The organism is Bradyrhizobium canariense (assembly GCF_018130465.1).
GTDB classification, from domain to species: Bacteria; Pseudomonadota; Alphaproteobacteria; order Rhizobiales; family Xanthobacteraceae; genus Bradyrhizobium; species Bradyrhizobium canariense_C.
This window is the reverse complement of record NZ_JAFCKJ010000009.1, coordinates 109,798-307,426: the sequence shown is the minus strand read 5'-3', so window position 1 is coordinate 307,426 and position 197,629 is coordinate 109,798. Positions and strand designations below refer to the sequence as shown.

General features: G+C 63.7%; 167 protein-coding genes and 2 pseudogenes (1 of these 169 cut by a window edge). 60 read left to right on the top strand and 109 right to left on the bottom strand.

Going from position 1 to position 197,629, the window contains the following annotated elements; genetic code table 11:
- Positions 1-184 precede the first annotated feature (184 nt).
- From JQ591_RS24115 to thiD, 4 genes are all read right to left on the bottom strand, one after another.
- Positions 185-1,168 carry a threonine/serine dehydratase gene (locus JQ591_RS24115; RefSeq protein WP_211398456.1) on the bottom strand — a complete coding sequence of 328 codons (984 nt, stop codon included), beginning with the start codon at positions 1,166-1,168 and terminating at the stop codon, positions 185-187.
- 62 nt (positions 1,169-1,230) lie between these two features.
- A complete protein-coding gene (locus JQ591_RS24110; protein ID WP_211398455.1) occupies positions 1,231-2,274 on the bottom strand; it encodes a glycosyltransferase family 4 protein in 1,044 nt (347 codons plus the stop codon).
- On the bottom strand, positions 2,274-3,086 hold the full coding sequence (locus JQ591_RS24105; RefSeq protein ID WP_211398454.1) for a UDP-2,3-diacylglucosamine diphosphatase: 813 nt from the start codon (positions 3,084-3,086) through the stop codon (positions 2,274-2,276). Before JQ591_RS24105 ends, JQ591_RS24110 begins: the two co-directional genes overlap by 1 nt.
- A gap of 207 nt (positions 3,087-3,293) precedes the next feature.
- Entirely contained in the window at positions 3,294-4,094 is an 801-nt protein-coding gene (thiD, locus tag JQ591_RS24100; protein ID WP_211398453.1) for a bifunctional hydroxymethylpyrimidine kinase/phosphomethylpyrimidine kinase, read from the bottom strand.
- A 148-nt stretch (positions 4,095-4,242) separates the two neighbouring features.
- On the opposite strand from thiD, the gene JQ591_RS24095 reads away from it, so the two are divergent.
- From JQ591_RS24095 to JQ591_RS24080, 4 genes are all read left to right on the top strand, one after another.
- Entirely contained in the window at positions 4,243-4,488 is a 246-nt protein-coding gene (locus tag JQ591_RS24095; RefSeq protein WP_211398452.1) for an Lrp/AsnC ligand binding domain-containing protein, read from the top strand.
- Positions 4,489-4,594: 106 nt separating this feature from the next.
- Positions 4,595-5,029, top strand: coding sequence for a PqqD family protein (locus JQ591_RS24090; RefSeq protein WP_211398451.1), 435 nt, complete (start codon positions 4,595-4,597; stop codon positions 5,027-5,029).
- The gene (locus JQ591_RS24085; protein ID WP_211398450.1) at positions 5,019-6,011 is read left to right on the top strand and encodes a hypothetical protein; all 993 of its coding nucleotides are present in this window, start codon (positions 5,019-5,021) and stop codon (positions 6,009-6,011) included. The genes JQ591_RS24090 and JQ591_RS24085 overlap by 11 nt, the downstream gene beginning before the upstream one ends.
- Before the next feature lie 6 nt (positions 6,012-6,017).
- Positions 6,018-6,698 carry a glycosyltransferase family 2 protein gene (locus JQ591_RS24080; RefSeq protein WP_211398449.1) on the top strand — a complete coding sequence of 227 codons (681 nt, stop codon included), beginning with the start codon at positions 6,018-6,020 and terminating at the stop codon, positions 6,696-6,698.
- Here the strand turns inward: JQ591_RS24080 and JQ591_RS24075 are convergent.
- Both JQ591_RS24075 and JQ591_RS24070 read right to left on the bottom strand, forming a co-directional pair.
- Positions 6,673-8,298 (bottom strand): nucleotidyltransferase family protein, encoded by a 1,626-nt coding sequence (locus tag JQ591_RS24075; protein WP_349630400.1) that lies wholly within the window; start codon positions 8,296-8,298, stop codon positions 6,673-6,675. The two genes, JQ591_RS24080 and JQ591_RS24075, sit on opposite strands and share 26 nt — an antisense overlap.
- 135 nt (positions 8,299-8,433) lie before the next feature.
- Entirely contained in the window at positions 8,434-9,363 is a 930-nt protein-coding gene (locus JQ591_RS24070) for a c-type cytochrome (RefSeq protein ID WP_211398448.1), read from the bottom strand.
- A 155-nt stretch (positions 9,364-9,518) separates the two neighbouring features.
- Here JQ591_RS24070 and JQ591_RS24065 point away from each other — a divergent pair, with 155 nt between their 5' ends.
- The gene (locus JQ591_RS24065) at positions 9,519-9,935 is read left to right on the top strand and encodes a CHRD domain-containing protein (protein WP_211398447.1); all 417 of its coding nucleotides are present in this window, start codon (positions 9,519-9,521) and stop codon (positions 9,933-9,935) included.
- Positions 9,936-10,011: 76 nt separating this feature from the next.
- Here the strand turns inward: JQ591_RS24065 and JQ591_RS24060 are convergent, their stop codons facing one another.
- The 12 genes from JQ591_RS24060 to JQ591_RS24005 form a co-directional block, all read right to left on the bottom strand.
- The gene (locus tag JQ591_RS24060; RefSeq protein WP_211398446.1) at positions 10,012-11,307 is read right to left on the bottom strand and encodes a cystathionine gamma-synthase family protein; all 1,296 of its coding nucleotides are present in this window, start codon (positions 11,305-11,307) and stop codon (positions 10,012-10,014) included.
- A 162-nt stretch (positions 11,308-11,469) separates the two neighbouring features.
- On the bottom strand, positions 11,470-12,258 hold the full coding sequence (locus JQ591_RS24055; RefSeq protein ID WP_211398445.1) for a substrate-binding domain-containing protein: 789 nt from the start codon (positions 12,256-12,258) through the stop codon (positions 11,470-11,472).
- 216 nt (positions 12,259-12,474) lie between these two features.
- Complete coding sequence (locus tag JQ591_RS24050; RefSeq protein WP_211398444.1) at positions 12,475-12,921, bottom strand: c-type cytochrome; 447 nt, start codon at positions 12,919-12,921, stop codon at positions 12,475-12,477.
- 168 nt (positions 12,922-13,089) lie between these two features.
- The gene (locus JQ591_RS24045) at positions 13,090-15,399 is read right to left on the bottom strand and encodes a xanthine dehydrogenase family protein molybdopterin-binding subunit (RefSeq protein ID WP_211398443.1); all 2,310 of its coding nucleotides are present in this window, start codon (positions 15,397-15,399) and stop codon (positions 13,090-13,092) included.
- A gap of 104 nt (positions 15,400-15,503) precedes the next feature.
- Positions 15,504-15,677: a hypothetical protein gene (locus JQ591_RS24040; protein ID WP_211398442.1), complete on the bottom strand. Its 174-nt coding sequence runs from the start codon at positions 15,675-15,677 to the stop codon at positions 15,504-15,506.
- Positions 15,678-15,956, bottom strand: a complete 279-nt coding sequence (locus JQ591_RS24035; protein WP_211398441.1) for a DUF1127 domain-containing protein — start codon at positions 15,954-15,956, stop codon at positions 15,678-15,680.
- A gap of 283 nt (positions 15,957-16,239) precedes the next feature.
- Positions 16,240-16,656, bottom strand: coding sequence for an SRPBCC family protein (locus JQ591_RS24030; RefSeq protein ID WP_211398440.1), 417 nt, complete (start codon positions 16,654-16,656; stop codon positions 16,240-16,242).
- A gap of 161 nt (positions 16,657-16,817) precedes the next feature.
- On the bottom strand, positions 16,818-18,344 hold the full coding sequence (gene murJ, locus JQ591_RS24025; RefSeq protein WP_211398439.1) for a murein biosynthesis integral membrane protein MurJ: 1,527 nt from the start codon (positions 18,342-18,344) through the stop codon (positions 16,818-16,820).
- Between the two features lie 43 nt (positions 18,345-18,387).
- On the bottom strand, positions 18,388-19,539 hold the full coding sequence (locus JQ591_RS24020) for a DegT/DnrJ/EryC1/StrS family aminotransferase (protein ID WP_211398471.1): 1,152 nt from the start codon (positions 19,537-19,539) through the stop codon (positions 18,388-18,390).
- 39 nt (positions 19,540-19,578) lie between these two features.
- Positions 19,579-20,583, bottom strand: a complete 1,005-nt coding sequence (locus tag JQ591_RS24015; protein WP_211398438.1) for a Gfo/Idh/MocA family protein — start codon at positions 20,581-20,583, stop codon at positions 19,579-19,581.
- A 183-nt stretch (positions 20,584-20,766) separates the two neighbouring features.
- Positions 20,767-22,179: a mannose-1-phosphate guanylyltransferase/mannose-6-phosphate isomerase gene (locus tag JQ591_RS24010; RefSeq protein ID WP_211398437.1), complete on the bottom strand. Its 1,413-nt coding sequence runs from the start codon at positions 22,177-22,179 to the stop codon at positions 20,767-20,769.
- A 7-nt stretch (positions 22,180-22,186) separates the two neighbouring features.
- Entirely contained in the window at positions 22,187-23,176 is a 990-nt protein-coding gene (locus tag JQ591_RS24005; protein ID WP_211398436.1) for an SDR family NAD(P)-dependent oxidoreductase, read from the bottom strand.
- A 216-nt stretch (positions 23,177-23,392) separates the two neighbouring features.
- Between JQ591_RS24005 and JQ591_RS24000 the strand changes: the two genes are divergently transcribed.
- The gene (locus JQ591_RS24000) at positions 23,393-24,352 is read left to right on the top strand and encodes a lysylphosphatidylglycerol synthase transmembrane domain-containing protein (RefSeq protein WP_211398435.1); all 960 of its coding nucleotides are present in this window, start codon (positions 23,393-23,395) and stop codon (positions 24,350-24,352) included.
- Positions 24,349-25,368 carry an MraY family glycosyltransferase gene (locus JQ591_RS23995; RefSeq protein ID WP_211398434.1) on the top strand — a complete coding sequence of 340 codons (1,020 nt, stop codon included), beginning with the start codon at positions 24,349-24,351 and terminating at the stop codon, positions 25,366-25,368. Before JQ591_RS24000 ends, JQ591_RS23995 begins: the two co-directional genes overlap by 4 nt.
- Here JQ591_RS23995 and JQ591_RS23990 read toward each other — a convergent pair.
- The 6 genes from JQ591_RS23990 to rfaD all read right to left on the bottom strand — a co-directional run bounded on the left by JQ591_RS23990 (position 25,356) and on the right by rfaD (position 33,325).
- Positions 25,356-26,303 carry an NAD-dependent epimerase/dehydratase family protein gene (locus JQ591_RS23990; protein WP_211398433.1) on the bottom strand — a complete coding sequence of 316 codons (948 nt, stop codon included), beginning with the start codon at positions 26,301-26,303 and terminating at the stop codon, positions 25,356-25,358. The genes JQ591_RS23995 and JQ591_RS23990 overlap by 13 nt on opposite strands.
- Positions 26,300-27,520 (bottom strand): glycosyltransferase family 4 protein, encoded by a 1,221-nt coding sequence (locus tag JQ591_RS23985; protein WP_211398432.1) that lies wholly within the window; start codon positions 27,518-27,520, stop codon positions 26,300-26,302. The genes JQ591_RS23990 and JQ591_RS23985 overlap by 4 nt, the downstream gene beginning before the upstream one ends.
- 2 nt (positions 27,521-27,522) lie before the next feature.
- Positions 27,523-29,436 carry a nucleoside-diphosphate sugar epimerase/dehydratase gene (locus tag JQ591_RS23980; RefSeq protein WP_211398431.1) on the bottom strand — a complete coding sequence of 638 codons (1,914 nt, stop codon included), beginning with the start codon at positions 29,434-29,436 and terminating at the stop codon, positions 27,523-27,525.
- Between the two features lie 126 nt (positions 29,437-29,562).
- Positions 29,563-30,852 (bottom strand): O-antigen ligase family protein, encoded by a 1,290-nt coding sequence (locus tag JQ591_RS23975; RefSeq protein ID WP_211398430.1) that lies wholly within the window; start codon positions 30,850-30,852, stop codon positions 29,563-29,565.
- On the bottom strand, positions 30,849-32,333 hold the full coding sequence (rfaE1, locus tag JQ591_RS23970) for a D-glycero-beta-D-manno-heptose-7-phosphate kinase (RefSeq protein WP_211398429.1): 1,485 nt from the start codon (positions 32,331-32,333) through the stop codon (positions 30,849-30,851). Before rfaE1 ends, JQ591_RS23975 begins: the two co-directional genes overlap by 4 nt.
- A gap of 11 nt (positions 32,334-32,344) precedes the next feature.
- Positions 32,345-33,325, bottom strand: a complete 981-nt coding sequence (gene rfaD, locus JQ591_RS23965; RefSeq protein ID WP_211398428.1) for an ADP-glyceromanno-heptose 6-epimerase — start codon at positions 33,323-33,325, stop codon at positions 32,345-32,347.
- A gap of 160 nt (positions 33,326-33,485) precedes the next feature.
- On the opposite strand from rfaD, the gene waaF reads away from it, so the two are divergent.
- Complete coding sequence (waaF, locus tag JQ591_RS23960; RefSeq protein WP_211398427.1) at positions 33,486-34,556, top strand: lipopolysaccharide heptosyltransferase II; 1,071 nt, start codon at positions 33,486-33,488, stop codon at positions 34,554-34,556.
- Between the two features lie 178 nt (positions 34,557-34,734).
- Here waaF and JQ591_RS23955 read toward each other — a convergent pair whose 3' ends face one another.
- A complete protein-coding gene (locus JQ591_RS23955; protein ID WP_211398426.1) occupies positions 34,735-35,772 on the bottom strand; it encodes a glycosyltransferase family 4 protein in 1,038 nt (345 codons plus the stop codon).
- Between the two features lie 125 nt (positions 35,773-35,897).
- Here JQ591_RS23955 and galE point away from each other — a divergent pair, with 125 nt between their 5' ends.
- The 3 genes from galE to JQ591_RS23940 all read left to right on the top strand — a co-directional run bounded on the left by galE (position 35,898) and on the right by JQ591_RS23940 (position 39,569).
- Positions 35,898-36,911, top strand: coding sequence for a UDP-glucose 4-epimerase GalE (gene galE / locus JQ591_RS23950; RefSeq protein ID WP_211398425.1), 1,014 nt, complete (start codon positions 35,898-35,900; stop codon positions 36,909-36,911).
- A gap of 118 nt (positions 36,912-37,029) precedes the next feature.
- Complete coding sequence (locus tag JQ591_RS23945; RefSeq protein WP_211398424.1) at positions 37,030-38,832, top strand: ABC transporter ATP-binding protein; 1,803 nt, start codon at positions 37,030-37,032, stop codon at positions 38,830-38,832.
- A gap of 35 nt (positions 38,833-38,867) precedes the next feature.
- On the top strand, positions 38,868-39,569 hold the full coding sequence (locus JQ591_RS23940) for a fumarylacetoacetate hydrolase family protein (protein ID WP_027566820.1): 702 nt from the start codon (positions 38,868-38,870) through the stop codon (positions 39,567-39,569).
- A 77-nt stretch (positions 39,570-39,646) separates the two neighbouring features.
- On the opposite strand, the gene JQ591_RS23935 is transcribed toward JQ591_RS23940, so the two are convergent.
- Positions 39,647-40,105 (bottom strand): YybH family protein, encoded by a 459-nt coding sequence (locus JQ591_RS23935; RefSeq protein WP_211398423.1) that lies wholly within the window; start codon positions 40,103-40,105, stop codon positions 39,647-39,649.
- Between the two features lie 129 nt (positions 40,106-40,234).
- Between JQ591_RS23935 and JQ591_RS23930 the strand changes: the two genes are divergently transcribed.
- Positions 40,235-40,777, top strand: a complete 543-nt coding sequence (locus JQ591_RS23930) for a Spy/CpxP family protein refolding chaperone (RefSeq protein ID WP_211398422.1) — start codon at positions 40,235-40,237, stop codon at positions 40,775-40,777.
- Positions 40,778-40,817: 40 nt separating this feature from the next.
- Here the strand turns inward: JQ591_RS23930 and JQ591_RS23925 are convergent.
- The 3 genes and pseudogenes from JQ591_RS23925 to JQ591_RS23915 form a co-directional block, all read right to left on the bottom strand.
- Positions 40,818-41,746: pseudogene (locus JQ591_RS23925) on the bottom strand (aspartyl/asparaginyl beta-hydroxylase domain-containing protein).
- Between the two features lie 134 nt (positions 41,747-41,880).
- Complete coding sequence (locus tag JQ591_RS23920; protein ID WP_199198727.1) at positions 41,881-42,036, bottom strand: hypothetical protein; 156 nt, start codon at positions 42,034-42,036, stop codon at positions 41,881-41,883.
- 145 nt (positions 42,037-42,181) lie between these two features.
- Positions 42,182-43,105 (bottom strand): LysR family transcriptional regulator, encoded by a 924-nt coding sequence (locus JQ591_RS23915; protein WP_211398421.1) that lies wholly within the window; start codon positions 43,103-43,105, stop codon positions 42,182-42,184.
- Between the two features lie 213 nt (positions 43,106-43,318).
- Between JQ591_RS23915 and JQ591_RS23910 the strand changes: the two genes are divergently transcribed.
- Together JQ591_RS23910 and JQ591_RS23905 are read left to right on the top strand one after the other, a co-directional pair.
- On the top strand, positions 43,319-44,029 hold the full coding sequence (locus JQ591_RS23910) for an SDR family NAD(P)-dependent oxidoreductase (protein ID WP_211398420.1): 711 nt from the start codon (positions 43,319-43,321) through the stop codon (positions 44,027-44,029).
- Between the two features lie 33 nt (positions 44,030-44,062).
- Positions 44,063-45,307, top strand: coding sequence for a YbfB/YjiJ family MFS transporter (locus JQ591_RS23905; protein ID WP_211398419.1), 1,245 nt, complete (start codon positions 44,063-44,065; stop codon positions 45,305-45,307).
- A 20-nt stretch (positions 45,308-45,327) separates the two neighbouring features.
- Here JQ591_RS23905 and JQ591_RS23900 read toward each other — a convergent pair whose 3' ends face one another.
- From JQ591_RS23900 to JQ591_RS23865, 9 genes and pseudogenes are all read right to left on the bottom strand, one after another.
- A complete protein-coding gene (locus tag JQ591_RS23900) occupies positions 45,328-46,794 on the bottom strand; it encodes a flavin-containing monooxygenase (protein WP_283817902.1) in 1,467 nt (488 codons plus the stop codon).
- Between the two features lie 265 nt (positions 46,795-47,059).
- Complete coding sequence (locus JQ591_RS23895; RefSeq protein WP_211398418.1) at positions 47,060-48,154, bottom strand: hypothetical protein; 1,095 nt, start codon at positions 48,152-48,154, stop codon at positions 47,060-47,062.
- A 40-nt stretch (positions 48,155-48,194) separates the two neighbouring features.
- Positions 48,195-49,049, bottom strand: coding sequence for a class I SAM-dependent methyltransferase (locus JQ591_RS35405; protein WP_283817909.1), 855 nt, complete (start codon positions 49,047-49,049; stop codon positions 48,195-48,197).
- Positions 49,050-49,223: 174 nt separating this feature from the next.
- A pseudogene (locus JQ591_RS35400) lies at positions 49,224-51,011 on the bottom strand (carbamoyltransferase family protein); the annotation flags it as partial.
- An 8-nt stretch (positions 51,012-51,019) separates the two neighbouring features.
- The gene (locus JQ591_RS23885; RefSeq protein ID WP_211398416.1) at positions 51,020-51,169 is read right to left on the bottom strand and encodes a DUF5989 family protein; all 150 of its coding nucleotides are present in this window, start codon (positions 51,167-51,169) and stop codon (positions 51,020-51,022) included.
- Positions 51,170-51,212: 43 nt separating this feature from the next.
- Positions 51,213-51,617: a hypothetical protein gene (locus tag JQ591_RS23880; RefSeq protein WP_211398415.1), complete on the bottom strand. Its 405-nt coding sequence runs from the start codon at positions 51,615-51,617 to the stop codon at positions 51,213-51,215.
- Positions 51,618-51,903: 286 nt separating this feature from the next.
- A complete protein-coding gene (gene ahcY / locus JQ591_RS23875; protein WP_211398414.1) occupies positions 51,904-53,325 on the bottom strand; it encodes an adenosylhomocysteinase in 1,422 nt (473 codons plus the stop codon).
- A gap of 129 nt (positions 53,326-53,454) precedes the next feature.
- Positions 53,455-54,651, bottom strand: coding sequence for a methionine adenosyltransferase (metK, locus tag JQ591_RS23870; protein ID WP_211398413.1), 1,197 nt, complete (start codon positions 54,649-54,651; stop codon positions 53,455-53,457).
- 62 nt (positions 54,652-54,713) lie between these two features.
- On the bottom strand, positions 54,714-56,069 hold the full coding sequence (locus tag JQ591_RS23865) for a hypothetical protein (protein WP_211398412.1): 1,356 nt from the start codon (positions 56,067-56,069) through the stop codon (positions 54,714-54,716).
- A gap of 174 nt (positions 56,070-56,243) precedes the next feature.
- Between JQ591_RS23865 and JQ591_RS23860 the strand changes: the two genes are divergently transcribed.
- A complete protein-coding gene (locus JQ591_RS23860) occupies positions 56,244-57,962 on the top strand; it encodes a caspase family protein (RefSeq protein WP_211398411.1) in 1,719 nt (572 codons plus the stop codon).
- Between the two features lie 214 nt (positions 57,963-58,176).
- On the opposite strand, the gene JQ591_RS23855 is transcribed toward JQ591_RS23860, so the two are convergent.
- The 6 genes from JQ591_RS23855 to JQ591_RS23830 form a co-directional block, all read right to left on the bottom strand.
- Entirely contained in the window at positions 58,177-59,295 is a 1,119-nt protein-coding gene (locus JQ591_RS23855; RefSeq protein WP_211398410.1) for a cobalamin-independent methionine synthase II family protein, read from the bottom strand.
- Positions 59,296-59,313: 18 nt separating this feature from the next.
- Positions 59,314-60,030 (bottom strand): ABC transporter ATP-binding protein, encoded by a 717-nt coding sequence (locus tag JQ591_RS23850; RefSeq protein WP_027519013.1) that lies wholly within the window; start codon positions 60,028-60,030, stop codon positions 59,314-59,316.
- Positions 60,023-60,778, bottom strand: coding sequence for an ABC transporter ATP-binding protein (locus JQ591_RS23845; protein WP_211398409.1), 756 nt, complete (start codon positions 60,776-60,778; stop codon positions 60,023-60,025). The genes JQ591_RS23850 and JQ591_RS23845 overlap by 8 nt, the downstream gene beginning before the upstream one ends.
- Complete coding sequence (locus JQ591_RS23840) at positions 60,775-61,803, bottom strand: branched-chain amino acid ABC transporter permease (RefSeq protein WP_211398408.1); 1,029 nt, start codon at positions 61,801-61,803, stop codon at positions 60,775-60,777. The genes JQ591_RS23845 and JQ591_RS23840 overlap by 4 nt, the downstream gene beginning before the upstream one ends.
- A gap of 8 nt (positions 61,804-61,811) precedes the next feature.
- A complete protein-coding gene (locus tag JQ591_RS23835) occupies positions 61,812-62,681 on the bottom strand; it encodes a branched-chain amino acid ABC transporter permease (RefSeq protein WP_007612509.1) in 870 nt (289 codons plus the stop codon).
- 164 nt (positions 62,682-62,845) lie between these two features.
- On the bottom strand, positions 62,846-64,036 hold the full coding sequence (locus JQ591_RS23830) for an ABC transporter substrate-binding protein (protein WP_211398407.1): 1,191 nt from the start codon (positions 64,034-64,036) through the stop codon (positions 62,846-62,848).
- Positions 64,037-64,563: 527 nt separating this feature from the next.
- Between JQ591_RS23830 and JQ591_RS23825 the strand changes: the two genes are divergently transcribed.
- Complete coding sequence (locus JQ591_RS23825) at positions 64,564-64,848, top strand: hypothetical protein (RefSeq protein WP_211398406.1); 285 nt, start codon at positions 64,564-64,566, stop codon at positions 64,846-64,848.
- Between the two features lie 40 nt (positions 64,849-64,888).
- On the opposite strand, the gene purU is transcribed toward JQ591_RS23825, so the two are convergent.
- Complete coding sequence (purU, locus tag JQ591_RS23820; RefSeq protein WP_211398405.1) at positions 64,889-65,752, bottom strand: formyltetrahydrofolate deformylase; 864 nt, start codon at positions 65,750-65,752, stop codon at positions 64,889-64,891.
- 142 nt (positions 65,753-65,894) lie between these two features.
- On the opposite strand from purU, the gene JQ591_RS23815 reads away from it, so the two are divergent.
- Positions 65,895-66,737, top strand: coding sequence for a uroporphyrinogen-III synthase (locus tag JQ591_RS23815; protein ID WP_211398404.1), 843 nt, complete (start codon positions 65,895-65,897; stop codon positions 66,735-66,737).
- 32 nt (positions 66,738-66,769) lie between these two features.
- Here JQ591_RS23815 and JQ591_RS23810 read toward each other — a convergent pair whose 3' ends face one another.
- The 3 genes from JQ591_RS23810 to JQ591_RS23800 all read right to left on the bottom strand — a co-directional run bounded on the left by JQ591_RS23810 (position 66,770) and on the right by JQ591_RS23800 (position 72,409).
- On the bottom strand, positions 66,770-68,215 hold the full coding sequence (locus JQ591_RS23810) for an adenylate/guanylate cyclase domain-containing protein (RefSeq protein ID WP_211398403.1): 1,446 nt from the start codon (positions 68,213-68,215) through the stop codon (positions 66,770-66,772).
- Between the two features lie 168 nt (positions 68,216-68,383).
- Positions 68,384-69,064 carry a redoxin domain-containing protein gene (locus JQ591_RS23805; protein WP_211398402.1) on the bottom strand — a complete coding sequence of 227 codons (681 nt, stop codon included), beginning with the start codon at positions 69,062-69,064 and terminating at the stop codon, positions 68,384-68,386.
- 21 nt (positions 69,065-69,085) lie between these two features.
- Positions 69,086-72,409, bottom strand: coding sequence for an adenylate/guanylate cyclase domain-containing protein (locus tag JQ591_RS23800; RefSeq protein WP_211398401.1), 3,324 nt, complete (start codon positions 72,407-72,409; stop codon positions 69,086-69,088).
- A gap of 291 nt (positions 72,410-72,700) precedes the next feature.
- On the opposite strand from JQ591_RS23800, the gene JQ591_RS23795 reads away from it, so the two are divergent.
- Positions 72,701-73,951: an MFS transporter gene (locus JQ591_RS23795; RefSeq protein ID WP_249137531.1), complete on the top strand. Its 1,251-nt coding sequence runs from the start codon at positions 72,701-72,703 to the stop codon at positions 73,949-73,951.
- Here JQ591_RS23795 and JQ591_RS23790 read toward each other — a convergent pair.
- Positions 73,948-74,622: a Crp/Fnr family transcriptional regulator gene (locus JQ591_RS23790; RefSeq protein ID WP_211398468.1), complete on the bottom strand. Its 675-nt coding sequence runs from the start codon at positions 74,620-74,622 to the stop codon at positions 73,948-73,950. The two genes, JQ591_RS23795 and JQ591_RS23790, sit on opposite strands and share 4 nt — an antisense overlap.
- Before the next feature lie 335 nt (positions 74,623-74,957).
- Between JQ591_RS23790 and JQ591_RS23785 the strand changes: the two genes are divergently transcribed.
- From JQ591_RS23785 to JQ591_RS23760, 6 genes are all read left to right on the top strand, one after another.
- Positions 74,958-75,779 carry an ABC transporter ATP-binding protein gene (locus JQ591_RS23785; protein ID WP_211398400.1) on the top strand — a complete coding sequence of 274 codons (822 nt, stop codon included), beginning with the start codon at positions 74,958-74,960 and terminating at the stop codon, positions 75,777-75,779.
- Entirely contained in the window at positions 75,776-77,707 is a 1,932-nt protein-coding gene (locus JQ591_RS23780) for a long-chain fatty acid--CoA ligase (protein ID WP_211398399.1), read from the top strand. Before JQ591_RS23785 ends, JQ591_RS23780 begins: the two co-directional genes overlap by 4 nt.
- 220 nt (positions 77,708-77,927) lie before the next feature.
- Positions 77,928-78,821, top strand: coding sequence for a branched-chain amino acid ABC transporter permease (locus JQ591_RS23775; protein WP_211398398.1), 894 nt, complete (start codon positions 77,928-77,930; stop codon positions 78,819-78,821).
- A 3-nt stretch (positions 78,822-78,824) separates the two neighbouring features.
- The gene (locus JQ591_RS23770) at positions 78,825-79,898 is read left to right on the top strand and encodes a branched-chain amino acid ABC transporter permease (protein ID WP_211398397.1); all 1,074 of its coding nucleotides are present in this window, start codon (positions 78,825-78,827) and stop codon (positions 79,896-79,898) included.
- A gap of 46 nt (positions 79,899-79,944) precedes the next feature.
- Entirely contained in the window at positions 79,945-81,228 is a 1,284-nt protein-coding gene (locus JQ591_RS23765; RefSeq protein WP_211398396.1) for an ABC transporter substrate-binding protein, read from the top strand.
- Between the two features lie 161 nt (positions 81,229-81,389).
- Positions 81,390-82,232: an ABC transporter ATP-binding protein gene (locus JQ591_RS23760; RefSeq protein WP_211398395.1), complete on the top strand. Its 843-nt coding sequence runs from the start codon at positions 81,390-81,392 to the stop codon at positions 82,230-82,232.
- Positions 82,233-82,296: 64 nt separating this feature from the next.
- Here the strand turns inward: JQ591_RS23760 and JQ591_RS23755 are convergent, their stop codons facing one another.
- The gene (locus JQ591_RS23755) at positions 82,297-83,448 is read right to left on the bottom strand and encodes an AGE family epimerase/isomerase (protein ID WP_211398394.1); all 1,152 of its coding nucleotides are present in this window, start codon (positions 83,446-83,448) and stop codon (positions 82,297-82,299) included.
- A gap of 86 nt (positions 83,449-83,534) precedes the next feature.
- Here JQ591_RS23755 and JQ591_RS23750 point away from each other — a divergent pair, with 86 nt between their 5' ends.
- On the top strand, positions 83,535-84,758 hold the full coding sequence (locus JQ591_RS23750) for a phenylacetate--CoA ligase family protein (protein ID WP_211398393.1): 1,224 nt from the start codon (positions 83,535-83,537) through the stop codon (positions 84,756-84,758).
- 96 nt (positions 84,759-84,854) lie between these two features.
- Here JQ591_RS23750 and JQ591_RS23745 read toward each other — a convergent pair whose 3' ends face one another.
- From JQ591_RS23745 to JQ591_RS23730, 4 genes are read right to left on the bottom strand one after another with little or no spacing between them, the layout of a single operon-like run.
- Positions 84,855-86,087, bottom strand: coding sequence for a Gfo/Idh/MocA family protein (locus JQ591_RS23745; protein ID WP_211398392.1), 1,233 nt, complete (start codon positions 86,085-86,087; stop codon positions 84,855-84,857).
- A gap of 48 nt (positions 86,088-86,135) precedes the next feature.
- The gene (rfbG, locus tag JQ591_RS23740) at positions 86,136-87,233 is read right to left on the bottom strand and encodes a CDP-glucose 4,6-dehydratase (RefSeq protein WP_349630399.1); all 1,098 of its coding nucleotides are present in this window, start codon (positions 87,231-87,233) and stop codon (positions 86,136-86,138) included.
- Positions 87,215-87,988: a glucose-1-phosphate cytidylyltransferase gene (rfbF, locus tag JQ591_RS23735; protein WP_211398391.1), complete on the bottom strand. Its 774-nt coding sequence runs from the start codon at positions 87,986-87,988 to the stop codon at positions 87,215-87,217. The genes rfbG and rfbF overlap by 19 nt, the downstream gene beginning before the upstream one ends.
- Before the next feature lie 55 nt (positions 87,989-88,043).
- Positions 88,044-89,309, bottom strand: coding sequence for a class I SAM-dependent methyltransferase (locus tag JQ591_RS23730; RefSeq protein ID WP_211398390.1), 1,266 nt, complete (start codon positions 89,307-89,309; stop codon positions 88,044-88,046).
- Positions 89,310-89,571: 262 nt separating this feature from the next.
- On the opposite strand from JQ591_RS23730, the gene JQ591_RS23725 reads away from it, so the two are divergent.
- The 3 genes from JQ591_RS23725 to JQ591_RS23715 all read left to right on the top strand — a co-directional run bounded on the left by JQ591_RS23725 (position 89,572) and on the right by JQ591_RS23715 (position 94,290).
- Complete coding sequence (locus JQ591_RS23725; protein ID WP_211398389.1) at positions 89,572-90,636, top strand: glycosyltransferase family 2 protein; 1,065 nt, start codon at positions 89,572-89,574, stop codon at positions 90,634-90,636.
- Positions 90,633-91,340, top strand: coding sequence for a class I SAM-dependent methyltransferase (locus tag JQ591_RS23720; RefSeq protein ID WP_211398388.1), 708 nt, complete (start codon positions 90,633-90,635; stop codon positions 91,338-91,340). Before JQ591_RS23725 ends, JQ591_RS23720 begins: the two co-directional genes overlap by 4 nt.
- A 112-nt stretch (positions 91,341-91,452) precedes the next feature.
- Positions 91,453-94,290: a hypothetical protein gene (locus tag JQ591_RS23715; RefSeq protein WP_211398387.1), complete on the top strand. Its 2,838-nt coding sequence runs from the start codon at positions 91,453-91,455 to the stop codon at positions 94,288-94,290.
- 12 nt (positions 94,291-94,302) lie between these two features.
- Here the strand turns inward: JQ591_RS23715 and JQ591_RS23710 are convergent, their stop codons facing one another.
- Positions 94,303-96,186, bottom strand: coding sequence for a hypothetical protein (locus JQ591_RS23710; RefSeq protein WP_211398386.1), 1,884 nt, complete (start codon positions 96,184-96,186; stop codon positions 94,303-94,305).
- A gap of 475 nt (positions 96,187-96,661) precedes the next feature.
- Here JQ591_RS23710 and JQ591_RS23705 point away from each other — a divergent pair, with 475 nt between their 5' ends.
- Genes JQ591_RS23705 through pseF form a run of 10 tightly spaced genes read left to right on the top strand, consistent with a single transcriptional unit; the run spans position 96,662 to position 106,810 of the window.
- The gene (locus JQ591_RS23705; RefSeq protein ID WP_211398385.1) at positions 96,662-98,038 is read left to right on the top strand and encodes a CBS domain-containing protein; all 1,377 of its coding nucleotides are present in this window, start codon (positions 96,662-96,664) and stop codon (positions 98,036-98,038) included.
- A 21-nt stretch (positions 98,039-98,059) separates the two neighbouring features.
- Complete coding sequence (locus tag JQ591_RS23700) at positions 98,060-99,979, top strand: N-acetylneuraminate synthase family protein (protein WP_249137527.1); 1,920 nt, start codon at positions 98,060-98,062, stop codon at positions 99,977-99,979.
- Positions 99,979-100,668, top strand: a complete 690-nt coding sequence (locus tag JQ591_RS23695) for an acylneuraminate cytidylyltransferase family protein (protein ID WP_211398383.1) — start codon at positions 99,979-99,981, stop codon at positions 100,666-100,668. Before JQ591_RS23700 ends, JQ591_RS23695 begins: the two co-directional genes overlap by 1 nt.
- On the top strand, positions 100,661-101,425 hold the full coding sequence (locus JQ591_RS23690; protein WP_211398382.1) for an SDR family oxidoreductase: 765 nt from the start codon (positions 100,661-100,663) through the stop codon (positions 101,423-101,425). Before JQ591_RS23695 ends, JQ591_RS23690 begins: the two co-directional genes overlap by 8 nt.
- Entirely contained in the window at positions 101,422-102,270 is an 849-nt protein-coding gene (locus JQ591_RS23685) for a sugar phosphate isomerase/epimerase family protein (RefSeq protein WP_349630398.1), read from the top strand. Before JQ591_RS23690 ends, JQ591_RS23685 begins: the two co-directional genes overlap by 4 nt.
- A complete protein-coding gene (locus tag JQ591_RS23680; protein WP_211398381.1) occupies positions 102,267-103,028 on the top strand; it encodes an SDR family NAD(P)-dependent oxidoreductase in 762 nt (253 codons plus the stop codon). The genes JQ591_RS23685 and JQ591_RS23680 overlap by 4 nt, the downstream gene beginning before the upstream one ends.
- Before the next feature lie 13 nt (positions 103,029-103,041).
- A complete protein-coding gene (locus tag JQ591_RS23675) occupies positions 103,042-103,881 on the top strand; it encodes an SDR family oxidoreductase (RefSeq protein WP_211398380.1) in 840 nt (279 codons plus the stop codon).
- Between the two features lie 51 nt (positions 103,882-103,932).
- Positions 103,933-104,934 (top strand): UDP-N-acetylglucosamine 4,6-dehydratase (inverting), encoded by a 1,002-nt coding sequence (pseB, locus tag JQ591_RS23670; protein WP_211398379.1) that lies wholly within the window; start codon positions 103,933-103,935, stop codon positions 104,932-104,934.
- On the top strand, positions 104,931-106,109 hold the full coding sequence (gene pseC / locus JQ591_RS23665; RefSeq protein ID WP_211398378.1) for a UDP-4-amino-4,6-dideoxy-N-acetyl-beta-L-altrosamine transaminase: 1,179 nt from the start codon (positions 104,931-104,933) through the stop codon (positions 106,107-106,109). The genes pseB and pseC overlap by 4 nt, the downstream gene beginning before the upstream one ends.
- Positions 106,106-106,810 carry a pseudaminic acid cytidylyltransferase gene (gene pseF, locus JQ591_RS23660; protein WP_211398377.1) on the top strand — a complete coding sequence of 235 codons (705 nt, stop codon included), beginning with the start codon at positions 106,106-106,108 and terminating at the stop codon, positions 106,808-106,810. Before pseC ends, pseF begins: the two co-directional genes overlap by 4 nt.
- Here pseF and JQ591_RS23655 read toward each other — a convergent pair.
- From JQ591_RS23655 to JQ591_RS23630, 6 genes are all read right to left on the bottom strand, one after another.
- Positions 106,807-108,006, bottom strand: a complete 1,200-nt coding sequence (locus JQ591_RS23655; protein ID WP_211398376.1) for an HAD-IIIA family hydrolase — start codon at positions 108,004-108,006, stop codon at positions 106,807-106,809. The genes pseF and JQ591_RS23655 overlap by 4 nt on opposite strands.
- 148 nt (positions 108,007-108,154) lie before the next feature.
- Complete coding sequence (locus JQ591_RS23650; RefSeq protein ID WP_211398375.1) at positions 108,155-108,985, bottom strand: hypothetical protein; 831 nt, start codon at positions 108,983-108,985, stop codon at positions 108,155-108,157.
- Between the two features lie 14 nt (positions 108,986-108,999).
- Positions 109,000-110,409, bottom strand: a complete 1,410-nt coding sequence (locus tag JQ591_RS23645; protein WP_211398374.1) for a DUF6418 domain-containing protein — start codon at positions 110,407-110,409, stop codon at positions 109,000-109,002.
- A 205-nt stretch (positions 110,410-110,614) separates the two neighbouring features.
- On the bottom strand, positions 110,615-111,568 hold the full coding sequence (locus JQ591_RS23640; protein ID WP_211398373.1) for a phytanoyl-CoA dioxygenase family protein: 954 nt from the start codon (positions 111,566-111,568) through the stop codon (positions 110,615-110,617).
- Between the two features lie 137 nt (positions 111,569-111,705).
- The gene (locus JQ591_RS23635; RefSeq protein WP_211398372.1) at positions 111,706-112,599 is read right to left on the bottom strand and encodes an SAM-dependent methyltransferase; all 894 of its coding nucleotides are present in this window, start codon (positions 112,597-112,599) and stop codon (positions 111,706-111,708) included.
- A gap of 340 nt (positions 112,600-112,939) precedes the next feature.
- Complete coding sequence (locus tag JQ591_RS23630; protein ID WP_211398371.1) at positions 112,940-114,451, bottom strand: lipopolysaccharide biosynthesis protein; 1,512 nt, start codon at positions 114,449-114,451, stop codon at positions 112,940-112,942.
- 538 nt (positions 114,452-114,989) lie between these two features.
- On the opposite strand from JQ591_RS23630, the gene JQ591_RS23625 reads away from it, so the two are divergent.
- Genes JQ591_RS23625 through JQ591_RS23615 form a run of 3 tightly spaced genes read left to right on the top strand, consistent with a single transcriptional unit; the run spans position 114,990 to position 117,359 of the window.
- Positions 114,990-115,685, top strand: a complete 696-nt coding sequence (locus JQ591_RS23625) for an SDR family NAD(P)-dependent oxidoreductase (RefSeq protein WP_211398370.1) — start codon at positions 114,990-114,992, stop codon at positions 115,683-115,685.
- Positions 115,682-116,404 (top strand): metallophosphoesterase family protein, encoded by a 723-nt coding sequence (locus JQ591_RS23620; RefSeq protein ID WP_211398369.1) that lies wholly within the window; start codon positions 115,682-115,684, stop codon positions 116,402-116,404. The genes JQ591_RS23625 and JQ591_RS23620 overlap by 4 nt, the downstream gene beginning before the upstream one ends.
- A 10-nt stretch (positions 116,405-116,414) precedes the next feature.
- The gene (locus JQ591_RS23615; RefSeq protein ID WP_211398368.1) at positions 116,415-117,359 is read left to right on the top strand and encodes an ATP-grasp domain-containing protein; all 945 of its coding nucleotides are present in this window, start codon (positions 116,415-116,417) and stop codon (positions 117,357-117,359) included.
- Between the two features lie 63 nt (positions 117,360-117,422).
- Here the strand turns inward: JQ591_RS23615 and JQ591_RS23610 are convergent, their stop codons facing one another.
- The 5 genes from JQ591_RS23610 to pseG form a co-directional block, all read right to left on the bottom strand.
- Positions 117,423-118,307, bottom strand: a complete 885-nt coding sequence (locus tag JQ591_RS23610) for a hypothetical protein (RefSeq protein WP_211398367.1) — start codon at positions 118,305-118,307, stop codon at positions 117,423-117,425.
- A 240-nt stretch (positions 118,308-118,547) separates the two neighbouring features.
- Positions 118,548-119,420, bottom strand: coding sequence for a class I SAM-dependent methyltransferase (locus JQ591_RS23605; RefSeq protein WP_211398366.1), 873 nt, complete (start codon positions 119,418-119,420; stop codon positions 118,548-118,550).
- A 143-nt stretch (positions 119,421-119,563) separates the two neighbouring features.
- Entirely contained in the window at positions 119,564-120,964 is a 1,401-nt protein-coding gene (locus JQ591_RS23600; protein ID WP_211398365.1) for a surface carbohydrate biosynthesis protein, read from the bottom strand.
- Complete coding sequence (pseI, locus tag JQ591_RS23595; RefSeq protein WP_211398364.1) at positions 120,957-122,069, bottom strand: pseudaminic acid synthase; 1,113 nt, start codon at positions 122,067-122,069, stop codon at positions 120,957-120,959. The genes JQ591_RS23600 and pseI overlap by 8 nt, the downstream gene beginning before the upstream one ends.
- Positions 122,070-122,312: 243 nt before the next feature.
- A complete protein-coding gene (gene pseG / locus JQ591_RS23590; protein ID WP_211398363.1) occupies positions 122,313-123,407 on the bottom strand; it encodes a UDP-2,4-diacetamido-2,4,6-trideoxy-beta-L-altropyranose hydrolase in 1,095 nt (364 codons plus the stop codon).
- 154 nt (positions 123,408-123,561) lie between these two features.
- Here pseG and JQ591_RS23585 point away from each other — a divergent pair, with 154 nt between their 5' ends.
- From JQ591_RS23585 to JQ591_RS23575, 3 genes are all read left to right on the top strand, one after another.
- Positions 123,562-124,965 (top strand): capsule biosynthesis protein, encoded by a 1,404-nt coding sequence (locus tag JQ591_RS23585; protein WP_211398362.1) that lies wholly within the window; start codon positions 123,562-123,564, stop codon positions 124,963-124,965.
- An 8-nt stretch (positions 124,966-124,973) separates the two neighbouring features.
- Complete coding sequence (locus JQ591_RS23580) at positions 124,974-125,726, top strand: glycosyltransferase family 2 protein (RefSeq protein WP_283817897.1); 753 nt, start codon at positions 124,974-124,976, stop codon at positions 125,724-125,726.
- A gap of 156 nt (positions 125,727-125,882) precedes the next feature.
- The gene (locus JQ591_RS23575) at positions 125,883-126,845 is read left to right on the top strand and encodes a UDP-glucuronic acid decarboxylase family protein (protein WP_211398361.1); all 963 of its coding nucleotides are present in this window, start codon (positions 125,883-125,885) and stop codon (positions 126,843-126,845) included.
- A 95-nt stretch (positions 126,846-126,940) separates the two neighbouring features.
- Here JQ591_RS23575 and JQ591_RS23570 read toward each other — a convergent pair whose 3' ends face one another.
- From JQ591_RS23570 to JQ591_RS23530, 9 genes are all read right to left on the bottom strand, one after another.
- Positions 126,941-127,990, bottom strand: a complete 1,050-nt coding sequence (locus tag JQ591_RS23570) for an O-antigen ligase family protein (RefSeq protein WP_211398360.1) — start codon at positions 127,988-127,990, stop codon at positions 126,941-126,943.
- A 427-nt stretch (positions 127,991-128,417) separates the two neighbouring features.
- Positions 128,418-129,593 carry a glycosyltransferase family 4 protein gene (locus JQ591_RS23565; RefSeq protein WP_211398359.1) on the bottom strand — a complete coding sequence of 392 codons (1,176 nt, stop codon included), beginning with the start codon at positions 129,591-129,593 and terminating at the stop codon, positions 128,418-128,420.
- Complete coding sequence (locus tag JQ591_RS23560; protein WP_211398358.1) at positions 129,586-130,518, bottom strand: NAD-dependent epimerase/dehydratase family protein; 933 nt, start codon at positions 130,516-130,518, stop codon at positions 129,586-129,588. Before JQ591_RS23560 ends, JQ591_RS23565 begins: the two co-directional genes overlap by 8 nt.
- Before the next feature lie 3 nt (positions 130,519-130,521).
- Positions 130,522-131,334, bottom strand: a complete 813-nt coding sequence (locus JQ591_RS23555; protein WP_349630397.1) for a class I SAM-dependent methyltransferase — start codon at positions 131,332-131,334, stop codon at positions 130,522-130,524.
- A gap of 28 nt (positions 131,335-131,362) precedes the next feature.
- Positions 131,363-131,968: an acyltransferase gene (locus JQ591_RS23550; RefSeq protein WP_211398356.1), complete on the bottom strand. Its 606-nt coding sequence runs from the start codon at positions 131,966-131,968 to the stop codon at positions 131,363-131,365.
- Between the two features lie 42 nt (positions 131,969-132,010).
- Positions 132,011-133,099 carry a glycosyltransferase gene (locus tag JQ591_RS23545; RefSeq protein WP_211398355.1) on the bottom strand — a complete coding sequence of 363 codons (1,089 nt, stop codon included), beginning with the start codon at positions 133,097-133,099 and terminating at the stop codon, positions 132,011-132,013.
- A gap of 3 nt (positions 133,100-133,102) precedes the next feature.
- Positions 133,103-134,941 (bottom strand): asparagine synthase (glutamine-hydrolyzing), encoded by a 1,839-nt coding sequence (gene asnB / locus JQ591_RS23540; protein WP_211398354.1) that lies wholly within the window; start codon positions 134,939-134,941, stop codon positions 133,103-133,105.
- 3 nt (positions 134,942-134,944) lie between these two features.
- Positions 134,945-136,498 carry an oligosaccharide flippase family protein gene (locus tag JQ591_RS23535; protein ID WP_249137525.1) on the bottom strand — a complete coding sequence of 518 codons (1,554 nt, stop codon included), beginning with the start codon at positions 136,496-136,498 and terminating at the stop codon, positions 134,945-134,947.
- Between the two features lie 224 nt (positions 136,499-136,722).
- On the bottom strand, positions 136,723-137,403 hold the full coding sequence (locus JQ591_RS23530; RefSeq protein ID WP_211398352.1) for a hypothetical protein: 681 nt from the start codon (positions 137,401-137,403) through the stop codon (positions 136,723-136,725).
- A gap of 331 nt (positions 137,404-137,734) precedes the next feature.
- Between JQ591_RS23530 and JQ591_RS23525 the strand changes: the two genes are divergently transcribed.
- Positions 137,735-141,343, top strand: coding sequence for an autotransporter domain-containing protein (locus JQ591_RS23525; protein WP_211398351.1), 3,609 nt, complete (start codon positions 137,735-137,737; stop codon positions 141,341-141,343).
- 28 nt (positions 141,344-141,371) lie between these two features.
- On the opposite strand, the gene gspM is transcribed toward JQ591_RS23525, so the two are convergent.
- From gspM to JQ591_RS23480, 9 genes are all read right to left on the bottom strand, one after another.
- Complete coding sequence (gene gspM, locus JQ591_RS23520; protein ID WP_211398464.1) at positions 141,372-141,953, bottom strand: type II secretion system protein GspM; 582 nt, start codon at positions 141,951-141,953, stop codon at positions 141,372-141,374.
- Positions 141,954-141,961: 8 nt separating this feature from the next.
- Positions 141,962-142,999 (bottom strand): PilN domain-containing protein, encoded by a 1,038-nt coding sequence (locus JQ591_RS23515; RefSeq protein ID WP_211398350.1) that lies wholly within the window; start codon positions 142,997-142,999, stop codon positions 141,962-141,964.
- A 1-nt stretch (position 143,000) separates the two neighbouring features.
- Entirely contained in the window at positions 143,001-143,915 is a 915-nt protein-coding gene (locus JQ591_RS23510; protein ID WP_211398349.1) for a general secretion pathway protein GspK, read from the bottom strand.
- Positions 143,912-144,631, bottom strand: coding sequence for a general secretion pathway protein GspJ (locus tag JQ591_RS23505; protein WP_249137521.1), 720 nt, complete (start codon positions 144,629-144,631; stop codon positions 143,912-143,914). The genes JQ591_RS23510 and JQ591_RS23505 overlap by 4 nt, the downstream gene beginning before the upstream one ends.
- Entirely contained in the window at positions 144,628-145,023 is a 396-nt protein-coding gene (locus tag JQ591_RS23500; RefSeq protein ID WP_211398348.1) for a PulJ/GspJ family protein, read from the bottom strand. The genes JQ591_RS23505 and JQ591_RS23500 overlap by 4 nt, the downstream gene beginning before the upstream one ends.
- On the bottom strand, positions 145,001-145,495 hold the full coding sequence (locus JQ591_RS23495; protein WP_211398347.1) for a prepilin-type N-terminal cleavage/methylation domain-containing protein: 495 nt from the start codon (positions 145,493-145,495) through the stop codon (positions 145,001-145,003). The genes JQ591_RS23500 and JQ591_RS23495 overlap by 23 nt, the downstream gene beginning before the upstream one ends.
- On the bottom strand, positions 145,458-145,913 hold the full coding sequence (gene gspG, locus JQ591_RS23490; RefSeq protein ID WP_211398346.1) for a type II secretion system major pseudopilin GspG: 456 nt from the start codon (positions 145,911-145,913) through the stop codon (positions 145,458-145,460). The genes JQ591_RS23495 and gspG overlap by 38 nt, the downstream gene beginning before the upstream one ends.
- Positions 145,914-145,977: 64 nt before the next feature.
- Entirely contained in the window at positions 145,978-147,189 is a 1,212-nt protein-coding gene (locus JQ591_RS23485; RefSeq protein WP_211398345.1) for a type II secretion system F family protein, read from the bottom strand.
- A gap of 5 nt (positions 147,190-147,194) precedes the next feature.
- A complete protein-coding gene (locus tag JQ591_RS23480) occupies positions 147,195-148,895 on the bottom strand; it encodes a GspE/PulE family protein (protein WP_249137520.1) in 1,701 nt (566 codons plus the stop codon).
- A 138-nt stretch (positions 148,896-149,033) separates the two neighbouring features.
- Between JQ591_RS23480 and gspD the strand changes: the two genes are divergently transcribed.
- Together gspD and JQ591_RS23470 are read left to right on the top strand one after the other, a co-directional pair.
- Positions 149,034-151,409 carry a type II secretion system secretin GspD gene (gspD, locus tag JQ591_RS23475; protein WP_211398343.1) on the top strand — a complete coding sequence of 792 codons (2,376 nt, stop codon included), beginning with the start codon at positions 149,034-149,036 and terminating at the stop codon, positions 151,407-151,409.
- Between the two features lie 4 nt (positions 151,410-151,413).
- Entirely contained in the window at positions 151,414-152,010 is a 597-nt protein-coding gene (locus tag JQ591_RS23470; protein WP_211398342.1) for a prepilin peptidase, read from the top strand.
- A 236-nt stretch (positions 152,011-152,246) separates the two neighbouring features.
- Here JQ591_RS23470 and JQ591_RS23465 read toward each other — a convergent pair whose 3' ends face one another.
- Together JQ591_RS23465 and JQ591_RS23460 are read right to left on the bottom strand one after the other, a co-directional pair.
- Entirely contained in the window at positions 152,247-152,738 is a 492-nt protein-coding gene (locus tag JQ591_RS23465; RefSeq protein WP_249137514.1) for a tetratricopeptide repeat protein, read from the bottom strand.
- 130 nt (positions 152,739-152,868) lie between these two features.
- Positions 152,869-155,898: a M10 family metallopeptidase C-terminal domain-containing protein gene (locus tag JQ591_RS23460; protein WP_211398341.1), complete on the bottom strand. Its 3,030-nt coding sequence runs from the start codon at positions 155,896-155,898 to the stop codon at positions 152,869-152,871.
- 203 nt (positions 155,899-156,101) lie between these two features.
- Here JQ591_RS23460 and JQ591_RS23455 point away from each other — a divergent pair, with 203 nt between their 5' ends.
- Both JQ591_RS23455 and JQ591_RS23450 read left to right on the top strand, forming a co-directional pair.
- Positions 156,102-156,416, top strand: a complete 315-nt coding sequence (locus JQ591_RS23455; RefSeq protein ID WP_211398340.1) for a hypothetical protein — start codon at positions 156,102-156,104, stop codon at positions 156,414-156,416.
- Between the two features lie 135 nt (positions 156,417-156,551).
- Entirely contained in the window at positions 156,552-157,745 is a 1,194-nt protein-coding gene (locus JQ591_RS23450) for a CaiB/BaiF CoA transferase family protein (protein WP_211398339.1), read from the top strand.
- Positions 157,746-157,821: 76 nt separating this feature from the next.
- Here JQ591_RS23450 and JQ591_RS23445 read toward each other — a convergent pair whose 3' ends face one another.
- From JQ591_RS23445 to JQ591_RS23395, 11 genes are all read right to left on the bottom strand, one after another.
- Positions 157,822-158,715, bottom strand: coding sequence for an outer membrane protein (locus tag JQ591_RS23445; RefSeq protein WP_211398338.1), 894 nt, complete (start codon positions 158,713-158,715; stop codon positions 157,822-157,824).
- Positions 158,716-159,164: 449 nt separating this feature from the next.
- On the bottom strand, positions 159,165-160,034 hold the full coding sequence (locus JQ591_RS23440) for an outer membrane protein (protein WP_211398337.1): 870 nt from the start codon (positions 160,032-160,034) through the stop codon (positions 159,165-159,167).
- A gap of 400 nt (positions 160,035-160,434) precedes the next feature.
- Complete coding sequence (locus JQ591_RS23435; RefSeq protein WP_211398336.1) at positions 160,435-161,385, bottom strand: right-handed parallel beta-helix repeat-containing protein; 951 nt, start codon at positions 161,383-161,385, stop codon at positions 160,435-160,437.
- 233 nt (positions 161,386-161,618) lie between these two features.
- Entirely contained in the window at positions 161,619-163,130 is a 1,512-nt protein-coding gene (locus JQ591_RS23430; RefSeq protein ID WP_211398335.1) for a tripartite tricarboxylate transporter permease, read from the bottom strand.
- Between the two features lie 11 nt (positions 163,131-163,141).
- A complete protein-coding gene (locus JQ591_RS23425; protein ID WP_211398334.1) occupies positions 163,142-163,684 on the bottom strand; it encodes a tripartite tricarboxylate transporter TctB family protein in 543 nt (180 codons plus the stop codon).
- A gap of 220 nt (positions 163,685-163,904) precedes the next feature.
- On the bottom strand, positions 163,905-164,879 hold the full coding sequence (locus JQ591_RS23420; protein ID WP_211398333.1) for a Bug family tripartite tricarboxylate transporter substrate binding protein: 975 nt from the start codon (positions 164,877-164,879) through the stop codon (positions 163,905-163,907).
- A gap of 217 nt (positions 164,880-165,096) precedes the next feature.
- A complete protein-coding gene (locus tag JQ591_RS23415) occupies positions 165,097-168,996 on the bottom strand; it encodes a beta strand repeat-containing protein (protein ID WP_211398332.1) in 3,900 nt (1,299 codons plus the stop codon).
- A gap of 589 nt (positions 168,997-169,585) precedes the next feature.
- Positions 169,586-170,383: an enoyl-CoA hydratase/isomerase family protein gene (locus JQ591_RS23410; RefSeq protein ID WP_211398331.1), complete on the bottom strand. Its 798-nt coding sequence runs from the start codon at positions 170,381-170,383 to the stop codon at positions 169,586-169,588.
- Positions 170,384-170,427: 44 nt separating this feature from the next.
- Complete coding sequence (locus JQ591_RS23405) at positions 170,428-171,627, bottom strand: pyridoxal-phosphate-dependent aminotransferase family protein (protein WP_211398330.1); 1,200 nt, start codon at positions 171,625-171,627, stop codon at positions 170,428-170,430.
- A 114-nt stretch (positions 171,628-171,741) separates the two neighbouring features.
- Entirely contained in the window at positions 171,742-173,025 is a 1,284-nt protein-coding gene (locus JQ591_RS23400; protein ID WP_211398329.1) for an MFS transporter, read from the bottom strand.
- Positions 173,026-173,080: 55 nt separating this feature from the next.
- Positions 173,081-174,283, bottom strand: coding sequence for a pyridoxal-phosphate-dependent aminotransferase family protein (locus JQ591_RS23395; protein ID WP_433995213.1), 1,203 nt, complete (start codon positions 174,281-174,283; stop codon positions 173,081-173,083).
- A 133-nt stretch (positions 174,284-174,416) separates the two neighbouring features.
- On the opposite strand from JQ591_RS23395, the gene JQ591_RS23390 reads away from it, so the two are divergent.
- The 3 genes from JQ591_RS23390 to JQ591_RS23380 all read left to right on the top strand — a co-directional run bounded on the left by JQ591_RS23390 (position 174,417) and on the right by JQ591_RS23380 (position 178,659).
- Positions 174,417-175,154, top strand: a complete 738-nt coding sequence (locus tag JQ591_RS23390; RefSeq protein WP_211398327.1) for a GntR family transcriptional regulator — start codon at positions 174,417-174,419, stop codon at positions 175,152-175,154.
- 105 nt (positions 175,155-175,259) lie between these two features.
- Positions 175,260-178,238, top strand: coding sequence for an FAD-binding and (Fe-S)-binding domain-containing protein (locus JQ591_RS23385; RefSeq protein WP_211398326.1), 2,979 nt, complete (start codon positions 175,260-175,262; stop codon positions 178,236-178,238).
- Positions 178,231-178,659 (top strand): GlcG/HbpS family heme-binding protein, encoded by a 429-nt coding sequence (locus JQ591_RS23380; RefSeq protein WP_211398325.1) that lies wholly within the window; start codon positions 178,231-178,233, stop codon positions 178,657-178,659. Before JQ591_RS23385 ends, JQ591_RS23380 begins: the two co-directional genes overlap by 8 nt.
- 212 nt (positions 178,660-178,871) lie before the next feature.
- Here the strand turns inward: JQ591_RS23380 and JQ591_RS23375 are convergent, their stop codons facing one another.
- Together JQ591_RS23375 and JQ591_RS23370 are read right to left on the bottom strand one after the other, a co-directional pair.
- Positions 178,872-179,654, bottom strand: a complete 783-nt coding sequence (locus JQ591_RS23375) for an enoyl-CoA hydratase/isomerase family protein (RefSeq protein ID WP_211398324.1) — start codon at positions 179,652-179,654, stop codon at positions 178,872-178,874.
- A 136-nt stretch (positions 179,655-179,790) separates the two neighbouring features.
- On the bottom strand, positions 179,791-181,881 hold the full coding sequence (locus tag JQ591_RS23370) for a molybdopterin-dependent oxidoreductase (protein ID WP_211398323.1): 2,091 nt from the start codon (positions 181,879-181,881) through the stop codon (positions 179,791-179,793).
- 251 nt (positions 181,882-182,132) lie between these two features.
- Here JQ591_RS23370 and JQ591_RS23365 point away from each other — a divergent pair, with 251 nt between their 5' ends.
- From JQ591_RS23365 to JQ591_RS23350, 4 genes are read left to right on the top strand one after another with little or no spacing between them, the layout of a single operon-like run.
- Positions 182,133-183,089, top strand: coding sequence for a tripartite tricarboxylate transporter substrate binding protein (locus tag JQ591_RS23365; RefSeq protein ID WP_211398461.1), 957 nt, complete (start codon positions 182,133-182,135; stop codon positions 183,087-183,089).
- Between the two features lie 15 nt (positions 183,090-183,104).
- Positions 183,105-183,575 (top strand): (2Fe-2S)-binding protein, encoded by a 471-nt coding sequence (locus JQ591_RS23360; RefSeq protein WP_211398322.1) that lies wholly within the window; start codon positions 183,105-183,107, stop codon positions 183,573-183,575.
- Positions 183,572-185,704: a xanthine dehydrogenase family protein molybdopterin-binding subunit gene (locus tag JQ591_RS23355; RefSeq protein WP_211398321.1), complete on the top strand. Its 2,133-nt coding sequence runs from the start codon at positions 183,572-183,574 to the stop codon at positions 185,702-185,704. Before JQ591_RS23360 ends, JQ591_RS23355 begins: the two co-directional genes overlap by 4 nt.
- The gene (locus JQ591_RS23350) at positions 185,701-186,399 is read left to right on the top strand and encodes a molybdate ABC transporter substrate-binding protein (protein WP_211398320.1); all 699 of its coding nucleotides are present in this window, start codon (positions 185,701-185,703) and stop codon (positions 186,397-186,399) included. Before JQ591_RS23355 ends, JQ591_RS23350 begins: the two co-directional genes overlap by 4 nt.
- A gap of 9 nt (positions 186,400-186,408) precedes the next feature.
- Here the strand turns inward: JQ591_RS23350 and JQ591_RS23345 are convergent, their stop codons facing one another.
- The 4 genes from JQ591_RS23345 to JQ591_RS23330 form a co-directional block, all read right to left on the bottom strand.
- Positions 186,409-187,215, bottom strand: coding sequence for an SDR family NAD(P)-dependent oxidoreductase (locus JQ591_RS23345; protein WP_211398319.1), 807 nt, complete (start codon positions 187,213-187,215; stop codon positions 186,409-186,411).
- A 24-nt stretch (positions 187,216-187,239) separates the two neighbouring features.
- The gene (locus tag JQ591_RS23340; protein WP_211398318.1) at positions 187,240-188,532 is read right to left on the bottom strand and encodes a TRAP transporter large permease; all 1,293 of its coding nucleotides are present in this window, start codon (positions 188,530-188,532) and stop codon (positions 187,240-187,242) included.
- Positions 188,523-189,071: a TRAP transporter small permease gene (locus JQ591_RS23335; RefSeq protein ID WP_211398317.1), complete on the bottom strand. Its 549-nt coding sequence runs from the start codon at positions 189,069-189,071 to the stop codon at positions 188,523-188,525. Before JQ591_RS23335 ends, JQ591_RS23340 begins: the two co-directional genes overlap by 10 nt.
- Before the next feature lie 85 nt (positions 189,072-189,156).
- Positions 189,157-190,128: a TRAP transporter substrate-binding protein gene (locus JQ591_RS23330; protein ID WP_211398316.1), complete on the bottom strand. Its 972-nt coding sequence runs from the start codon at positions 190,126-190,128 to the stop codon at positions 189,157-189,159.
- 325 nt (positions 190,129-190,453) lie between these two features.
- On the opposite strand from JQ591_RS23330, the gene JQ591_RS23325 reads away from it, so the two are divergent.
- A complete protein-coding gene (locus JQ591_RS23325) occupies positions 190,454-191,230 on the top strand; it encodes a cyclase family protein (protein ID WP_211398315.1) in 777 nt (258 codons plus the stop codon).
- Here JQ591_RS23325 and JQ591_RS23320 read toward each other — a convergent pair.
- Together JQ591_RS23320 and JQ591_RS23315 are read right to left on the bottom strand one after the other, a co-directional pair.
- Positions 191,227-191,955: a Crp/Fnr family transcriptional regulator gene (locus JQ591_RS23320; RefSeq protein WP_211398314.1), complete on the bottom strand. Its 729-nt coding sequence runs from the start codon at positions 191,953-191,955 to the stop codon at positions 191,227-191,229. The genes JQ591_RS23325 and JQ591_RS23320 overlap by 4 nt on opposite strands.
- A 499-nt stretch (positions 191,956-192,454) precedes the next feature.
- On the bottom strand, positions 192,455-193,168 hold the full coding sequence (locus tag JQ591_RS23315) for a helix-turn-helix domain-containing protein (RefSeq protein WP_211398313.1): 714 nt from the start codon (positions 193,166-193,168) through the stop codon (positions 192,455-192,457).
- Positions 193,169-193,317: 149 nt separating this feature from the next.
- Here JQ591_RS23315 and JQ591_RS23310 point away from each other — a divergent pair, with 149 nt between their 5' ends.
- Positions 193,318-193,635 carry a c-type cytochrome gene (locus JQ591_RS23310; RefSeq protein WP_211398312.1) on the top strand — a complete coding sequence of 106 codons (318 nt, stop codon included), beginning with the start codon at positions 193,318-193,320 and terminating at the stop codon, positions 193,633-193,635.
- Positions 193,636-193,641: 6 nt separating this feature from the next.
- Here the strand turns inward: JQ591_RS23310 and JQ591_RS23305 are convergent, their stop codons facing one another.
- From JQ591_RS23305 to JQ591_RS23295, 3 genes are read right to left on the bottom strand one after another with little or no spacing between them, the layout of a single operon-like run.
- Complete coding sequence (locus JQ591_RS23305; protein ID WP_211398311.1) at positions 193,642-194,745, bottom strand: ABC-type transport auxiliary lipoprotein family protein; 1,104 nt, start codon at positions 194,743-194,745, stop codon at positions 193,642-193,644.
- Positions 194,746-194,748: 3 nt separating this feature from the next.
- Positions 194,749-195,516, bottom strand: a complete 768-nt coding sequence (locus tag JQ591_RS23300) for an ABC transporter ATP-binding protein (RefSeq protein WP_027519252.1) — start codon at positions 195,514-195,516, stop codon at positions 194,749-194,751.
- A 2-nt stretch (positions 195,517-195,518) separates the two neighbouring features.
- Positions 195,519-196,655: an ABC transporter permease gene (locus JQ591_RS23295; protein WP_211398310.1), complete on the bottom strand. Its 1,137-nt coding sequence runs from the start codon at positions 196,653-196,655 to the stop codon at positions 195,519-195,521.
- Positions 196,656-196,831: 176 nt separating this feature from the next.
- On the opposite strand from JQ591_RS23295, the gene JQ591_RS23290 reads away from it, so the two are divergent.
- A complete protein-coding gene (locus JQ591_RS23290) occupies positions 196,832-197,107 on the top strand; it encodes a hypothetical protein (RefSeq protein ID WP_211398309.1) in 276 nt (91 codons plus the stop codon).
- Complete coding sequence (locus tag JQ591_RS23285; protein ID WP_211398308.1) at positions 197,108-197,596, top strand: phage holin family protein; 489 nt, start codon at positions 197,108-197,110, stop codon at positions 197,594-197,596. It begins immediately after the preceding gene.
- A gap of 9 nt (positions 197,597-197,605) precedes the next feature.
- On the opposite strand, the gene JQ591_RS23280 is transcribed toward JQ591_RS23285, so the two are convergent.
- A protein-coding gene (locus tag JQ591_RS23280; RefSeq protein WP_211398307.1) for a bifunctional acetate--CoA ligase family protein/GNAT family N-acetyltransferase crosses the window boundary here: on the bottom strand, positions 197,606-197,629 show its end. Its footprint extends 2,670 nt past the window's final position; the window shows 24 of its 2,694 coding nt (coding positions 2,671-2,694); the start codon falls outside the window, past its right edge; its stop codon occupies positions 197,606-197,608.

The following is a 197,629-nucleotide window of genomic DNA, read 5'->3' as shown; positions in this document are numbered from 1 at the left end:
ATCTGAGGCTCTTAACTCGCCGTCTGGCCAGACCTTGAGGGTGTCTACCCTTTTTGAGTCAGGCTCTCAGGATGAGGCTAATCAGCATCGGTACCGGTTGAAACTGCTGCCGCGCACTCCGTCCTCATCCTGAGGAGCCCGCCAAAGCGGGCGCCTCGAAGGATGGGCCGCAGCGAAACTGCTCTCAGGCCACCAACTCGGCAAACAGATCGGCGTCGACATTGCCGCCGGAGAGCACGATGACGACGTTCTTGCCGGCGACATCAAGACGCCCCGCAAGCAGCGCGGCCAGGCCCACCGCACCGCCCGGCTCGACCACGAGCTTCAGCTCGCGGTAGGCAAAGGCAACAGCCGCGCCGACTTCCTTGTCGGATGCGGTGACGCCGCGCGCGAGCAGCTTGCTGTTGATCGCAAAGGTCATCTCGCCGGGGATCAGGGCCATCAGCGCATCGCAGATGGTGCGGCCAGCGGGGGCATGCGGCTCGCGATGGCCCGCGGTTAGCGACAGGCCGTGATCGTCGAACGCCTCGGGCTCGGCCACCACGATCTGCGCCTGCGGATAACGCGCCTTGATCGCGGTCGCGACGCCGGCGATGAGGCCGCCGCCGGAAGCCGGGGCCACCACGATGTCGGGGCTGAGGCCAAGCGCCGCCATGTCTTCGGCGATCTCGCGGCCGGCGGTGCCCTGCCCCGCGATCACGAAGGGATCGTCATAGGGCCTGACCAGCGTCGCGCCGCGCTTCTCGGCGATGCCGCGCGAGATCGCCTCGCGGTCGTCGTTGTAGCGGTCGTAGAGCACGACCTCGGCGCCATAGGATTTGGTGCGCTCGCGCTTCGACAGCGGCGCATCCGCCGGCATCACGATGGTCGCCTGCATGTCGAGGATCTTTGCCGCCGCCGCCACGCCCTGGGCATGGTTGCCAGAGGAGAAGGCGACCACGCCGCCGGCGCGCTTGTCCTGCGGGATCGAGGCGACCTTGTTGAAGGCACCGCGGAACTTGAACGAGCCGGTGCGCTGGAGCATCTCCGGCTTCAGGAACACCTTTGCACCGACGCGCTCGTTGAGCACGGGAAAGGACAGCAGCGGGGTGCGGACGGCAAAGGGTGCGATCACGCGCGCCGCGGCATCGATATCGGCAGGGCCGATCGGGAGGAGCTGTTCGGTCATATCAGATGTTATCGCGGCGGATGAGGCGCGGGCAAGACATCTCCGCGCGAGGATTTAGGCTCTCAGGCGACGAATCGCGCCGGCTCGGCCCCGTTCCGGCCCGGCAGCACCGCGCCGACCGCCTGGATGCTGTCGATAAAAGCCCGGGCCGAGGCCTCCCAGGTGTAGTTGGCGGCGAATTCGACGCAGTCCTGCCGGGATATGTCCAGCGCGGCGAAGCAGGCGCTGTGCAGATCGTGATCGAGCGCGCCGACCGGCGCATCGCCGACCACGTCGCGGGGCCCCTTCACCGGAAAGGCCGCGACCGGCAGGCCGCTTGCCAGCGCCTCGAGCAGAACCAGGCCGAACGTGTCGGTCTTGCTCGGAAACACGAAGACGTCGGCGGCAGCGTAGATGTCCGCCAGTTCCTCGCCGTGCTTCTCGCCGAGGAAGATCGCGTCCGGATAGGCCTCCTCCAGCGCGACACGCGCCGGACCGTCGCCGACGATCACCTTGGTGCCGGGCAGGTCGAGCTCGAGAAACGCCTCGAGATTCTTCTCCACCGCGACCCGGCCGACCGAGAGGAACACCGGCGCCGGCAGGCAGAGATCAATCGCGCGGGGATGGAACAAATGGGTGTCGACGCCGCGCGGCCACAGCACGACATTGTCGAAGCCGCGGTCGGTCAGCTCGCGGGCGAGCGCAGGCGTTGCCGCCATCACGGCGCGGCTGGGGCTGTGGAATCGGCGCAGCGCCCGCCAGATCAGGGATTCCGGAACCGGCACCCGGGCGCGGACATATTCGGGGAAGCGGGTGTGGAAGCTGGTCGTGAAGGGCAGCTTGCGCTGGCGGCAGTAGCGGCGGACCATCAGGCCGATCGGCCCTTCCGTCGCGATATGGATGCTGTCGGGGCAAGCCTCCTCGATCAGCTTTGCGATTCTGCCCGGCCGCGGCATCGCCAGACGCACGTCGCGATAGCTCGGCATCGCAAAGGTGCGAAACGATTGCGGCGTCAGGAACGAGAATTCGACGTGGAGGCCCTTGGCCGCTTCAGCAAGCTTGGTCAGCGTCCGAACCACACCGTTGACTTGCGGGTGCCAGGCGTCGGTCGCGACCAGGATACGCATCAGGCTGCCCTTGCTGCGACCTGCGGGACTTGTGCCGGCTTCTGCGCCTGGTCCGCCCAGGTGATGATCTCGAAATGGCCGTCGTCGTGCTCGACCAGCGCCGTGCAGCTCTCGACCCAGTCGCCGCAATTCATGTAGCGGATGCCGCCCTCGTCGCGGATCACCGCGTAGTGGATGTGGCCGCAGATCACGCCGTCGGCGTCGTGGCGCCGCGCCTCGGCGGCGAGCGCCTGCTCGAACGCGCCGATATAGTTGACGGCGTTCTTGACCTTCTGCTTGGCCCATTGCGACAGCGACCAATAGGGCACTTTGAACATGCGCCGGAAGAAGTTGACGAAGCGATTCAGCTGGATCGCAAAGTCGTAGGCCTTGTCGCCGAGATGGGCGAGCCAGCGTGCGTTCTGCACCACGAGGTCGAAGATGTCGCCGTGGATGACGAGATAGCGCTTGCCGTCCGCGCCGGTGTGGACGGTATTCTCGACGACGTCGATGCCGCCGAAATGCGTGCCGTAATAGTTGCGCAGGAACTCGTCGTGATTGCCGGGGATGTAGATGACCTTGGCGCCCTTGCGCGCCTTGCGCAAAAGCTTCTGGACCAGGTCGTTATGCGATTGCGGCCAATGCCAGCTCGATTTCAGCGCCCAGCCGTCGACGATGTCTCCGACGAGATAGATCGTGTCGGCATCATGGAAACGCAGGAAGTCGAGCAGAAGGTCGGCTTGTGAACCGCGAGCTCCGAGATGAACGTCGGAAATGAACAAGGTGCGAAAGCGCCTTTCAGGGCTCTCGTCACTCACATCGTAACTTCCCATGCGACAGCCTGTAACAATGTCCCGTGACAGGGGGATGACCGATTGAACCTTTGAGGCACCCTCAGATACGAATCAAACCTCGCCTCGCTCTCCCCGCGAATATCAGTCGCATGCGACAATCAGGCGACATGACGTTGCAATGGCTGTCCGCAAGAACCCGGAACTGCATGGCTGAATGGGTTAACGGCGACGCGCTCGCGGCCGGCGTCAGTAAAACTTGTGGAAATGATGGATCGGGCCGTGGCCGTGGCCGACGCTGAAGCGGTCGGCGGCCGCGATCGCCGCGCTGATCCAGGTCTTGGCGTTGCGCACGGCGCGCTCGAGATCCTCGCCCCTGGCCATCCCCGCGGCAACCGCCGAGGACAGCGAGCAGCCGGTGCCATGGGTGTTGCGAGTGGCAACGCGCGGCGCGGCGAGCGCGATCGTGGTCTTGGCATCGACGAGATAGTCGATGCTCTCGGCGCCCTCGCCGTGCCCGCCCTTGATCAGGACCGCCCGGCAGCCGAGTGCCAGCAGTCGGCGCCCCTGGCTCTCGATCTCGGCCTCGCTGGCCGCGACCGGTTCGCCGAGCAGAGCCGCGGCCTCGGGCAGATTGGGTGTGATCACCGAGGCCAGCGGCATCAGTTTGATGCGCAGGGCGTCGACGGCTTCGGACGCGAGCAAGCGATCACCCGATGTCGCCACCATCACGGGATCGAGCACGATATGCCGAGGCGCCCAGCGCGACAGCGCGGCCGCGATCGCGTCGATGCTGGCGGCTTGCGCCACCATGCCGATCTTGACCGCGCCGACATCGAGATCGGAAAACACCGCGTCGATCTGCGCGGTGACGAATTCGGCGGGCACCGCGTGAATGCCGGTGACGCCGCGCGTGTTCTGCGCCGTCAGCGCCGTGATGGCGGAAGCGCCAAAAACGCCGAGCGCGGCAAAGGTCTTCAGGTCGGCCTGGATGCCGGCGCCGCCGCTCGAATCGGAGCCGGCGATGGTGAGCGCCACGGGGGTCGTCATGGGGCTATTTTCCACTTCCTGGGGACCATGGCCCGTCCTAGCGCGCACCCCGGCACCCCGCAAGTTCGCTTGCCAAATCAAGTTCGCTTGCCAAATCCGGCCGGTTTTGGCCTATTAGCCGGTCAGATATGCCTTCGGAGTGACTGCAATGGTTCCTTTTTTCGTCCAGATCAAATGCAAGCTCGGCCAATCCTATACGGTCGCCAATGCGCTCGCCGAAGCCGAGATCGCCTCCGAGATCTACTCCACGGCCGGCCATTACGATTTGCTGGTGAAGTTCTACGTCGACAACGACACCGACATCGGCCATTTCATCAACGAGAAGGTGCAGGTGCTGCCGGGCATCCAGGACACTCTGACCATCATCACCTTCAAGGCGTTTGGCGCGACCTAGCTGCCCGAAATTGGCGCAAGCCGCGCGATTGCGCGACCGGGCGCCTGTGCTAGCGTCCGCGCCTTGAATTGAAGTTCTTGGAATTGAAGTTAGTACCGAGCAAGTCATGGCCCTCACCACCACGGTGCCGCTGCTGATCAGCCAGCAATTCGATAGTGAAGTGGTGTTGGCCAACTATCAGAACGGCGTCTACTACAACCTCGACGGCAGCGCCGCGCAAGTCTGGCTCGGCCTCAAGGCCAACCGAACGGTTGAGGAGATCGCGAGCGCTTTGGCTGCTGCGACCGGCGGCGATGCCGCCTCCATCACGCCGCAGGTGCAAGCCTTCGTCGACAGCATGCTGGCCGAGGGCCTCATCGCTGAAGGCGCCGCCGATGCGGGCGTCGAGACTTCGATTGAGACATGGGCGCCGGTGCTGTCGGGCGCATTCGCCGCCCCCGAATTCCAGCGCTTCGACAATCTGCGGGAGCTCTTGCTGATGGATCCCGTGCACGATGCCGGCGATGAAGGCTGGCCGCTGCGCGAGTCTCATGAAAGCTAGCGATCTCATCCGGCAGGAGATCGCGGCGGTCTTCGCCAGGGCCCTATCGGAGCCGATCGAGGCGCATGTCCGCTGCGGCCCGTTCTTCCTGCGTCTCGGCTTTGCCTCACAGGATCTGGCCGGCACGTTCCTGCCGGCGTACATCCGGAGCACGCCTGATCGCGTCGATCTCGACCTGCGCTTCGTCACGGCGGACCACCATGACCTCTCGGCCCTGGTGCCGGAGGCCTCCGAGCGCCCGCGCCTGCTGATCGAGGACGGCATCTATTCGGTGTGGCAGCCGGCCGTCATCCCCGTGCTGTTCGCGGTCGATCTCACGGCAAAGCGCGGCATCGCCTGGCTGCCGAAGGGCGAGGCGCCGCCCTGGATTCGCAGCCGGCCGGCGATCTCGCTGATCCACGCCATGATGCACGACACGCCCTGGTGCGCGGTCCATGGCGCGGCTGTGGGAAGCGACGCAGGCTTCACGCTGTTGGCCGGCGAAGGGCACAGCGGCAAGACCACCGCGGCGCTGGCCTGCGCCAAAGCCGGCTGGCGCTATGCGGGTGACGACTTCGTCGCTGTGAACAGCGAGACCGGCGGGATCGAGCCGCTGTTCTGCTCGGCGCGGCTGCGCCCTGCCCTGGTCGAGACGTTTCAGAGCTTCATCGGCGAAACCACGCCGGTCTCGGATTTCAACGGCGAACCGCGCCACGAGCTGAGCCTCGCCAATCTCGGCGACCGGATCGGCGGCGGCCGGCTGCGCGCGACTTTCATCCCGCGCCGGCGCGGCGCTGTAACGCCCGAATTCACCCCGGCGCGGCAGTCGGACGCGTTTCGCGCGCTGCTGCCGACCACGGCCTACGAATTGCCGGGATGGCCGAACGAGATCGCCGCCAAAGTGGCGCGGATCGCGGGGCTTGCGCCGGTGTTCTTCGCCGATACCGGCACCGTGCCGATGGACATTCCCGCCGCCTTTGCCCGCCAACTGGAACGGCTCTGAGGCCGCATGCGCGTCTCCGTGGTCATCGCCGCCTACAACTCCGAGGCCTACATCGCCGAGGCGATCGAGAGCGTGCTCGGCCAGACGATCCCGCCCGATGAGGTCATCGTCATCGACGACGGATCGAGCGACGGCACGCGCGCCGCCCTCGACCGGTTCAGTGATCGGATCGTCGCGTTCACACAGACCAACAGCGGCCAGGCCGTCGCCGTGAACAAGGGCCTTGCGATGGCGCGCGGCGGGCTGATCGGCTTCTGCGATGCAGACGACCTCTGGACTCCGCGCAAGCTCGAGATGCAGCTGGCGCTCCTCGATCGTGACGGCAAATTCGACGCCGCGTTCGGCAAGGTGCAGCAATTCGTCAGCCTCGACGTACCGGAGGCGCAGCGCGCGCGTCTCAAGCCCGCCGTCGAGATCATGCCGGGTGAGCTCAAGCAATGCATGCTGATCCGGCGTGCAGCGCTGGACCGGATCGATCCGTTCGACGAGACGCTGCCTGCGACCTTCTTCATCGCATGGCTCGGCCGCGCCAAGCAGAGCGGATTGAAGATCGCGCATGTCGATGACGTCGTCGTCCGGCGCCGGCTTCATCTCGGCAACGGCGGCCGCATCAACACGGACGCCCAAAACCTTCAGACGCTGATGGCGCTGCGCAAGGCCATCAAGGCGCAGCGGCCGCCGGAGTGAACACCGGCACCCCGTTGACCGACACCGACTTCACGAACAGGCCGAGCAGGCGGTGGTCGATCGAGTGGCCGATATCCATCGGACGCCCGGGATCGCGCATCCGCAGCGCGACGACGATCTTGCGCTTGTCCGTGCCGACGATCTTCGCGTTCAGAGCGACCTTGAAAGGCATCGGATCGATACGCCCGGCCGCGAACTGCAGCACCTCGCCCGTGCCAGCAAAGGCCGCGAAGTGAAAACTCTCCGTACCCGGCGGCAGGAACGGTATCACCGCGAGCTCGACGGCGGCGTGCGACTGTCCGGCAATCGGAATTTCGAGGACCGCGAACTGATGATCGGTCCACCGCCCCTCGTCCTCCGGAATGGAAAAGCCCTGCCCGAACCAGACGTCCTGTCCTCGCAGCGGATGCGTCGCGTAGGCGGCCTGCCGCCAGACCCGTTTCAGGATCGTTTCCCGAAACCAAGGAAAGTGCACGGCACCGGCATCGAATGCGGCCATGGCGGCGCCGGGGAGTTTTGACCAATCCAGCAAGCGGAATGGCGCCTCGAACTGCGCGCGCAGCGACGTGAAAAAGGCGAGCCAAAACTGCTGCCATTGCGTGCGCTGTCCCCACGGCACCGCGCGGACGGCGATCTCGACGGATTTTCCCGGCGGACCGTAGCTCCACAATCGCTCCACCAGACCATCCGGCACGAGCGCCGGCATCTCCCGCGCGACGACATCGAGCAGTTGCGCGGCGAACAGGCTGCCGCCATATCGCGTCACGAGCGCGCGAAAGCGATCCCAATCGACACCAGTGCCGGCGCTTTCCAGGACATGCACGACCTCGAGCGCGCGGAATACCATCTCCTTCTGGTCCGCAGGCTCCGGCCGCATCGCCGCGATCGCCAGATGCTCGGCTAGGCCGGGGATCAGCACCTCGTGGGTCAGCAGCGTCGCCGTCTCGGCGGTGCGAAACAGCTCCTCGGTAAAGCTCTCGTCGTCGAGCCAGAACAGCGCGCGCCAGTGCAGGTCGATGGCCCGGCTGAGGCCGGCCCGCGACATCGCGACCGCGTGGATGTCGCGGTCGAAATCGGACTCCGAGAACAGCTCCACCCGCATGCCGTGACTGCGGAACGAGGCCTGCCTCAGTACCTCGATCGCGCGCGGCGCCTCGTGGCGTCGGACCAGGAGATCGTAATCTCCCGTCATGCGCTTCGCCATGTAGCTCGCATCGCGCGCAAACAGCGCGCCACCCTTGATCAGCAGCGCGGCGATGCCTGCGGCCTTCAGCGCGGCGCAGGCCTCGACGACATCACGGACCCGCGTCGCGTTGGACAGCCAGACGTGCTTGACCACGCCGCGCATGCGTTTGGTGTCGGCGTCGGCGATCCCGGCCCTGTCGGCGGTGGCGACCAGCAGCGGCATGGTGCGGTAGACGACCTCGTCCGCCGCGTCGAGCGGCTCGGAAGCGCGCCAGGCCTGGTAGGCGTCGACGGCTGTCTGCCCCTGGCCGAGGGCGGCCCTGAAAAGCGTGAGATAACGCGGGTTCAGCGCGGTCGGGAGTTTTGGCGCCATCTCAACCGAACGGTTGAACCGCGAGGCCCGCTTCGTCTGCACCTGCAAAATCACAAGTCGAAACGATCAGCCCCAGCCGCGCAAAAACTCGACACCCCATTGTGACGCACTTCCAATTCCCAACCGGCAACAAGGATGCGGGCGCAGTTCCAGCGTGTCAATTGGAAAGGGCCGGCTTCAGGCGCCGCCCTCCTTGCGCTTGGGGCGCGGCGGACCGTCCACCGGCGGCAGCGATTTGAGATAGTCCGCCATCGCCGAGAGATCGTCGTCCGACAATTGCGAGGTGTTCTTGATCACCCGCGTCATCGCGCCGCCGACACTGTCGCCGTCGGGCAATTCGCCGGTCTTCAGGAAATAGGCAATATCCTTCGCGCTCCACTCGCCAAGGCGCTTCTGGGTGATGTTGGGGACCCATCCCTCGCCTTCCGGATTGGGCCCGCCGGCGAAGCGTTGTCCGGCGATGATGCCGCCAAGCGCGTTGCGCGGGCTGTGGCACTCGGCGCAATGGCCAAAGCTGTTGACGAGATAGGCGCCGCGATTCCACTGCGACGACTTCGCGCTGTCGGCGACGAAGGGCTTGCCGTCCATGAACAGGAATTTCCAGATGCCGACGTTGCGCCGGATGTCGAAGGGAAAGCGCACGTCATGGTCGCGCACCCTGCCTGCAACGGCCGGCAGCGTTTTCAGGTACGCAAAGAGATCGAGCACATCCTCGCGCCTGGCGTGCTGATAGGACGTATAGGGAAAGGCCGGAAAATAATGCCGTCCGTCGGGCGAGACCCCGTGCATCACCGCGTTGACGAATTCGGCGTCGCTCCATTTGCCGATGCCGTAGGTCGGGTCGGAGGAGATGTTCGGCGCGTAGAACGTTCCGAACGGCGACTTGATCGCGACGCCTCCGCCAAGCCTGGTACGGTCAGGCTGGTCGGGGACGGCATGGCATGAGGCGCAGCCGCCGGCGTTGAACATCACCTGGCCATTGGCAAGATCGGGGACGCGGGCAGGCGCGGTGCCGGCGGCCGCCACCACCGGCGCGCTGAGCCACCAATAGACACCGGCTGCGGCGAGTGCGGCGAGCAGCGCCACGGAGATTGTTCGTCGCAACATGCGGTCCTTTCGTCGTCGCGGTGAACCATATGACCGATGTCCTCGCCGCTCCAGCCACGAAGAATTTAGCCCACCGCGGCCTGAAACGGGAATAAACTGAAATGCCGGCTGTTGGAAGTTTGGCAGCCCAAACGGGTTCAGCAGGGAGAAACGTCATGAACAAGACCGTCATCGCCATGTCATTGCTTGGCGCCGTTGCGTTTGCGGGTTCAGCCAGCGCGGAAAAGCTGAAAGCGACGCTCGACGCCAAGTCCGAGGTACCCGCAACGACCAGCAGCGGCACCGGAACCGCCGATCTGGATTACGACGCCGCCAGCAAGAAGCTGTCCTGGAAGCTCACCTATTCCGGCCTGTCCGGCCCTGCCACCGCCGCGCATTTCCACGGGCCCGCCGAGGCCGGCAAGAACGCCGGCGTCGCGGTCGCGATTCCGAATGCCACGTCCAGCCCGGCCGAGGGCTCGGCGACATTGACCGATGCGCAGGCCGCCGATCTGCTCGCCGGCAAGCTCTACGTCAACATCCACACTGCGGCCAATCCCGGCGGCGAGATCCGCGGTCAGGTGACGAAGTAAACTTCGCACAGACCAGCAAAAGGGCGGCTGCTATCGCAGCCGCCCTTTTCGATTCCCCGTAGCGCCGGCGCAGGCGTCACACCTCAGGTTCGGCAGCGTTCAGCGCCTGCGCGAGGTCGGCGAGCAGGTCCGACGGGTGTTCGATGCCGATCGACAGCCGGATCGTGGAATCGAGCACGCCGATTTTCCGGCGGATGTCGGCGGGAACGCCGGAATGGGTCATGGTTGCCGGCAGGCTCGCAAGCGACTCCGTTCCACCAAGGCTCACAGCCAGCTTGAGAATCTGCAGCGCGTTGAGGAACTTCATGGCCGCCGCCTTGCCGCCGACGATGTCGAACGAGAACGTGGATCCCGCCCCTGTGCATTGCCGCGCGAACACAAGCCCGGCCGGCGACGCCGCCTCGTGATGGCCGAGATAGTGCACCTTGGCCACCCTGGGATGATCGCGCAAATAATCCGCCACGAGGCGCGCATTCGCATCGGCCTTTTCCATGCGCAGGCTCAGCGTCTCGAGCGACCGGTTGATCATCCAGCAGGAATGCGGATCGAGCTGGGTGCCGATGGCGCCCCGGAGCGCCTTGATGCCTTTCACCACCGCCTTCGAGCCGAGCGCGGCGCCCGCGATCAGATCTGAATGACCGCCGACATATTTCGTGAGCGAGTACAAGGAAATATCCGCGCCATGCTCGATCGGCCGCTGAAACACCGGTCCGAGCAGCGTATTGTCGCAGGCGATGATCGGAACGTGCCCTTGCCTCTTTCCGATGGCGTCGGCGACACGGCGCATCATCGCGACGTCGACGAGCCCGTTGGTCGGGTTCGCCGGGGTTTCGATCAGGATCATCGAGACCCGGCCCTTGCGCATGGCCTCCTCCGCGGCCTCGTTGACCACAGCTTCGTCAACGCCATCGGCGAAGCCGACGGCGCCGATCGACAGACGCGCAAGCGTGTTCGTCAGCAGGGTTTCCGTCCCGCCATAGAGCGGCTGGGAGTGCAGAATGACATCGCCTGGGCGGACGAAGGCCAGGATCGTGGTTGCGATGGCCGCCATGCCGGATGAGAACAGCGCACAGCTCTCGGTGCGCTCGTAGATCGCGAGCCTGTCCTCGACGATTTCGCTGTTGGGATGATTGAAGCGCGAATAGACCAGGCCCGCACCCATCCCTTCCGGCGGCTCGCGCCGGCCGGAGACGAAGTCGAAGAAGTCCTGGCCGTCCTCGGCCGTCTTGAACACAAAGGTCGAGGTCAGGAACACCGGCGGCTTGACGGCGCCTTCCGACAATTGCGGATCGTAGCCATAGGTCAGCATCAGCGTTTCGGGATGCAGCATATGGTTGCCGATGTGCGTCTTCGACGGGAACGGTTTTACCATGGCTTGTCTCGCTGTTCTGAGGTCTAGGTGCTCGCCGCGCGTTGCAGCTCTCGCGATGGTGAAGCAATCAGAATCGGGCACGCCGGTTCCGACAACTCTCGTCAATCGGCGCGGAATCTGTTCTCAGCCCCGAACACGCAAACGTGTGGGCCGGTCGAACCTTCAATGCGCCTGCAGCGGCTTCAATCCGGCGTTCGTGATGATGGCTGCGGCCTCTGCTGAGGAAAGATAGTTCAGCAGGGCGATTGCGGCCTCGGGGTGTTGCGAGTTCTTGGGCAGCGCGCCGACAAAGAGAGTCGGCGGCTGGACCTCCGATGGCACCGTACCGACGAAATCGACGCCCGGGACATGCATCAGTTCGGAGACCTGCTGGAAACCGATCTCTGCCTCGCCGCGGGCGACGACGGCGGCCACCGGTTCGCCCGAAGGCGGACCGGGCACTTTGCGCGTCTTGCCTGCTATCTCGTCGGCAACACCGAGCTTGCGGAATCCGACCGTCGACAGATAGGTCCCGCTCGAACTGTCCGAATAGGCGACGGATCTGGCCGCGAGCAATGTCTTCCGCAGCGTATCCATCGTGCTGATGTCGGGCTTGGGTTGACCTGCTCGAACCACCATGCCGATGAACGATTCCGCGAGCGGCATCCTGCTGCCGGGACGAGCGAGGTCGCGCTTGTCGAGAGCATCGACACCTACCCCGTCCAAGATCACGACATCGGCCTCCTCACCACGAGCCAGTCGCGTCGGGATTGCTTCCGGTGAATCGCCGATTGAAGGCCCCCGCGTGGTGATGAGCTTATGCCCCGTCGATTTCTCGAACGCGGGACCGAGCTCCTTGTACACGCTGAAGAACCCGGCCGAGATCATCACCTTGATATCGGCGGCCGTCGCGCCGGGCGTCAAAGCGACCGCTATCAGAAGGGCAAACAAGCAGACGGCAAGTCGCGGCACGATACGGCCCCCCGGGGAGCATTCACTGCAGTGTCCTACGAAAGTCAGTCTGCGTCCAGCGGCGACACGCGACGCAAGAAAAGGGCGGCTGCTTTCGCAACCGCCCTTTCCTGGTTCCAGTAGCCCGGATGGAGCGCAGCGCAATCCGGGACGGACTATCAGCTCGGATAGACTTCACGGATTTCGCTTCGCTCCATCCGGGCTACGAGCTCCGCCTTAGCCGTTCTTCACGCGGAAGGTTTCGTGGCAGCCGCCGCATTCCTTGCCGACCGCAGGAAAACTCGCCTTGAGCGAGTCGAGATCCTTGATCTTGCCCTTGGCGTCGGCGACGACCTTGGCGAAGCTCGCGACCTTGGCATCGAACCCGGCCTTGTCCTCCCAGATTTTCGGCGAGGCGCTGTAGTCGCCCTCGGGCTTCATGCCCTTTGCGCTCGCCGGAAACAGGTTCGGCAGCTTCTTGGCGGTGTCCTCGAACTGCGCCAGCGCACTGTCCACAGTTGCCTGATCAAAGGGCTTCTCGCCCTTGACCATCGCCGCCACCGCGCCGGCGTTCTTGCCGTTGCCCTTCATGAGGGTCTGGACCTCCTTGACGGAGTCCTGTTGTGCCCAAACCGCGCCCATACCGAGCAGGAGCGCACCCCCAACAACCAACACTCGCTTCATTCGCAAAATCCCTTTCCTTGATGCAGGATCATGCCGACCCCTCAATGGGGCCAACACCGCTCGGCAGATTTCATTCCGTGGAAGGCGCGACGATAAATCGTCGCGCCTGTATTGGTCGCACATGATCTTGTCGGAAAACCGCTACACACTTTTCCGGATCCTGCGAAATCACAGGCTGTGACGGCGATGGTGCTCGTTGACGGCGATCCACACCCGCTCCGGGGTCGCGGGCATGTCGATATGGTCGATCTTGTACTCGCGCCAGAGCCCGTCGACGATGGCGTTGACGACGGCCGGACAGGATCCGATCGCGCCGGCCTCGCCCGCGCCCTTCACCCCCAGCGGATTGGTCTTGCATGGAACGTTGGCGGTCTCGAACACGAAGGCCGGCCCGTCCGCCGCGCGCGGCAACGCGTAGTCCATGAAGGTCGCGGTGATGAGCTGGCCGTCGCCCGCGCCATAGACCACCTGCTCCATCAGCGCCTGGCCGATGCCCTGCATGGCGCCGCCATGGACCTGGCCGGCCAGCAGCAGCGGATTGAGCGTCTTGCCGAAATCATCGACGATCACGTAGTTGACGATTTTGATGATGCCGGTGGCCGGATCGATCTCGACCTCCGCGACATGGGTGCCGTTCGGATAGGTGCCGTCGGCGCTGGCGAAGGTCGCGCTCGCGTTCAGCTTCGACGGGTCGGCGCCGGGGCGCTTGGCGAGATCGGCGAACGAGATCGAACGGTCGGTGCCGGCGATGCGCACCAAGCCGTCAGTAATCTCCAAATCGCCGGCGCTGGCTTCCAGCGCCTGCGCCGCGATCTCCTTGAGCTTCTGCCCGAGCTCGCGGGTGGCGCGCTCGACACTGACGCCGCCCGACGGGATCGAAGCCGAGCCGCCGGTCCCAAGGCCCGTGGCGATCATGTCGGTGTCGCCCTGGTGGACGTGCACGCGTTCGGGCGCGACGCCGAACTGCTCGGCAACGATCTGCGCATAGGCGGTCTGATGGCCCTGCCCGCTCGACTGCGTGCCGATCAGGACAGTGATATCGCCATTGGGATCCATCCGCACATTGGCGGTCTCCTCGCCCATGGTGCCGCAGACCTCGACATAGCTCGCAAGTCCAATGCCGCGGATCAGACCGTTCTTCTTGGCCGCCTTGGCGCGCTTGCCAAACTCCTTCCAATCCGCAATTTCCATCGCGCGCTTGAGATGCGCGGCGAAGTCGCCGGAATCGTAGACCTTGCCGGTCGCGGTCTTGTAGGGCAGCGCCTTCGGCTGAATGAAATTCTTGCGACGGATGGCGTCCGGCGTCATGTCGAGTTTTCGCGCGCAGGCATCGACGAGGCGCTCGATGACATAGGCCGCCTCGGGCCGGCCCGCGCCGCGATAGGCATCGACCGGCACGCTGTTGGTAAAGATGGTGCGCACCCGGCAGTGGAAGGCCTGGATGTCGTAGAGGCCCGGCAGCATGCCGGCGCCGCCGTGGGGAATGTAGGGGCCGAAGGTCGAGAGATACGCGCCCATGTCGCCCATCAGGTCGCAATCCATCGCGAGGAATTTTCCATCCTCGGCCAGCGCCATCTTCGCGGTGGTGACGTTGTCGCGGCCCTGCGCGTCGCCCATGAAGTGCTCGGTGCGATCGGCCGCCCATTTCACGGCCTTCTTCAGCTGCCGCGCGGCGACCGCCAGCAGAGCGTATTCCCGGTACGGAAACAGCTTTGTGCCAAAACCACCGCCGACGTCGGGGCAGATCACCCGCATCTTGTCGGTCGGGATGTTCAGCACGTTCTGGCAGAGGATGTCGCGCAGCCGATGGCTGCCCTGGCTGCCGACGGTCAGCGTCAGATGGTCGCGCTTGGCGTCGTATTCGCACACCGCCGCGCGCGTCTCCATGAAGTTCGCCACCACGCGTGGATTGACGATGGAGATCTCGGCCACCGCATGCGCTTTCGCAAAGACGGCTTCGGTCGCCGCCTTGTCGCCGATCGAGACGTCGAACAGGACGTTGCCGGCCTTGTCCGGCCAGACCTGCGGCGCGCCCTTCTTCACGGCGTTGACGACGCCGGTCACCGCCGACAGCGGGCTCCATTTGACGTCGATCGCCTCGATCGCGTCACGGGCCTGGTCGATGGTCTCGGCGACCACGAAGGCGATGGAATCGCCGACATGGCGCACCTCGTCCTTGGCGAGGATCGGATAAGGCGGTCCGGTGAACGGATCGGTCTCGAGATTGAACAGGCAGGGCAGATTGCCGAGATCCTTGACGTCATCGGCGGTCAGGACCAGCGCAACGCCGGGAAGGGTGCGGGCGCGGCTCGCATCGATGGTGTATTTGGCATGCGCGTGCGGCGAACGCAGCATCAGGGCGCGGAGCACGGCCTGCGGCGCATAATCGTCGGTATAGCGGCCCTTGCCGCGGATGAGTGCGTCATCCTCCTTGCGCAACACGCTCTGGCCGACGCCGAACTTGATAGGGGCTGCCATTTGATCTCCACGTCCGCATGGTTGTTTTGCCGGCATATTGCCGTGGAAAAAGTGGTAAGGCAAACGGCTTTAGGCATGCGAAAATCGTCCACCGCCCTCACCTGTCAGAGCAGGATGGAACGGAAGAGCCGCAACTCGGTCATTTCGCTGTGAGGATCGGTCCGCTTGATGGCATGATAGTTGCCGAACCCGCCCCGCAGTGCACGCATGAGAACAAGCAGCCGCGCTGACCGCCGCTTGTTCGCAAAGCGCATGTCCGCTTCGGCTGGCCTGATCATTTACATCACACCACGGCCCCACGGATGCATCGCGCGATCTCTCAGCTTATCGATAGCCCGTTCCGGCGAGATGTAGTCGACCTCGCCACGCGTCAGGCCGATATCCATCAGCTCCCTGTCACTCAGGTCCTGCAAGGCGATTTGAGGGCCCTGCCGCCAGCGCCAGTCCTGGAGCGCACGCCAGTATCGCGCGAGCAAGCCTAGGATGCTCCACGTCGATGCGAGTTCGAGGGGGAGCCTCTCGGTCTCGGATGAGATGTTCGTCTGTTGGGGTGGCATCGGATGCTCCTGCTGTTGTGCCGGCAGGGAGCGTGGCCAAACAAAAGGCCCCGTCCGATGCCGGCGGGGCCTGGTGGAAGAGATGTCGTCGTCGAATTCCTAGCGCGCGACTCCTTCCACGGCCCAGCCGAAGCGGGTCATGTGCATCGAGTTGATGTTGCGCACTGATTTGATCATGAGATGCGAATACCACAGCAATCGCGCGAAATCAAGGGATGCGTGGATTTCGGCTGCATCCTGGAGGCGAGCACCTCGCTCCCTCTTCTCTTCCCCCTGCACGCCTTCACGACTTCGTCTGCTTCGCTTCCACGTATCGTGCGAAGTTGTCGAGGATTGCCTGCCAACCGCCTTGCTGCTGCTCGACCGAGTGCGTCGATTCGCCATCGAAGACAACGCGGACGAGGATGCCCTTCGGGCCGGGCACAAACTCGACTTCGGCTTTTCGCTCGCCGAACGCGTATTCGATCCGCTTGTGCTCGACGATTTTCGTATAGGTACCGGCAAAGTCAAAGCCCATGCTGCCGTCCTTGGCCTCCATGCGAGATGAGAAGGCACCGCCTTCTCGCAGGTCGACGGTCGCCTTGGTCGTATGCCAGTCGTCGGACGCGGCGTTCCACTTCATGATGTCGGCAGGCGTCGTATAGGCGCGCCAGACCTGATCGATGGGGGCTGCTACGTTGGTTTCGACGGTGATCCTCATAAAAATTGCTCCTGGTTCGGTTTGCCGGATCGAAGTGACGGCATCACCTCACGTGTGCAGGGTCCATCCACCGCACTTCCGAGATGTGTCCATCCAAGGACGATCGAGACTGGCCCGTGCCGACAAGGTCGGGCCGTCAATGCGTTGAAAATATGAAAAAGCTAGCCGCGCACCAGCGAGACCAGCCAGCGGCGGCCGAACAGCGCAAGGATCGCGAGCGCATAGACGATCGTGCCCCCGACGGCCAGGAGAAGCAGCGTCAATTCGTCCCGGAAGTGCATCGAGCCCAACGAAGGACCGCCAAAGCGCGCGATGAGCCAGAAAGCGCCGGCCAGGATGATCCCGGTCAGCAGGAATTTGGCGAGGGACAACAGCCAGGCGCGGTCCAGCACGAGAAAGCCTCGGCGCACGGCGAAGAACAGCACCATCAGCAGATTGGTCCAGACACCGACGGCGGTCGCCAGCGCCAGGCCGATCTGGGCCAGCGATCCCATCAAGGCAATTTTCAGGGCGACGTTGACCGCGATGCCGGTCAGCGACGCCCGAACCGGCGTCGCAGTGTCCTTGCGCGCATAGAAGGTCGCGACCGCACTGCGGATCAGTACGAAGGGGATCAGACCGATGGCATAGGCCGCGAGCGTAGCGCCAGCGGCGGCGGCATCGGCCTTCGAGAACGCCCCGCGGGCGAACAGCGCGCGCATGATCGCGTCGGGCACGGTGAGGAACGCGGCGACGAAGGGGATCGAGAACAGCAGCGTGAAATCGAAGGCGCGGCGCTGCGCCTTCATCGCGCCGTCATGATCGTTGGCGGTGATCCGCCGCGACATCTCCGGCAGCAGCACCGTGCCGATGGCGATGCCGATCACGCCGATCGGCAGCTGGTTGAGGCGGTCGGCATAATACAGCGCCGACAGGGCGCCGGCGGGGAGGAAGGTCGCGATGATGGTGTCGGCAAACAGCGCGACCTGCGTGCCCATCGAGCCCAGCGTCGCTGGTCCCAGCGCCTTGAAGAAGCCGCGGACGTCTTCGTCGAGCTTGAGCGGGGCAAAGCGCGGCAGGCCGCCATGGCGGGCGAGATCGCCTGCGAGCAGGAAATATTGCAGGAAGCCCGAGATCAGGACGCCCCAGGCGGCGGCGTGGCCCGCGCTGGGAAACCAGGCGGCGAGCGCCAGCGTCATCATCATCGAGATGTTGAGGAAGATCGAGGCCGCCGCGGCGCTGGCGAAACGCTGCATCACGTTGAGCATGCCGCCGTAGAGCGTCACCAGCGTGATCAGCAGCAGATAGGGAAAGGTGATCCGTGTGAGCTCGATCGCAAGCTTGCGCTGCTCGGCGTCCTCACTGAAGCCAGGCGCCAGAATGCTCATGGCTTGCGGCATGAACAGCCAGGCGACGATCAGCAGCACCACCTGCGAGGCCAGCAGCAGCGTGAAGATGCGGTCGGCGAACAGTCGCGCGGATGCCTCCCCGCGCTCACCGTGGACATGGGCATAGGCCGGCACCCAGGCCGCGTTGAAGGCGCCTTCGGCAAAGATCGCACGGAAATGGTTGGGTAGCCGCAGGGCCACGAAAAAGGCGTCGGCCACGGGGCCGGCGCCGAGGATCGCCGCGAGCATGATGTCGCGAGCAAATCCCGTCAGCCGCGAGAGCAGCGTGTAACCACCAACCGTGAAGATACGTCCGAGCATCGTTCCCTTCTAAAGGAAGAGCTCGCGCAGCAAAACGGCGAAATCAGGTTGAAAGCGCGCCGCGCACGGCCGCGATGATTCGCTCCTGGTCGGCTTCGGTCAGATAGGCATGCATCGGCAGGCTGATGACGTCCTGCGACAGGCTCTCGCAGCCTGGCAGGCCGCCCTCGGCGACCGGGTACTGCTTGTAGGCCGTCTGCTGATGCATCGACTTGCCGTAATAGATCGCCGTCGGCACGCCCTGGGCCTTCAGCGCGGCGGCAAAGCCGTCGCGGTCGGTGCCCTCAGGGAGGCGGATCGTGTACTGCGCCCAGACCGAGGTATTGCCGGGAGCAACGCGCGGCACGGTGACCACGTTGCTGAGTCCTCGTGCGTAGCGCTCGGCGACCCTGTTGCGAGCGGCGATCTCGTCGTCGAAGATCTTCAGCTTCTCGATCAGGATCGCGGCCTGCATGGTGTCGAGCCGGCCGGTCAGGCCGAGGCGGACGTTGTCGTATTTGTCGACGCCCTGCCCGTGCACGCGGATGCTGCGCAGCGTCGCAGCGAGCTCGTCGTCATCGGTGAAGATCGCGCCGCCGTCGCCGAAGCAGCCGAGCGGTTTTGCGGGAAAGAAGCTGGTCGCGGTGGCAAGCGCCAGGGTGCCGAGCTTGCGGCCCTTGTAGCTCGCGCCAAAACCCTGCGCGGCATCGTCGAGCACGAACAGGCCTTCGGCCTTGGCGATCTCGGCGATGGCGTCGTGATCGGCCGGCTGGCCGAACAGGTCGACCGGAATGATCGCGACGGGCTTGAGGCCGGCCTTGCGGGCGGTCGCGATGCCGCGCTTCAGCGATTCCGGGCTCATGTTGAAGGTCGCCTCGTCGACGTCGACATAGACAGGCGTCGCGCCGGTCCGCGCCACCGGCGAAGCAGTCGCGATGAAGGTGAAGGACGGACACAACACGGCGTCGCCCGGCCCGACATTCTTCGCCATCATCACCATCAGGATCGCATCGGTGCCGCTGGCGCAGCCGATGACGTGCTTGGCGCCGCAATAGGCCGCGAGCTGCTTCTCGAGCTCCGCGACTTCAGGGCCGTTGACGAACTGGCAATGGTCGAGCACGCGCTTGACGGCCGCGTCGAGCGAGTCGCCGAGCCGGCGGCGCTGCGAGGCGACGTCGATGAAGGGAATTGGTTCGGAACGCAGATGCTGGTTCATGGCGCCTTGCGGGTTTTGAGCGGTCGACATTGAGAAAGATCAGCCGGCGATGCGGCGCGGACCCTTGCGGGCGGGCGACGTCGCGGCGGGACGCGAGGGCGTCTCCAGGCACTGCGTGGCGATCTCGAGGCTGGCGACGCCCTCGTCGCCGGTGACCGCCGGAATCTCGCCATGGCGCACGGCCTTGAGGAACGCGATCAGCTCGGCGCGGAGCGGCTCGTCATGGCCGACAGGCAGATGCCGCATCGAATAGCTGCCGTCAGGCTTGAAGCCGAAACATTCGGTGACCTGGCGCGTCAAGAGATCGCCCATCACGTATTTGCCGCGGGTCGCGACCGTGACGCTGCGCGCCTTGAACGGCGTCAGCCAGTTGGTGTTGATGTGGGCGAGCACGCCGTTGGCGGTGCGGAACTGCAAGAGCGCGATGTCCTCGCGCTCGGCGACCGCGCTCGACAATTGCGGCTGCACCTCGACGATGTCGGATTCGGTGAACCAGCGGATCAGGTCGATGTCATGCACGGCGAGGTCGATGACGACGCCGACATTGGACATGCGCGGCGGGAACGGACCGACGCGGGTGATCGCGATCGACAGAATGTCCTCGCCCGCGATCGCCTGCTTGACGGCGGCGACCGCCGGATTGAAGCGCTCGACATGGCCGACCATCAGCGTCACGCCGGCCTTTTGCGCGGCAGCGACGATCTCGCGGCCTTCGGCGACCGTGGAGGCGATCGGCTTCTCGACCAGCACGTGGATGTTCTTGGCGATGCAGGCGAGCGCGACCTCGTGATGCAGATGGGTCGGCGCCGCGATGGTGACCGCATCGACGCCTTCGGCCAGCAGCTGGTCGAGCGTCTCGAAGCTCGCGCAATTGGCGAGCTCCATCGCGCGTGCGCGATGTGCCGGCGAAGGATCGACGACCCCGACGAGGCTGATGCCGGGAAGACCCGCGAGCACGCGCGCGTGGTTGCTGCCCATCACGCCGGCGCCAATGACGCCGACGCGCAAGCCGGCCTTTGCCGGTGCAGATCCTTTGGAACTCATTTGAGCAAACCCCGATTCAACGCAAATCCCCGGGCGCTTCTAGCACGGACGCCACATTTGTGGCGAATGCGGAGCTAGCGGGCCGGACACGATTTGATTCAAAAAGTTACACGTTCCCCGGGCCTTAAGCCTCTGAAAGAGACCACTCTTTTGGCCCGGGTCGCGTGATTCGGAGTGTGCTGGTTACGACCTTTGATAGTCGTCTTCAATCCGGATGATGTCGTCTTCCCCGAGATAGCTTCCAGTCTGGACCTCGATCAGTTCCAGCATGATTTTACCGGGGTTCTCCATCCGGTGCACCGCGCCCATCGGGATGTAGATCGACTCGTTCTCGTGCACCGTCTTGACGGTCTCGTTGACGGTGACGCGGGCAGCGCCGCGGACCACGATCCAGTGCTCGGCGCGATGATGGTGCTTCTGCAGCGACAGACGCCCGCCCGGCTTCACCACGATGCGCTTGACCTGATGGCGCTCGCCATTGTCGACCGACTGGTAGCTGCCCCAGGGCCGATGCACCTTGAGGTGCTCCTCGGTGACCTTCGGTGCCACCGTCTTGAGCTTGGTCACGAGCCGCTTCAGGCCGTTGGCATCCTTCTGACGCGAGACCAGCACCGCATCCGCGGTCGCGACCACGATGAGATCGTCGACGCCTTCGAGCGCGACCAGCGCCTGGTCGGTGGTGACGTTGCAATTGCGGCTATCTTCGAACACGGCGGTGCCGTGCGCGGCATTGCCTTGCGCGTCCTTGTCCGACAATTCCCACACCGCGTGCCAGGAGCCGACGTCGGACCAGCCGCAGGACACCGGCACGACCGCTGCGCGCGAGGTCTTCTCCATCACCGCATAGTCGATCGAGATCGCCTTGGCCGCGCCGAACGCCTCGGGGTCCAGCGTCACGAAGCCGAGATCGCGGCCGGCATTGGTCACGGCATTGGAAATCGCCTCCACGCTCAAAGCATCGACCTTGCGGTATTCGTCGAGCAACACAGTGGCCGGGAACATGAAGTTGCCGCTGTTCCAGAGATAGCCGGAATTGACGTAGTCGGCCGCCTTCACGGCATCCGGCTTCTCGACGAAGCGCGCGACCGCGTGCACCTCGCCGGAGATGACCTCGCCCGGGCTGATATAGCCGTATTCGGTCGCCGGCCGCTCCGGCTTGACGCCGAAGGTGACGATGCGCCCGGCGCTCGCGGCGGTGAGGCCTTGGCGGCACGCCGCGACGAAGGCCGCATTGTCCTGCACCACGTGGTCGGCGGCGAGCGCAAGCACGATCGCCTCACTCGAGCGGTTCTGCGCGAACACCGCGCCCGCGGCGATCGCGGGGCCGGAATCGCGCCGCATCGGCTCGAGGATCACGTCGGCCTCGATGCCGATCTCGGCGAGCTGCTCCAGCACCATGAAGCGGTAGGACGCATTGGTGATGACGATCGGGCGATCGAACAGCGAGGCCTCCGAGACGCGCAGCAGCGTGTCCTGGAAGGTCGAGCGCGTGCCGAACAACGGCAGGAACTGCTTGGGGCGCACCTCGCGCGACGCCGGCCACAGCCGCGTTCCGGCACCGCCGCACATGATCAGGGGGATAATGCGTTTGTCCATCGTCATTTCAAACCTTGAAGTAGTCCCGATACCAGGTGACAAAATTACGAACTCCGAGCGCGATCGGCGTTGACGGTGCAAAGCCGGTGTCGCGCATCAGGTCCTCGACATCCGCGAACGTTTCCAAAACGTCTCCCGGCTGCATCGGCAGCAATTCTTTGATCGCCGTCCGACCCAGCTCCTGCTCCAGAAGTCCGACGACATGCATCAGCTCTTCCGGGTGGTGGTTGCCGACATTGTAGACCTTAGACGGCGCATTTGCGGCAGCCGGGTCATCCGCGGGCACTCGATCGATCAGCTTGGACACTACACGGGTGACGTCGTCAATATAGGTGAAGTCGCGACGCATTTTGCCATGGTTAAAGAGCCGGATCGGCCTTCCCGCCATGATGGCGCTCACGAACAGAAACATGGCCATATCGGGCCGACCCCAGGGGCCGTAGATGGTAAAGAAGCGCAGGCCCGTGACCGGCAGCCGGTAGAGATGGCTGTAGGACTGCGCCATCACCTCGTTCGCCTTCTTGGTCGCGGCATAGAGGCTCACGGGATGGTCGGTCCGGTCCTGCACGGCAAATGGCAGTTTTGTGTTGGCGCCATAAACGGAGGATGACGAGGCGTAGACGAGATGACGACAGCCATTGTGCCGGCAGCCCTCCAGCACATTGAGAAAGCCCTGGAGATTGGAATCGGCGTAGGCCTGCGGCTGCTCGATCGAGTAGCGCACGCCGGCCTGGGCCGCGAGATGCACGACTTTGGCAAATCGATGTCGCGTAAACAGCGCCGCGATGGTCTCGCGGTCGGCGAGATCGGCCTCGACGAAGGCGAAACGTGAATCGCTGCGCAACAGCGCAAGGCGCGCCTGTTTCAACGCCGGGTCGTAATAGCTGTTGAGATTGTCGAGCCCGACGACGGACCGGCCCTCGCCCAAAAGCTGCCGGGCGACGTGAAAGCCGATGAAACCGGCGGCGCCCGTGACCAAAATCGCCTGATCCGTCATCCTGTTCCCAAGGACTCCTTCGCCCGATCCGTCGCTCGATCTTTCGCCCGCAGCGCCTCTTTAGCCGCCGTATCGACGGGCTCGCAATAGCTCCGCCGCCCTGCATGAGGGCTCTTGATCACCGCTATTGCAAGATCGGCGCCAAAACCATACCAAAGCGGCCGAATTCGGCGCCCTGCGTCGGGTTGCTTCAAAACCCTTGTTCATGCGGGCGAAATGCGCCGAATCCTGCTGTCGACGGCCAAGATCCTGATTTCCGGAGCGCTGCTCTACCTGGCGCTGCGCAAGGTCGATCTGTCCGAACTGTTTTCGCGCTTCACCGTGACCAGCCTGTTCTGGATCGGCTTGGCGATCGCCGTCACGTTCCTGCAGATCTTCGTCGGCGTGCTGCGCTGGCGCGAGGTCAGCGCCGAATGCGGCGCCCCGCTCGAGCTCGGCCGGGCCATGCGCTACAACGTGATCGGATCGTTCTTCAACCAGACCCTGCCGTCGGCGATCGGCGGCGATGCGGTCCGGCTGTGGCTCGTCGCGCGCGCCGGCGCCGGCTGGCGCGCTGCGACCTACTCGATCTTCGTCGATCGCGCGATCGGTTTGATCGCGCTCGCGATCATCATCGTCGCGAGCCTGCCCTGGAGCTACAGCCTCATCGCCGATCCGCACGGGCGCTCGGCGCTGCTGCTCGTCGACCTTGCGGCGCTCGCGGGTGGTCTCGGCTTCCTGGTCTTCGGCGCGCTGAAATGGCACTGGCTGAGAACCTGGTGGGCCACGCATCACATTCACGCCTGTGCCGTGATCGCCAACCGCGTGATCTTCAGCCGCTCGCGCGGACCGGCCGTCGTGATCCTGTCGCTCGCCGTGCATGTGCTGGCCGTCGTGGTCGCCTGGTGCGTGGTGCAGTCGATCGCGGCGCCGGTCGGCTTCAGCGACGTCTTTGTGCTTGTGCCGCCGGTGATGCTGATCACGATGATGCCGATCTCGATCGCCGGCTGGGGCGTGCGTGAAGCCACCATGGGCCTCGCGTTCGGCTTCGCGGGGCTGGCCGCAAACGAGGGGGTCAACGTCTCGCTGCTGTTCGGCGCCGTGTACTTCCTCGTCGGCGCGGTCGGCGGCCTGGTCTGGATCCTCAGCGCGGAGAAAGCCGCGCAGGGATCGGCGCCGCTCGGGGTGCCGGAGTGAACGCGGCCGTTGACGCCCTCGGCGCCGTACCCTCGCTGCTTGCCGTTGCGATTGCCGCGCTGGTGTCGGGCGTCATCACCTGGACCAGCCGCCCCCTGCTCCAGCGTTACGCAATGGCGCGGCCCAACGCGCGGTCCTCTCACCGCATCCCGACCCCGCAGGGTGCGGGCATCGCGGTGATATCAGCGACGCTGCTGGTCGCATCAGCCTGGGCAGTCTGGGCGAACGTCGCGATTCCGCCGGCGCTGATCGCTGCGACGGTCTTGATCGCCCTGGTCGGATTTGCCGACGACATCATGTCGCTGCCGGTGCTCGTGCGCCTCGTGCTGCAGGCCGCCGCGGTCGGTGCCGTCGTGTTCACCGCGCCCGAGACCGCGCGCATCGCGCCTGCGCTGCCGCTCGCGCTGGAGCGCGGACTCATCCTGCTGGCGGGCGTGTGGTTCGTGAACCTCGTCAACTTCATGGACGGGCTCGACCTGATGACGGTGGCGGAAGTCGTGCCCGTCACCGCGGCGCTGCTGCTGCTGGGACTGCTCGGCGATTTGTCGTGGCCGGCCGCGCTGATCGCGGCGACGCTGTGCGGCGCCATGCTCGGCTTTGCGCCGTTCAACAAGCCGATCGCAAAAGTCTTCCTGGGCGATGTCGGCAGCCTGCCGATCGGCCTTTTGCTAGGCTGGTGCCTGCTCGAGCTCGCCTGGCGGGGGCAGCCCGCCGCGGCGCTGTTGCTGCCGGCCTATTACCTCGTGGACACGACCATCACGCTGTTCCGGCGCATCGCGAGGCGCGAGCAATTCTGGTCGGCGCATCGCTCGCATTTCTACCAGCGCGCCACCGACCACGGTTTCACTGTCTCTCGCGTGATCGGCGAGGTGTTGGTGCTCAATCTCGTGCTCGCGGGGCTTGCCATCGTCACCGCTCGCGCCGGCTCGGTGACGATCACGCTGATCGCGCTGCTCGCCGGCGCGATCGCGGTCGGATTCGTGCTGCGCCGTTTCTCCCGCCCTCAGGCATCCTGAGCCGACAGCGCCAGCCGCAGGCCCTCATCGAGGGAGACCTGCGGATGCCAGCCGGTTGCGGTCACCTTGGAGAGGTTGAGCTCGAGCGAGCCGATCAGGCTGTCATGCGTATCCTGCCGGCCCATCACTCTCAGCAGCGTGCTGAGCAGGTCCGGCGGCATACCGAACATCCGCGAGTTCTTGCCGGCAGCCCCGGCCAGCCGCTCGATGAACTCGGGCGTCGAGACCTGCTCCCTGTCGGCCACCAGGAAGATCTCGAAATTGCTCGCGGGATCGGGATGAGAGAGCCGGCGCAGGATGAACGACGACAGGTTCTGCACGGCAAGAAAGGCGCGCTGATTGTGGATCGCGCCAAAGGGCAGCGGCAGCCCGAGGTTCACCGCACGCGTCAGCAGCGCGAAATTGCCCTTGGCGCCCGCACCATAGACCAGCGGCGGCCTGATCACCGAGATCTTCATGGCGGTGTCGCGCGCCAGCGTCTTCAAGCCCGCTTCGGCCGCGGCCTTGGACATGCCGTAGAGACCGCGCGGCGTCAGGATATCGTCCTCGCTGAACGCCGCGCGACCCTCATTGCTGCGACCGTGCACGAGAACGGTGCTGATGAAGATGAACTGGCGCACGCCAGCCGTCGCCGCACTGCGCGCCAGGTGCAGCGTGCCGGCAATGTTGACGTTGCGGTAGAGCTGGACCGCATGCTCCTCGTGCTTGTGATGCACCCGCGCGGCGAGATGAACGACGGCGTCGACGCCTTGGAGCGCGGCCTGCCAGTCGGTTTCGGGGCCGATCGTTTCGATCACGACCTCGTCGTCCATGCCTTCCGGTTTGCGCACCGCGCGGCGGATCGACCAACCCTCGCGCGCCAGCGCGGGCACGACATGACGGCCGACGAAACCGCTCGCACCCGTCACCAGCACGACTGGCTTGCGCTCGTTCATCGTTGCTCCGCCAGTTCGGGGTTGCGCAACAATTCGTCGACCAGGGCGGCATAGGCGTTCATCGCGGTGACGCGATCGAACTTCGCTGCCGCCTTCACCGCGCGCTCCGCAATAGCGACGCCGTCGGAGCGAGACGCCGCACGGATCGCCTCGGCCAGTTGATCGGCACGGCCCGGCGTCACGACCCAGCCCAGCCCGCTCTCCACCACCGTCAACGCGGCCTCGGCCTCCGGTTCGGAGACCAGCACCACGGGACGGCCGACCGCCAGCAGATTGTAGAACCGGCTCGGCACCGACACCCCCGCAACGTCCTTCCGGTACGGAATGATCCAGAGATTGGCAGCCGCCAGGAATGCCTCGAGCTCGGCATCCTCGACCCGCGCCACGAAGGAGACATTGGGCAAGTTCGCCTCAGTCTGCAACTGCTTCAACCGCTCGAAGCCGATGCCCCAGCCGGAGAGCAGGAAGTGGATGTCAGGCTCGGCCCTCAAAAGGCGCGCCGCCTCGAACACGATCTCCGGATCATGGGTGAAACCGAGATTGCCCGACAGCCCGACAATGAAACGCGCGGAGAGCGCTTTGCGGAACGGATTATCCGCCGTCACCGGCCGGGGTGCGGCCACGAGCGTCGCCCAGTTCGGGATGAAGCGGATCTTGCTCCGCGTCATGCCGGAATAGCTCAGCAGCGGCCGTTCCGCATCGCGGCCGATGGTGATGACGGCATTGAGCGCGCGGAACATCAGGCTGTTGGCGGCGCGCATCGTCATGGTCACGATCGAACCGGGCTTCAGTAGGCCCGCCATCACCAGCACGTCGGGGAAGAGGTCGTGCATGATCAACGCCGAGCGCGCGCCCTTCAGCCTTGCCGCCGCCGCGACCGCGTAAGGCAACATGAACGGTGCGGTGACGGTGAGCACGACGTCGCCTCGCCTCAGCTCCCGCGTCAACGCCAGGAACGTGCGCACCGCGAACAGCAGCTCGGAGGCGCCGCGCCGCACCAGCGCCGCCTTGCCCGCCATCCTGTTCTTGACGGCGACGACGCGCGGCTTGCCCGGGCCGGTTTGCGACGCCGGCAACGCGCCCGATGAGCCCGACAGCACCACCACCTCGTGATCCCCGGCGATGCGGCACGCGATCTCGGCCATGATCGCCGCCGTCGTGCTCGGATCAGGCGGGTAATGCTGGCTCGCGACGACGATCTTGCCTCGAGGCTGCATGGTCAGGCCGCGGTCGACCCGAATTCCGGAACCGCATCCTTCAGGATGGTCCTGATGGTGGCCCGATCATCGCGCGCGATCGCCTGCTCCAGCGCCGCAATCCATTTGCGCAGCGTCTGCATCGGCGGCTCGTTCGGCTGCGCGGCCATGATGCCGGCGACGCCGATCTCGCGGGTCGGCTCCTCGGAGGCGAACAGGATTTCGTGCAGGCGTTCGCCGGGCCGCATGCCGGTGAACACGATTTCGATGTCGTAGCCGGGCTGCAGGCCCGAGAGACGGATCATGCGCTCGGCGAGATCGACGATCTTCACCGGCTGGCCCATGTTGAGCACGTAGACCGACACGTCCGAACGCTGCGTTCCGAGCGCATGCGTTGCCGCCGTGATGACGAGATCGCAGGCCTCGCGGATGGTCATGAAGTAGCGGACCATGTCGGGATGCGTGACCGTCACGGGACCGCCGGCATCGATCTGGGCCTTGAACTTCGGCACCACCGAGCCGTTCGACGCCAGCACATTGCCGAACCGGACCGAGATCAGCCGCATCGACCGCCTGGCGCCGCCGTGACCCGCCGCAAGGTCATGGTCGAGTGCCTGGCAGTACATCTCGGCGAAGCGCTTGGTGAGGCCGAGCATCGACACCGGCTCGATCGCCTTGTCGGTCGAGATCATCACCATGGCTTCGGCGCCGGCGCTGTGCGCGGCATCGGCAACGTTGATCGAGCCGAAGATGTTGGTCTTGACGCCCTCGCTCCAGTCGCGCTCGAGGATCGGCACGTGCTTGAGCGCGGCGGCATGGAACACGATGTCCGGCTTGAACTCGGCCATCAGGCGCATGATGCGCTCACGGTCGCGGATGTCGGCGATCCGCCCTTCGATCGAAGCAGCCGTGCCCTGCGCCGCGAGCGTCTCCGTGATCGCGTAGAGCGCCGGCTCAGAATTTTCCACGATCAGAAGGCGCGCGGCGCCGAACGCGACGACACGCTCGCAGATCTCGGAACCGATCGAGCCGCCCCCGCCGGTGACAATCACCGCCTTGCCCTCGATCAGGGCCTCGAGCCGCGCATAGTCGATCTTTTCGCTCGGCCGCAGCAGCAGGTCCTCGACGGCGACGGCCGTGAGCCGTGGCGTATCGCCGCTCTCGAGCGAGGGCATGCGGCTCACGATCACACCGAGCTTGCGCGCCCGCATCAGGATCGATTCGGGATGGGCCTCCGGCTCGAATGCCGTCGGCGTCATCACGACGCGCGCGATCGGCTTGCCGCGCTTGGCGAAGTCGGCGACGACATCCTCGATGTCATCAACGCCCCCCAGAACCGGGACGTTGCGGATCGACTGGCCGCGATCGGAACTCGACGGCGACAGCACGCCGACCGGCCAGATGCGCTTGATCGCCCCACTCTCGATTCCGCGCAACAGCACCTCGGCATCCGCGGCGCGGCCGATCAGCAGCGTGGGCGCGGCATCCCCGGTCCGGGCGTGACGCCGCACCCGCGTATAGCGGAAATAGCGGTAGGCCATGCGCAACGCGCTGAGGAAGGAGATCTCGAGGAACCAGTAGAGGACGATGGTCACCTTGCCAAGGAAGAAAGCGCCGCGGACGTTGGGAGCGACGAAGATGTAGTCGAGCACCAGGAGTGCAACCGTCAGCACGGCCGCCACGCGGATGATGTTCAGCGCGTCGGGCAGCGAGATGAAGCGCCATTTCGTCGTGGTCAGGTTGAAGACGAAGAACACGACCACGCTGAAGGCGAGGAAATAGGGCAGGATCTGGACCAGCAGCGGCAGGCGGTCGAAGAAACCGTCGCCGCCCTCGAAGCGCAGATAGAAGGCGACGAACAGCGCCGCCGTGGTCGCCAGCAGGTCGTGGAGCGCGATCAGGAAATTGCGCAAAGTGAGATGCGAAAGACGCGTCATCCGCTGACCGATGAAAATCCGTTGAGGTGCAACCTGTCCGCGCTGATAACCCATCTCGGCCGGACATGCCAGTCAAGGCTTGTCGGTCGAGACTTGCCAGTTAAGGCTTGCCATCCGCGCGGCCGTTCAGGAACCGGCTTCCGCCGCCTTCGTCTCGGCCTGCTGGGCCCGGATCACCATCCCGCCGGCAACGCCGACACCGATGACGTACATCCAGCCCTCGTGGAAGTCGAACAGATGGGAGTTGAACAGCGAGGTGAAGACGTTCTGGACCACGACCAGGAGGCCGACCCAGTTAGCGAGCCCGTCGCCGCGAAACAACAGCAGATGCAGGATCCAGGTGGCGTAGAGAACGACAATGCCGATGATGCCCCATTGCACGGCAACGTTCAGCGTCTGGTTATGCGGGTTGCCGATCACCTCGGCGGACGCCTGGTACAGTCCACTGCCCGGCGTCGCGGCCCGCTCGAACAATCCGCGCGTCGAGCCCGTGCCGTGCCCCTTGATCGGCGCCTCCGCGAAGAAGCCGAGGGATTTCCGCCAGAACTCGAGCCGCAAGCCGGCCGAGGTCGCCGCGCCTTTTTCGACATAGCGTGTGTAGTCGCTGGCAAAGCTGTCGGCGGTCTTGCGCAATTGCGGCGAGGCCTGCCAGGCGAGAACCGCGCCCACGAGCAGGGCCGCGGAGATGATCGCGATGCTGCGCCATCTCAGATGAAGCAACGCAAACACGCCGAACAGGACCGGAATGGTGACGAGCGCAGTGCGCGACACCACCACGAACGCCATGTTGACGAAGAAGGCGAGCGCAAGCGCCGTGAGCAGCCCGGCGATCCAGTAGCGCTTCTGGCGCAGCAACTGCACGATCGGATAGGCGAGCGCGACCGCGCAGAGCGTGAACTCCTGGCTCTGGTCGATGTAGTTCTTGACAAAGATGCCGCGCTCGACGCGATCGGATTTGAGCGCGAGGTCGGGGTAGAACGCGACGACCCAGGACATCACCGACAACAGCGCGCAGGACACAAGGAAGGCGACGAACACCCAATGTCCGCGCGGCGAGCGCGCAAAATGATAGAGCAGGACCGGCAGCACCAGCAGCTTGACGGTCGGATTGACCGCATAGAAGCGTGCGCCCCAGGCCGCGTCCGACCACAGCGTCCCGACCAGCGCGAGCAGGACCAGAGCAACCGGCGCCGCGCAGATCGGACGCCTGAGCGATTGCAGGAACTCACGGACGTCGAGGAACGGCACCATGCAGAGCAGCATCAGAACATTGAAGATCGCCGCAAGCGACGTCGACCATGGCAGCGAGGCCGCGGTCAGGATCGCGAACAGATCGACCGTCTCGGACCAGGCCGCCGGACTGCGCAGACGCCGCCACAGCACCTGGCCGGTCGTCTCCCCGGCGAGTGTCGTCACTTGCTCTCTCCCCGCGCGCGATGAACCAGCGCCGTCGTGCTGAAGCCCTGGAGAATGTCGACCAGCACGACCGTCCCGCCCGCGGCCTCGACGACCTCATGACCGACCACCTGCTCGCGGGTGTAATCACCCCCCTTCACGAGCGCGCTCGGCTTGATCCGGGTGATCAGGTCGATCGGCGTGTCCTCCTCGAAGATGACGACGAGATCGACGGCTTCCAGCGCCGCCAGCACTTCCGCGCGCGCCCGCTCGTCCTGAACGGGGCGGTCGGCGCCCTTCAACCGCCGCACCGAGGCGTCGCTGTTGAGGCCCACGATCAGGCGGTCGCAGGCGGAGCGCGCCGCGGTCAGCACCTTGACGTGGCCGGGATGCAGGATGTCGAAGCAGCCATTGGTGAAGCCGACGCGCTGGCCTTGCTTCTTCCATTCCGCGAGCTGCGCGTCGAGCGTATCAGGCTCGAGCACGATCTTCTCCTCGGCCGCGAGATAGGCATGCGGCAAGATCCTTCGCTTCAGCTCGGCCGCGCTTACGGTGGCTGTGCCCTGCTTGCCGACGGCGACGGCGGCCGCGGCACTGGCCGTGCGCAGCGCCGTGTCCCAGTCCGCGCCCGTGGCGAGCGAGACCGCGAGCGCCGCGGCAACGGTGTCGCCGGCGCCGGAGACGTCGCGCACTTTCACCGGGAACGCCGGAACGTGAACGGCCTCGCCGTTGCGCGGCACCAGCGTCATGCCGTGCTCGCCTTGCGTGACCAGGATCGCCTCGCAATCGGCGAGCCGCATCACGTCCTCGCTGGCATCGACGATGCTCTGCGGCGTGTCGGCGCGGCTTCGGGTCGCTTCCGAAAATTCCTTGCGATTGGGCGTGAGCAGCGTCGCGCCGCGATAGATCGCCCAGTTCAGGCTCTTCGGATCGACGATCACGGGCTTGCCGAGCTTTCGCGCGGCGTCGATCGTGTGGCGGATGACGCGGGCGGTCAGCACGCCCTTGGCGTAGTCGGACAGCAGCACGATGTCGGCGCGCGCGATCTGCGGCAGGATCGCTTCGATCAGCTTCGTCTCGATCGTATCGGAAGCAGGGTGGGCCTGCTCCCAATCCGCACGCAGCATGTGCGTGGAAAAATGCTCGGAGACGAAACGGACTTTTCGCGTGGTCGGACGCGAGGGATCGCACACCAGCACGCTTTCGATTGCACCCTGCTCCGCAAGCGCCGAGGCGAGCTGCCTGCCCGCATCGTCCTCGCCGACGAGGCCGACGAAGATGCAGCGCGCGCCGAGCGCGGCGACGTTGCGCGCGACATTGCCGGCACCGCCGATATGGATCTCGCTGCGCTGTGCCGCGATGACAGGCGCCGGCGCTTCCGGCGAGATCCGCGACACCTCGCCATAGACGAACTCGTCCAGCATGATGTCGCCGATGCACAGCACCGTGCGGCCTGAGATGGCTTGCGCGAGGGCATCGAAATCGAGAATGGGCGTCGGCATGGTGATGGGCCTCAGCGGAAGCGGTCGGGCCGGTCGAGATAATCCTCGACATAGGCCTTCACCGCGTCCTCGAGCGTGGTGAAACCACCATTATAGCCGGCGCGGTGGAGGCGATCGACCTCGCTCTGGGTGAAGTACTGGTAGCTGCCGCGGATCTGCTCGGGCATGTCGATGTATTCGATGTTGGGCCTGGCGCCGAGCGCAGCATAAGCCGCGAGCATCAGATCCTTGAAGCTGCGCGCCTTGCCGGTTCCGACGTTGAAGAGGCCGGACACCGACGGCGTCGCCAGCAGCCACATGACGACGCGCACGACGTCGTCGACATAGATGAAATCGCGGCGCTGATCGCCGTCGGCGATGCCCTCGCGATGCGACTTGAACAATTGCACGACGCGGCCGGCTTTGACGTCGTCGAAGCGGCGCGCCAGCACGCTCATCATCGAGCCCTTGTGGTATTCGTTGGGGCCGAACACGTTGAAGAATTTCAGCCCGGCCCATTGCGGCGGCAGCTTCTCGCCGCTCGCTGCGCGCTCGGCGACGGCGAGATCGAACAGGTGCTTGCTCCAGCCGTAGAGATTCATCGGCCGCAGTTTCTTCAGCGCAGGGACCGAGACGTCGTCGTCGAATCCTGCCTCGCCGTCGCCATAGGTCGCCGCCGAGGAGGCGTAGATCAACGGCACCGCATTCGCCGTGCACCAGTCCAAAATGCGCATCGACAGGCGGAAGTTGGTCTCGAACACAAGGTCGCCGTCGGTCGCGGTGGTCGCGGAAATCGCCCCGAGATGGATCACGGCATCGAGCTTGCGGCCCTTCAGCCAGTCCGTCAGCTCAGCCGGCGGCACGATATCCACAAGCTGCCGCTTGGCGAGGTTGCGCCATTTGCCCTCGTTGCCAAGGAAATCGCAGACGACGACGTCGCTGCGGCCGGCCTCGTTCAGCGCGGCGACGACATTCGATCCGATAAAACCGGCCCCGCCGGTCACCAGCAACATTCCACCTACCCTGCCCGATATTTTGCGACCCGGTCCTGCCCTAGCGCATGATCCGCCAAAGTGTAAGCGGTTTTGGGATTGCCGTTCGGCCGGCTTTACCTGCCGGCCCGGAGCGGCTAACCGAACCGCCACATCAGCACGCCCTCGGTCCTATCAACGAATGAACAAAGATTCGCAACTTAGTGGAGATGCAGACCGGAGCGACACGCGCCCGATCCTGATCGTCCCCTACATGTGGATCGGCGATTTCGTCCGGAATCACACCGTCGTGCGGGTCCTGAAGGAGCGCTGGCCGAACCGGCCGGTCGATCTCCTGACGACGTCCCTGTGCGCCCCCCTGGTCGACTACATGCCCGGCGTGCGCGATGCGATCGTCTGGGACCTGCCGCGCGGCCGGCTCGCCGTGGGCCGCCAGCTCGGCCTGGCGAAGCTCCTGCGCGAGCGGAATTACGGCACCGCCCTGGTGCTGCCCCGGACCTGGAAGGCGGCCATTGCGCCCGCGCTGGCCGGTATCCCCGAAAGGGTCGGCTTCGTCGGCGAGTTCCGTTTTGGTCTGCTCAACCGCTGGCGCTGGGGCGAGAAGAAACTGCCCCGTTTCATCGACAAGAACGCCGCCCTCGCCCAGCCCGATGGCGCCCCCCTGCCCGCGGAATGGCCGGTGCCGCAATTGCGGGTCCCGGCCGAGGACATCGTCCGCTGGCGGCAGGCCAACGGCCTCAGCGCCGGCGCTGCCGTCGCGCTCGCCCCCGGCTCGGTCGGGGTGTCAAAACGCTGGACCTACTATCCGGAAGCCGCCCGCCTGCTGGCCGAACGCGGGCTGGAAGTCTGGGTAGTCGGCGGCCCCGGGGAAAAGGGCCTGGCCCAGGAGATCGTCGCGGCCGGCGGCCCGGGGGTCCGGGACCTCACCGGCAATGATCTGCGCAACGGCGTGATGGCCATGGCCGCGGCCGGCGTCGCGATCTCCAACGATTCCGGCCTGATGCACATTGCAGCCGCCCTGGGCACGCCGACCATGGGCATTTTCGGCCCGACCAGCCCCTATCTCTGGGCCCCCCTCAACGGCCTCGCCGCGACCGTGGTCCAGGACAAGAGCGTGTTGTCGTGCCAGCCCTGCCAGAGCACGATCTGCAAGATGAACGACCACCGCTGCATGCGGGATATCGCGGCGAGCGAGGTGGTGCAGATTGCGGAGAGGGTGCTGAGGGAGGCCGGGACGCGGGCTTCGACGTGAAGGCCGTGGAGGCTGCGCCGATGATGACATCATGCCGGTGTTTTGCCCGACGAGTCAAATCGACTTCGTAAAATCCGCAGCTTCGAGGAGGCCGCCAAGCCATTGATTTCGTTGTCGTCGGCTACTGTGCATGGGGTTGTTTTCGCGGTTTTTGTTTTGGGGACGCGACAGCAGTGGTTCAGAGCAGCGGCCGATAGACCTCGCCGATCCGCGCCGCTTCCGCATCGAGGCTGAATCGTTCGAGCACCCGTGCCCGCCCGCGCTCGCCCATAGCGGTTGCGGTAGCCACATCGCGCATCAGCGGCTCCAGCGCTGCTGCCAGCGCATCGGCATCACCGGTCGGGACCAGCACGCCGGTCACGCCATCCTCGACCACGAGCTCGGCCGCGCCGGCGCGCGCGGCGACCAGCGCGCTGCCGGCCGCCATCGCCTCGATCAGCGTCAGGCCAAAACCTTCGTTGCGCGAGGTGAAGGCGTAGATCGTCAGCCGCTGATACCAGCGCTGCACATGTTCGATCGGCAGTTCGCCGGTGATGACGATGCGCGATTGCAGGCCGGCCGCTTCGATGCGCTTCTTCAGGTCGTTTGCAAAAACGGTTTGCTCGGGTGTGACCTGGCCGACGATGATTGCGGTGAAATCCGGATAGCGCGGCAGCAAGCGGCACATCGCATCGACGAACACATCGGTGCCCTTCTGCGCGCGCACGCGGCCGAAGCAGCCGATCGCGTAGCGGCCCGGCAGCGCGGCTTCCGCGAAGGCGGCAGTGCGATCTGCCGGCGGCGCGTAGACGGCGGTGTCGACGCCGTGCGGAATCACCGTCGCCTTCACTTTCAGGAACGAGACCGAAAGATCCGATGTCGCGATGATCGCGTCCATGCGCCGGATCAGCCAGCGCGTGATCCAGCTATGATGGCGCTGTGCCGCCGAGGTGAAGACGAGCTTGAACGGCCAGCCGAGCGCGCGCAACAGCACGCCCGCGATCATCTCGTCGTTGCGGCGCGCATGCCAGATCACCGGCGCCTTGCGGCGCCACAACTTCAGGAGATCGGCTCCGCTCAGGCGCGCGATCCCCTCCGGCGCGTCGGAGCCGAACCACGCGGCGCGAAACAGCCTTGCCAGCCGCGGCGCCACCATCCGGTTGGTCGCGGTGACCCCGGAATAGCGCCTGTGCAGATTTGGCACGATCACTTCGAGATCGCTTGGGGAATTCGCCACGTCACGCTCCGTTTCGAAAGTCCCTATACGCAACATTAAGCATAGTGACCAGTTCAGCCGCGCCGATACCCCCTCTTCACCACGTAAACGTTAGCTTAGAGCGTTGATCGAAGACGGGTGAGACCATGACTGTGCTTGTCACCGGCGGTGCCGGCTATATCGGAAGTCACACGGTTTTGGCGCTGGCGGAAGCCGGCGAGGACGTCGTCGTGATCGACGATCTCTCCACCGGTTTCTCGGCTTATCTGCCCGAAGGCGTGCCGCTGTTCATTGGCGATGCCGGCGACGAGAACCTGCTCGAAGGCGTGATCGCCCAGCACAACATCGAGAGCATCATCCATTTCGCGGGCTCGGTGGTCGTGCCGGATTCGATGCGCGATCCGCTCGGCTACTACCGCAACAATTTCACGACCGCGCGCAATTTGCTCAACGTCGCCGTCAAGCGTGGCATCAACCGCTTCATCTTCTCCTCGACCGCGGCGGTCTACGGCAATCCGGACCTGGTGCCGGTGCCCGAGCATGCGCCGACACGGCCGCTGTCGCCCTACGGTTCGTCGAAGCTGATGACCGAGATCATGCTGCACGACGTCGCCGCCGCCTACGGCATGCAATACGTGGCCTTGCGCTACTTCAACGTCGCGGGTGCCGATCCGCAGGCCCGCATCGGCCTTGCCACCGTCGGCGCCACGCACCTGCTCAAGATCGCGGTGGAAGCCGCGACCGGCCAGCGCGCCAAGATCGACGTGTTCGGCACCGACTATCCGACCCAGGACGGCAGCTGCATCCGCGACTTCATCCACGTCACGGACCTGTCGCAGGCGCATCGCTCGGCGCTCGCCTATTTGCGCAATGGCGGCGCCTCGACGACGCTCAATTGCGGCTATGGCCGGGGCTATTCGGTGCTGGAGACCATCGACGCGGTGCGCCGGGTTTCAGGGCGCAGCTTCGCCGTGCAATACGCCCCGCGCCGGCCCGGCGACATCATGACCATGGTCGCCGACACCAGCCGCATCCGCGGCCTGCTCGACTGGAAGCCGCAATACGACGACCTCGAGACCATCGCAGCCCATGCGCTGGCTTGGGAGGACAAGTTGTTCCGCGAGCGTCACGGCGAGCTCCGCCACGCCGCATCGGCCTAGATTCCATCCGGGCGCAAGCCCTTAATTGGGCTTGAAAAGCGCAGCTTTAGCGGGCACAGAGGCCGTTCGATCCCTGACGCGCGGGCAGGCTTTTTCCTGTGCCGTCAATGGACTGCGGATGGCTCAGTTTCCAAAGAAAATCACCGACGATCCCTATGCGGCAGCGGTCCTGATTCGCCGCCTGGTCACGGAACAGGGGATCCTCTACTGGCGGCGCTACCTCGTCGCCTTCGCGCTGATGGCGCTTGCCGCCGGATCGACCGCGGGCGCGACCTACGTGCTCGGCCAGGTGATCAACCAAGCCTATGTCGACAAGAACATCCCGGGCATCGCGATGTTCTCGGGCATCACGGTGATCCTGCTCTTCATCAAGGGCGTGGCGACTTACGGCCACATGGTGATCCTGACCAAGATCTCCAACGCCATCCTCGCCACCAACCAGCGCCAGCTGTTCGCCAAGCTGATGCGCGAGAGCGTCGGCTTCTTCTCCGAGCGGCATTCGTCGGAATTCTTGGCCCGGCTGACGGCCGGCGCAAAGTCCATCACCGATGTCCTCAACATGCTGGTCAATGCCGTCGGGCGCGACCTCATGATGCTGCTCGCCATGATCGGCGTGATGGTGTGGCAGGATCCGGTGATGTCGTTCATCGGCCTCGTCGCCGTGCCGCCGGCGATGCTGGTGCTGCGCAAGCTGGTCAAGCGCATCAAGGGCCTCGCCTACAACCAGTTCACCGGCACCGCCGACATCCTGGAGACGATGCAGGAATCGCTGCAGGGCATCCGCACGGTGAAAGCGTTCACGCTCGAAGACACCATGCAGAACCGCATCGACGAGAACATCGCGATCGTCGAGCGCAACGCCAACAAGATGGCCCGTGTCGCCAACCGCTCCAATCCGCTGATGGAGATGCTCGGCGGCTTCGCGGTCGCCGGCTGCCTGCTCTATGGCGGCTACAGCGTGGTCGCGCTCAACGCCACGCCCGGCGCGTTCTTTTCCTTCATGACCGCCTTCCTGATGGCGACCGAGCCGGCCAAGCGGCTGGCGCGGCTCAACATCGACCTCAACAGCCAGCTCGTCGGCGCCCGCATGCTGCTCGAAGTCGTCGACAGCCCCGCGAGCGAGCATTCCGACGACGACAAGCCGGCGCTGAAACTGTCGAATGCACGCATCGAGCTGCGTGACGTCAGCTTCTCCTATCGCAGCGGCGAGACCGTGCTCAACCGCATGAGTTTTGTTGCCGAGCCCGGCAAGGTCACTGCGCTGGTCGGCCCCTCCGGCGGCGGCAAATCGACCGTGCTGGCGTTGCTGCTGCGCTTCTACGAGGTGACGCAAGGCGACATCGTGATCGACGGCCAGTCGATCGGCGCGGTCTCGCGAAAATCGCTGCGGGCTCAGACCGCCTATGTCGGTCAGGACGTCTATCTGTTCCGCGACACCATCCGCAGCAACATCGCCTTCGGCCGGTCGGGCGCGACCGAAGAACAAATCATCGATGCCGCCAAGGCGGCCTGCGCGCATGATTTCATCATGGGCTTCCCCCTCGGCTACGACACGCCCGTCGGCGAGCACGGCACGCAGCTGTCCGGCGGCCAGCGCCAACGCATCGCGGTCGCGCGCGCGCTGATCAAGAACGCGCCGATCATCCTGCTCGACGAAGCCACAGCCGCGCTCGATTCCGAGTCCGAGCGGCAGGTGCAGGAGGCGATCGAGCATCTCTGCCAGAACCGCACCACCATCGTGATCGCGCACCGCCTGCACACCATCATGCACGCCGATGCGATCCTGGTGGTCGAGGGCGGCGAGATCGTCGAGCAGGGCCGGCATGACGAGTTGCTCCGCCGCGGCGGGCGCTACGCCTCGTTCTTCCGCCTGCAACATCACGACGCCGGCGCTCTGGCGCCGATCAGCGCAACCGCATAGAGTTCCTTTCACCACACGAGCAGCGAGACCGCTACATGAACGCCGCCTCCTACGTCATCCCGCTTCCGACCCAGGCTTCGCTTCCCGTCGTCGGGGAAAGCGGCCGTTATCCCGTGCGCCGCATCTGGTGCGTCGGCCGCAACTATCTCGAGCACATCCGCGAGATGGGCAATGACGAGCGCGCCCCGCCGTTCTTCTTCGCCAAGCATGCCGACATGCTGGTGCCCGACGGCGCCACCATTCCCTATCCGCCGCTGACCAAGGATCTGCATCACGAGGTCGAGCTGATCGTCGCGATGAAGAGCGGCGGCCTCAACATTCCCGCCGACAAGGCGCTCGACCATGTCTACGGCTACGCCGTCGGCATCGATTTGACCCGCCGCGACCTCCAGATCGCCTCGCGCAAGAAGGAGCGTCCGTGGGAGATCGGCAAGTCGTTCGACTATTCGGCGCCCTGCTCCGCGGTGCAGCCGGCATCGAAGATCGGCCATCCCGCCAAAGGCAAGATCTGGCTCACGGTCAACGGCAAGGAAGCCCAGAAGGGCGACCTCACCGAGCTGATCTGGAACGTGCCAGAGATCATCTGGCAGCTCTCGCAGCAAGTGAAACTCGCCGCCGGCGACATCATCATGACCGGCACGCCAGCCGGCGTGTCGCAGCTCCAGCCCGGCGACAAGCTCGAATGCGGCGTCGACGGCGTCGGCACGCTGAAGGTCTCGATCGGCCAGCCGGAGTAAGGCTTACGGCGGCTCGAAATAACAAGGCCCCGGACATGTCCGGGGCCTTTTGCATGTCGATGACGGACGTTGCCGATCTACCAGGCCTTCACCGGCCGATCGGCGTGGCTTGCCTGCGGCACACCGCGATTGAGCGACATGTGCGAATGCACGCACAGCCAGCCATCGCCATCTCTTGAAAACACCATGGTTGCCCGGCCCGGACGCGGAAACGCGCTGCCATCGGGATGATAGCCCGTGCTCGTCCACGGCGCGATCACGGTTGCCATCGCGCCATCGGGTGACGCCAGAATCGCGGTCTGATCGAGGACGAAGCGGAAGTCGGCCGTCTTCGGCCAGACGTTGTCCCATTGCGTCGTGACCCATTGGTCGATGCCGGGGATGACGTCGTTGTGCGTGCCGAAGGCCAGCACATCCGGATGGAAGAGCGGCCGCGCCGAAGCATAGTCGACCTCGCGGACATAGCCCGCGAAGGTTTCCAGCCACGCGCGGAAGAATTGCACCAGCTCAGTGTTTGCAACTGGCAACGGGGCCATCGCCTGCTCCATGTTTGACCGCTCAATCCGGCAATCTTGTTGCCATGGGGCGAACCGTCCAGCAAGATATGTGGAGAGCACCGGTGGAGATCGATCAACGAACCGGGCCGATTTCATGGAGCCAGACTCATGAGACGCCTTCTCCTGCTTGCGGCCACGCTTATCGTCTCGTGCAACGTTGCCGGAGCGCAGTCCGGTCAGCCCTATGCTGGCCTTGAGCAACGCCCCATCAAGGCGCTGTCGCACCAGCAGATCGACGATCTTCGAGCCGGACGGGGCATGGGACTGGCGCTTGCCGCTGAACTCAATGGATATCCCGGTCCGAGCCATGTTCTTGAGTTCGGCGATCGGCTTGATCTGACCGCCGATCAGCGCATCCAGGTTCAGCGCCTCTTCGACGCCATGAAGCAAGAGGCGGTCCCGCTGGGTAACAAGCTGGTCGAGCAGGAAACGGAGTTGGACCGGCTCTTCTCTGCCCGCGTCGTGACATCGGAGTCACTCAAGGCGACCCTCGTTGCCATTTCGGAAACCCAGGCACTGCTCCGCGAAAGCCACCTCAAATATCATCTGTCGACAACCGCCTTGCTCGATCAGAGCCAAATGCAGCGATACGCGGAGCTGCGAGGTTACCAGCGCCCTGGTAGCTCCGAAGGACACAAGCATCATCACTAGAAAATGCTGGCGGCTTGCTTCGCCACCCTATGCATACGGATCACCGCAACGCCGACAGCACGATGAGGCCGAGGATCAGCGCCGTCAGCGAATATTTCAGCGTGTAGTAGACGTTGCGATTCCATTCCTTGACCTTGCGGCTCGCAAGATGGATCTCGTAGAGCTTGCCGAACACCTTGTTGAGCAGGCCGACGCTCTCGCCGTCGACGTTCTGCGTCGCCGAGGCCTTGACGATGTGATGGCTGACCCAGCGATTGATCGCGGTCATGAAGCCGAACTTCATCGGGCGCTCGACGTCACAGAACAGGATGATGCGGTTGACGTCGGTCGCATTCTCCGCGCTGTGGATGAAGGTCTCGTCGAACATGAAGGCCTCGCCGTCGCGCCAGACGCATTCGACGCCGTCGACCAGGATGCGGCACTTGTTCGAGTTCGGCGTGACGAGGCCGAGGTGATAGCGCAGCGAGCCGGCGAAGGATCGCGGTGGGCGCCGAGCTTGCCGCCCGGCGGCAGCATCGCAAACATCGCGCCATGGACGGATGGAATCGAATTCAGCAGTTCGACCGTCTGCGGGCACAGCGTGCGCGCCGAGGGCAGGAAGTCGTCGTACCATTTCAGGTAAAACCGCTTCCAGCCGCTCTTGAAGAACGAGTAGAACCCCCAATCGTTGTTCTTCGCCGCCGCGCGAATGAAGCCTTCGTCGAACAGGCGAACGGCCTCGTCGCGGATGGTTTCCCAATTTTCGCTGAGGGCTTTCAGCTCCGGAAACCGCTCGACCGGGATCACCGGCCTGTTCGGCACGGCCGAGCCCGCGTACATGAGCACGTTGTAGGGCGCGAGATAGGTCGAGTGATCGCCGAGCTGGCGGGCAAAGCGCAATCGCTGCTTGCCTCGGAAGTGAACGTAAATCGTCGATGCCACAAGCACGTACAGAATGACAAGTTGCGGCGCAAAAAGCTGCTTTAACATCTCCCCCGTTCCCCGGTGGTCCAAGCGGGAACGTGATCTACCCCGCCGCGGCCCAAGCAGCAAGATATTCACCGGTGGGTTGCAATCACGCTCCGGAGATCAGGGATAGGAATTTGAAGCCGAAGCGAGCCGAATCAGACCCGCGACAGCGCCTGGAGACCCTTGAAGGTCAGGCGCTTGGGGTCGGTCACGCCGGCGAGATAGAGCCTGCGGATGAAGGCAATGACGGCGTCGCGGTCGCAATCGGTCAGCGCGACGACGGCGTCGACCGCAATTCTCTGGGCTTCCATTGGGCTCACCTCGGCCTTGCGAGTAACCCCGGCCGAGACAGCCTAGGACTCCGCGGTTAATCCGGCGTTAACCGTTCGGGCAGCATGGCCGATTCAGCCGAGCGGCCGTATACGCAAAACAACGCATTGCCGTGCATGCAGCGGCTCAACGCGCAGTGATGCTGCTCTTGAGCTGTGCAAACTGCTTCTTCAGCCGCGGCACGGCGAAGTCCGTGAAGGTCCGCACCTTCGGCACCGCGAGCCGGCCCTGCGGACAGATCAAATGCGCCGGCATCTCCGGATCCTCGTCGCCGGCCAGCACGATCTCGAGCTCGCCGCGCGCGACCTGCTCACCCACCTGATACGAATACATTCGCGCCACACCGCGGCCGGCGACGGCCGACGCCACCGCCGCATAGGTGCTGTTGACGACGAGCCGCGGCGTAAACTGCACCGTGCGGGCTGCCGACGAGCCGGCCTGCGGCGCAAAGGTCCAGGAATTGGGAAGGTGCGCCATCGCGACGATCTGGTGCTTGGCGAGGTCGCCGGGCTCGGTGATGCGCGGGTGCTGCTTCAGATAGCGCGGCGATGCCACCACGACGCGGCTGATCTCGCCGACCCGCATCGCGACCATCGCCGAATCCGCGAGATGGCCGATGCGAAGCGCGACGTCGACACCCTCCTCGATCAGATTGACCGCGCGATCGAACAGCAGGAGTTTTGCCGACACGGTCGGATAGGCGTCGAGAAACGCATCGAGAATCGGCCGCAGCACCATCTCACCCGACACCACGGGGGCGGTGATCGTCAGCAGGCCGCGGGGTGCCGTGCGCGGACCGACCGCGAAGTCGTCGGCCTCCTCCAACTCGGTGAGCACGCGGCGACAGATCGCGACATAGCGCTCGCCCTCCTCGCTGAGCTTGATCGAACGTGTGGTCCGGTGCAGCAGCTCGGCACCGACCCGCTGCTCCAGGAACGCAATGGCGCGGCTCACCGCCGCCGGCGAACGGCCGAGCTTGCGTCCCGCGGCCGCCAGGCTGCCCTCGTCCACCGTAAGGACGAACACCTTCATTGCATCCAGACGATCCATAGCCTTCCCGCCAGCCCATCAGGGTCCGCCTCGAAATTAGGCGTTCGCTCCGGTCACGACAACCACCGCCGAGGCCCGGTCCGGCATTCGTTCGCGCCGCGAAAGAGTGTGTGCCGGGCAGCGCGTATTCGCAGCCGGGGCACCGAGGCGTATCTCAGCGGGCAAGCCAGCCGCTGCTGGCGCAGGTTTTCAAACCAACAACAGGAGCCCGTCATGGGTATCGAACAGAAGGTCGCCATTATCACCGGTGCTTCGCAGGGCATCGGCGCCGCCCTCGTCCAGGGTTTTCGCGATCGCAACTATCGCGTGGTCGCGACCGCGCGGTCCATCAAGGCGTCGGGCGACGATGATGTTCTCGCCGTTGCCGGCGACATCGCCGACAGGAGCACAGCCGAGCGCGTGGTCTCGCAAGCTGTCGCCCGTTTCGGCCGTGTCGACACCCTGGTCAACAATGCCGGCATCTTCGTCGCAAAGCCGTTCACGCAGTACACCGCGGAGGATTATGCGGCGGTGATGGGCACAAACGTCGCAGGCTTCTTCAACATCACACAGCTCGCCATCGCCGAGATGGAGAAGCAGGGTTCCGGCCACGTCGTCCAGATCACGACTACGCTGGTCGATCAGGCCAATTCGAACGTGCCCTCGGTGCTGGCATCGCTGAGCAAGGGCGGGTTGAACGCCGCGACGAAGTCTCTGGCAATAGAATATGCCAAGCGCGGCATTCGCGTGAATGCGGTGTCGCCCGGCATCATCAAGTCGACGATGCATCCCGTCGCGACGCACGCACAGCTCGGCGCGCTGCACCCGATGGGCCGTATGGGCGAGATATCCGACATCGTCGATGCCGTGCTCTATCTCGAGGGTGCCTCCTTCGTCACCGGCGAAATCCTGCATGTCGACGGTGGCCAGAGCGCCGGCCACTGAACGTACCCGCGCCTTCGCGCGCACGAGGACGACATGACAGACGCAGATGCCAGGCAGCAAGTTCACCCCCGGCCGCATGAGCGGTCGGGTTCGACGTCACGACAGGCTTCTTCACAGCAAACCTGGCGATATGCGGTTGCGGGCTTGTCTGCATCGCTGGTCGGACTTGGCCTCGCCCGGTTTTCCTACACGCCGCTGATCCCGGCCCTGATCGCCGCAAAATGGTTCGGCGCGTCCGACGTCGTCTATCTCGGTGCAGCGAACCTCGCCGGCTATCTCGCCGGCGCGCTCGCGGCGCGGACTGTGGCCGCACGCATCGGCGCCGTCCGCGCAGTGCGGGCGATGATGTTGCTCGCCACCCTCTCCTTTTTTGCCAGCTCGACCCCGGTGTCGTTCACCTGGTTCTTCGCCTGGCGCTTCCTGTCGGGGCTCACCGGCGGAATCATCATGGTACTCGCGGCCTCTGTCATTCTGCCGCATACCTCGGCCGCGAGGCGCGGCATCGTCGGCGGCGTGATCTTTGCCGGCGTCGGGCTCGGTGTCGCCGCATCGGGCACGCTGGTGCCGCTGTTGCTGCAGCAAGGCTTGCAACAGAGCTGGTATGGCCTGGGCGTGCTCTCGGGCACGCTCACGCTGGTGAGCTGGTGGAACTGGCCTGCTGAGGCCAAGGCCGATACCGTGCCGTCGTATCGCGCGAAGCACGACCATGCTTCGCCCGTCGTGCGCGCTTTGCTCGTTCAATACGGCCTCAACGCGGTGGCGCTGGTGCCGCACATGGTCTTCGTCGTCGATTTCGTCGCACGCGGCCTCGGCCAGGGTATTGCCGCGGGATCGCGCTACTGGGTGCTCTATGGCCTTGGCGCAATCGCCGGCCCGCTGGTCACCGGTCATCTCGGCGACCGCGCTGGATTCGGACCCGCGCTGCGGGCCGCCTTCGTGATCGAAGCGGCCGCCGTGCTGCTCCCGACCGTCAGCACCACGCCTCTCTCGCTGATCGTGTCGAGCGTGGTGGTCGGCGGCTTCACACCCGGCATCGTACCGCTGGTGCTCGGACGCATCCATGAGCTCGTTCCGCATGCGACCGAGCAGCAGCGCACGACATGGAGCCATGCCACGACGAGCTTCGCGCTGTTCCAGGCGGCCGCGGCCTACAGCTTCTCCTGGATCTACGCGCAGACCGGCGGCGATTATCTCGCCCTGTTCGCGCTGGGCGGCGGCGCCGTGGTGCTCGCACTCGCGATTGATCTTGGCGTCGTGCTCACGACGCGCAAAGCATAGGAGCAACGCCGACGGCGCGATCAGGAGTACCGCATCACACCGTCGTCGATCCGGCCGAACCGCAAGGAGACGATGTCGAGGGCGTAGTTCTGGTAGAGCCGCCACGGCTGCTTCGAGCCCTGCTTCGGCATCTTTGCGACCGAGCGCTGCACATAACCCGAGGTGAAATCCAGCGACGGCTGCGAGGTGATCTCCGGGTCGTCGTTATGCGGCACGCACTGCCGGAAATTGTGCCGGTCCATGTAGTTGATCAGCCGACAGACATATTCGCAGGTGAGGTCGCATTTCAGCGTCCATGATGCGTTGGTGTAGCCGAAGGCGGAGGCCATGTTAGGCACGTCCGCATACATCATGCCCTTGTAGGTCAGCGTGTTGGCAAAATCGACGGCGCGGCCGTCGACGTTGATTTCGAGACCGCCGACGACCTGGAGCACCAGCCCCGTCGCGGTCACGACCATGTCCGCCGCGAGTTCGCTGCCGTCCTTCAGGCGGATGCCGTCGCGCGTGAACGTGTCGATCTCTTTGGTGACCACGGAGGCGCGCTGCTCGCGGATCGCCTTGAACAGATCGCCATCAGGCACGAGGCAGAGCCGCTGGTCCCAGGGATTATAGCGCGGCGTGAAATGGGTCGCGACGTCGTAGTCGGAGCCAAGCGCCATCTGCACGCCCTTGAGAACCAGCTCCTTCACCTTCGCAGGGCGGCGCCTGCTGAGCTGGAAAAAGAACATCCCCCACATCACGTTGCGCCAGCGGATCAGATGATAGGCAAGGCGCGTCGGCAGATTGCGGCGCAATTTGTTGGCGACGGGATCCTGCGCCGGACGCGACACCACATAGGTCGGCGAACGCTGGAGCATGGTGACCTGCGCAGCCGTCTTGGCGAGCGCCGGCACCAGCGTCACCGCGGTCGCGCCCGAGCCGATCACGACGACGCGCTTGCCCGCGCAGTCGATGTCGTCGGTCCATTTCTGCGGATGCACGATGCGGCCGGCGAAATCCGCGACGCCCGAAAACTCCGGGGTGTATCCCGCCTCGTATTTGTAATAGCCCGAGCACATGAACAGGAAATTGCAGGTGAAGCCCAAGGTTTCGGTCGCGCCCTCGCCCGTGATGCGCTCGGCCTCGACGGTCCAGCGCGCCTCATTGGTCGACCACGCCGCACGTTTGACACGATGGTGAAAGCGGATGTGCTTCTCGATGCCGTTCTCGGCCGCGGTTTCGCGAACGTAGTTGAGGATTTGCGCGCCGTCGGCGATCGCCTTCGGATCAGTCCAGGGCTTGAAGGAATAGCCGAGCGTGAACATGTCGCTGTCGGAGCGGACGCCGGGATAGCGAAACAGATCCCAGGTGCCGCCGATGCAGTCGCGCCCCTCGAGGATGACGTAGCTCTTGCCCGGGCATTTGGTCTGAAGATGATAGCCCGCGCCAATGCCGGACAGGCCGGCACCGACGACCAGCACGTCGAAATGGTCTGACAGGCTGCTCATGATTCCCCTTCGCGCCGGGTCCAGCTGAACTCAACTGCAAGTCGGTGCTTGTCCGCTCATAGCAAAGCAAAATGTAAGTGCCGGTCGAAACATACCATGGCTTGGCGTATCTTAAAATAAGTGCACGCGGCCACCGCAATCCCGTCGCTTCATCCCCCTCGTGGACAAGACCCCACAGCAGGCCCCCTGGACGTACTCAGTAGCCTTGGCCGCATGGGCCATCGCCCGACGACTTCAAGAGCGCGATGAAGCGACTGCAGTTTGATCAGGCCCCGGAAATGCCGCAACGCTGCAAACCTTGATGAACGGTCTCTGCCAAGATGATGCTGCCCGCCGCTGTATAATGTCCCTGCGGTGCCCTCAAGGCCGGCATTCCGACTCTCGAGGCGGCTGCGGTCAGGGCGGGATAGGTGTCAATGATGCACAGGTCCGGCACGCGGCGACCCAAGGCCTGCATGAACTTTGAGTAGGCAGGCTGGGGCGCCAGCGTCTCTTCCACCTGCGGTATCATGACGACGACCATTCGTTGTTTCCGCTGCCTGACATCATCGAGCATTCGTGCAATTATTCTCTCGGCGAGCGCGCCGGCACGGGATGGATGGCTTTCGCTCCAGTAAATATTGGAGGACTCATTGATGAGATCGACCTTGTCGTATAATCTACGAAAAATCGCTCGGCCTGCCGAGTAGCTGTACGGAAACGACAACGGCGTCCAGAGCGTATTTGAAAAAAAATCGTGCTCATGGTGCTGCTCGATCGCCTCGCGCGTCACAGGCGCCGATGGCCGAGAGATCAACCGTATCCCGTCGCCGGCCATCACAAACATTGGCTTCGTCATGGAATAATGCGGAAGATTGTCGCTCCCGGGCCCCTGATAAAAGGTCCACGACGCCGCCAGATCACGGCGGAGCATCTCGATAAAGAGGCCCAGCAGCACGAAATGTCCAGGCGGATTGATCTGCTCGTAACGCAGGGTCGTCTGATCAAGGCCATGGCCTCCGACTCCAAAATTACTTACGTTGCAACCAAGACGTTCCGATAAAAGATGAACCCAGGCCTCATTGTCCTGCACCTCGTCGCCGCGAGTCATCGAGTCGCCGAACGCGGCTCCGCATGTTGGGCTGCGCTCCGGGGATTGCGCGCGAGGGACATCAGTTCTAGGCCAGCCAAGGACTCCGGCGGAGTTTTCACTAGCAAGCTGCCCATCCGAAATATCGAAGATGTCCGGCTTGTAGAACCAATATGAGTTTCCGTTGGCGATCGAAAGCCGCGCAAACCCGTAGCTCTCGCCCTCAATGGCGATGAACGCCAAAAATATCCCAAGGCCGGCAAACAATGCGCGCCGCTTTGTAAATTTCATAACTATCAGAACTCCGCTTGTCTGCCGCAGCGCGACCTGGTCAACCTTTCCGTCTGCCGCTCACAACGAAAAGCGCGCCCTCTTCCGAGGTCGTAACAAGCCACGACAGTTGAGTAAGAAGCCGCGCCGCTTTGGAGCCGGAACTTGACGGCGCCAGCAATCCGACTTCATCGCCTCCGCTGCCGACGATGGACGGATAACAGTTCAAGTATTCGATATTGTTCTCAGCAAACCACTGCATCACCTCGTCAATTGAATGCCAGGTTTCATGAGGATTGTAGTACTGATCCTTGATCCAAATCTCCGCCTTACGCTTGTCATGGATCTTGTTGCGGACAACTGAATCGATATTCGCTCCGAATACGCCAATGAGCTTTGATCGCATCAGCGTCGGCAGGCGTCCAAACGCGTTGTAAAGGCCAACAATAACGATGCCGCCCGGCTTGGCTTTGCGGACGATCGCCGCAAACGCCCTGCGGGCGTCCTTGGTGTGGTGGAGCACGCCGGAACTCAGGACGACATCAAAAGTGTCATCCTTTACGCCAAGGTCGAAAATATTCATCCGTGCAAAGGCCGATCTCTGCAGGCCATTGCGGAGCTTGTGCTCGACCGCCAGCTTGAGGCTCGAGATCGACAGATCAATTCCCAGAACGTGATTATTGTTCAGCGACAGGAATTGCGACATTTGGCCGGTACCGCAACCGCACTCGAGGATCAGCTTGTTGTGACCGATGGCATCCAGCAATCCTTGGGCAAAACCGTTCTTCTGGCCCCGGTTGACCAGTTCGCCAAAGTCCTGAACCCCTTCGTAGCTCGGAAAGGGATTTTCCTCGTAGAATGCCTTGATCTTCTCGGTCACGCCGGCGGCATCATCCTTGCGGACGCTCTCGAGCATTGACGGAATGCCGTCGACATCAAGCATGGTTGCGCCGGTAGACGGACAGCGGAACCCGCCCGCGATCCTCTCCAAGCTACTTTCGTCCGGCGCTCCCGGCTGCTTCAGGCAGGCAAGCAGGCGGGTGGGAATAAGCGTATCTCCGCTCGAAGCCGTGGACGGCAACGGCGACAGTTGATCTTCCTTGCGCAGGACGATGTTACCGATCACGAGAACGTCCATCTCGCAATTCATGAAGCAGCGGTACGCGTCTTCCGGATTGCACACGATGGGCTCGTCACGGACGTTGAAGCTGGTGTTGACAAGAACGCTGCTACCGGTTCGAGCCTGAAATTCGCGCAATAGCCGGTGGAAGCGCGGATTGGTTTCGGCATGCACCGTCTGCACGCGAGCCGAATAGTCGATATGCGTGACCGCCGGAATATCGCTTCGCGGCACATTCAGCTTGTCGATCCCCTGCAAGGCAATTTGCTCGTCGCTCATCGCAATCGTTCGGTCTTTTCGGACCTGCGCGACTTGGAGCATGTAGGGGCTATCGCTTTCGAGCTCAAAATAGTCCGCAACATCCTCGCGCGGAACGGCGGGAGCGAATGGCCGAAAACTTTCGCGATACTTTATCCGAAGGTTGAGTTCGCGTTGCAACCGCGGCGAACGGGCGTCGCCCAGAATAGACCGGTTCCCCAAGGCTCGTGGCCCAAATTCCATACGACCTTGGAACCAGCCGACAACCTTTTCCTCCACGAGTGCCGACGTCACTTCGTCATATAGCGCCTTCTCGTCAAGTTCGCGGTAACGCGCCCCGAACCTGTCAAGTATCCCGCGGGTTTCCGTATCGCTGAACTGAGGGCCGAGATAGGCTCCCTTCATTCCGTCGACGGCGCGGTTTACAGTTCTCGGCTTATTTAGATGCATGTGATGCACAACGAGAGCCGCCCCGATCGAACCGCCGGCATCACCAGCCGCGGGCTGCACCCAGATGTTGTCGAAGGCTTTATCGCGAAGCACTTTGCCGTTCGCAACGCAGTTTAGAGCTACACCGCCAGCCAGGCAGATATTGCGCATTCCGGTCTCTCTGGCGAGCGAACGCGTCAGGCGGAGCACCGTCTCTTCGGTCACGACCTGGATCGATGCCGCCAGATCCATCTCGCGTTGCGTGATCCGCTCGTCGGGACGACGCGGCGGCCCGCCGAAAAGACGGTCGAAGTTTGGATTGGTCATCGTCAGACCGGTGCAGTAGTCGAAATACTCCTGCGCCACGCTGAAGCTACCGTCCGCCTTCAGGTCGATCAAATTGTCGAGGATCGTCTGGACATATTTCGGCTCCCCATAAGGAGCAAGGCCCATGACCTTGTATTCGTCGGCGTTGACCTTGAAGCCCGTGTAGTAAGTAAAGGCCGCGTACAGAAGCCCTATGGAATGCGGAAAATGGATCTCCTTGTCGATGTTGATCTCGTTGCCCCGGCCGGTGCCGGCGGCTGTCGTGCTCCACTCACCGACGCCGTCGAGTGTCAGGATAGCCGCATTCTCAAAGGGCGACGGATAGAATGCCGATGCCGCATGACTTAGATGATGCTCGCTGAACATCAGCTTACTGGCAACGCCAAGTGCCGGGTCGATGGCACGCAGTTCGCGCAGCAGCAAATCCTTCTGGAACAATTTTTCGCTGATCCAGAGTGGCATCGCCTTGCTGAAGGAGGTGAATCCTCTTGGAGCGAATGCAAAATATGTCTCGATAAGGCGCTCGAATTTCAAGAACGGCTTGTCATAAAAGGCGACGAAGTCGATTTGATCGCCAGCAAGGCCGGAATTCGCGAGACACCACCGGATCGCCTTCTCGGGAAATTCGCTCGCGTTTTTTGAACGGGTAAACCGTTCCTCTTGCGCCGCGGCGACGATTTCGCCGTCGCGAACCAACGCCGCCGCGCTATCATGATAGAACGCCGATATACCTAGGATGTTCATGTCAGGGACTAAAAGATCGCGTAGATGAATGGTGCTATCGCCGACCCCTTTGTGAGGACGATGAGTCCGCTGAACAACATCATCAGCGCCAGCAGCGGCAGAAGCCAAAACTTCTTGCGCACCCGCATAAAATCCCAAAATTCCAGCAAGAATGACATCGTGTGGCTCTCTCGAAATGTAAAGCCTGGAAAGCGACCGCGCTTAGAATTGCTTGCCTAGCGTCGCCGCCGGGAGCGGCGGAAGACGTCGGATCCAATAGCTATCAATCTTGGAATCTCGTTTCATTCGCAGCGGATCGCGCCCCCTGAATTGCATGATCAAGCCCATCGGCACAACGGCTCCGAAATAGATCAACCCCATGAGAAGTGGGTTGACGACGTGGTGAAGCGCCACGCCGATCTTGTACCAAACGAAATTCAGCGGTCTCAGGCCATGCGGCCAAAACGCCGTGCACACGACGAAGCCGAGAGCGATAATGAGCGCCCACCATCGCGGCGACGCGCTGTGAACGACTGCAGGCCAGAGCCCGAACAAGGCGAAAACGCCCGTGAATACCAATCCAAACGAGCGCTCTGAGGGAAGCCGCTGCCCTGCGTGTTCCGTCATGCCCCACCCCTCACGACTTGTCATATCGACCCAGAGTTGAATAGTCGGGGAGAAGGTTTGTCAAGCACAGCTAAAGACCAAACTTCAGCAGCGCTTTATCGGGTGGAACCGCCCTTCGGAGGGTACCACGGGGCCGCAAGCACGCTGCCGTCCTTCACGCGAATGCCGTCGTGCGTGAACGTGTCGATCTCTTTGGTGACCACGGAAGCGCGCTGCGTCCCGCTCAAAACAACAAAGCCCCGGATCGCTCCGGGGCTTTGCGTCGATAATAGATGCGATCAGCGGATCAGTACCGGTAGTGGTCCGACTTGTACGGACCTTCCTGCTTGACGCCGATGTAGTCGGCCTGGTCCTTGCGCAGCTCGGTGAGCTTGACGCCGATCTTGGCGAGGTGCAGGCGCGCGACCTTTTCGTCGAGGGACTTCGGCAGCACGTACACTTCCTTCTTGTACTTGCCGTCCTTGTTGTTGGCGAAAAGCTCGATCTGCGCCAGCGTCTGGTTGGTGAAGGAGGCCGACATCACGAAGGACGGATGGCCCATCGCATTGCCGAGGTTCACGAGGCGGCCTTCCGACAGCATAATGATGCGGTGCTTGTCGGGGAATTCGATCTCGTCGACCTGCGGCTTGACGTTGGTCCACTTCAGGTTACGCAGACCCGCGATCTGGATCTCGTTGTCGAAGTGACCGATGTTGCAGACGATGGCGCGGTCCTTCATCGCGCGCATGTGCTCGATCGTGATGATGTCCTTGTTGCCGGTCGCGGTGACGAAGATGTCGGCGCGGGGCGCGGCGTCTTCCATGGTCACGACTTCATAGCCTTCCATCGCCGCCTGCAGCGCGCAGATCGGATCGACTTCGGAGACCAAGACGCGGCAGCCGGCCTGGCGCAGCGAGGCGGCCGACCCCTTGCCGACGTCGCCAAAGCCCGCGACCATCGCGACCTTGCCCGACATCATCACGTCGGTGCCGCGGCGGATGCCGTCGACCAGCGATTCACGGCAGCCATAGAGGTTGTCGAACTTCGACTTGGTGACGCTGTCGTTGACGTTGATGGCCGGCCACAGCAGCGTGCCGGCCTTCTGCATGTCATAGAGACGATGCACGCCGGTGGTGGTCTCTTCGGAAACGCCCTTGATGCTCTTGGCGATCTCGGCGAAGTAGCCCTTCGGCTTCTCCTTGAGCTGCTTCTTGAGAAGCGCGAAGAAGACTTCCTCTTCTTCCGAAGCCGGCTTGTCCAGGAACTTGGTGTCGCCGTTCTCGGCGCGCAGACCGAGATGGACGTACATGGTGGCGTCGCCGCCGTCATCGAGGATCATGTTCGGGTGACCGCCGCCGTGCCAGTCGAACAGCTTGGCGGTGTAGTCCCAGTATTCGGTAAGGCTCTCACCCTTGACGGCGAACACCGGAATGCCGGCGGCTGCGATCGCAGCCGCGGCATGGTCCTGCGTCGAATAGATGTTGCAGGAGACCCAGCGGATGTCGGCGCCGAGCGCTGCCAGCGTCTCGATCAGCACGCCGGTCTGGATCGTCATGTGCAGGGAGCCGGCGATGCGCGCGCCTTTGAGCGGCTGCTTCGGGCCATACTCTTCGCGCGTGGCCATCAGGCCGGGCATCTCGGTCTCGGCGAGCGAGAGCTCCTTGCGGCCGAAATCGGCGAGCGACATGTCCTTGACGATGTAATCTGTGAAGCCGGGCTTCGCGTTCATTGCGGGGCGTCCTGTTGTTGAATTGGTCATTCCGGGACGCCCCGAAGAGCCGTACCCGGAATATCGATGTGATGACTTAGATCCCGGGTTCGCTCGCTCACGCGAGCGCCCCGGAGTGTCGCACGGAAACTAGAGCGCGCGCTTGAGCGGTTCGACGAGATCGGTCTTCTCCCAGGAGAAGCCACCCTCGTTGTCCGGCGTGCGGCCGAAATGGCCGTAGGCCGAGGTGCGCGCGTAGATCGGGCGGTTGAGATCGAGATGGCTGCGGATGCCGCGCGGCGTCAGATCCATCGCCTGTGCGGCGGCCTTCTCGAGCTGGTCTTCCGACACCTTGCCGGTGCCGTGGGTGTCGATGTAGATCGACAGCGGGCGCGCCACGCCGATGGCGTAGGCGAGCTGCAGCGTGCAGCGGTCGGCGAGACCGGCCGCGACGATGTTCTTGGCGACGTAGCGCGCCGCATAGGCCGCCGAGCGGTCGACCTTGGTCGGATCCTTGCCGGAGAACGCGCCGCCGCCGTGCGGGGCCGCGCCACCATAGGTGTCGACGATGATCTTGCGTCCGGTTAGGCCGGCGTCGCCATCAGGACCGCCGATGTAGAACTTGCCGGTCGGGTTGATGTGCCAGATCGTCTTCGGCGTGATCCAGTCCTTCGGCAGCGCCTCGCGCACATAGGGTTCGACGATGTCGCGGATCTGCTTGGAGGAGATGTCCTCGACCAGATGCTGGTGCGACACCACGATCTCGCGCACGGCGACGGGCTTGCCGTTCTCGTACTGCACGGTGACCTGGCTCTTGGAGTCCGGACCGAGCACCTTCTCCTTGCCGGAGTGACGGGCTTCGGAGATCAGGCGGAGGATCTTGTGGGCGTAGAAGATCGGCGCCGGCATCAGATCGGGCGTCTCGTTGGTGGCGTAGCCGAACATGATGCCCTGGTCGCCCGCGCCCTCTTCCTTGACTTCGCCCGGCTGCAGCGCATCGACGCCCTGCGCGATGTCGGCGGACTGCGGATGCAGCAGGATCTCGATGTCGGCCTTCTGCCAGTGGAAGCCGTCCTGCTCGTAGCCGATGTCCTTGATCGCGGCGCGCACGACACCTTCGATCTGCTCGTTGGTGACGGATGCGGGACCGCGGGTCTCGCCGGCGATCACGACCTTGTTTGTGGTCGCCAGCGTTTCGCAGGCGGCGCGAATTTGCCAGGGATCGATGCCGGCTTTCGGCCCTTCGCGGTAGAACAGATCGACGATCTCATCGGAGATCCGGTCGCAGACCTTGTCCGGATGGCCTTCGGACACGGACTCACTGGTGAAGAGATAGGACGCGCGCATCAGTAACCCCTTAGTTCCGCCACTAGCCGGCGGTCGTTTGCGATGTTTACCCGTGAATTATGTCAATCTCGCCGGCGCGAGATCACGTAGGATTCGTCGTAGAACCAGAGCCCGTTGTACTTGCGCAACACGTCCCTGGCGGCATCAAGAGTGCGGCCGCTTTGAGCCATTTCTGTCAACCGGTCATCCTCGATCTGAGCGACGTACACCGCCGCATTCCACGCTGCAAAGGCCGTCGAGGTTCCGATAGTGCCTGTCACCTCGTTGGGCAGAGCTTCCATATCATACCTGAAGATCGAGCGGTTATCCGCATAAGCATTAAAATTTAAGTCGCGGCCCACCGAGCCCAGCTCGTACTTCACTGCGCGCAATAGCTCATGACGGCTCACTGAGAAAGGATTTTCTCCAGGCCAGATCGCCTGGATCATTTCCATGCCCGGATCCTGGCCGTGGGAGTGAATTCCGATCAGGCGGCCGCCTGCCCGCAAGGCCCGCGCCAGGGGCGCAATGATCCGTTTTGCCCGAAAATTGACCGACGACAGCGCGCGGTATGGCTGGGATGCAATAACGAGGTCGAAATTGGCCTCGGTCTGGCCCGGCCGTGGAATGGTCGAATCGAGCAGAAACCGCTGATCTTCGCGGTAGAGCACCAGCACGACAGGCCGCTCATACAGCGGCATGCCCGTGCGCGGGCTGACCGCCGCGCGCCAGTTCTGCTCCAAAAACGGCTTCAACTCCGCGATCTGCGTCTCGAACTCGCCCGAGGAAGCCCCCCGCAGGGGAACCTCATGCCAAACGGTCGCGGCGGCCGCCGCGGGCGATGCCGGTGTGAGCCAGGGCGCCTCCGAGTAGAACATGTTGGTAAAGACGAACACCGAGGCCGGATGCTCGAAAATGCGATCCGGCACCTTCTCCAGCGTCAGGCGGAGGTCCTCGAGACTGAGTTCCTTGCCGGCGACATAGAACGGCATGTGCGGGAAGCGCTGATGCATCGAGCGCAGCACGCGCGCCAGCACCGTGCCGTCGCCAACGCCGGCGTCGAACACGCGCAACGCCGGGGGCCGGGGATGGATGCTGGCAAGCTCCAGCGCCACGCGCTCGGCGACCACCCGCTTCTCGCTGCAAGTGTGGACGAACAGCAGGTATTTCTGGCGGTTCTCGAAAAAGCGGAAATTGCCGCGCGGATCGCGCTTTTCCGGGGGCACCTGAAGTCCCCGCGGTGGCGGCACGCCGCCGGCCATCGATGCGGCCATGTAGGCCTGGATCCGGTCCAGCGTGTCGATGGTGATGCGCTTGCCCTCGCGCAGGCGGTGCACGAGCTTCCCATCGTTCACCGCGCGTCGGCCAAACGTCGATTCCGCCATGTCCGCCTTGCGGCAGAACTCGGTGATTTGGCTCAGGATTTCGTCGTTTTTCATAAGTGGGACGCGGTGGGCAGAGAGGTTGGGTACCGCCTCCTAGCAAAATCTGCCCACTGAGGGAATAGGGGATCGAGGCGCCCCGGTTCGCTGTTGTGCACAACGGCAGGAGCCGTGAACCACCACACCCTGCCGGGCAACAAACAGACGCCTCTTCTCTACGGGACCACCGCCATGCGCCGCCTTCTCGTCGCGCTCTGCCTGCTCGCTGCGACCCTGTGGTCGGCGCCCGCATTTGCGCAGGCGCGCAGCCAGCTTGGGCCGCTCTGCACCACCGACACCACGCCCGCAGACCAGATGATCGACGCCTGCACCAGGATCATCGCGCTGAAGGTGTTCAAAGGCGAGCAGCTCGCGACGGTCTACTTCTGGCGCGCGGTGGGCTGGAACAAGAAGGGCGATTACGCCAAGGTCATCACGGACGCCACGGAAGCGATCCGGCTCCAGCCGAGCCAGGCGGCCTATAATCTCAGGGGATCGGCCTACTACGATCGAGGCGAGCACGAGATCGCGATCACCGATTTCGACGATGCGCTGAAGCTCGGACCGCCGAGCGGCACGATCTTCCACAATCGCGGCAATGCCTGGCGCGGCAAGGGCGACTACGCCAAGGCGATCGCCGATTACGATATGTCGATCAAGGCCGATCCCAGATCGGCGTTCTCGTTCCAGAACCGCGGTATCTCCAAGGAGGCGCTCGGCGACCTCGACGGCGCGCTCGCCGACATCAACCAGGCGATCCGGCTCGACCCGACGCTGCCGCAACCGCTGATCAACCGCACCGCGATTTGGCGTGCAAGGGGCGATCTCGATCGCGCCATCGCCGACGGCAGCGAGGCAATCCGCCTGGCCAAGGAGAAACCGCCCGTCAACATCATGACGCCGCCGAACAGCGTGCTGATCTCGGGCTACACCCATCGCGCGCTGGCCTATGAGGCGAAAGGCGACTACGCGCACGCGAGGGACGACTACAAGGCGACGCTGGCGATCGTGGCTTCCGATGCCGGCAGCAAGGCCAATCAAGCCACCGCAAAGGTGCGGCTGTCGCTGGTCACCGACGCAAGCGCGCCGATCCCGCGCGATGCGCCGTCACCGACGACGCAGCCGGCACAGGCATCGGCTCCGCAGCAGACGGGTGCCGCGCCGCCCCCCTCGCCTGCTCCGGCCGCGCGCGGCACGCGCATGGCGCTGATCATCGGCAATGGCGCCTATGCGCACGTCAAGGCACTGCCCAATCCGCCGAATGACGCGCGCGCCGTTGCCAGGAGCTTGCGCGATATCGGCTTCACTGTGTCAGAAGGCGTCGATCTCGTCCGCGCGGCGATGCAGAAGATGACGCGTGACTTTTTGCGGGAGGCGGCGCGGGCGCAGGTCGTGGTGGTCTACTATGCCGGCCACGGCGTGCAGGTCGACGGCCGCAACTATCTCATTCCCGTCGACGTCGAACTCAAGCCGGGCGCGCGCATGACGGACGCGATGATCGACATGGACACGATCATGGCCGGCCTCGATGACCAGGTCCGCACCAACATTTTGATCTTCGATGCCTGCCGCAACAATCCGATGGCACAGCAGGTCGCATCAGCTGGCACCAACCGCGCCATCGAGGCTGCCTCGGGCCTCGCAGCGCCAACGAGCCTGGGCGCCGGTGCGACGCTCGGCGCCGGCACGCTGATCGCCTTCGCCACTGCGCCGGGCCAGGTCGCGCTCGACGGCGAAGGCGCCAACTCGCCGTTCTCCGCCGCGCTCTCCCGCCATCTCGGCACGCCCGGCCTGGAAGTGCAGCAGATGCTGACGCGGGTGCGGGCCGAGGTGGTGTCGACCACGAAGAACAAGCAGGTGCCGTGGTCGAACTCGTCGCTGCTGGGCGAGGTTTACCTGGCGGAGAAGTGAAGGGCCGTGTTTGCTGCGGTGAGGCGAAGCGTCGTGCCTAATACTCAGTGTCGTCCCGGCGAAGGCCGGGACCCATAACCACAGGAAATGGTTTGGCGAAGACTCGGGGTTGCCGCCTTCGCGTCACAACATCTCCCTCGGGATATGGGTCCCGGCCTTCGCCGGGACGACACCGAGGGTGTTGCGCCAGTTACCCGTCACTCACGCGTAGAGCTCAGTTGCCCCACACTTCCTTCGCGATCTCGACTGCGAGGCTGAGCTTGGCCCACTGCTCCTCTTCGGAGAGGACGTTGCCCTCCTCCGTCGACGCAAAACCGCACTGCGGGGAGAGTGCAAGCTGTTCAAGCGGAGCGAACTTGGCGGCTTCTTCGAGACGGCGCTTGATCGCGTCCTTGTTCTCGAGCTCACCGAACTTCGAGGTGATGACGCCGACCACGACGACCTTGTTGCCCTTGGGCAGGAAGCGCAGCGGCTCGAAGCCACCAGCACGGTCGCTATCGTATTCCAGGAAGTAGCCGTCGTAATTGGTGCCGGCGAGCATGGTCTCGGCCACGGGCTCGTAGCCGCCTGAGGAAATCCAGGTCGAACGGAAATTGCCGCGGCAGACATGCGTCGTCACCACCATGTCGGCGGGCTTCTCGGCCAGCGCGTAGTTGATGACGCGCGCATAGATCTGCTGGAGACCCTCGGGATTGTCGCCGCGCTCGCGCGCCTTCTGCAATTCGTCCTGGGAGCAGAGATAGGCCCACACGGTGTCGTCGAACTGGAGGTAGCGGCAGCCGGCGTCGTAGAACGCCTTCACGGCCTTGCGGTAGGTCTTGCCGAGGTCCTCGTAGAAGGCCTCGAGATCGGGATAGACGTCCTTGGAGATCGCCTTGCGGCCGCCGCGGAAGTGCAGCACCGCGGGCGACGGGATCGTCATCTTGGCGGTGACGTGGGCCTGGTCGGCGACCTTCTTCAGGAAGCGGAAGTGATCCAGCATCGGGTGGTCATCGGGAAAGTCGAGCTTGCCGATCACGCGCACCGCATCGTGCCGGGTCTCAACGCCCGCGAACTGGATGCCCGCGTCAGGATGAAACAGCTCGCAGCCGGTGAGCTTGGCCAGGAAGTCGAAATGCCACCAGGAGCGGCGGAATTCGCCGTCGGTGGCGAGCTTCAGGCCGAGCGAAGCCTGCTTGTGCACGACCTTCTCGATCTCCATGTCCTCGATCTTGCGCAGATCGTCAGCCGAGATCTCGCCCTTCTCGAGCCTGGCGCGGGCTTCCTTGATCTTGGCGGGACGCAGAAGGCTGCCGACCTCGTCGGCGCGGAAAGGGGCTTTGGTTCGCTGCATTTCTTACTCCCAGTTATTTTAGTGGGCCGCCGCCCCTGCGACGCCGAGATGGCGCTCGAGGACCGAGGGGTCGGCCTTCAGCGCGGCGCTCGGGGCGTCGTGGACGATCGTTCCGCGCTCCAATATCACAACGCGGTCGGCCAACCCCAGAATCTTTTGGGCATTCTGCTCGACGATAATCGAGCAGATGCCGCCCGCCCGGGTGATGGTCCCGATCGCCTTCAAGAGCTCCTCGACGATGATGGGGGCAAGGCCCTCAGTCGGCTCGTCCAGGAGAAGCACTTTCGGATTGAGGGTCAGCGCGCGGCCGATCGCCAGCATCTGCTGCTCACCGCCGGAGAGCTGGTTGCCAAAGTTGCTCCGCCGCTCCTTCAGCCGCGGGAACATCTCGTAGACCCTCTCGACGGTCCAGGGACCGGGCTGGGCCACTGCGGACATGTTCTCCTCCACCGTGAGCGAGCGGAAGATGTTGCGCTCCTGCGGCACCCAGCCGATTCCGGCGCGCGCCCGCTGGTCCGGTCGCAAGGTCGTGACGTCGGTGCCGGCCAGCCCGACAGTCCCGGAGAAGCGACGGGTGACGCCGACGATCGAGTTGATCAGCGTGGTCTTGCCGGTGCCGTTGCGCCCCAACAGCGCCAGCACCTGGCCTTCGGCGAGACGCAGGGACATGTTCGGCAGCACCACTGCCTCGCCGTAGCCGGCGCGAAGCGAGTCGATCGCAAGCAGGTCAGACATTGACCGCCTCCTCGCCGAGATAGACCGCCTTGACCTGCGGGTCGCGCGCTACCTGCTCGGGCGGGCCTTCGGTCAGCAGCGCGCCGGAAACCAGGACAGAGATGCGATCGGCGAAGGAGAACACGAGGTCCATGTCGTGCTCGATCAGCAGCACGGTGACGTCGCGCGGCAGGCTGCCTACGACGGCGAGGATGTCGTGGCGCTCGCTCTCGGGCACGCCGGCGGCGGGCTCATCCAGCAGCAGCACGCGCGGCTTGCCCGCGATCGCGACCGCGATCTCGAGCAGGCGCTGCTTGCCGTAAGGCAGCGTCACGGTCTGCTCGTTCATGACATCGAGCAGGTGGAAGCGCGTCAGGAGGTCGGCGATCTCGCCGTTGACGTCGCTGCGCGTGCCCATCCGCCGCCACCAGTCGCCGCCATGGCCAAGGCGCTCGGAGACAGCGAGACCGATGGTCTCGAGCGGGGTCAGGTCGGGATAGAGCTGGTTGATCTGGAAGGTGCGCGACAGGCCGCGCAACACGCGCTTGTGCACGGGCAGATCCGTGATGTCCTGGCCTTCCAGCAGGATGCGGCCCGAGTTCGGCTTCAGCACGCCGGTGAGTTGGTTGATGACCGTGGTCTTGCCGGCGCCGTTCGGGCCGATCAGCGCGTGGCGGGCGCCCTGCTCGATCTTCAAGGACAGATCGCGGGTGACGCGCAGACCGCCGAACTGCTTTTCGAGGTTTTGGGTTTCGAGCGCGATGGTCATGCGTCGCTCTCCGGCACGGCGACGACGGCCTTGCGCCCGGCTATCTGCCTGATGACCAGATTGGGCACATAAAGCACCCAGCGATGCAGGCGCTGGCGGCCGACCAGGACGATCACGACCAACACGAGGCCGATCCAGAACTGCCAGTATTGCGGGGTGATGGTGGAGAACAATTCCTGGAGCATGCGAAACAGCACCGCGCCGACCAGCCCGCCATAGAGATAGCCGGTGCCGCCGATCACGAGCACCAGCATCAGGTCCGCCGAGCGCTCGAAGGCGAACACGTCGAGCGAGGCGATCGCGGTGGTCTGGGTGAACAGCGCGCCTGCGATGCCGGCATAGAACGCCGCGAGCGTGTAGATCGCAATCAGGCGACGGTTGACCGGGATTCCGATGGCGGCCGCGCGCAGCGGATTGTTCTTGATCGCCCGCAATGACAGGCCGAACGGGGAATGCACGACGCGGCGGGCGAACAGGAACAATAGGAACAGAACGGCGAGCGAATAGAAGAAGCCGGTCTTGCCGAACATGTCGAACGGGATCTCACCGAAGATCGGCTGCATCTCGATACCCTGCAGGCCGTCGGTGCCGCCGGTGATGTTGGAGAAGCGTTCGGCCAGCGCCTCGAGCAGCAGCGCGATGCCGAGCGTCACCATCAGCCGCGTCAGGTCGACACCGCGGATCACCAGGAAGCTGGTGGCGAAGCCGAGCACCATCGCGACAAGGCCGGCGACGACAAGCGCAAGCACGGGCTCGTTGATGATCCCGTGCAGCGCCAGAAGTCCCGCCGCGTAGGCGCCGACGCCGAAGAAGGCGGCATGGCCGAGCGAGACAATGCCGGCGTACCCGAGGATCAGATCAAGCGACATCGCAAACAGCGCGAGCCGCAGGATGTCCGTCATGATCAGGTAGCGCGTAGGAAATACGAAGCCGCAGGCCAGCACGATCAGCCAGAAAGCAGCCTCGCCATAGTGCCAGCGTGCCTGGCGCTGGGCGTGATAACCGACGTCGGAGGAGGCGCTCATCGGCGAACTCAACGCGCGGCCGTGCGGCCGAACAGGCCGTTCGGGCGCCAGATCAGGATCACGATCATCATGGTGTAGATCACGAAAGGTCCCATCTTCGGAACGTAATATTTTCCGGCGACGTCGCCGATGCCGAGCAGCAGCGAGGCCAGGAACGGGCCAGTGATCGAGGACGAGCCGCCGACAGTCACCACGATCAGGAAGTAGATCATGAACTTCAGCGGAAAGTACGGGTCGAGGCCGAGGATCTCGGCGCTCAGCGCGCCGCCGAGGCCCGCGAGCCCGCAGCCAAAGGCGAAGGTGAAGGCGAACACCTGCGGCACGTTGATGCCGAGGCCGCTCGCGGCGCGGGGATCGTCGACCGCGGCGCGCAGGCGGCTGCCGAACCGCGTCTTGGCCAGCACCATCTGGAGACCGATGGTGAGCAGCCCGCAGATCACGATGATCATCAGCCGGTAGCGGCCGATGCCGACGCCGAACACGTCGAACTGGCCCTGGAGCGCGGCCGGCAGATTGATGAAGACCCGCGACGAGCCCTGGATGTAGTCGACTGCCGCGACCGACATGAACGTCAGGCCGATGGTGAACAGCACCTGGTCAAGATGGCTGCGCGCATAGAGGTGTCGGTACAGCGTGCGCTCGAGCACGATGCCGATCGCAGCAGAAGAGACGAAGGCAAGCGGCAGTGCGGCGAAGAATGGCCAGCCCATCCGGTTGACCAGCACCATGCAGACATAGCCGCCGGCCATAGCGAACGCACCATGGGCAAGGTTGACGAAGTTCATCAAGCCGAGCGTGACCGCGAGCCCGCAAGCAAGCACGAACAGCAGCATGCCGTAGGCAACGCCATCGAACAGGTTGGTGAGGATTGAGGTCATCGTCTCAGCTTGCGTTATCCGTCATGGCCGGGCTTGTCCCGGCCATCCACGTTGTTCTGGCCTTTGCGTGGATGCCCGGGACATCTAGCGGGAAGACGCGCTTCTGCCCGGGCATGACGCTGGTTCGCGCTAATACGCGCTCGAGAATGACGCGCTTTCGCGCGTCACTTCTTGGTCTTGCCGAGATCCTTGACGGCCTCGAAGGTCGCGAACTCGACGTTGTAGAGCTCGCCGTCGACCTTCTCGACCTTCCGGATGTAGATGTTCTGCACGATGTCGCGGGTCTCGGGGTCGATCAAGATCGGGCCGCGCGGGCTCTCCCACTTCTGGCCCTTCATGGCCTCGACCAGCTTGGTGCCATCGGTGTCGCCATTGGTCTTCTTCAGCGCCTCGTAGATCAGGTGAATGCCGTCATAACCGCTCACCGCCATGAAGCCCGGACGGTTTCCGTACGCCTTCTTGTAGGCCGCGACGAAATCCTTGTTCATCTGCGAGGGATGCGCCGCGGAATAAAGGTGCGCGGTGACCGTACCCAGCACGGCGTCGCCCATGTTGTTGAGAAGGTCGTCGTCGGTAACGTCGCCCGGTCCGATCACCTTGATGCCGGCCTTGTCGAGCCCGCGTTCGGCATACTGCTTCATGAAGTTGCCGCCCTGGCCGGCCGGCACGAACACGAAGATCGCGTCAGGCTTGGCATCCTTCATACGCTGGAGGAACGGTGCGAAATCGGGATTGGCAAGCGGCGTCTTCACCTCTTCGACCACCTCGCCGCCACCGGCGGTGAAGTTCTGCTTGAAGAAGTTGAGCGCATCATTGCCCGGCGCATAGTCCGAGGTCAGCGTTGCCACCTTCTTGATGCCGTTCTTCACCGCCCAGTCGGCGATGATGGTGGAGGACTGTGCCAGCGTGAAGCTGGTGCGCACGATATAGGGCGAGCGCTCGGTGATGATGGAGGTTCCGGCCGCCATCACGACTTCCGGGATCTTGGCCTGCGTCGCGAGTGGCGCGGCCGCGAGGGCGGCCGGCGTCACGCCGAAACCGGCGATGAAATGGACCTTGTCGTTGACGATCAGCTCCTGCGCGGCGGTCTTGGTCTTGTCCGGAATTGCAGCATCATCCTTGAGAATGATCTCGATCTTCTTGCCGGCGACGGTGTCGCCCTTCTGCTGCATGTAGAGCTTGATCGCGTTCTCGACCTGCTTGCCGGTCGAGGCCTGGCCGCCGGTCATCGGCAGGATCAGACCGACCTTGACGCTGTCCTCGGCCTTGGCCGGAGCGACGGCCGCAAGGCCCGCGATGGCGGCCGCTGCGGCGGCCCAAACAGTCTTACGAGACAGTTGTTTCCGTTCGAACATCAGATGTCCCTCCCCTTCATTCCTGATCTCTTGTGCGCCGGACCGAGTGCCCGGTCCTTGCCTTAAGCTTAGCTCACGCACGCGTGATGTCGCGCGCCACATGGCGTCTTTCGCGCCCTTATTGTCAATCGGACGTTTGGCGACTCTTCGGCGCAAGCCGAGCGTTCCGATTGCCGACAGCAGGAAGCGATGTCGGGGTTACATCGGAGTAACCCGGGCATCGCAACTGCGGTCGCCATCATTTGTACGATTGTACAAATGAAATGGACCTGTCAACGAAAAAGCCCCTCCGCTGATCAAGCCATTTTGTCGCGAGCCCTTGCGGCAGTCTAGAAAGGCAGCCAGTCGGGTGGATGGAGGATTTCGTCTTTTGTTTGCAGAATTTGAACATCGACAAGGCCCGGGCCGGCACATCTCGGTAGCTAATTACCTACCTCGAATAAGTCTATATTACCTTGTTGAAGGCTACTCTCCGGCGCCCGCCTAACCTGGCGTCCAACACGACTGACCGCGCGCGCCACCGTACAATGCCCAGATCCTTCCGTTCCCTCCTGATCCTCCTCGCACTCTCCGCGGGGCTGTCCGGCTGCGGCACCGTCAACGAAAAGCTCTCCTCCGGCATGGGCGACTACGTCCCGCAATGGGCCGGCGGCTTGCCGGCGGACGCCCCGCCGCGGGCCGGAACGCCGCAATACGATGCCTACATGAAGGAGCGCGAGCGCAAGCGGCTGTTGCCGGCGGCCGATCGCGAAAAGGAAGAGCAGGCGCAGAAGGGCGCAGCGGGCTCGGCGTCCGGCACCGCGGTGCGTTAGGTCGCGCCCCTCGCCGCTTGCGGCGAGAGGGTACGGCAAATCAATCCACGAACACCACAGTCTTGCGGCCGTTGAGGATGACGCGGTCGTTGAGATGGTAGCGCATCGCGCGCGCCAGCACGCGGCGCTCGATGTCGCGGCCCTTACGGACGAGATCCTCGGGCGTATCGCGATGGCTGATGCGCTCGACGTCCTGGTCGATGATCGGGCCCTCGTCGAGGTCGCGCGTGACGTAATGCGCGGTGGCGCCGATCAGCTTGACGCCACGTTCATGGGCCTGGTGATAGGGTTTTGCACCCTTGAAACCCGGCAGGAACGAGTGGTGGATGTTGATGCAGCGTCCCGACAGATTTGCCGAGAGATCGTCTGACAATATCTGCATGTAGCGGGCGAGCACGACGAGATCCGTCCCGGTCTTGGCGACGAGGTCCAGGATCTGCGCCTCCTGCTCGCGCTTGGTCTCTTTCGTAACAGGCAGATAGTGGAACGGAACCCCGCCGAAATCGAGCCCGTCATAGACCTCGCGCGGATGGTTGGAGACGATTGCGGCCAAAGTCATCGGCAGTTCGCCGGTGCGCCAGCGATAGAGGATGTCGACCAGGCAGTGGTCGGACTTCGACACCAGCAGCATCACCTTGCGATGGGCGGCGCGATCGCGCATCTGCCATTCCATGCCGAAACGCTCGGCGATCGCGGCAAAGCCGGTCTGGAGCGCCGACAGCTCCACGGCGAGATCGGCGGCGGTGAACACCACCCGCATGAAAAACTTCTTGGTCTCGATGTCGTCGAACTGCTGGGCGTCGAGGATGTTCTGTCCGTTATGGGCCAGGAAGGTCGACACCGCCGAGACGATGCCGGGACGATCCGGACAGGACAGGGTCAGGACATATTGATGATCGGGCATGGGCCTTGATGAAGGTTTGGGCAGCGGCTGCGGAACGACCCGCGATTTGCGCCCTGCTCTATCACCGACCCCACCCTTGCGCCAATCCCAACCGCGGAGTCAGGATGAACGGACGATTGCTTTGACTGACTGGAGTAGGCTCATGGCCGACCGCTTGAACGGCTACCGCATCCTGATCCTGGAAACGCGCGAGGAGGCGCAGTTTTCGAAGCTGCTGGCCGAGCAAGGCGCCGAGGTCGTGCAATGCCCGATGTTCACCATTGAGGATGCCCCGGACCCCGCCCCGGTCGAGGCCTGGATTCGCCGCGCCATCGACAGGCCCTTTGACGATCTCGTGCTGATGACCGGCGAAGGCCTGCGGCGGATCATGAAGCTGGCGCGTGCCCGCGGGCTCGACCAGGCTCTGGTCGCAGCCCTAGCCCAATCGCGAAAATTCACCCGCGGCCCGAAGCCCGGCAAGGCGCTACGCGAGATCTCGCTCGAGGCGCAGCAGACCACGGAGAAGCCCACCACCGAGGGCGTGATCGAGATGCTGGGCACGCTCGATCTGAAGGGGCATCGCCTCGGCCTCCAGCTCTATCCCGACAAGGACCACAGCGCGCTGACCGGCGCGCTCTCGGCGCAAGGCGCCGAGGTCGATACCGTGCTGCCTTACATCTACGATTCCAAGGCAGCGAATGCCAACATCGTCGCCGCCATCGACGACATGGCGGGAGGACGAATCGATTCCATCGCGCTGACCAATCTCGGCCAGGTCCGCCGCCTGATCGAAGCCGCCAAGGCACATGGCAGCGAAGTGAAGCTGCGCGCGGGGTTGGAGCGGACGCTGATTGCGTCGGTGGGCCCTGCGGTGTCGGGGGAGCTCACCGCGCATGGCCTGCGCACGGACATCGCACCGGCGGAAGACGCTTATTTCATGCGCCCGCTGATCTCGGCGATGGCTGCAGCGCTCGCGGAGAAGAAGCCGAAAGTACCCGTGACGTGAAAATCTCCGGCAGGGTCTGCCGGAGCAGGATCCTAACTACGCACGACACGATACACGCACGCATTTCCTTCGACGCCGCGGAGAGGTGCGTCAAACTCAACGATGGCGTGGCCTGCGAGGAGGCCGCTGACGCCCGGCGCCGAATAAAGCGCTTCCGAGAGACAGATTTCGCCGGCATCGGCCAACGCTTGCACGCGCGCCGCAACATTCACAGTCTGCCCGAAGTAGTCCAGATTTTCATTCAGGGTCACTGCAATCGACGGACCACAATGCGCTCCGATCTTCAGGATGATGCTCGGATCGCCATGCTCGCTGTTGTAGCGTTCGATTTCTCCGAGCATATGCAATGCCGCGGAGACCGCGTCGGTCGGGCGGGAGAAGACCGCCATCACGGCATCCCCGATCGTCTTGACGATGGCGCCGGAATGCGCCTCGACGGTCGCTCCCAGCAAGGCAAAATGCTCGCGGACCAGGGCGTAGGCATTCAGATCGCCGAGACGCTCGTACATCGCGGTCGAACCCTTGAGATCCGTGAACAGCAAGGTCACTTGCCGGATGCCGAGGCCTTCCTGCTCGTCGACGCGTTCCGAGCGGAACAGTCGGCGGAAGGTATGCCGCGCCAGTAACATGCCGCCGGACATATACGGTTCGAAGTCGAGCGCAGGCTTGGTCGTCTGGGCCAGGACTTCGGGCGGCCAATTGATCAGGAGCAATGAGCCACGCACTGCGCCGGAGTTCTCCACGTCGATCACAACGGGGCCAGGCGGGATGACGGACCGCGAAGGCGAAAAGCGCCGCCCATCATATCCGACCCGCAGGACGGTCGGCGCGGTTGCGGGTTCGCCTGCGACCGAGACCACGAATGCAGCCTGGGTCTTGACGTTGACGCCGGCCAGGGCACCGGGACCGAGGTCGGCGCGAAGAGAGGTGGTGGTGCCCGGCGGCAAGAACGCAAGTCCGCGAACCAATCCACGCAGGAAATCGAGAAATCGGACTTGCTGACCGGGCATGCGCGCATCGCCCAGGAAACGAAGCTTCCAGTGGAAATCCTCGATCGAAAGGGAAGCAGGATCATGAAATGGAATCCGCCGGAGCTGCGGCGAGACCGTAAATGTAACCTCAATGAAATCGTCGAGGTCGGTTTCACCGCTGACGTCGCAGAGGCCGCAAACGTAATGGGTCTTCAGGGTGCGCAGAGCGCCAAAGCTGTCGAGCACCATGCCGGACTGGGGACAAACAACGTCCCAACTCATCTCGAACAACCCGCTCCTGGTCGCATGGAGAAACAGGTCGATGCTTTCCGCCTCGGTAATGGCGCGATCACGCGCGAACGCCAGGGGATTGATCCGGTAGAGCGAGAGATCGTCACCGCTCCTGATAAGCGTTTCAAATTTCGAGATCACGCGTGGGCTCCAGGATCGGGCCTGCTCAATCTCGGTCATCTTGCTTTCGAGGAGCCGCTCCTGGATGTGGGTCATCGTGCGCCTGAGTCATTGCGAGTCACGAGCAGGAATGGTCGCGTTTCAAACTGATGCGTATTTCACGCGGCTACGAATCTCCGCGACGGCGGCAACGCCTGCGGAAGGGAAGCCACCGGTTGCAGCGCGTTGAGCGCGGCGTTTGCACCGCCAACCAGGCGACGATGCCTAGCTTGCCACCTGCGAGGCGGCCGACATCAACTCCTGGGGACTCGGAGCCCCGAACATGCGCTGGCCGCCTTCAGGAACCTCGGTAAAGGTCCAGCGCACGATCCCCTCGCGATCGAGCAGGAACTGGCCGAACAGCTGGCCCTGGCCGGTTGCCGCCATGCGCTGATCGGCCTCCATCATCTCGTAGCCGTCCTTGTTGTTGAGGTATTCGGCAGCCGCCAACCGATTCATCGGTCCCGGCGTTTCGCCGGGCAGATCGACCTGCATGCTCATGACGACGTCCATGCCCACCTTGCGCGGCCACTCGGTCTCGTGGTCCGTAAACTCGAGATTGGGCAGGCCGAACGCACGGTGCGAGACCCGCTCGGGGTCGGACGCGGCGAGCAGATCGGGCAAGGGATGATAGCGGAAGTAGAGCCGCGCGCGTTCGATGGGCGTATTCACGACCGTGAGACTTTCGACGCCCTTGTCGCGCAGCGCTGCGCCAAGTTGCGCCTGTGCCGCGATATGGCGCCGACAGAACGGGCAGTGCAGCCCGCGAAACAAGCCGATCAATATCGGACTATGCCCGCGAAAGTCCTGGAGCGCGATCGTTCCATCGCGTGTGATGGCATCGAGCACGATGTTCGGTGCGCGATCGCCCGGTTGAAGCGGTCCGTCGACATGAAGTTCTGACATGGTTGAACTCCTTCACATGACCTAGTCGAGAAACGGCAGTACGATCAGCCCGGCGGGATCAAGCCCGTGGCGGGCGCAGACATCATGGGCCAGCGCGAAATACCGGTCGGCCTCGGGCATGTCGCCTCGATCAAGGCTCAGCGTGGCGAGACCATCATAGCATGGAAAAAGCTGCTGCGGTTCGCCGGTTTCGTTCGCCACCTCGATTGCCTCACTGTAGCAGAGGGCGGCCAGATCGGGACGGAAATGGCATTGATGGATTTGCCCGAGCACGATCAAGGGCACGGAGAGATGCTCGCGCTGATCGAGCGCACGGTCGATTTCGATCGCCTTTTCGGCAGCCGGTACCCCTTCCTCGGTACATCTGTCCGTGAAGGTGCAACAGGCAACGGCAAAATTGGCAAGAAGACGCGCCTGGAAGCCGAGATCCCCGATCCGGCGCGCGACATCGAGTCCACGCCGGCAGACCTCCACGGCTTTCGCCGGATCGACGATCGTGTAGAGCACGCCGAGATTGGTGTAGCCGCGGCAGGCAACGTTCAGGAGGCCGGCGGCTTCGGCGGCTGCGACACTTTGCTCAACCTCGCGCACTGCCTCCTGGTGTCGTCCAAGCCGCGCCAGCGCAACTCCCTTGGTGTTGAGGGCCTCCGCAATGGCACGTGCCGCCTCGAGCCCGCTTTGCGCGTCCGCGTCCGCCGGCACGGACCGCGCGTAGCCGAGCGCCTCGTCTGCCCATCTTGCGGCGGCCACGTGATCGCCCGTCCGGAACGCGAGACGGCCGCGCTCCTGCAGGAGATGCGCCCACTCGATGGGCGCGTCGATCCCTCCAAGCAGGTTGGCCGCCTCGGCGTAATGCGTCTCCGCCTTGATCCGCTTGCCGGCGTCCCACAGCAATCGGCCGAGCTTGCGAAGAATTCGGGCTTCGCCGATCCGGTCCCGGATGGCGCGGTGCCCCTCCAACGCGCTCTGATAGTGCTCCTCGGCCGTGTTCCGGCGGCCAGCCGCGCCACAGAGGTCCGCAATCCGCTCGTACAGGACCAGACGTTCCGGCTCCCGTTCGCCGCCGGTCAACAGCACGGCGAGGGCCTGTTGGTAGAGACGGATGGCATCGTCATTGGCATAGCTGGCGCGTGCGCGATCGCCGGCCGCGCGTAGATAGCGCGCGCCTTTCGGCTTGCTCGCGCTCAGGCTGAAGTGATGTCCGAGCAGTATGAGATCTTCGAGGCGCTCGGGCTCATGGCCATACAGCCTCTCGAGCGCCCCACCAATCCGTCCATGAAGCTCGATCCGGCGCTGCAGAAGCAGGTTTTGATAGATCACGTCCTGAAGCATGGTTTGCGTGAAGCGGTAGGTCCGCAGCGAAATCGAGTTCGAGCCCGCGATCTCCTCGACGATTTCCGCGTCGCACAGAAGCTCGAGCCCTGCTTCGACCCTTGCCGGCTCGGTTGCCGCCGCACCGAGAGCAGCCGCATCAAAACGCGGGCCGATCACCGCGGCCTCCTGTGCCAGGCGGCGCACCTGATGCGGCAACCGGTCGAGGCGCGCCAGCAACAACGCCTGAATGCTTGCCGGAATATCGGCGGCGGCTTCATCCGACGTCATCCGCCACTGCGCGCCGTCGCGCTCCAAAGTGCCGGCTTCGATCAGGCCGCGTATGATCTCCTCGAGGAAAAGCGGATTGCCGCCGGCGCGATCGAGGATTCGACCGAACAGACGTCCCGGTGGTTCACGCCAACCCTGACTGAAATAGGCCGCGAGCAGCCTTTGTCCGTCGGCGTCGCCAAGCGGGGGCAGCCGGAGGGTTGCGTGACTGATCCTGCTCGAACCGAACTGGTCCAGTTCCAGCATCGGCCGATGCGTAAACAGCAGCATCAGCCGCGTCCGCTCCAGTCGGTCCATCAGGAAGCGCAACGCTTCGAGAGACACCGCATCGGCCCAATGCAGATCCTCGACGATGATCAGCAGTGGCGACAGTGCGAGGCGACGTTCGAAGACGGTGCGAATTGCGAAGAATATCTGCCGGCGGAGCTGCTCGGGCTCGACATGCCTGAGCACGGCGTTGGGGTCGCCGAGGCCGAGTACGTGCAGATAGAGGGGCATCAGGCGGTCGGCCTCGTCGGTCGCGAGGCCAAGCTCCGACAGCGCTGCGGCGACCTTCGCCTCCGCCTCTGTGGCGCCCGCCTTCTGCGCGATGCCATAGGCGCTGCGCAGCACGGCGGCGAGTGTGCCGTAGGACTGTTCGCCGAGCGGCGAGCAGGCCGCCTGCCGGATCGCCACGCCTGCGAATCGATCCTGATCGCGGATGCGGGCGACGAACTCCCTGACCAGGCGCGTTTTCCCGATGCCGGCTTCACCGACCAGCCGCACCAGTTGAGCCGCGCCGCCGCACGCCAGATCAAGGCTGCCGATCATGCGCGCAAGCTCGGCGTCGCGCCCGATCAACGGCGCGTTGAGGCCCAGCGTGTCGAGACCTCGCGCCGTACGGGGCGTGTCGAGCGGCTCCTTCAGACGGTGGACCAGTACGCTGCCGATCTTGCCCTTGAGCGAGACCTCGCCAAGCGAGTCATAGGAGAACGCATGCCGCGTCAGACGGTGGGTCAACGGCCCGACCAGCACCTCGCCCGGAGCCGCCATCGATTGTAGCCGCTGGGCGGTATTCACCGTGTCGCCGGTCACCGAATAGGATTTGGCAACGCCCGCACCGAGCCCGCCCGCGACGACGTGCCCGGTGTTGATGCCGACATGGAGCAGCAGCGGTGAACCGGCATACGCCCTCGCGCGTTCGCTGAGGCGCGCCGTCCGGTCGATCATGTCGAGGGCAGCGCGCACCGCCCGCTCTGGGTCGTCCTCGTGCGCCGCCGGCGCACCAAACAGAGCAAGCAGCGCATCGCCGATGAATTTGTCCACGAAGCCGCCAAAGCTTTGCACCGCGGCCGTCAACTCCTCGAACAACTCGTTTTGAAGCGTCTGCATGACCTCGGGGTCGAGCCGCTCGCTCATCGCAGTGAAGCCGCTGAGGTCGGCAAACAGCACGGTGATGGTGCGGCGGTTCGCCTCGCTGTCGATCTTGTCCGACGGAGGTCGAAATGCGGCTTGAGCGTCCTCTGCCGGCGCGAGCGGCGGAGAGGAGGACCGGATCGGGAGCGTCGTCGGGCTCGTCCGTGCCGATGCCTTCCCGCCGCCTGTGGGGACCTCGGAGACGAAGGCACCGCATTTCGGGCAATAGGCGAAATCCGGCGCGCATGGAAAGCCGCAGCCAGGGCACGCGTTCGGCTGCTTCGTGCCGCACTTCGGGCAGAAGGCAAAGCCGCTCTGGACCTCTAAACCACAGCAAGAGCAGTTCATGGGTCAAGACCTCGCGGAAGCCGCGATGGTGCATTCTCCTGGACCTACCGGGCGGGCCCAGGAACCAGGCAAGCATGGGCTCGTCGCACGGGAAGAGCAAGCGGTGGTCGGTCTACTCCTCCGGATCGGCTGGGCGACGAAGCGATGCTGCGGGCGCACTTGCGCACCGCACGTTGTCTGCAAGCATGGCGGCATGCGGTAGGGCCAATTGACAGGGGCATGCCCGGGGCTACCCTGCCGAACAGAAGAACAAAAATAAGGGGGAATCGCCGTGAAACCCGTCATCGCATCTTGAGCACATCCCCGCTCGCGCCATTTCGCATCCGCAATTATCGCTTCCAGTGGCCATCCGACCTGCTCACCTCCTGGGCATTCGAGATCGAGACGCTGGTGCTCGGCTGGTACATCCTGGTCGAGACCGGCTCGGTGCTGCTGCTGACCGTGCTTGCCTCGCTCCAGTTCGCCGGGACACTCGTCGCGCCGGTGTTCGGCATGATTGGAGACCGCATGGGCCACCGCGATCTCCTGGTCCTGATGCGTCTTGCCTATACGGTGCTCGCCTCGACCATCATGGTGCTGGCGCTGACCGGCCATCTGGCGCCACTCAACGTCATGATCATCGTGACGATCATGGGCCTGATCCGCTCCTCCGATCTCGGCCTTCGCAGCGCATTGCTCGCCGACATCATGCCCGCCGAGCAGCTGGTCGGCGCGATCAGCCTGTCACGCACGACCCAGGACAGCGCCCGCATTGCCGGGGCGCTGACAGGAGCCGGCCTTTTCGCCGTGCTTGGCATTGGATTAGTCTATGTGGCGGTCGCCTGCCTCTATCTGGTAGCTGCGATTCTCATGTTCTGCCTGACCCGGCCGCAAAAATCCGTTGCCACGACCGATCTGCCTGCATCCAGCCGCGCCGTTTCAAAATTGCTCGACGAGCTGAAGGAAGGGATCGTCTACGCCTGGAATGGTCCCGGAATGGGCGCAGCGCTGTGCGTCGCCTTCCTCGCCAATCTCACCGCATTTCCCTTCACCGGCGGATTGCTGCCTTACATCGCGCGGGACATCTTTCACACCGACCAGACCGGTCTCGGTTATCTTTCGGCGAGCTTCGCCGTCGGCTCGCTGATCGGCTCCATCACGCTCAGCCTGGTCGGCGGACTGCGCATTGCCCGGCTCCTGATCGGCGCGACGCTGGCCTGGTACGCCATGCTGCTGGTGTTCGTCGAGATCAGGACCATGCCGGTGGCGATGGCCTGCCTCGTGCTTGCCGGCATCGCCCAGAGCATGTCGATGATATCAGCTGCCGTCATCCTGATGCGGACGGCCAGCGCACACCTTCGCGGCCGCGTGATGGGCGTGCGCATGATGGTGATCTACGGCCTGCCGCTCGGCTTGCTCGTGGCCGGCAGCCTGATCGACATCATCGGCTATTCCGCGACGGGTTCGCTCTATGCCGCCGCGGGCTTCATCGCGATGCTGGCGATCGCGATCCGCTGGCGCGCCGACCTGTGGCCTGTGCACGCACCCGCCAATGCGCGCTAGTCGCCGTAACCGCGCAACCGCTCGACATCGAGGATGGTGACGCCGCCATATTCGAGCCGCAGCAGCCCCTCCTTCTCCAGCCGGTTCAGCGCGCGGTTGGCGTTTTGGCGGGACATGCCGGAGAGTGCACCGATCTCCTCCTGGGTGATCTCCAGATGCGCGGTCGATTCCGGGTAGAGGATCGGGTTGAACAGCGAGGCGATGCTGCGTGCAAGCCGCGCGGTGGCATCCAGCGTGCGGTTGACTTCGAGCATACCGATGAACTGACCGAGCCGCTCGTTGAGCTGGCGCACCAGGAAGCGGTTGAAGCCGACGCTGTTCTCGAACAGCCACATGAAGGCGCTACGTTCCATCAGTGCGACGCGGCTGTTGCGCAGCGCGACGACGTCGTAGCGGCGCGGCTCGTTCTTGAGCACGCTGCCCTCGCCGAACCAGGCCCCTGCCGTCAGACCGGCCAGGCTCGTTTCCTTGCCGTCACGCGAGACCCCGCCCATCCGGGCAAGGCCGAAGACCATGCCGGCCCAATAGTCGAACGTGTCGCCGCGCATGAAGACGGTCTCGCCAGTGCCGTAGGACCGCTCCGTGATCCCGGCACGAGCGACCTCGATCTCCGCTTGCGTGAGCTCGCGCGACCAGGCAGCGACGCGCTTCAGTTGATCCACTGCAATCATGATCCCGAAGCCAGCCGCACCGTTCGTCACTCCTTGTTCTGCTGCAATGCAGCATGACCGTTTCGACGACCATCCGACGAAAGATGGAGGATGTTCCCGCCCGAAAAACTTTGTCGCAGAATTGTCAGGCGGGAGACATTTCAAAATAGCGCTTTCCCCTATTGAGGACCACCTCGGGCGATGCGGCTTTTGATCCCAAACGGGAACGAGAGTGGATCGGCTCCGGTCGAGACCATCTGCTGCATGGCCTCACCGGTACGGCCGTACTAGGATCGCCCGACAGGAACGGACGAAGAGCGCCACTGAATGCGCCATCACCGGGAGGGATTTGTTTGGTGGCTACCAGTCTTGAGGTGCGCGGCGTGTCCTTGCGATTCGGCGGCGTTCGCGCGCTGACCGATGTCGGCTTCGCCATCAGGGAAGGCGAGCTGTTCTCGATCATTGGCCCCAACGGCGCCGGCAAGACCTCGATCGTGAACTGTATTTCCGGCCGCTACAAGCCGACCGAAGGCCAGCTGTTCTACCAGGGCCGCGACATCGCCGGCCTGACGCCCAACGCGCGCGCTTCGCTCGGCATCGGCCGCACCTTCCAGAACCTGGCGCTGTTCCACCACATGAGCGTGCTCGACAACATCATGGTCGGCCGCCATCACCTCCTGAAGAACAATTTCCTCACGGGCTCGCTGTACTGGCTCACCGGCGCGCGCAAGGAAGAGCTCGAGCACCGTCGCAAGGTCGAGGAGATCATCGATTTCCTCGATCTCCAGTCGGTCCGAAAGGCGCAGGCCGGCACCCTCTCCTATGGCCTGCGCAAGCGCGTGGAGCTCGCGCGCGCCATGGCTCTGGAGCCGCGCCTCATTCTCCTCGACGAGCCGATGGCCGGCATGAATTTCGAGGAGAAGGAGGACATGGCCCGCTACATCGTCGATCTCAACGAGGAGTTCGGCATGACCGTGGTGATGATCGAGCACGACATGGGCGTGGTGATGGACATCTCTCACCGCGTCATGGTGCTGGATTTCGGCCGCAAGATCGCCGAGGGCGATCCGGCCGCCGTGCTCGCCGATCCCCACGTCAGGCGCGCTTATCTCGGCGAAGAGGACGAGGTGCTGGTCGATCCCGACGATGCTCCGCCGGCGCAGGAGAGCGCGGCATGATGGATTACGCAGGCCGCGTCGCGCAGGCCGATACCTACCCCAAAATGCTCCGGCTCAATGCGAAGGAGTACGGCAACGAGATCGCACTGCGCGAAAAGGATCTCGGGCTGTGGCGCCCGTTCACCTGGAATGACTACCAGACGCGGGTGCGCGACTTCGCGCTCGGCCTCGTCGAATTGGGCTTGGGACGCGAGGATGTCATCGGCATCATCGGCGACAACCGGCCGGACTGGGTTGCAGCCGAGATCGCCACCCACGCAATCGGCGGCCTGAGCCTCGGGCTCTATCGCGACGTGCTCGATGAAGAGGCCTCGTATCTCCTCAACTATGGCGAGGCGCAGCTCGTTTTTGCCGAGGACGAGGAGCAGGTCGACAAGCTGCTCACCCTCGCCGACCGCGTCCCAAAGCTGAAGCACATCATCTATTCCGATCCGCGCGGCATGCGGAAATACGACGATCCGCGTTTGATGTCGGCGGAGACGTTTGCCCAACTCGGCCGGGCGCGGGCTACGCGCGAACCGGAACTTTACGATCGGCTGGTGGATGCGACCAAGGGCGAGGACGTCGCGATCCTCTGCACGACGTCAGGCACCACCTCGCATCCAAAACTCGCGATGCTCGCCGCCGGCCGCGTGCTCGGCCATTGCGCGACCTATCTCGCCTTCGACCCGAAAGGGCCGGACGACGAATACGTCTCGGTGCTTCCGCTGCCCTGGATCATGGAGCAGGTCTATGTGCTCGGCAAAGGCCTCTTGTGCAGGATGAAGATCAACTTCGTCGAAGAGCCCGACACCATGATGAACGATCTGCGCGAGATCGCGCCGACGTTTGTCCTGTTTGCGCCGCGCGTTTGGGAATCGATCGCCGCCGACGTCCGCGCCAAAGTGATGGACGCAACGCCGTTCAAGCAGCGCCTGTTCGACGTGGGCATGAAGAGCGGGCTTGCCGCGCTCAAACAGGGTAAGCGTTCCGGCTTTGCCGACGCGATCCTGTTCCGTGCGTTGCGCGACCGCCTCGGCTTCACCCGACTGCGTTCGGCCGCAACCGGCGGCGCGGCACTCGGGCCCGAGACCTTCAAGTTCTTCCAGGCCATGGGCGTACCGCTGCGCACGCTCTACGGCCAGACCGAGCTGTTAGGTGCCTATACGCTACATCCCGAAGGCAAGGTCGATCCCGACACCACCGGCGTGCCGATGGCCGACAGCGTCGAAATCCGCATCGACAACGCCGACGTTCACGGCGTGGGCGAGATCGTGGTGCGGCACCCCCACATGTTCCTCGGTTACTACAAGAACCCGGAGGCGAGCGTCGCCGACATCCGGGAAGGCTGGATGCTGTCCGGTGACGCCGGCTATTTCAACGCGAATCGCCAGCTCGTGGTCATCGACCGCATCAAGGATCTCGCCGAGACCTCGCGCGGCGAGCGCTTCTCGCCGCAATTCATCGAGAACAAGTTGAAATTCTCGCCCTATATCGCGGAAGCCGTCGTGCTTGGCGCAGGCCGCGACGCACTCGCGGCTATGATCTGCATCCGCTATTCCATCATCTCCAAATGGGCGGAGAAGAACCGGCTCTCGTTCACGACCTACAGCGACCTCGCCTCGCGGCCCGAGGTCTACGCACTGCTCCGCAAGGAGGTCGAGACCGTCAACGTGACGCTGCCGCCGGCGCAGCGCATCTCGCGCTTCCTCCTGCTCTACAAGGAGCTCGACGCCGACGACGGCGAGCTCACCCGCACGCGAAAAGTGCGCCGCAGCGTCATCAACGAGAAATACGAAGGCATCATCGACGCGATCTACCGCGGCGACGCCGACATCCCCGTGGACACCGTGATCCGCTTCCAGGACGGCACCACGCAGCGCGTGCGCACGACGCTGCGGGTGGTGGACCTGGGCGGCCCCGGGCATCTGGCGGAGGCGGCGGAGTGAGTCTGTTTCGAAGCAAGACCGCGATGCCGGCCGATACGCCCTCTCCCCTTGTGGGAGAGGGCATCTCCGCTATCAACCACACCCTCACTCGGGTGAGGGGTTCCCTCTCCGCACCCTCGCTGCGGAGACAACCCCTCACCCGTCTTCGCTTCGCGAAGCCACCCTCTCCCACAAGGGGAGAGGGGAAGAGCGCGCCGGATTTGTCAGCGAGCACCACTTCATGAACACCGCCTTTCTCATTCAGCTCCTGGTCAACGGCCTCGTGGTCGGCACGCTCTATGGCGTGGTCGCGATGTCGTTCGTGCTGATCTACAAGGCCACGCAGGTCGTCAATTTCGCGCAGGGCGAGCTCTTGCTGGTCGGAGCCTGGGTGTGCTGGACCTTGCTCGCGAAATACCAGGTGCCGTTCTGGATCGGCATGCCGATGACGCTGGTGTTCATGTTCGTGTTCGGTATCGCGATCCAGGTCCTGATCCTGCGGCCGATGATCGGCGAACCCATCATCTCCGTCATCATGGTGACGATCGGCCTGTCCACCGTGCTGCAGGCGACGCTGAAATGGATGTTCGGCGTCAATCCGCAGCCGTTCCCGCGCGTGTTCGAGAGCCAGTCCGTCAGCCTGTTCGGGCTCCAGATCCAGACCGTCTATGTCATGAGCCTCGTGGTCTCGGTCGCGATGATGATCGGCATGGCTTGGTTCTTCCGCGCGTCAAAGTACGGCCTTGCGATGCGCGCTACCGCGTTCAACCAGCAGGTCGCGCAGTCGCTCGGCATTTCCGTGAAAAGCGTGTTCGCGATGGCCTGGGCGATCTCCGCAACGGTGTCGGCGGTCGCGGGTGTCGTCGTTGCCGTCGTGAACGGCGTATCCTCGGGCCTTGCCGCCTACGGCATAAAAGTGTTTCCGGCGGCGATCCTCGGCGGGCTCGATTCCGTCGGCGGTGCCGTGCTCGGCGGCATCATCATCGGGCTACTCGAGAACATCGCGCAATATGTCGACAGCGAGTATCTGCACTGGGGCAATCTCTACGAGATCGCGCCGTTCTACGTCCTCATCATCGTGCTGATGATCAAGCCCTACGGCCTGTTCGGCACCCACGACATCGAACGGATCTGACCCATGGCCGGCCCTGCCCTCATCCCTGCTGGTGATTTCCGCACCTCTTATGCGGCGGACACCACGATCTTTCCGACCACGACCAGCCGCAACTTTGCGATCGTCGGCGTGCTGCTGCTCTGTCTCGTCCCGCAATTCCTTGGCGGGTACTGGCTCAGCATCCTGATCCAGATCGGCATCTTCTCGATCGCGGCCCTCGGGCTGAACATCCTGGTCGGCTTCACCGGCCAGATTTCCATCGGCCATGCGGCCTTCTTCCTGCTCGGCGCCTTCACCTCGGCCTACATCTCCAACAACGCACCGATCCCGGTGTTCTTCGCGATCCCGCTCGCGGGCGTCGTCACCGCGCTGGTCGGGCTGATCTTCGGCATCCCGGCGGCGCGGCTGAAGGGCCTCTACCTCGTGATCGCGACGCTCGCCGCGCAGTATATCCTGCTCGACTTCTTCTCGCGCGCGGAGTGGTTCACCGGCGGCTCGGTGCCGGCCAGCGCCAATCCGTTCTCGATCTTCGGCTACACGCTGCGCGGCGATAGGCAATATTTCTACGTCGTGCTGGCCTATGTGGTCGCAAGCTACATCCTCGTCACCAATCTGATGCGCACGCGCGACGGCCGCGCGCTGGTGGCGATCCGCGACCATTATCTCTCCGCCGAGATCATGGGCATCAACCTCACCAAGTACCGCACGCTGTCATTCGGGCTTGCCGCCTTCTTTGCCGGCATCGCCGGCGCGCTCTATGCGCACTACCAGCTCGTGGTCTCCCAGGAAGGCTTCGGTATCGAGCGCTCGATCCTGTTCCTCGCCATGATCATCATCGGCGGCACTGGTTCGATCATGGGAACGCTGATGGGCACCGCGTTCGTGGTGCTGCTGCCTGAGACGATGGAATTCCTCAGCGTCTGCCTGAAGGGCGGCGCGATCGACAAGGCGCTGTCACTCAACAACAACATCACCTTCCTGCGCGAAATCGCGATCGGGGTGATCATCATCGCGTTCCTGATGTTCGAGCCGGACGGGCTTGCCCATCGCTGGCGGCAGATCAAGACGTACTGGAAACTCTACCCGTTCTCGCATTGAGCGCGGGCAACTCTCTAACCAATAAATAAACAGGAGGAGGCAACCAATGAAGACAAAATCCTTTTTGAGCACCGCATCGCTGACGCTGGCGATCGCCGCATTCTCGGCCAGCGCGCAGGCGCAGATCGCGATCGGGCATCTCGCAGACTATTCCGGCGGCACGTCCGACGTCGGCACGCCCTATGGCCAGGCCGTCGCCGACACTTTCGCCTGGGTCAACAAGAACGGCGGCGTCGGCGGCAAGCAGATCAATGTCGACACCAACGACTACGGCTACCAGGTGCCGCGCGCGATCGCGCTCTACAAGAAGTGGTCGGCGCCGGACTCGAAGGTCGCGGCGATCATGGGCTGGGGCACCGCCGACACCGAGGCGCTGACCGGCTTCCTCGCCCAGGACAAGATCCCCGATATGTCCGGCTCCTACGCCGCCGCCCTCACCGATCCCGAAGGCGTCAGCGGCAAGGCCAAGCCAGCGCCCTATAATTTCTTCTACGGTCCGAGCTATTCGGACTCGCTGCGCGCGATGCTGATGTGGGCAGCCGAAGACTGGAAGGCCAAGGGCAAATCCGGCAAGCCGAAATTCGTCCACATGGGCGCCAACCACCCCTATCCGAACGCGCCGAAGGCCGCCGGCGAAGCCATGGCGCAGGAGCTCGGCTTCGAGGTGCTGCCGCCGCTGGTGTTCGCGCTCGCGCCGGGTGACTACAGCGCGCAGTGCCTGAGCCTGAAATCCTCCGGCGCCAACTACGCTTATCTCGGCAACACCGCCGCGTCCAACATCTCGGTGATGAAGGCCTGCAAGACCGCCGGCGTCGACATCCAGTTCATGGGCAATGTCTGGGGCATGGACGAGAACGCCGCCAAGACCGCGGGCGATGCCGCCGATGGCGTGATCTTTCCGCTGCGCACCGCTGTGAGTTGGGGCGGCGATGCGCCCGGCATGAAGACGGTGATGGAGATCTCGAAGATGTCCGATCCCACCGGCAAGGTCTATCGCCCGGTGCACTACATCGCCGCCGTCTGCTCAGCTCTCTACATGAGGGAAGCGCTCGACTGGGCCGCCAAGAACGGCGGCGCCACCGGTGAGAACGTCGTGAAGGGCTTTTACCAGAAGAAGGATTGGGTGCCGGCCGGCATGGAAGGCGTCTGCAATCCTTCGACCTGGACCGACAAGGACCACCGCGGCACGCTGAAGGTCGACCTCTACCGCACCAAGATTGCGGGCGCGACCGACGGCGATCTCAACGACCTCATGGCCAAGGGCACCATCAAGGTCGAGAAGGTCAAGACCGTCGAGCTGCCGCGCAAGCCGGAATTGCTTGGGTGGTGAGCTTAGCGCTCACCTCACGCACAAATGTCATCCCCCGCCTTGTGCGCAGCGCGCACTGGAGCGGGGGATCCAGTACGCCGCGGCCTCTCCGTGAGTCTCAGGCGTCTCTGGAATACTGGGTCGCCCGGTCAAGCCGGGCGACGACAGCGGAGTAATGAGGCATGACCGAAATTCACGAAGCAGATGCTCGTCCCTCGCCCAGCATCGTACCCGCGCCGCCTCTCCTCGGCGTACGCAACATCGAGGTCGTCTATGACGACGTGATCCTGGTGCTGCGCGGCCTCAGCCTCGACGTGCCCAAGGGCGCGATCGTGGCGCTGCTGGGCGCCAACGGCGCCGGCAAGTCGACGACGCTGAAGGCGATCTCGGGGCTGCTCAAGACCGAGGACGGCGAAGTCACGCGCGGCGAGATCCTGTTCGAGGGCGAGCGCATCAACGGCATCGATCCCGACAAGATCGTCCGCCGCGGCATCTTCCAGGTGATGGAGGGCCGGCGCATCGTCTCCGACATGACTTCGCTCGAAAACCTCAAGCTCGGCGCCTTCACCCGCAGGGACCGCGAGGTCGGCGCCGATATCGACATGGTCTTCAACTATTTCCCGCGCCTGAAGGAGCGCACCGGGCTTGCCGGCTATCTCTCCGGCGGCGAGCAGCAGATGCTCGCGATCGGCCGCGCGTTGATGGCGCGCCCGAAGATGATCCTGATGGACGAGCCCTCGATGGGCCTGTCGCCGCTGCTGGTGAAAGAGGTGTTCTCGATCATCCAGAAGATCAACCGTGACCTCGGCGTCACCATTCTCCTGGTCGAGCAGAACGCCCGCGCCGCGCTGTCGGTGGCAAGCCACGGCTACATCATGGAGCAGGGCAAGGTCGTGCTCGACGGCACCGCGGACGAATTGCGCGACAACGAGGACGTCAAGGAATTCTACCTCGGCGGCGCCGGCGATCAGCGCAAGAGCTTCAAGAACCTCAAGAGCTTCAAGCGGCGCAAGCGCTGGCTTTGACATAGCGTTTTCGAGCGAAGTGGGACCGGTTCGCGTGAAGAAAACGCGTCAAAACAACAGACTCTTACTCGAGCACCTGCTCCGCTTCCGTGACTGCGCAGAGAACATGATAGAACGACGACGCAGGAATGGTGTCGATCAGCGATTTGCCGTCGCGCTCGAACTGGTCGTACCAGCCGCCCCGCACGGGATGGCTAAGATAATGGCGCTCGAGCCGCGCGAGCGCCATGCGCGCCTCGTCCGCCGCGCCCGCCTCGCCGGATTCGGCCTGCGCGATCCACGCCTTCGCAATCTCGGTCTGCGGCCACAGCCGGCGCGTGCTGCGGCGGATGTTGCCGGCATCGTCACCCTCGTCGATCAGGCAGCCGGTGGCCTCGTCGCGATAGCGCAGCGCGGTTTCCAGCAACTCGGCACGCCGCTGTCCGGTCGGGCAGCCCGTGATGCGTTCGAACCCCTTCAGCAGCCAGACCCATTCCGCCTGGTGGCCGGGCTCGACGCTGACCGGCGCGATCTTCGACCAGTCCTCTTCGAAATATTCGCCGAGCGCGCGCGTCTGCTTGTCGTAGAGATTGGCGAGGAACAGCGCGAAGAACTCGCCGGCACGGTTCTGGAACGACAAATCGTGGGTCGCGTCGAAGCACGCGATCATCGCCTCGAACAGATGCATGTGCGGGTTCTGCCGGCGCGGCAGCGAGACCGGAAGGCCTTCGTGGACGCCGCCGTGCGGCGAGCGCAGATGGCCGTCGAGGAAGGCGAGCAGCGCGTCGATCTCGGCGCGAACCTGAGCGTCCTGGTCGAGCGCATAGACTGTCGCGAGCGCAAACAGGATGAAGGCGTGGTCGTAGGCATCGCGCCGGCCGTCCAGCACCGCGCCCTCCGGCGTCAGCCGGTGCACATAGCCGGGCCGGCCGTCGGGCGCCCTTGCCTTGGCGAGCAGATGCTCCAGCCCCTTGAGCGCGATGGCGCGCCCCTCAGGGTACCAGCCCATCTGCGCGGCCTTAGCGTAGCACCATATCTGGCGGGCCTGCACGAACACGCGCCGCGGCGCGGTCACGTCCGCCGCGCCGTCGCGGTGCAGCCGATCGACGAAACCACCCGCGCCATGGTCCCAGCCGACCGTCGACCACAGCGGCAGCGCCTCGTCGATCATGCGGCGCTTCAGGCGCGCGACGACGTCCGCCGCCTCGTCCGCCGCACTGATTCCCTCGTCCGCCATCGCGTCCTCTTCAAACCTCGCCAATGGCCGTCTGATACCCATGCCGGCGGCGGCGCGCAACGGATGCCAACCCGGAAAGATCAGCCATGACCGCCCATTACGACGCCCTTGAGACGCGCGAACAAGCCGCGCGCGAGGCCGATCTGTTCTCCCGCCTGCCAGGCGTGCTGCGCTGTGCGATGACCGCGCCCGCCTATGCCGATCGGCTGAACGGCGTCGATCCGGCCGCCGTGACCTCCAGGGCGGCCCTGGCGGGCCTGCCGGTGCTGCGCAAGTCGGAACTGCCGGCCCTGCACAAGGCCTCCACGCCCTTCGGGGGGTTCGTCGCGGCGGCGCCCGGTTCGTTCGCCCGCCTCTTCACCTCCCCAGGGCCGATTTTCGAGCCGGAGGGGCGACAGGCCGACCCCTGGCGCGGCGCACGGGCGCTCTTCGCAGCCGGGTTCCGGCCTGATGACATCGTACTCAACACCTTCAGCTACCACCTCACCCCCGGCGGCTTCATCTTCGATGCGTCGGCGCGCGCGCTCGGCTGCGCCGTGATTCCCGCAGGTCCAGGGAATACCGAGCAGCAATTCGAGCTGATCGAGGCCTACCGTCCCGTCGGCTACAGCGGCACGCCGGACTTCCTGAAGATATTGCTCGATGCTGCCGCAAGCTCGGGCCGCGACGTCTCCTCGATCAAGCGCGCGCTGGTCTCGGGCGCGGCCTTCCCGCCCTCGCTCCAGGCGGAGATCAAGGGGCGCGGCATCGACGCCTACCAGGCCTTCGGCACCGCCGATCTCGGCCTCATCGCCTTCGAGACCGCGGCGCGCGATGGCATGGTCGTGAACGAGGATCTGATCATGGAGATCGTCAAGCCCGGTACCGGCGATCCCGTGGCGTCCGGCGACGTCGGCGAGATCGTCGTGACCTCGCTCGACCCGCACCATCCCTGGATCCGGCTCGCTCTCGGCGACCTCACCGCGGCACTGCCGGGCACCAGCCCCTGTGGGCGTACCAACATGCGCATCAAGGGCTGGATGGGCCGCGCCGACCAGACCACCAAGGTCAAGGGCATGTTCGTCCGCCCCGAGCAGGTCGCCGAGATCGGCAAGCGCCATTCCGCCCTCGGAAGACTACGCCTCGTCGTCACGCGCCAGGGCGAGGCGGATGCAATGACGCTGAAAGCGGAGACGGCGGCCGCGAACGATGCGTTGCGCGAGGAGATCGCAGGCACCTTGCGCGCAGTGACGAAACTCGGAGGCGACGTTGAACTGGTGGGGCCCGGCGCGCTGCCGAACGACGGCAAGGTGATCGCGGACGAGCGATGACCGCGACATCAAATGGCCGGAGCCCTCAGCCTGTTGGCCCTGCGCCGCTGTAAAGAAACCGCAGCCCCGGCCCTAACCTTATGCAAGCCATGCAGCTCAAGCCAACCGGCTCAGCGTCAGATGTGCGAAGAAGTCCGATTGCCGTATCGTTGCGATCAGGGGGCGCAGCCCGTCGTCGTGGACGTGAGCCGTCAGGTCGACAGCTTCGACCGCACCAACGATAACGTCTGCAAGCTCCCGTCTCAGGTCGCTGGTACGCGGTTCATGAATATCCAGGAGCGGGGCAACATTGTCGATGATCCAGGCCAGGACATCGGGATCCTCCATCGTGTCCCCGCGCGCGAGACGGGCTGACACTGCCTTCGCCTCTTCTGCAATCAAGCGGGTCCGCACCGCTTCAGCAAGCTCGACGGCACCGATGCAGCGGGACGCCAGCTGGGGCGACGACGAGAAGTCCCGACCCGCGCGGACGACGTCCAAAAAGCCGGCCAGCTCCGTCGCAAGCGGGCCGAGCTTGCCGCCGACATCCAAGCCTGGCAACTCAACGCCATCGATGAAGATCCGGCCGGGCTCGATGGTGAAATCAAGCTCGGCCTTGCCGCCATCGCATAGTTCGAGGCGGATCAATCGCTTACGCGCCACGGCCCTCCGTCCGAACCGAAGCACGGCAAGCGATCGCCCCAAGCCCAGCTCCACCTCGACCGCGCCTCGCGCCAACGCCTTCACCTCGCGCAGTTGCGGCTCGGCGCTGTCGTCGATCAGATGCAGCATCGACCAAAGATGAGGAATGATCTCGTCGACCTTATGCGTCGTGAGATTGGACAATTTGACCATGCCGTGCCGGGTCTCCTGCTCAGCATCCAGCCAGTCCAATTCGATGGCAGCGACTGCACGCCCCGCGCACAAATCCAGGAAATGACGCAAGAACGGCGCACTGAGCAGATGCAGGCCGACAAGGAGCGGGATGTTGCGTTCAGCCGCCAGATCGACCAGACGCTTTGCACTGTCGACGCTCAGCGCAAGCGGCTTCTCGACCAGGGTTGGCACATCCCTGCGCAGCAGGCTCTCGGCAGTCCCGGCGTGATCGGCCGCAGGTGTCGCAACGATGGCGGCGTCGGGACGCAGAGCCAGCGCAGCGTCAAGGCTTGCGAGCGGCGTGAACCGATGAGGCGCTCCTGCTCGCTCAGCGAGAAACGCATTGAGGGCTTCGCCGTTGTGGCGCGACACCCACAGCACACAACCCACACGGTCGGAAAGCTGTGCCAAGATGGAAGCGTGCGTACGCCCCCATCGTCCGCCACCGACCAAAGCCACCGTGAGCCCGCTCATTGAAACTTTCCTCACCTCCACACGGAGTGAGCCGTCGGAAACGTCCGGTCAGGTCGCGTGGCAATAGTCTCGGATCTGACCGAGCGTGAAATCACGCATTGAGGAAGCCGACCGCTCCAAATCGGCCCTGTACCAATCGACTGTCATTTTCAACGCGTCGTCAAATCCGAGCCGGGGCCGCCAGCCAAGCAGTGTTCGCGCCTTCGAGGAATCCAGCTTCAAGAAGGTCGCCTCGTGCAAGTCATCGCTGCCCACATGCTGCCATTGCGCGCCATTGCCCCAAATCGCGGCCAGCGTGTCGGCGAGGCGCGCCACCGGCTGTTCGCTTTCCGGCCCTGGGCCGAAGTTCCAGCCTTCCGCCACGGCGGCGCCTTGCCTGAACGAAGCCTCGGCCAGGAGCAGATATCCGGCAAGAGGCTCAAGCACGTGCTGCCAGGGGCGAATGGCTCGCGGGCGCCGCACCTCCAATGCGCGTTGCATCGAAAAGGCGCGGATCGCGTCCGGCACGATGCGATCCTTCGCCCAATCGCCACCGCCAATAACATTGCCCGCACGCCCCGAAGCCGCCGGCGGCTCCGCGAAGCTGCGATTATACGACGTCAGCAGCAGCTCGGCGCATCCCTTGCTCGTGCTATAGGGATCGTGGCCTCCCATCGCCTCATTCTCGCGATAACCCCACACCCACTCGCGATTTTCATAGCACTTGTCGCTGGTGACGATGACGAACGAACGGACGCCGTCACCCGTCCCCTCCACCTTTGCCTTGAGATTGAACTGACGCACCGCCTCGAGCAGGTTCACCGTGCCCATCACGTTGGTCGAGACAGTGCCGATCGGATCGACATAGGATTCGCGTAGGACGGATTGCGCGGCGAGGTGAAACACCACTTCAGGCCTGCTGGTCGCCAACGCATGCGACAATGCCCCGATATCCCTGATATCGCCGCGCGTGTCATCGACGACGGCCGCGACGTCTGCCCGGTCGAACAAGGACGGCGTCGTCGGTGGAGCCAGCGAGAAACCGAAAACGCGGGCGTTCATGGCAGATAGCCACAGGCTGAGCCAAGCGCCCTTGAAACCGGTGTGTCCTGTCACCAGAACGCGCCGGCCACGCCAGAACTCCGGGTTCACGTCCACATACGCCACGGCGGGTTTTTCTCCTTCCAGAGCGCCTCGAGCAAATTGCGTTCTCGCAGAGTGTCCATCGATCGCCAGAACCCTTCGTGGCGAAACACACGCAGCTCGCCACTTTGGGCCAGCTGCTCGAGCGGCTGCCGCTCCCAGGTCGTGGAGTCACCGGCAATCAGCTGGGCGATGCGAGGATTGAGCACGAAGAACCCGCCATTGATCCATCCGCCGTCGCCCAGGGGCTTTTCGTTGAAACCCTTCACGACGCTGTCCTCGAGTTCGAGACTGCCGAACCTGCCTGGTGGACGCACGCCGGTAACGGTCGCAAGCTTGCCGTGCGAGCGATGAAACGAGATCAGCTTCGCGATGTCGATATCGGCGACGCCATCGCCATAGGTCAGGCAGAACGCATCGTCGTCTTGCACAAAGGGGAGCGCCCTCTTGATGCGGCCGCCCGTCTCGGTCTCGGCGCCGGTGTCGACCAGCGTCACGCGCCACGGCTCCGACCGGCTGGCGTGAAAGTCGATCTGGTTGTTCTTGAGATCGATCGTGACGTCGGACGTGTGCAGCAGGTAGTGTGAGAAATATTCCTTGATCAGGTAGCCCTTGTACCCCAGGCATATCACGAAGTCGTTGATGCCGAACGACGAGTAGATCTTCATGATGTGCCAGAGGATCGGATGACCGCCGATCTCGACCATCGGTTTCGGTCGGACGGAGGTTTCCTCGCTGAGGCGACTGCCGAGGCCTCCCGCCAGAATCATCGCTTTCATGACACCATTCCTACCGAGGGCGACCCGGCGCGCCGGCTTGACGTCCGGCCCACGCTCAATCCGGAAGTATGCGGACTTCGGGCAACGGCATGACCAGTTTCGACTTCAGTCCTCTTGCCCGCAATTGTTCGGCAATCGGCTGACCATAGTGCCAGGCGAGCAGTACCACGTAGTCCGGCTGTTCGCGGATCAGGCGCTCGTTGTCGACGATCGGAATCTGCTTTCCGGGCAAATGCAAGCCGAGCTTGAGCGAGGTGGGTTGCTCGCAGATATACGGCATCAGCGTGCGATCGATGCCGACATAGTTCAGCAGCGTGCTGCAACGGCCAGGGCACGAATTGCCGACGAAGCTCAGGCCCTTCTTGTTGCAGTCAAGGGCGAGCTCGAGGAGGTCGCGCTTGACCTTTTCGGCGCGTGCACGGAAAGCCGCGTAGCATTCGGGGTTCGAGAGACCGAAATCATCCTCAGCCTTCAGAAGTTGAGCGACCGCGGGCTTGACCGGACGCCCCCTGCCCTTCGCCACGTACACGCGGATATTGCCGCCGTAACGGCTGACGCGCTGCGCGTCGACACAGGTGAAGTCGAAGAACTCGAACAGCTTGACGATCGACTTCAGCGAATAGGTGCGAAGGTGCTCGTGGTAGATCGTATCGAACTGCCCGCCCTCGATGACGTCGAGCAGATAATGGTTTTCGAGGATGAAGACGCCGTCGGGCGCAAGCAGGCGCTCCAGGCCGCGGATGAAACCACCGAGCTGGGCCACATGCGCGAAGACGTTTGTGGCGGTGGCGACCTTGGCATGGCCGTGCGTCTCCACGACCTTGCGGGCAGTCTCCTCGTCGAAGAAGGCCTGCAGCGTGTCGATGCCCTGCTCTTGCGCGATGCGCCCGATGTTGGTCGGCTCGATGCCGAGAACGCGCATGCCACGCCGCTTGAATCCTGCGAGCAGCGTGCCGTCGTTGGACCCGATGTCGACAACGAGTTCGTCCGGCTTGAGCCCGAGGTCTGCAACCGCATCCTGCACGAACGCGTCCTGATAGACCGCGAGCTCCTTGGTGATGCCGGAGCGGTACGGATATTCGGGGTGGAATACGACTTCCGGCGGAACGACGTAGTCGATCTGCGACAGCGAGCAATCGCGGCACCACACCTGACGAAGCGGGTAGCTCGTTTCGGGACCGTCGAGCTGTGCCTTCGACGGCAGCGAGTCGCACAGCGGTTGGTGCCCAAGGTCGATGACAAGCTCGAGCCGCTCGGAGCCGCAGACCTGACAGCGCGTCAGCTTCCCGGTTGGGATGTCATGATATGAGGCGTTGGACATTCGGAACCTTAATTGCAACAACGAGATACTGCACATTTCCGGGAGGCGATCCACCCGAGCGGCGGCGCGACATCGAGCGCGCCGGGCGAGCCTTACTGGAAAGCCCCCCATTAATCAAGCATATGCCCTTCGGAATACTACGTAATTTGCCCGCGAGAGGTCCGAGCGGCTTTGCGCGATGCGCCGCATCTGGTACTAGCATTTTTCAGCTGACATCACCCCTCGGCCAATACCGATACACACGGACAGGACAACAAACGAAATGCGCGGAAAGCCTGCCGACACAGAACGCAAGCTCATCTCCATTTTGATTCCTGTCTTCAATGAGGAAGACAACATCCGCAGGGCCTACGACGCCGTTCGCCAGGTCTTCGAACAAATGAACGATCGCTATACGTTCGAAATCATCTTCACGGACAACCACAGCACCGACAATTCGAGGGCCATTGTCTCCGAACTGGCGGCAGCCGATCCGCGCGTTCGCGCGGTGCGTTTTGCCCGAAATTTTGGATTCCAGAGGTCCGTCCTCACGGCCTATCGTCTGGCCTCCGGAGACGCCGCCATCCAGATCGACTGCGACCTCCAGGATCCACCGACGGTATTCCCCAAATTTCTGGAGCTGTGGGAGCAGGGTCACGACGTGGTTGTGGGTATCAGGCGCTTTCGGCAGGAAAGCAAGTTGTTGCAGTGGGCTCGACGGGTCTACTACCGGCTGCTCAAGCGCCTGTCCGACGACAATTTGATGCTCGACAGCGGCGATTTCAGGCTGATCGACCGCAGCGTGCTGGATCAGCTTCATCTGATCAACGACGTCGCGCCTTATACGCGCGGTCTGACGTCGCTGCTCGCGACCAAGCAGATCGGCGTAGCCTACGACCGACAGGCGCGGCAGGCCGGCGTCAGCAAATTTCCGCTCGGAAAGCTGATATCGCTGGCGGTGGACGGATTGATCACGCACTCGATCTTTCCGCTTCGCCTCGCCGCCTTCATTGGGCTGGGAATCTCGGTGCTGACCTGCCTCGCGAGTTTTTTCTACATCTTCTCGCGGCTATTCTTCGGCATCAACTGGCCGGCGGGCTTTGCGACGACAACGGTGCTGCTGCTGTTCGGGATCAGTCTCAATGCCATCTTTCTCGGCATCATCGGCGAGTATGTGGGACGCATCTACAATCAGGTACGCTCTCGACCGACGACGGTCATCGAGTTCAGCGTCAATCTGCCGGATGGGTCCCTGGAACGCCTTGCACTACAAGCGCCGGCGGCGGCGGGCGTCCGAAGAGCACCGGTCGAGCTCTCCCGCCGAACCGGGACGGAGCAACCATCATGACGGAATTCGACCGATATCGCGACGGCTACAGCACGCAGATCGACAGCGCGATCGCCTTCAGTGGCCAGCCTCAGGATTTCTTCACGCGCGCGAAGGCGCGCTACCTGCTGGATACATTCTCCAAATTCCGCTCGCAGAACGATGTTTCATTGCGACCGCTCGATGTCCTGGATATCGGCTGCGGACAGGGCTTGATTCATCCACACCTGGGGCCTGCGCAATCCGGCATCAAGCTGACCGGAATCGACGTCGCCGGTACGGTCATTGAAGAAGCAAAAGCTACCAACCCGGACGTCCACTACGATGTCTATGAAGGCACGCGGCTTCCCTACCATGATCGCAGCTTCGACATCGCCTACGCGATAGCCGTCATGCATCACGTTCCGCCCGACGATTGGGAGTCCTTTCTCATCGAAGCGGCTCGCGTGGTCCGGCCGGGAGGCCTCGTCGTCATCATCGAGCACAATCCGCTCAATCCGCTCACGCAGAAGATCGTCAGGAGCTGCCCGTTCGACCAGAACGCCGTGTTGCTCCGCTCTGGTCGGCTCGCCAAGCTGTTTCGCGCCGCCGGCATGGTCGATCCGAAGCAGCAATTCATCATCTTCACACCGTTTGACACACCCTTCTTTCACAAGCTGGATGCTAGCTTGGGCTGGCTACCGCTCGGCGCGCAATATTGCATGGCCGCTCATGTGCCCTCGTGACGCACATCAGCCGAGCGCGGAGCAGCAGCAGCCCACGTCGCCCAAAGTCGCGGCAAGGTGCGCGGTCCGTCACCGTCTCGCCTTGCCCGTCTGAGGCTTTCGGGACGATTTCATGACATCAGCCATGCATGAGCATCGCTACGAGGCGATGCGGCAACGATCGGGCGCCTGGCTCGACGACGTGGCGCCGCTGCTGTCGAGCGCAGCTCTGACGTTGCTCGGCCTTCTGTTCGAAATCGCGCTTGCCAAGCAGTTGGGCATCGAACCCCGGCTGCGAACCATGCTGATCTTCGTCTCGGGCATTTTGTTCCTGCCGGTATGTACGGTGACGCTGCAGGATTGGCTCGACCGTCGTTCACCCAGGGCGGGGCGTCTGCTGGAAGCCGCGAACGTGTGGTGCTCGGTCGCGGCGCTGGTGAGCCTTGCCCTCGTCGCCCTCGCGGCCTGGGCCAGCAAGGGAGGCGTGGAACTCTGGCGTAGGGCAGCGCTGCACGTGGCCGAGGTCTCGGCTGTCGGGTATGTCGTGCTGATCGCCTGGCTGCGCTCCGCGTGCCGAGGAGAGGGATTCCTTGATCGAGCTGGCGCGGTCATTGCGCGATGGAGTTCAAGGTCGACGCAAACGATTGCGCTTGTGTTCGCCTTTGCAGCCGCTCTGATCGCTCTGTTCAAGATCGAGCCGGGAAATCGCCATTTCAACCCGGTCTTCAGCTTCCTCTTTCCAAGCCTGCCCGGAGGATTTCCGGATCGGTCGAGCCTGTTGCTCGCGGCATTGGGCGCAGGCCTCCTCGTGGCGGTCGGCGCATGCCTTCTGATCTTCGAACGGCGGCTTACTGCGAGCCGTTCTGCCCGACTCCCTTCCGCTCAGCGGGCCGCACTGGCCGTCGCCCTCCTTGCCAGCTCCGTCCTGAGTTTCGACTTCTCGCTCGCGAGCGATCCGTTTCACTACATGACTGTGGTTGGTCCTGCCTTGCATCTCATGCATGGCGGCACGCTGATGGTCGACACCTTCTCTCAGTACGGACCAGGTCCCGTCCTCGTTGCCTACCTTGCGTTCCAGTTTGGGCCACCATCCTTCGCCGTCGCCAACATCGCCATCCAGCTCTGCAACCTGATATTCTACGCCCTCTTCATCTTCGCGCTGTGGCAGTCCAGCCGGACGCGGATGAGCGCGGTCTGGTTTGGGCTGGTGTTCATCCTGTTTTGGCTGTCCGGGTGGGGCAGCGGCCAAGGCAACGTGAACACTGCGCCTTCGGTGCTGGGAGCCCGTTATCTTCCTATCCTGCTCATGGCCGTCGGACTCGGCGCGCGAGGCGGTGCCAGGCATTCGCCACTCGTGTTCCTGGCCGGATTTCTTTCCGGCGTGTGGAGCATCGAGGCCTTCATCGGAGCGCTTGCTCTTTATGCCGGTTCGCTCACCCTGCGCAATTTCCGCGACCGCACCTACGTCAGGCTGGCGAAAGACCTTGTCATCGCAGCCCTGCCTATGATTACGGGGCTTGCTGCGCTCTCGATCGGCACTCTATTCGCGGCGGGCAAGTGGCCCGCATTCAATATCTATCTCAGCTTTCTGTCGAGCTATAATCCGGTTGCGCAGTTCTGGTCCGTGCCCTTCGATGCGATTTTCTGGGGCTGGATCCCGATCCTGGCCGCGGTCGCGATCGCGGTCGCCGGCTGTTGGCTGCTGGTGATCGACAACAAGCGCGGCTCGTTGCAGGCCACGAGCGATGCCTGGTTGAGCCACGCGCTACCTGCGGCGATACTCACGGCCATTACGGGCTCCTATTTCGCCGGCCGGTCGGTCGATTTCACCGTCGTCATCGCACTTTTGCCGTTCGCCCTCTTGTTCGTGCCCACCGCGCTCTGGCTGGCAGGCCGCGCGCTTGGTGGGGATCGTGTGGCGGCCAGGTTGGCGGCCGTCGCCGCTGCGACGGTGTTCTGGGCCTCAATGTTCTCCTGCCTCTATGTGTTTCGCATCGATTCGCCCTATTCGCTGCTGGTCCAGGAGTGCCGCGACATGGGCCGCTGCACGCCCTCCGCACTTGGGCGCGGTATAGCGGACGCGACGCGCCAGGAACTGGCACTGCCGCCCGGCACCAATGTCTGGGCGCTGACCGACTACGACCGTAGGATGGTCACCGAAGCGCGCAACCTTATCGAACGCTTTTCCGGTGCCGGGGCAAAGATCACCGTACTATTGGGTGCAAGTTCCGGCGGAAATCAGATGCTCAGCGACATCGCACTCATGTATGCGCGGAAGTGGCATACGTGGCCGCGATCTTTCACCTTCTCCGACGAATTGGTCCCCGCGCTGGCTGAGCGGATCCTCGCTGCACCCGTCAAACCCGCGACGGGCGATCTCGTGCTGTTGCGGCGCGCCCCTTCGGGCCTCGGCATAATCGAGAGCGGAATCCTCAGTCGTTTGCGGGCAGAGGGCCGCCTCTGTTACCTCGAACCTGGCGGCACAGATGTGAGTGGCTATCGCTTTTGGCGACATGGCGAGCGTCCGCCCGGTGAAGCTTGCGCGGATCGTCCCGACGACGGCTCCGTTATGGCGGCGCATGGCGAGATGACGGCGCTCGCCGAACTGATCGGGCAGATGCGTGACGCGAAGGGTCCGGTTTCCGATGGGCCTGTCGACGCACTTGGCCTGGAGCGCGGAGGAATCCGTGTTCCAGATTCCATGCGGCGCAAGCAGTATGTCTTCTCGTTCTGGGGGCCGCTTTCGATAGCGAAAGCCGCTGACCAGTTCGTGATCGACCTGAACAGCATTCCCGCCTCGACATGCAATTGGTTGCTCGTCGAGGCAAGCCATGTCGCAGGTGTCGCACGTGTTGCAAATTCCGGCGATCTCTCCGATGAGCAGGCCTCGCCGATCCCGGCATCCCGCGCGGCGGAGCTCTGTGCAAGGAACACCGGAATGGTCAGAATTGTCGTGAGAAGCGGGGGCTAAAGTCCGCGCAGCTTACTGTTTCGAGACAGGGCAGCTCATTCTCCGACCCTCGCCCGGAGCCGACAGGACCAGAATGGTATTCAGCCCGAATCTCGATGCCCTCGCGCAAAGCTGCGCGTCGCCAGCGACTTCCGAAATCGCATCGTTTTCGTAGAGGCTGGCCGTGTAGTAGATATCCCTCGCACACTTGAATTCTGGAGGGCTGAGCCCTTTCAGCATCGGCACGCCGAGGATTGCTGGAACGAAGAACGGATCCCCTCGACAGTCGATATTGTTCGTCCAGAACGACCGATCGTCCGGCGCGACGAACACCGCGGTACGGTGCGTCTGCCCCGCACTCAATGAAAGCAACGTCTGTATCGACTGCGCTCCCGGCGTATGCCTCACGTCATCGCCAATCTCTCCGCGAACGCTACCGGCGGGCGAAAGCAGCGCTGCCATCGCGCGCAAGGTCGGCAACGGCGCCACATCACCCCTGCCGGCGAGCACATGGGCCCGGGCGCGCAATTCCTGAAACTGTCTCGTGAACTCGATGGGACTGCGTCTCTTCTCATTCGTCGCGAGGGCAATGAAGACGATCACGACCAGTATCATGCCGGGAGTAAACGCCCGAAGCTGCAGCCTTTCGAGCATCGGAGCGCCATAGGCCGTCAAGAAGGTGATACAGACAAAGGTCCCGACATTCGCGAAATAGAAAGCCGAGCCTCCCGCAATGTCGAGCAGGAGAGCTGGAACGAGGCTTCCCATCGCAAAGAGTGCAAGTGCTTCCGCCAGCCGTTTCTCGCCCAACGACCCGGCGAGCCAAAGGCGCACGGCACCATAAAGCAGAACGAGATTGGCCGCGATGTTTGGAAGCGCGGCGCGCGGATACTCACGCACAAAACTGAGCGGACTGAGCGCAAGGACATAAGTGCCGGCGTCGGGGGAACTGATTACGCTGGCAAGCCCGACCAGTGGCGCAATGGGGGCCGCAACTCTGATGAAATTCAGAAGAGTCAATCCCAGTCGTCGCCACAGTAAAAATCCCACGACTCCCCAAAAGATCACGCCGACTGAAATCTTTGAGAAGAGAACCAACGTTCCCGCGATCGCCAGGGCTATCAAGGGAGGCCCGAGCGATGATCGCTCATCGGCAATCTCTGCAAGCAGCGGCGTCGCAAGCAAGAGCAGAAGGAGAGAGATCAAATAGCTTTCAGAAACAAGATACGAAGTTTCCCCCCAGAGATCGGCAACCATCAAGAGCAAGAGCGGGACCAACGTGACTAGCGCGCTGTCAGTCAATCCTCCTGCTCGACGCCGCAGCAGCAAGCCTGCCATGATCAAGGCGAAGAGCAACAACGGGATGGCTATGATTTGCGCTGCGAGATAATAGGCGTCGAGAGTCGTGACGCCGAGCCACAGGCCGATACATGCCATCCAGATGTGGGACAGCACATGGTACTTGATCGGCATGAAGCCGTCCAATCCCGTGCTCAAATGCCCGGAGTTAACGAGCATGTTGGCAATAGACGCATGAAACAGCGTGTCGAGGTGCTGCAGGCCTGTTAGTGCCTGTTCCGGCGTGAGGACAGTGGCATACCCCTTTGAGTTCACCACGAAGAAATAACCGATCCCCGCACCACAACCGCAAACAACGGCCAGCATCGTCGTGCGTCGTGCCATGTCGCGCACGACCACGATGGCGCGCTGCAGGCCCAAGAACACCGTTCCAAGCAAAATCGGATAGACGATGATGTCGGCAAAGACGGGACCGAACCAAGCGAGGCACGGCAGAAAAATGATCGCAATGGCCGAGAGAACCACCTTGGCATGGCTCGTGCGGTGCTGATGTCGGCGATGCGAGGTCAGCACCATCAGGCAGGAGACTGCCGCCGCCAACAGCAGAAACGACTTCACAAACACAAACCAGTGGGGACTTCCTAATGGCCAGCGCACGATTGCACATGCTATGGCCGATGTCGCTGACATCACGCATGTGAAGATCGCCGCGAAGCAAATAGAGGCTGCTTCAGACGAGACCTGGCTCGCCCCGGAACCCCGATCCAGCGTTTCCTGTGGGTCCTGGGGAGAAAACATGCAGGCTCGACCCTTCTACAACCCGATTTGGGGAAGCGCTTAATTCGTGGAACGACACAGGACGCCGAATAGCCAATTCCGGGCACTGCGACCAGTGCGCCGTTCCGAAAACACCAAGAATGTGGGGCCTTGTACCACTCAGATCGGTACTCTCCGCGGCAATCGGGAGTTGCGCCCGAGGGGCAACTTGCGTCGTCTGCCCACCTTGGCGTATCAAGGCCGTGGTTCAGACCTTTTCGAACGGCTCGGCCGGGGATAAGGACCGGAATTACCTAACCTTTTTGGATCCGCGACCTTGATAGACACGAGCCTCGTGATCATCGCCGAGACCGAGACGATTCAAGAAGCGTTTCGGCGCCTCAACGCCAACATGCTCGGCATCCTGTTTGCTCAGGATGCGGGCGGGCGGATCGTGGGCGCGGTGACCGACGGCGACATCCGCAGGCGAATGCTGACGGGCATCACGATCCACGACCGGGTCGCAACCTGCGTCAACCGCAGCTTCGTCTGGGCGCATGCCGGCGGGCCGCGCGAGCAGATCCTCAAACTGCTCGACCAGCGCGTGCACGTGGTGCCGATCCTCGATGGCGAGGGACGGCTGGTCGACGTGTTCAGCCGCGAACTGTTCAACCTGTCGGAAGAGAGCGAAGTGTTCGCGCGCGCGCGCTCGCCGGTGCGGATCAGCTTCTCCGGCGGCGGCACCGACCTGACGCACTATTTCGTGGCAAATGACGGCGGCGCGGTCATCAACGCCACGATCAAGATGTACGCTCACGCGACGCTGCGGCGACGGAGCGATCCCAGCATCCGGATCTATTCGCATGATTTCCGCTGCACGATCGAGGTCGACGATCTCGCAGAACTCGGCTCGGGCGGCGATCTCGCGCTGATCAAGTCGGTCGTGCGCCTGATCAAGCCGACTTACGGCTTCGAGCTCGAAGTGTCCGCCGACTTCCCGGTCGGCTCCGGCCTCGGCGGCTCGGCAGTGGTCTCGTCCGCCATCATCGGCTGCTTCAACGAATTTCGCGGCGACCAGTGGGATCGTCACGAGGTCGCCGAGATGGCATTCCAGGCCGAGCGGCTGATGCTCAACATTCCCGGCGGTTGGCAGGACCAGTACGCCACCGTGTTCGGCGGCTTCAATCACATGGAGTTCTTTTCCGACCAGAACACCATCGTGCCGCTTCGTCTCGATCCCAACATCATCGCCGAGCTCGAGGAGAGCCTGGTGCTCTGCTACACCGGCTCGGGCCGCGATTCCGGCGCCATCCACCGCGACCAGAAGGCCCAGCACGAGACCAGCGACGCAGTCACCGCGGCCGCCAAGCAGAAGGAAGTGACGCGCGACATCCGTCGGCATCTGCTGCGCGGCCAGTTGCTGGAATGTGGCCGGCTGATCGACGACGCCTGGCACGCCAAGCGGAAGCTGAGCTCGAAGATCTCGTCGGATGCAATCGACGCGATCTACGATTTCGCCAAACAGCACGGCGCGGTCGGTGGCAAGCTGCTGGGCGCAGGTGGCGGCGGTTACTTCATGTTCTTCGTGCGTCCGTTCGAGCGCTACCAGCTCATTGCCGCACTGGAACAGCAGGGGCACAGCTGTTCGCGCATCATGTTCGAAGAAAACGGACTGCGGACGTGGAAGTCGCGCTTTCCCGCGCGTTTCGCCTGACGATATGAGACGAGAATGTTGATGACATCGCCCAACCAGCCTGCCCCGGTCCGCATCGGCAACCGTCTTCTGGGTGATGGCGAGCCCTGCTACGTCATCGCCGAGATCGGCAACAACCACAATGGCGACTTCGATCGCGCCATTGCGCTGGTCGATGCCGCGGTCGCAGCCGGTGCCGATTGTGCAAAATTCCAGATGCGCAAGCTCGACGAAGTCTATCGCGCGTCGAGCCTGTCCGGGAAGGACGACGACCTCGCCGTCGAATATACGCTCGATCTCCTGCGCCGCTTCGAGCTCCCGATCGCGCAGCAGAAGAAGATCGCCGAGTACTGCGCAGCAAAGGGTATCCAGTATCTCTGCACGCCCTGGGACGCAAAGAGCGTCGCGGTGCTCGAGGGGTTCGGCGTGCAGGCCTACAAGGTCGCTTCCGCCGACCTCACCAATCTGCCGCTGCTCGCATGCCTTGCCGCCACCGGCAAGACGCTGATCGTCTCGACCGGCATGAGCACGACGGACGAAATCAAGACTGCAGCGAAATTCCTCGACGACCGCGATGCGAGCTACGTGCTGCTGCACTGCCAGAGCACCTATCCGGCCGCGCTCCACAACATCCATCTGCGTTTCATGGAAACGCTACGCGAGATCCATCCGGTCGTCGGCTATTCTGGCCACGAACGCGGCGTTGCCGTTTCGACGGCCGCGGTGGCGCTTGGCGCCGTCGTCATTGAACGCCACATCACGCTCGACCGCGAGATGGAAGGTCCGGACCATGCCGCGAGCCTGGAGCCGGAGGAATTCAAGACGCTGGTCTCGGGCATCCGCGAGGTGGAGGCGGCGCGCGGCGAGAAACTGGCCGAGCGCGCGCTGAGCCAGGGTGAGCTGATCAACCGCGAAAACCTTGCCAAGAGCCTGGTGGCCGCGCGCGACCTTCCGTCCGGCACCGTGATCTCCGACAGCGACATCGCCGTGAAGAGCCCGGGTCAGGGCCTGTCGCCGCTGAAGATGCCGGCGCTGCTCGGCCGCAAGCTGACGCGGGCGATGGCGACCGACGACTATTTCTTCCAGAGCGATCTCGACGACGGCACCGCAAAAGCGCGGCGCTACCGCTTCGATCGGCCCTGGGGCGTGCCGGTGCGCTATCACGATACCAAGCGCTTCCTGGAGATCTGCGAGCCTGACATCATCGAGTTCCATCTCAGCTACAGCGACATGGAGCGCGATCCCGCGGCGTATCTCTCCGGCACCTACGATCTCGGCTTCGTCGTGCATGCGCCGGAGCTGTTTGCCGGCTCCAAGCTGATGGACCTCGCAACCCCCGACGAGGCGCTGCGGCGCTATTCGCTGGAGCAAACCCAGGCGGTAATCGACATCACCCGTGGCTTGAAGAAATTCTTCCCCAAGACGAAGCGCCCGCCGATCGTCGCCAATATCGGCGGCTTTACCATGGACGAGCCATTGCCGCCGGAGGAGAAGGCCGAGCGTTACCGCATCTTCGCCCAGAGCCTGAAGGAACTCGACATGGACGGTGTCGAGCTGACGCCGCAGACCATGGCGCCGTTCCCCTGGCATTTCGGCGGCCAGCGCCACCAGAATATCTTCATCTTCCCGGAAGAGTCGGCGGCATTTTGCGCCAAGCATGATCTGCGGATGTGCGTCGACATCTCCCACACCAAGCTCGCCGCCAACCATTTCGGCTTCGACTTCGCGCAAGGCCTCGCCCAGCTCGGACCGCACACCGCGCATCTGCATTTCGGGGACGCCAAGGGGCTCGACGGCGAAGGGCTCCAGGTCGGCGAAGGCGAGATCGATTTCGACGAGATCGGACGGGTGCTGCGCAAGCATGCGCCGACCGCTTCCTTCATCCCCGAAATCTGGCAGGGCCACAAGAACATGGGCGAAGGCTTCTGGATCGCGCTCGAGCGTCTCGAGGGGCATATCTGATGGCGCGCAAGACGCTGGCCGTGATCGCCGCGCGCGGCGGCTCCAAGGGCATTCCGCACAAGAACCTGCTCGATCTCTGCGGCAAGCCGCTGATCGCCTGGACGGTCGAGCAGGCACGCGCGGCGCGCGGCGTCGACGTCGTCGCAGTCTCTTCCGACAGCGACAATATCCTCACCGCGGCGGAAGCTGCCGGCGCCATCGGCGTGCGACGCCCCGAAGACATTTCGGGTGACCTCGCCTCCTCCGAATCCGCCTGGCTGCACGCGCTCAATGCGACCGACGAGCGGATGGGACGGTTCGAGCGGATCGTCGCGCTCCAGGCCACCTCACCGATCCGCGAGTCCAGCGACATCGAGAATGCGCTTGCGACCTTCGATCGCGACCATCTCGACAGCCTGCTCTCGGTTTGCGAGGTCGAGGATTACTTCAACTGGCGTATCGGTGCGAGCGGGCCGGAGCCGATCAACTACGACTATCACAACCGCCGCATGCGGCAGCAGATCGAGAAGCGCTACCTGGAGAATGGCTCGTTCTACGTCCTGATCCCGTCACTCCTGCGCGAGCAGAACAATCGTCTCGGCGGCAAGATCGGCTTTCACGTGATGGATCGTCACAAGATGTTCCAGATCGACCGCCCCGAGGACGTCAAGCTTTGCGCCGCCATCATGCGTAGTTACGGCTATGCCTAACCTGAACGCCTTCTCTCTCGCCGGCAAGATCGCGGTCGTCACCGGCGCCTCCCGCGGCATTGGCGCTGCGATTGCGACCGGCCTGCGAGATGCGGGCGCTACAGTGTTCGGCCTCAGCCGTTCCGGGACCGCACCACAGGGCGTGAGCGCCATTGCCTGCGATCTCTCCGATGATGAGGCCATCGAGAGCGCATTCCGCACCGTGGCCGCGCAAGGCGGACGCATCGACGCGCTGGTCAACGCCGCCGGCATCAGCCTGCCGGCCCAAAGCGCCGAGGGCGAGCTCGTGCGCTTCCGAGCTACGGTCGCAACCGACCTCACCGGCGTCTACGCCACCATCCTTGCCGCTCATCCGCTTCTGAAGAACGCGGGCTCTGCTGCGATCGTCAACGTCACCAGCATCAACTCGGTCCGCGGCTTTCCCGGCAATCCCGGCTACGTGGCGGCGAAGGCCGGTCTTGCCGGACTGACGCGTGCGCTCGCCGCCGACTATGCGCCCGACGGCATCCGCGTCAACGCGCTCGCACCCGGTTATGTCGCGACCGAGATGACCGCGAAGAGTTTTGCGGATCCCCACATGCACGAGGCGAGGCGCCGCCACACCATGCTCGGCCGTTGGGGACAGCCCGCCGACATGGTGGGCGCCGCCGTCTTCCTGGCGTCGGAAGCCTCTGCCTATGTGACCGGACAGGAACTCTTCATCGACGGCGGCTGGACCACAAAGGGCCTCGCCATCAGCTCGGACAAGCAACCGTGACCGCAACGCTCGAACGCATCGGCTTCATGCAAGGCAGGCTTTCGGCTCTCGTCGACGGCAAGATCCAGGCATTCCCCTGGGATGAGTGGCGAAATGAGTTTCCGCGTGCGAAGGAGCTCGGCCTGACGCGGATGGAATGGACCATCGACCAGGAGCGGCTGCGCGAGAACCCGCTGACGACCGAGCCGGGCCAACAGGACATTCTGGCGCTGTCACGCGAGAACGGCGTGCGGATTCCGAGCCTGACCGGCGACTGCTTCATGCAGGCGCCGTTCTGGAAGGTCGATGCCGTCGTGCGCGACGCGCTCGTCGCCGACCTCGATCTCCTGATCGCCTCCTGCAGCCGCATCGGCATCGAATTCGTCGTGATTCCGCTGGTCGACAACGGCAAGATCGAGCGCGAGAGCGAGAGCGATACGTTGAAGCGCGTGCTGCTCGCCCGCTCCGAGCAGCTTGCAAGACGGAATGTCAAGATCGCCTTCGAATCCGATCTGCCGCCGCGCGAGCTCGCCCGTTTCATGGACGCCTTTCCGGCTGATATCTTCGGCATCAATTACGACAGCGGCAACAGCGCTTCGCTTGGTTATGACAGCGACGAGGAGATCAGCGCCTATGCAGCGCGCATCCTCAATGTGCACGTGAAGGACCGCATTCGCGGCGGCACGACCGTGCCGCTCGGCACCGGCAACGCAGACCTTGCCAAGACGATCCGGCTGATCGAGCGATCCGGCTACAAGGGCCAATACATTCTGCAAACCGCGCGCGCCGCCGACGGCGACCACGCCGGCGCGCTGGCGAAATACCGAGACATGACGGTCCGCTGGATCGAGGACGCCGCGCGATGAAGCTCGAGCTGAACGATCGCGTCGCTCTCGTCACCGGCGCCAGCCGCGGGATCGGGCTTGCAATCGCAACAACGCTCGCGGCAGAAGGCGCCAAGGTCGCGCTTGCGGCGCGCGGCGCCGATGCGCTGAACGCCGCGCGCGCGGCCGTCGGCGGGCGGAGCTCGATTCACGTTGCCGACGTCACCGATCCCGCCGCCGCCGCCGGCCTTGTTCAGGACGTCGAAAAGCAGTGGGGCCGGCTCGACATCCTCGTCTGCAACGTCGGCAGCGGCGCTTCCGTGCCCCCGGGGAAGGAAACCGCGGCGGAGTGGTCGCGGATGATGGACCTTAATCTCTTCGCCACCACCAACATGATGGAGGCCGCCCGGCCGCTGATGGCGCGTGGCAGCGGCGACCGCGCCATCGTCTGCATCTCCTCGATCGCAGGCATGGCCGCACTCGGCGCGCCGGTGACCTACTACGCCGCCAAAGCGGCGCTGAATGCGACGGTGCGCGGCCTGGCGCGGCCCCTGGCGCTGGAAGGCATCCGCATCAATGCGGTCGCTCCCGGAAACATCTTGAGTCCGGACGGTACCTGGGCGCGCAAGATCGCCGAAAACAAGCAAGCGGTCGACGACATGCTCCAGCGCGAGGTGGCGCTACGCCGGCTCGGCACTCCCGAGGAGATCGCCGACGTCGTCGCCTTCCTTGCTTCGCCCCGCGCCGCCTTTATCACCGGCAGCGTGATGGTGGCCGACGGCGGCCAGCTCAGAAGCTGAACAGGAGCCTTCGATGGCAAACCCCTCCTCCCGCTACGATCTGACCGGACGGACCGCGCTCGTGACCGGCGCCGGCGGCCTGTTGGGCAAGCAGCATGTTGCAGCGCTCAGCGAAGCCGGCGCGCGCGTGGTCGTCACCGACGTCGGCTTGACGCAGGCCGAAGCCGCCGTTGCCGTGCTGAAGCAGGTCGCCGCTTCAGCCGATCTGATCGCGCTTGCGATCGACGTCACCTCGCTCGACTCGGTGCGCGCTGCGAACGAGCAGCTTGCAGGCCTCGGCATCACCATCGACATCCTCGTCAACAACGCCGCCATCGACCCGAAGGTGACGTCGAGTCCGGGCGTCATGCACTCCTCGCGCTTCGAGGCATTCCCGGTTCCGCAATGGCAGACCGAGATCGCCGTCGGCCTGACCGGCGCGATGCTGTGCGCGCAGGTGTTCGGCGGCGAGATGGCCAGGCGCGGGCACGGCGTGATCCTCAACATCGCCTCCGATCTCGGCGTGATCGCGCCGGATCAGCGGCTCTATCGTCAACCGCAGGTGACGCGCGAAGAAGAACAGCCGGTGAAACCCGTGACGTACTCGGTGATCAAGCACGGCTTGATCGGGCTGACGAAATATCTGGCGACCTACTGGGCCGATCACGGCGTGCGCGTCAACGCGATCTCGCCGGGCGGCGTCTTCAACAACCAGGACCCCGCCTTCGTCGATCGGCTGACGCGCCTGATTCCCATGGGGCGCATGGCCGAGGTCGACGAATACCGCTCCGCCGTGCAGTTCCTCTGCTCGGACGCGTCGAGCTACATGACCGGTCAGAACCTGGTCATAGACGGCGGCAGGAGTGTGTGGTAACCACCGCCATTCCCATTTCCCCCAAAAAACCGATCCGGCGCAAGAGCTAACATGTTCAATGATAAAGCCATTCTGATCACCGGAGGCACAGGATCGTTCGGAAAGAAGTTCGTCGGCTGCCTGTTCAAGGACTTCAAGCCGCGTCGCGTCGTGGTTTATTCGCGCGACGAGCTGAAGCAGTATGAGATGCAGCAGGAATTCGATCAGCCTGCGATGCGCTACTTCATCGGCGACGTACGGGACGGCGAGCGCCTTCGTACCGCCATGAAGGGGATCGACTTCGTTGTCCATGCCGCGGCGTTGAAGCAGGTTCCCGCTGCCGAATACAACCCCATGGAGTGCATCAAGACCAACATTCATGGCGCGGAGAACGTGATCCAGGCGGCCTTGGAGTCGGACATCGAGAAGGTGATCGCGCTATCGACGGACAAGGCCGCGCAGCCGATCAATCTCTACGGCGCGACCAAGCTCGCCTCGGACAAGCTGTTCATCGCCGCCAACAACATGGCCGGCGGTCACCGCACAAGGTTCAGCGTTGTCCGCTACGGCAATGTCGTCGGGTCCCGCGGATCGATCGTGCCGCTATACAACAAGCTGATCGCGGCCGGTGCCGATCATCTGCCGATCACCGATCCCCGCATGACGCGCTTCTGGATATCGCTGCAGCAAGGTGTCGACTTTGTCACCAGGAGCTTTGAGCGCATGTCGGGCGGCGAGATCTTCGTTCCGATGATCCCTTCGGTTCGCATCTCCGACCTGGCGAAGGCCATGGCCCCCGCACTTCCAACCCGGGTGATCGGCATCCGTCCGGGCGAAAAGCTCCATGAAGTCATGTGCCCTACCGACGACTCGCACCTGACGTTGAAATTCCACGATCACTTCGTGATCAAACCGACGATCAAGTTTTTCCGCCGAGATGTCGACTATCTCGCTAACTCGATCGGTGAACACGGCGAGGCGGTGTCCGACGGATTCGAATACAACTCCGGTAAGAACGATCACTTCCTCGACGTTGCCGAGATCAGGGAATTCAACGAGATTGCCGTGCAATGATCCCCTATGGGCGCCAGGATATCTCTGAACAGGATATCGATGCGGTCACTCAGGTGCTGAAGTCGGACTGGCTCACCCAAGGGCAGGCTGGGCCACGCTTCGAGCAGGCAATGGCCGGTTACTGCGGCGCGGAACATGCCGTCGCGGTATCGAACGCAACTGCGGCGCTTCATATTGCCTGCCTTGCGCTTGATCTCGGTCCCGGCGACATCTTGTGGACCGTGCCGAACACGTTCGTTGCCTCGGCCAATTGCGCGCTCTATTGCGGAGCCAGCGTCGATTTCGTCGACATAGATCCCCGGACCTACAACATGAGCGTTACGGCGCTCTCGGAGAAGCTCGCGCAGGCAAGCGTCCAGGGACGGTTGCCAAAGATCGTCATTCCCGTGCATTTTGCCGGGCAGTCCTGCGAGATGACAGAGATCCGCTCCCTCGCAGACCGCTACGGCTTTCGCATCATTGAAGACGCTTCGCACGCGGTGGGTGGCGAATATCTGGGACGAAAGATCGGCGCCGCCCAACTAAGCGACATGGCGATCTTCAGCTTCCACCCGGTAAAGATCATCACGACCGGCGAAGGGGGCATGATCCTCGCCAGCGATCGCGGACTGGCGGAGCGCCTCGGTTACCTGCGCACTCACGGCATCGTCCGCCCGGTGCAGCACGATCCGATCGACGAGCGGCGCTCGAACGAGGACCGCTATGGTCCCTGGATGTATGAGCAGGTCGAGCTCGGCTTGAACTACCGCATGACCGACATCCAGGCAGCACTCGGCGCCAGCCAGCTCGACCGGCTCGATGCCTTTGTCGCGCGCCGGCGCGAGCTCGCGGCGCGTTACGACGCGCTTCTTGCGAAACTGCCAGTGATCTGCCCATGGCAGCATCCGGACACGAATTCGGCCTGGCACCTCTACGTGATCCGGCTGCGGCGGAACGAAATCAAGCTCAGTCGGCGCCAGGTCTTCGAGGCGTTGCGCGCCGCAGGTATCGGGGTCAACGTGCACTACATTCCGGTACACACCCAGCCCTACTATCAGCGCCTTGGATTCAATTTCGGCATGTTCCCGGAGGCAGAGAGCTACTACCAGGACGCCATCACGCTGCCGCTGTTCTCGAAGATGACGAATGACGAGCAAGACACCGTCGTCGCGGCGCTTACGAAGATCCTCGCGTGAAGATCGCGGTCATTCCAGCGCGCGGCGGCAGCAAGAGGATTCCGCGGAAGAACATTCGGCCGTTCTGCGGCAAGCCCATCATCGGTTATTCGATTGCCGCGGCGAAAAAGAGCGCGCTGTTTGACGAGATCGTCGTCTCGACCGACGACGAGGAAATCGCCGCGGTCGCGCGCGGTTTCGGCGCTACAACGCCGTTCGTCAGGCCCCGCGAACTCGCCGACGATTTCACGGGAACCAATTCGGTGATCAAGCACGCGATCGGCTGGTTCGTGGAGCGAGGGATTGACGTCACGCACGCCTGCTCCATCTATGCGACCGCGCCACTGATTCAGGACCGCTTCATCCGCGAGGGCTACGAGCGACTGATCGGTTCCGACGCCGCCTTCGCTTTCTCCATCACCCATTATGCGTTTCCGATTCAACGCGCTGTGCGCCTGACCTCGGACGGCCGGGTCGACTCGCTCTATCCGGAACACCGCATGACACGATCGCAGGACCTTGAGCCGGCCTTTCACGACGCGGGTCAGTTCTACTGGGGCACCGCCCGCGCCTTCCTCGACGACGTGCCCGTGTTCTCGCCACGATCGATCGGCGTGGTGCTGCCGCGCGTGCTGGTGCAGGACATCGACACGCAGGAAGACTGGGAGCAAGCGGAGTTCATGTTTCGCGCCGTCGCGGGGGATTCCCCGGCAACCTCTTAACCCTGGCCGGCGCCGAGCAGCGGACGGACGAAGGCTTCGAGATCGGGGCCTTTGAACAGATGCCCTGCTATCCCGGCCGCGACCGCCGCTTGGACGTCGTGCGTATTGTCGCCGACCAAAAAACTCGATTCGATTTGTACCGGCCAGCCGCCGAGGCAGTCCAGGATCATCCCGGGCGCCGGTTTGCGTCGGTCGCTGGTGCGGCGCCATTGTTCAACGGTTCCGTCTTCATGATAAGGGCAATACTGGAACTCGTCGATATGAGCGCCGACCTCCGCCAGCTCGTGGCTCATCCAGTCATGCAGGCGGTGAACCGCATCGACGCCGTAGTAGCCGCGGGCGACACCTGACTGGTTGGTGACCACGAAGGTGAGATAGCCGCGGTCGTTGCACAGCTTGATGGCTTCGCGCGCGCCGGGGATCCACTCGAAATCCTCGATCTTGCTCACATACCCCTTGTCGACATTCAGGACGCCATCGCGATCGAAGAACACCGCAGGGCGCCGCATTTTTGCTGGGAGCTCGCACTGAGCGCGATCCAGATCCTCGGGGATGCCGATATCGATGAAGAAGCCGTCATAGAGGGCGGCTTCCAGCTGCCCCATCTCGACCAGCCGCGGAAAAACCGACTGCTCGAGCGAGCACGGCAGCTCGTCAATCAGATCCAGGATACTGCGATCGATGCGATAGACGCCCGTGTTGATCGGTCCGGTGGATTGCATTCCCGGCGGCAGAAAGCGCTTCACGCTGTTGCGCTCGAGTAGAACGCGGCCGTAGCGATCGCCGGGATGATCCTTCTTCAAGGCGACGCGCACCATCGCCGGCGAGCCAGACGCTGCAAGGTCGAGCAGGTTGAAGTCGAAAAAGGAGTCGCCGTTCATCAGGAGGAACTGCGGCTCCAGTTGCACGCCTGCGTGCTTCAGCGCACCACCGGTGCCGAGTTGCGTCGGCTCGGACACGACCGAGACCGCAGCATGACGCCACATCTTGCCATGATAGCGCTCAACCACCAGATCGGCACGGTGCCCCGCCAGCAGCAATATCTTCTCGATGCTGGGATAGCGCGATACCTCGTCGAGGAGATGGTCCAGAAAGGATTTTCCGCCCACTTCCAATAGCGGCTTGGGAAGCAGCTTTGTCCGCTCCCCCAGTCGCGTCCCAAGTCCGCCGACCAGAATGACCGCCTGCCTCAGCACAGAGCCCCCTTGACGAGGCCAGGGATCAAATGACCACTCATGACGTGAATATCTCGCGTTGAATTCATTGATATCGAGGCGATGCGTATCATATGACCCGCGATCTCCGCAATGTGACCCCCACGTCGGCCCTACGAACCAACCGGTTCTAGCCGGGGGTCCTTTGGCCTAATATCACCGCGAACAACATGAATGCGAGGAGCGCGACTCCCGCCGCGAGTACTGCCGAACGCAAGGGCCGTCCTGGCCCGGCCACCAGCGACACTTTGATGTTCTCTTCGCTAAGCCTCGTGGGGTAAGTCTTCTGCAGGCCCAGCCGCGTCCCTAAATCAATCTTCTTCAACCTCGCGGTCGACTGCTCCTGCTGGATCTTCAACAACAGATCCAGCAGCGGCGCGGCTCCCAGCGAAGGCGACGCGTCGGCTGCAGAGGCTTTTGCCAGATCCGAAAGCTGCCCCTCGATGTTCGACAGGCCAGCAAGAAGGATATCAATCGCCGCTAGCTGGCCATTGACGCCCGCAAGCGCCTGCTCACGCAGATTTTTCTGCCTCTCCTCGAGGAGGCGAGGCACGGTCTGGAGAGCCTGCCGAACCATTTGCTCGGTAGGCGCGCGAACACGGACCTCGATCATGTTTCCCCCTACTGGCCGCGCGTAGAGGCTGTCGGTGATGAGCTGGATAGAACGTGCGTCTTTGGCCTCCACCGCATCGACCACGAGCCGCTGGAACTCTGGGCTGTTAATTTTGTCAGCCCCTGCATCCACGCTTATCAGTGCCCCCCCATCCACCACACCGAGCTGAACGCGGGTCTCTGTCCCATAGATCGGTGCCGCCCTTGGAACGAGAAGATAAACCAGTACACCAACGACGAACGCGGAGAGCAACATCCAGGTCAGGTACGGCCGGCACGCTTGGTATATCAACATGGCCAATCCGCCCAGATACCGTTCTGCCGAAACTGTCTCACGCCGGTCTGCCATAGACTAAGAGTCCTTCAAGCTACAGGCCCCGTCGGCCGAGGACCCAGCGGCTGCAACAAGGACTTGTCGCAACGCCACCGCGTCTCGGTTACATATATCAGCAAAGCCATCATAATCTTCAAAATGAAGGTGAGTTGAATGAACGAATTCACCATTCCGGCTGCGATGTTGACCCATAAGGCGTATAAAATGGGCGTGAGAAAAAAGCATGTCGCAAAGCGTTCCTCGACGATGCAGCGCGTCAGAAGGAACATGAACTCGGAAAAGATAGCCGCTGACAGAACAACCAGCACATAACCGCCGACGGGACCACCAAGTTCAAACAGGATCTCCGGCCAACCACCGGCATAGGTCGAGCCTTGCTCAAGAATGAAATGGACGCGGCCCTGAGGCAGCGCAGCTTCCATCAGGAACTGCATCGTTGAATTACGGGCGGGATCGAACGGGTCAACGAACAGCTTGTATGCCGCATGGAAGCCGTTCCAATTGTCCTGCAGGAATACCCGCTCATAAGTCATCCACCACATCTCGCCCTGCTGGACGAGGATACGCTGCGATAGTTTCGCGAATAGCTCGGCGCCCTCAAATTTGCGGACGACCGTGTACGAGTAAGCGATGGCGCCTACGATGAGAAGGCAAAGGACAGCCCCCGCGAGCGCAATACCGCGCAGCGCGGCCTTCGAAGCGATCGGACGCCCCGACGAAGTACCGCGATTCAAAATTGCGATGGCGATCGGCATCGCGAAGAACAAACTGTAGGTATAGAACGACGAAAAACGGTGACCCACGAGGAAGAGGTAAAGGATCAAGCTCGCAAGCAAAGCGCCGAACCGCCAATCCAACGAGCATCCACGGAAGGTGGGCGCAACCAGGAAGACCCCCAGTTGAAATGCCAACATCGGTCCCCAATAAAGCAACAGGCCATGCAGCGGACCGCCATACAGGCGTGCATAGTCGAAGCGCTCCATACTGGCGAACAGAGGTATTGGACCTCTCACCAGCAATTCCAGCCAGAGCGCGGCAACGAAGGAAATCACGAGCCAGAACGCAACATCAAGAAGGTCGAACCGGCCAGCAGACATCCGGTCTCCAAATGCCGGACGCGCCTTCGCAAAAAGCGCCTGTAACCGCGCTGGCCGAAACGAGCAAAGCAGCGCGACGATTACTATTCCCTCCGCCAGCGCAATCGGCAGCACAGAAATGCCGGGACCAATACTTCTCTCCAGCTGCTCCGAGAAAACCGGCCCCCAAATATCGATGTAGAGTACCGAGCAGAGCCGCCACGCGAAGACGAAGAAAACAAAAAAGAAGAGTAGCCCCAGCGCTGGCCGCAACAGCAAAACGGCAGCCATCGCCGACAGGATAAGGCAAGCAGCTAATACGCTGAGCGTAGCGAAAATGACTGGTTCGGGTGTCAGCGACAATATTGGCATATCGATGTGCTGGCGACCTGCACGAACCTCGCAAGTGCAAACGCCACCCCCGACTGCGTGCCAAGCTCGCTGATCAGAACGACGGCCCGGCCCACGACAGCTCTTCCTTGCGAAACGTCCGCCTGCAACCCCGACATCGGATACTCGAAGGAAGGTTCCATTTGGTTCATTTCCGCGCCCTCACCAACCTAATAGCTCATGTCAGGCGATACTGGACGGCTCTCCGCACGCTCTCAGGAAGCATTTTTCGCTTGTTCAAATTGCGCAGAACGTTCCAGGCCCAGGTCGCATAGAACGGCTCCTCAAGATAGTGAAAAACCAGCCTGATTTGCTCACGCACTGCTCCTGGCGCGAAATGACCGCGGCGATGGAAACCGAAATTGTTGGAGATCACCAAGGTGTTCGGTTCGGTCAGGATATGCTTCTCAACAACACCCATGTCCTTCAGGTGTGCTTCTGGAATTTCCAGATTATGCTTCACCGGAGAGCGCGCGACACGAATGCTGTCGGCGTATTCGTAGCGTAAACGCGCTGCTGTGAGCTTATGGCTCCGCGGCACCCAAACATAGGCTCCGTTTTCCAGAGTGGAGCCGTTCAGGCTGTAATAGGCCTTGATAGTGGGATAGTGGCGATCGGCGTGCAGGATCGTTTCAGCATCCGGCACGAACTCCTCATTGTCTCTCATCGTGAGCAATTGATAGCCGATTTGCGGAGGTCGCTTTATTTGATGGCGCGACATTGCCGAGACAACGTTGAGCAGCCTGGAATCGTTGGCGATCTTTTCCACCACAAAGGCACCATCGCCCTGATCGTCCCGGGAAATTGGGCTGGTTGTAAAATCAAGACCGGTACCGCCGCGATTTGCCTCATACCTCGTCGCCGGGCCCGAACGAAGCTTAGCGCAGTAATCGCGAAGTCTTTCGAATTCATCGGCTGGAAGAAAATTCGGGACGATGACAACGCCGTCTGCGATTCCCTGGCCGATCAATTCTTTCGTTTCCGCCAGAGGCGCAGGCTCTCGTCGCATGGCATGTGCGCCGTGATGACTGAGGACGCGCGCAAGCTGCCAGCCCAATAAATTGGCCACGACCGGCCCGGAATGATACCGGGGCGGTTCCAGGAACTTCTTTGCCAGGTTGGATATCGACATCTTGCTACTCCTGTTCGATATCGTCAGGTTGTAGATAAAGAAGGCCTTCGCATGCAAGAGGCATTTTTATAAGGGATTTCAAGCGCTTGATGTAAGGCCCGACGGGATCGACAGTTCGCCATTCGCAGTAGAGAGGTTTACCGCGCGACGACAATGTTGGCGGGCTCCCAAACACACAGGAATCCATCATTATGCAATGTCGGCGCGAACTCCATTCGCTCGCGAGCTACGACCCGAATTTCACCCTTGTCATTCAGTTCATCAAGGAATTTGAAAAGACGCGTCTGATAATCCATCGACTCGATATAGACGCGGCTGGCGAAATCGCGGGGCTTCGTGAGGCTGAGCATGTGGATGGAAGGCTCGATATTCACGACGCGCGCCGGTCCCGCCCGCAGGATGTTCTCGATGACCTTTTCAACCAGATGCGGGATCTGTTCCAGGCAGAAATAGGTGAGAACCGTCGCGCCAGCGAGTTCGGCGAAACCGGGATCAGCGGGATCGGTCAGATCGATTCGGCCAAAAGTCACCCGATCGGAAAGCCGAAAATGACTCGCGATCTGTCGGCCTGCTTCGATTCCGTTGGCGGAAATATCCAATCCACGAAGCCGTCGCCATCGTGGATCCAGACTGAGCGCAAAGAGATTATAGCCGAAACCAGTGCCGATTTCCAAAAGCGAGTCCGCCGCGTCAACGTGCCGCGCGATCAATTCAGACAACGCACCGATCCGATAGCGGTAGTAGTCACGATACGAAAGCTGAACGATCCGACCATCCACCTTCGCAAGGCGCGCGTCCGCATTATCCCCAACCAGAAATTGCTCCAGCGTTGGTGCAAGGAGCCAGGCGCGGTCCTTGAGAATCTTGCTCCAAGTGCCGGAATTATACTCGGAATCGACGACATCGCTGGTTCGGTGCCGACGCTTCAGCACCATCCGCGCAAGACTGTGCGCGATATCCTTCGTATAGGCCCCCGCCAAATCGGCGCGCGACGCGGGCCGGACGTCAGGTCTGAATCTCGATTGGCTCATTTCGAAATGGCTACGCTATCGAGTCGGCAGGTGGCAATGTGCATCAAAGGCGCACCACCAGCTTCCGCTCGCTCTTTTCATTGAGATGCCAGACGTTCGCAACCGTATTCACCGCGTAACGCCGGGGCGAGCGGTCCACATGCCAAGGTGCTCTGGACATCATCCCCATATTGAACACATCCGAATTTGCAGCCGCAATGCGGCATCGGCCCGTGCCCGCCGCCGGCCGATGGCATAGCAAAGTTACCCCGTACGGGCAAGAATAGGGTCCTAAGAATGGGGCCCTGGCCGCCCGCCGGACCGAATCGCCCGCGGATTGCATAGTCTCACTTCAAACCGCCTATCGCCGGTGGGTCATTTCCTTCGCGAGCCTACCGAACATCTCGCGGTCACCACGCGACAGAATCAGCGTGAAGCTGAGAACCCACGCAGCGATGCACCCGCCCCCTCCGACGAGAGCAAGACCTGGAAGACTCTCGGGGGTCGAATATGTTTTGTAGCATACTACGGCTGCCAGGATGATGGCCGCGACCGTCGCCTGGCGTCCCACTTGCTCCCAGAACAGCGATTTGGGCAGTTCCATGAAAGCCAGCATGTGGCGCGCGATGAGCGGCGCGAAGACGACAGGGGATATCGCCCACCCCAAGACGAAGGCTCGCTCCTGGAACCAAGCGAGGCCTATTGCCGTCAAGACATATTGGAGGAGCACCTGAAGATAGAGATATTGATTATTCACACCAACGAAGTCCGGCCGCACCATCAACGCGGCCTGGCCCACACCGAGCATCGACGAAACAGCAGGAACAAACAGCGACATTGCAAGCCATGGCCACTGGTCTGCGTGCTGCGGCCCCACCCATATTTTGAGTATGTCTTCCGAAAACAAGGCCATGACAACCAGGGCCGGAATGATAGCGGCAGCGGGAAGAATAAAGCCGTTTCGCCCGAGGATCTGCAACCGCCGCGTGTCGGTGGCCTCGTCAATTCGGGTCGAGAGCGGCAGGATTGCAGAGTACAGCGGTGCCATCGTGGTTTTGATAAACCGGGGCAGGCGTGTAATCAGATCAAAAGCGCCGACTTCAGCTGGACCGAAGAGAATCCCGATAGCAAGCGGAGGCACCGTCTGCTGAAGTGAGCCAACGATCCGGCTGTTGAACATCAACCAACATCGATGGACGATATCACGTCGGCTGTCTGCACTCCATGCACAGAAGCGCAACGGCGTTCGACGCGTCAGAAGCAGGGTGACAGCCGCGAGCACAAAATACTTTGCGACGACCGTGGCCAGATAGGAATAGGCAAGCCAATCGAAGGCGCCGCCGTGCCAGAAGACGACATAGATCGAAACGACATAGGCCACGTTGCTTCCGACTTCAGTCAATCGCAACCATCCGTACTGCTCAAATCCTTTCAGCGCTCCCTCCGCCACAAGTCCAACGAAGGCAATCGGAAGCACCATCGCTGTTACAAGCAGGATGGAAACGAAGGATTGAGTCTGATCCGGCGTGACTTTGAAGACCGCGGCAAGCGGCATGGCAAACAGCCACAACGCTACTCCGGCAACGATCCCCGTCGCAGCGGAGATCAAGGTGAGAAGCGATACTTTCTCACGAGCCGACTCCCAGTCGCCCATCCTACCCCGAACGACGCACTGCGTAGTGAGTTCGGAGACCCCCAAGTCAATCAGCGCCAGAAATCCAGTCGGCAGAAAAGCCCGCACGAGCACGATCAGGCCAAGGACTGCCAAACCGTAGGACCGCGCGATCAGACCGACGGCAAACAATCCCAGGACACCGGCAAGACCATAGGCGATTGCCGAGATCGTCGTGTTTCGAAGGAATCTCCGCAGCACGCTCAGTCCGCCTCGGTAGGCAGCAGCCTCGCGCGGCCGACGGCAAGAAAACCTGATACGCCGGCAATGCGGTAGGCGATCGCGGAAGTGACGGTGTTATGCAGGAATTTCCAAGGCACGGATTAGTTCGCCTCGCCAGCAAGTTATTCAGAGCGGGCAGCTAGCATAGCCCAAAGTCAGTCACCCTTTAGCATCATTGCCGGAGATAAGCAGGCAATGATCAAGCTTTTCCCAACTGCTATCACCCTGTGGCTTTTATGGAATTTCGGTCCCGCGGCCCGGCTCACTCAGTCAAGGCTGCACGGTATTAAAGTACCGACATAACGATCGCGCAATGGTGGGATCCCCTTTACTGCCAAGACCAAAATGGCCGAGGGATATGCCCTTGGCATCGAGCCAACGAGGTGGGGTTCCATACGATAGGCGCCTCCCCTCGTCTTGCAGCACACCCGGCAACTCACCACAGAGCGCCGCGACTGAGTATTTCAAAGCGGCTCTTGTCGACAGAATACCGGGGAATGTGCAAAAGGAGGGCCGCATGGATCAACAGCGCGCTATCATTATCACCGGTGCCTCACGCGGGCTCGGCTTTGAGCTGCTCGATCTACTTGTTGAGGCCGACGCACGACCGATCGCGTTAGGCCGGCGTCTCGATCCGCGCCACGAGGCGGCAGCAGCCAGGAACGCCTGTATTTTCGTGCCTGCCGATTTATCCGCGTTGCCGAACCTGGATCAAATCGACCTCGCCAGCACTTTGCCACAAACCGCCAATGAGATCGTCCTGATCAGCAATGCCGGGGTTGTTGAGCCAATCGGCACGCTCGGCGTCATCGATGCCGCGTCGCTTGTCACGGCGTTCGCGGTCAATGCTGTGGCTCCAGCGATCCTAGCACGCAAGCTTCTCGCGACGGCCGATGCGCAAAGGACGCGGTTGCGCATTCTCAACATCAGCACGGGAGCTGCGCGCCGCCCGCTGCCGGGACTTGCCGCTTACTGCGCCAGTAAGGCAGCAGCCGCGATGATCTTTGACTGCCTAACCGAAGAGCGCCCCGACGTCGTGATCGAGCATATTGATCCGGGCGTTCTCGACACTGACATGCAAAGTATGCTGCGCAGTACCGACGATCCAGCATTACCGGTACGGCAAATGTTTGTGAAGTTTGAGACCGAGGGCAAACTTCAACATCCTCGCGATGTTGCCCGCGATATCCTGACGCGAGCCGGGTTACTATGAAGATTGCCGTGCTCGCCGATATCCATGGCAATGCCGGGGCTCTAGGTGCGACCCTCGTCGAGGCACGCAAGAGCGGCGTTGAGCATCTAATCGTGCTCGGCGACATCATCGGCTATTACTACGCTGCCCGCGAAGTGCTTGAACAACTGAGGGAATGGCCCTTCGATGCGATCCGAGGCAACCATGAGCGGATGCTCGCCGAAGCCCTCAAGAGTGATGTGTCCATGCAAGCGTACCGCGAACGGTATGGCAGCGCGCTGGACGTGGCAAGGGCAACGCTTGAGCCGCAGGATATCAATTGGCTGATTGGCCTGCCCGATCGGGCAAGCGTTCGGCTCGGCGGAATTGCGCTGGAGCTGTGCCATGGTTCGCCGCGCGATCCTGATGAGTACGTCTACCCCGACGCGGATGCTGCTACGCTGGAAGCTTGTCGAGTAGCTGGGGCCGATCTCGTGCTGATGGGACACACTCACTATCCCATGCTCGTCGCCGGAGAGCGCCCTCTACTCCTCAATCCCGGCTCGGTGGGTCAGGCACGTGACCGCGGGGGACTTGCTTGCTGGTGCCGCGTCGATACCGACACACGCGCCGTGGTGCTGGAGCGTACCCCCTATGACACGCGTCCACTCATTGAGGAAGCACGACGGCGGGACCGCCATCTCCCCTACCTCGCGGATGTACTCGAACGAGGCAATCCCGCAGCCGCTGGGGCAGACTGAGGACCGCGAGATGATTTACGAAACCATGCTGATAACCGGATGCGGCGGCGATATCGCGCTGGCGCTGGCCCGTATTGCGCGAGAATCCGGCGCAGTCCGTCGGTTGATCGGCTGCGATATCCATGCTGATCATCCGGGAGCCGCCTTCTTTGACAAGTGCGAACTGCTGCCGCGCGCAAATGAGGGTACCTACATCGAAGGGCTCGAACGAATCGTTGCAGCGCACGGCGTGGACGTGATCGTACCTATGTCGGAAGCGGAGATCGCAGTCTTACTCGCCGCCGGACGTCTGGGTACTTTCGCCGGAGTACCGGTCCTGACTGCAAACAAGCTCGCCATCGAGACAGGTCTCGACAAGTATGCGACGTTCAATCGACTTGCCGCGCACGAGCTTGGGGTGCCGTGGACCCGTATCGTTGGGGAGGCGCCGCCACAAGCCTTGCCGTGCATCCTCAAGCGCCGGCGTGGCCAGGGCAGCAAAGATCTACGTCTGGTCACCACCGAGGAGGAAGTCGAGATCACCAGGCAGACGCGGGTCGGCGACTTGTGGCAGGAGTTGTTGTTGCCCGAGGATCAGGAATACACCTGCGGCCTGTACCGCAGCCGGATCGGGGAAACCCGCATGATCGTGCTCCGCCGTCGGTTGCAGGGCGGACTAACTGGCGCAGCCGTGGTGGCCGATAGCACACCATTCAGCTCACTCCTGCATGGAATAGCCGACGCGCTTGAGCTCAATGGTTCGATTAACGTGCAGTTGCGACTAACGGCCGACGGCCCGAAGGTGTTTGAGATCAATCCACGCTTTTCCAGCACGGTCCGCTTCCGTGACAAGCTAGGCTTTCACGACTTCATCTGGTCGTTACTGGAGTCACGTGGGCTTCCCATCGGAGACTATCGTGCGCCGTCTCCCGGCATACGGATGTATCGCAGCGCCGATGAAGTTATCATCGGCTGAAATTCGCGGCACTCCGGATCGATTGGCGATCCCTTGGAGTGCATCCAGAGCCAGTCGCCCTTCTCAGAGGCCCATCACCAGCTTTTCCAGCGGCGATGTCTCCGGCGTGGCCAAAAATGGTCGCGGTCTCTCGAAAGGATACATGATCGGGAACGCGAAGAAAGTGGCAGTGTAAAGCAGACGGCCGTGACCGGGCCCCATACGGCTTCCCATGTGAAGGCATTTCGCCGTGTCCACCATGAAGGACGTCAGACGAGGCGCCTTCATCACCTTGACGTCTTCGCGCGGCACCTTCTGAAAAATTCGCTCGTCCGGGAAATGGCTACCCAGCAGCGGATAACCGAACTTGTCGGTCGATTGACGCGGCAAGAATGTGAACGGTCCGTCGCCATCCGTCTCGACATCGGTCAAATAGCTGAACAGCTTGATCACGCGGACGTCGTCGTGGTCGCGGTGCCACAGCTGGGAAGACTGGAGCTCTTCGCCGGTGTGACGGGAATAGGACAGCAGCACATAATCGAGCCACGGAATTTCACCCAATGCCGAGGCAATGACGTTGATGACCGGAGGCTGCAGCGCATAGCGGACAAAGACGTTGTCGGCGCTCAGGCGGCCGTTCTCCATCTCGGCATCCAGCAGACGGACCCAGAACTTCTTCCAGGTCGACGTCTGCTTGTCTTGCGCGGTTTCGATATTGTCGAGCCTGGTTCGCCCGGCCTCGGCGAATTCAACCTGAACGGATGGATCCATCAGTTCGGTAACGATCGCATATCCATCGCGATTGAGATCGTCGGCCTTCGCACGTTCCGCCGCAGAGACGTTCAGAAGCTGCAATTGACGCCGGCGCTCGCGCTTTTCATTGAGATGCAAGGCGCTGTAACCCGTTTTCACCGCGTAACGCAGCGGCGAGCGGTTCACATGCCAAATTACCCGCGACACCAAACCCATCTTCGGACATCCTCTGCGTCAACGACGCGGGCTGTGGCCCGAGCGTCTTCACCCCCTGGTGCAGGGGGATCCTTTAGCAAAATCAACCCATCCGAGCAAGGAAGACGCTCTAATGGCACGGCGGAGCGGCTGAAACGTCTCGATCGGCCGACCAATGCGCCTGTCGGCAAAGATCAAGCGGCTACTGCCGCAGAGCAGCCACATGGAACCATCACGCACGCGGACGATCGGCCCGGCCGCTCACCGTCGAACCACGATGCAGATATCTCTGCCCAACCCCGCCATGAATATCGACCTGAACAATGCGAGCCTGGCATCAACGTCGACGCCACACGCATAACGAAAGAACTTTCGTCGCAATGAATGCGCCGAGGAGCCAAGTTTTCTATCCTTGTAGTAGTTGAACGCCTCCTCCATCAAAAGATGGTCAATGGGGTAGTCGCCAAAGCAGTCAATGACGGATAAGCCGTTACGCCTGCCGAGCTCGGGAAGCGTTTTCGTCGTGAAGTAGTGCAGGTGTACCGGCGGTACGAAGATGGGAAGCTCTTCCTTGCTGGCATCGCCAAATATGGTCGAATGAAGCTTCGAGAAATCGTTTGGCACTTCGATAATCGCCAACCCTCCGGGAGACAGGTAGGACGCAATGCGCGTCATGATGCTGTCCGGATCGATGACGTGCTCGATTACGTTCTTGCAATAGACCAGGTCAAACGTAGCGCCTTCGAAATGGCGCCGAGATCCGATGTCGCCGGCGACGAAATGGCCAGGATCGCTGTCGATCAGATCGCGATTTTGCCGTTCAATGCCTACCAGAGAGTGGTCCACGCCAAAGACGTCGAAGCCCCGTCGCTGCGCCGACTTCAGGAAGAACCCCTCCCCGCACCCGAGATCAATCGCATTTCCCTTGGTAACGCCGTGGGCCGCTGAGAAGTCGAGTGCGACGTTTGCTCGATCGTCGAAATAGTCGAGCTCCGCGCGATCATACGCCTTTTTGTATTGCCCGGTCGGGTCTTGATAATAGGATTCGCGATAGTGTTTCTCGATCTCCTCGATGGTGGGCATCGGCTCGGCTGAGTGACCATACAAGGAGGGAACGCATCGATATTTCTGCATTGGCTACTCGTGAAAGGGACCAAGGGACTTCAGGCTGTGGATTGAAGCGATCCGGATTCCGTCGAGGTGAAGCATCCGCTCTATCCAGTTGGCAAACTTCGGGCACTCGCAGCGGCGCCGCATCTCCTTGTGAGGAAGAGCGATCAACTCGCTTCCGTCAATTGCAGGCTAGCGCCGCTCACAACCCTGGCCATCCGGCGCGTGTCGCCGACGACCCTGCGGACGGAAAATCGTCGGCCATCCACGGAAGCAGCATCTATCCTGCCTAGCACGGCGCCGACCATGTCCACCGCGAACGTCTTGCCCAGACGGCGACGCTCGATCTCAGCCGAGCCAAAGCGGCGACGCAGGGCAGAGCTTGCCTTGTATCCAAGCACGGTACGGGCCATGGCGACGGCACGGCCGCGGGACGAAGGTCGCGGCAAAGTTCCGGAACGCGCTTTGCCACGGGCCGTCGCGATCGTCTCGAGTATGACATCGGCAACGCGGATCGAGCTTGCGCCATCGATGGCTGTAAAGAGATCTCTGATGATCTGGCGGCGGAATTCCGCGGTTTCCTCGGCAACCAAGGGCAGCCGCCTTTCCATCGCCTCCTTCACCAGCGCAATCAGATCGGATTCCGACGCGACCGGACGGCTGACTTGCGCGGCGGCCTGAACCCGCAAGGAAGGCGTGTTGAACCATTCCATGCTGAGCGGCTCTACGTTCAGCATTGTCGCTTCAATTGCCGTCGAGCAATTCTGGTGGATCAGCAGGCGCGCCCCATTGATCCACTCGATCGACGTACCTTCCTGCCGCACCTCGAAATTCGGGAGGTCTGCCAATGCATCGTAAGACTTGATGTTTTCGAACGGGTGCGGGCGCAGCACGAAACGGACGTCGGGGAAATGCCTGGCGAGCTTCATCGACATCGCGAGCGTCGATTGATAGGCATGCTTGGCTTCGATGATAACCTGATTTGCGTAGTCCCTGGAGTATCCCGCGTTGACGATGGTCTCTACCTCATCACCCGGACCGTTTGAAAAACGCGGATTGACGCTCGGGAAATTCGTGTTGAGGAGCACATAGTCCGCACCGATCGATGGCTTGGACAGTGCCGCGCGCCACGGTCCCGCACAAAAATCGTACCGCGGACACCCGGTCGCATGCAGGATATGCGCGGGTACGGTCCCGTGCTTGAGGAAGGCATCCCGCTGCGCTTGTCCCCACACGCAATAAACGTCGACCAGATCAGTACAGCCCGCGCTTTTAACCAGCGTGGCAAACTGATCGGCATTGTTGCCGCCAATCCCCTCTGTATCCAGTACCCCAATCAGGATACCCGCCCGCTTGTAACGCTTGATCAGGTCGGCATTGTTCGGTCGCGTGTAGTTCAAGAGCACCAGATCGGGTTGCAGCGCCGGAACGTCGAATCCCTGCTCATACATGGGGACGAGGGTGACTTTCACACCCCGCGTCGCAAGTTCCCGCCCGAGCAGAACCAACCCTTCGAGGTCACGAAGCGGATTGTCGACGATCAGGCAGACATGCGGCTGGTCAGGCACGGGCGTTCCCCGACACAGCCTGTCGCGGCTCCGCAACAGTATCGTCGATGGGTGTCAGAAGGTCCCAGCTCATCGGCGTGCCCTTGCGCACGGAGCGCCCGACGCGCTTGCCGATCAGGCTCGATAAATATTTCGGCGGCAGCCCAAGCCCGGGGCGGATGATCCGCAGGTTCTTTTCTGTCAGGGCATCCCCCGGCGCGAGGTCCTCCGCCACGTAGATCGAGCGGCGGAAGGTCAGCGACGCCTTTTCCTTCTCGGTCAAGCCATAATGGATCTGGCCGAGCGCCATCCAAGCGCGCTCGGTCTCAACCACCAGCGAAGCCATCTCATCGGGCTCCATGGAGAAGGTCGAGTCCACCCCGCCATCAGCGCGCGCGAGCGTAAAATGCTTTTCGATCACGCTGGCACCGAGTGCGATGCTGGCCACGCTAGCCCCGATGCCGAAGGTGTGGTCGGACAACCCGATCTCGCAATCGAACATGTCGCGCAAATGCGGAATGGTCAGGAGATTCGTGTCAGAAGGAGCCGCTGGGTAGGTGCTGGTGCATTTCAGGAGAACCAAATCCTTGCAGCCAGCTTCCCGCGCGGCCCGCACGGCCTCGTCGATCTCGGCCACCGTCGCCATGCCGGTCGATATAATCATCGGCTTGCCGGTCGATGCCACCTTGCGGATTAGCGGCAGGTCGGTGTTCTCGAACGACGCGATCTTGTAGCAGGGCACACCGAGCCCTTCGAGGAAATCCACCGCGGTAACATCGAATGGCGTCGAGAACGGGATCATGCCAAGGGCGCGGGCGTGCTCGAAGATCGGCTTGTGCCATTCCCAAGGCGTGTAGGCCTGCTGGTAAAGCTTGTGCAGCGAGTGGCCCTTCCACAGGCTGTTCGGATCGTCGATGAAGAATTCGCCGTGATCGAGATCGAGCGTCATGGTGTCGGCGGTGTAGGTCTGCAGCTTCAGCGCGTGCGCGCCGGTCTTGGCTGCGGCCTCGACGATGGCCAACGCCCGATCGAGCGATTGATTATGATTGCCCGACATTTCCGCAATGATGAACGGCTTGTGCGACCGGCCGATCGAGCGCCCCGCAACCAAGATCGTGTCCGTCATCGATTGCTCCTAACGCTCACGAATCGCAGTGCGATTCCGTCCATCCCATTCGGCAAGTTCCTTGGTTCTGGATACCTTGCGGGTCGATTCATTCCATTCCGATAACAGTCCGGCCTCATCTTTGATAGCCGATCGTCCCAAAACGTGGCATCGCGAACCATCCCAAAGCAGCCCCGCCATAGGCGTGGACCACTGATTAGTCAACCGATGGGGTGGCTCTCAGGCTCTCTTCCCATTGCAAAGTCAGCAGAAAACCGCGCGGCGGACACGCTCCACGCCGTCGCCATCGACGAGCGCCAGTGCGGTTTCGCTCATCGACCGCACCTGCCCCGCATTGCACAACAGCGAATGCAGGGCCTGTGCGATCCCCTCCTCCGTCACTGACGCGGCTGCACCGAGGTGCACAAGTGCTCCGGTTGCTGCGAGAGCCGTGAGTACGCCGACCTGGTTCTCGGCAATGCCGATCGCCACCGTAGGCAGGCCGAGGCAGCAGCGCTCCCAGCTCATAACGCCACCCGCACCGATCGCAAGATCCGCGCGCGCCATCAACTCGGCCATATTCTCTGCACCGGGATGCAGTGCGGCCCCATTCATCTCCCGGCACTGCTGCTCCACCAGATCGGCGTTCGGATTGCCCCGCCCGATCACGACGTCAACGGCGAGCGTGGCAAATGACAGACGCCTGACCGCGCCCAGCGCTTTCCCGGTTTCGTTCGAGGGATCGGTGCCACCGAAACAGATCAGGATACGATTGACTGCCCCGCTGCGCGCGGCGAGCGATCGGCGCAGCTGTGGGAACTCCGGGCGGAGCAGGGCGTAGCCGGGGCCAAGCAGGTATCGGCAGGTCTCTGGCACGAGCGGCTGATAGCGCGTCTCCATTCCCAGCACGAGATTCTGGTCGAGCAGGAAAGCGCAATCATGGGGGCGGTTGGCGAGATCGTCGATCGCGAGAATGCACAAACCCGGGCGCCGCAGGGCGCGCTCCCACCTTGCGTCGAGAGCGTAGTGATCGACAACCAGCCAGTCGGCTTCGCCAACACTGTCGATCGCTTCCCGCGTCTGTTCCGAATCCTGCTGCCAGGACACCGGCAACCAGTTCGCGTAGGAACTGTCTGCAGGACCACGCCGAAGGTTCCCGGATTCAGGGTCTGTCAGCAGTACCAGCTGATGTCCGGCCGCCTCGACCAGGCCCGAGAAAGCAGCCGACTTCGCGCGCATGACGAAGACTGCCCTGGCTCCGTTGCCGGCGAGGTTGTTTGCAAGGGTTATGCATCGGGTCAGATGCCCGATGCCCATCTCGACCGAAGCGTCGACACGAATGACAACCCGCCGTTCCATGGTGCCTGTTCAGAAGTGCCGTAGATTTTCATGAATAGGATTCGCGGTGACCGAAAGGCCCGGCCCTCCCCGGGGGTCGGCGGAACGCCCGGTTTTTCGCGCGAAACCCATGCTTGAGCTATCGCTTGGCATTCTATATTGCGTTGCCGTAGCAATGCAATGTTCTGCAGAAACCTTCCTGATCACCACCCTCGCGGAATACCAGACCCGGTTCTGGATTCCGGTCGCGCAGCGGTTGCGCGCCGCAGGCCATGATGTCGAATTGCTCGCCTTCGACGATCGCAGCGCGGAGATTTCGGCCGCTGCAGGCGTGCCGGTCACAAACATGTACCGCGAGGGCCTCAAGGCTGGCCCGGCGCCAGACGACCGCAAGGCGTTCGACGCGCGCGTTGCTGCCTACGGACTCGATGGGACCAATTTCCTGTTCAGTCATGAACGTTTCACTTTCGGCATCCGCGACACGGCCGCGCTGCGCCGGCGATTCATGATCTACGCCAACGCCATGGAGGCGCTGCTCGACCGGCTGGAGGCGCAAGGCACACGCGCCGAGCTGGTGCAGGAGCTCGGCGGCTTTCTCTCCGTCATCGCGAGCTTCTACGCCGCAAGGCGCCGCAACATCCGCAACTGGTTCATCGAGCCGTCGTTCTTCCGCGGCCGGATGTATTTTACGCCCGACAGCCTCGCAGCTCCCGACGTGATGGCGACGCCGGCGGACACGGTGTCATCAGAGGTGCGCGCCTATCTGGACGACACGCTGACGCAGCGTGCGATCGTCATCCCCAAGAAGGACCAGCACCATTATTCGGCGGCTTTCAAGAAGGTCGTGAACCTGCGCAATGCCCACCGTCTTGTCGAAAAACTCTGGGACCAGTTCGCGCTCGGCAAGCACCAGGAGTTCGGGCACAATCTGCGCCACGCGCGTGTTCATGCGGCCATGGCGCTCAACGCGACGCGGCTGCGCAAGCTCTATCGCCCGCTCCCCGAAACGCCCTTCGTCTACTATCCCTTCCACGTCCCGGCCGACATGGCGCTGACGCTGCGCTCGCCGGATTATCTCGACCAGGTCGCGACCGTCGACTTCCTGCTGCGCACGATCCCGGATTCGCATGTGCTCGTGGTCAAGGAACATCCCGCCCAGATCGGCGCGATCGCGGCTTCGCGCCTGTTCGAGCTCGCGCGCCGGTTCGACAATTTCGTGCTGCTGCCGCCGCAGACCAACAATTACACCGTGCTCAATCGCGCCGACGCCGTCATCTCCGTCAACAGCAAGTCGGGCGCCGAGGCGCTGCTGCTCGGCAAGCCGGTCGTGGTGATGGGCGATGCCTTCTACCGCTCCTGCCCGCTGGTGTATGCGGTCGACCGCCTGGCCGATGTGCCGGCACGGCTGCGCGAAGCGCTCTCCGCCGGGCCATTCGATCCGGCCAGGGGGGCGCCCTATTTCGAGTCTGCCTGGCGCCGGTCTTATCCGGGCGAGCTTTATATCAGCGATCCCAAGCTGCTCGACACGTTTGCGGCCTCCTTGCGCGCCGCAGTCGCCGAGCCGGCGCGCGTGAACTGAACGGACCCATGATGCCGCTCGTCTCGATCATCACACCGTCCTGGAACGTCGAAGGCCTGATCGAGGAAACGATCCGCTCGGTGCAGGACCAGACATTCGCCGATTGGGAACTCTTGATCGCCGACGACTGCTCGACCGACAGGACGCCGGCGATCATCGCTGCGATCGGCGAGCGCGATCCCCGCGTCAAGCTGATCCGGCAGGCCCGAAATGGCGGCCCGGCGCTCGCCCGTCAAGCCTCGATTGACGCCGCGCAGGGCCGCTATCTCGCTTTCCTCGACAGCGACGATTTGTGGCTGCCGGGGAAACTCGAGCACCAGCTCGCCTTCGCCCGCGAGAAGCGGGCCGCCCTCAGCTACACCGCGTTCCGCCGCATCGACGAGAGCAACACGGTCACCGGCCGCCTGATCGAGGTGCCGGCCTCGCTCACCTATGACCAGCTCCTGGAGAACACCGCGATCGCGACACTGACCGCGATGGTCGACCGCGAGATCGCCGGTCCCATCGTGATGAAGAACGAGGGCTACGACGATTTCTGCCTGTGGCTCTCGATCCTCAAGCGCGGCCATACGGCATACGGCCTCAACGAGGACCTCGCGCGCTACCGCGTCAGGGGCTCTTCGGTCTCGAGCCGCCCGGTGCGCTCCGCCAAATGGGTCTGGCAGATCTACCGCAAGGTCGAACGCCTCTCCCTGATCAGATCGAGCTGGTGCTTTGCTCATTGGAGTGCGCGGGCCTGGCTGAAACGGCGGGAATTCTAGCCAGCGCCCGACCGAGCGCTCCCACCAAAATATCGAAAACAACCCCATGCACAGTATCGGTATTTAGATACCCAAGACCAAGCCATTTGGCTATTGGCGAGTCCGGCCGTTGCCGATACCACTCAGCGCGCTCCGCCGCGGACACTGGAACCGATCATGCCGTTTGAAAGCTACAAAAACAGCCGCATCCTCGTGACCGGAGGCGCCGGCTTCATCGGATCCCACCTCTGCGAGCGGCTGCTCGATACGGGGGCCGAGGTGGTGTCCGTCGACAATTACTTCACCGGCAGCCGGCGCAACATCGCCCATCTGATCGCAAATCCGCTGTTCGAGGCGGTCCGGCACGACGTCACCTTCCCGCTCTACATCGAGGTCGACGCGATCTTCAACCTGGCCTGCCCGGCCTCGCCGATCCACTACCAGCGCGATCCCGTACAGACCACCAAGACCTCGGTGCACGGCGCCATCAACATGCTCGGCCTCGCCAAGCGGCTCAAGGCGCGCATCTTCCAGGCTTCCACCAGCGAGGTCTATGGCGATCCGCTGATCCATCCCCAGACCGAGGACTATTGGGGCAACGTCAACCCGATCGGCATCCGCTCCTGCTATGACGAAGGCAAGCGCTGCGCCGAAACGCTGTTCTTCGACTATTGGCGCCAGCACGGCCTGCCGATCAAGGTCGCGCGCATCTTCAACACCTACGGCCCGCGCATGCAGCCCAATGACGGGCGCGTGGTGTCGTCCTTCATCGTCCAGGCGCTCAAGGGCGAGCCGATCACCGTGTTCGGCGACGGCGGGCAGACCCGCTCGTTCTGCTATGTCGACGATCTCGTCGAAGCCATCATGCGGCTGATGGCGACCGGCGAGAACATCACCGGACCGATCAACATCGGCAACAATTCGGAATTCACCATCCGCGAGCTCGCCGAGAAGGTGATCAAGCTCACTGGCTCGCGCTCGCAACTGATCTTCCAGCCACTGCCGCAGGACGATCCGCGCCAGCGCCAGCCCGACCTCACCAAGGCAAAGGCGGCGCTGGACTGGGAGCCGAAGGTCGCGCTCGAGGACGGGCTGAAGGAGACGATCGCCTATTTCAAGCGTACGCTCGAGCTGGCCTGATCCAGCTCGCAACTTCCGTCGGCCGCAAACGAGCTTCCGCAACGTGCGCACCGCCAGGCTCCGGACCCGGAGGGGGTTTGCGGCCGGGGCATCTGCTACGGGCCGACGAATGGATGCGGTTCACCGCTTATCTCGCGCCCGTCATTTCGTGGCAGCCCAACCGCCCAGCCCATAAATCCGAACAGTAGCGCCGAGTTCGTCAGCGAACCGCTCATCAAAAACTCGATCCCGACGAATACCAGGCCAGCGAATACAAAGGACGCGGTAGCACTGGAGCGCGCACGCTTTACTGCCGTCATCACAGCCGACATGAAAGCAGCCGCCAAAAGCAGCGCTGCGGCAACACCAACCTCGACTGCGGCTTGCAGTACAACGTTGTGCGGCTCCGTCTTGTAGCAAGATTGTTGAGCGAACGTTCCGATGCCTTGGCCGAGAAGACCAACCTTCGGCAACAGGTTCAAGGCTTCCTTTGTGAGTATAATTCTAATCGCAAAGGTATCCTCGGTATCGCACGCCACGACCGGCTTCTGCGCATTCTCGACGACAAGCCCGATGATCTTGCCGGACATCGAGGGACGAGCGACCAAACCAACGACAATGCTCAGACCCACGACGCCGGCTACCGCAATCTGGCGCCGGCTGCCCATCTTGGCCGCCGCAACGAGCGTGACAGCCAGGGCGATGAAAGGGTGTCGCACCATTGCTGCGGCAAACACGAACGCAGGCAAGGCGATCAATCCGCCGACAACACGCCATTGAAGCGACGATAAGTTCATCGAAAGCAAAGCAAAGACCAGGAAGCACCACGTCAGCGAGAACACGGTCGGACCTTCGTGGAAACCCAGAACCAGCGGCTTGTACTCGCCGCTCCGGTCGTAGACCACCGCCCAAGCCGTCAGCAGGGTTCCAACAAGAACGATCGCTGCCGTGATGTAGGAGAAACGCGAGAGATCAAAACGACTGCCCACGGCCCGGAACGCGGGATAGGCGGCCATTGAAAGGGCGAGCAGCGCATAGTCGCGATCAGTCGTCGTTCGACCGTTGACGACAACGGACGCCACCATGAGCGCGGCCAATGCAGCGAACAAATAATCTGTCGGTAGCGGCTGAAATTTCCTCGCGATGACGAGCAGCGGCACGATCATGACAGCCGCAGTTATGGCTGCATGGCCCTTCGTGCCACTCATGCCATACAAGAGGATAAGGACTGAGTTAGTTGAGATCCAAACCGCTATTGCTGCGTTCGTCAACCAAGTCTTCGTCAACCAAGTCTTCGTCATCGGTTTGATCGCTGACATCCGATCGCCGAGACGATCAATAATCCTATCGCTGTGACGAGAGGTGCAAGAAGCCCAATAGCATCGATGTCAACCATGACTACAACTGAGCAAGCAAAACGCGCTACTACGCGTACCTGCTAGCATTGCGGCATCAACTTGTAAATATCGCTGCCGAATCTCAACTGAGCAGGCTTGGGTCGGCGCGCGTTCGTCGAGCCCCGAAGAATTCGGTCACTCTGAGCAAACCATGGTCATGCGACCAGGCCGCGCGCATCCATGCTTCCAATCAGTCTTAGCCGCGCCGCGACGCCATCACATCCCGAGTCAGTCGGATGAAATCCGCAACGAACGCCTCCACGCGCCGCTCCAGATCCGGCAACAAATTGCGGACGGTCGCAGGCCCCGCGGTTTGCACAACCTGCAACATGTGATCGGCCAGCGACCTGGAGTCGCGGATACCGAAATATCGCGCGCCGCCCTCGGTCTGTTCGCGATGGACATCGATGTCGGACAGGATCATCGGGACACCAAACGACTTCGCTTCTTCGACAGTGGTGCTCCACCCCTCGCACTCCGAAGGGTTGATGAGAGCCATCGACGCGCGCAGGAGGGCGTAGACGTGATCCAGTGGGATCATTCCGAGATGCTTGAAGTTCATCTCGAGACCGCGCGACCTGACCTCACTCATGGTCCTCTCGAAAAGTCCGGATTCACGGAAGTCCTGCGTACTTCCGGATGCCGCGACGACGACGTCGAGTCCCCGGCATTTCAGCTGATCAAGCGCATCGACCACGACCTGGTGATTCTTGTGCCGCCAGAACTGGTTTGGCAGGTAGAAATACCGTGGCGGAAGGCCATAATGCGCGATCACGTCGGACGGCTGCGTGGCGAGCAGACCGACAGGAGGCTCCGTCGCAAACCGGACGACCGAAACGCCGTTCGAAATGCCCGTATAAAACCTCCTGAGATCGCCGAGCGCACTGGCGCTGCTCAGCATGATGTGCCGGCCGGACGCGATCTGAACCCGAAAGCCGAGATCACGCCGCCAATATGCACTCCTGGAGAAGAGATGCGGGAGCAGGCGGTGCTGAAAATCCGGAAACCAGGCGATGGCCGGAAACGGAAGGCGCCAGCCAAAGAAACGGGCGGATTCGAACACCATGTCGATCCGCCGCGCGCGGAACTCGGCCACTGCCGGTCCGTCGCGTCCGAGCACGAGCGCACCGAAGAGCCCCGTCCCGGTGCGATCGAACGCAGGAGATTGAACGAGATCCACCGCCGGGATCCTGGCGAGTGCCGCGATCTCCTCGGGATCCTCCTTCGTTCCGGCGAACAGCACCGGTGTGACCGTCCCCGGACTGTACCGGTTCAGAACCTCGAATAGATTGCGCTGATAGTTGTGGCCGCCCGCCCATAGGCGACGTGGGATGTTGGTGAACGCGATCCGCAGCGGCGCACGCTCAGGCACGAGCCTGGCTCCTGAACCATTCGACATAGTCGGCGAGACCGCGCTCCAGTGGAAGGCGCCAATCGAAATTCATCTCGCGCAAGCGCCCGTCCTCCGCCAGCAGACTCATTGGGTCGCCCGGCCGCGCCACGCCGGAATAACGCACAACAGTGTTGCTCCCCCAATTCCGGATGAGGCCCTCGGCAATGTCGGCCACGCTCGTCCCGCGCCCCGAGCCGCCATTGATCAGGCGAAAATCATCCCGGCGGACGTCCTCCGCAACGCGCACCAGCAAGCGGACGACGTCGCGAACGTCGGTCCAGTCCCTTATCTCGGCCCCGGTCCCTCCTAGATCGAGAGACCGTTCCTCGCTCTTCAGCCGCGAGCAGATATCCCAGAGGAGTTGCTTGCGAAGATCCGGACCGTAGACCGAAAACAATCGCACGACAGAGCAACGAAGGCCGAAGCTCTGGGCATAGCTCCGGCACAGCTGCTCCATCATCTGCTTATGATGGCCATAAGGCGACATCGGCGCCAACGCCGCGCTTTCGGCGATCGGACCGGCATGGTCTGCGCCGTAGACCGCCGCGCTCGACGCAACGACCAGCTGGCTCTCGGGGGCAAAACTTCGAAGCCATTCGAGCAGACGCGCCGTGCTCGTCACGGTCCGCGAAAAATCCTCGAACGGGCGTGCGATCGACAGCCCGACCGACGACCCGCCAGCCAGATGGAAGACTTGCGACGGCAGCCCGTGCAAGGCGGCGAGCGCGTTCAGATTGGCCGCGTCGACTTCACCATTGATCCAGGTCTGCAAACCGAGGGCCCGTGCCTGGGCCGGATCGAGCGCACCGTGACCGACACCATGGACCGCATGCCCGACGCCCGCCAGCTCGCGAACGAGATGACGTCCGATGAATCCGTTTGCACCGGTAACCCACGTGGACATGTCCTAGACCTTGTGACAGACGAACGAATAGAGCCGGCCGGGCCGGTGATCAAAGCGCTCGGCAAGCGAGAGCAGGGCCGCGAACACATGCTGCGAAGCAAACGCGGCGCGCCACAGCGGACCGACGGGAATCTTCCGCGTCAGTTTTTCGACGACCGCAGATCGCAGCGTCTGCATCGTATACGGGAACAGATTAATCGCGCTTTGCAGCGGAGCCAGTGTCCCGACAGAGGCGAAACCGGCCGACTTCAGCGCGCCGGTATAGCGGTCGAGCAGGTAAGCATGCTCGCCCCCATAGAGGTGATGCAGCGGGTGCTGATCGAGGAATTTCTGAAGATCGCCTTCCTTGCTGATCACGTGCTCCCGCGCCGCGATCAGCATACCGCCGGGGCGAAGCACGCGAAACATCTCGCGGCAGGCACCATCAAGGTCGCGCGTATGATGCAACACGGCGCGCGCGAAGACGAGATCGAAGGTGTCGTCGGCGAACGGCAGGCGCTCGGAAAATTCCTCGACCACGTGGATGGGCAGCTGCGTGCGCGCCGCAAGATCCCGGATCGCCGCAGCGCCGACGATGGCGCTGCCATCGGGCTCGAGTGCGGTGACGTCGAATCCGCTGCGGGCCAGCGCGTAGCTGGCAATGCCGCGACCAGCTCCCACATCGAGTGCCAAGCCGGAGCGCCCTGCCAGCAGCGCCGTGACCGCCTGCCATTCGGAACTTTGAAAATAGCGCTCGGCGGCCGCGATCAGCGGATCATCGTAGAAAGCGTCGCGCACGAGCTGACCCTGATCCGGCTGATTGCGCAGCCAGACCACGGCGTCCTCCCACGTCGTGAACTTTCCGTCACCGCTCATCGGACCGGAGCTCCCTGACCAGCACCGCCGGATTTCCGGCCACGATCGAGAAGGCCGGGACGTCCTTGGTCACGACTGCCCCGGCCGCCACCACCGCACCCTGCCCGACCGTCACGCCGCGCAGCACCATGGCTCCAGCGCCAATCCAGGCATCATCGCGGATTCGGACCGGGCTTTCGTCAAGCGAGAGTTCGCGCGGATGACCGTTTGTGAAGATCTGCCGGACCTGCGCGTGCCGCGCGGCCGCCCCGATCGGATGGGTCAGACTGTCGAAGACATTTGCCGAATGGGAGATCAGAACCCGGTTTCCGATCTCGATGGAGCCGGCCGACCAGATCCGCGTCCCCTCCCCGACATAGCACCATTCGCCGATCTTGATCTCGCCGCCATGGGCGAAGGTCATGAGCTCGCCGAGGATCCGGCTCTGTGGGCCGATCACGATCCTGTCGGAATCGCCGCGGATGTTCCTGATCCTCGCGCTGGCTCCGAGCGCTGCCCCGTCATCGAGACGGCAGGTCGCCCGGCCCATCATGCGCTGGATCAGGTAGTCGCTATTGCGGCCGGTGAGCCGCTGGATCAGGAAGTTGAGGTTCATGCAATCAACTGAAATCGCGTCGTCCTGGACGCTCTAGCACGGCTAAACCCGTCCGACGAGGTCGCCGAACTGCTTCCATTGCACGTCCTTGCTGTAGATGTCCCGGATGCGGGTCCGACCCAGCGCAGCGATCTCCGCCGATCTGGGCCAGTCTTGCAGACTGCGTGAAATGACCTCGACAGCCTGTTCGGGGGTACCGTAGGTCTCGATAGTCACGCCCTCCTCCATGCCGGCCGGATAGCTGCCGGCGTCGGAGACGAGCAGTGCGCCGCATCCCATCGTCTCGAAGCAACGCATGTTGCCGCGATCAGTCCCGGCCATGTCGATCGCGCCGTTGAACACGATCTTCGACGAGCCAATCAGTTCGTAGAGGGCCCTGCCGAACACCGGGGGCCTCGCAATGGCGGCGATGGCATCGGGACGCCGGTGCTGTCGCAGCGGCAGCAATCGCCCGATCGTGCTCTCCGCGAGCCTGGTCAGGCGCGATGCATCGAGACAAAGCACGATATTGCGGCTGTCGGCGAGCTGCGCGACCTGCTCCAGCGTCCGGGCGCGCACGCGATGATGCCGCGAGTAGCCGCCGGCGAAGGCGACGTCGATAGGGCGCTCGCCGTGACCATACTCGTCCATCACTGGATCATGCGCCGGAAAGAAGGATTCGACCCGGCATCCGTTGCGGCGCCAGATATCGAGGATCGACGGAGCGTTTCCGAGCACGGCGCGATAGGCCGTGAAATCGGCATTTCCCGACGGCGCGGCACGCCAGCACAGCGCCTTCTTCACGCAGCCCGGCAGCTTGGCAACGAATGCGCTCGGGTAGCGCACGGGATCGAGATTGTAGAATACCTCGGTGGCGTGATGCTCGATCTGCGCGAGCAGGATGGCCTCGAGCGTCGGCTCGCCCGACATGCCCTGCTCGCGCGCCCAGCGGCGCTGCAGGACCTCGTCGTCCCCATTGGTGAAGAAGGCCTCCGGCGAACCGTCGAGCACCGGTTGAAGGAAATGCGACGCGCCGAAACGGTCGTCCAGAAACACGCGCCGCCGCTCCGCGAAGCTTTGCGTGCCGGCCGCGAGCTGGTTCAACCGCGGCAGATAGGACGGATACAGGGCGCTATTCTGGAACAGACGCATCGTTTACGCGTACCTCGCCAACATCCATTTCATATTCAGATACGGCCAGATCCGCCCGACCGACTCCCAATCCCAGGACTTCGTCGCCGTCAAACGGCTGACCGCCGCGCGCAGACCCGCTTCATCCACCAGTTCCGCGAACGCCGGCACATTCCTGTCCAGCAGGTCGGCCGTCCAGCCGGCCAGCGGTCCGTTCAGCCATTCCGGCATCGGCGAATTGAAGCCGACCTTGCGGCGCGCGGTGCGAATGGACTCCGGCATCAGGTTGGCCATCGCCCGCCGGGCAACAGCCTTGGTATAGCCGTCTGACGACTTGCTGCTTTCGGGAAGCGCCATCGTATAGGTCACCAGCCGCCAATCCATGAAGGGCATGCGGACCTCGACGCCGTGCGCCATCGAAAGACGGTCGAAGTTGCGCAGGATGGTGGGCAGCACCGTGCTGTGAAACATCCGATAGAGGCGCTTGTTCAAGCCACCCCATTCACGCGGCAGCACATCGTCCTCCGCTATTAGCGGGAGCGGGGCGGGAAGATTGCGCAGGCCGCCGCGCAGAAAATACACGCCCTTCCGCTTGAGGGACAACGCACGCAGGACGTCCACACAGCGCCGGGCCAGTTTCGAACGCGACGCGAGGTCCTCTGCCGCGTTCCGTATTTGAAACGCGCGCGCTTGTCCTTCCTGCAAATAGCCGCCCATCAGCTCGTCCGCCCCGTGGCCGTCGAGTGACACCGTCACGTTGTTTTGGGTCAATTGCCGATAGAGCAGCCATATGGCGCTGGGCAACGCGATATAGACGTCATCGAGATCGTCGAGAATCTGATCGAGGTCCGTCAGCGCATCGGCCTGTCCGATTTCGAGAAAAGTTGGCGCGACATTGGCCCAGACGGCGGCCTCCTCGGCCATCGGCCTCTCGTCGTTCAAGGCGCCGGGGAACGTCGCAACAAAGGCGTGACGCCATGCCGTGCTGTCGCGCGGCCCCATGCCTTCCTTCTCGTGCGCCGCCATGGCGCAAATCACGGCCGACGAATCGAAGCCGCCGGACAGGCATGTTCCGATCGGCACATCGCTGCGCATGCGCAGGGCCACGGCATCCTGGAACAGTTCTCGAAAGCGCGCGACACGCTCGGCTTCGGTGGCCGGCACCGGCGGCAGATGATCCACTGTCCGCCACCAACGCTTGACACTGACCTTGCCCTGGCGAAGCCACATGCAGTGGCCGCCCTGCAGGCGGCGAACCTGCCGAAACAGGGTCCGCTCGCTTCCTTCGATCCCGAAGGCATCGAGCAGCAGCCGGCGTGCAACCTCGACGTCAACGGAAGCGTCGATCAGTCCGCTTCGCACCAGCGCCCGCTGCTCGGACGCGAAGATGAATCGTTCCGGCGACGCGGCATAGAGCAGCGGCTTGATGCCGAAGCGGTCGCGCGCAAGAAACAGTTCGCGGGTGCTGGTGTCGAAGATCGCCAGGGCCCACATGCCGTTGAAGCGGGGCAGCATGTCTTCGCCCCAGGCCTGCCAGGCGGCCAGTATCACTTCGGTATCGGATTGGCTGCGAAACACCGCGCCCTGCGCCTCGAGCTCGCGGCGAAGCTCGAGGAAGTTGTAGATCTCGCCGTTGAACACGATCACGTGGCGGCCGTCCGCAGACAGCATGGGCTGATAGCCGCCCTCGCCGGGATCGATGATCGCCAGGCGGCGGTGGCCGAATGCGAGGCTTCGGTCCGCGCTGAACCAGGTCCCCTCGCCGAACGGACCGCGATGCGCAATCAGCGCCGTCAGCCGCGAGATGTCGGCCGGTTCGACCGCATTGCCACCCAGATTTACGATGCCTGCGATTCCGCACATGTCCTAGACAGCCTTGAGGGGCAAGAAGCGACTGACGATCGAACGAATATCTTGCCGGCAAGCCCTTCGATACGGACCCAATTGCGACGCCGCAACCGCGATTGCGAAGATGGTCGCGGCCGTCACCGACGAGACGGCTCCCACCGACCACCAGGACGGTGCGGGCTGGAATGGCGCGCGATCGAGACCGTATCGCACCGCCAGCGCCGTCGCGATCCCGACGCCGAGCGGCATCAGCACGCAATGCACGATGCGCGACCACATGCCGGCGACGTCAAAACTACGGCGCAACAGGAAGACAATGGTCGCCATCTGCGCGATCATTCCGGCGCATGCGCTCCAGCCTGCGGCCTGCCATCCGAAGCGTGGCAACGCGATCGCGCTGGTAACGAGTGTGACGACACCCGTGATCAACGCGATGAGCGCATTGGAGCGCGACCGTCCGTGCGCCAGCAAGTAAAAGCCGAAGACGTTCGCGCTCGATCCGAGGATCCCGGCAATCGACAGTACGACGAGAACCTGTGCAGCCTCGGCCGCGACCTCCGCGCCGGTCCAAACATGCAGCAGCGGGCCGGCCACGGGGATCAATCCGCCCAGGGCACTTGCGGCCAGGACGTTGAGAACCCACGACGATCGGAACAGCAGATCGACCTTGCGGTCCTCGCTCTCCCCTTGCAGCGTGCTGAAGAAGGGAAACAATATCTCGCCGACCTTCAGGATACCGATATAGGTCGCCTCCTGCAGGCGCTGCGCAACGCCGTAGAAGCCGACAAACTGCGGTTGCAGCAGCGCGCCAAGCAGATATCGATCGGCCTGCCCCGCAAGCAGCGCACCACCCTGTGCGGCAACCTGCCATCCGCCCAGCCGAACCAGCCTGCCAAGCGCCTCGCGATGCAATGCTGGAGGTGCCAGCCACTGACGCATTTGGCCGCTACACCAAGCCAGCGCCAGCAGCAGGCCGATCGCTAACCCCAGCGCCTGGCAACCCAGGAATGTCGATGCGTATGGCGCGGCGGGGATCAGGAGGAGCATCGAAAGAGTCGAGACCACCGTGCTGACGATGCCTATCGAGGCGATCCTGCGATAGTCTTGCCGCGCGGTGAACAACGAAATGAAGATCGCCGATACACACTGGCACAACCAGCCGATACCGGCCAGCGTGAACGCCAGTCCGAGGTCGGCGGCGGCCGGACCGGCCAGATGAAATCCGAGACGCGCAAGCGGCGCCCCGGCAACCAGAAGCAAAATGGCGATCGGCCCGCCCGCACCGATCGCGAGCATGACCGCGGTCGCGAACAGGCGTCGCGCGTCGTCGCGGTCGGACGGCGCCAGTCGCTGTGCAAGCTCGCGCGACGTCGACAGTCCGAGAGCGTTGCTGAACACCAGTGCTGGCGCAATGCAGGCGGTGACAAGACCCGCGACGCCGAATGCAGCGAGGCCCAGATGAGCGATCACGAAAGGCAGGATGGCCAGGTTCAGCACCACGGCCACCAGGAAGGCCATCGCATTCCACGCGGAATTCCCCAGCAGATCGGGCGGTGTTTTTCTCAACGTCATGCCAGCCACCCGGCCATCACCTCACCAAGCCTTTGCCCCGCGCCGATCGGGGTCCTCCCAAGGCATCGCGAATTCGGGCTAGCAGCCAGTTCACGTAATGTCGATAGCCGGCAGGAACCGCAGCCGGCCCGGCTCGGCCGGACCCGTTCGACCGTTCTTTCAGGGCTCAGCCCGAGGCTTGCCAGGGCAGATCACGGACGTCTGCGGCTGCCGGGAAGGCACGCTCAGAGCCCATCCGACTCGCCGTTCTTCGGCGTGGAGCGCGGCGCGGAGGCCGAGAACGCCGGATCGGCCGGGCCCGGCATCGTCGGCCTGCCGCCGGCATCCGCGGGCGGGCCCGCGGGAGCGGCTGCGTCCGGCCGCTGGAGCGCCAGGACCTCGCTGCGCTCGCCCTGCTTGAACGTCACCTCACGCGGCTGCACCGAGGTCAGCGACCAGCCGCCGAGCGATTCGCCCTGCCGCAGGCGCACGACCTTCTGATCGGTGCGGTTGACGAGAATGGCGATGGCGTCGCCCTCACCCACCACGGCCCCGACCAGCAATAGCGGCGGCGGTGCCTCGACCGACTTGGGCGGCGGTGCGGAAATCTCTTCGACCGGCGATGCCGCGACCGCGCGCGGCGGCGGCCGGCGCATCGCCGAGAAGATCGGGCGCTCCTGGGTCGCGGTCAGGGCCGAGAGCGGCACCGACCACAGGGGATTGCCGCGAGGAACGGGCTTGGTGGGAGCCTGCTGCGCGGGCCGTGCGATCGGCCGCATCGTTCCGACATCGACATTGTCGGCGGGGCTGCCCGCAGCATCGTCGGGCAGCATGTCGATGCGCGACGAGGTGGCGGCCATGCTTCCGGCGGTGCCCAGAACCGCGCATAGCACGGCCAATCCTGTCGGTCTCAACCACCCGGCCATCGACATTCCCCTGCGACCACCGGCCGCGCGAAAAAACCGCGAGGCATCGCTGCCAAACTAGTTCCGATCGGGGGCGCCATCAACCCACCGCGTCCTGCCAAACCCTCCGGGCACGTCCATTCCAGCAGCACATATTGCAATCCATGAATATGTTGCCCGATGGCCACGATAGCTGAAAATGCAAGTCGGAACAGGAGGGAACCCGGCGCAGATGGATACACGTTCATTGCGGCACGCTGCAGCCCCGTGAGACCATGGCGTGGCGCGGGGCCCGCCACGTGCCGCAGTTGCACGTTTGCGATGATTTCTTTGCTGATTTTGAGAAGACCGAATGGCTGGACCGACAAAGGCTGGTGGGCGGATCGGATACGGGCTGCGATCCGTCGTGCGCCACTCCGTGGCGACCCTGCTGGCGACCACCGCGCTCGGCATCGTCACCGCGCATGCCGTCGACGGCACCTGGGTCGGCGGCACCAGCGAGTGGACCGATGGGGCGAACTGGACCTCCACTCCGACCGTGCCGGACGGCATCGCGACCTTTTCGACGTCGGCCGACACCAACATCGCCAGCAGCGGCGTCGTCAATATCGGCAGCGTGATCTTCACCGCCTCGCCCGACGCTCCGGCCTACACGATCACGACCAGCGATATCTTCCTGGTGAACGGCGCGGGCATCTCGAACAATTCGACCAACACCCAGACGTTCAACGTCGGCTCCACCATGGCGTTCACGAATTCGAGCAGCGCGAGCGGCGGCACCAACGTCGTCACCTTCAGCGTCGGCGGCGGCAGCGCGATGATCTTCAACGATACCAGCACTGCAGGCACGGCGATCATCACCAACAACGGCGACGTTGAGTTCAACGGCAGCAGCAACGCCGGGACCGCAACGATCACCAACACCGCGGTGATGAACTTCAACGATTCGAGTTCGGCAGGCGGTTCTGCCATCACCAACAGCGCCACCGGCTTCCTGGCATTCATCAGCAACGCCACGGCAGGCACGGCGTCGATCAGCAATGACGGTTCGCTGAGCTTCAATGGTTCCTCGACCGCCGGCAGTTCCACGATCACCACGAACAATTTTGCTACCACGAATTTCACCGGCACCGCGACCGGCGGCAATGCCCGCTTCATCACCAATGCCGGCGGCACCTTTGACATGTCGGGCCTGACCAGCACCGGCATGACGGCGGGCTCGATCGAAGGCGCCGGCAACTACGTGCTCGGCGCCAACACCCTCACCACCGGAAGCCTCAACACCTCGACCCAGGTCGACGGCGTGATCTCCGGCACCGGCGGCGGACTGACCAAGGTCGGCACCGGCACGATGACGTTGACTGGCACCAACACCTACACGGGCGCGACGACGATCTCGGCGGGGACGCTGGCGATTTCGGGCTTCGGCAGCATCGCGAGCTCCAGCGTCGTCACGGTGGATGCGACGCTGGACATTTCGGCATCCTCGGTTCCGTTCAACTTGATCACGACGCTTGCCAGCGGCTTCTCCGGTGTCGTTAACATGGGCGGCAACGGGCTCGTCATCGCCAACGGCTCGACCGAGTTCGCAGGCGTGATCCAGGGCACAGGCGGACTTGAGGTTCTCGGCGGAACGCAGACGCTCTCGGGCGTGAATACCTATAGCAATGCCACGCAGATCGACGCGGGCGCGACGCTGGCGCTGAAAGGCGGCGGCTCGATCGCAAGTTCTCTCTTTATCGCGTTCTCCGGCGCAGGTGCGACGTTCGATATCTCCCAGACCACGTCGGGCGCGTCGGTTACGCAGCTGTTCACATTCGGCACCAATGGCGTCGTCGCGCTGGGATCGAAGACACTGACGATTACGGGCAACAGCGGCACTGCCTTCGGCGGCGTGATCCAGGACGGCGGCATCGGCGGCGGTGCCGCAGGCAATCTCGCGATCGCGAGTGGCGCCATCCAGCAGCTCTACGGCACCAACACCTATACCGGCACGACAACCATCGCGACCGGCGGCGAACTGGATCTCATCAACTCCGCCGGCAGCGACGGCAGCATCGCGACCTCGAGCAGCGTCATCGCCAACGGCATCCTCGACATCTCGGCCCTGAGCGCCGGCACCTCGGTCAAGTCGCTGGCGGGCGCAGGTAACGTCAATCTCGGCGCCAACACGCTGACGATCACCAATGGCATCGGCACCTTCGCCGGTGTCATCGCCGACGGCGGCGCTGGCGGCGGCTTGACGCTGACCGGCGGCACGCAGACGTTGTCCGGCGCCAACACCTATAGCGGCCCCACCACCGTAAACGGCGGCACGCTGGTAGTCGACGGCTCGATCCTGAGCCCGACCACGGTCAATACCGGCGGCACGCTCGCCGGCAGCGGCACGGTCGCCGGCGTTGCGGTCAATGGCGGCACGCTCGCGCCCGGAAGCAGCACGAACCCGTTCGCGCCACTGACGGTCAACGGCCCCCTGAGCTTCACGGCGGCCTCGACCTATCTCGTGCAGGTCTCCTCCAGCAATGCCGGCCTCGCCAATGTCATCGGCGCCGCCACGCTCGGCAACGCGACGGTGAGCGCGATGTTCGCCTCGGGCACGATCAAGAAGCAGTACACGATCCTGTCGGCGACCGGCGGTTTCGGCGGCACCACCTTCAATGCAGCCGTCGTCTCCAACATGCCGACGATCAACGCGTCGCTGAGCTACGACACCAACAATGTGTTCCTCAACATCGGCGTCAACTTCACGCCCGGCGCCGGCGGGCTCACCGTCAATCAGCAGAACGTCGCGAACACACTGACCAACTTCTTCAACTCGACCGGCGGCATTCCGGCAGCCTTCGCCGCGTTGACGCCGGCGGGGCTCACGACGGCCTCGGGCGAGCTCGGCACCGGCATCATCCAGTCCGCGATCAACGCCGACGGGCAGTTCCTCAATTTGATGCTCGACCCGACCGTCATCGGCCGCTCGGGCGGTTTCGCCAAGGCGGGCAGCGTCGCGCAATTCGCCGAGAGCGACGACGCGGCCGCCTATGCGTCCATGCGCCTGGCCAACGCGCGCGAGCGCGAGGCCTATGCGATGGCGACCAAGGCGCCGCTGCTTTCCTCGCAGCCGGCCAGCCGCTGGAGCCTCTGGACTGCCGGCTATGGCGGCTCGGCACAAGTCGGCGGCAATGCGGCGATCGGCTCGCAGGACCTCACCGCACGCGCTTGGGGCGGCGCGGCCGGCGCTGACTACAGGATCTCGGTGGACACGCTGGTCGGCTTCGCGCTCGGCGGCGGCGGGCTAAACTACTCGCTCGCAAACGCGATGGGCTCGGGCTCGGCCGACATGTTCCAGGCCGGCGTCTATGGCCGGCACAATTTCGGACCGGCCTATGTCTCGGCCGCGCTCGCCTATGGCTGGCACGACGTCACCACCAACCGCACCGTGGCGCCCGGCGGCTTCGACCAGCTCCAGGGCCGCTTCAAGGCCGACACCTTCTCGGCCCGCTTCGAGGGCGGCTACCGCTTCGCAACGCCGTGGGTCGGCATCGCGCCTTACGCGGCGGCGCAGGTGACGAACTTCAACCTGCCCAACTACTCGGAAGTCAGCCTCAATGGTGGCGGACTGTTCGCGTTGAACTATGCCTCGCAATCGCTGACCGACACCCGCTCGGAACTCGGCTTGCGCACCGACAAGTCGTACGCGATGCAGAACGGAGTGCTGACGCTGCGCGGCCGCGCCGCCTGGGCGCACGACTACAATCCGAGCCGCGCCGTCACCGCGCTGTTCCAGACCCTGCCGGGCACCAGCTTCGTCGTGAACGGCGCCCGGGTCGACGCCGACTCCGCGCTCGTCAGCGCCAGCGCCGAGATGAAATGGCTGAGCGGCTTCTCGATCGCCGGCACCTTCGACGGCGAGTTCTCCGGCAACGTCACCAGCTATTCCGGCAAGGGCGTGTTCAAGTACACTTGGTGAGTCGACGTCGTGAGTTGATGAGGCCGCGCTACTTCCCCGCCTGCCATTGGCCGGAGACGCCCAAAATCACCCTGACGCGGCCGGTGCCGGCATCACTCAGCGCCGTGGTCTGCGGCACCTGGACGTCGAGCTGCTCGACGAACAAGAACGGCATGCCGGCTTCGAGATCGTAGAGCAGCCTTTGGAGCGCGGGCTGCTCCAGCTCGCAGCTGACGACGAGGCCGACGAAGCCGTCCTTGATCTGCGCGCCGGAGACGTCGACCTGCGAGGACTGGACCGAGCCGCCGACATCGGCGACCGCGGCGGCAACCCGCTGCAACAGATTGGCGCCCGCGACTGTTACGGTCGGCCCTTCCAGAAACGGCGTGCCGGGATGCTCGGCCGAGAGAGCCGCGGCGTTCTTGGCGCCGCCCTTACGGCCGCGCAGCTGGTCGAGCAGGTCGGAGGTCTGCGCCAGCGCCTGGCGGTGGGCGATGACGTCGGCGATCGACAGCCCCGCCATCAGCAACAGCCCGCCCGTGATCGCGAGATAGAGCGTGACCGCGATCAGGGGCGAGCCGACGAGCGCCCGCCCAATCGCATTGCCGTTTGCGAGCTTGGCGCTGCTCACGATCTTGTTCATGGCGCATTCCTCGGTTCGATCTGCGCCTCGATGTGGAAGCGTTCGCCGGGATCGGATGGGCTACGCGTCGTCGGGGCGTAGAAGGTCGCGCGAGTGAAATGCTGGGACTGCTCGATCAACGGGATCAGCGAGGGCGCATCGCGGGTGATGCCGCCGATCTGGACCTTGTTGCCAGCCAGATGCAGCTCGGTGACATAGGTGTGGTCCGGCAACAGCCGGCTCAGCGATTCCAGCACGATCACGCTCGCCGGCGTCTCGTGCTTGCGGCGTTCGAGCAGCGCGAGCGGCGAGCGCTCGCCGCTGTCGTTGCCGCGAAGCGCGGCACGACGCTGGGTGATCTGCCGTTCGAGCTCGCTTTCCTGCGCGCTGAGGCTGTCGGCCAGGTAGCTTGCCGCGACCGATCCGATCACCGCCGCGACCGCAGCGAGAGCCAGCACGGCTTGCAACGTCCGGCCCAGCCGCACAGGGTCGATCGTGCCGCGCGATCTTTGCTCGAACACCTTGATGCGCCCGCCCCCGGACGCCTCCGTCACGATCGCGATCGCCGTCGGATGGAAGGGCGACACCGCCTCGACATAGCTCATCGCCAACCTGCGCGGCGCCGCCGCGATCTCCGTGGAGATGCTCTCGCTGCCATGCGCCACTGGAACGCTGCAACCGAATACGGCTTCGCTCGCGCTCCAGGGCGTCAGCCGGTCGATCTGCGCCCGCACGATGCCGTCCAGGAAATCGGCCGCGCGCGCCGGCAACTCCAGTGGACGGAACAGGAAACGTGTCGGCCGCAGCACGATCTCGATGCGGCTGCCGCGGACGATCTGCGCGAGATCGGTACCAGTGAACTTGCCGTCCTCGAACGCGATTTCCTTCGGGGCGTTCTCCGACTTCGCTGCATCCAGCGCGAACACGCCGCTCTCGATCTCGACCAGCCGCACCACGCGCGGCGATACTATCCGCTCCAGGCCGGCAACGAACGTGCCGGCCACGGTGCCGGTCCATGCATCGACGATGGCGCGAAGGGAATTGAGCGAGCTCATCTCACAGAGGCTTTCCGGCGGAGCCGTCATAGGCGTTGTGCCACGACAATACACGATACGGCTCATCGCCGCTTTCGAGAAGCAGGATGACGATCTCGGCCGAGATCCGCCGATGCGAAGGTACCTCGACCGCGACCGTCAGCCGGTACGCCTTCGAGCCCTCGATCGTCGCGTTGGTGCTGCCGGCGAGCCCGACCAGGGATCGCGGGTCGACATTGGGATCGGCGCGGTCGCGCAGCACCTGTTGCAGCATCGCGGGAGTCATGCCCGGCAGTGCCGCCACTACCTGCGGCGCAGCGTCGAGCACGTTGACGGCCCGCATGTTGCTGAACACGGTGACGAAGGGCAGCGCGCGTTCCACGACGGCGGTCGGAATGCCGCGCACCAGCCAGAGCTCGTCGCTGTGCGGAAACGGCGCGTGGCGAGGTAGATAGGACGCGCCGAGCGTGCGGTAGTAGGAATCCTCCGGATTGTCCTGGCCGGGCTCCGCCGACGTTCGCCAGGCGAGGATCCGGTCGGCGTAAACGGGCGCGTCCGCCGCCGGGACGCCGAGCGTCATCATCAGCCCTGCGAGCATCGGCTTCGGCGCCATGTTGAGATCGACGCGCGCGGCTTCCGACCGGAAGGTGACGCTGACACGTCCGGCGCCGACGCGGGCATCGAAGGTGCCGCTGGTCGGACGCGTGGCCTCGTCCCGCGCCGTCAGCCGGTAGGCGGCGAGTTCGAGCCCGGCATTCACCAGCGCATCCGCCTGCAACCGGTCGGCGTTGACGGCGACCGTGACCGCGGTGTTGATGACATAAGTCAGGTAGATCAGCGCCAGCGCAGCCAGCGCAGCCAGCATCCAGAGCACCGCAACGACGATGAAGCCGCGGTCGTCACCAAGTCTCGCACGGTCGTGCCTCGCTCCGCTCACAGCTGCTGCTCCTCTTTCTCCGCCTGTTGCGGCCGCGGGCGCGCCGTCACGCAGGTCGTCGGATTCTTCGCCCGCGCACATTCGGCCGGGGCCGTGATGTGCGGGGTCACCGCGCCTGAGACCGAGAGGACCTGGCCGGTGGCACTGTTGCGCACCGTGATGCGGATGCGATCCGGCAGCCGTGCCTGGCCGCGCCAGGTCGGCAGCCACTGACCATCCGGCCCGGCATAGGTGAAGCTCACGCGGAACGGCGCGCGGATCAGCACGACCTGGTCGACGAAGCGGATCTGTCCGTCGGTCGGCATCGGCTGGAACGGCGCGCGCTCGCGCACCAGCGCGAGCCCCAGTGCGTCGGCCTTCTCGACCAGGCGGATGAATTCGAGCCCCGGACGCGCGCTCGGGCCGAGCGCCGTGCGCAGGAAGGTCACCGACAATTCGGCGCCGTCGAACAGCGGCGCTCTGGCGTCGCTGTTGACCGTCATCTGCTCGGCGACCGACAGGTCGGCGACGATGCGATCGAGGCCGGTTGCGAGACGCTCGGCCTGCTGCACACGGGCGATGCCGCGATTCCAGTTCGGCAGCCATTGCGCCGTCACGGTCGCCAGCGCGGCCAGGATGACGGTCATCAGCAGCGTCGCGAGCAACACTTCGAGCAGGGTGAAACCCGCTTCGTCTGCCAACGCGCGGCGCAGGTGCTTCATTGCCAGGCTCTTCATTGAGAAGTCCTCGGCACCAGCTTCACGGTGGTGATCTGGATCGCGCTGCCATCGGCGCGCTGGAGGCGCAGATTGACGGCCAACGGCACGAAGCGATCGGTGGCGGGATTGCCGCCCGCCACGTTCATCGGCGCGACATCGACGCGCCAGCGGCTGCCCGCCAGCTCGCCGCTCTGCCGGCCGGGTCTCAGCAAGGAGCGTGCGGGCAGGTCCGCAAGCAGGGTCTCGGCCGTGCCTGATAGCGCCAGATGCTGGTCGATCGCACGCGTGCCTTTCACCGTCGTGGCAATGACCGAGCCGATCGTCCCGAGCACGACCGCGATAATCGCGAGCGCGACCAGCGCCTCGATCAGGGTAAAGCCGGCGGCGTCAGAGCACCTTCTGCGGGACAATCTCGACGCCTCCGGTCAACCAGTTGACGCGCACCTCATAGCCCATGCCCGGGCGCGCCAGCGCGATTACCCCGCCGCACGACATGCCCGACGGAAAGAAATCGATCGACCGCCCCGTCGCGCGATCGGCACAGCGCGAGGCCAGCATCGCCTGCACGACCACGTCGCCCGGCAGGCGGATTGTCCGACCGGTGACGCCGGAACGGATCGAGCGCCCCTCCGCATCAACCTGGGTCGCGACCCGCACTTTCCGGCGCAGTGCCGCGGTGCGATCCGCTTTCAGCAGTGCCGCGGTCTCCACAGCGTAGCTCTCCAGCCTGGCACGCGTCGTCGTGCGCGGAACTGCCGGCAGGATGATCGCCGCGAGCAGGCCGATGATCGCGAGCACGCACAGGATCTCGATCAGCGCGAAGCCGCGCGCATCGCAGATGTCCTCAGCGCGCGCCGCTGACAATGTCGGCTGCCGTTCCACTGCCGCCTTCCTGACCGTCCGATCCGAGCGAGATGATCTCGTAAGGCGTGCTCGCGCCCGGCGAGCGATAGACATAGATGTGCCCCCAGGGATCGCTCGGCACCACGCCGCCGCGCAAATAAGGCCCGTTCCAGCCGGCCTGGCTGGTATTGCGGGCCAGCGCCGCGAGACCTTCATTGGATGTCGGATAGCGCCCGAGATCGAGATAATAGAGATCGAGCGCGCTGGAAAAACTCTCGATCTGGATCTTCGCCGCCTTCGCCTTGGACTCGCTGAGATAGTTCAGGACCCGCGGGCCGACCAGCGCCATGATCATCCCGATGATGGTGATGACGACCAGCATCTCGACGAGGGTGAAGCCCGCCTCCCCGCAGGCTCCGCGCCGCCGGTCGCGCCTCAACGATGGATGTTTGGTCACTTGAAGCCTCTCCCGCTATCTAACAAAATATGGCCTAACAGTATCCGTCCCAACAATATCCGGCCTAACCGACAATCTGGCTCACCGACATCAACGCCGTCATCACCGAGGTGATCAGGCCGCCGACCACCAGCGAGATCGCAATGATCGCCGCCGGTCCGGCGATGCCGACGGCGCGGTCCAGCGTGCGCTGCAACTTGACCTCGTAGAATTCCGCGACGCGTCCGGACAGCATCGGCAATTGTCCGGTCTCGTCGCCGAGCCGGAGCATGCGCACCGCCATCGCGGGCAGCGCCTCCGTCTCGGCGAGCGCGTCGGAGAGCTTCGAGCCATGGCGGACGCGGTCGGCCGCATCGCTCCAGACCGCGGACGGACCGGTTGTCGCCATCATGTCGATGAGGATGCGCATCGTGATGGTGAGATTGACGCCGCTGCCGAGCAGCAGGCCGAGATTGCGGCAGAACAGCGCGGTGCGATACGCGCTCATCACGTTGCGGATGGCTGGCAGCCGCGTGATCGCATTGGTGAGGCGGCGGCGGAAGCGCTCCTGTCGGAGCAAGAGCCAAACGACAGCGATCGCAGCGGCGAGTCCGCCCAGCACCGCATCGGAATTGCCGCGCAGGAAAGTCGAGATGTTGAGGAAGATTCCGACGATTGGATCGACCTTGGCGCCGAAATCCTGCAACACGCTGGCGAACTGCGGCAGCACGAAGGTGAGGAAGAACAGCAGCACGCAGCCCGCCGCGCCCAGCACGAACAGGGGATAGCGGATCGCATCCGACAGCCGGCGCCGCAAGGCCTCGCTGCGCGCGCGTTCGCCGGCCAGCACCTCCAGAACCTGATCCAGCGAGCCGGAGGCCTCGCCGACCCGCACCAGCGCGATATACATCGGCGGAAACAGCCCCTCGTGGCGCGCCAGCGCCTCGGCAAAGCTCTCGCCCGAAACGACGCGCGATCGGATGTCGGCAACGACCGGGCGCAGTCGGCCGAGATCGGGATCGGTCGCGAGCAGCTCCAATCCGTCGTTGATGCGGGCGCCGGCGCGCAGCAATAGCGCGAGATCGCGGGTGAGGATGGTGACGTCTTCCGGCCTCGGCCTGTTGAAGAGGCTCAACACGCTGCCGGTTGCACCGCCCTCTTCCGCCGTGACGTTGTCGACCAGCACCAGGCCAAGCCGCTCGATCCGCTGCGCGACGTCGCCGGGCGCGGGCGCGGCGATGGCGCCGGAGACCAGTTCGCCGTTGGCATTGAGCGCGCGGTAGCGATAGTTCGGCATGATTTCTAGCGCACCGTCGTGACGCGGAAGACCTCGGGCACGGTCGTCATCCCGGCCCGGCATTTGGCGACCGCGTCCTCCAGCATCGTCGTCATGCCGCCGCGCATCGCTGCGGCATCGATGCTGTGGGAATCGGTCTGCGGGCCGATCAGCGCGCGCACCTCGTCGGACATTTCCAGGATCTCGAACACGCCGTTACGGCCGCGATAGCCGGTGCCGCCGCAGCGTTCGCAGCCGCCGGCCTCGTGCACGACCTCGCCGCACTTGAAACCGATGACGGCAAAGCGCGGGTCCCTTGCGAGATCGGCCTCGGTCAGCGCGTGCGGCACCTTGCAACGGTCACAGAGCACGCGCACCAGGCGTTGCGCCACCACGGCGCGCAGCGTGGACTGCAGCAAAAATCCCTCGATGCCGAGATCGATCAGGCGCGGCACCGCAGCCGCCGCGGTCTCGGTGTGCAGCGTGGTCAGCACGAGATGGCCGGTCAGTGCCGCATGGATCGCGATATGCGCGGTCTCGGCGTCGCGGACCTCGCCGACCATGATCACGTCAGGATCCTGGCGCACGAAGGCGCGCATCGCCGAGGCAAACGTCAGCCCGATCGACGGCTTGACCTGGGACTGGTTGATGCCGGCGATTTCGTACTCGACGGGATCCTCGATGGTAAGAATTTTGCGCGTCGGCTCGTTGAGGATCGACAGCATCGTCGCAAGCGTCGTGGTCTTTCCGCTGCCGGTCGGGCCGGTGACCACGATCATGCCGTGGGGCATCGCGAGCAACCGCGTCATCACGCTCTCGTCGCGCGCCGCGAGCCCGAGCTTGCTCATCTCCAGCAGGCCGCGGTCACGCGGCAACAGACGGATGACGGCGCTCTCGCCATGTTGCGTCGGCATGGTCGCGACGCGGACGTCGAGCTCGCTTCGCCCGACCCGCACGCGCGCCGCGCCGTCCTGCGGCAGACGTCGCTCGGCGATATTGAGGCTGGCGAGAATCTTGATGCGCGAGATCAGCGCCTGCGGCGGGATGCCGTGCGGCGACGGCAGCGCGCGCAGCAAACCGTCGACGCGCATGCGCACCGCGAGTCCGGCGCGGAACGGCTCGACGTGAATGTCGCTGGCACGCAGGTCCACCGCGCGCTCCAGAAGATCGTTGAGCGCGCGCACCACCGGCGCGCCGCTGGCGAGATCGCGCAGGCTCTCGATGTCGTCGTCGGACTGCTGCGCCACGCCCCTGCCGCCTCGATCGGCATTCGCGTCGTCGGCCTCGGCGCGTTGATCGAGCACCGTCGTGATGTCCTCGTATGACGCCACGACGACGTCGACCGGTGTTCCGAACACGATTTCGGCGGCGCGAACGGCCGCCGTGTCGGAGGGGTCGGCAACGGCCAGCCGAAAGAAATCATTCGACCCGCTGAAGGGGAAGATGGTGGATTCGCGCAGAAAGCGGCGCGAAAAACCGTCGAGGCGTGGCGTGGCCGCGAGCAGCTGCGGAAGGCTCAGCCGCGGCAGGCCGAAATGATTGGACACTTCGTCGGCGAATTCGGCTGCCGAAAGATCGGTGGCCTCCCACAATTCACGCAAGGGCCGCGTGATCGCAGGATTGGCTGATTTGTCGACATGAGATTGGGCATGGGCATGCGCCCGCGGCGGCAATGAGTATTTTTCCAGGAGGTGCTGCCGGAAGCTATCTGCGGAGCGGTCGCGCATCGCATTCACAGCGTTGACCTTGTTACCCGAATGCAACAACTTCGGCGGGTCAAGGCAGGCCCTTTCCCCTTGACTTATTTCTTAGCAAAAACATAATCGTGGCGCAAATTATTGCGCGTCCGAACCAAGGGGGATCGGATGCCTATTTCACTTAGTATTGGTAGGCGTATTTTGTTTGAAGTGGTCCAGCCGCTTTTGCGCCCGCGCTCAGCGTTGACTGGAACGCTAGTTCTGTTGTCGTCCGCCTTCCTGCTCACGGCCTGCATCGTCACTGCCGACCAGTCGATAGAGGCGGACCCCAAGGACCCGCGCGCGCAGGACATCGCCGACAAGATCCGCTCCCTCGATCTTCAGCCGCGACAACCCGCGGATGCAGGGGCGAGCGGCATTGCGCAGGCCAAGGCGTCGAGGCCCGCGATTTACCTCAGCGATGGTGCAACGCCGCAAAGCGGCGCGATTGCCGAGCGCGATGATTCCGGCGGCAGCGGCTACGACCTCAATTTCGAGAACGCGCCGGTCGCCACCGTCGCAAAGGTCATCCTTGGTGACGTACTTAACGTCGGCTACACCATCGACCCCCGCGTGCAGGGCACCGTCACGCTCGCCTCGGTGCGTCCGGTCCCCAAGGCAGACGCGATCTACGTGCTGGAGAACGCGCTGCGCATGTCCGGCGTGGCGCTGGTGCGCGACCGCACCGGTTACCGCCTGCTGCCGGCACCGGAAGCCGGTCCCGGCGGCATCGATCGCTCCGCCAACGCCGCGGCCGGCCAGGGCATTACGGTGGTGCCGCTGCGCTATGTCTCGGCCCAGAACATCTTCAAGCTGCTCGATGCCTTCGGCGTGAAGGCCTCGACCATGCGCCCCGACAGTGCCCGCAACACCCTGATCGTCAGCGGCAGCGGCACCGACCGGGCGACCGCGGTCGACACCATCCTCTCCTTCGACGCCGACTGGATGCGCGGACAATCGGTCGGCATCTTCCCGGTACGCAACTCCACGCCGGAGCCGCTCATCTCCGAGATGGAAAAGATCATGGATTCGGGCGAAGGCGGCCTGAGCCAGAGCGTGGTGAAATTCCAGCCGATCGGCCGCCTCAACTCGATCCTGGTCGTCAGCCAGAAGCCGGAATATCTCAAGCGCGCGCAGACGTGGATCGCGCGGCTCGACCGCTCCGACACCGATGGCCTGAACCTGAAATCCTACCCGCTGCGCTATGGCAATTCCAAAGCGGTGGTGGCGCTGTTGAACGAGATCCTGTTCAGCCAGGGCGCAAGCGGCAGCTCCTCGCTCGACAATTCCGCCAGCCAGATTTCGCCCGGCTCGGGCATCGCGACGTCCTCGTCAGGAACCAATCCGATCGCCTCGCTCAGCGCACTTCCGACCGCAGCCGCGGGCGCCGCAACCCCGGTCACCGGTGCTCCCGGCTCGTCGCTGGGCGCCCGTCCCGCCCCCGCGGCGGCCGGCTTGCCCGGCCAGGACAACGGCTCCGGCTCGCTGCTCGGCTCGGGCGCGAAAGCCTCCAACAACGCGATCCTCCAGAACGTGCGGATCACCGCCGACGTCACCAACAACGCGGTGCTGGTCTATGCCAACGCGGACGCGCAACGCGTCGTCGAGCAGACGATCCGGCAGATCGACCGGCCGCAGCGCCAGATCGCGATCGAAGCGACGATTGCCGAGGTCACGCTGAACGACGCGCTGAACTACGGCGTCCAGTTCTTCATCGCCAGCAAGCAGGGATCGATCTCCAACACCATCTCCGGTGTCAGCAATTCGAGCGCGGTCGGCAGCGTCGAGGGGACGAGCAACGCCGTCAACGCGGCGGCGGGCGCACTGCTCGGACGCGTGCTGCCGGGCTTCAACTTTCTGATCGGCTCGGAGAACTCGCCGCGCGTCATTCTCGACGCGCTGCACGGCGTCACCAACGTCAAGGTGTTGTCGAACCCGTCGCTGGTCGTGCTGGACAACCAGGCGGCGACCCTCCAGGTCGGCGACCAGGTTCCGTTCTCGACCGGCACCGCGACGGTGCTGACCGCCAACAACACCGTCGTCAACACCATCGACTACAAGAACACCGGCATCATCCTGCGCGTGCTCCCGCGCGCCAACGCCAACGGCAATGTCGTGCTCGACATCGAGCAGGAGATCTCGAGCGTCGCCGCCGGCAGCTCCGGCTCGCTGACGCCGACGATCTCGCAGCGCAAGGTTAAGAGTTCGATCGCGGTAACGAGCGGCCAGACCGTGCTGCTCGCCGGCCTGATCAGCGAGACCGAGAACAGGCAGCGCCAGGGCATTCCGATCCTCGATTCCATTCCCGGCGTAGGCGACGCCTTCTCGCACCAGGGCAGCACGCGCGCCCGCACCGAGCTGATCCTGTTCATTCGCCCGACCGTCATCAAGGACGGCGTCGATGCGCATGTCATCGCCGAGGAGATGCGCAGCAAGATGAACAGCCGCCTGGTCGGCACCAGCAATCCCGTGGTCACCGTGAGCCCGCCCAAGGCGGCGCGCTGACGGCGTGACGGATCGGGCCGCGAATGACGGGCCGGGCCCTGCGCTCGCGCTCAGCGGCGCGCTGGTGCTGGGCGTGCTCGCAAGCCTGGTCACCGCACCAGGCGCGGAAGGCCTGTACGGTGCGTTTCTGGCCGTCCTGATGGTCGCGGTCGCTGCGAACGATGCCCGCCACTACCTCATTCCGAACGAGCTGACGGGCGCGGCCTTCGCGCTCGCCTTGCTCCGCGCCGGCGCCTTCGCACCGGAGACGGGCGCCGAGGCCCTGCTCTGGGCGGTCGTGCGCGCCGGTTCTGTCGCGCTCCCGCTCCTGCTGCTGATGCTGCTCTACCGGCGCTGGCGCGGCCGTGACGGGCTCGGGCTCGGCGACGTCAAGCTCGCCGCGGTCTGCGGCGCCTGGCTCGATCTCGCGACGGTGGCCGCGGTGATCGAGCTTGCGGCGCTGCTCGCGATCGGCGCCTATGTCGCCAATGCCGCGCTGCGACGAGAGCGGCTCCGCGCCACGGCATTCCTGCCGTTCGGACTATTCCTGGCGCCGGCGATCTGGATCGGCTGGTTGGGCGAGAACTGGTACACCAGATGGCTTGGCGGCTGGCCGGGCTAGGATGATCCGGTCCATCCTCATTCCGAAGCGCCCCCGCCAAAAAAACGCGAAAACAACCCCATGCACAGTAGACGGGGTCAGCTTTATCAATGACTTGGCGGCCAGCACAAACGCTTTCGGATTTTACAAAGCCCTTTGACTCGTCGGGCAAAACACCGGCATGATGTCATCATGGCGATAGCCGCCTCTCGCCGGCACCGAGCGTCGATCGCGTGCCATTTCCGAGGTGCCGAGGGTCAATGCTCGCGGCTCGGCGCCCATTCGAGCGCCCGCAGGCGGGCCTGGGCGATCTCTCCGCGCGTCATCTTCGAAGTCACGGCATCGCGGATTCTGGCCCGCGCCTCGCGCGCCGGCGGCGGCGCCGCAGCCGTCGACAGATTGAGCCATTTGGAGGCCTCGACGATGTCCTGCGGCACGCCGTGGCCGCGGTCGTAGAGCAGGCCCAGCGAATATTGGGCGCGGCTGTCGCCCTGCTCCGCCGCCCGCCGGTACCACATGGCGGCTTCGGTGTAGTTCTGCGGCACGCCGCGGCCGGTCTCGAACAGGAAGCCGAGATAGGTCTGTGCCGGCGCATTGCCATGCTCGGCCAGCGGAATGAAAATTCGTGAGGCCTTCACATAGTCCTGGCGCTGGAACGCTGAGACGCCCTGGCGGACCGACTGGGCGTGGACCGGGACAGCAAGCACAAGCGCGAGCACCGGCAACACCCAGAGTCCTCGTCGAGTCAAACCGCCCATCCGTCCCCGCAAAACCGCCGGGCGAAGCCTCCGCTCAAAGGTCTCGCCCGCTTCCTACCTGGCCGCCAGACTAGTGCAGGGAAACCGGAGAATCCAGAGCTGCAGTGCGACCGCGTATCGGTCAGATCAGGTGATAATCGCCCATATGGTGCTGGGGGAGATCGCCGAAGTTTTCGAGTGCCGAGTGCGCGGCCAAGTCCTGGACTTTGGCCGCAAACGCCGAAGCCCACTCTGCGGCTTGGGCATGATCCGTCCCGACCGCATCACCAGATGATGGCGCAGAGGTCGCGGGAAGCAGCACAAAGTTATCCTGGACGGGTGACGAAGCCAGTGTCGCTTGCGCCGCCGACGAACTGCTCGCGGCGGCGACCGTGACCTGCACCACATTGTAGGTGTTGTTGGTCTCGCTGCTCTCGGCGAGGTGATTGTCGTAGTCGGCAAGTCCGCCGATGTAGTACGTGCCCGGCGCCAGATTGCCCGGCAGTGTCACCGTGACCGTCTGGTGATCGAAGTAGCCGGGTTCGCTCACCGTCGCCAGCGTCGTCGACGTCGAAATCGTCGTGAGCAGCGTGTCCGACGTCGTGATCGTCGCATCAGTCGAGATATAAATACCGGCAGTCGTCGGGGTCGCGTCCACTCCGTTGCCGAGGTTCATGTTGTAAGCGTCGACCGTCAAACTGTCGCCGGCCAAAACGGTCGTCTTGTTCACTGCCACGTATTCGGACAGATCGGCCTGCTGCGGCGGAGCCACCGTAACCTGCACAACGTTATAGGTGTTGTTGGTCTCGTTGCTCTCGGTCAGGTGATTGTCGTAATCGCCAATGCCGCCGACGTAATAGGTGCCTGGCGCCAGATTGCCGGGCAGCGTTACCGTGACCGTCTGATGGTCGTAGTAACCAGGCTGGCTCACCGTTGCCAGCGTGGTCGATGTCGTCAATGTTGTAAGCAGCGTGTCCGACGTGGTGATCGTCGCGTCGGTCGAGATATAAATACCGGCAGTCGTCGGGGTCGCGTCCACTCCGTTGCCGAGGTTCATGTTGTAAGCGTCGACGGTCAAACTGTCGCCGGCCGCAACAGTCGTCTTGTTCACAGTCACATATTCGGACAGATCAGGCTGCGCCGGCGCAGTCACCGTGACCTGAACGACGTTGTAGGTGTTGTTGGTCTCGTTGCTCTCGCTGAGCAGATTGTTGTAGTCGGAAAGTCCCCCAATGTAATACGTACCGGGCGCAAGACTACCGGGCAGCGTCACAGCGACCGCCTGATGATCGTAGTAGCCGGGCAGACTGACGGTCGCCAGCGTCGATGACGTCGCGATCGTCGTGAGCAGCGTATCCGACGTCGTGATTGTTGCGTCGGTAGAAATATAGATTCCAGCCGTCGTGGGCCCGGCCACGGCGTTGCCGAGGTTCATGTTATAGGCATCGACTGTCAGGCCGCTGCCGGCGGCAACCGTCGTCTTGTCCACTGCCACATATTCGGACAGGTCAGGATGACCTGCCGCCGTCACCGTGATCTGCACCACGTTATAGGTGTTATTGGTCTCGTCGCGCTCGCCAAGCTGGTTGTTGTAGTCGGCGATACCACCGATGTAGTAGGTACCAGGCGCCAAATTGCTGGGAAGCGCGACCAGGATCGTCTGATGGTCGTAGTAGCCGGGCTGGTTCACCGTCGCGAGGGTCATCGAGGTCGACACTGTCGCGAGCAGGGTATCCGACGTGGTGATCGTCGCGTCGGTGGAGAGATAGATCCGCGCGGTGGACGGCCCCGCCACGTCATCACCCAGATTCATGTTGTAGGCGTCAACCGTCAGGTTACCTCCGGCTGGAACGGAACTCTGGCTGACGGCGATGTACTCGGACAGATCGGGCCGAGGAGGCCCCATCAGGACGGAGCTTGCCGTCACACCATCAGCGAACTGGAGAGACTCGACACCGCTGACGGTGTCAGTTCCGTCGGGAGAACCGGATCGCTGGTCAACCACAGTAAAGCTCTGCGTGACCGTGCTGTAGGCTATCGCGTAGTTCGCCTTGTTGCCCGAATACACCGCCGTGTCAGTGCCCGAGCCGCCGGTGATGGTGTCGTTGCCGCCGCCGCCGGTCAGCGTATCGTTGCCGGAGCCGCCGTTCAGTACGTTGGCGATGGCATTGCCGATGATCGTGTCGTTGCCGGAGCCGCCGATGGCGTTGTCGATGTAGGAACGCGCGTCGTTGTTGTAGAGATAGGAATTGTAGACGTTGCCCGACGCGTAATGGCCGTTTCCGAGATTGGCCAGTTGAACCGACGAGAATACGGACGACGCACCTGGATTGAGATTGATGCTCAGGTTCGTCGTGTAGTTCGACAGGTCGTAGGTATCGACGCCGCCACCATCCCAGATTGTCTCGTAGATGCGATTGGCCGAGCCACCGGCACCGCCATTGTCGGCCGGCTGGCCAGCGCCGTTGATGAATTCCTGCCCGGTGGTCGGGCTCCACGTATAGACGGTGGTCCCGCCCTGGGTCGTGTAGTTCGCGCCGTACATCGTCTGCAGCGCGAGAATATCGTTGGCCATATAGGTCTGCGGATACCCATAGGCTTCGTTTGTGTAGCCGCTCGTCGTCGAAGCACCGACATAGCTGCGATAGCTCATGACGGTGTATTCGCTGTCGTCGTGCGCGCTCGGCACCGCGACATTGGCGGGGCCGCCCGTTTCCTGACTGTGCTTCAGGCCAAGGGCGTGTCCGAGCTCGTGCAACGCAGTCGTGAAATAGTAGTTGCCGAGCGCTGCCAGCGAATAGTTGTAGCCGGTTCCGAACCACACGTCGCCACCGGCCGCGTAGTTGCCGGGGTAATAGGCGTAGGACGTCGGATTGGCGGCCGGCGACTGCGCGACCATGATGTCGGCGCCGTTCGTCCCGGCGTACTGGATGCTGGCGTTGGTGTAGCCGACGATCAGTCCGATCGCGTAATTGATGGCCGCCTGCATCTGACTCGGCGCCGAGGCAAAACCCGACCTCGTCGGCTCACCGCTGCCGCCGCTGTAGGAACTGGCGTAGTCGCTTGCAGCGTCCGGAAAGCTGTAGGTGATCGTGCCGGACCATTTGTAGCCCGACAGCAGGCCGTCGATTTCGGCGTTGTTGGTCGCACTGACGTTGACGGCGGTAGCCAAGGGAATCTCCGAAGCAGCAAACCCCGTTCGATTCGGGGCGCGACAGGTGATTCTAGCTTGAGAGTTAAACGTTTGGTTTAATTTTGGCGAGCCGGTCCAGACTCCTTCCATAAGGCCGTGTTAGCCATCAAATCCCGTAGTCATACGGGCGGGCCAGAACAAGGGATGTCGGTTCCGGCAACCTGCATGTTGCGAGCGAAGTCATGAAACTACGTCCACTCTCGGCCGGTCTGTTCGGCGCCCTGGTGGCGCTCGTCGGGCCGGACCATCTACCCTTCGGAGGACTGCCTGTCATGGTCGGGAAAGCCAACGCGGATGAGAGTGGCAAGCAAGGCGGCACAGCGGGGCGCGCCCCCTCCGTTCCAATGGCCCGCGACCCCTCGGCTGCGGTAGCGGAGGAGTATGAATCCGCCCGTCGCGTGGGAACGCGGGAGGCGTTCGAGCTGTTCATTGCGCGCCACGGCGATGACCCGCTGGCCGAGCAGGCGCGCGCCGAGCTGAAGCAGCTGGCGCGCTGATCCTTCGCGGGCGCCCCCTCAGCTATTGCATTTCGACAGGCGGCATCCGCGCGGCCCAGACCTGCCGCGTGATGTCTTGCCGCATGGTCTTTCGGCACTATGGTAGGCCCGCAATCTGTCCCGGAGCCCATCAAGATGCCCTTTCCGCATGCCTCGGAAGCCCTGTCGCGCTTCACCGTGCTCGATCTGACCCGCGTCCGGTCCGGGCCCACCTGCGTGCGGCAGCTCGCGGACTGGGGCGCCAACGTGATCAAGATCGACGCGCTCACCGAGGATGCCGGCGGCGAGCAGCCAGGTGGGCCGCGGCGGGGCTCCGACTTCCAGAATTTGCATCGCAACAAGCGGGCGATGACGCTGAACCTGAAGGACGAGCGCGGACTCGCCGTGTTCAAGCGCCTCGCCGCCAAGGCCGACGTTGTGGTGGAGAACTTCCGCCCCGACGTGAAGAAGAAGCTTGGTATCGACTATGAGGGCCTCGCCAAGATCAATCCGCGCATCGTCTACGGCAGCATCTCCGGCTTCGGCCAGGACGGGCCCTACCACAAGCGGCCGGGCTTCGATCAGATCGCGCAAGGCATGGGCGGGCTGATGTCAATCACCGGCGCGCCGGGCGAAGGCCCGATGCGGGTCGGCATTCCGGTCGCCGACCTCACCGCCGGCCTGTTCTGCGCCATGGGCATCCTCACCGCGCTGCTGGAGCGCGAGGTCTCGGGCAAGGGCCAGTGGGTGCAGACCTCGCTGCTGCAGGCCCAGATCTTCATGCTCGACTTCCAGGCCGCACGCTGGCTGATGGAGAAGGAAGTGGCAAAGCAGGCCGGCAACAACCACCCGACCAGCATTCCGACCGGCGTGTTCAAGACCTCGGACGGCTACATCAACATCGCGACCACGGGCGGCCGGATCTGGGAGCGCTGCGCGCAGGCGATCGGCGCGCCGGAACTCTATAGCCACCCCGATTATCTGACAGCGCCGGCCCGCTCCAAGAACCGCGACGCGCTCAATGCCGAGATCGAGAAGCGTACCTTGACGAAGTCCACCGAGACCTGGGTCAATGAACTCAACGAGGCCGGCGTGCCCTGCGGGCCGATCTACGCCATCGACCAGATGTTCGAAGACGAGCAGGTCAAGCATCTCGGCATCGCGCAGGAGGTGCCGAATGACGAGGATCGCGACATCCGCCTGGTCGGCCAGCCCGTGACGTTGTCGCGCACGCCGAGCAGGATGGTGGCGCGGCCGCCAGAATTCGGCGAGCAGACCGACGAAGTGCTGAAGGAGTTCGGCTTCGGCGCGGACGAGATTGCCAAGCTCAGGGACGCCAAAGTGGTGTGAGAGCTTCGTTAGAGGTCGGCCAATGAAAAAGCCCGGCGCTCGCCGGGCTTTTTGATTCGTGGAGCTGCGTCGTCGCTCAGGTGCCGCTGAAGCGATAGTTGACACCGAAGCGCAGGATATTGTCGGTGATGTGCGAACGATAGCCGACGACCAGGGGCGCGCCGCTGAGCGCGACCACGGGCGTTGCGAGCGAGCCCGACGCCGTTCCGAGATCGACATAGAGATATTCGAGCCTGGCGCTCCAATTGTCGGCGAAGGCGCCTTCGATGCCGGCGCCTGCGGTCCAGCCGACCTTCGTCGTGCTGTTGCTGAAATTTGCCGCAACGGGCGTGAACGTCAGGTTGTCGCCGCTCCCAGGGCTACCGCTGACATTGGTCGCGGTGATGGTGCCCGAGGTCGAGACGCGGCCATAAGCGAGACCACCGGTGCCGTAGAGCAGCACGCGCGGCTTCACCGCGACGCCAAGCCGGCCGCGGACGGTGCCGAACCAGTCGAGCTTCTGGACGAGATTGAACGTAACGGGGAACGCGGGATCGAACGTGTTGTCGCCGCGATGACCCGGCGTGCAGACGCCGTCCTGCAGACCCGCCGGCGCGCCGGCGCACAGCGCGTCGAAACGGCCCTTCCGGCCGCTGCCCTGGAAATCGGCCTCGACGCCGACCACGAACATCTCGCGCTGCCAGTTGTAGCCGATCTGTCCGCCGCCGGTGACGCCGTTGAGATCGAACTTGCCGGCGCTCGAATTCAACAGCGCGCCACCTCCGCTATCGACGAAATCCGCAGTCGTGGCCGAGCGACCCCAGCCATAGCCGACGTTGATGCCAGCGTAGAGGCCGCTCCAATTGTAGCCGGGATCCACGGCCACCGGCGGCGCCTTGGTATAAATGTGCGGCACCGCGAGATCAGCGGCGAAGGCAGGCGGTGCGAGCAGCATGGCGGTCGCGACCGCAACCAGCAGAGTTCGTGTCATCAATCTTCCCTCAACAAACGGCGTCGCCTGTTCTCCTGCTCGCGCGAGGCGGGCGATTCAGTGCCGCGACACTAGGGAAGAGCGCATCGCTCCGCGTCGTGCGAACGAAGGTCAGTCGTTTGTGGGATGCGAGCGCACGGTCGCGCACGGAAGGCGTGCGCGCACCATCCGGGCGTTCTCGAAATCGCTGCTATTTCAGTACGATTTGATGGTCGGATGGATTTTGCAAACTGGCGCGATGGCGTCGGAAGGCCCTCGATGCATACGGCTTCGCAGGTCCAACCAGGGCAGATCAGGCCGCGGATGTGGCGCGGCCGCAACAAGTCGATCGCGCCGTCCGATCGTCGGGCCCTGTGCCATTTCCAAAATCAGGACGGAAACGACAAAGCCCGGCTCAAGGCCGGGCTTTGCTTCTTGTTGACGCCTCTGTTGTTCTTAGTATGTCGTTCTTAGTATCTGGCAACCACCGGGCCACCGAACTGATAGTTGATGCCGGCGCGCAGGATGTGGTCGGTGAAGCGCGACGAGACGTTGGCACTGACCGTCGAGAGCGGCGCCAGCGTGAACGGACCGGACGAGAAGTTGCCGAGATCCATATAGAGATATTCGAGCTTGGCGCTCCAGTTCTGGGTGATCTTGCCTTCGACGCCCACGCCGGCGGTCCAGCCGGCGCGCGTCGTCGAATTCGAGCCGACCGAGGCGATCGCGACACCGGCGGGCGTGAAGCCGGTCATGGTTCCCGTGGTCTTGATTTCGCCGAAGGCCAGACCGCCGGTACCGTAGAACAGCACCTTGGGCGTCGCCAGGATGCCGACGCGGCCGCGAACCGTGCCGAACCACTGAAGATGCTGATCAATCGTCAGGGTGGTGGCAGTCGCAAGGCCAGCCGGAGCGGCCGTCAGACCGGGAAGGCAGGCGCCGCCGGCAATCGTGACGGTGAAGCAGCTATAGGTGGCGCCGCCCTTCTCGCCCGACCATTGCAGGTCGCCCTCGATGCCGAACACCCAGTTGGCGTTCTGCCAGTTGTAGCCGGCCTGACCGCCCGCGATGCCGCCGTTCATGTCGAACGACGCATTGGTGATGGAGCCGGCGGGCGGCGCGATCGCGGCACCGGTTGCCGAGTTGAAGTAGGAGACATCGGTGCGCGAGCGGCCCCAGCTGTAGCCGCCATTGGCGCCGACGTAGAATCCGGTCCAGCTCCAGACCGGATCGACCATGACCGGCGCCTTGACGTAGGGCCTTGCGGCCAGATCGGCAGCCATTGCACCCGTCGCGAACAGCGACATCGCCGCCGCCATTCCAATCACAATCCGCTTCATGGGAATCCCCTTGCGCACAAATTTGTGATGAAAACATACGCCGAGCGGTGTCCAAGGGCTGTGCCGGGCCTGCAACAACCAGACACAATCGGGGCGTGTAACGCCTAGGGCTACGACGACATCTTCCTATGTATTTGAATTTAAAGGAGATTACGCTCAGCGTGGCTCCGCCCCCGCGCTCTGCGACGATCCGACGCAGGCCAGGCAAGTCATATCAGCAAGTCATATGATGGCTGGCAGAAGCAGCGGTACGATTTGCGAAGATCGATCGCTACGCGGGTTAGCCTGGGAGTATCGGTCCGTCGGCGCCAATTTCTCGCTCCTGCAAAAAAAGCCCCGCGAGCCGGGGCTTTTCCATTTTGCGTGAACGACGACCTACGCGTCGCTGCGATCCAGATTGTTACTGCAACCCGGTCGGATTGGTCGTGCTGCCGATTGGCGTGATCGTCCCGCCGGCGCCGTTGCTGTCGAAGCGATTGCTCGAATGCGAGTTGACCGTACCCGACACACCGGCGGTGTTGAACGAAAGGTCGTTGTTGGACAAGTTGACCGATCCGCCTGTTTGCTTGACGCCGATCGCGTTGAAGGAAATCGTGGTCGTGTCCACGTTGATGCCGCCGCCCGAGATCGAAACGCCGGCAACCGAATTACTCGACACAAGCGAATTGCTGAGATGAACGGCGCCCCCAGTGCCAACGGCGACGCCGCTGCCCGAGTTGATCACCCTCACGTTGCTGAGCGTTGCCTTGATCAGGCCCGCAGCCGCGCTTGCGATCGTAAAGCCGCTACCTCCCATATCTCGAATCGTGGTGTTCACGACGTTCAGCGTTCCATTGGTGCGCTGATCGGCGATGCCCGTGCCGGGGGAACCGAAATTGCCGTTGATCAGGCAGTCCTCGACGTTGACGAAGCTTCCGGCCCCCGCACCAAAGATACGAATGCCGTTAAGGCCGGTGTCAAATCCCTGCAAATTGAGGTTGCGGATGTTCACCGTCTTGCGCACGTCGGTTCCGGCGAAGGAATCGAATGCGATGTTGATGCCGTTCGTTGAGGCGTTGAGAATGGAAGCATAGATCTCGTGGCAATCGATCGTGATCGACTTCGTGATGGTCACGGCGCCGAAGCCGCCAGGATCGATACAGTTGATCTCACCGTTCACCGCGGTCTTCGAAATAGCGCCGGCGAAGGTCTTGCAAGGCGCCGTGCGGCTGCAGGGATTGGCGTCATCGCCGACACCGGACACCCAAGTGCGGCTCGCCTGAGCACTGGCGGGGCTTGCCAGGACTGAGAGTGCGATCACTGCCCCCACGATCGCAAAAGACACACCAAGCAATCTCGGTAATCTCTTCATTTCCGGGCTCCAATTTAAAAAATTGATGACAATAAATCTGTCGGCTTCAATGAGCCGCAGACGGGCGACTCTATATCACATGATTACAACTTTACGTGTTATCTAGCTCACAAACTCGTTCCCGTCATAGGACAGGGTTGTTGCCGAATACAGCAATTGAGGTTGCTCCTCGGCTGTGTCCGAGCTTCGATCTGAGGAAATCGCTGGTTCAAACCAGGATCTGGTCCTCTCGCTCACGATGATTTGGACCCCTGCGTCAATCCGACACGGACGAGCAAGCCGTCGATCACAGGCCAAAACAGCAACACGATCGCCAAGGTCGTGATCGAGCCGACCAGGCCGTTCGACCAGAACACTTTGAGGTCGCCGCCGGCGCCGATCATCGACAGACGGAAGGCATCCTCGGCGCGGTTGCCGAGCACGAGCGCCAGCGTGAACGGCGCGAGCGGAATGCCGATCTTCTTGAAGACGTAGCCGACGACGCCGAAGCCGAGCATCAGCCAGATGTCGAACATCGCGTTCTGGATCGCATAGGCGCCGATCGCGCAGGACACCACGATCATCGGCGCCACCGCGGCGAACGGCACGCGCAGGATCGAGGCGAAGATCGGCACCGTCGTCAGCACCAGCACGAGGCCGACGACATTGCCGAGATACATCGAGGCGATCAGACCCCAGACGAAGTCCTTGTGCTCGACGAACAGCAGCGGTCCCGGATTGAGCCCCCACACCATCAACCCGCCGAGCAGGATCGCGGCGGTGCCGGAGCCGGGAATGCCGAGCGCCAGCATCGGCAGCAGCGCCGCGGTGCCGGAGGCATGGGCCGCCGTTTCCGGCGCGAACACGCCCTCGATGCGGCCCTTGCCAAAACTCTCGGGATTCTTGGAAAAACGCTTGGCAAGGTTATAGCCCATGAAAGAGGCCGCGATCGCGCCGCCCGGGGTAATGCCGAGCCAGCAGCCGATGAAGGAGGAGCGCAGCAGCGTCACCCAGTATTTCGGCAGGTCCTTCCACACACTCAGCACGACGCGCAGCGAAATGCTCGCCGCGTGCCCGCGCAGCGCGAGGCGCTCCTCCATCGTCAGCAGGATCTCGCTGATACCGAACAGGCCGATGACGGCGACGAGGAAGTTGATGCCGCGCAAAAGCTCGGCCGAGCCGAAGGTCATGCGCAACTGCCCCGACACGGTATCCATGCCGACGCCCGCGAGCAGGAGCCCGAGGGACATCGAGATGACAGTCTTGTGCTTGGCCTCGCGCCCCAACCCGACGAAGGAGCAGAAGGTCAGCAGATACACCGCGAAGAACTCCGGCGGGCCGAACTTCAACGCAAAGGACGAGATCATCGGGGCGAGGAAGGTGATCAGGAGCACAGCGACCAGCGAGCCGATGAAAGAGGACGTGAACGCCGCCGTCAGGGCCTCCGCCGCCCTGCCCTGCTGCGCCATCGGATAGCCGTCGAAAGTGGTCGCGACCGACCAGGCTTCGCCGGGAATGTTGAACAGGATCGAGGTGATCGCGCCGCCGAACAGCGCGCCCCAGTAGATGCAGGACAGCATCACGATCGCCGAAGTCGGATCCATCGTGAAGGTGAGCGGCAGCAGGATCGCAACGCCGTTGGGTCCGCCGAGCCCGGGCAAGACGCCGACGAAGATGCCGAGCACCAGCCCGACCATCATCAGCGCGAGCGTCTTCCACGTCAGCAGGACGGCGAAGCCGTGAAGCAAGAGACCGAAAGCTTCCATCGCGGGCCCGCCTAGTAACCGAAGGCCGCTTCGAGCGGCCCTTTCGGCATGATGACGTCGAAGGCGATGTCGAAGGTAACGAACATGATGGCCGTGAACACGGCAGCGGTGAGCAGCGACTTCCACGGCGCGATCTTGCCGACGAGGCGCATGAAGCCCGCGATCAGGAGGAAGCTCGCGACATAGAGGCCGAGAAACTGCGTCGCCAGGCAGAACAGCAGCGTCGGCACGAACACCGCCATCACGCGGCGGGCTTGCGCGCGCGTGACGAAGGTTTCGGGTGCCGCGCGGTGCGCGACCAGCGCCAAGATCAGGCCGTAGAGGCTGCCGCCACCGAGAATGACGGAGAGATAGAACGGGAAATAGCCGGGCTCCGGCCCGGTCGAATCCCAGGAGGCGCCGGTGCGCCAATTGTCGTAGCCGAGCGTGGCGGCCAGCGCGAGCAACAGGAGACAGACGAATATCTCGACCGTGCCGGAGGAGACGACGGAAGGCGAGTCGTCTTCGGGCGCGGTCGGATCGTCGACGACGATTTCAAGATCGGTTTGGGACATGAGCTCTGATGCAAGGCTGGGACTTGTTCACCTCGCCCCGTTCTTACGGGGAGAGGTCGGCGCGAAGCGCCGGGTGAGGGGCTCTCTCCACGGGCTCGACTCGCTGAGAGAGCCCCTCACCATAGCCGATGCTACGCATCGGCGTCCTTAAGAAGATCGGTGGCCAAAGGCCACCGGTGCCTCTCCCCGTAAGAACGGGGAGAGGGAGAAGAGAGACCGATTACTTCGCGACGAATCCGGCTTCCGTCATCAGCGACTTGTTGACTGCATCGTCCTCCTCGAGGAATTGCACCATGTCCTTGCCGGTGAGGAAGATCGGCTTCAGCGCCTGCTTTTCCATGTAGTCCTTGTATTCCGCGGTCTGCGTCACCTTGTGGAACAGCTCGACAAAAAACGCCTGCTGCTCCGCCGTGACCTTGCCGGGCAGGAACATCGCGCGCAGCATCAGATACTGCACGTCGACGCCCTCCTCCTTGCAGGTCGGGATGTCGGCCCAGGACTGCGTGTCCGTCACTTTGCTGGTGTAGGAGATTCGCTCCTTGTCGAACACGCAGAGCGGACGCACCTGGCCCGCGCGCCAGACTTCGAGATTTTCGGATGGATTGTTGACATTGGATTCGGTGTGGTTGCCGACGAGTTGGGTCGCGGCCTCACCGCCGGACTTGTAGGGCAGATAGGAGAATTTCGCGCCGGTCTTCTGCTCGAGGAACACAGTCAACACGTGATCCTCGCGCTTGGAGCCGGTGCCGCCCATCTTGAACGGCGCGCTTGCCGCCTTCGCGGCGGCAACGAACTCCTTCACCGTCTTGGGACCCGCGCTGTTGTCCCACAGCACGAACTGGTCGAGCGCGATCACCGAAACCGGGGTCAGCTCACGCCAGTTGAACGGGATCTTCGCCGACAGCGGCAGCATGTAGATCAGCGAATAGGCGATCAGCACCTTGTTGGGATCGCCCTCGCTGGATTTCATGTACATCAGCGCTTCCGCGCCCGAAGCCCCGCCCTTGAGCGAGACCACGATCGGCTGCTTCATCAGATTGTTCTTCTGGATGGCGGCCTGCATCATCCGCGCCATCTGATCGGAGGCGCCGCCCGCGCCTGCCGCGACCACGATCTCGACCGGTTTGGTCGGCTCCCAGCCGGCAAAGGCCGGCGTACCGCAAAGCGCGGCCGCCAGGGTGATCGCGGCCTTCATTCCATGTCCCACGATGCGTCTTCCCCCAAGTTATTGCCTATGTTCTTGTTCGGATTGGAATTCAGAGGTGAATTCAGTACCCATTGTGCTGGCGAATCCAGCCGAGTTCAAGCCATCCGACGTCATCCCTCTTATGACTTTGGAATGAGATTGGCGTGACACAAGCAAGCGGGCCCCTTTCGGGGCCCGCACCGGTCGCAAGCAATGCGCCTGTCGGCTACACGATCAGGAGGTCGTGCGGGTTGATCATCGCGCCGGCCTGGACCACCACCACTGCGAACGCGGAGCCTTGAGTGCCATCCGCGCTGAAATAGAGCGTCTGGTTGCCCGTATCGAAGTGGAACTCGGCCCCGCCGGAGAAAGTGCCGTCGGCCGAAGTCTCGAATGTCGGCGTCACGTCCATGCCCGCCGTCAGGCCACCGCCGAAGCTGCTTGCGGAGATGGCGATGCGGTCGTGCTCAGTCGTGGTGTTGAAGTCCGTGATGTGGCCGGGTGTGGTCGGCGGCTGAAGGAATGCGAAAGTGTCGTTGCCGCCGCCGCCGGTCATGACATGGCCGGCTGCCGTCCCGATCAGGACATCGTTGCCGCCGCCGCCGTTCAGCGCCTCGGTCCCGTTGGTGGCGACAAGAACGTCGTCGCCAGCGGTCCCGTTCAGCACCGACGCGCTGGTGGCGTTGTTGACGACGGTGGCGGTCGCAGCATTTGCCGAAGTCGTCATTCCGTCGGAGGCCGTATAGCTGAACGAGCCGCCCGGCGTTGCGTCATCGGTAAAGAAGGCAAAGCCGAACGCAGTCCCGGCGCTGCCGCCGGAGCTTGCCGTGACGCCGCCGAGCCCGAGGTGGTCAGTGGTGTCGGGATCGGTGTCGTTCAGCGCCAGCGCCCAGCCGGGAACGGCGACCGAGCCACTGGCGCCTGCATCGGTGACCACGGTCTCGCTGATCGCGGTCGGCGCGTCGTTGGCGCCGTTGATGGCGACCGAGATGTTCTGCACCGTGGAGGAGGCGCCGTTGCTGTCGAGGATGGTGACGGCATAGGTCTGCACCAGCGTCTGGCCCTGCGCCAGGAACTGGATGTCGGCGTTGTCGACCGTGTAGTGCCAGGCGATTGATCCGCTTCCCGGCACTTCCGATACCGGATCGAGCGAGAACGTGCCGACATAGCCGCCGCCCTCGGGCGTGAAGCTTGCCGTATGCGTATCCGCGGCCTCGGCGTCGGAGAACGAGATCGATCCGTCGGTGGTCTCCACCGCAGGTCCAGGCGTCGGCGAAACCGAGACGGCATCGAGCAACAGGCCGGAGCCGTCGGTGGCAAAGTCGAACTGCAGGGGCGTCGAGCCACCTCCTCCATCGCCAACCACGTCGAACGTGAATTTGGTGAACCCGAATTCCACCTGGGTCGAACCAAGTATCTGCACGCCGTCCCAGAAGACCGAGAACGCCGAGGATGTCGCTTCGGGATCGCCGGCAACCTCAAAGCTCAGAGTGTAGTGCTGTCCGGCGACGGTGGCGACGTTCTGCTCCAGGAAGCCGTTGCTGAGCAGCGCGGAGTAGTCGCCATACTGGCCGCCCAGCAACAACTGGTCGGAGATGGCGCCAGCCGCCGTCCAGCCATTCAGATTGCCGGCCTCAAAGCCGCCGTTGACGATGACCGTGGGGCCCGCGTCCTCGGTCAGCGTTCCCACCGAATTGGCCGCGGTAATCACCGGCGCGTCGTCGGTGCCGAACGCGTTGAACGTCAGCGTCGTGTCGTGGCTCTCTCCGAGGCTGTTGGTAACCGTGATCGTGAACTGTTCGGTCGGATTGTCTCCGAGCTGGAGCTGGTCGAGTGCCGATGAGGCCGTGTAGTGGTAGGTGCCGTCGGACGCGACCAACAGCGAGCCATACGCAGCGGCGATCGACGTGCCAACATTGGCCGCCTGTCCGTTCACGGCGGTAATGCTGAGCGACAGGCTGCCGTCGCCAGGGCTGTCGGACACGTCGTGAATGGCATTGCCCACGGCAACGAAGCTTCCGGCGTCGGTGGAAGACGAATCGTTGATCGTCGCGGTGACCGGATTGACGATCATGGGGTCGGCCGCACCGGTCGCGGTGATCGTGACATGCTGGGTCGAGGTCGTCGTACCGTCGGTCACCGTGATGTCGTAGATCACCGTCAGCGTGTCGCTGATGCCCAAGAAGTCCAGATCCTGGTCGGGAAGACTAAAGCTCCAGTCGATGCCACCCGTGCCAAAGCCCGTGGCATCGTGCAGCACCGTTGTGAGCGCCGCCTGCAGATCGTTCAGCGTCTCACCGGGAACGAAAGACGGATCGGCCGACCACACCGCAGAGGTGAGCGACACGTCGACCGAGTGGACATTGGCCAGATCGACATCGGCAAAATTCAGCGTCTGCACCGCCGTTGTGTCGGGCGTTGACGAATTGGCCTGGCCAGGCTGCTCGGACAGCGAAGCCGATTCCGGCCCGCTGGTCATCGCCACCGCGTCGTTGGCGCCGGTGATGACGACGGAGACGGTCTGCGTCGAGCTGGTCAAACCGTCGGCAACCTTGATGTTGTAGTTCACCGTCAGCGTCTCGTTGAACGCGAGATAGTCGAGATCCTTGTCGGCAATCGCGAAATTCCAGTCGATGCTGCCGGTGCCGGTGCCGGTGGAATCGTGCAGCGTCGTCGTCAGCGCTGCGGCGAGATCGGCCTGCGTCGCGGCCGGCGGCGTCGGCCCGGAGGTCGAGCCGAGCGTGACCGTCACGGTGTGCGTATCGTTGGTGTCCTGGTCGGTGAAGGTGAGCGTGCCCGCCGGCGTCGTCGGCGTCGTATCGGGCACCGCTGAGCCCGTGGTGGCATCCTGCTCGGCCACGGTCGAGGATTCCGGACCGCTCGTGATCACGACGGGATGATTGGCGCCGAGGACCGTGATGGTGACGTCCTGGATCGTGGTGGCACCAGAGGGGTCAGTGACCGCAACGTGATAGACCAGCTTGAGCGTCTCGCCTCCGTTGAGGAAATTGGTCGAGGAATTGGCCAGCGCGAAATTCCAGTCGACCTCGCCGATCAGATGACCGGTCGAATCATGAAGTCCGGTGGCGAATGCGGCCAGCAATTGCGCATTCGTCAGGGGTATCGAACCGCCGCCCGAACGGGTCGCCGTGACGGTCGTCGAGACGGAATGCGTGTCGGCGAGATCGATGTCGGTGAATAGCAGGCTGTCGTGCGCGGTGAGATTGCCGGCCGGATCGACATTCTGGTCCTCGACGAGCGCGGCCGATTCCGGACACGACAGGAAGATCGGCTTGTCGTTGCTGCCGACCACGGTCACCTTGACCGTCTGCGTCGAAATTCCGCCGGCGTGGTCGTCGAGCTGCACCGTGTAGGTGATTTCGAGGTGCTGGCCCGCCGCGAGATAGTCGAAGGCGAGATCGGGCGCCGAGAAGGTGGTGTTGATGGTGCCGGTCGAGGAGCCGGAAGTCTTGACGACGTTGTCGACGTGGTAGAACGCCATCAGCTCGGCGTCGCCGAGCGAACCGGGCAACAGGCCGGCGGTGGCCCCGGAGGCGGATACGCCGATCACGGTCGCGGTATGCCCGGTATTGGTGAGATCGTCGTCGGTGAAGTTGATCGCGACATGTACCGTGTCGGGCGAAAGCGACAGCGTCTGGTTGGTCTGCTCGGTGACGGTCGCGACCGTCGCCATGTTGATCACCGGCTTGTCGTCGGTGCCGGTGATCGTGATCTTGACGGTCTGGATCGCGAAGCCGCCGTGGTTGTCGGAGACCTTGACGTCGTAGGTCAGGACCAGCGTCTGGTTCTTGGACAGGAAATCGAAATCCTGGTCCTGGTCGCTGAAACTCCATTTGAGCTGGCCGTTGCCGTTTGAATCGCTCAGGATCTGCGATTGCATCGCAGTCTGGAAATGCGCAAGCGAGGCCGCAGGGATGATCGTTCCGCTGGACAGCACCGCGGAATGCAGCGTCGCGGCCGTCGTATGGGTGTCGGTCTTGTCGCTGTCCTTGAAGCTCATCGTCCCGGACAGCGTGTGCAGCGTGGTTGAATCGTCGAGATTGGCGAATTCGGTGAAGCTGCCCGTCGCGGATGACGAGGTGAAAATCGGCGTGTGATTGGTCATGGAAAAATCCCTGCCTGCGTTGCCATGAAGGCGCCGCCGCAGACGGTGCGACGACGTGACTAATCGGTCTGAGAAATCAGACGAGACTCAAACGGTCTTGACTTTAAGAGTCTGGCTTAAGGGTCTTGGATTATGGGTATTGGCTTGAGAGCTTTCGCAAGGCCGTGCCCGGCATCGGGATGGTCAACAGCAATAAAATTCTGGCGCGGCTCGCGTCGTTGAAACCTGGTTCGCTACTTTTTCAGTTCAATTTCAGTTCAATGACATCGGGTTGGCAGCACGGTCGGTCAGATCGCTTCACGCAACTCACGTCACTCAATTCGACTGGACTCAAAATCACTTGCCGGCCGGCCTGCCGGCCCGAAAAATGCGAGACGGCATCATGCAACCTCCGCGATCTTATGCCCGAGCTTGTCGTGCCGTCAACGTAAACGCGCAGCACCCACGCGCGCAACGGCGGTTCCGGAGGGCGGAACCGCTTGAAAGTCTGTGACAATGGCGGATGCGTCGAACGGCTGACGATTGACGTCAGCGATGGCTTCCGACTTTCGCGCCGCATCTGAAGCGGCGCAAAAAAGCAAAGGCCGCGCTATTTGCCCTTCCAGTTGGGCGCGCGCTTGTTGAGGAAAGCGTCCATTCCCTCGCGGAAATCCTCGCTCATATAGGCCTTGAGGATCAGATCCTCGCCCTCTTCGCGCGACAACGTGCGACGGATGCGGCGCACCGCCTCCTTGGTCGCTTCCAGCGTGAGCGGGGCGTGGCTCGCCACGAGCTTTGCGGTCTCGTCGGCGCGGCGCTGCAGCGTCTCGACGTCGGGAACGACCTCGTTGAGGAGACCGAGGGCCAGTGCTTCCGGCGCCTCGACGAGGCGCGCCTTGAAGATCAGATCCTTGGTGCGGGCGGGGCCGACCAGCGAGACGACACGGCTGATGTTCGACATCGACAGGCAGTTGCCGAGCGTGCGCGCGATCGGAAAACCAATGCGCGTCGCTTCAGTCCCGATGCGGAGGTCGCAGCAGGCCGCAATTCCGGCGCCGCCGCCGGTGCAGGCTCCCGCGATCGCCGCGATCACGGGCACGCGGCACTGCTCCAGCGTGCCGAGCACGCGGTCGATCCTCGCTTCATAGTCGAGCGCATCCTGCGCGGTTTTGAACGCACGGAATTGAGAAATGTCGGTGCCGGAGGCAAACGCCTTGTCGCCGGCGCCGGTCAGGATCAGCGCCTTGATCGAGCGGTCGGCGTTGATCTCCTGGCAAATCTCCGCCATGCGCTCGTACATGGCGAAGGTCAGTGCGTTGCGCGCCTGCGGGCGGTTGAAGGTGATCCGCGCGATGCCGTCCGTGACGGAGTAGAGCAGGTCTTCATTGGCAGTCGTCGGTGCGTTCATCGCGCGCTCTCTTTTCTCCAGGTTAGGTCAGGCAACCTGAGCCTTCACGCCACTTGAGCCTTGGTCATCGGCACCACGTCACGTCCCTTCAGGACGTCCATGGCCGCCAACACGCCGCCGCTCCGGTGCGGGATCTTTGCAAGATCGAGGCCCATCTCGACGCCAGCGAGCGTGCCCATCAGCATCAGATCGTTGAAATGGCCGATATGGCCGATGCGGAACACCTTGCCCTTGACCTTGTTCAGGCCGGTGCCGAGCGACATGTCGAAGTTTTCCAGCACCACCTTGCGGAAGGCATCGGCGTCATGTCCGTCCGGCACGCGCACGCCGGTCAGCGCCGGCGAATGCGCCGCAGGGTCGGCGCACTGCGTCTCCAGGCCCCAGACCTTGACCGCGGCACGTGTCGCCGCGCTGTGGCGCTTGTGGCGGGTCCAGACGTTCTCGAGCCCCTCTTCTTCCAGCATCTTGACCGCTTCGCGCAGGCCGTAGAGCAGATTGGTCGCGGGCGTATAGGGGAAGGTGCCGAGCTTGTTGAAGCCGATGACCTCCTGCCAGTCCCAATAGGAGCGCATGCCGGGGTTGGCCTTGGCCACCGCGAGCGCCTTCTCCGAGACGGCGTTGAAGCCGAGGCCCGGCGGCAGCATCAGGCCCTTCTGCGAGCCGGCGACCGAGACGTCGACGCCCCAAGCATCGTGCTCATACTCCATCGAGCCGAGGCCGGAGATGGTGTCGACCATCAGCAGCGCCGGATGCTTGACCCGGTCGAGCAGCTTGCGCACCTCGAGCGGCGGCGTCACGCAGCCGGTCGAGGTCTCGTTGTGGACGACGCAGACCGCCTTGATCGCGTGCTGCTTGTCGGCGGCAAGGCGCTTCTCGATCTCGGCGAGATCGGCACCATGGCGCCAGTCGCTCGGGATGAAGTCGACGTCGAGCTTGAACTTGTCGGCGATGCCGCGCCACAGCACGGCGAACTGGCCGGTCTCGCACATCAGGACCTTGTCGCCGGGCGCGAGCACGTTGACCATCGCAGCTTCCCAGGCGCCGGTGCCGGACGAGGGGAAGATGATCACGGGCTGCTTGGTGCGGAACACCCGCTGCATGCCGGCGAGGACGGCGAAACCGAGCTCGGCGAACTCCGGACCGCGATGGTCCAGCGTCGGCATGTCCATCGCCCGCAGCACCCGGTCGGGCACGTTGGTCGGTCCTGGAATCTGTAGGAAATGCCTTCCAGTATGCACGGTCATCGGCGTCCTTCCCGGTCTTGCCTTGATTTTGATGGCCGCCGAATAGCACCATTTGACCGGCTTGTCCCCTCTCCTAAAGGCGCCTCCCATGCATTACTGGCGGGCGGCCGCCCCCTACTCCGCGGCCACCACCTTGCCGGACGGCAGGCCCCCCTCGGCCTCCGTGAACGGGCGCTCCGGATGCATCAGGAAGGCGGAAAAGCCGCCGAGCAGCAACAGGCCCATCGACATCAGGAACGGCAGGTACCAATTGCCGGTCGCGTCGATCACGAAGCCTGCCACCAGCGGGGATACGATGGCGGCAAAGGCCGAGCCGGTGTTCATGAGTCCCGAGGCGGTCCCGGAATGTTTCGGGGCGATGTCCATCGGGATCGACCACATCGGTCCGATCACCAGCTCAGCGCAGAAGAAGCCGGCCGACAGGCACAGCGCGACGATCGTGATGTCGTGGACGAACAGGATCGGAAACAGCGAGAGCAGCGCTCCCGCAAATCCCGCAACGGTGACGCTCAGCCGCGCCAGCCGGACATTGCCGGTGCGGTCGAGGATCTTGTCCGAGAGCACGCCGCCGACGCTGTCGCCGATCACGCCGGCGAAGAACACGCCCGAGGCAAACAGTGCCGAATTCTTGATGTCGAGATTGTAGTTGTTCTTGAAGAACAGCGGCAGCCAGTTGAGATAGAGCCACAGGCACCAGCCGTAGCAGAAATAGGTCAGCGTCACCGGCCACATCCGCCCCAATAGCGGACCCCAGGGCACGCTCGGCCGCTCGCCGGTTGCGCGCGGCGGCAGTGCGGCGAGCTCGGCCTCCGTGATGGAGGCGTGCTCCTTCGGCTCGTTGCGGAAGTACCAGACCCAGACGACGCCCCAGACGAGACTGACGAAGCCGAGCACGACGAATGCGCCGCGCCAGGTCAGCCACAGGATCAGCAGCGCCACCACCGGCGGCGTCACCGCATTGCCGAGCCGGGCGAAGGAATGGGTCAGCCCTTGCGCAAAACCGCGGCGGTTCGCCGGCGTCCAGTATTGCATCGCACGCGTCGCGGTCGGAAAGGTCGCGCCCTCCCCGAAACCGAGCGCGAAGCGCGCGACGAACAGCGCGGCGAGGCCATGCACGAAGCCGGTCGAGATGGTCGCCACCGCCCAGATCATGCCGCACCAGAACAGCGTCTTGCGCGGCCCGAAGCGATCGCCGACCCAGCCTCCGATCACCTGGAACAGCAGATAGGGATAGGCGAAGGCGGAGAAGACGAGGCCGAGCTGGGTGTTCGACAGACCGAGCTCCTTCTGGATCTCGCTCGCCGCGGTGCCGATGTTCACCCGGTCGACATAGGTGATGAAATACATCGCGCAGAGCATCGCCAGCACGACATGCGTGGCCTTGAACCGAACTCCCATCTCCACCCCTCCGTGATTATCTTTTGTGGTTGTCGCCCGCGTGTCCCCGCGCGGTTTAAGTGCCGACCACTTTCAGATGCGGCGACGCATTGCCCTGCGGGCGCTGCTCCAGCAGCTTCATCGCAGCATCGACGCCGCCGGAGCGGTGCGGCACGCCCGCGACCGACAGACCCATCTCCACACCGGTGAGCGCGCCGAGCAGCGTCAACGCGTTGCATTCGCCGAGATGGCCGATGCGGAAGACTTTGCCGGCGACCTTCGACAGGCCCGAGCCGAGCGACATGTTGTAATTGTCGAGCACGATCTTGCGGAACTGATCGGCATCATGTCCCGGCGGCATCAGCACTGCCGTGAGCACCGGCGAGAACTCGGCAGGCTCCTGGCAGAGGATCTCGAGGCCCCAATGATTGACGGCGGCACGGGTCGCAGCCGCCAGCCGTTGATGCCGCGCGAAAACGTCGTCGAGCCCCTCTTCGAGCAGCATCGCGATCGCCTCGCGCAGGCCGTAGAGCAGATTGGTCGCCGGCGTGTAGGGGAAAAAGCCGTTTGCGTTGGGCTTGAGCATCTCCTCCCAGTCGAAATAGGAGCGCGGCATCCTGTTGGTCTTCGCAGCTATGCGCGCCTTCTCCGAGATCGCGTTGAAGCCGAGGCCGGGCGGCAGCATGAAACCCTTCTGCGAGCAGCTGACGCTGACATCGACCTTCCATTCGTCGTGGCGGTAGTCGACCGAGCCGAGCGAGGAGATGGTGTCGACCATCAGCAGCGCCGGATGGCCCGTGCGATCGATCGCGGCGCGGATCTCGGCAATGCGGCTGGTCGCCCCGGTGGAGGTCTCGTTGTGCACGACCATCACCGCCTTGATCGCGCGCGCGGTGTCGTCGGTGAGTCTTGCCTCGATCACGGCCGGATCGGCGCCGCGACGCCAGTCGCCGGGGACGAAATCGACCTCGATGCCGAACCGTCCCGCCATTTGCCGCCACAGGGTGGCGAAATGGCCGGTCTCGACCATCAGCACCTTGTCGCCCGGCGACAGCGTGTTGACGATCGCGGCCTCCCAGGCCCCGGTCCCCGACGAGGGGAAGATCACCACCGGGCCGGCGGTCTGGAAGATTTTCTGGCTGCCTTCGAGCACGGTGCGGCCAAGCTCGCCGAATTCTGCGCTCCGGTGGTCGATGACCGGCATGTCCATGGCGCGCAGGACGCGCTCGGGGACCGGGCTCGGTCCCGGAATCTGAAGGAAATGGCGTCCCTGATGCATGAAAACCTCCCTGTCGGCGGATTTTGACCGACGCTGGGGGCTATTTTGCATTCATTTTTTGTACTTTCAACCAATTTTTGGTATTCGATTGTCGACATCGACGCGACCAAACAGGCAAACTACTGTGCTGCAAATGAAATCCACGATTCCCGACACCGGGGTTCCGATTGCCCTGCCCGCCGCTAATGGCGGCGACCGCCAGGAGGCCTCGCTTCACGGCGAGATCCTGCTGCGGCTGCGCGACTACGTGGTCGAGGGCAACATTCCCGACGGCGCGCGCGTCCCCGAGCGGCAGCTCTGCGAGATGTTCGGCATCTCCCGCACGCCGCTGCGCGAGGCCTTGAAGGTGCTCGCCGCCGAGGGCCTGATCGAGCTGCTCCCCAACCGCGGCGCGCGGGTCCGCCAGCTCAGCCAGCGCGACCTCGAGGAGCTGTTCGACGTGATGGCGGGGCTGGAGAGCCTTGCCGGACGCCTGGCCTGCGAAGCCATTACCGACGCGGAAATTACCGCGATCGAGCAGCTGCATTACGAGATGTACGGCCACTATCTGCATCGCGACATGCACGGCTATTTCCAGATCAACCAGCGCATCCACGAAAGCATCGTCGCGGCGGCGCGCAACGAGACGCTGAAGGCCGCCTACGCCAACTTTGCCGGCCGGATCCGCCGCGTCCGCTACTCCGCCAATTTCGCCCGCAAGCGGCAGCGCTGGGCGGAAGCGATGCGCGAGCACGAGGCCATCCTCGATGCACTGCGCCGCCGTGCCGCGAGCGAGCTCAGCGACATCCTGTTCCAGCACCTGCGCAACAAGCGGACGGCCGCGATCGAGCACCTGACCGAGCCCCAAGCGGACGCTCCAGCCTCCCCTTGAGGGCAGCCGGCTTGCTCATTTTGAATTCATAATATAATCGGTCAGAAACAAGAATGAATACTCCAGCCCGGCCGTACGCCTCGCTGGATCAGTCCGGGACCAGGGATGACAAACGCCTCCTCGCTCGAACGGCGCCTGCGCGCGGAAATGACCGGCGACGTCCTGTTCGATCGCTTCAGCCGCGGCCGCTACGCCACCGACGCCTCGTTCTATCAGATCGTGCCCGCGGGCGTGGTCGTGCCCAGGACCATGGACGAGGCCTTGCGGGCGCTGGCGATCGCCCGGGACGACGGACGGAAGGTGACCCCGCGCGGCGGCGGCACCTCGCAATGCGGCCAGACCGTCAATGACGGCCTCGTGGTCGATCTCTCGAAGCACCTGAACCGGATCCTGTCGCTCGACGTCGAAGGGCGCACCTGCGTGGTCGAGCCCGGCATCGTGCTCGACGACCTCAACCGCCAGCTCCGAAAGCACGGCCTCTGGTTTCCGGTCGACGTCTCCACGGCGTCGCGCGCCACCATCGGCGGCATGGCGGGCAACAATTCCTGCGGCGGCCGTAGCTTGCGCTACGGCACCATGCGCGACAACACGCTGTCGATGGAGGCCGCGCTCGCCGACGGCACGCTGAGCCGCTTCGGCGAGGTGTCGCGCGATCTCTCCGATCTCGATGCGAACGACAGCGCCCGCGCCCTGTTCCGCGACATGCTCGATCTCGGCGCCCGCGAGGCCGGCGAGATCGCCGCGCGCTTCCCCAAGCTGCAGCGCCGTGTCGGCGGCTACAATCTCGATGCGCTGGTGCCGCGCAATGCGCGCAACAACATGGCCCACCTTCTCGTCGGCTCCGAGGGCACCCTCGCCTTCACCACCAAGGTCGAGCTGAAGCTGTGGCCCGTGATCCGCAACAAGGCGCTCGGCATCTGCCATTTCGGCAGTTTTTACGAGGCGATGGACGCGGCCCAGCATCTGGTCAAGCTGAAGCCGATCGCGGTCGAGTTGGTCGACCGCACCATGCTGGCGCTCGGCCGCGACATCGCGATGTTCCGGCCGATCATCTCCGCCGCGATCAAGGGCGATCCGGATGCGGTGCTCGTGGTCGAGTTCGCCGAAGAGGATCAGGCAGACAACCTCGTGCGTCTGAAGCAGCTCGGCGAGCTGATGGGCGATCTCGGCTTCGGCTGGAACAACGACAAGCGCAAATGGGGCGGCGTGGTGGACATCACCGAGCCCGCGCTCCAGAGCGGGATCGCCGATTTCCGCGCCGCCGGCCTCAACGTCATGATGTCGATGAAGCAGGAGGGCAAGCCGGTCTCCTTCGTCGAGGACTGCGCCGTGCCGCTGCCGCATCTGGCCGACTACACCGCGCGGCTGAATGAAGTCTTTGCCAAGCACGGCACCAGCGGCACGATGTATGCTCACGCCTCCGAAGGCTGCCTGCATGTGCGGCCCGTGCTGAATTTGAAGCTGGAGAAGGACGTCAAGGCGATGCGGGCCATCGCCGAGGAAGCCTTCGAACTGGTGCGCGAATACAAGGGCTCGCATTCCGGCGAGCACGGCGACGGCCTAGTGCGCTCCGAATTTCACGAAACCATGTTCGGCGAGCGTCTCGTCGCCGACTTCCGCGAAGTGAAGCATCGCTTCGATCCCGATGGCGTGCTCAATCCCGGCAAGATCGTCGATGCGCCCAGGATGGACGACCGCTCGCTGTTCCGCTTCAAGCCCGAGTATCGCGTCGCTGAGCTCAAGACAAAACTCGACTGGTCGGCTTATCCCGGGGCCGGCGGCGGTTTTCAGGGCGCGGTCGAGATGTGCAACAACAACGGCGCCTGCCGCAAGCTCGAGGGCGGCGTGATGTGTCCGTCCTACCGCGCGACGCGCAACGAGAAGGACGTGACGCGAGGGCGCGCGAACACTTTGCGGCTCGCCATCTCCGGACAGCTCGGCGAGGGCGCGCTCTCCTCCGACGAGATGATGGAGACGCTGAAACTCTGCGTCTCCTGCAAGGCCTGCCGCCACGAATGCCCGACCGGTGTCGACATGGCCAAGATGAAGATCGAGGTGCTGGCTGCGCGCGCGGCCTCGCATGGTCTGACATTGCGCGACCGGCTCGTCGGCTACCTGCCGCGCTATGCTGGCCTCGCGTCGCGCTTCGCACCGCTGGCAAATTTGCGCAACCGCAGCCCGCTGCTGCGAAAGCTGTTCGAGCGCTTTGCCGGCATCAGCGCACGCCGCGCGCTCCCCGCCTTCCGCAGCGACGTGTTCGTGCCGCCGGCCGAAGCGGTCGGGCCGGAAACCGGCCGCGAGGTCGTGCTGTTCGCCGACACCTTCAACCGCATCTATGAGCGCGAGAACCTTGAGGCCGCGTTGCGCGTGCTCGCGGCCGGCGGCTATCGCGTGCATCTGCCGAAACCTGCAAGCGGCGGCCGTCCGCTGTGCTGCGGCCGCACCTTCCTGTCCGCCGGTCTCGTCGACGAAGCCAGGTCCGAACTCGATCGTCTCGTCGCCGCCTTCGCGCCCTTCGCCGCGCGCGGCGTCCCGATCGTCGGCCTCGAGCCAAGCTGCCTCTTGACCCTGCGCGACGAGCTCGCCTCGCTGCGCAAGGACGATGACGCCAAGGCCGTCGGCGCCCACGCGCTGACCTTCGAGGAATTCCTGGTGCGCGAAGCCGAGGCCGGCCGGCTGCAACTGCCGCTCGGCACCGTTGCCGATAAGGCCCTGGTGCACGGCCATTGCCATCAAAAATCCTTCGGCGCGTTCAAACCGGTCGAGCAGGTGCTGCGCCTCGTCCCCGGCCTGAAGGTCGAGACCATCGAGTCGAGCTGCTGCGGCATGGCCGGCGCCTTCGGCTATGGCGCGGACACCTACGATGCCTCGATCGAGATGGCCGAGCTCTCGCTGCTACCCGCCGTGCGGCGCGCTGACCCAAATACGCTCGTTGTTGCCGACGGCACCTCCTGCCGGCACCAGATCCACGACGGCGCCCAGCGCGAGGCGCGTCACGTCGCGCGGGTGCTGGCGATGAGCCTTGATCGTGCCGAAACCCAATCCACAACCCCTCCCATTGCAAAGGAAACCAGCCATGGCTGACCTCACCCTCGACACCGCCCGCAAGATCCTCGACGCCGCTTTCGCGAAATCCACGGAGCTGAAGTTGAAGCCGCTGGTCGTCACCATCCTGGACGCCCGCGGGGTGCTCAAGATCGCCGCGGCGCAGGACGGCACCAGCCTGATGCGCGCCGAGATCGCGCACGGCAAGGCCTACGGCGCGCTCGCATTGGGCATGGGCTCGCGCGCTCTCTTCCAGCGCGCGCAGGAGCAGGCCTATTTCATCGACGCCGTGAACACCATGGCCAAGGGCGCGCTGGTGCCGGTCCCCGGCGGCGTGCTGATCATGGACGGCACGACGCTGCTCGGCGCCGTCGGCATCTCCGGCGACACGTCGGACAATGACGAGGCGTGCGCGGTGGCCGGCATCCAGGCGGCAGGGTTGAAGGCCAACGCGGGGTGAGATCGCCGCTCGAAGGCGTGTCTGCTGTTTGATAACTCAATTTGGGCTAGTGGAGAGCACTCTCGTGCCCCGGACGCAGCGCAGCGCTTCTTCAGCGGTGCGCTGCAGAGCTGGGGCCCATCGTGCCGTGTGTCCGGTACCGCCATCTGGGTCCCGGCTCTGCGCAGCAACGCAAGAGCGTTGCAGCGCGTCCGGGACACGAGATCTTCCCCTCACCGCCCGGTCCAGACCGGCTTGCGCTTCTCGCTGAACGCTTTCAGCCCTTCCTTGGCGTCCTCGGTCATGGCGAGCAGCGCGATCTGGCTTTCGGTGTAGGCGATGCTCTCGTCGAACGACATCGAGGCGATCGCGCGCATCGCGTATTTGCCGCGGCGGATCGCGGTCGGGGATTTGTCGACGATGCGGCCGATCAGCCAGTCGACCTTGGCATCCAGCCCGGCCGTGGGCACGACATAATTGAGCAGGCCCGCTGCCATTGCAGCCTTGGCGTCGAACGGCTCGCCGGTCAGCGCCCACTCGTTGACGAGGCGAGGTGGGGCGATGGACTGTAACAGGCTCAACACCTGCATCGGAAACACGCCGACCTTCACTTCCGGCAGACCGAAGACGACGTGATCGGCGGCGACGGCCATGTCGGTCATGCAGAGCAGGCCCATGCCGCCGGCCATGCAGACGCCGCCGACACGTGCAATCGCGGGCTTGGTCGCGTTCTGCGACAAGCGCAACAGATCGGCATAGTCGACATTCGGCTTCGAATGATCCATCGCGAAAGCCGCGCCGGAGTTCTGAAGGTCCGCACCGGCGCAGAACGCCTTGTCGCCCGCGCCCGTCAGCACGATGATTCGGACATCCTTGTCGTCATGCGCGTCGCGATAGCCGCGCGCGATGCCGGCGATGACCTCGCCGTTCAGCGCGTTGCGTTTCTCGGGCCGGTTGATGGTGATCCAGAGCGCCTGCCCGCGCTTCTCGGTGATCACGGCTGTGGTGTCGGTCATGGCACGCTCGCTTCCTTGGCTTCCGTTTTGCTGCCATTTGCGGCAGCTCGGGCGGAAGGTGCAAGGGCAATCTGCGGCGCGGCGCCGCTTTAGCGCCTCGACACAAACTTGCAGGCGATCGACGCGCGTGCGCGGCTCAGGCCGCAACCGCTTTCCTGATCCAGACCTTGTTGTCGTGGAAAGCGGCTCCGCCGATCGGCGCGATCGTGTCCGCGCCCGTCAGCATGTTGATGCCGCGGTCACCGATATGGTTCTTGTTGGGATGAACGGATTCCGCGATCAGCACGCCCCGCCGCACACCCTCGAACAGTGTGGCGATCAGCGTGGTCTCGCCGCGGGTGTTGCCGAGCGTCACGGCGTCGCCATGGGCGATGTCGAGCGCGGCCGCATCCAGGGGATGGATCATCACGCTCGCCTTGCCCTCGCGCGCCTGGGAGGACGGCGTCTCGTTGAAGGTGGTGTTGAGGAAGCTGCGCGACGGGCTCGTGGCAAGCCGGAACGGATGGGCCTGGTCGGAATGCTCGATCACCGCCCAATGGTCCGGCAGCGACGGCATCTTGTCGAAGTCACCCATCGTCTGGCCGAACGGCGGATGCGCCCAATCGGCTTTGAAATGGAATTTCCTGTCGGCATGGGCAAAGCCGTCGAGATAATGCGACGTGCGGAAGTCCGGCTGCAGGTCGCGCCAGAGGTCGGCTTCGAGGCCGGCAATGTCGCCGTGGTCGCTCAGCTTCAGCGTCGCGTCGATCAATTCACGCGGCGTCAGCTCGAACCCCGGATGCCTGGCGCCAAGCCGCGGCGCCAGCGCCTGCAAGACCTCGTGGTTGGAGCGGCATTCCCCGGGCGGGTCGATCAGCTTCGGCCCGACCGAGATGTGTTGGTGGCCGCCGCCGTAATAGAGATCGTCATGTTCCATGAACATCGTCGCCGGCAGCACGATGTCGGCCATCTCCGCCGTCTCGGTCATGAACTGCTCGTGCACCGCGACGAACAAATCCTCGCGCGCAAAGCCCGCGCGCACCAGCGCCTGCTCCGGCGCCACCGTCATCGGATTGGTGTTCTGGATCAGCATCGCCTTGACCGGACTCTTGCCGTGCAGGGCCTTGGAATCGCCGGTGAGGATGCGGCCGATCTGCGACTGGTCGAGCGCACGGATGGTCTGGTCGATGGCGTCGTGGCCTTCGATGATGGATTCGTTGAAGTGCCACAGCGCATAATTATTGAAGAAGGCGCCGCCGCCTTCATATTGCCAGGCGCCGGTCACCGCGGGAATGCAGTTCGCGGCATGCATCTGCGCTGCGCCGTTGCGCGAGCGGGTGAAGCCGTAGCCGAGCCGGAAGAAGGTCCGCTTGGTCTCGCCGACCAATTTGGCAAAGGCCTCGATCTCCGCCACCGGTACGCCTGAGATCGCGGACGCCCATTCGGGGTTGCGCGTCTTCAGATGCGCCTCGAGCTCGTCAGGGCAATCGGTGTACTTGTCCATATAGGCGCGGTCGGCATGGCCGTCGCGGAACAGGACATGCATCACGCCGCAGGCGAACGCGCCGTCGGTGCCGGGCCGCAGGATGATCTTGATGTCCGCCTGCTTCATCGTCTCGTTGTCGTAGATGTCGACGGCCGCGATCTTGGCGCCACGCTCCTTCCGCGCTCGGGCGGCGTGCGTCATCACGTTGACCTGCGTGTTGACGGGGTTGGTGCCCCAGATCACCACGAGATCGGAGAGCGCCATCTCGCGCGGATCGACGCCGGCGATCTTGCCGGTGCCGATCGCGAACCCGATGCGCCCGACATTGGCGCAGATGGTCTGATAGAACCGCGAATATTTCTTCACATGCGTGAGCCGGTTGAGGCCGTCGCGCATCACCAGCCCCATCGTGCCGGCGTAATAATAGGGCCAGACCGATTCCGCGCCGAATTCGCGCTCGGCCTGGTTGAAGCGATGCCCGATCTCGTCCAGCGCCTCGTCCCAGGTGATCCGCGCAAATTGGCCGGAGCCCTTCGGCCCGGTGCGGCGCAGCGGATACATCAGCCTTTCAGCATGATGGATGCGCTCGGCATAACGGGCGACCTTGGCGCAGACCACGCCGGCCGTATAGGTCTGCTTTTTCGAACCGCGGACGCGACCGATGCTGCGTCCCTCGACCACCTCGATATCGAGGGCACAGGCCGACGGGCAATCGTGCGGACAGGTCGAATGGCGGATTTCGATCTTGGCGTGCTGGTTCATGTCCAATTTGGTAACACCAAAATACCTGTCAGCCGAGGGTATTTATCCGGCAATGCCCATGCGAATTGCTCAGACCGCGTGCGCTGCCGGTTCCTGCCGCGACCGCGAAGAGCCGCGCCGCCACACCAAAAACCGCCCGATATTCCAGGCCCGATCGGCTTTGTGAGGCGTCGACAGTCCACCTCCCCTGCCGCTACAGTGCCACCAACAAGAACGACATCAGGGAGGTGGGTGTGACGGCCCGACAATTCATGCTGGCGCTGGCCGCCGGCCTGCTCAGCGCATGCTCCGCAGCCCCGTCCCTGGCGCAGGAATATCCCAACCACGCGGTCCGGATCGTCGTGCCCTTCGGCGCCGGCGGGCCGGCCGATGTCGCAGCCCGGCTGATCGGCAATGCGCTCCAGGAGAGTTTTGGCCAGCCCTTCGTGATCGAGAACCGCACCGGCGCGGGCGGCGTCATCGGCACCGTCGAAGCGGCGAAGTCACCCGCCGACGGCTACACGCTGTTGATGATGTCCAACACCCAGACCGCGAACGAATCCCTGCTGACGCCGGATAAACGCAAATACGAGCTGATGCGCGACCTCGCACCGATCGCACCGGTGAACTCTTCCGATCTCGTCATCGTGGTGAACCCGCAAGTCGCAGCGAAGACGCTGCAGGAGTTCGTCGCGCTCGCCAAGTCGCAGCCGGGCAAATTGAACTACGCCTCCTCCGGCCAGGGCACGCCCTATCACATGGCCGGCGAGCTGTTCAAAGCCATGGCCGGCATCGATCTCGTCCACGTCCCCTACCGCAACAGCGGCGAGGCACGCAGCGGCGTGATCGGGGGGCAGGTGCAGATGATGATCGACGCGGTGCCGGCGATGGCGCCGAACATCGGCGAGAACCAGGTCCGCGCGCTTGCGACCACCGGCAAGCAGCGCTCGGCGGTGCTCCCGAACGTACCGACAGCCATCGAGGCGGGCGTAGCAGGCTATGAAGCCACGATCTGGCTCGGCCTGATGGCTCCGGCCGGCACGCCGAAACCCGTTATCGACAAGCTCAATGCCGCCGTGAACGCGATGGTGAAGCGGCCCGACATCATAAAGCTCTGGACCGAGCAGGGTGCCGCGCCGATGTCGATGACGCCGGAAGCGTTCGACAAATTCCTGCGCGGTGACATCGAAAAATGGGCCGACGTCGTCAAGAAGTTCGACAAGTCCTGAGGCCGTGGAGCGACAATGCCCACCATTCAATTCCAGCTCAACGGCACTGCGGCGGCCGTGGATACCGATCCGGATCAGACGCTGCTCGATGTGCTGCGCGGCCGGCTCGGCGTCACCGGTCCGCATTTCGGCTGCGGAGCCGGCGAGTGCGGCGCCTGCCATGTCATGGTCGGCGATCGCGCGATGGCCTCCTGCGACATGCCGATGTGGTCGGTCGCGGACAAGGACGTCGTCACGGTGGAAGGCCTCGGCACAGCGGCGCAACCGCATCCGCTGCAACGTGCCCTTATCGCCGAACAGGCGATGCAATGCGGCTATTGCGTATCGGGAATCCTGATCGGCGCGGCGGCGCTGCTCAAGCGCAATCCGTCGCCGACGGAGGCCGAGGTGAGAAACGCGCTTGATCGCAATCTGTGCCGCTGCGGATCGCACAACCGCATGGTCCGCGCCGTGCTGCGGGCGGCCTCGGAGATGGCGGCATCATGAGTTCGGCATCCCCTGCCCCGACGCTGCCGGTCAGCCTTGCGGCCAATCCGAAGCTGTCGTCCTGGGTGAAGCTCAACGTCGAAGGCCGTGTGGCGATCTCGCCCGGCAAGGTCGAGATCGGCCAGGGCATCGTCACGGCGCTGGCGCAGATCGCAGCGGACGAGCTCGACGTCGATATTGGCCGCGTAGAGATGATCCGCGCCTCCACGGCGGCAAGCCCGAACGAGGGCGTCACCTCGGGCAGCCTTTCGGTCCAGCAGTCCGGCCGCGCGCTGCGCCACGCCTGCGCCGAGGTCCGCCAGCGCTTCCTCGTCGCCGCATCCGAACGTCTCGGCGTCGATGCGTCGCTGCTCGATATCCATGACGGTACGATCTCGGGCCCCGGCAATGTCAGGACCAGCTATTGGGAGCTCGCAGGCGACGTGTCGCTCGATCACGACGCCAATGCGGGCGCGACAGCGAAGATCGTCGCGAAACGCACTGTGGCCGGACATTCGGTCCAGCGCGTCGACATTCCCGACAAGGTGTTCGCACGACCGCGCTTCATTCATGACTGTCCGCTGCCGGACCTGCTGCACGGACGCGTGCTGCGGCCGGACACCTCGGGCGCCAAGCTGATCGCGCTCGACGAGACGGCTACGCGAGCCGTTCCCGGCCTCGTCGCGATCGTGCGCGACGGCGGCTTTTCCGGCGTGGTTGCCGACAGCGAGGCAGCGGCGGAAGCCGCGCTGAAAGCCTTGCGCAGGGGCGCGACATGGTCGGCCGGTGAGCCGCTGCCCGATGAAGCTGATCTCGCCGGATTCCTGAAGAGCCAACCGATCGAGACGACGGTCATCGACACCAGGATGGCTGCAACGACGGGCAAGCCCACTCGGACTCTCCGCCGGCATTACACCCGCCCCTATATCGCACACGCCTCGATCGCGCCTTCCTGCGCGATGGCGCAATGGGACGGCGATCATGTCCATGTCTGGACGCATAGCCAGGGCGTCTACCTGCTGCGCGCCGACCTCGCGATCGTGCTCAAGCTGCCAGCCGAAAACATCGTCGTCGAGCACATCGAAGGCGCCGGCTGCTACGGGCACAATGCCGCCGACGACGTCGCGCTCGATGCCGCGCTGCTGGCGAATGCTGCCGGCGGCCGTCCGGTGCGGGTGCAGTGGTCACGCCACGACGAGATGTCCCACGCGCCGTTTGGCGCTGCGATGGCGATCGAGATCGAGGCCGATCTCGATGCGGACAACGAGATCGTCGGTTGGCGCCACGCGATCTGGAGCAACGGCCACGCGGCGCGGCCGGGGCGCGCGGCACAGCCCGCGCTGCTTGCCGCAACCGAGATTGCGACCCCCTACCCCCGCATGATCTCGACGAATCCGCCCGCGGCCAATGGCGGCGGCGGCGACCGCAACTCCGTTCCCATCTACGACCTTCCGGCCTGGACGATCACGAGCCACCGGCTTCTGACCATGCCGGTGCGGACCTCGGCACTGCGGACACTTGGCGGACAAGGCAATGTCTTCGCCATCGAAGCCCTGCTCGACGAGATCGCCGCCCTGCGCGGTGAAGACCCGATCGCGTTCCGCTTGCGTCATCTGCGCGACGAACGGGCAAAGGAGGTCATCCGCGCCGCGGCACGACGCGCGCAGTGGAAACCGCAGAAGAAATCCGGCATCGGTCATGGCGTCGGCTTCGCCCGCTACAAGAACACGGGGGCCTATTGCGCGGCGATTGCGGAGATCGAAGGCACTGATGACATCCGCGTCAAGCGGCTGACGCTTGCGGTCGATGTCGGGGAGGCCGTCAACCCGGACGGCGTCATCAACCAGATCGAGGGCGGCGCGATCCAGGCCACGAGCTGGGTGCTGAAGGAACGTGTCCGCTTCGACCGGACGCGCATCACATCGACGTCCTGGACCGACTATCCGATCCTGACCTTCAGCGAGGTACCGGCGGTGGATGTCGAGATCATCCAGCGACCGGAGATCGAGCCGGTCGGCGCCGGCGAAGCCGCCCACGGCCCGGTGACCGCAGCAATCGCGAATGCCGTTTACGATTGCCTCGGCGTGCGCGTGCGCGACCTGCCGATCACCCGCGACAAGATCATTGCAGCCATGGAGCTAGCATCGTGACGACAGTGAGCATTTTGAGTGGAGGCGCGGCGCAAGGCCTGGTGCGCGGCCTCAGCGATCCCTTCAAGACGCAGACCGGCTTCGGCATCGACGGCGAATTCGGCGCGGTCGGCATCATGGCCGACAAGCTGCGCACGGGGACGGCGGCCGATCTCGTCATCCTGACGCAGGCGCTGCTTGCAAAGCTTGCCGAAGAGAAGCTCGTCAGTCCCTCCTCGATCTCGGATGTCGGGCGGGTCGAGACCGCGCTGGCGGTCCGTAGCCGCGATCCCAAGGTGACCGTGAAGACCGAGGCCGATTTGCGCGAGGTGTTGCGCAGCGCCGACGCGATCTTCGTTCCCGACACCAGGGCCTCGACCGCTGGACAGCATGTCGCAAAGGTCCTGGATCAACTCGGCATCGCCTACGAGGTTGCTTCGCGCCTCAAGATCTTTCCCAACGGCGCGACCGCGATGCGGGAGCTAGCGGCGTCCACCGCCGCGCATCCAATCGGCTGCACGCAGGCGACCGAGATCATCGCGACCGACGGCATCGCGCTATCAGGAGCGCTGCCGCCGGGCTGCGAGCTCGTGACGATGTACACGGCCGGCGTGACCATTCGGGCCGCACATCCCCAAGAGGCGGCCGCGCTGATCGCGTTGCTGACCGGCGCAGACCGCAAGGAGCTGCGCCAGCGCGCAGGCTTTACCGGCTAGATAACCGCCCTATGTGTGCAACTGGGTGAGGCCGGTCGGCGGACCGTCGACGGCGGTCCAGCCGCCATCGACGAACAGCGTGCTGCCGCTGACATAGCTCGCGGCGTCCGAGGCGAGATAGGCGACGGCCGTTGCGACCTCGTCGGCGCTGCTCCAGCGGTTGAACACGGTGTGGCCGGCGTAGAGATTGTAGATGTCGGGACGCTGCTTGAACGGGCCGGTCAGCGCGGTCTCGGCGATGCTCGGCGCGATCGCGTTGACGCGCACGCCGGAGCGTCCAACCTCGGAAGCAAAGCCCTTCACCAGCAGGCCGATGGCCGCCTTGGTCGAGCCGTAGACGCCGAGGCCCGGCTCGATGGTCACCGCCCGCACCGAGGAGCAGGCGATGATGCTGCCGCCCTTCTGCTCGACCATGATGCGGCCGAAGGCCTGGAAGAACCAGACCGTGCCCTTGATGTTGAGGTTGAGGACGCGATCGAGATCCTCCTCAGTGTAGTCGAGGATGGTCTTGCGGATGTTGAGCCCGGGCGTCGTCACCGCGATGTCGAGCCGCGAAAATTTCTGCATCACGGTCTTGGCCAGCGCATTGACGTCCGCAGCGCTCGCAGCGTCACACGCAGCCGCCTCGGCCCAGCCGCCCTGCTCACGAATGCCGGCGGCGGTTGCCTCGGCGGCGTCAAGCGCGCGATCGGCGCAGACGACACGGGCGCCGAGCCCGGCCAGCGCCTCGGCCGACGACTTGCCGATGCCCGAGGCGGCACCGAGCACGACGGCCGTCTTGCCGGTGAGATCGAAGAGCTTGCGATAGTCAGTCACGGATAGATTCTCCCTGCGTTGCTGCTATCCCTTGTAGCCCATCAACAGGCGGGGCAGCCACAGCGAGAAAGCGGGGACATAGGTCACGAACATCAGGGCTGCGATCAGGGCGGCGTAGAACGGAAGGATGGTGCGCATCACCGCGCCCACCGAGATGCCACCGATGGCGCAGCCCACGAACTGCGTCGTTCCGACCGGCGGGGTGTTCAGCCCCAGCGCGCAGTTGATCAGCATCAGCATGCCGAACTGCACCGGATCCATGCCCGCCTTCATCGCGATCGGCAGGAAGATCGGCGTGCAGATCAGGATGGTCGCTGCCATGTCCATGAACGTGCCGAGCACGAACAGGATGACGTTGATGAGCAGGAAGATGACCCAGGGCTGCGTCGAGACCTTGCTCATCATGTCGCCGGCGAAGTCGGCCACCTCGTAAAGCCCCATCAGATATTGGAACATGGTGGAGACGCCGATCAGCAGCAGCACCACGCCCGTCGTCTTCACCGCCTTGGCCGCCGCGCGCAGGAAGTTCGGCAGGGTCATGGTACGGTAGATGAAGAACGTCAGCAGGATCGTGTAGGTGACCGCCACGGCCGCGGATTCGGTTGCCGTGAACACGCCCGACAGGATGCCTGTGAGGATGATGCCGACGATCAGAAGGCCAGGCAGAGCGGCCGCGAACGAGCGAAAAACCGCGGGCCAGCCCGGGAACTTGCCGGCCGGATAGCCCCGCTTCACCGCAACCCCGTAAGCGGCGACCAGCATGCACACCATCAGCACGAGCGCCGGCAGGAGGCCGGCGGCGATCAGCGCGCCGATCGAGACCTTGCCGCCGGCGGCGAGCGCATAGATGATCATGTTGTGACTGGTCGGCATCAGCGCTCCGACCAGCGAAGCATGGGTGGTGACGTTGACGGCGTAGTCGGTGTCGAAGCCTTCCTTCTTCATCATGGGGATCATCACGGCCCCCATCGCCGACACGTCGGCCACGGGCGAACCGGACACGCCGCCGAACAGCGTGCAGGCGACCACGTTCGACATGCCGAGCCCGCCGCGGATGTGCCCGACGAGATTCTTGGCGAGCTGCACGATCTTGTCGGCGACGCCGCCATGCAGCATCAGCTCACCGCTGAAGACGAAGAACGGGATGGCGAGGAAGGAGAAGATGTTCATCCCCGACATCATCTGCTGGAAGATGACGGCGACCGGCAGGCCTTCGTAGAGGATGGTGCAAATCGCCGAGAGGCCGATCGCGAAGGCGACCGGTACGCCAAGGACCAGGAAGCCGAAGAAAGTGGCGCCGAGAATGATCAGTTCCATGAGGGGACGACCTCTTCGCCGCGCAGGAGAGCGATGATGTGCTCGATTGAAAAGGAGACGATCAGGACGCCGGAGGCGATCAGCGGCACGTAGCGGATGACCTCAGGAAGGCCGAGATTGGGGATCTTCACGGTTCCGACCGACGCCCCGAGGATCCAGCCGTTGTAGGCCATCGCAATGCCGAACACGGCCACCAGAATGTGGATCACGAGTTCGATCTTCTCTCGCAGGTGATCCGGAAGCATCACCAGCAAACTGTCCATGCCGATGTGCCCGGCATCGCGCACGCCGACAGCGGCGCCGATCAACGTGACATAAAGGATCAGGACCAGCGCAAGGTTCTCCGTCCAGGTCGGACTGGAATTGAGCACGTAACGTCCGAACACCTGGTAGAACACGATGGTGACGATGACGAGCAGCCCGGTCACCGACAGATACATCCCCGCACGAGCGACGGGAGCATTGATCCGGGACAGCAAGCCGGTGGACGGGCGTCCGGCTACGTCCTGCTCGTGGCTTGCGACATGTGGGTCTGTCATCCAGGTCTCCTTGCAAGTCTCCTTGCGCGTCTCCGTGCGTCGGTCCGGCGTCGCCAATCGGCGACGCCGGACCGACGCTATGGCCTTACTTCGTGTCCTGGATACGCTTGACGAGGCCCTTCAGCTTCTCGTCACCGGCAAACTTGTCGTACACCGGCTTCATCGCGTCGACGAACTCCGCCTTGTTGGCGATCGTCACGACCTGAACGCCGGCCGCTTCGACGGTCTTGCGGGACGCCTGCTCACGCTCGTCCCAGAGCTTGCGCATGACGGGCACCGATTCCTTGGCCGCCTTGCGGACCATCGCCTGATCTTCCTTGCTCAGCGTGTCCCAAACCGTCTTGGACATCACGAGAACTTCGGGCGCCAGAGAGTGCTCGGTGACGTTGTAGAACTTGGCGGCCTCGAAGTGGCGCGAGGACTCGTAAGAGGGCCAGTTGTTCTCGGCAGCGTCCACCAGACCGGTCTTGAGGGCGGTATAGACCTCGCCATACGGCATCGGCGTCGGATTGGCCCCGAGGCTCTGGATCATGCCAACCCACAGGTCGGATTGCTGGACGCGAATTTTCAGACCCTTGAGGTCCGCGAGCGACTTGATCGGTGCCTTGACGGTGTAGATGGACCGGGCGCCGCTGTCGTAATAGGCGAGGCCGACCAGGCCTGCGGGCGCCATGGCCGCCAGGATCTCGTCGCCGATCGGCCCGTCAAGGACGGTGCGCATGTGCTGCGTGTCCCGGAAGATGAAGGGCAGGCACAACGCGATGGTTTCCGGCACGAAGTTGTTCAAGGGCGATGCGTTGATCCGCATCATGTCGAGTGCGCCGATCTTGAGCTGCTCGATGGTGTCCTTCTCGGAGCCCAGGGCTCCGTTGGGAAACACTTTCACCCCGAGCTTGCCGCCGCTCGCCGTCGCGAGCTGCTTGCCCATGAACTTGACAGCCTCGACAGTCGGATAATCGGCGGGATGGATGTCGGCGGAACGGAAATCGCGTGCGGTCGCCAAGGGGGCTGAGACCGCCAGCAGAGCGGCTGCGATGATGCCGGTGAGTGTCTTCATCTGGGCTTCCTCCTGAGGTGATTATATCGTTGGGCAGATGCTATGGGCCGCCTTGGGTCGCTCCACTTCAGGCGTGAAGTCAAGCGCCAATGTCGTCCCTAGGGCGGGCGGCATTCTGAGTCCAAGCCAAATGCGGCATCGATCAATGCTAGAGTTGCATCGATGGATCACGCCGGCTTCGGGCAGGCAATCTGCGAATGGTCCGCTTTTTCCGAAACCAGCTGGCGGTCTGCCGCGGGAAACGTTCATGCGCGTCGCTTGACGCCGCCGGTGCGGCCCCCTCAAGATACTCCGAAACAAGAACGGACCATCCCGAGGAATGCCCATGCCACGGAAGCTGATCGACATCTCCGTGCCGCTCAGAAACGACGTGACGGCCGATCCGCCGGGCAATCACCCGACGATCCAGTACATCGATCACCAGCAGGGCCTGCCGCGAATGCTGCAGTTCTTCGACGGCCTCACGGCGCAGGACCTGCCGGACGGCCAGGGCTGGGCCGTCGAGCAAGTCTCGCTATCGACCCATAACGGCACGCATCTCGATGCGCCCTGGCACTTCCATCCGACCATGAATCGCGGCGAGCGGTCATGGACGATCGACGAGGTGCCGCTGGAATGGTGCTTTCAGCCCGGCGTGAAGCTCGACTTCCGGCATCTCCCCGACGGCTACGTGGCGAGCGCCGACGACGTCGAGAAGGAGTTGAGGCGGATCGGGCATGCGCTGTCGCCGCTGGAGATCGTCGTTGTCAACACCGGCGCCGGCGCCAAGTTCGGCCAGGCCGACTATGTCAGCTCAGGCTGCGGCATGGGCTATGAGGCCACCATGTATCTGCTCGAACGCGGCGTGCGGCTGACCGGCACCGACGGCTGGAGCTGGGACGCGCCGTTCGTCCACACCGCGAAGAAGTATGCCGAAACGAAAAATGCCGGCCTGATCTGGGAGGGCCACAAGGCGGGGCGGCACATCGGCTATTGCCATCTCGAGAAGCTGCACAATCTCGACCAGCTGCCCTCGACCGGCTTCACCGTCTCGTGCTTTCCGGTGAAGATCGAACGGGCCTCCGCAGGCTGGACCCGCGCAGTCGCGATCATCGACAGCTAGTGGCCGTCAAGCCCGCTCTCGGCGAGTTCGCGCAAGGCATCAATGTCGAGCACGACGATGGCGCCGTGCTCGAGGCGAACCCAGTTGCGGCCCGCCCAGGCGCGCAATTGCTTGTTGATGCTCTCGCGCGTCATCCCCACCATCTCGCTGATCTCCTGCTGCGTGATGGCGAGCGTGCCGCTGCCGGAGTCGAAGTTGCGCTCTTCGGTGAGGCCGAGCAGCGCGCTCGCAAGCCGGCCCGGCAGATTTTGCAGAATCACCTGCTCGACCTGCTGGCTGGTCCAGCGCAGGCGCGCGCAGAGCAGCTCGATGAATTTCATTGCGAGCGCGGGCTGGCTCTTCACGAACGGCAGGAAGTCCCGGCGATCGATGATGTAGAGCTCGCAATTGGTGTTGGCGGTCGCATCGGCCGACCTGGGGGCACCGTCGAGCACCGCGATTTCGCCGAAGATCTCTCCGGGACCGATCAGATTGAGAATGGCGTTACGGCCGTCGGGTGACGAAGAGGAAATCTTCACCGTCCCTGTGATCACCGCGAACAGATTGTTGCCGGGATCGCCCTTGGCGGCGATCGTCGCGCCGCGCTTCACCGTGGTGTGCTTGGCGTAACGGCAGAGCTGATCCAGCGCGTCCGGCTCCAGATCCGCAAAGATCGGGTGCTTGCGCAGGACCGATAATTTATTCCCCGCCACTTGTCGGGGGTCGCCGGTCTTGTCCTGAGGCACGCCACTGGGCTCCTAAGACTGCGAGGCACTGGAGTTCCTGCGTAGTCAGTGTTGCCCAGTTTTTCAACCGGTAAAGCATGCTCCCTATTTGAGGCAAACGCGGCGAAAATGCCCCGGTCGGGCGCGAAGCCAGCATCCGAAGGATGAGCCAATGCGTCCCGATCGATGCAGAGTTGCAAGCGCCGCAAGCCGCCTTGCGTTGAGGCGCTGCCAACCGTCACGACCTCGCACGGCATAGCCCGCGCGGCGGGTACCGCAAAATGCGACTGTGATCTCAGGAGCTTCGACGCTTAGCGTCTGACTCGGCCCGGGCTGCACTGGTTTGCCGGTCTGCCCAAGCCAGAGCCCAGGCGAATGCGACAAAGATTGCCACGACAATGATGCTCACAAGCAACGCGTCAGCCGGCATGATACCCTCCCCGATGGTTTGAGCCATTATTCGGGGCATTCGGCCGGGTGCATTGATGCCGATCAAAAATTGAGCAGCCCTGCGCCGGGATCAGGCTGCGGCCAAGGCCTCGACCTTCGCCGGATCGAGCAGACTGATACCGCCATGAATGATCTCGATCACGCCGTGGCGCTCCAGCTTGGTGAAGGTGCGGCTGACGGTCTCAATGGTCAGGCCGAGGTAGTCGGCGATGTCCTGGCGGCTCATCGGAAGCGGAACCGTGTCCGACGCCCCCTTCAGCGAGGCCAGCCGCTCGCGCCAGCCGAGCAGAAAGGCGGCAACCTTTTCGTCCGCCGAACGGCGGCCGAGCAGGACCATGTGGTCCCGGGCCTGGCTCAGCTCGCGAATCGCCAGCTCGTTGATCCGCCTGAGGAGATGCGGCCGGTCCTCGATGAAACGGCCGAAGGGCACCTTCGCGAACTGGCACGCGGTCACCGCGCCGATGGCATCGGCCGAAAAATTGTGCCTGCCCAAAATATTCATCCCCAGGAAATCGCCAGGCAAGGCAAAGCCCACGATCTGCCGGCGGCCGTCGGGCAGCAGCTTGTACAGCCGCATGACTCCCTCAAGGAGATTGTAGAACAAGGTCGTGATGTCCTCCTCGGAGAACACAGTCTCGCCTGAGGCAAAATGGACGCGCCGTCCGAGATGCTCGAATTCCCTGAGCTCAACCGCATCCAACGACGAACAAACCGCTGATCCGCGGACGGCGCAATCGCTGCAGAGCTGCCAGTTCGGCTCAATCGTGACTACGGAAGGCTTCATCGACCGCTCCAAGCGCCGGCTGCCCCATCAGGCCGATCCCGCCGCGCGGCTGCATTTTACTGCACTGCGCCAAAGCCGGTTGACCCAGATCAATTTTGGAGGGAATCCCCGCCCTATTCTTCTCCCAGACTTAAACGGGGTCACTTTACATGCTGCAAGGAATGCTGCGTCACGGGTTGATCGGGTTGTTTCTGATGACGCCTGCCCTGGCGGCCCCGTCCGCCGAACAACGCGGCAAGGCCTTTGCGCGGGCCAATTGCGCGCGCTGCCACGCGATCGACCGTGCGTCGAACAGCCCGCTCAAGATCGCACCGCCGCTGCGGGCCCTGCACCAGCGTTATCCAATCGAGAACCTTGGGGAGGCGCTGGCAGAAGGCATCAACACCGGCCACGCCGACATGCCGGCCTTCGAGCTCAGTCCGGATCAGATCCACGATCTCCTGTCCTACCTCAAGACCCTGGAATAGCCGGCGTCACACCGCCTGCACCGTCCAGCCGATCAGCTCCTTCGCGATGCGCGTGAAGGCCGTATCGAACGCTGCGACCGCTGCGGCCGGCTCGACCTTGTCGAGCTTTTCGCTGGTCTCGACGAGACGCGAGGCGATCACCTTGCCGTTCTTGTCGACGATCCGCGCCGACAGTCCGATCTCGACCCGTGTCTCCCCCTCCGTGGCAATGCGGAAGCGCCTGATGTCGATCAGCAGCTGATAGTCCGCCTGCCCGAGATCGGCCGTGCGCAACGGCGCGTGGGCGATGTCGTAATTCTCGAAACTGTCGATCAGCCGCGCCTGCACCAGCTTGGGAATGCTGTCGGCCCAGAGGAAGTCCACAAAGCCCGGATTATCGCCGCCGGGCGCGAACAGCATGCGCTGGGTCTGGAGCATGGCGACCGCCGTCGGCTCGGGAATGGCCAGTGACGCCGAGAGCGTCTTGCCGGCCGGACCGAGGTTCTGCGGCGTGCGCAGGTCGTAGGTGACTTTCTGCGCCGGCGTTCCGCCGCCGGTCATCTTCTCCAGGCCCGCCAAAATGCCGTCAATCTTGCCGGTGTTGCGCGCAAGCCCGTCGGAGAAGGTCTTGAGATTGGCGATGGTGTCCTTCAGCGGTCCCGAATTGTCCTCCAGCACGGTGTCGACCCGCCGCAGCGCATCGCGTGCGGCCTGCGTCATGCTCTGGCCCGCACCGGCCTCGGCGATCAAAGTCAGGGGCTCGCCGGATTTGGCGACGATGATGCCGCCCTCCAACGTCACCACCGGCACGCCGGTCAGCCCCTGGAAATCGAGCCCGACCTTGCTGTCGGCGCGCACCGGCGTGGTTGAAGCTACCGATATCGTCGCATTGACGAAGCGTGGATTGTCCGGCGCAAGCCCGAGCTGGGTGACCTCGCCGACGCGGATGCCGTTGAACAGCACGCCGGCGCCGACCAGAAGCCCGGGCACCGGGCCCTGGAATTGCACGTGATAGTTCGTGCGCGGCCCGATGCCGCCAGTGTTGTTCAGCCAATAGACGAAGCCGAACACCGCGACGATCGCGGCCAGGACGAAACTGCCGATCAGCACGTAGGGAGCGCGGGTTTCCATGTCTCATCTCATCTCGTGTTGCAGCATCTGCGAGCGCTTGCCATGGAAATAGGCGCGCACCCAGGGATGCTCGGATTGCAGCAGTTCGCGCATCGGACCGATCGCCACGATCTTGCCGTCGGCGAGAGCGGCGACGCGATCGCAGACCGTTGTCAGGCTCGCCAGATCATGGGTAACCATGAACACGGTGAGGCCGAGGGTCTTTTGCAGTGTCCCGATCAGCGCGTCGAAATCGCCGGCCGCGATCGGATCGAGGCCCGAGGTCGGCTCGTCCAGGAAGAGGATCGGCGGATCGAGCGCGAGCGCGCGCGCCAGCGCCACGCGTTTGGTCATGCCGCCGGACAGCTCCGCCGGATATTTATCGGCGTCCTGCGCCCGCAGCCCGACCATTTCGAGCTTGGCGATCGCGATCTCGTCCATCAGCTCCTGCGACAGGACGAGATTTTCACGGAGCGGAAACTGGATGTTCTGCCGGACCGTCAGCGAGGAGAACAGCGCGCCCTGCTGGAACAGGATGCCCCATGTCGTGGCCGCGCCTTCGGTGCGGCCGCCGATTGGCCGTCCCGTGACCTCGATGGTCCCGCCTTGGCGCGGGATGAGGCCGATGATGGTTCGCATCAGCACCGACTTGCCGCCACCGGACGCCCCCACGAGCCCGAGGATCTCACCCCGGCGCACGTCGAGCGACAGATGATCGAGCACCGTCTGCCGGCCGAAGCCGACCACGAGGTCGCGGACGCGGATCGCGAACTGCTCTTGCGATTCGCCCATGATCACATTCCGATCGAGGCGAAGAAGATCGCGAACAGGCCGTCGAGCACGATCACCAGGAAGATCGACTTGACCACTGACGTCGTGGTCTGTCGTCCCAGCGACTCGGCGCTGCCCTTCACGCGCAAGCCCTCGCTGCAGGCGACGATTCCGATCACCAGCGCCATGAACGGCGCCTTCAGGATGCCCACCTCGAAATGGGTGACCGAGATCGCCTCGTGCAGCCGCGCGATGTAGATCGCCGGCGCCATGCCGCCGTAGAACTGCGCGACCAGGCCGCCGCCATAGAGTGCGGCAATCGACCCGATGAAAGCAAGGATCGGCAGCGCAATCACCAGGGCCGCAACCCGCGGCAGGATCAGGACGTGGACTGGATCGAGGCCCATGGTCGAGAGCGCGTCGATCTCCTCGCGCATCTTCATCGAGCCGAGCTCGGCAGTGTAGGCGCTTCCCGAGCGGCCGGCGACCATGATGGCGACGATCAGCACGCCGAGCTCGCGCAGCACCAGGATGCCGACCATGTCGACGGTGTAGGACTCCGCGCCGAACCTGCGGAAATGGAAAAATCCCTGCTGGGCGATAATGGCGCCGATCAGGAAGGTGATCAGCACGACGATGGGGATGGCCTGCCAGCCGATGCGGTAGAGCTGATAGATCAGCGATGTCAGCCGCAGCGAGCGCGGCCGGCGCAGCACGCCGATCACGGCCATGGACAACGCGCCCAGCATTTGAAGAAAGATCGTGATGTCTTCGCGGGCGCCGACCGTGGACTTGCCGAGATCGTTCAGCCTGAGCAGAATCGGGTTGGGTGCAGGCGTCGGCGGCGGCGTGTGGCGATTGACCTGACGCACCTCGTCCATCAGGCCAGTGAAATGGTCGGCGACACCGACAAATTCGGCCGGTCTACCGGCTGATGAGGCCCTGCGCGACAGCTTTTCCAGGACCCAGGCGCCGAGCGTGTCGAGTGCGCTGACGCCTGACATGTCCAGCGTCACGGCTCTGGATTGATCGACATCCGCCCCGACCGACCGCGACAATGTCTCCAGCATCGACACGTTCGCGGCGACCCACGGCCCTTCCGGGCGCAATTTCAGCCCTTCGCCGGATGGCGTTGTCAGCAACAGCGGTTCGGAGTTCACGCTTCCACCTCATCGGGACAACCGGGTCCCCATTCAGCCGGCAATTCTAGGCCAGCATGTGGCGGCCGGTTTGACCTGTCTCAAGACCACGACGCGCCTGCCTCCTTGACGCAAATCAAGCGTGGTTGCACCGGTGGGTCTTAGGTTCGCTCCCATTCAACGGAGATATCGAATCCATGTTCGACAGCGACAGGATGAGCGAAGAACTGCGCACACTGAAGGTTGACGTCACGCGCTTGCTGAGCACGGCCGGCGAGGAGATGTTCGACAGTTCGAAAGACCGCGCGGAGGCGCTTGCCGATCAGATCAGGGCCGCGCTCGCCGAACTCGGCGAGACCGTTGACGAGGAGCAGGAGCAGCTTCAGGGCCTCATTGCTGAGCGCCCGATCACATCACTTGCCTCGGCCTTCGCGCTCGGCGTGGTCGTCGGCTTCATGCTGCGGAGACACTAAGTGAATACGGAAAATGTCGTCAAACATCTGCGTGCGCTCTGGCGCACCGACAGGATCATCGCGGACATCAGGCTGCGCCACCTGCTGATTGGCCTCGGCCTGCGCGCCTTTGCGGCGCTGATCGCCGCGTTCGGGCTCCTGATGCTGGAGCTGTCCGCCTATTTCGCACTGGTGCAGATCTGGAGTGCAATTGCCGCGGCCGCCATCCTCGGTGCCGTCAATTTTGCCATCGCAGCGATTCTCTTCGTGATTGCCGGCCGGCCTCCGTCAGGCCGCGACATCGAGCTCGCCAACGAGATTCACGGCGCATCCATCGAAGCTCTTCAGCTCGAGGCGCGCACACTCCAGGCCCAGGTGTCGGGCGCCGTGCATCATCCGCTCAGCACGATCGTGCCCGTGCTGGTGCCGCTGATTGCGGTCCTGATCAAGACCCTGCGAAGGACGGCCAAGGACTCGGCCGCCGCAAATTCGGCTGAAGCGCGCTCATAGCGGGCGCGCTCAGAGTTTCAGCCTGACGTCGCA

Bases quoted from the DNA above. Each gene is read 5' to 3' on its own strand.
- metK (WP_211398413.1), bottom strand. From the start codon at position 54,651: ATGCGCGCGTCCTATCTCTTCACCAGTGAGTCCGTGTCCGAAGGCCAT.
- JQ591_RS23305 (WP_211398311.1), bottom strand. From the start codon at position 194,745: ATGGAAACCCGCGCTCCCTACGTGCTGATCGGCAGTTTCGTCCTGGCC.
- pseB (WP_211398379.1), top strand. From the start codon at position 103,933: ATGTTCAATGATAAAGCCATTCTGATCACCGGAGGCACAGGATCGTTC.
- thiD (WP_211398453.1), bottom strand. From the start codon at position 4,094: ATGACGACCCCCGTGGCGCTCACCATCGCCGGCTCCGATTCGAGCGGC.
- JQ591_RS24090 (WP_211398451.1), top strand. From the start codon at position 4,595: ATGGCCCTCACCACCACGGTGCCGCTGCTGATCAGCCAGCAATTCGAT.
- JQ591_RS23325 (WP_211398315.1), top strand. From the start codon at position 190,454: ATGCCACGGAAGCTGATCGACATCTCCGTGCCGCTCAGAAACGACGTG.
- JQ591_RS23765 (WP_211398396.1), top strand. From the start codon at position 79,945: ATGAAGACAAAATCCTTTTTGAGCACCGCATCGCTGACGCTGGCGATC.
- JQ591_RS23415 (WP_211398332.1), bottom strand. From the start codon at position 168,996: ATGACCAATCACACGCCGATTTTCACCTCGTCATCCGCGACGGGCAGC.
- JQ591_RS23650 (WP_211398375.1), bottom strand. From the start codon at position 108,985: ATGGCAGACCGGCGTGAGACAGTTTCGGCAGAACGGTATCTGGGCGGA.
- JQ591_RS23355 (WP_211398321.1), top strand. From the start codon at position 183,572: ATGAGTTCGGCATCCCCTGCCCCGACGCTGCCGGTCAGCCTTGCGGCC.
- JQ591_RS24010 (WP_211398437.1), bottom strand. From the start codon at position 22,179: ATGGACAAACGCATTATCCCCCTGATCATGTGCGGCGGTGCCGGAACG.
- JQ591_RS23905 (WP_211398419.1), top strand. From the start codon at position 44,063: ATGACAGACGCAGATGCCAGGCAGCAAGTTCACCCCCGGCCGCATGAG.
- JQ591_RS23720 (WP_211398388.1), top strand. From the start codon at position 90,633: ATGACGGAATTCGACCGATATCGCGACGGCTACAGCACGCAGATCGAC.
- JQ591_RS23915 (WP_211398421.1), bottom strand. From the start codon at position 43,105: ATGGATCGTCTGGATGCAATGAAGGTGTTCGTCCTTACGGTGGACGAG.
- JQ591_RS23525 (WP_211398351.1), top strand. From the start codon at position 137,735: ATGGCTGGACCGACAAAGGCTGGTGGGCGGATCGGATACGGGCTGCGA.
- JQ591_RS24040 (WP_211398442.1), bottom strand. From the start codon at position 15,677: ATGATCAGGCCAGCCGAAGCGGACATGCGCTTTGCGAACAAGCGGCGG.
- JQ591_RS23560 (WP_211398358.1), bottom strand. From the start codon at position 130,518: ATGTCCACGTGGGTTACCGGTGCAAACGGATTCATCGGACGTCATCTC.
- JQ591_RS23585 (WP_211398362.1), top strand. From the start codon at position 123,562: ATGCAATGTTCTGCAGAAACCTTCCTGATCACCACCCTCGCGGAATAC.
- JQ591_RS23945 (WP_211398424.1), top strand. From the start codon at position 37,030: ATGGCTCAGTTTCCAAAGAAAATCACCGACGATCCCTATGCGGCAGCG.
- JQ591_RS23985 (WP_211398432.1), bottom strand. From the start codon at position 27,520: ATGCAGCCTCGAGGCAAGATCGTCGTCGCGAGCCAGCATTACCCGCCT.
- JQ591_RS23885 (WP_211398416.1), bottom strand. From the start codon at position 51,169: ATGTCATTCTTGCTGGAATTTTGGGATTTTATGCGGGTGCGCAAGAAG.
- JQ591_RS23700 (WP_249137527.1), top strand. From the start codon at position 98,060: ATGACATCGCCCAACCAGCCTGCCCCGGTCCGCATCGGCAACCGTCTT.
- JQ591_RS23505 (WP_249137521.1), bottom strand. From the start codon at position 144,631: ATGAAGAGCCTGGCAATGAAGCACCTGCGCCGCGCGTTGGCAGACGAA.
- JQ591_RS35405 (WP_283817909.1), bottom strand. From the start codon at position 49,049: ATGCTCGAGAGCGTCCGCAAGGATGATGCCGCCGGCGTGACCGAGAAG.
- JQ591_RS23715 (WP_211398387.1), top strand. From the start codon at position 91,453: ATGACATCAGCCATGCATGAGCATCGCTACGAGGCGATGCGGCAACGA.
- rfbF (WP_211398391.1), bottom strand. From the start codon at position 87,988: ATGAAAGCGATGATTCTGGCGGGAGGCCTCGGCAGTCGCCTCAGCGAG.
- JQ591_RS24070 (WP_211398448.1), bottom strand. From the start codon at position 9,363: ATGTTGCGACGAACAATCTCCGTGGCGCTGCTCGCCGCACTCGCCGCA.
- JQ591_RS23850 (WP_027519013.1), bottom strand. From the start codon at position 60,030: ATGTCTGACCTGCTTGCGATCGACTCGCTTCGCGCCGGCTACGGCGAG.
- JQ591_RS23815 (WP_211398404.1), top strand. From the start codon at position 65,895: ATGGCCGACCGCTTGAACGGCTACCGCATCCTGATCCTGGAAACGCGC.
- pseI (WP_211398364.1), bottom strand. From the start codon at position 122,069: ATGACGGACACGATCTTGGTTGCGGGGCGCTCGATCGGCCGGTCGCAC.
- JQ591_RS23290 (WP_211398309.1), top strand. From the start codon at position 196,832: ATGTTCGACAGCGACAGGATGAGCGAAGAACTGCGCACACTGAAGGTT.
- JQ591_RS23620 (WP_211398369.1), top strand. From the start codon at position 115,682: ATGAAGATTGCCGTGCTCGCCGATATCCATGGCAATGCCGGGGCTCTA.
- rfaE1 (WP_211398429.1), bottom strand. From the start codon at position 32,333: ATGCCGACGCCCATTCTCGATTTCGATGCCCTCGCGCAAGCCATCTCA.
- JQ591_RS23745 (WP_211398392.1), bottom strand. From the start codon at position 86,087: ATGAGCGGGCTCACGGTGGCTTTGGTCGGTGGCGGACGATGGGGGCGT.
- JQ591_RS23980 (WP_211398431.1), bottom strand. From the start codon at position 29,436: ATGACGCGTCTTTCGCATCTCACTTTGCGCAATTTCCTGATCGCGCTC.
- JQ591_RS24095 (WP_211398452.1), top strand. From the start codon at position 4,243: ATGGTTCCTTTTTTCGTCCAGATCAAATGCAAGCTCGGCCAATCCTAT.
- JQ591_RS23360 (WP_211398322.1), top strand. From the start codon at position 183,105: ATGCCCACCATTCAATTCCAGCTCAACGGCACTGCGGCGGCCGTGGAT.
- JQ591_RS23610 (WP_211398367.1), bottom strand. From the start codon at position 118,307: ATGGGTTTGGTGTCGCGGGTAATTTGGCATGTGAACCGCTCGCCGCTG.
- gspD (WP_211398343.1), top strand. From the start codon at position 149,034: ATGCCTATTTCACTTAGTATTGGTAGGCGTATTTTGTTTGAAGTGGTC.
- JQ591_RS23730 (WP_211398390.1), bottom strand. From the start codon at position 89,309: ATGTCCAACGCCTCATATCATGACATCCCAACCGGGAAGCTGACGCGC.
- JQ591_RS23405 (WP_211398330.1), bottom strand. From the start codon at position 171,627: ATGACCGTGCATACTGGAAGGCATTTCCTACAGATTCCAGGACCGACC.
- JQ591_RS23880 (WP_211398415.1), bottom strand. From the start codon at position 51,617: ATGACGGAACACGCAGGGCAGCGGCTTCCCTCAGAGCGCTCGTTTGGA.
- JQ591_RS23625 (WP_211398370.1), top strand. From the start codon at position 114,990: ATGGATCAACAGCGCGCTATCATTATCACCGGTGCCTCACGCGGGCTC.
- JQ591_RS24115 (WP_211398456.1), bottom strand. From the start codon at position 1,168: ATGACCGAACAGCTCCTCCCGATCGGCCCTGCCGATATCGATGCCGCG.
- JQ591_RS23690 (WP_211398382.1), top strand. From the start codon at position 100,661: ATGCCTAACCTGAACGCCTTCTCTCTCGCCGGCAAGATCGCGGTCGTC.
- waaF (WP_211398427.1), top strand. From the start codon at position 33,486: ATGAACAAAGATTCGCAACTTAGTGGAGATGCAGACCGGAGCGACACG.
- JQ591_RS23790 (WP_211398468.1), bottom strand. From the start codon at position 74,622: ATGATTGCAGTGGATCAACTGAAGCGCGTCGCTGCCTGGTCGCGCGAG.
- JQ591_RS23860 (WP_211398411.1), top strand. From the start codon at position 56,244: ATGCGCCGCCTTCTCGTCGCGCTCTGCCTGCTCGCTGCGACCCTGTGG.
- JQ591_RS23920 (WP_199198727.1), bottom strand. From the start codon at position 42,036: ATGGAAGCCCAGAGAATTGCGGTCGACGCCGTCGTCGCGCTGACCGAT.
- JQ591_RS23575 (WP_211398361.1), top strand. From the start codon at position 125,883: ATGCCGTTTGAAAGCTACAAAAACAGCCGCATCCTCGTGACCGGAGGC.
- JQ591_RS23910 (WP_211398420.1), top strand. From the start codon at position 43,319: ATGGGTATCGAACAGAAGGTCGCCATTATCACCGGTGCTTCGCAGGGC.
- JQ591_RS23330 (WP_211398316.1), bottom strand. From the start codon at position 190,128: ATGAAGACACTCACCGGCATCATCGCAGCCGCTCTGCTGGCGGTCTCA.
- JQ591_RS23390 (WP_211398327.1), top strand. From the start codon at position 174,417: ATGAAATCCACGATTCCCGACACCGGGGTTCCGATTGCCCTGCCCGCC.
- JQ591_RS23550 (WP_211398356.1), bottom strand. From the start codon at position 131,968: ATGAACCTCAACTTCCTGATCCAGCGGCTCACCGGCCGCAATAGCGAC.
- JQ591_RS23845 (WP_211398409.1), bottom strand. From the start codon at position 60,778: ATGACCATCGCGCTCGAAACCCAAAACCTCGAAAAGCAGTTCGGCGGT.
- JQ591_RS23830 (WP_211398407.1), bottom strand. From the start codon at position 64,036: ATGTTCGAACGGAAACAACTGTCTCGTAAGACTGTTTGGGCCGCCGCA.
- JQ591_RS24005 (WP_211398436.1), bottom strand. From the start codon at position 23,176: ATGACGGATCAGGCGATTTTGGTCACGGGCGCCGCCGGTTTCATCGGC.
- JQ591_RS23365 (WP_211398461.1), top strand. From the start codon at position 182,133: ATGCTGGCGCTGGCCGCCGGCCTGCTCAGCGCATGCTCCGCAGCCCCG.
- rfaD (WP_211398428.1), bottom strand. From the start codon at position 33,325: ATGTTGCTGGTGACCGGCGGGGCCGGTTTTATCGGATCGAATGTCGTC.
- JQ591_RS23425 (WP_211398334.1), bottom strand. From the start codon at position 163,684: ATGTCCCAAACCGATCTTGAAATCGTCGTCGACGATCCGACCGCGCCC.
- JQ591_RS23780 (WP_211398399.1), top strand. From the start codon at position 75,776: ATGATGGATTACGCAGGCCGCGTCGCGCAGGCCGATACCTACCCCAAA.
- JQ591_RS24060 (WP_211398446.1), bottom strand. From the start codon at position 11,307: ATGGTAAAACCGTTCCCGTCGAAGACGCACATCGGCAACCATATGCTG.
- JQ591_RS23375 (WP_211398324.1), bottom strand. From the start codon at position 179,654: ATGACCGACACCACAGCCGTGATCACCGAGAAGCGCGGGCAGGCGCTC.
- JQ591_RS23485 (WP_211398345.1), bottom strand. From the start codon at position 147,189: ATGCCGAACTATCGCTACCGCGCGCTCAATGCCAACGGCGAACTGGTC.
- JQ591_RS23760 (WP_211398395.1), top strand. From the start codon at position 81,390: ATGACCGAAATTCACGAAGCAGATGCTCGTCCCTCGCCCAGCATCGTA.
- JQ591_RS24065 (WP_211398447.1), top strand. From the start codon at position 9,519: ATGAACAAGACCGTCATCGCCATGTCATTGCTTGGCGCCGTTGCGTTT.
- JQ591_RS23770 (WP_211398397.1), top strand. From the start codon at position 78,825: ATGGCCGGCCCTGCCCTCATCCCTGCTGGTGATTTCCGCACCTCTTAT.
- JQ591_RS23430 (WP_211398335.1), bottom strand. From the start codon at position 163,130: ATGGAAGCTTTCGGTCTCTTGCTTCACGGCTTCGCCGTCCTGCTGACG.
- JQ591_RS23455 (WP_211398340.1), top strand. From the start codon at position 156,102: ATGAAACTACGTCCACTCTCGGCCGGTCTGTTCGGCGCCCTGGTGGCG.
- JQ591_RS23410 (WP_211398331.1), bottom strand. From the start codon at position 170,383: ATGAACGCACCGACGACTGCCAATGAAGACCTGCTCTACTCCGTCACG.
- JQ591_RS24015 (WP_211398438.1), bottom strand. From the start codon at position 20,583: ATGAGTTCCAAAGGATCTGCACCGGCAAAGGCCGGCTTGCGCGTCGGC.
- JQ591_RS23900 (WP_283817902.1), bottom strand. From the start codon at position 46,794: ATGAGCAGCCTGTCAGACCATTTCGACGTGCTGGTCGTCGGTGCCGGC.
- JQ591_RS23570 (WP_211398360.1), bottom strand. From the start codon at position 127,990: ATGATCGTGCCGCTGCTCGTCATCGCGAGGAAATTTCAGCCGCTACCG.
- JQ591_RS23315 (WP_211398313.1), bottom strand. From the start codon at position 193,168: ATGAAGCCTTCCGTAGTCACGATTGAGCCGAACTGGCAGCTCTGCAGC.
- JQ591_RS23990 (WP_211398433.1), bottom strand. From the start codon at position 26,303: ATGAACGAGCGCAAGCCAGTCGTGCTGGTGACGGGTGCGAGCGGTTTC.
- ahcY (WP_211398414.1), bottom strand. From the start codon at position 53,325: ATGAACGCGAAGCCCGGCTTCACAGATTACATCGTCAAGGACATGTCG.
- JQ591_RS23640 (WP_211398373.1), bottom strand. From the start codon at position 111,568: ATGTCGATATCCAACCTGGCAAAGAAGTTCCTGGAACCGCCCCGGTAT.
- JQ591_RS23515 (WP_211398350.1), bottom strand. From the start codon at position 142,999: ATGAGCTCGCTCAATTCCCTTCGCGCCATCGTCGATGCATGGACCGGC.
- purU (WP_211398405.1), bottom strand. From the start codon at position 65,752: ATGCCCGATCATCAATATGTCCTGACCCTGTCCTGTCCGGATCGTCCC.
- JQ591_RS23440 (WP_211398337.1), bottom strand. From the start codon at position 160,034: ATGAAGCGGATTGTGATTGGAATGGCGGCGGCGATGTCGCTGTTCGCG.
- JQ591_RS23615 (WP_211398368.1), top strand. From the start codon at position 116,415: ATGATTTACGAAACCATGCTGATAACCGGATGCGGCGGCGATATCGCG.
- JQ591_RS23380 (WP_211398325.1), top strand. From the start codon at position 178,231: ATGGCTGACCTCACCCTCGACACCGCCCGCAAGATCCTCGACGCCGCT.
- JQ591_RS23385 (WP_211398326.1), top strand. From the start codon at position 175,260: ATGACAAACGCCTCCTCGCTCGAACGGCGCCTGCGCGCGGAAATGACC.
- JQ591_RS23805 (WP_211398402.1), bottom strand. From the start codon at position 69,064: ATGTCAGAACTTCATGTCGACGGACCGCTTCAACCGGGCGATCGCGCA.
- JQ591_RS24045 (WP_211398443.1), bottom strand. From the start codon at position 15,399: ATGGCAGCCCCTATCAAGTTCGGCGTCGGCCAGAGCGTGTTGCGCAAG.
- pseC (WP_211398378.1), top strand. From the start codon at position 104,931: ATGATCCCCTATGGGCGCCAGGATATCTCTGAACAGGATATCGATGCG.
- JQ591_RS23400 (WP_211398329.1), bottom strand. From the start codon at position 173,025: ATGGGAGTTCGGTTCAAGGCCACGCATGTCGTGCTGGCGATGCTCTGC.
- JQ591_RS23395 (WP_433995213.1), bottom strand. From the start codon at position 174,283: ATGCATCAGGGACGCCATTTCCTTCAGATTCCGGGACCGAGCCCGGTC.
- JQ591_RS24020 (WP_211398471.1), bottom strand. From the start codon at position 19,539: ATGAACCAGCATCTGCGTTCCGAACCAATTCCCTTCATCGACGTCGCC.
- JQ591_RS23480 (WP_249137520.1), bottom strand. From the start codon at position 148,895: ATGCGCGACCGCTCCGCAGATAGCTTCCGGCAGCACCTCCTGGAAAAA.
- JQ591_RS23580 (WP_283817897.1), top strand. From the start codon at position 124,974: ATGATGCCGCTCGTCTCGATCATCACACCGTCCTGGAACGTCGAAGGC.
- JQ591_RS23695 (WP_211398383.1), top strand. From the start codon at position 99,979: ATGGCGCGCAAGACGCTGGCCGTGATCGCCGCGCGCGGCGGCTCCAAG.
- JQ591_RS23370 (WP_211398323.1), bottom strand. From the start codon at position 181,881: ATGAACCAGCACGCCAAGATCGAAATCCGCCATTCGACCTGTCCGCAC.
- JQ591_RS23775 (WP_211398398.1), top strand. From the start codon at position 77,928: ATGAACACCGCCTTTCTCATTCAGCTCCTGGTCAACGGCCTCGTGGTC.
- JQ591_RS23800 (WP_211398401.1), bottom strand. From the start codon at position 72,409: ATGAACTGCTCTTGCTGTGGTTTAGAGGTCCAGAGCGGCTTTGCCTTC.
- JQ591_RS24105 (WP_211398454.1), bottom strand. From the start codon at position 3,086: ATGGGAAGTTACGATGTGAGTGACGAGAGCCCTGAAAGGCGCTTTCGC.
- JQ591_RS23675 (WP_211398380.1), top strand. From the start codon at position 103,042: ATGGCAAACCCCTCCTCCCGCTACGATCTGACCGGACGGACCGCGCTC.
- JQ591_RS23930 (WP_211398422.1), top strand. From the start codon at position 40,235: ATGAGACGCCTTCTCCTGCTTGCGGCCACGCTTATCGTCTCGTGCAAC.
- JQ591_RS24035 (WP_211398441.1), bottom strand. From the start codon at position 15,956: ATGCCACCCCAACAGACGAACATCTCATCCGAGACCGAGAGGCTCCCC.
- JQ591_RS23725 (WP_211398389.1), top strand. From the start codon at position 89,572: ATGCGCGGAAAGCCTGCCGACACAGAACGCAAGCTCATCTCCATTTTG.
- JQ591_RS23535 (WP_249137525.1), bottom strand. From the start codon at position 136,498: ATGACGTTGAGAAAAACACCGCCCGATCTGCTGGGGAATTCCGCGTGG.
- JQ591_RS24000 (WP_211398435.1), top strand. From the start codon at position 23,393: ATGCGCCGAATCCTGCTGTCGACGGCCAAGATCCTGATTTCCGGAGCG.
- JQ591_RS24085 (WP_211398450.1), top strand. From the start codon at position 5,019: ATGAAAGCTAGCGATCTCATCCGGCAGGAGATCGCGGCGGTCTTCGCC.
- JQ591_RS23340 (WP_211398318.1), bottom strand. From the start codon at position 188,532: ATGGAACTGATCATTCTCGGCGCCACTTTCTTCGGCTTCCTGGTCCTT.
- JQ591_RS23450 (WP_211398339.1), top strand. From the start codon at position 156,552: ATGCCCTTTCCGCATGCCTCGGAAGCCCTGTCGCGCTTCACCGTGCTC.
- JQ591_RS23310 (WP_211398312.1), top strand. From the start codon at position 193,318: ATGCTGCAAGGAATGCTGCGTCACGGGTTGATCGGGTTGTTTCTGATG.
- murJ (WP_211398439.1), bottom strand. From the start codon at position 18,344: ATGCTCGGACGTATCTTCACGGTTGGTGGTTACACGCTGCTCTCGCGG.
- JQ591_RS24050 (WP_211398444.1), bottom strand. From the start codon at position 12,921: ATGAAGCGAGTGTTGGTTGTTGGGGGTGCGCTCCTGCTCGGTATGGGC.
- asnB (WP_211398354.1), bottom strand. From the start codon at position 134,941: ATGTGCGGAATCGCAGGCATCGTAAATCTGGGTGGCAATGCGGTCGAA.
- JQ591_RS23635 (WP_211398372.1), bottom strand. From the start codon at position 112,599: ATGAGCCAATCGAGATTCAGACCTGACGTCCGGCCCGCGTCGCGCGCC.
- JQ591_RS23300 (WP_027519252.1), bottom strand. From the start codon at position 195,516: ATGGGCGAATCGCAAGAGCAGTTCGCGATCCGCGTCCGCGACCTCGTG.
- JQ591_RS23855 (WP_211398410.1), bottom strand. From the start codon at position 59,295: ATGCAGCGAACCAAAGCCCCTTTCCGCGCCGACGAGGTCGGCAGCCTT.
- JQ591_RS23825 (WP_211398406.1), top strand. From the start codon at position 64,564: ATGCCCAGATCCTTCCGTTCCCTCCTGATCCTCCTCGCACTCTCCGCG.
- JQ591_RS23840 (WP_211398408.1), bottom strand. From the start codon at position 61,803: ATGAGCGCCTCCTCCGACGTCGGTTATCACGCCCAGCGCCAGGCACGC.
- JQ591_RS24030 (WP_211398440.1), bottom strand. From the start codon at position 16,656: ATGAGGATCACCGTCGAAACCAACGTAGCAGCCCCCATCGATCAGGTC.
- JQ591_RS23445 (WP_211398338.1), bottom strand. From the start codon at position 158,715: ATGACACGAACTCTGCTGGTTGCGGTCGCGACCGCCATGCTGCTCGCA.
- JQ591_RS24080 (WP_211398449.1), top strand. From the start codon at position 6,018: ATGCGCGTCTCCGTGGTCATCGCCGCCTACAACTCCGAGGCCTACATC.
- JQ591_RS23750 (WP_211398393.1), top strand. From the start codon at position 83,535: ATGACCGCCCATTACGACGCCCTTGAGACGCGCGAACAAGCCGCGCGC.
- JQ591_RS23420 (WP_211398333.1), bottom strand. From the start codon at position 164,879: ATGAAGGCCGCGATCACCCTGGCGGCCGCGCTTTGCGGTACGCCGGCC.
- JQ591_RS23865 (WP_211398412.1), bottom strand. From the start codon at position 56,069: ATGAAAAACGACGAAATCCTGAGCCAAATCACCGAGTTCTGCCGCAAG.
- JQ591_RS23545 (WP_211398355.1), bottom strand. From the start codon at position 133,099: ATGCGTCTGTTCCAGAATAGCGCCCTGTATCCGTCCTATCTGCCGCGG.
- JQ591_RS23835 (WP_007612509.1), bottom strand. From the start codon at position 62,681: ATGACCTCAATCCTCACCAACCTGTTCGATGGCGTTGCCTACGGCATG.
- JQ591_RS23605 (WP_211398366.1), bottom strand. From the start codon at position 119,420: ATGCAGAAATATCGATGCGTTCCCTCCTTGTATGGTCACTCAGCCGAG.
- JQ591_RS23935 (WP_211398423.1), bottom strand. From the start codon at position 40,105: ATGGCCCCGTTGCCAGTTGCAAACACTGAGCTGGTGCAATTCTTCCGC.
- galE (WP_211398425.1), top strand. From the start codon at position 35,898: ATGACTGTGCTTGTCACCGGCGGTGCCGGCTATATCGGAAGTCACACG.
- JQ591_RS23530 (WP_211398352.1), bottom strand. From the start codon at position 137,403: ATGGCCGGGTGGTTGAGACCGACAGGATTGGCCGTGCTATGCGCGGTT.
- JQ591_RS24110 (WP_211398455.1), bottom strand. From the start codon at position 2,274: ATGCGTATCCTGGTCGCGACCGACGCCTGGCACCCGCAAGTCAACGGT.
- JQ591_RS23755 (WP_211398394.1), bottom strand. From the start codon at position 83,448: ATGGCGGACGAGGGAATCAGTGCGGCGGACGAGGCGGCGGACGTCGTC.
- JQ591_RS23435 (WP_211398336.1), bottom strand. From the start codon at position 161,385: ATGAAGAGATTACCGAGATTGCTTGGTGTGTCTTTTGCGATCGTGGGG.
- JQ591_RS23335 (WP_211398317.1), bottom strand. From the start codon at position 189,071: ATGACAGACCCACATGTCGCAAGCCACGAGCAGGACGTAGCCGGACGC.
- JQ591_RS23680 (WP_211398381.1), top strand. From the start codon at position 102,267: ATGAAGCTCGAGCTGAACGATCGCGTCGCTCTCGTCACCGGCGCCAGC.
- JQ591_RS23810 (WP_211398403.1), bottom strand. From the start codon at position 68,215: ATGACCCACATCCAGGAGCGGCTCCTCGAAAGCAAGATGACCGAGATT.
- JQ591_RS23940 (WP_027566820.1), top strand. From the start codon at position 38,868: ATGAACGCCGCCTCCTACGTCATCCCGCTTCCGACCCAGGCTTCGCTT.
- pseG (WP_211398363.1), bottom strand. From the start codon at position 123,407: ATGGAACGGCGGGTTGTCATTCGTGTCGACGCTTCGGTCGAGATGGGC.
- JQ591_RS23895 (WP_211398418.1), bottom strand. From the start codon at position 48,154: ATGAAATTTACAAAGCGGCGCGCATTGTTTGCCGGCCTTGGGATATTT.